This window comes from Kribbella sp. NBC_00382, assembly GCF_036067295.1.
Lineage (GTDB): Bacteria > Actinomycetota > Actinomycetes > Propionibacteriales > Kribbellaceae > Kribbella.
On sequence record NZ_CP107954.1, the window covers coordinates 899631 to 1127265 of the forward strand.

Genomic DNA, 227635 nt, shown 5'->3' on the forward strand with positions numbered 1-227635 from the left:
CTGCGCGGTGACATCGAGATCGACCTGGTCACCGAGCAGATTCCGATCACCAGCCGCTCTCCGTACTCCGGCCGCACGCTCGGCGACACCCAGGCGCGCAGCCGGACCGGCGCGTCGATCGTCGCCGTACTACGCCGTACCGGTGCAGTGCCGTCGCCGACACCCGACTTCAGGTTCGCCACCGGGGACACGATCGTCGTGGTCGGTACCCGTGAGGGTGTCGACGCCGTCGCCGAGCTGATCACGGGGGGCTGAGATGCATGACACGACCGCCCTGCTGATCGAGCTCGGAGGCGTACTGCTTGCCCTCGGCATCCTTGGCCGGATCGCCGGCCGGGTCGGCTTCTCGCCGATTCCCCTGTACCTGCTGGCCGGACTGGCCTTCGGGCATGGCGGGTTGCTGCCGCTGGACGCGTCCGAGGAGTTCGTTGCCACCGGCGCCGAAATCGGTGTGATCCTGCTGCTGTTGCTGCTCGGGCTCGAGTACACGGCGGCCGATCTGGTCGGGACGCTCAAGACGCAGTACTTGTCCGGCGTCGTCGACTTCCTGCTGAACGCGTTACCCGGGGCCGCCGTTGCGTTGCTGCTCGGCTGGGGACCGGTCGCGGCGGTCGCGCTGGCCGGCGTCACCTGGATCTCGTCGTCGGGCGTGATCGCGAAGGTGGTCGGCGATCTCGGGCGGCTCGGTAATCGCGAGACGCCGATCGTGCTCGGGATCCTGGTGCTGGAAGACCTTTCGATGGCGGTCTATCTGCCGATCCTGACGGCGTTGCTCGCTGGTGCCGGGCTAGCCGGTGGCAGCGTGACGTTGCTGATCTCGCTGGGCACGGTGAGCATCGTGCTGTTCGTTGCCTTGCGCTACGGACGGGTGATCAGCCGGGCGGTCTCCTCGGACAATCCGGAGATGTTGCTGCTCGTAGTACTGGGGCTGACGTTGCTGGTCGCCGGTGTCGCGCAGAAGCTGCAGGTGTCGGCGGCGGTCGGGGCGTTCCTGGTCGGGATCGCGTTGTCGGGTGAGGTCGCGAAGGGGGCGCGCAATCTGCTGAGCCCGTTGCGGGATCTGTTTGCGGCCGTCTTCTTTGTGTTCTTCGGGTTGAGCACTGACCCGGCGGACATTCCGCCGGTGCTGGGGATCGCGTTGGCGCTCGCAGTACTGACCGCACTGACCAAGATCGCGACTGGCTGGTACGCCGCTCGCAAGGCCGGCGTGAAGTCGGCCGGCCGCTGGCGCGCGGGCGGCACGCTGGTCGCCCGCGGCGAGTTCTCGATCGTCATCGCCGGTCTGGCCGTCGGAGTCGAGCCCCGCCTCGGCCCGCTGGCAACGGCGTACGTCCTCATCCTCGTCATCCTCGGCCCCGTCACCGCCCGCTTCACCGAGCCAGCAGCCCGCAAACTAACCAACCTCCGGAACAAGCCCGAACCGGTCGCGGCCCCAGCCGCCGAACGCCTGGACGACCCCGCAGACACCGCAGACACCGCAGACACCCGAAGCTGACGCGCCCCATCCTGACGGCCATGGGCAGTCCGACTGGCGGACCCGCGGTGAGCGGGGTTATCCCCTCAATCGGTGGGTTGCCCCGTGTGATTCTGGCGAGGCAACCCACAAACTGAGGGGATAACCCCTCAGATGGCGGAGCGGGAGGGTGGGAGCGGAGGCGCCGCGGTCAGCCCGGGGGTGGGTGGCGGTGGGGTAAGTCCGGGGGCGGTGGGGTCAGTTGGGGTGGTTGGCGCGCTGGTTTAGCGCGGCGAGGGTGACTGTTTGGGTGATGCGGGTGGTGCGGGTTTCGGGGCGTTTGGCCAGGGCGATCCATTCGAGGATTCGGCGCTTGGAGGATGGGGGGAAGGCGGCGAAATGCATTGCTGCCTCCGGGTGCTGGTCCAGCTCGGCTTGGAGGTCGGCGGGGATTACGCCGTTCTGGGCTTCGGCTAGGCAGTCCCAGGTGCCGGTCTCGTGGGCCAGGTCGATCAGCTCCTGGCCGGGTGCTGCCATCAGGCCGGCGGCGAGGAGGCGTTCGGCGCGGTCTCGGTTGACCTGGCTCCAGGTGCTGCGGGGGTTGCGTGGGGTGAAGGTCTGGTAGGTGCTGGTGGCGTCGCGGCGCAGCGTCTTGCTGTCGATCCAGCCGAAGCACAACGCATGCTCGACCGCCTCGGCCAGGTCGATACCAGCGCCGTCGCGCCGGACGATCACCCACACCGACCGCGAGGTCCGGCCGTTGGCCGCCAACCACTCGCGCCACTCCTCGACCGTCGCCGGCGCGAACGCCTCGTCGTCGGTGACTACCTGCTTGGCCTTGGCCTCTGTGTTCATGAGAACAGCATGCCGACTATAAGTGCTCATCTAGTGAGCACTTTGTTCAGAAGAGTACGTCGGCTCGTTCGTGGTGGAGTAGGCGTTGCTTGCGGTCGAGGCCGCCGCCGTAGCCGGTGAGGCTGCCGGTCGAGCCGACGACGCGATGGCAGGGGACGATGATGCTGACCGGGTTCTTGCCGTTGGCCAGCCCGACCGCGCGGGAGGCGCCTGGCACCAGTCCGAGGGTGGCGGCGAGTTGGCCGTACGTCGTGATCTCGCCGTACGGGATGTCCTTCAGCGCCTCCCAAACCCTTTGCTGGAAAGGGGTTCCGGTCAGCCTGAGTGGTACGTCGAAGGTGGTGCGGTCGCCGGCGAAGTACTCCTTCAACTGCTGCTGTACCTCCGGCAGGATCGAGTCGTCGCGCAACCCGAAGGTCTCCAGCGGCGGACGGTGCCGGTGCTGCTCCAGGTACAGGCCGGCCAGCTCGCCAGTATCGGCCGCGACCAGCGTGAGCGGACCGAGCGGGCTGTCGATCACCGCGTAGGTCACTGTGCCGCCTCCCACTGCGCGCGAGTGATCCGGTAGAGCACATGCCGCTGCAGCCGATGCCCATCCGGCAATCGCGGGTGATCGAAGTCGCCGGCCTCGTCGTGGGTCATGCCGATCCGCTCCATCACCCGCTGGGACGGCTTGTTCGTCGTCGCGGTGAACGACAGCACCTCGTCCAGCCCCGCCTCTCCGAACCCGTACGCCAGCGCGGCGCGCGCCCCTTCGGTCGCATAACCCTTGCCCCAGGCATCTTTCGCGAGCCGCCAGCCGACCTCGACCCCCGGCAGGAACGGCGCGTCGAAGGTCGGCACCGACAGCCCGATGAATCCGATGAACTGCCCGCTCTCCCGTACTTCGACGGCCCACAGCCCGAAGCCCAGCTCGTCCAACGCCGCCTTGACCCGGTCGACCATCGCGTCGCTCTCCGCCCGGGTCATCACGTTCGGGAAATGCTCCATCACGGCCGGGTCGGCGTTCAGCGCGGCGTACGGTTCGTAGTCGCTGTCCTTCCATTGTCTGAGCAGCAGGCGGTCGGTGATCAGCTCGCTCATCTCACTCCGAGTTTTCGACAGGTGGAATCTTGTTGATGGCATGGTCGCCGGTCGCCCACAGGTACTGCACCGCGTACGCCCGCCAAGGCCGCCACGCCCGCGCATGGGCGATCAGCGCTTTAGGGGCCTCGGGCAACCCGAGATCGCGAGCGGCGTACTTGATGCCCAGATCGCTTGCCACGAAGGCATCTGGATCGCCGAGCGCGCGCATCGCGATCGACTCGACGGTCCACGGTCCGATGCCGGGCAGCGCCGCGAGCTGCTCGCGCGCCTTGTCCCAGTCACTGCCCGCGCCGAGGTCGATCTCACCGGCCGCGAGGGTTGCGATCAACGTGGTCAGCGTCGTACGCCGTGACTTCGGGAAGGCCAGCGTCTCGGGATCGAGCCCGGCCAGCGCCTGCATCGTCGGGAACAGATGGGTCAGGTTGCCCTGCGGATCATCGATCGGTTCACCGTATGCCTGCACGAGCCGACTCGCATGAGTCCGCGCGGCCGCCGTCGACACCTGTTGACCGAGCACAGCCCGCACGGCGAACTCCTCGCCGTCGACCGTATGCGGCACCCGTCGCCCGGGCGCCTTCTCGATCAGCGGAGCTAGTACCGGATCTGTCTTGAGCAGGTCGTCGACGGCGACGGGGTCCGCGTCGAGGTCGAGCATCCGGCGGCAGCGGCTGATCGCGATCGAGAGGTCGCGCTGGTCGGTGAGCGAGAGCTGGCAAGCGATGTGGTCGGGCATCGGGCGGAGGGCCACGACGCCGTGACCGTGCGGGAGTCGCAAGGTTCGCCGGTACGCGCCGTCGTGCCACTCCTCCACACCCGGCACTCCGGTGGCGATCAGGTGCCCGAAGAGGTTGTCCGGCGTCAACGGCTGGCGGAACGGGAGGCGCAGCGAGATCGTGCCGGGGGTAGCCTGCGCGTCGCCCCGTTTGGCCTTTGTGCGCAACTCACTCGGCGACAGCGCGAAGACCTCTTGCACAGTCTCGTTGAAGGTCCGCACGCTGGAGAATCCGGCGGCGAACGCGACGTCGGCCATCTGCAGCGAGCTGGTCTCGATCAACAGCCGCGCGGTCTGCGCTCGCTGCGCTCTGGCCAGCGCGAGTGGTCCGGCGCCGAGCTCGGCCTGCAGTTGTCGTTGCACCTGCCGCACGCTGTAGCCGAGTTGGGTCGCGAGGCCCGGTACGCCGTCGCGGTCGACCACTCCGTCGCCGATCAGCCGCATCGCGCGGGCGACCAGGTCGGCGCGATCGTTCCACTCCGGTGAGCCCGGGCTCGCGTCCGGGCGGCAGCGCTTGCAGGCCCGGAATCCCGCTTGCTGGGCCGCGGCGGCGCTCGGGTAGAAGCGCATGTTCTTGACCTTGGGCGGGACCACCGGGCAGCTCGGGCGGCAGTAGATCTTGGTGGTCAGTACGGCCGTGAAGAACCAGCCGTCGAAGCGGGCGTCCTTCGACTGGACCGCTCGCACGCACCGCTCGACACATTCGTACACGTGCTCCAGCATCCACGGCACCGCCGACAGTTTCTAGCGGATTTGCGCCATCAAATACATTTCCCACCCCACCGCCCCAGTCGAGATTCAGCGGAAAAACGACGTCAGGATCCGGAGTCGTATTTCCGCCAGCCCGGCCGGGTCCGAGCGGGTGGACTGAAGGCATGACAGAACTCAACGGAAAGATGGCAATGGTGACCGGAGGCAGCCGTGGGATCGGGGCTGCAGTGGCGGTTGCGCTGGCGGTGGGTGGGGCGGATGTCGCGATCACCTACCACCGTTCGCCCGACGAGGCGGCTGCGGTGGTCAAGGAGATCGAGGCGGTGGGGCGTCGCGGGTTTGCGATCCCGGCGAACGCGGCCGATGCGGGCGCGGTGCGGGAGGCGGTCGGTACGGCGTACGAAGTACTGGGTGGGCTCGATGTCTTCGTCAACAACGCCGGCGTCGGGACGATGGGGATGCTCGGCGACGTGACGCTCGAGGAACTGGATCGGGTGCTCGCGGTGAACGTCCGCGGCCTGTACGTCGCTGCGCAGGCTGCAGCCGCTGTGCTGGCTGATGGCGGCCGGATGATCCACATCGGCAGCTGCATCGCCGATCGGAACACCGGTCCCGGGATGAGCCTGTACGCGATGAGCAAGTCGGCCGTCGTCGGGATGAACCGGGGCATGGCACGCGACCTCGGCGCCCGCGGCATCACGTCGAACGTCGTCCAGCCCGGCCCGACCGACACGTCGATGAACCCGGCGGATGGGCCGTTCGCAGCAGCCCAGCGCTCGTTCCTGGCCCTCGACCGCTTCGGCACCGTCGACGATGTCGCCGCAGCAGTCCTCTACCTCGCAGGACCAGGAGGTGCCTACGTCACCGGCACCGAACTGAACGTCGACGGCGGCCACGCGGCTTGACTGGCGGGCAGGCGGTGGGCGGGCAGGCCTGCCGGCAGGAGGGTTCTGTCGGTGGGGGTGGCTAGCTTGGGGCGATGAAGTTCTCGGTGACGTTCGGGGCGGTGGGGGCGGGGCGGGATCCGCGGGGGCTGGCTGAGTTGGCGCGGATGGCGGAGGACAGTGGGTGGGACGGGGTGTTCCTGGAGGACTATCTCGTCTATCAGGGGGACGTCGCGGAACCGACGTACGATCCTTGGATCTGTCTGGCGGCGATGGCGTGTGCGACCTCGAGGATCACCCTCGGTACCACCGTGACGCCGGTCCCCCGGCGCCATCCGTGGCAGCTCGCCGCCGAGGCCGTCGCCCTGGATCACCTGTCGAACGGCCGGCTGATCCTCGGCGTCGGGATCGGCGACCCGGACGACCCGTTCCTGACCGGCACTCCCCGCGAACTGGCCGAGAAGCTGGACGAATCGCTGGAGATCATCACCGCCCTGTGGACGGGTGAGCCCGTCCGGTACGCCGGTAAGCACTACCAACTCGACGGCGCCCAACTGACCGCCACCCCACTCCAGCGTCCCCGCATCCCGATCTGGGTAGGCGGCAACTTTCTCGTCCCCGCCGTCCGTCGCCGGATCCTCCGCTGGGATGGCTCCTGCGCCTACAAAGGCACCACAGCAGCGCCCCAGCAAACGACCCCCGAAGACATCCGCCACCTCCTCGCCGCCCGCCAAGCACCACGCCCCGACGGGGCCGACCCCACCGACGCCCCCGACGCCCTGGGCGCCGCCGCCGGCGTGGACGGGTTCGAGGTGAAGGCAAGCGGTGGGGATCCAGCTGCGTTTGCAGCGGCGGGGGCGACCTGGTGGGGGCGATGGATCGCGCCGGGACCAGTCGCGGAGGCGCACCAAATCCTGCGTACGGGACCGCCTCGTCTGACCTGACCGTGGCTCGCCCGAAACCGCCGAAGGCGACGCGCGCAGCGCGGGCAATGGAGCGGGCGGATGGGCGGTGGGTACTGATCAGCCGTTGACAGGGAAGGGGGTTGGCAGTGAGACTGCGGTGAGGATTTGAACGTTAAAACGGGTGGCTTCTGGTGCGTCGGGAGGTTGGTTCGTGGCTACGCTGAAGCAGGTTGCCGCTCACGCGGAGGTTTCGGTACAGACCGTCTCCAACGCCCTCAATGCGCCTCACCGGCTACGACCGGACACCCTGCAACGAGTGACCCGGTCGATCGAGCTCCTCAACTACCGGCCCAATCGTAACGCGCGCAGCCTCCGGACGAGCGCGGTCGAGCTGATCGGGTACTGCGTGCCGAGCTGGCCCAACGGTCAGGCGCATCTGGTGATGGACCAGTTCCTGCACGCGCTATGCGCCTCGGCGGAGAGCAGTGGACGGCACATCTTGTTGTTCACGGCACCGATCGGCGTCGACGGCATGCCGGTCTACGAGGATCTGCACGCGCGCCGGCTGGTGGACGGATTCGTGTTGTCGCAGACCGAGACGCATGACCCGCGGCACGGCTGGCTGAAGGAGCAGCAGATCCCGTTCGTGTCGTTCGGGCGGGTGTGGGGCGAGTCCACGCAGCCGGGGCCTTGGGTTGATGTCGACGGCGCTGGTGGATGTGCGGCCGCGGTGCGGCATCTGTACGACACCGGGCGGCGGCGGATCGCCTTCCTGAGTTGGCCGGAGACTTCCGGGCTCGCGGAGAACCGGTTGAGCGGGTGGCAGTCGAGCTGCCGCCAACTCGGACTGCCGGCTGATCGCGAACTGGCGATCCACTGTCCCGAGGACACGATCGATGCCGGCGCCCGCGCCACCGCGGACCTTCTCGACGCGGATCCGGAGGTCGACGCGATCGTTGCCATCAGCGACATTCTCGCGCTGGGGGCGTTGCGGGAGCTCACTCGGCGTGGAGTGGTCGCGGGGACGGAGGTCGCGGTGACCGGCTTCGACGACTCGCCGCTCGCGTCGGTCGTCTCCCCCGCGCTGACCAGCATCCGCCAGCCGATGGACCGGATCGCCACCGAACTGATCGACATCCTCACCACGCTGGACCCCACCGGTCCCACCGAACGACTCCTGCAACCCGAGCTAGTAGTCAGGGGCAGCTCAGCCCCGGGCTGACGCAGGTGGCGCTCAGACGCCACCAGAAGGAGGAAGCACGTCATGACACCCCGCCCTGTCGGACGAAGCAGACCAACCACAAGGCCAAGAAGCAGACGGTACGCCGGTGCAGCCGGCCTACTCGCCTCGGCAACGGTCCTCGCCCTCAGCGGGCTCCCCTCCCTTGCAACTGCAACCGCACCTGTTGCCAGTCACCCAGACCCCACCGTGCAGCCGAGTGAGTTGTCCGAGACGAGCCGTCTTAGCGACCGGCGGTCATTGGTTGTCGGCGACCGCGCCTATGCGATGGGCGACGAGACCGGGCTCTATCCGGCCACCGGATGGCACACCCGCGGCGAGATGGGTGGGATCTGGTCCGCGCCGTTGAAGTTGCTGGACGGAATCTGGTTCGGCGTCGACGGGTCGTGGCTCGGCAAGGACACCGCGGCCGCGAAGTACGCGAGCGGCCAGGGCTACCAGCGAATCAGCTATCCGGGAGCCGTCAGTGTCGAGCGGACCGACTTCGTGCCGGACGGAATCCGAGCGACGGTCGTCGGGCTGACCTTCAAGTCCAGCACCGCGAAGACAGTCAGCCTCGCCGTCGACGCGCACTCGGAGCTCATGCCGACGTATCCCTGGGGTGGGACGACGCCCAACGCGGGCCAGACCAACCTTCCGGACACGGGCTCGTACGCCGATGGCATGCTGCAGTTCCGCGACCAGGGCACCCCGCCAGTGCCCAACGCCGCCGAACACGACTACACCGCGCTCGTCGGATCAACCCTCAAGCCGACCAACCACGCACTCGGCCCGAACCATCGCGGCCCGCAGGACCCCGCCGTCATCTGCCCGGCCGACGGCGATGCTCCCAAGCACTGCGACGACACCGCCTTCGGCAAGGGCACCGGCGGGCAGCTCAGCTACGACATCAACCTGAAGCCCGGCCGTACGACGACCGTGTGGTTCGCCGTCGCCGGATCGGACGAGAGCAAGGCCGCGGCCCAACGCGAGTACAAGAAGGCCGTCAGCAATCCCGAGAAGTTGCTGCGGGCAAAGAAGAACAGTCGCGCCGCGCTCGGTGCGATGTCCGCAGTGGACCTGCCTGGTGACCGGCTGCTGCAGCAGAGCGTCGAGTGGAGCAAGCAGAACCTCGCCGACTCCGTCCAGGAGGCGCACAACCTGCAGATCCGCGACGTCAACGAGGGCAAGTCGTACCCCGCACCGAGCGGCACCGTCGACGTCGCCCGCTGGTTCGGCGCCGGCTTCCCCGACTACCCCTGGCTGTTCGCGACCGACGGCGAATACACCTCGTACGCCGCCGTTGCGGCTGGCCAGTTCGACACCGTGAAAGCCCACCTGCGGGCACTGCGCGATGTGAGCGACCTGCTCAACGACCGCAGCGGCAAGGTCGCCCACGAAGTGACGCCGACCGGCGATGTCTACTTCGGCTCGAACACCAGCGCCGGCAACACCGACGAGACGGTCAAGTTCCCCAGCATCGTCGCACTGCTGTGGCGCTGGACGGGTGACGACCGGTTCCGCGACCAGATGTACGACTTCAGCGTCCGCAACCTCAAGTACGTCTACCGCGAACTCGACAAGGACGGCGACGGCTGGCTCGAGGGCCTTGCCAACGTCGAGCGCAACGGGATGGGGACGGAGAAACTCGACAGCACCGTGTACCTCGCCCGAGGACTGCGCGACCTGGCTGATCTCGCGGCGTCGAAGCACGACCGGGCGACGCAGCAGTGGGCGACTGGCAAGGCGACCGACCTGGAGAAGCGGTTCGAGAGCCAGTGGTGGGTCGACCAGGCCTTCGGGTACGCCGACTCGATCGACAACCCCACCGACCCGGCGAACGACAACACGCCGATCTTCCAGCGGCACTGGACCGGCGTCACCCCGATGGAGGCCGAGCTGGTCAGCCCGGGTCAGCCGACCACTCCCCTGGCATCGAGTGAGCACGCCAAGACAGCGCTCGACCAGCGCGAGAAGCCTTGCTACACAGGCGAATTCGGATTGTTCCACACCGGAACCGGTCCGACCTCAGATCCCGCGGGCAACCCCGGGGCGTCGTGCGACACCGTGGTCTCGGCGGTGAAGAGCGAGCGGAGCATCTTCTCGCTGAACACCTCCATCATGGCCGTTGCCGAGGGCAACTTCGGGCGACTCGGCCAGAACCAGCAGCAGGTCTACACCACCGGCAACGCGCGGATCCAGCTCGACCCGAACGTCTGGGAGACGCCGGGTGGCATGCCGGAGATCGCGCCGTCGCCGGACTCGCCGGCGAACATCGACCGGGCGTTCACCGACCGCTCGATGACGATGCAGGCGTGGGGCACGTACGGCATCCTGTGGCCGGTCGTGCACCAGCAGCTCGGGGTCGATCCAGATCTGGGGCACGGGAAGGTCTCCGTCGTACCGCAGATTCCGGGTGGCCAGCAGAAGGTGGCTGGCAGCAACATCCGGCTCGGCCGTGGATCGGTCGATGTCTCTGCATCCCTTGCAGGCAAGGAGCTTCGAGCCGAGGTGACCAGCAAGGGGCTGTCGGCAACCGTCACGGTTGGCGCAGTGCTGCCTGCGGGCGCGAAGGTGCGTGCGGTGGCGCTGGACGGTCGCGCTGCGCAGTACAAGCTGGTGACGACGGCGCGGGGAACCGAGGTGCACGTGACTGCTCGTGGGTCGCGTTCCACCCTGCGGATCACGCTCGTCTGAGCGCTCTAACGAGACCGGCCGGTGCATGAAGTGCACCGGCCGGTCTTTCGTGCGGACAAAGAAGTGAGCCCCTCCGAGTATGAGTCGGAGGGGCCCACGTATAGCTGAAGGAAGGTGACGTCTCCAGCCTCCCGAACGGGTCCGTCAGCTCCGGCAGACCCCGTCACCGGTCTACCTCAGTGGGGATCCCCACCGCGAGGGTCCTCGGTTTCCGCCCGACCCGCCGCTCCCGGAGGAACAGCGTGTCGACATTTCTACCCCGGCGGCCGGTGCGCGCACAACCCCTTCTCACAAAGAGGATCCGCGAATCTTCCACTGTGAGCGTGTCGTCCACAGTGAGTACCCGACCGTCCACAGAAACGGCCGATGTTATACACACCCCCTGTGTATAACCTGTCATTCCCAGCGGAAGAAGCGAGCCGCCAGAGCGACGCAAGCGACGGTCACCGCGACCAGGGCGACGACGTGTTCGAGACCAGGCCAATGACCTGACCACGCATCTTGCATGCTGGTCATCCCCGCGCCCATCGGAGTGATGTCGCGAACCCAGCGGAGCGCGTGCGGCATCAGATCGCCAGGCGTCCAGACACCCGCGAAGAACATGCTCGGGAAGAACAGGATGTTGCCGACGATACTCGCGCCTTTGGCGGTCGAGACGAGACCGGCGATCAGTACGCCGATCGACAGCTCGGCGACCGTGTAGAGCACGGCTGAGAGCGCGAAGGGCAACGGTGCGGCAGGCAGGTCCGCACCGAAGACGGCGGAGCCCAGACCGAGGATGAGGGCGATCACCACGACACCGGCGGCCAGATGCAGGAGCAGCTGGGCGACCAGGAGTTTCACCGGGCGTACCGGCGTGGTCGACATCCGGCGCAGGATGCCCTTCTCGCGGTAGCCCGCCAGGATCATCGGCAGCGTCGCCAGGCCGAGGATGCCGATCCCGATCCCGATCGCCATCGTGGGCAGGAAGCTGGCCGGCACCCCGTCGCTCGAACCGCTGCCGTCGTCCATCAGCGAGAAGATCGTCAGCAGGCCGACCGGCAGCACGAAGACGAAGAACAGCCCGGCCCACTCGCGCAGGAACAGCTTGCTCTCAATCCGGGTGAGAGTGAGGGTCTGGCTCATCGGTCCGCTCCTTCGAAGCTCCGGCCCGCCAAGGCGAGGAAGGCGTCGTCCAGGGTGGTCTGCTCGGTGTGCAGGTCGAGCGGCGCCTGACCGCGGCTCGCTAGTTCGGTGACGACCGCGACCAGCAGGTCATCGTTGCCGGTGACAACGATCCGGTCACCGTCGCGGATCACGGAGTTCACCGCCGGCAAGGCTTTCAGGATCGTTTCGTCGAGCGTGCCGGGGACCTGGAAGCTGATCCGCTGCTCGGCACGGGCCGAGGCGACCAGACCGGCCGGGGTGTCCAGCGCGACGACCAGGCCGGCGTCGATGATGGCGATCCGGTCGCAGAGGTACTCGGCCTCTTCCATGAAGTGGGTGACCAGGATGATGGTCACGCCCGAGTCGCGGATCTGCTTGACCAGCTCCCAGGTGTCCCGCCGCGCCTGTGGGTCGAGGCCGGTGGTCAGTTCGTCGAGGATCGCGATCTTCGGGTTGCCGATCAGTGCGAGCGCGATCGACAACCGCTGCTTCTGCCCACCGGACAGCTTGGCGAACGCGGTGTCCTGCACCTTGGTCAGCCCGAGCTGCTCGAGCAACTGCGCTGGGTCGGCCGGGTTCGGGTAGAAGGATGCGTACAGCTCGAGCGCCTCGCGGGTCTTGATCCGGTCGGGCAGTTCGCTCGCCTGCAACTGGACGCCGATCAGCGAGGTGATCTGGCTACGCCGCTTGTACGGATTCAGGCCGGCGACTCGGACCGTACCGGAGTCGGGCTGGCGGAGTCCGGCGATCGCCTCGACCGTGGTGGTCTTGCCGGCGCCGTTCGGGCCGAGGATGCCGAAGATCTCACCCTCGCGAACGGTCAGCGAGACATTGTCGACGGCGACGGTCGCGCCGTAGGTCTTGCGGAGGAAGTTGACGACCACCAGGTCGTCATCAAGCTTGTTTCTGGGCATGGCGGAGCCTCCCTACTACTGCGGAAGAAGTGTGGGATCAGCCCTTGGCGGGTTTGAGCGCCATCGGGCGGAGCAGCAGGTAACCGAAGTACAGGCCGAGTGCGCTGACCACGAGCACTCCCGGTACGCCGATCGCCAGCGGTGGACGGTGATAGCCGGTACTACGCAACGCCTCGGCGAGCCATTGCGCGACCAGCAGGAGTTCCGCCGCGGCGGCCGGCAGTACGCCGAGCGGCAGCAGCAGGAGACCCTTCCAGAAACCGAACCGGTAGAAGCTGATACCGATCAGCCAGCCGGCGGCCTCGTGCGCGACGATCAGCAGGAAGAACTCGGTGAAGATCAGCCCTGCCTGCGAGGTCTTGGTGAACAGATGCGGATTGGCCAACGCCTGGGTGAGCCCGGCCCAGTCGTAGATGACGCGCTCCACCTGGTACGCAACGACCCAGAGCAGCGCGGTAGCCGCCGCCGCGCCGACCAGAAGGATGCTGGCGGCAACGGAAAACATCCGCCGGGTGATGCCGTGCGCGATCAGCAGGTTGAACAGCGCCGGCACCAGGGTGATCCCGATCGCCGAGGAGAAGTACTTCGGCGACTGGGTGCCGTAGTCCCAGATGCTGTGGTCGAGCCCGCCGCCGACCAGTTGCGAGATCAGCCCGCCGATCAGGAACGACCCGGTCATCACCAGCCAGTAGCCGACGATCATCGGGCGCAGACCGACGGACATCGAGGCGACGACGCGCTTGAGCCGGTCGAGCGAGGTGATGCCGCCCGGCAGGGCCGCGGTACGGGCCCGGGTCTGGGTCTGGGTGGTCATGCGGAGCCCTCCTTCGAGCGCGTCGTACCGGTCAGGTGGACGAAGAGTTCCTGCAGGCCGACCGGGCCGATCTCAAGGCCGGCCGAACGCGCCTTCGTGAGCAGCGCGTCGTCCAGATCGCCAAGCACCGTTGACGATTTGGTACCACCGAGCCGTTGCTCGGCGAGCACGGTCAAGCCGGCGGTCACCTCGTCGACCGCCGCGGCCGGCCCGACGATCGAGGCGCCGCGACCGCGCAGCGAGTCGACCGGCGACTGGGTCACCAGCCGCCCGTTGTCGAGGATGACGACCTCTTCGAGCAGCGCGCTGACCTCGCTGACCAGGTGGGTGGACAGGATGATCGTCCGCGGTACTTCGGTGTAGTCGGCGAGCAGCGCGTCGTAGAAGAGGTTGCGCGACGGCACGTCCATCCCGAGGTAGGTCTCGTCGAAGATCGTCAGCGGCGCGCGACTGGCCAGCCCCAGCACGACCCCGAGCGCCGACTTCTTGCCGCGGGAGAGCTTCTGCACCTTCTTCTTCGTCGGTACTTCGAACTTGTCGAGCAGCTCACCGGCCAACTCGTCGTTCCAGTACGGCCGCAGGCTGCTGGCCAGCCCGAGCACATGCCGGACGGGTGCAGAGTCGACCAGGTCACCCGACTCGCGGATCAGGCAGATCCGGCTCGTCACGACGGCATCCTCGTACGGCGGCAGCGAACCCAGCTCGTCGCCCTCGATCAGCACCCGCCCGCCATCGGGCTGCCGGAAGCCGGCCAGGACTGCAGCCAAGGTGCTCTTGCCGGAACCGTTGCGGCCCAGCAGGCCGTGGATCTTGTCCGGCGCGAGCCGGAGGTCCAGCCCGTCAAGGGCCGGTACGCCGGCGAACGCGACGGTCAGGTTCTCGGTCGTCACTCCCAGGCCGCTCACTGCTCACCATCCTTCTGGATGTGCTTCACGACGTCGGCGAGCGGTACGCCGATCGCCTTGGCCTCACGGATCATCGGGTCGACCACGTCGGCGAAGAACGAGTCTCGCCGGCCGGTCCGGAGAAGGTCGCGGGCGTTCGGGCTGACGAACATGCCGATCCCGCGCTTCTTGTAGAGCACGCCCTCGTCGACCAACTGGGCGAAGCCCTTGGCGGCGGTGGCGGGGTTGATCCGGTAGAACGCGGCGTACTGGTTGGTCGACATGACCTGCTCGTCCTCGGCGAGGGCGCCGGTGACGATGTCGTTCTTGATCTGCTCCGCGATCTGCAGATAGATCGGACTGCGATCGTCGAACACGGCACTCCCCTCCTCACCTGTCGCTAGGTTCTTCGGTTCGTAGGTTCATTACTTGACTAACGAACCGTAGCACCATCCCAGGGCGAGCCGCAATCAGGACCCTTCTTCGTCCTTGGCCGGGCGGCCCGGGCCGCGCATCTTGCCGACATTGCCGGGGAGACGGCCGGCGTCGGCGAGAGCGCGGCGGAGCAGGAACTCGATCTGCGCGTTGGTACTGCGCAGGTCGTCCCCCGCCCACCGGGCCAGTGCGTCGTGGACCACGGGATCCAGCCGGAGCAGGATCTTCTTGCGTTCAACGGCCACGAGCGCGCCCTACTGGTACAGCGAACCGGCGTTGACCACGGGCTGCGCATCGCGATCGCCGCAGAGCACGACGAGCAGGTTGCTGACCATCGTCGCCTTGCGCTCCTCGTCCAGCTCGACCACCTGACGCTCGGACAGCCGCGCCAGCGCGAGCTCGACCATGCCGACCGCACCCTCGACGATCTGCTGCCGGGCCGCGACCACGGCACCTGCCTGCTGGCGCCGCAGCATGGCCTGGGCGATCTCGGGCGCATAGGCCAAGTGGGTGATCCGCGACTCGATCACGTGCACGCCGGCCGCGAGCACCCGGGCGCCGATCTCGGTCGACAGCTTCTGGGTGATCTCGTCGGTACTGTCCCGCAGCGACATCCGGTCGGTCGCGTCGTGCACGTCGTACGGGTAGCTGTTCGCGATGTGCCGGACCGCGGTCTCGGTCTGGATCGCGACGAACCGGACGAAGTCGTCCACCTCGAACATCGCCTGCGCGGTGTCCTGGACCTGCCAGACCACCACCGCGGCGATCTCGATCGGGTTGCCGTCGGCATCGTTGACCTTGGCAACGGCCGTCTCGTGGTTGCGGATCCTGGTGGAGATCTCCTTGCGGGCGGAGATCGGGTTCACCCAGCGCAACCCGTCGACCCGGATCGTCCCGGCGTACCGCCCGAGGATCTGCAGCACCCGGGCCCGGCCCGGTGCGACCGGAGTGAGCCCGGCCGCGATGATCAGCGCGGCGACGAACAACACGACGCCCACGACGACGAGAGCGACCTGGTCGCCGCCGGTCCCGACGATGAACAGCACCACTCCGGCGACCCCGAGCAGGAACGCCAGCCCGAGCATCGGCCACCCGTTCAGATCCCCCGCCGACCGCTCACTCACCTTCGGCTTCGGCATCTCCACCATCACGTCGACATCCGCGCTCATCGCACACACCCCTGCTTCCTTCGAGTCGAACTATCTATCTCGAAGGTAGCATAGTGATATCAGTTTTAGGTAGCAGGGATTTTCAGGTCGCCGACGAGAGCAGGAGCTGTTGCCAGGACTTGGAGCGGGTGAAAGGCAGCGGGTCGATCGGGTCGTGGTTCCAGGCTTCCACCGGGCGGATGCCGTGCAGGGCGTTGACCAGCCAGACCTCGGAGTCGGCGAGTTCGGTGGCGGTGCGCGCGCGTTCGGCGATCTCGATCTGCTCGGCGGCGGCGATTCGGCGTACCAGTTCTGAGGTGACCGATGGGAGGTAGGGGCGGTCGGCAGGCGGGATGCAGAGGGTGTCGTCCTCCCACCACAGGACCGCCGAGTATGCCGCCTCGACCACCACGCCGTCGGGGTCGGCGAGGAGGACCTCATCGGCATGGAAAGGCTTGGTGGCTTGGGCTTTGAGCTCACCCAGGACTTCCAGGTCGGGCCCCTTGACCAGAGGTTGAGTGCGAGGGTCGGGGCCGCCGTGGAGCACCACGCGGATCCGGCCGCCCTGCGGTGGCGCCGGGCGGAGCTGGATGGAGAGGTTGCCGTTGGCATCCAGTTCGAAGCGTGGGAACCAGCGGCCGAAGCCGGGCAGCCGTTTCACCTGGTCGTCGAAGTAACCTCCGGCATCGATTCCCACTGCCGCGCAGGACCTGGTGAACCGCCGCCGATGCAGGTCCAGTCCACGCACCTTGCCATCAGCAACCAAGAAAGAGTCCGCCACCTGCAAAGAAGAAGTCATGCCCGCCCCTGGATCGTCGCTGTTGCCTTGAGCACCATCTCGTCGTACTCCGCGACCGGGTCCGAGTCGAGCACGATCGCCCCACCCGCCCCGACCACGGTCTCCCCCGGCGTCATCACCGCGGTCCGGATCACCACGCTCAGATCTGCCCGGCCGTCGACGGTCAGGTAGCCGAGCGCGCCCGAGTACACCCCGCGCGCCGACCACTCGAGCTCGTCGAGCAGCTCCATCGTGCGGATCTTCGGCGCCCCGGTCATCGACCCGGGCGGGAAGCAAGCCCGGACTGCGTCCACCGCGTCCACTCCGTCGCGCAGGTGCCCGCGGACGGTTGTGACGAGCTGGTGGACGGTCTGGTAGCTCTCGACCGCCATCAACTGAGGGACCTGCACGGTGCCCGGCCGGCTGACCCGGCCGAGGTCGTTGCGGATCAGGTCGACGATCATCAGGTTCTCGGCCCGGGTCTTCTCGTCCTCGGCGAGCGCCTTCGCGACGAGCTGATCCTGCGCCGGATCCTCGACCCGCGGCGCGGTCCCCTTGATCGGCCGGCATTCGGCCCAGCCGTCGCCGTCGACGGTCAGGAACCGCTCGGGCGATGAGCTCGCGACGGCCAGGTCGCCGTACCGGAGGAAGGCGGAGTACGGGGCGGGGTTGCTCTGCCGTTGCCAGAGGTAGAACTCGAAGGGGTCGTCGATGGCGGGCAGCCGGACCCGGTTCGTCAGGCAGACCTCGTAGGTCTCGCCGGCTTCGAGCGCGGCCATACAGGCGTCGATCCCGGCCAGGTAGGTCGCGCGGTCCTGCTCCAGATGCGCTTCGAGATCAAGCTTGGCGACCGCCGGCGCCTCCCGCCACCCCATCGACCAGCTCGCGGCCGCCGACTCGGCGCGATCGAGCCAGGCGCTCGCCAATACGTCATCCGGTGCGTGCACGGCGACCAGCAGCGCGCGGTCCTCGTCGTGATCGAGGATCACGAAGCGGTTGGCCCAGATCCACAACGCGTCCGGAGTCGGCGCACCGTATGCGACGGCGCCACCGGTGAGGGCCTTCAATTCATAGCCGAAGTACCCGACGTAGCCGCCGCTGAAGACGTCCCGCAGAATCGCCGGTACTTCGCCCAGCTGGGCCGATCGGGTGCTGAGCAGCTCCTGGAGCTCGGCGAAGACATCCCCGTCTGCGACGTCCCGGGCGACGACGTCCGCGTCGGCGCCGGTCGAGGTGCCGAGCACCGAAACCCGGCGGACGCCGCGGTCGGTCAGGCTGCCGTCAAGCCAGAACGCGGCCGGCTCGTCCGCCAGCAGCTCGCGGTAAAACCGCTCACCGTCCAGCGCACGATCCAGCACGCGGATCGACCAGGTCAGAGCAGACACAGAGTGAACGGTACCTATCTGGAGGCGGCCAGTCGCCCCAGGTCCGGATGACGGCTTAGGCCAGCGCGACTTTCGTCCGCATCGCGGTGATTCGGCGGACTGGGATGGCTACCTCGAGGCCGTCCTTGGTTTCGCCGCGTTCGGCGAGCCAGACGGCGGCGGCTTCGCGGCGGGCGTCCGACGTACCTGGCAGGTAGAGGGCGCCGACCAGGCGGCGGGCGTCGTCGAGGGAGCGGACCGTGTACGCGTACCGCTCGCGCTGGGACTCCATCACGTCGAACCCGGCCGCGCGCAGCTGGTCCTTGAGGTCCTTGATCTCGCTGCCGCCCGGGAACTGCGGGGTCGAGCGCAGCCGCGTGGTCAGGCTGGTGAGCGTGCGGAGGTCGCTCCGGCGCAGCGGCCGCACCGCGGGGACCGTGGCAGCGAGGACGCCGCCGCGTCGCAGTACGCGGGCTGCCTCGGCCAGTACTTCGGGCAGCGGCTGCAGCACCGCCAGGCCCATCGAGCAGGTGACGACGTCGAAGGCCTCGTTGGCGAACGGCAGGTGCAGCGCGTCCGCCTGGACCTTCGGGCCGGGCGCGCCGGCGAGCTGGGCCGCGTTGTTGTCGGCGCCGACCACCCACCGCCCGTACAGCTCGCGGGCGACCGGGCCGTTGCCGCAGGCCAGGTCGAGGACGCGCCGCGCCTCGCCGGAGACCGCGCGGACCAGCCAGCGATAGGGCGTGTGGTCCCCAGCCACCGCTCGGGACAACAGGGCTTCAGTGCTGCCCGGGGCTGCGGTGTGGAACTCCCGCAGGTACCCCGGCCAGTCGATCTCGTTCTCAGGCATCGCCGACAGACGTTACTGCCTGACCACTGTCAGTACCGCATCGAGCGCGGTCCGTACCAGATCTTGGTGAAGTCTTAAACCAGGCTGACGAAGATATGGCCCGCGGTCTCGTCGCTGATCACGCCGCCGGCCTCGCGGCTGCCCATCAGGACACCCTCCGCGTCGAGCATCGAGTCGACCTCGCGGCCGGGCAGCGCACCCGCGCGGCGGAGTACCGACATCGCGTCGTCGTCGCTCTGCACCGGCTCGGCGATCCGCCGGACCAGCACCCGGACACTGTCGCCGGTGGCCTGGTCGAGCACCTTGTCGAGCGGCTCGACGCCGATCCGGAACTCGCCGATCGGGGTCGCCAGGCTCTCCTTCTGCAGCTCCTCCAGGCCCGGGATCGGGTTGCCGTACGGCGACTCGGTCGGGTTGTCGAGGATCTTCAGCAGCCGCAGCTCGACCGCGTCGCTCATCACGTGCTCCCAGCGGCAGGCCTCCGCGTGCACGTCCTCCCACTCCAGCCCGATCACGTCGACCAGCAGCCGCTCGGCCAGCCGGTGCTTGCGCATCACCCGGGTGGCCTGCATCCGGCCGACCTGGGTGAGCTCGAGGTGCCGATCACCCTCGACCGTGACGAGCCCGTCGCGTTCCATCCGGGCCACCGTCTGGCTGACCGTCGGCCCGGATTGGTGGAGCCGCTCGGCGATCCGCGCGCGCAGCGGCAGGATGCCTTCTTCTTCCAGCTCGTAGACGGTCCGCAGGTACATCTCGGTGGTATCGATCAGCTCGCTCACGACATCCATTCTCACCTACTGAGGCAAGCCTTACCCAATCGTGTGTTCGATTTCTGTGAAGTGTCGGTCAAAGTTGTTCATCCGCAAGGATTGCGGGATGGCTACTGCGGTGATGTGGTTTCGGCGGGATCTTCGGCTGTACGACAATCCGGCGCTGCTGGATGCGGTCGCGGCAGGCGACGGCAGCGTGGTCGGGCTGTTCATGCTCGATCCTTTGTTGTGGGATCAGGCAGGTGGGCCTCGGCGCGAGCATCTGGCGGGATCTTTGCGGAGCTTGTCCGAGTCGCTCGATGGCCGTTTGATCGTCCGGCGGGGTGATCCGGTCGAGGTGGTGCGCGCGGTGGCGGCCGAGGTCGATGCGGTGAGTGTGCACGTCTCGGCCGACTACGGACCCTATGGACGCAGGCGCGACAAAGCTGTCGAGGCGACACTTGGCTGCCCGTTGGTCAGTACCGGTTCCCCGTACGCCGTTGCGCCAGGGCGGGTGTTGACGCAACAAGGGTCGTCGTACCGGGTGTTCACGCCGTACTTCCGCGCCTGGCTCGAACACGGCTGGCGCCAGCCGGTGGACGCGCCGGCCAACGTCGAGTGGGTGTCCATCGCAGGTGACGAGTTGCCCGCAAGCGATGTCGTTGCCGGGGAAGGGGCCGCGCGCGACCAGTGGGCGGCGTACCTCGACGAAGTCGCGGAGTACGGGGAGGTGCGCGATCGGCCGGATCTCGATGCGACGTCGCGGATGTCGGTGCCGCTCAAGTACGGGGAGATCCATCCGCGGACGATGCTCGCCGACCTTGCGCGGAAGCGGAGTGCGGGCGCCGAGGGGTACCGGCGGGAGCTGGCTTGGCGCGAGTTCTGCGCGGATCTGCTGGCCGGGAATCCGGACTCGGCCTGGAAGCCGTTGCGGCCGGAGTTCGACAAGATGCAGTACGACGAACCGGGCGACGCCTTCGATGCCTGGTGCCGTGGGATGACCGGCTACCCGATCGTCGACGCCGGGATGCGTGAGCTGGCCGAGACCGGCTTCATGCACAACCGGGTGCGGATGGTGGTGGCGTCGTTCCTGGTCAAGGACCTTCATGTGCACTGGAAGTTCGGGGCGCGCTGGTTCATGCAGCACCTGGTCGACGGCGACCTCGCGTCGAACTCGCTGAACTGGCAATGGGTGGCCGGCTGCGGCGCCGACGCCTCGCCGTACTTCCGGGTCTTCAACCCGTCGACACAGGCGAAGAAGTTCGATCCGGACGGCGAGTACCAGCGCCGCTGGATCCCTGAGCTCGGCACGCCGGACTATCCCGAGCCGATCGTCGACCATGCCGAGGCCCGGCTCGAGGCGCTCCGGCGGTACGACGCGATCCGCTGACTCTTGACGACCTCACTCATCTGAGTATTGTACTAGTTAACTAGATGAATGGGGTTGAAGATGATCGAGTTCCATCTGGACGGCCGCTCGGGGGTGTCGCCGTACCAGCAGATCGTTCAGCAGGTGAAGAACGGGCTGCGGCTGGGGCTGTTGCGGGAGGGGGATCAGCTGCCGACGGTGAAGGACGTCGTCGGGCAACTGGCGATCAACCCGAACACGGTGCTGAAGGCGTACCGCGAACTGGAGCACGAGGATCTGGTCGCCGCCCGGCCGGGGCGCGGCACCTTCGTGACCCGGACGCTGACCGATCACAGCCTGGCCGCGCACGCCCCGCTCCGCCGGGACCTGCAGCAATGGTTGCTGAAGGCCCGTAAAGCGGGTCTGGACGACGACAGTATCGAGGCGTTGTTCGCCACTACCTTTCGGTCCGGCGCTCAGGAGGAAATAGCATGAGCGCCGCCTCTCAGACAGCACTGCAGGCCCATGGCCTGGGCAAGAAGTACGGCCGCAAAGCCGCGTTGACCGACTGCACGCTCGACATTCCGGCCGGCCGCGTGGTCGGCCTGGTCGGGCCCAACGGCGCCGGCAAGAGCACGCTGCTCAACCTCGCGGTCGGCATGCTGACCCCGACGACCGGCTCGATCGAGGTGCTCGGCAACCCCGCGGGCAGCACCCAGAAGGAGAAGATCGGGTTCGTCGCGCAGGACACCCCGACGTACGCGCGGTTGAGTATCGCCGACCACCTCAAGCTCGGCGCACGACTCAACCCGGGCTGGGACGAGTCGATCGCCAACGGCCGGATCGAGCGGCTCGGGCTCGACCCGAAGCAGCGGGCCGGCAGGCTGTCCGGTGGTCAGCGCGCGCAGCTCGCCCTGACCCTCGGCGTGGCCAAGCGCCCCGAGTTGCTGATCCTCGACGAGCCCGTCGCGGCACTCGATCCGCTGGCCCGGCGGGAGTTCCTGCAGGACCTGATGGAGGCCGTCGCCGAGCAGGAGCTGAGCGTCGTACTGTCCTCGCACCTGGTCTCCGATGTCGAGCGGTCCTGCGACTACCTCGTCGTACTGGTCGATTCGCGCGTCCAGGTCAGCGGCGAGATCGACACCCTGCTCGCCACCCACTACCGCCTGGTCGGACCGCGCCGCGACGAGAAGTCGTTGCCCAGCGACCAGCACCTGATCTCCGCGAGCCACACCGATCGCCAGTCGACCTTCCTGATCCGGACCGACGAGCACATCCTCGACCCGGCCTGGACGGTCACCCAGCTCACCCTCGAAGACCTCGTCCTGGCCTACATGGGCCGCTCCCGCCCGTCCCGGCACAATGACCGGCCCGTACTGGAGGTGCAGCGATGATCTGGCTCACCTGGCGGCAGTTCCGCGTGCAGGCACTGGTGATCGCCGCGGCCGTCGCCATCATCGTCGTCTTCCTCGCCGCCACCGGCCCCGGACTGCTGCACGACTACACGCTCCAGCACGAAAGCTTCCTCGACCGGATCCGCTTCGACCGGATCAACCAGTACCTGTACTACGGCGGCCAGGTCGCCGTGTACGCCGCTCCCCCGATCATCGGAGCCTTCTGGGGTGCTCCCCTGATCGCCCGTGAGCTGGAGGCAGGCACCCACCGGCTGGTCTGGAACCAGAGCATCAGCCGGGTGCGCTGGCTGGCCGTCAAACTCGCGATCACCGGGCTGGGCGCGATGGCGGTGACCGGGCTGCTCAGCCTCGCGGTGACCTGGTGGGCCGACCCGATCGACGACGCGATCGACGGCGGGCAGACCGCCGGCCCGTACAACATTCCCCGGCTGCTCCCGGCCGTGTTCGGCTCCCGAGGGGTGGTGCCGATCGGCTATGCGGCCTTCGCCTTCGCGCTCGGGGTGACCATCGGGCTGGTCACCCGGCGCAGCATCGTCGCGATCGCACTCACCCTGGCGGCCGTGGTCGCGGTGGAGGTGTTGTCGCCGATGCTGCTGCGGCCGCATCTGATGACACCGATCGAGTCCACCATCATCGTCACGACCGAGAACATGCGCGGCCTCCAACTCTCCGGCCCCGAAGACGATGCCGAGGTCATGCGGATCGAGGCGAAGCTCCCCGGCGAAGGCTTCTGGAAGATCTCCGAGCACACGGTGAACTCGGCCGGTGTGGTTCAGAAGACCCTGCCGAAGTACATCGCTGCCTGCGGTCCGCCACCCCCGAACGTGGAGGAGACCACGCCCCGGCCGCCGATGAGCAGCTGCTTCCAGCGGCTCGCCGACGAGGGCTACCGGCAAGAGATCAAGTACTTCCCGGCCAACAGCTTCTGGTCACTGCAATGGCGCGAGGCCGGCGTCTTCCTCTTCCTGGCCGCGGCCCTGACCGGCTTCTGCTTCTGGCGGATCAAGCGCGACCTGTCCTGAGCCTGACCCACCGGGCGAGCAGGGCCAGCACCAGCAGCACGACGCATGTGACGGCCGAGGTCAGCGGCAGGGTGACCGCGAGGACGATGCATCCCAGCAGTCCAAGGATGTTGAGGACTCGCGGCCACCGCCGCTCCCCGGCCGGTTGCGTGTACGCAGATGCGTTGGCGATCGCGTAGTACAGCAGGACCCCGAAGGACGAGAAGCCGATCACGCCGCGGAGGTCAGTCGTCAGCACTAGGACGCCGACCACCGCAGCCAGCGCGATCTCCGCGTGATGCGGCACCTGGAACCGTGGGTGCACCGCGGCCAGCCAGGTCGGCAGATCTTTGGTCCTGGCCATCGCGAGCGTGGTGCGACCGATACCGGCGATCAGCGCCAGCAGCGCACCGAGGCTCGCGAGCGCGGCACCCACTCTGACCACCGGCTGCGCCCACGCGGCACCAACCGCCTGTACTGCGGTCGAAAGCGGAGCAGAAGCCGAGGCGATCCGGTCGGGGCCAAGCGCCAGCAGCAAGCTGATGCCGATCACCAAGTAGATGCCTACGGCAATGAACAGCGCGATCAGGATGGCTCGCGGGATGGTGCGCGCGGGGTCGCGGACCTCTTCGCCCATGGTCGCGATCCGGGCGTAGCCGGCGAAAGCGAAGAAGAGCAGTCCGGCGGCCTGCAGGACGCCGTACGGGCTGGTGTCCGTGGTCCAGCTGGTGACGTGGTCCGCCGAGAGCAGCAGGACTACGACGACGGCGAGAACCACCAACGTGCAGGCGACGAGGATGCGGGTGAGAGCCGCGGTCCTGGTGACGCCGCGATAGTTGACGGCGGCCAGCACGAGCACGGCGGCCAACGCAACCAGTCGCCGCACCCACTCATGACCCGGTACTACGTACGTCGCGAAGGTGAGCGCCATCGCGGCACAGGACGCCGTCTTCCCGAGAACGAACGCACAACCGGCCGTGTATCCCCACCATGGGCCGAGGCGCTCGCGACCGTACGCGTAAGTGCCACCCGATACGGGGTAGACCGCGGCGAGCTGGGCCGACGCCGCCGCATTGCAATAGGCGACGAAGGCCGCGATCACCAACGAGACGAGCAGCAGTGCACCCGCTGCCTCCGCAGCCGGAGCCCAGACTGCGAAGACGCCGGCCCCGACCATCGACCCGAGCCCGATCACCGCCGCGTCCCCAACCCCCAGCCGACGCGCGAGAGCCGGTCGGGGGCCGTCGGCATTCTCAGTCACCGGCGGCCATCGCTACGGCAATCTTCTGCTCGGCGTCGGCCACCCTCTAGACGGCCTTGAGCAGCGCGAGCAGGCGGGCGACCTCGGTGGCGACCGCGGTACGGGCGGGGCCGAGGTACTTGCGGGTGTCGACCAGGTTCGGCTGGTCGGCGAGGACCTGACGCACGGTGGCGGTGAAGACGTTGTTGAGGTGGGTGGCGATGTTGACCTTGGTCATGCCGGCCTCGACGGCGCGGGTCAGGTCGGCGTCCGCGACACCCGAGGAACCGTGCAGAACAAGGGGAACCGGTACTGCGGCGCGCAGCGCGGCGATCAGCTCGAAGTCGAGTTCGGCCGTCCGCTCGGTCATCGCGTGGGACGAACCGACCGCGACGGCCAGCGCGTCGACCCCGGTGGCCTCGGCGAAGGCCAGGGCCTCCTCCGGCTTGGTCCGGGCTCCGGGGGCGTGCACACCGTCCTTGCCACCGACTTCGCCGATCTCGGCCTCGACGAAAACGCCGTGGTCGTGGCAAAAGTTCGTCACCTCGGTGGTGGCCGCTACGTTGTCGGCGTAGTCGAGCTTCGACGCGTCGTACATCACCGAAGTGAAGCCGAGCGAGACCGCCTCGGTGACCAGGTCGCGGTCCATCGCGTGGTCGAGGTGCACGACGACCGGCACCGTCGCAGCGGCCGCTGCGGCCAACGTGGCAACGCCGATCGGCTTGAGCGAGCCGTGGTACTTCACCGCATTCTCGCTGATCTGCAGGATGACGGGCGCGCCGAGCTGCTCGGCCCCGGCGATCAGTGCGGTCGCGTGCTCCAGCTGGATCACGTTGAACGCGCCGACCCCACGACCGTCCTTGGCGGCACCCAGCACAACCTCGGCCCCGGATACGAGCGGCATGACGAACTCCCTTGTTCTAAAGCGTTTGTACGACGACCTGCGGCTGCCACCGTCGGTACGCCTCGAGATCGATGTCCCCGGCAACGGGGGTCAGCACGGCAGCCGCAGATGCCGCGACGGCCGACTTGAGCACGACCGGCCAGTCGGGCTCGGGTGATCCCGCAACGGCGGCCGCGACGACCGCAGTACAGGCATCTCCGGCGCCGGTCGGGTTGCCCGCGACTCTTTCTACGGGCAGAGCACGCCAGGCTCCTTGCTTGCTAGCAGCAACCATCCCGCGTGCGCCGTCCGTGATCACCGCTGCGGTCGCGCCGAGGGCAACCAGTTGCCGGGCGCCCTCTTCGACGCTGAGGTCCCCCAGTGCTTCGCGAAGCTCGGCGGCGTTCGAGCGAACCACCGCACCAGCCTTCGCGGCCGCCACCAAGGCATCCCCACCGACGTCGATCACCGACAGCACATCGTGATGCCGCGCGCGAACGGCCAGCTCCGCATAGGCGTCAGCGGGCAGACCGGGCGGCAGACTCCCGGAGCACGCGAGCACGTCGAGTCTCGCCCACGGCATCCGGTCATGGAAGGCGCGCCACTCGTCCTCGGAGACCGAAGGCCCGGCCTCGTTGAAGATCGTCGCGTCGCCGTCGACACCGTTGACGATGGCAACGGTTCGCCGGGTCTCGCCGCGGATCGGGGTGAGCAAGGCGGTCAGCCCGGCGTCGAAGAGCTCCTCGGCGACGATCTCGCCGGTCAGCCCGCCGACGAACCCGAGCGCCAGCACCTGATGCCCCAGCGTGGCGGCCACCCGGGCGACGTTGACGCCCTTGCCGCCGGCCCGCTGCTGCGGGGCGTTGACGCGGTGGCTCCCACCGACGACGAGTTCGTCGACGCCGTACGTGACATCCAGCGCCAGATTGAGGGTGACGGTCCCGATCAGTCCAGCCACGAACCGGCCCGCATCACCTTCTGGACCTGGTAGTCCTCGTCCAGCAGCACCAGGTCGGCCCGCTTGCCGGTCTCGATCCCACCGGCGGTGTACCAACCGAACGCCGCAGCCGGGGTCGTCGACGCCATCCGCGACGCGTCGACCAGGGATACTCCGGCCTTGACGGCGTTGCGGTAGGCAACGTCCATCGTCAGGGTGCTGCCCGCGATCGAATGGGTGCCGTGGGCAAGCGTCGCCAGCCCGTCCTTCACGTCGACTTCAAGACTGCCCAGCATGTACCGCCCGTTGGGCATCCCGGTCGCGACCATCGCGTCCGTGATCAACGCGATCCGGTCGACGCCGGCCGCGGCGAGCGCGACCCGGACCACCTGCGGGTCCAGATGCATCCCGTCGTTGATCACCTCGAGCAGCAGCCGCGGATCGTTCAGGGCGGCACCGACCGGACCCGGGTCGCGGTGATGGAACGGCCGCATCCCGTTGAACAAGTGCGTCGCCACGGTCGCACCGGCGTCAGCACCCGCGATCATCTGCTCGTACGTCGCATCCGTGTGCCCGAGCGCCGCGACCTTGCCCGCGTCGACGACCTGGCGGATCGCATCCAGCCCACTCGGCAACTCCGGCGCGATCGTCACCATCGCCACCGCATCGCTGAGCACCTTGGCCACGTCGCCCTCGACCGGATCGCGCAGCAGCGTCGGCTCGTGAGCTCCACAGCGCGCGGCCGACAGGAACGGCCCTTCCAGGTGCACGCCTGCGATCACGCCGTCGGTGACCAGGTCCGCCAGGCAAGCCGTCTGCGAGACGAGGTCGTCGAGCGGCGCAGTGACCAGGCTGGCCATCGTCGTGGTGGTGCCGTGCTTGGCGTGGAAGGCCGCGACCTTGCGGGCCTCCTCGGGATCGGTGGTCGAGTACGTCGACCCGCCGCCGCCATGCGTGTGGATGTCGACGAACCCCGGGACGACGGTCGCCTCGCCGAGGTCCTCCGGCCGCTGACCGTCGGCCGGCATCCCGTCGGAGCGCCGCCCGTAGGCGAGGATGTCGCCGTCGGCCACCTGCAGCCAGGCATTCTCGAGGACCTCGTCCGGGGTGACGAGCCGCGCCACCCGATACGTCGTCATACCGTCTCTTCTCCGCTCTCGTCGGGAGCCACCCGGTCCCAAGCCATCCACGCCGCACCGAGCATGCCGGCCTCTTCACCCAGTACCGCGGCCACGATCTCCGGCTCGCGCTGGAACGTCAGTCGTGCGTGAACACCTTCTCGCAGCGGCGCGAGCAACGTCTCCCCCGCGCCGACCAGGCCGCCACCGATCGCGATCCGGGTCGGCGCGACCAGCGTCGTGTACATGACCAGTGCGTCGGTCAACGCGGCGAGCGCCTCACGCCAGACGACCGCGGCATCGGCGTCGCCTTGCGCCAGCAACTCGATCACCTCGCGCGCTCCGTCGACCACCCGGCCGGTCCGTACGGCGTAGCGACGGGCCAGCGCGGCAGCGGAGGCGATCGTCTCCAAGCAGCCCCACTGTCCGCAGGCGCATTGCTCGGCGGCCGAGCCGTGGACGAACCGGGTGTGGCCTAGCTCCCCGGCGTACCCGTCGCCGCTGACCAGCGATCCGTCGACCACCATCGCGGCCGCGATCCCGGTACCGAGCGGGAGGAACAGCGAGTTCGTCGTACCGGTGAGTGCTCCCTGGCGTAGCTCCGCGTAGCCGCCGGCGCGCACGTCGTGAGCGAGCAGGACCTGCTGGTCGAGCCCGATCGCGGCCTGCAGCTCGGCGAGCACCGGCGTGTCCGACCAGGCGAGGTTCTCCGCGCTGACCGTGCCCTTGGCGGCGTTGATGATGCCCGGTACGACCACCCCGACCGCGCGCACCCGGTGACCGTCGGCGGTGGCCTTCTGGGCCATCTCGACGACGGTCTCGAGCAGCGCGCTGAGCACTGCATGGCCCCCGGCCTCGCGCGGAGTAGGCCTGGTCTCCCGGTGCAGCACGGCACCGTCGGCGGCGACCAGGCCGCATTTCATCCGGGTTCCACCGAGATCGACGGCAACCACGACTTCACAGGGGTCCACGGAGCGCCATTATGCAGCGTTACCTGCCGGTTCGAACATCCGTGAGCATTTTCTGGACACTCCCGGCGAGATCGTTCAGCGCAGTCCGCGGTCGAAAGCGGCCACCAGGAAGGCGATCAGATCCTCGGCCAGCTTGCCCGGATCCTCCTCGCCGTCGATGCCGGGCGGCTCCGCACCCGGCGGTCTGGTCAACGCCTGTGACTGGTGCAGAGCGAGCAGGCCGAGCATGTTCACGTAACCGAAGGCGACCGACTCCGGCGCCGCGTTCGGCAGCGCCACCTGCAGCGCGGCCAGGTACCGGGCCTCGACCGGATCGGATTCGGCCGCATACAGCTCCCGGATCCGCTGGCTCGGGTCGAACGCGACCCGCCCGATGAACCGGGCCACCACCGGCCCGCGCTCGCCGCGGCGGAGTACGAGATCCAGTCCCGGCTCGATGAAGGCGCGGATCAGTTGCTCGGCGTTCGGCTCGCCCTTCGCCTCCAATTGGTCCAATCGGCGCCGGCGCTCGGTGTTGACCGGCGCCATCGCGCGCGCCACCGCCGCCCGCAGCAACGCTTCCTTCGAGCCGAAGTGATAGTTGACCGCCGCGATGTTGGCGGCCGCCGCGACCGTGATGGCGCGCAGCGACGTCCCTTCATAACCCCCCTCGCCGAACCGCTGCTCGGCGATGTTGAGCAATCTCTCCCGGGTGGATTCCACGGGTGTCTCCACAGAGTTCTCCTTCCCCCCGGCTACCGCTCGCTCAGGCACCCCACCTGCTCACGCGCCGTAGCCTGGGCACAGCATAGTTCAAACGGACGTTTGAATGAGAGTGGTCAGGGCAGTAAATCTGGAAAGAAGCTCAGAAAACACGGGAATCCCCGCGCTCCGGGGCGTAAACGGGCAGGGCTAAGGTCTCCAGGCATGACCACGATGCGGATCGCGCCGCGCTTTCGGGGGCCGGCTAAGTCAGGCAACGGGGGCTATGTCGCAGGTTTGGTCGGTACTGCGCTGGCTGCGGTGGCCGCCCCGGACACGGCGCCCCGGGTGCGTCTGCTGGTGCCTCCGCCGATGGATACCGACCTCTCCCTGCTGGTGGAGTCCGGTAGCGCCACCCTGGCCGGTACCGCCCCAGTCGCCGAGGGTGTCGCGGTCAGTGCGGACACCTTGGCCGACGCGACGGTCGACCCGGTCAGCCCGGACGAGGCCGCGGCGGCGGAGACGAAGTACAAGGGGCTGGTAGACCATCCGTTCCCTGGCTGCTTCGTCTGCGGCCCGGAGAACCGTGAGGGGCTGCAGCTGAAGCCGGGGCCGGTAGGCGACGGCCGGACGGCCTGTACCTGGCATCCCGCAGCTGACCTGGCCAGTACCGACCGCCTGGTCGACCCGGTCTACCTCTGGTCGGCACTCGACTGCCCTGGCGGCTGGGCGATCGACCTGGAGGGTCGTCCGTCGGTACTGGGTCAGATGACCGCCCGCATCGACGCCCGCCCTCGACCGGGCGAGCCCTGCGTCGTGATGGGCCGGGTGCTCGCGGAGGACGGCCGCAAGACCCACACCGCCAGCACCCTGTACGACTCCGACGGCCGCGTACTCGCCCGTGCCCGCCACACCTGGATCCTGGTCGACCCGGCTCTGTTCAACTGACCTTGGCGGTCGGCAGTGCCCGGATGATCAGCTCGTTGCGGGCGTCCCGGCCCAGCGGGGTGGTGTGGACACCGTCGCGGAGGTACCTGCGCTCGCGCTTCGGGTCCGCCGCGATGAACTCGGCCCAGTGGACGAGCTGCAGGTTGGAGTGGCGACGGGTGGCCGCTGCCAACTGCCGGTTGACCCAGGCGCTGTTGCGGCGGTCCGCGGCGGTTGTACTGCGGCGCGCGACCCACACGTTCACCCAGATGACGGTCCGGGTCCGGCCGACGATCTGCAGCACCCGGTCGATCTGGGCGGTGATCACCGGCGGGTCGAAGATGTCGTTGCTGCCGGTCTCGATCAGGATCCGGCCGGGCAGTCCGTAGGTCCGGGCCCAGAGCGCGAGAGCATCCGCGGCCGGTGCGGTCGGCCGGCCCGACCAGGCGTCCATGGCGAGTCCGTCATGAGTGCGGGCCATGAGCCGCTCCGCCAGAACCGGACCGCCGGCCACCCCGAGGCTGTCCCCGAACATGAACACGCCATCCGTCCGGACCACCCGCTCGATCTGCTGCCGGCTGGAGATCAACCGCGGGTACTTCGCCCAGTCGGCCGGCACGCCAGAGCCGAAGCCGACCGAAGCAGCCGGGGTCGGCGGCTTTCGTGGCGACGTCCCGGAGCCGACCTCGTCCCAGCAGAGTGGAGTCCCTACCGCGACCACCCCCAAGGCCCCGGCGAGCAAGACCCGCCGCGACACCCCACCCCAGTTCTCCATACTGGTATAGACGCATGGACCGGCCCGGAACGTTGGGGTCCGTCCGACCTTTGCAGCTAGTTGCAACGGCCCTAACGGGTTCGAGCCGCGTGCGCCCTGACCTTGGCCCGGTTCCCACAGGTGGCCATCGAGCACCACCGGCGGCGTCCCCGCGGATCCAGGAACAGCCAGCCGCAGTTGTCGCCCGGGCACAGGTGGATGTGATCCCTGGATGCCCCAGTGAGCAGCTCCGACGCAAGCAGCGCCAGCTGATCCAACGGGAGCCCCAGGTCCTCCGGCAACTCCCACGACGCCCGCACCCCTAGCCCTTCAGCCGGTACTGCGCTCAAGTGCCGTCGCGCGCTGGCACGCCCCACCGCCCGGCCAACCGCCTCGAACGACCCGGATGCCGTCTCGTCCGTCAGTACGTCGTACAGGTCCGCCCTGAACTCGCGTACTGCGTCCAGCCGTCGGGTCGCGTCCGTCGGCTTGAGCGAGGCCTGCTCGATCAGCCGGAACACACTCGCGTCGGACAGCAGCCCGACATACCCGTTCCAGATCACGAACGCCTCGTACGAGGTGAGCCACTCGCTCGCGGCCGGGCCGCGGCCGGCGAAGTCGGATCGGGTGTTCAGGAAGTCCAGTACCGGGTCGGCGCCGACCGGTTTCGGCAGCACGATCCCTTGGACCAGCTCGAGATGAGAAGGCAGCGCGGACACGAGCCCGAGCGTACTCAGCTGTCGGCGAAAAGCGGTTGAACGCGGGGTGCTCGCGACGTAGGTTCTGAGTACACGCGAAGGGAGGTGGTCCAACGCATGAATTGCAATCGGACTCGTGAGGTGATGGCGGGCTGAGTCCCGTCAACCACTCTGTTTGTGGTGGGCATGTGGCTAGCCAGTTTCACGCCAGTCACCGGGCCCGCAGGTAGTCAGGAAAGTCCGCCTGACCCTTGGTTCGACCACCCGGTCGTGTCCTAGGAAGTGCCTGCGGGTCTTTTTTATTCTGGGGGTGGGCAGTCGAGCCCGAGGGCCTCGCCGATCTCGAAGAGCTGGGCCTGGAAGTACGCGCCGGCGTCCTGGAACGCCCAGTGCAGCTGCCCGAAGACCTCCATGCAGATCAGCCCGTAGAGCCGCGTCCAGTAGGTCAGCGACAAGTAGACGGCTCCCGCCGGCATCCCGTCGAAGAACTCCGACTTCTGCCGTAGCTGCGCCAGCAGCTCCGGGCCGAGCGCGTCCTCGGACGGGTGCGGGAACGGCTGCTGGTGGTAGATCTGGGCCACCAGCTCCTTGAAGACCGCGGCGAACCGCATCGCCGCCAGGTGACCGGGCGTCAGCTCGTGATCGTCGGCGTCCGGGTTCGGCACCGGCGCCCCGAAGAGCAGCCCGAACTCGGCCGGATGCGCGAGCGCCCAGTCCCGGAGTCCGCCGGCGATCAGGAACAGCTTGTCGCCGAGATCAGAGTCCGGATCGCCGTCCCGCAACGTGATCAGCGCGTCGGTCAGTTCGTCGTACAGGTCGGCGATCAGGGCGGAGATCAGGTCCTCGTGGCTGCCGAAGTACCGGTAGAGGGCGGGGGCGCTGAGGCCGAGCTCGCGCGCGACCGCCCGCAGGCCGACGGCGGACGCGCCGCCCTCGACGAGCAGCTTGCGCGCCGCGGCCTTGATCTCGGCGACCGTCGCGGCCCGTTGCCGGTCGCGTCGGGTCTCCCCCGTCTTGAGCTCCACTCAGTCCTCTCCCTTGACAGGCACACCCTAGAGCCGCTTACAGTTTACACCGTTAACTGTTAACGGTGTTCACTATCGCGACCACTGTTCAACTTACCGCCCGCGGGAGGGCTTCGTGTTCGAGACACTCGGCAGGTTCACCTATCGGCGCCGCCGCCTGGTGCTGGCACTGACCGGCCTCTTCGTGGTCGCCGCGATCGCCTGGGGCACGGGCGTCTTCGGCTCGCTGGCGAACGGCGGTTTCGAGGCGCCGGACACGCAGGCCGCGCGGGCGGTGAAGACGATCGAGCAGACCGTCGGCCGGACCGGTACCGACGTGATCGTGCTCTACCGCAGCGACTCGCAGTCCGTCTCGTCGCCGGCCTTCCGGCAGACCGTCGAGAGCCACCTCGCCCAACTGCCCGCCAGCGAGGTGCTCAGCACCAAGACTTTCTGGTCCACCAAGTCGCCCGCGTTCGTGTCGAAGGACCAGCACTCGACGTACGCCGTCCTGACCCTGGCCGGCGCCGATCCCGAGGCGCGGCTGGCCACCTTCCACAAGATCGCCGCGCAGGTCCGGACCTCGCCGGCCGGTCTCGACGTGAAGGTCGGCGGCGAAGTGGCCGTGTTCGACGAGGTGAACACACAGACCGAGCACGACATCGTCCAGGCCGAGTCGATCTCGCTGCCGATCGTGCTGATCCTGCTGGTGGTGGTCTTCGGCGGCCTGGTCGCGGCCAGCCTGCCCCTGTTCGTCGGGGGTCTGGCGATCCTCGGCGCCTTCGTCGTCCTGCGCGCGCTGACCACGTTCACCGATGTCTCGGTCTTCTCGATCAACATCGTGACGATGATCGGGCTCGGCCTGGCGATCGACTACGCGCTGTTCATCATCACCCGGTTCCGCGAACAGCTTGCCCTCGGCAACGATGTCGAGACGGCCCTGTCGGTGACGATGAGCACGGCCGGCCGCACGGTCGCCTTCTCCGGCGTCACCGTGGGGGTGGCGATCTCCAGCCTGGTGCTGTTCCCGGTGATGTTCCTGCGCTCGATGGCGTACGGCGGCGCTGCCGCGGTCCTGGTCGCGATGATCGCGGCGCTGACCGCTCTGCCTGCCCTGCTGGCCGTGTTGGGCCATCGGGTGAACAACCTGCGACTCCCGTTCCTGAAGCGCGGCGGCGGGCTCGGATCCAGCGAGCACGGCGCCTGGTACCGGCTTGCCCACAGCGTCATGCGCCGCCCGATCCGGTACGTCGTAGTCCTGGTGCCGCTCCTGCTCGTCCTCGGGATCCCTTTCCTGCAAGCACAATTGGGCGGGGTTGATCACCGTGCGCTGCCCGCCGGGGCGAACAGCCGGACTGTCACCGAGGTGCTGCAGAGCGACTTCGCCGGCGCGGGCGGTTCCGACGTACTGATTGCTGCCCGGACCACGTCGCCGGATGCGTTGACGCCTTATCTCGCTGAGCTTCGGCGGGTGAAGGACGTCGCCGATGTGCGGCTGGGTGGCTATCGTGACGGCGTCGCGTCCGTTGTCGTGCACACGCACTACACGTCGCAGGAGCTTCCTGCCCGGGACGTGGTCGCCGGGGTGCGAGGAGTGCAGCCGCCCGCTGGGGTCTCGGTCGAAACCGGTGGCGATACCGCTGCGCTGGTCGACCTGTTGCATGTACTGCGGGAGCGGGCGCCGTGGATGGCCGGGTTCATCGTGCTGGTGACGTTCGTGCTGCTGTTCATCGCGTTCGGCTCGGTCGTACTGCCGGCCAAGGCGTTGCTGATGAACGTGCTGTCGTTGTCGGCATCGTTCGGCGCGATGGTGTGGATCTTCCAGGACGGCAACCTGTCCGGCTTCCTCGACTTCACCCCGGCCGGCTTCCTCGACGCGACCAACCCGGTACTGCTGTTCGCCGTCCTGTTCGGGTTGTCGATGGACTACGAGGTGTTCCTGCTGAGCCGGATCCGGGAGGAGTACGACCGGACCGGCGACAACAGCCAGGCCGTCGCCCTCGGCCTGCAACGTACCGGCGGCATCATCACCAGCGCCGCGTTGCTGCTGATCATCGTGGTCGGCGCGTTCGCCACCTCGGGCATCGTGTTCGTCAAGATGATCGGGGTCGGCCTGGTGATCGCAATCGCCATCGACGCGACCGTCGTACGGGCTCTGCTCGTCCCGGCGACCATGCGACTCCTAGGCCGAGCCAACTGGTGGGCCCCGGCGCCACTGGCCCGCTGGTGGAAACGGTACGGCTTCCGGGAGACCGGATCTGGTGTGGAGGAACCTACTGAGGAGCGGGAGCTGACGCGGGCTTAGGGCTGCAGGCGCTGGAGTTGCCAGGTGGCTCCCGACCGCTTGTACTGCAGGCGGTCGTGGAGGCGGCCGGTGCGGCCTTGCCAGAACTCGAAGGTCGCGGGCTCGATGCGGTAGCCGCCCCAGAAGTACGGGGTGGAGATCTCGGTGCCCTCGGGCCACTGGCGTTCGTAGGACTCGTACTGGAGGTCTAGTTCCTCGCGGGAGTCGACCGGCTGGCTTTGCTGGGAGGCCCAGGCGCCTAGTTGGGAGCCGCGGGGGCGGCTGGCGAAGTACGCGTCGACCTCGTCCGATGGGAGCTTGGTGGCGGTGCCCTCGACGCGGACCTGGCGTTCCATTGCGTGCCAGGGGAAGACGAGGGCGCAGGCGGGGTTGGCCGCTAGGTCATCGGCCTTGCGGGACTGCTGGTTGGTGTAGAAGACGAGGCCGCGCTCGTCTAGGCCCTTCAGCAGGACGGTCCTGGCTGATGGTTTGCCGTCGGCGTCGGCGGTCGCCAGAACCATTGCGTTCGGCTCGTGCAGGCCTGCGTCGGCAGCCTGGGCCAGCCAGTGGCCGAACTGCTTCACCGGGTCGGCGTCCACCTGCTCTTCGAGCAGCTCGCCGAGGCCGTACGTCTCGCGCATGTCTCCAAGGTCCACGGGGTGGAGCCTAGTTGGAGCGCAGCGCCTTGCGGACAGCACGCCAGGCGGAGCTGCGGGCGAGGCGGCGTACGGACGGGTTGCGGCGCAGTCTGGTTTTGAGGGAGTTGCGCTTCACTACCGGAGCCTTCTGTGCCGGCTCGGGAGCCGCTGGCGCTGGCTCAGGCGCGGCTGTGGCCGTGGGCTGGGTCGGCGCAGGCACGGGCACGGGTTTCGGCTTCGGTTTGGGTCTGGGGGGCTGGGTGATGTGTTTGTTGACCTCGGCGAGGTGGTCGTCGAAGACAGCTCGCCAGAGGAGCTGACGCAGCGCCAACTCCTCAGCAGCCGTGCTCTCACCGGCCAGCGACGAGGTCCAGAGCTGCTGGATCTCCACCGGGTCGAAGTCCCCGCTCTGGTCCTCCGCGAGCAGCTCGCCGATCAGGTCGCGGTCCGGTGCGTCGCCCAGCCGCTTCACCGGTGCTGGCGGGCACGGCTTGGCTCCGGCGCCGGGTTGCGCCTTGAAGAACGGTATGTCAGCCCACTCCGGCACCAGCTCGCGTACCAGTGCCTGGTGCAGCGCGTTCTCCAGCCGCTGCGCCGCACTCATCGAGAAGGCTGCTCGTACGAAGGCAGGCACGAGCAGCGGCGAGACGATGCCGGTCCGCTCGCCTGCATTGCCCCAGCGTCGCAGGCGCTCGACCACATAGAAGTAGTCGAGCATCGTGGCGTCCTCGAAGCCGCCCTGGATCGCTTCCCGGAACACGGTCTCGATCTGCCCACCCGCTGCGGCCCTGACCGCGGTCGACGGGCCGCCAGCAGGGACGAGCCGCTTCTGGAGACGCTCGTTGAAGAACGTGAGCTTCTCCTCCAGCGGACACTGGTCGAGCTTCAGAACGTCCGGCGGATAGAAGTGCCCGTGCGCGATCTCGCCACCCGCGCCGCCGATCGCCAGGTGCGTGACGTCGGTCAGCCCCTCCGGCGGGTTGTGGAAGATGTAGCTCGACGGACGCAGGCCCTCGGCGAACCGATGCCAGCGCCGGACCCGGTCGATCACAGGCAGCATCGGCGGTACTGGTTCAGGAGTGGCCGTCTCCAGCGGGCATACCTTGCCGGTGACGAGGTGTTCCACCTTGTAGGGAAGGGCTGCCACCAGCTCCTCGGCTACGGCCAGCTCCCCCGGTACTGCGTCGTAGCTGTTGAGCTTGAGGTCGACACCGGCCGAGAGGAAGGCTGCGGCAACTACACGCGAATCCCTGCCTCCACTGAGATCCACTGTCGGAGTACCGGGCCACAGCTTGCTCACGGACCGGGCTACGCCACGCAGGGCCTCTGCTGTCTCCTCGATGAGCCGTTGCGGCAGGTCCCCGCCACTAGGCCCGGACCAGATGCTCGTTGCCTCGATCCGGGTGACAGTACGACGGTTGCGCCGCCCCTCGGTCACGATGTGAGTGGCGCCCGGTACGGCCAGCACCCGGTCGTACGGGGTGGTGTCGCCCATGAACCAGCCGCAGCCAGCCGCGTACCGCCAGCCCCGGTCCGATGCCTCTGCGGGCACGTCGGCGAACAGGCAGGCGGCCGCTGGGCGGTTGCTCCACACCCAGCCTTCGGCAGTACGGAGCTGGAACAGCCGGCCGAGCCCGACGGAGTCGGTGAAGAGCTCCAGCCGCTCGTCGGCCGGGTCCAGCACCGACAGGAGGAACGGCGGCGCCAACTCCGCCATGCGTGCCGGGTCGGCGAGTACTACCCGTGCTAGCGGGGCAGCGGCTCGTTGCGGCGTCAGGTCGCCGACCATCGCCTGGTACCCGAGTGGCACGTGCAGGCTCGCGACACACAGGTCGTCGTCGTCACGCCAGGCGGGCCAGCGGTAGTCCGGCTCGCGCCGGCTCCAGCTGTGCAGCCCGACGGTTCCGGCGTCGCAGCCGTCCCGCCGAGCCTGACCCTGCCAGAGTTCGCCGTAGTACGCCTCGACGCGGCGTACGCCGGCGGCTGCCTTCTCCGGTCCCGCGAAGCGGTCGAAGGCGTACGCCACAACAGTTTCCATGCCTGCAAGATGCGATTGATGCCGGAAAAGTTGCATCCCGGCGAGAGGCCGGATCACGCCGAACCGGTCACAGATCTGTCCGCGCGGTCAGGCGGAGAACTATGCTGCCTGAGCGCCTAGATCGAACAAGGGAGTCTCAGTCGATGTCAGATCCAAAGGTCGACGTTCAGCACGGTCTCGAGGGTGTGGTCGCCTTCGACACCCAGATCGCGGAACCGGACAAGGAAGGTTCGGCACTTCGCTACCGCGGCGTGGACATCGAGGATCTGGTCGGCCGGGTGCCGTTCGAGAACGTCTGGGGACTGCTGGTCGACGGTGCCTTCACCCCTGGCCTGCCGCCTGCCGAGCCCTTCCCGCTCCCCGTGCACACTGGTGATGTCCGGGTCGACGTCCAGTCCGCGCTGGCGATGCTGGCACCGGCCTGGGGCCTGCGTCAGCTCTACGACATCGACGAGGTCCAGGCGCGCGACGACCTGTCCCGGGCCGCGGTGATGGCGCTGTCGTACGTCGCCCAGGCCGCTCGTGGCATCGGGCAACCGATGGTCCCGCAGCGCGAGGTGGACAAGGCGAGCACGATCACCGAGCGGTTCATGATCCGCTGGCGCGGCGAGCCCGACCCCAAGCACGTCAAGGCAGTCGACGCGTACTGGACCTCCGCCGCCGAGCACGGCATGAACGCCTCCACCTTCACCGCCCGGGTGATCGCCTCCACCGGCGCTGACGTGGCCGCGGCCCTGTCGGGTGCTGTCGGCGCGATGTCCGGCCCGCTGCACGGTGGAGCGCCTGCTCGCGTACTGACGATGATCGAGGGCGTCGAGAAGAGTGGCGACGCCCGCTCGTACGTGAAGGGGCTACTGGACGCCGGCGAGCGCCTGATGGGCTTCGGCCACCGCGTGTACCGGGCCGAGGACCCCCGCGCGCGGGTGCTTCGCCGTACGGCGCAGGAGCTGGACGCACCCCGCTACGAGGTCGCCCAGGCGCTGGAGCAGGCCGCACTGACCGAGCTGCGCGAGCGCCGGCCCGACCGGGTGCTGGAGACCAACGTCGAGTTCTGGGCCGCGATCGTGCTCGACTTCGCCGAGGTCCCGCCGCCCATGTTCACCTCCATGTTCACCTGCGCCCGTACTGCGGGCTGGAGCGCCCACGTCCTGGAGCAGAAGCGCACCGGCCGCCTGATCCGCCCCTCCGCCATCTACTCCGGCCCGTCCTCCCGCCCCGCGACGGAGATCGAGGGCTGGAACGAGAAGTGGGCCCAGTAGCGCTAGCGCGTCTGGCTCGGTGAGATACCGGTACGGAACTTGTACTGGCGGCTGAAGTAAGCGACGTCGGTGTAGCCGAGCGCGGCAGCGACCTGGGTGACCGTCATGGCGGTCTCTGTCAGGAGCTGGTGCGCTCGCTCCACCCTTGCCTGGATCAGGTACTGCGCTGGTGAGGTGCCGTGCTGGGCGGTGAATCTCCGGGTGAACTGGGCCCTGGAGAGCACTGCCTGGGCGGCCATCTCGGTCACGCTCCAGTCCCGACTCGGGTCTTCCCTGATCGCCTGGGCGACCTCTTGTATCGCGGTGTCGGTCGCGCTCGGTTGAGGGCTGTGGGCGGCGTCCCAGATGAGCGTGAGCAGTTGCTCCAGGCACAGGACGGCCTGCCGTCGACCTAGTGGGTCACCCCGCCGGTACGCCGTGTCCGAGCTCCGAGCGAGCGCACCGAGCAGCACTCGGTCCGGCACCTCAGCCCACCGCGTCGCCGGTACTACGCCCTGTGGGTCCACGGCGAAATGCATCCCGAACACCAGCAACCGCCGCCGCGGATCGTGGCTGGCCGTGGGCGCATCCCCTGGGGCGAACACGGCGCAAACGCCCGGCCCCAGCTCGCGGGTGCTGCCGTTGAGCTCCAGCCGGCCGATGCCGTCGAGCACGCACCACAGCAGGTGATCCTGTTGCGGGGGTGACACCCAGGACCAGGACGGCTCGCATCGCCAGAAGGTGGGCGGCGAGTGCAGCTCGAGGTCGACCGGGGCGGCGAGGACGGGCCGATGCGTCAAAAGGTCAACTCCTTGCGTCGATCATCCGTCGCGATGCCGCTTGTGGCAGGCCAGGATTTGAGGGTCAGCCTAGTCAGTCGGGAGTCGGTTGTGAGCGTTTCGTACAAGCAGGAGTTCGACACCGCCGGGTACACGCTGGTCCGTGGGTTGTTCGGGCCCGACGAGGTGGAGCGGCTGCGGGACCACTACATGGAGTTGCGCGGGCGGGGGTCCTACCCGGGCGACACGGTCGGTGTGCAGGCCGGTAGCCGGGATCCGTTGCGGCGGTACCCGCGGATGGCGCAGATGCACCGGTGGGATGAGTTGTCGCTGCAGTGGCTGATCGACCAGCGGCTGGACGAGGTGATGACGGGGTTGCTCGGGCGGTCGCCCTACGCAGTACAGACGATGATCTACTTCAAGCCGCCGGGCTCGCGGGGGCAGGCGTTGCACCAGGACAACTTCTATCTGAAGGCCGAGCCAGGGACGTGCGTGGCCGCCTGGATGGCGCTCGACACGGTCGATGTGGAGAACGGGTGCCTGGAGGTCGTACCGGGCAGCCACCGTTGGCCCATCCTCTGCACCGAGAAGGCCGACACCAAGGTGAGCTTCACGGACGTCACTGTCCCGCTGCCGGCGCAGGAGGCCGCGGTACCGGTCGAGATGGCTCCTGGTGACGTGCTGTTCTTCCACGGCGCTCTGGTCCACGGGAGTGCGCCTAACGTCAGTACTGACCGCTTCCGGCGCGCACTGATCGGCCACTACATCCAGGGCGAGGCCGACCAGGTCGCGGAGTACTACCACCCGGCGCTGCGGATGGACGGTTCGCCGCTGGAGCTGGGGATCGCCGAGGGCGGTGGCGCCTGCGGTGAGTGGGTGCCGGGCGAGGACGGACCGGTCGCCGTGATGACCGGGAAGGAAAAGGTCACCCGCAAGCACGAGTAGCGGCCTGTTGAGACCCGCGGCGGACGGCGTGGGGAGATGTGGAAGACTGTGAAGTGCTGACAGCGTCGTCGGCAAGGATCTCAGCCAGACGACGAAGGGAACCGCTGGTGACCAGCGACATCACTATCCCCGCAGAGCTCAAGCCCGTTGACGGACGGTTCGGCGCCGGTCCGTCCAAGGTGCGCCCGGAGGCCGTCGCGGCCCTGGCGACCGAAGGGGCCAAGCTGCTCGGCACCTCGCACCGCCAGGCCCCGGTGAAGAACCTGGTGGCCCGCGTCCAGCAGGGCGTCTCCGACCTCTTCCAGCTGCCCGAGGGCTACCAGGTCGTGCTCGGCAACGGCGGCTCGACCGCGTTCTGGGACATCGCGACCTTCGGCCTGATCCGGGAGAAGAGCCAGCACCTGAGCTTCGGCGAATTCTCGTCCAAGTTCGCCAAGGCCGCTCAGCTCGCGCCGCACCTGGGCGACCCGACCGTGATCAAGGCCGACCCAGGCACTCGCCCGGCCGCGGTCGCCGAGGCCGGTGTGGACCTGTACGCGTGGCCGCACAACGAGACCTCCACCGGCGTGATGGCGCCGATCAAGCGCGTCGAAGGCGCTGACGAGGGCGCGCTGGTCGCGATCGACGCCACCTCGGGTGCCGGCGGACTGCCGGTCGACATCAACGAGGTCGACGTCTACTACTTCGCGCCGCAGAAGTGCTTCGCCTCCGACGGCGGCCTGTGGATCGCGCTGATGTCGCCGGCCGCGCTGGCCCGGGTCGAGGAGATCACCGCCTCCGGTCGCTGGATCCCCGCATTCCTGGACCTGGCGACGGCGGTCGACAACTCCAGCAAGAACCAGACGTACAACACCCCGTCGCTGTCCACGCTGTTCCTGATGGCTGAGCAGACCGACTGGATCAACAGCCAGGGCGGCCTGGAGTGGAGCGTCGGCCGTACCACCGACTCCAGCAACCGGCTCTACACCTGGGCCGAGAAGTCCGACTACGCCACCCCGTACGTCGAGGACGCCGACGCCCGCTCGCTGGTGATCGGCACCATCGACCTGGACGACTCGATCGACGCCGCGGCCGTCGCCAAGGTGCTGCGCGCCAACGGCATCGTCGACACCGAGCCCTACCGCAAGCTCGGCCGCAACCAGCTCCGGGTCGCGATGTTCCCGGCCGTCGACCCCGACGACGTCGAGAAGCTCACCCAGGCCATCGACTACACGGTCGAAAAGCTCCGCTGACCCAGACGCAAACAGCCGCCGACTCCGTGGAGCCGGCGGCTGTTCTGCGTTCGGAGGTCCATTCGGGTGAGGATGGGCCATGACCTCGATCCGTCCCGCCGTCGCCGCGGACTCGCCGGCCGTGACCGGACTCGCGATCGCCGCCTTCGAGCGGTACACCGAGAGAATCGGCCGACCCGCGATGCCGATGACGCTGGACTACGCTGCCGCGGTCGACGAGCACAAGATCTGGCTCGCCGAAGCCGAGCGCCCGCCGCTCGGATTGGTGCTGCTCGGGTTCGTGCTGCTCGAGGAGCAGGCGGATGCCCTGCTGCTCGACGTCATCGCGGTGTCTCCGGACGCCCAGGGGCAGGGGGTGGGCAGCAGTCTGCTCGCCTTCGTCGAAGAGCAGGCTCGGGCCCGCGGCTACTCGCGGATCGTGCTCTACACCCACGAGAAGATGACCGAGAACCTCGCCTACTACCCTCGCCACGGCTACACCGAGACCCATCGCGAAGAACAGTACGGCCTCCGCCGGGTCCACTTCGCGAAACCGGTCCCGCCGATCAGAAGCGACTAGGCGTTGGAGCGGCGGCGGCCGTGGGGGTTGGGGGGTGGCTGGCCGGTGAGGCGGGCGTTCTCGGCCATTCGGTCGAGGCGTTCGCGGCGGCCGGCCGGGAACGTGACGAAGGTGATGATGAGGGCCAGCAGGGCGGCGCCGACGACGATCCAGCGCAGGCTGTGGCTCTTCTTCGGCTCCGATGAGCTCGTGTTCGCGGCCGGCTTCGGCGTCGCGGCCGGGTTGGTGGCCGCCGGCGGCTTCGCGGCGGTCTTCTTGGCCGGCGCGGCCATCTCGTAGACGGGCGAGTTCTTGCCCTCGCTGCCGACCAGGATGTCGCTGCCCGTCGGACCCACCGCGACCGACTCGCCCTGCGCCACCGGCGTAGCCGACCTCGCGACCAACGTCGGGGTGTCGCCCCAGGCCACCGTGGCGACATCGAGGTACGTCCGCAGTACGACCGTCTTGCCGTCGGGCATGAAGGTGCCGTCCGTCACCCCGTACGTCGAGGCGGGCGCGTCGGCAAGCTCGGTCAGCTTGTTGGTGCCTTCCCGGGACGCGGTCTCCGGCGCCGCGAAGATGGTGCCGGCCACCTTCTTGACCTTGGTGACGAAGAACAACTGCTTCGTCTGCGGCTGGATCAGCAGCGTCTCCGCGTCGTGCGGGCCGTCGGGGTACTCGAAGTCGTACCGGTGGAACTTGACGTCGTCCTCGTCCTCGAGCTGGTTCGGCTCGGGGATCGTGTACACGTAGATCTGGTCGCGGTTCTTGTTGTTGTCGCCGATGTCGGCGATGTAGATGGTGCCGTCGCTGTCGACCGCGATCGCCTCGACGTCCTTCACCGGCGCCTTGAACTTGAGCTGGACCCGGACCTTGCCGGTCTTGTCGATGCCGAACACCCGGGCGGTGTCGCCGGAGTCGTTCACCGTCCACCAGATGCCCTCGTAGCGCGAACTCTTCGCCAGCCCGGACGACTCGTCCACCCGGGAGTCGTCGATCGTGAACAGCTTCTTGGGGGCCCCGGGCGTCGGATCGGCCGCGTCGGCGGCACCGACCGGGATCGCGGCGCCGGCCAGGCTCAGCAGAGCCACGGCGGTCAGGGTCAGGGCGTTGCGCAGCAAGCTCAAAGCACCTTCTCGCGGTCGGGGGCAAGAACCAGTGTCGCGAGGTGCGGCGTGACCTGCCACTCCCCGGTCAGTGCCTCGTACTCTGCCCGCACCTCCGGGCCGGCCGTCGCGCCCGTCCGGGCAGCGCGGAGCAGCAGGTTGCGCGGCGTGTGTTCACTGTCCACGAACTGCACCACCTCTACCCGGTAGCCGACTTGTCGGAGCACCGCTGCTCGCAGGGAGTCCGTCAGGACGTCGGCGAACCGCTCCCGAACGATGCCATATCTGGTGAGAAGCGCGTAAGGCGCCGGTGGTTCGACGCGCTTGAGCTGTTTTTGGATGTCGTGGTGGCAGCACGGCGCCGCGAGGATCAGCGGAGCCTCCCAGCCGACCGCCCGGGCCAGCGCGTCGTCGGTCGCCGTGTCGCAGGCGTGCAGCGCGAGGACGACGTCCGGCGGCGTGTCGAGCCGGGCGTCCGCGATGGTCGCGTCGACGAACTCCAGGTGGTCCTGCCAGCCCAGCGCGGTGACACGTCGCGTGTTCCGCTCGCGGGCGGCCGGGTTGTGGTCGATACCGGTCATCCGCACGTCGTGTCCGGCCGCGGTCAGCAGGTGGTACGCCGCGAGCGTGAGGTAGGCGCTGCCGCAGCCGAGGTCGACCACGTGCAGCGGCCGCCCGGTCCCGATCCGGCCCGCGGACACCGCGTCCTCGAGGGCAGGCAGCAGCAACTTGCAGAACTCCTCGATCTGCTTGTACTTCGCCTGCCGCGACGGCTTCACCCGGCCGAGGTGGTCGCTGATGCCCAGCTCGACCAGGAACGGCGCGGCCGGATCGAGCATCCGCTGCTTGGTCCGGTCGTGCGACGTCTCCTGCTCGTGCTGCTCGGCCTGCCGGTGCAGCAGCGACTTGCCCTTCTTGGTGTACCGCAGCCGGAGCGTCTCGGAGGTCGTCTCGACATGCCAGTTCCCGTACGGAGCGCCCAGCAGCTCGTCCACGACCGCGTCGGCAGCACCGGCGCCGGCGTCCGCGTTGCGAGTGTGCGCCTGGCGCTCGTCGAACTCGGTCACCTGGAGCCGTCGAACCCCCTTGAGGTCCACATACCGCAACTCCACCCGCTGGTACTTCGGCGCATCCTCCCCACGCCGCCGCCCAGAGCCAACCGCCCGCACCAACGCCCCTGGCTCCAACAAAGCAGCCCGCACAGCAGCCCGCGCGACAGACTCCTCGTCCGTGGCGTCGGTCCGCTCTACCGCTTGCTGCTCAGCCTGCATCGCGCCATTGTCGCCGACCCCTCCACGAGATCACAAAACGGTCTCGCCCTAACGGGCTGAGGAGAGGCGCTGGTGGTGGGCCGGGGCGGGCGCGGGTAGCGGGCCGGGGAGGGCGCGGGTGGTGGGTTACGGGAGGTTGAGGGTGGTTAGTAGTGGGAGGTGGTCGGAGGCGAGGGTGGAGGGGGTTTTGGCTGTCCTTGCGGTGAGGGTGGAGGTGTGGAGGACGTAGTCGATTCGGGAGGTGGGGAACAGGGAGGGGTTGGTGTAGCCCAGACCCAGCCCGACCTCGGGCCAGGTGTCCTTCCAGACCGAGGTCAGAGTCTTGATCTCGGGTGAGGTGGGTACACCGTTGAGGTCGCCGATGAGCACTGTCGGGGTGGTCGAACCAGACAGCAACTGGACCACCTTCTGGGCCTGCTCTACCCGCTCGGCCGAGGTGAGCTTGGACAGGTGGGTGTTCGCGAACCGCAGATCCCGTCCACCCACGTCCAGCGTCGCCACGGCGAGCCCGCGTTGCTCGCTGCCGGCGTACAAGGGCAGCAGTGTGTTGCTGAAGTCCTTGATCGGATACCGGGACAGGATCGCCGTCCCGTACTGCCGCCGCGGCTCCCCCGGATTGGTGGGATCCCAGTCGAGGTTCGCCGCGAACCGGTACTGCATCCCCAGCCGATTCGCCAGCCAGGCCGCCTGATCCTCCCAGTTGCTCCGGGCATCGAAGTGGACGTCCACCTCCTGCAACCCGACCACGTCGGCACCCGACTGGCTGATCACCCCGGCGATCCGCTCCAGGTTCACCACGCCGTCCACACCCGCGGCGTGATGCATGTTGTAGGTCAGCACGGACACCGTGCTCACCACGCGTGCCGGCTTTGCCGCCGCAACCCCAGGCACCAGCAGCGGCACCACCAGCGACATCCCCACCACACCAGCGAGCACCCGGCGAAAGACCCTACCCACGACGACCTCCAGAAAGGTTCGGACACCAATGAATCCGCCCCACCGAACCAACCCACCAGGTCACCGCCCGATCAATACGACCCAGGTCAAACAGCTGGACATCCAGGCACCTTCAACCAGTCGGACAGACCGCCAAGCCAGCTTGACCCGCTAGGCCAGTTTGCCGTCCTCGGCCAGCAGGTTGAGGGCCTTGAGGCGGGTTTCGATGCCGCCGGGTTGGCGGCCCAGGGCTGCCACCAAGGCGTCCTTGCCGGCACCGTCCTGGAACATCTGCTTGAGCAACTCCTCCTGCTCCGCGGTCCAGAGCCGGAAGGCGTTGGGGTACGTCTTGCGGGCCTCCTCGACGCGGCGGCCGTAGGAGCGGCCGGCGGGCAGCTCCAGGGCTTTGATCCGGAGCAGGCGGTGCCGGCCGACCTCCTCGCCGTCGCGCCAGAAGACGACCACGCCTTCGTCGAATGTCATCAGATCGGACGGGACGTCGCAGTAGTCGGCGTCCTCGAGCATCACCCGGACCATGAGTCTTCTCCTTCGTGTCGAAACTGGTTCTCACCAGAGAAGATGCCGCGATCCGCTCCCGTCCCGGCGACGGATTTCAGGCCTGTGGACAACCAACCGCAAAATCCGTTTGCAAAAGCTCTTTGCAAACCAGCTTTGCAGTTCTAGGCTGAGGTCATGACCGACGATCAGCACCAGCCCGAGCAGCAGTCACAGCAGCCGACCGTGGAACTGGCCGGCGCCGCGCTGCGGGCGCTGTCGCACCCGATGCGCAACCGGATGCTCGGTCTGCTCCGGATGTACGGCCCCGCCACCGCCACCACGCTCGCCGGCCGCCTCGGCGTCAACACCGGCGCCACCAGCTACCACCTCCGCCAGCTCGCCGAGGCCGGCCTGGTGCTGGAGGACGACAGCCGCGGCAACGCCCGCGACCGCTGGTGGAAGGCGGCCCACCTGGGCACGTCGTTCGACACCGGCGCGCTGCTGGAGAGCGAGCCCGAGCTGACGATGGGCTTCCTGCACGGCGTCGGCCAGGTCTACGCGGAGAACCTGTTCCGCGCGATCGACGAGCTGCAGACCCAGTCGCCCGAGTGGCTGGACGCCAGCCTCATCTCCGACTACCTGTTCCAGCTCCGCCCGGCGGACCTCAAGGCGATGGTCGCCGAGATCCAGGCGGTCCTCGAGAAGTACAGCAGCGACCTCACCCAGCCACTGCCGGAGGGAGCCGAGCAGGTGACCGTCCAGATCCAGGCCTTCCCCCGGGAGACACGATGACCGCCACCAGCACGATGGACACCAGTACGCCGAACCGCGCCCCGCTGATCGCCTTCCTGGTCGCCAACGTCGTCTCCGTCTGCGGTACCCGGGTGAGCGCGATCGCCATCCCCTGGTTCGTGCTGATCAGCACCGGCTCCCCCACCAAGACCGGCCTGGTCTCATTGGCGGAGATGCTGCCCTTGGTGCTCAGCAAGGCCTTCGGCGGCCCGCTGATCGACCGCATCGGCCCTCGCCGGGTCAGCATCGTCGCCGACGTCGGCAGCACCCTGGTCGTCGCGATGATCCCGCTGCTCCACTCCCTGCACGCTCTGAACTTCCCGACTCTCCTGGTCCTGGTAGGGATCGCCGGCGCACTCCGCGGCCCGGGCGATGCGGCCAAGGGCACCCTCGTCCCCGACATCGCCGAGGCCGCCCGGGTGCCGCTCGAGCGGGTGACCGGCCTGGAGAGCACTACCGAGCGACTGGCCGGCTTCCTCGCGTTCGGCCTGGCCGGTGGCCTGATCGCCTTGCTGGGTGAGGTCAACGCGCTCTGGATCGACGCCGCCTCCTTCGGCTTCTGCGCCGTCCTGTTCGTCATCTGGGCCCCGCGCCGCCAGACCAAGACGAACGAGACAAAGGAGACAGAGGAGGAGGGGTCTTACGGACAGCGCCTCCGCGAGGGCTGGACGTTCCTGCGCAAGGACAGGCTGATGATGCCGCTGGTCCTGATGATCTCGCTCACCAACCTGCTGGATGCGGCGGTGGTAGCGGTGATGATCCCGGTCTGGATGCGCAACCACGGCCACGGCCCAGGCCAGACAGGCATGGTGCTGACAGCCTTCTTCATCACCGCCACTGCCTTCGCCCTGGTCGCAGCGAGCATCGGCGAGCGCATCCCCCGCCGGACCGCGTTCATCCTCAGCTTCCTGATCTGCGGCGCCCCGCGCTTCGTAGTACTGGCCCTGGACGTTCCACTGTGGGTAGTACTGGTGACCTATGCCGTCGGTGGTGTGGGTGGTGGCTTCATCAACCCGGTGCTCGGTGCGCTGTTCATCGAGCGGGTGCCGCGGCCGATGCTGGGGCGGGTCAACTCGCTGGCCGAGTCCGTCGGCTGGGCCGGCGTCCCGCTGGGCGGAGTACTGGCAGGAGTGACTATCGCCGGTATCGGCCTGACGCCGGCCTTCCTGGTCGCCGGTGCGCTCTACCTGGCCGCCACCATCGCCCCGGTGCTGTTCGGTCGCAACGAGAACTGGGGCGGGCAGACGGCTAGGGCGGAGGCTGACCCTGAGCCGCAGCCTTCTGCCGCAGCCGCTCCCCTTCAGCGCCAAGCAAGCCCAGCATGATGAGGTCGAGTGTCATCCCGCCGACCGCGGCGAACTGCGTGCCGGCGAACTGGAACACCTGAGTCACCAGCAACGACACCAGTACTGCGAGCTCGAACAGCCGCACCGCACGCGCCCGATCGCGAGCCCGCAACCGCAACCCGCCCCGCACCGTGAAGGTTGCCGACAGCAAACTCCCGGCAGCCACCCCGACGACCGGCAGGTCCGTCAGCAACCGCCCATCCCCCAGCCGGAGGCCGGCCGCGATGGCAGGAGCACCGAGCGCCTGGAGAGCCAGCACGAAGACCGCAACGGCCGGGGCGAGCGGATGGGTCGCCAGCCGGTCGAACCCCCGGTGCACGGCCTTCCAAGCCGCATCGATCGGCGCAGCGAGCTCCACCTCGTCAGGCGGACAGGCAGCCAGCAGCGCGCGGGTCTCCGGCCGTCCGACGACCTCCGGCCCGACAGCCCTCAGCTGCGACGACGCGTGCGCTCGCCGACGCCTGGACAGCCCACCCGCGACTCCCTCGACCGCCTGGTCGACCACGTTGGCCAACTGCTCCCGCTCGTCGATCGGCCGGCGGTTGCTGACGTACCGGGAGCCCAGCACGATCAGCACGAACACGACGTACACGATCGCCGCGGTGGGTTGGTAGAAGTAGTTGTTGTCCGAGGTGATGAACTTGCCGACCTCGTCGATGAACAGCCCGAAGCCGATGCCGCCCACCAGCGCCGCGGCCGGCCGCACCACCGGGCCGACGTACGAGAGCAACAGGTAGATCGCCAGCAGCATCAGCAGGCCGCCGGGGAGGACGTGCGCGATGTGCAGCCCCTTGCCGCCGATCTGCGGGTAGCCGCTCAGCCCGAGGATCAGGCGGGTGATCAGGACGGTCGAGACGCCCGACACCACGAAGGTCGTCAGGTGCTCCCCGGTCCGGACGTTGCGAACCAGTCCGGCCCGGAGCAGGTACGACGACCTGGTCGTCATTTCACCAGCGCCGCGATCACCACGATCGCGACCAGCGCCGCTAGTACGACAGAGGTGACGAGCCGTCGGGTCCGGGGGTCCACCGGCTCAGGTTAGTGGACCCCCTCCCGGCCAGGTCAGGCCAGTGGGTAGTTGCCGACCAATATGCCCACTGGATCGACCTGCTGCTCGATCTCCCGGAGCCTGGCGAGGTCCGGCTCGCTGAGGACGTCCCGCAGTGTCCCCTCGGTCCCCAGCATGCAGCCGCCACCCCTTGGTGGCCTACCTCCCGGCTCGCCCGGAGATGCCCCCGGCAGCGGGACTACCTCCCCGCCATCGGCATCGAGCACGAGCTCCGCCTGTCGCCCTGCACGGTGCAGGACCACCTCAGAGTCAGCTTCGAGAAGGTAGGCGTCTCCAGCCGCCGCGAACTGGCCTCCCGCATCTTCTTCAGCAAGTACGCCGGCCGCCTCGGCAGCACCCTGCAAACCGATGGCTGGTTCAACGGGTGAGGGTGATCAGCGGTTCGGGGCGGTGTACTCCGCGGGGGCGGTAGCCGAGTACGTCGGAGAAGCCGAGGTAGTCGGTGAGGAGCCAGATGATGGCTAGCCACATCTCGGTGCCCTGCAGGCCGGGGATTGCGCGGGCGTCGGTACCGTCGGGGGCGAAGGCGAAACCGGCGTTGTCGACCCAGCGGTCGAGGATGGCGGCCAGCATGCGCTCTGCCCATTGGCGGCCTTCCGCGCGGCCGTAGTCGGTCTGCTTGCCGGCCAGCCAGAGTGGGTGGATGACGTCGAGCACGTTGCAGGCGTTGAAGCCGTCGCCGGTGAAGACGCGCTGGTCTTGCGAGTGGACCAGGAGGGTGCGGATCGCCGCTTCGGGGTACGGCAATGGGAGCCCGTACTGTGCGTAGGTACCGCGCGTGAGCCGGTAGAAACCGTTGACGACCTGCAGCCAGCCATCGTCGGGGTGGGGCTGCCCCCACATGCCGGTCTCGGGGTCGGCGCGAGTGGTGAGCCATCCCATCAAGGTGAAGAGCATGCTGGAATCCCCATGATCCTTGAGGTTCCGGGCGATCGCCGTACCGACGGAGTCGATCGCCGCGCCGGCACTCCATGCATTCCTTGCCCACGGCAACTCGTCGAACTGGTCTGTGTTGAGGTCCACCGAGATTGGATGCTCAAAGCCACTACCAAGCAGTTGCAACGCATAGCCGACGCAGAGCACGTGATAGCTCCCGGGGCCATCGAGCACGGAGACTTCAGCTGACCGCAACCGGCTGACGAGATCCTCAGTCGAATGCCCAGCAGGCGCACGCCGTACCAGCAGATCAGCAATCTCAATCGCATCACACCATGGCCGGACAGCAGCCTCACCTCCAGGCTGATCCACAAACCGGCCATCCTCAAAACACCTTGCCAGCAAGGCATCTACCTGCCCACGTGCCTTATTGGCGAAGGTGGCGGCTCGCTCAGCAAGACCCACGGGGGCGGCGGGTTTTGGGTGGCGGCGGTCGCGGAGTTTGCGGGCTGGGTTGCCTGCGACGACCGACCAGGGGTCGACGTTCTTGGTGACGACGGCGCCGGCGCCGATGATGCTGTGGGGGCCGATGGTTACGCCGTCGAGGATTACCGCGTTCGAGCCGATCCAGACGTCGTCGCCGACGGTGATGCCCTGGGAGGAGTGGGGCTGTTGGTGGATCGGACGGTCGGGGGTCGTGCCGTGGTTGAAGGCCAGGATGGAGGTGTGGGCGCCGATCCGGACACCGTCACCGAGGGTGACCTTGCCGCGGACTGCGGTGAACGGGTTGATGGTGGTGTCCGCGCCGAGCTGGATCTCGCCGGTGACGTAGGCGTGGGCAGCGATGTAAGAGCGCTCCCCCATCCGGAGCACCTCGCAGAAGACAGCGGCACTCTCCGCAACGTACGCGTCGGCCGCCAGCTCCACCGAGCCGGTCAGCCCACGCTGGCGTTCCAGCTGGCGCTCACGCTCAGCAAGGGAGGCGCCGCCGTACTCCCAGGGGAGGAAATCCAGGCGGTGAGCGGCGGACGTCATACTGGACGAGGTCATGGGATAACGCTATCCAATAATTTACGCTGCTAACGTTCCGCCCATGCAAGGCGGCAGCAGTGGGGGGCAGCGCAGTCAGCGCGTCACGATCAGCGACCTCGCGCGCCGGCTCGACATCTCCAAGGCCTCGGTCTCGTACGCGCTGAACGGCCGCTCCGGCGTCAGCGAGGAGACCCGCCAGCGGGTGCTCAGCCTGGCCGCCGAGCTCGGCTTCCACCCGAACTCCGCCGCCGTCGCGCTGTCCGCGAGCCGGACCAGGACGATCGGCATCGTGATCGCCCGCGACCCGGCACTGATCTCGACCGAGGCGTTCTACATGCGCACCCTGGTCGGCATCGAGCAGTACCTGAACGAGGTCGACTCCTCCCTCCTGCTCCGGCTGACCGGCGAGCAGGGCCAGGATCTCGACGTACTCCGCCGTTGGAGCCGCCAAGGCCGCGTCGACGGCTTCATCCTGTTCGACGAGCACAACGACGACCCGAGGGTCCCGCTGCTCAAGGAGCTCGGGGTCCCGTGCGTGGTGGTCAGCTCGAACGCGCCCGACGACGGCGTCGGCCGGCTGATCAGCTCGCCGGAGCAGACCGTCCAGCTCCTGGTCGACCACCTCGAAGAGCTTGGCCACAAGGACATCGCGCACGTCAGCGGCCCGTTCACCTTCGTCCACGAGCAACTCCGGGTGAAGCTCCTCAAAGAGCACGCCGAGGCGCGCGGCATCCGGGTCACCCACTTCGAAGGCAACTACCAGTACGCCGACGGCGCCGCGCTGACCCGCAAGGTGCTGCAGACCAAGAACCGGCCGACCGCGCTCATCCTGGGCAACGACCTGATGGCCGTCGCCGCCCTCCGGGTCGCGGTCGAGCTCGGTACCGCGGTACCGGATGAGCTCTCGATCATCGCCTGGGACGACTCGCCGCTGTGCGAGCTCGCACTGCCCGGGATCACGGCCGTCGACCAGCAGACGATGGAACGCGGCCGGATGGCGGCGGATCTGCTGTTCCGGATCGCGGCCGGCGAGTCCGGCCTGCATTGGGAAACACCTTCCGGGGTACTGCGCGTGCGGGACTCCACCGCACCAGTGACCCCGAAGATCACGGTGGAGTAACGAAACCGGGTCAACTGAACCGGTTAGGGTTCCGCTACTTAACCGGTTAGGCCACTATGGCCGCACCAGCCTCCGCTCTCCTGCCGGAGGCTCGATGGGACGAGGGAGTCCGACGTGAGACTGCGTTCGTTTGTAGCCGCAGCAGCGGTGACCGCCCTGGGATTGAGCCTGGCCGCCTGCGGTGGCAGCGATTCAGGCGACTCTTCCGGCGGCGGTAGTGGTGGAGACCAGACCCTGACCTACTGGGCCAGCAACCAGGGCACCAGCCTGGACAACGACAAAGAGGTGCTCACCCCGGTCCTGCAGAAGTTCACCGCGGACACCGGCATCAAGGTGAACCTCGAGGTGATCGGCTGGAACGACCTGCAGACCAGGATCCAGACCGCGACCACCTCCGGCCAGGGCCCCGACGTGCTCAACATCGGCAACACCTGGGCCGCGTCCCTGCAGGCGACCGGCGCGTTCCTGCCGTTCGACAACGACGCGATGACCGCGATCGGGGGCAAGGACAAGTTCGTGCCGACGGCTCTGGCGACCGGCGGCAAGGAGGGCGAGGACCCGACCTCGGTCCCGCTCTACGGGCTGGCCTACGGCCTGTACTACAACAAGGCGATGTTCGCCGCGGCCGGGCTGCAGCCGCCGAAGACCTGGGAAGAGATGGTCACCGCCGCGCAGAAGCTGACCGACCCGGCGAAGAAGACCTGGGGCATGGCGCTGGCGGCCGGCAGCTACACCGAGAACGTGCACTTCGCGTTCATCAACGGCGCCCAGAACGGCGCGGACTGGTTCGACAAGGACGGCAAGCCGACCTTCACCAGTGACGGCAACGTGCAGGGCGTACTGCGGTACCTCGACCTGATGCAGAAGGACAAGGTCGCCAACCCGTCGAACGCGCAGTACGACAACGGCACCAAGTCGGTGAACGACTTCGCCACCAAGAAGGTGGCGATGGTGATCAACCAGAACAACGCCGACTCCTCGATCGTCGCCAACGGGATGAAGGCCGGCGAGTACGGCGTCGTGCCGTTCCCCGCGCCGCAGGGCTCGCCGAACCAGACCGCGAGCCACGTGGCCGGGATCAACCTGTCGGTCTTCAAGAACACCAAGCACAAGGACGCGGCGCTGAAGTTCGTCAAGTACATGACGGACGCGACCACCCAGACGACGCTGGGCAAGCCGTTCTCCTCGCTGCCGGTGCTCAAGGACGCCAAGCCGGTCTTCACCACCGACGCGGCCGAGGCGGCGACCTTCCAGGACGTCTACAACACCAAGTCGAAGCCGCTGCCGCTGGTACCGGCCGAGGACCAGTTCGAGAGCACCGTCGGCAAGGCGATGAACGGTCTCTTCGCGAAGATCGCCACCGGCGGCAAGGTCAGCGCCGATGACGTGAAGGCGGCCCTCCAGACGGCTCAGGACCAAGTGGCGGCCGGCAGCTGATGGCTGTAGTCACCGACGAAGCCCCCGCCGCGACGGCTACCAAGCCGTCGCGGCGGGGGCTCGACCGCCGTCCCGGTCTGAGCCGGAAGCTCCCCTACCTGCTGCTCGCTCCGGCAGTCGTGCTGGAGTTGCTGATCCACATCGTGCCGATGCTGGTCGGCATCTGGATGAGCTTCGTGAAGCTGACCAAGTTCTTCATCGCGAACTGGTCGGCGGCGCCGTGGGCCGGCTTCAACAACTACCGGGTCGCCGTCGACTTCCACAACGCGGTCGGCGAAGGCCTGCTGAAGTCCTTCGGCGTCACGGTCGCCTTCTCGCTGATCACCTTGGCCATCTCCTGGATTCTCGGGATGGCGGCGGCGGTCGCGCTGCAACCACCGTTCAAGGGGCGCAGCGCGGTACGGACGTTGTTCCTCGTGCCGTACGCGCTGCCCGCGTACGCCGGGATCCTGACCTGGAACTTCATGCTCCAGCGCGACACCGGGGCGGTGAACCACATCCTGGTCGAGAACCTCGGGCTGACCAGTGACCGGCCGTTCTGGCTGATCGGCGGCAACGCGCTGGCCTCGCTGATCACGGTCGCGGTCTGGAAGCTGTGGCCGTTCGCCTTCCTCACCTTGATGGCCGGGCTGCAGAGCATCCCGCGCGATGTCTACGAGGCGGCCGCGGTCGACGGCGCCGGGTCGATCCGGCAGTGGCGCAACATCACGCTGCCCGCCTTGCGACCGGTCAACCTGGTGCTCGTGCTGGTGCTGTTCCTGTGGACGTTCAGCGACTTCAACACCCCGTACGTGCTGTTCGGCAACGCGCAGCCGCCCGCGGGTGACCTGATCACCTTCCACATCTACAACGCGTCGTTCCTGACCTGGAACTTCGGCTCCGGCGCGGCGATGTCCGTGCTGCTGCTGATCTTCCTGATGATCGTCACCGGCGCCTATCTGATCGTCACCGGCCGGAGGTCTCGTCGTGCGTGACACCAAGGGATTCAAGGCTTATCGCGCGGTCGTGCTGACCGTGCTCGGGCTGTTCGTGCTCGTCCCCCTCTACGTGATGGTGACGTCGTCGCTGAAACCGCTGAGCGACGTCCAGGGCGCCTTCACCTGGTGGCCGTCGCACATCACCCTCGATCCGTTCGTGGACATGTGGAAGACGGTGCCGCTGGCCCGGTACTTCGTGAACAGCACGATCGTCTCGGTGGTGGCCACGGTCTGCTCGGTCGCGATCGCGATCCTGGCCGCGTTCGCGGTGTCCCGGTTCCGGTTCCGCGGCCGGAGCGTCTTCACCACCACGGTGCTGTCGACGCAGATGTTCCCCGGCGTGCTGTTCCTGCTGCCGCTGTTCCTGATCTTCGTGAACATCAACAACTCGATCGGGGTGCAGCTGGTCGGCACCCGGCTCGGCCTGATCATCACGTACCTGACGTTCAGCCTGCCGTTCTCGATCTGGATGCTCGCCGGGTACTTCGACAGCATCCCGCGCGAGCTGGACGAGGCGGCGCTGGTCGACGGGTGCGGGCCGATGGGCGCGCTCGCGCGCGTAGTACTGCCAGCTGCCCGGCCGGGCGTGATCGCGGTGGCGATCTACTCGTTCATGACGGCGTGGGGTGAGGTGCTGTTCGCCTCGGTGATGACGACCGAGTCCAACCGGACGTTGTCGGTCGGACTTCGGCAGTACTCGACCCAGACCAACGTCTACTGGAACCAGATCATGGCCGCTGCCCTGGTGGTCAGCATCCCCGTGGTCATCGGCTTCCTGCTCGCCCAGCGCCACTTCGTCGCCGGCGTGACCGCGGGAGCCGTCAAGTAGCAATGACGGTGACGCGCGGGGCCCCTAGGTGGCCCCGCGCGTCGTCGTTCAGTAGGGCGACACGCTGTAGATGTCCACCGAGGTGGAGTAGCTGGAGGAGCTTCGGCCGTTCTTGCCTACGGTGGCGCCGCTGATTCCGTGGCAGGAGAGGCGGTAGTTGTCGAGCTTGGTCTCTTTGACGGCGGCGGGACCGGTGGCCGCGTGGTTGGTGTTCTTGGCGGCGAAGGCGATGATCTGCTGCCGGGCCGTGGCGTCGGGGATGAACAGCGGCAGTACCCCCGGCAGGCCGGCCTGCAGCGCCGCCCACGCCTCCCTCGGGCCTTGCGGGTAGTTCCCGCTGCCGGAGGCGCGCCCGCCCACGTCGATGCTCTCGACCTGGTTCTTCGTCTTGTAGACACGGCTGAGGCCGACCTCCAGCCCGCCCTTCTCGCAGCGCATCCCGAGGATGCGGTCGTCCTTACAGCTGAAGCCCTTGGCCTTGAGCCGCTTGGTGATCACGTCGACGCTCAGACCGGGGATGCACCCACGGCACGCCGCAGGCGCCGTCGGCTTGGTCGTCGAACTGGGGGCCTCGGTCGGCCGCGTCGAGGGGCCGTCCGTGGTGCGGCTCGCGGACGGCGAGGTCGCTGCTCCGGCGCTGTCGTCGGAGCCGCCGGTGAAGCGGCTGACGATGAAGATCCCGGAGCAGATCACGATGAGCGCCACGACCACGCTGAACACGATCGTGAATACCTTGCTGCCGCTTCGCGGAGGCGGGGGCGGCGGCGGGTACTGCTGGTACTGCGGAGAGGGCTGGTAGTTGGCCACGGGGCGACCCTAAGGGTGCGCCCGGCGACCGGCCGGACGATTCGACGGTGGTCTAACCGACTGTGTTCTAGCTGAAAAGTTTCTCGCCCCAGAAGGAGCCGGGGGTGACTCCTGGCGGGCAGGCGAAGATGCCCGAGCCGACATGGCGGATGTACTCGTTCATCGCGTCGGAGCGGGACAGCTGCTGCTGGATCGGTACGAACTGCTTGCGCGGATCACGCTGGTACGCGAGGAAGAACAGCCCAGCGTCGAGCCGGCCGAGGCCGTCCGAGCCGTCGACGAAGTTGTACCCCCGCCGCAGCAGCTCCGCGCCCTTGTTGAACTGCGGATGCGCGAGCCGCACGTGCGAGTCCTTGGCCACCTTGAGCGAACCGTCGGAGGTCTTGGCGTTGAAGTCGATCGGGTCGAACTCGTCCGCCTTGCCCAGCGGAGCACCCGTGCCCTTGCCGCGGCCGATGATCTGCTCCTGCTCGCCGAGCGACGTCCGGTCCCAGATCTCGATCGTCATCCGGATCCGCCGCGACACCAGGTACGACCCGCCGACCATCCAGTCCGGGCCGTCCTCAGGCTGGACCCACAGCTGCTCCTCGAGCTTCGCGGTGTCTTCCAGTTTGAGGTTGTTCGTACCGTCCTTGAAGCCGAACAGGTTGCGCGGTGTCGTCTGCGCGCGGCTGGTCGACGAGGTCCGGCCGAATCCGAGCTGCGAGTAGCGGACGACCGTAGTACCGAAGCCGATCCTGGCCAGGTTGCGGATCGCGTGCACCGCGACCTGCGGGTCGTCCGAACACGCCTGTACTGCGATGTCGCCACCGCTGCGGTTCGGGTCGAGGTCGTCGGCGATGAAGTGCGGCAGATCGATCAGCGCGCCCGGCCGCTGCGTCTTCAGCCCGAACCGGTCGTTGCCCTTGGCATCGACGAAGAAGCTCGGCCCGAACCCGATCGTCAACGTGAGCCGGGCCGGCGGCAGGCCGACCGCCTCGCCGGTGTCCTCGGGCGGAGCCTCGCCGGGGCCGTTCACGGCGCCGTACTGGCCGATGTCGCGGCCGGCCGTCATCAACGCGGCCGCCGCCGTCCACTCCTTCAGCAACGAGATGACCGCGTCCCGCTTGGTCGCCGTCACGTCGAAGGTGGCGAAGTGCAGCCGGTCCTGTGCCGGCGTGACGATCCCGGCCTGGTGGGTTCCGTGGAACTCGACCGGACCACTGTTGTCAGCAGCCTGCGACTCCTCGGTCGACAGGGCCGAGTGTGCGGCGTACCCGGCGACACCGGTGGCGACGGCCGCTCCCGCCGCGCCCAGCAGGCCGCGACGGGAGAATCCCTTGCGCTCGCTCATTTCTTCGCGATCACGCCGGCGACCTTGCTGACCGGTTCGGCCAGCGCGTCCACCACCGCGCCGAGTTCCTTCTTCTCGGCGTCGGTCGCGTTGTAGGGCTTGAAGCCGTCGCCGACCCGGTACTTGTCCAGCGCGGCGAAGACTGCCTTGAAGTTCGTGTCCAGCGTGGTGACCAGGGCGGCGTCGCGCTGCTGCAACGCCGGGCGCAGCGCCTGGACCGCGGCCTGCGAGCCCTCGACGTTGGCCTGGAAGTCCCACAGGTCGGTGTGCGAGTAGCGGTCCTCCTCACCGGTGACCTTGCCGGTGGCGACCTCGTCGAGCAGCTCCTTGGCGCCGTTGGCCAGCTGCAGCGGGTTGAGCTTCACGACCTTGGCCTTGGCGACCACGGTCTTCACGTCGACCAGCAGCTGGTCGGCGTACTTCGCCATGCCCGCGGTGGTGTTCTTCTCCCACAGGGCCTGCTCGATCCGGTGGTACCCGGTCCACTCGGTGCCCGGCTCGACGTCGTTGACCCGGGCGTCGATCTTCGGGTCCAGGTCGCCGAACGACTCAGCGACCGGCTCGATCCGCTCCCAGTAGGTGCGCGAGATCGGGAACAGCTCCTTGGCCTTGGCGACGTCGCCGGCCTTGACCGCGGTGACGAACTCGGTGGTCTTCTGCTCCAGCGCGACCGCCTGCGAGTTCACGTAGCGCTGGTAGCTGTCTGCGGCCTGCTTCAGCGCGGTGTCCTCGTCCACCTGCGCCGCGGCGTCACCGGTGACGTTGAGGTCGCCACGGATGCCGTCGCCGACCATGCCCGGCTTGCAGACCGCCTGGTACTTGCCGGTCGGCAGCTCCACGATCAGCTCCCGCTTGAGGCCGGGGCCGATGTTCTCGACCTCACCCATCACCCGGTCGCCCTCGGCGTACACGTAGAACTCGGTGACCTTGCTGCCGCCGTTGGAGACCGAGAAGGTGCTCGTCCCGGACTTCACGTCGGTACGGCTCAGGCCGCACTCGGAGTCGGTCGCCTTGACGGTGACCGGGCCTGTGCCGTCGTCGGAGCCGGCGGCGGGCTTGTCGTCCGCGCAGCCGGTCAGGCCGGCCAGCAGCAGTACTGCGCCGATGGCGGCGGCCCGGCGGGTGGTGATCATGAGTTCTCCTGGGCAGTTCGGACGGGCACCGCGGGCGACGGCGTCGACTTGATCGGGCGGAAGTACAGGAACAGCACCGGTACGAGATAGACCAGCCAGGCGGTCGCCTCGATGACCGTCGGGGCGGGGCTGAAGTTGAAGATCCCCTTCAGCAGTACGCCGTACCAGCTGTCCGGCGGGATCACGTGGGAGATGTCGAAGGCGACGTTCTGCAGGCCGGGCAGGATGTTCGCCTCCTGCAGGTCGTGGAAGCCGTAGGCGAAGATGCCGGCCGCGACCAGCACCAGCAGCGCGCCGGTCCACTTGAAGAAGACGGCCAGGTTGATCTTGACCGCCCCGCGGTAGATCGCGAAGCCGAGCACGACCGAGGTGATCAGGCCGAGCAGTACGCCGGTCAGCGGCGCGGCCGTGGTGGCCGTCGCGGCCGAGGCGTAGACGATGAAGGCCGTCTCGATGCTTTCCCGGAAGACCGCCAGGAAGGCGAGCAGGACGACGGCGCCGGAGCCGAGCTCCAGCGCCTGCCCCATCCGCTCGCGCAGCTCCCGGGCGATGCTGCGGGAGGCCTTGCGCATCCAGAAGATCATCCAGGTGACGAAGCCGACCGCGACGATCGACATCAGCCCGCCGATCGTCTCCTGGGTGGTGAACGACTTGGCGGTCAGCGCGGTGACGAACTGCAGCAGACCCCAGCCGACCGCCGCGACGGCCAGCGCCGCGACCACACCGGCCCAGACCAGTCTGAGCTTGTCCCGCCGTCCGGCCTTGACCAGGAAGGTGGCGAGAATGCTGACCACCAACGAGGCTTCGAGTCCTTCACGAAGACCGATCAAATAGTTGGCGAGCATGACGGGAACTCCAGGTATTAGGTACGGCTAACCTTCCGAAGGTTAGCCTAAGAACTCCCATTCGCCCACTGTGTCGTACGCCGCACCATGGCTCGGGCCTTCACCGAGACGCGATGAGACCAACTCGATACTTTCCGCTGTCCAGGACGGCCCCTGATAGGTGTCGAAGACCCGGACCCAGCGGACCACGTCCATCGGTTGTTTCAAACGCGCGAGCGTGAGATGCGGGGTGAATTTGCGCCCGTCCACGGTCACGCCGGCCTTGTTGGCCGCTGACCGCGTCGTCATCGCCAGGTGCGGCAGCGCCTCGGACTCGTCCTGCACGCCGGTGTAGAGCACCCGGGCGTCCGCCACGCTCGGGAACGCTCCTGACCCTTTGAGCTGGAGATCGAACGGCTTCTGCCGGTTCGCCACCCGCTCGAGCCCCTCGGCCAGGTCTTCTGTCTTGTACTCCGGTACGTCCCCCAGGAACGCCAGGGTGATGTGCCAGTTCTCGTCCGAGGCCCAGCGGATGTCCTCGTCCGGATGATCTCTGCGGGGGCCGACGAACTCGGCCAGATGCTCGACAACCTCCACCGGCGGGATGACCGCCACAAACAGTCGCATCCGTCGAGCTTAGAGGTCAGCAGTCCATCGCAGCGAAGGTATATCCCTGGGCCGCCAGCGTCTCCAGCGCTTCATCGAGGGCCGCGACGGTCTGGCTGCGGTTGCCGCCGGCATCGTGCATCAGGATCACGCTGCCGTCGTGAGCGCCCTTGAGGATGCTGTTCAGGATCGCCTGCTTGCCCGGACGCTGCCAGTCGAGGGTGTCGACGTCCCACAGCACCGGGGTCATCCCGGCAGCCTTGATGTCGGCCTTGACCTTCGCGTTCTCCGCACCGTACGGCGGCCGGAAGCACTTCGAGGCCGGGCCGTCGAAGATCTCGTGATGCCGCTTGGCCGCCGACACCTTCGTCAGCTGCGCATGCGAGATCGAGTGGCTCCCGATCGAGTTGCCCGCGGCAAGCACCTGCTCCTTGAGACTCGGGTGCTGCTCCTGCATGCTGCCCAACTCGAAGAAGGTCGCATGAGCCCCGTACTTCGCCAGCACCTCGAGCACCTGCGGCGTCCAGACCGGATCCGGTCCGTCGTCGAAGGTGAGGAAGATCGTCTTGTTGCCCTTAGCAACCGCTGTCGGATTGCCCGCCGGCTTGACCGGCGTACTGACCGGCGTACTGGCGACCGGCGCGCTCACCGGCGCCTTCACCGGCACCGTGGTCGATACCTTCACCGTCTTGTCCGGTGCGCTCGCGGCCGCCTGGTTCGCCTGCGCCAGCCCGAAGGCAACCACCCCGGCCACAGCGAACACAGCCGAGATACCGATGCCGAAGTTGATGAAGGCACCGAGCTTCCGGGACATGACACTCCTCGAAGATTCCAGCGGCCCCGCCTCTCAGGGCCTTGCAGAAGATGAGACGTCGCTAATGCCCATCCAGTTCGCGTGGTTGCTCGAGGAGTTCGGCCAGCCGGAGTGGGGTGCGGTCTTCGAACATTGGGCCGATGAGTTGTACGCCCACTGGTAGGCCCTCGGGGGAACGGCCTGCGGGAATGGCTGTGGCGGGTAGGCCAGGCATGGTGGCCAGGCCGGCCCAGACGAGTTGGTCGAGGTCCGGGTAGTCGACGCCGTCGATGTTGATGCGCCGGTCCAGCAGGTTGGGGGTGTGGTCGTGCGGGAACGCGGGCGTCGGCGTGACCGGGCACAGTACGGCGTCGAACTCGGTGAACAGCTGCCGCCAGCCGTGGCGGTGGAGTTCGCGGCGGTTGTTCGCCTCCATCCAGTCGTGGTGGCTGAAGTCGATGGCGCGCAGCCTGGTGGCTTCCAAGCTCTGGTCGTCCGCACGCAATCCGGCCCGCAGTTGCTCGAGCGATTCGGTCGGAAAACGCGCGGGAGAGCTCGAGATCAGTAGCTGCATGTAGACGGTCGCGGCCTCGGTCAGGTCGGGCAGCAGCGGAGTGTGCCGTTCGACGCGGGCGCCGCCGTCGGCAAGCGTGTCGGCCACCCGATGTACAGCCGCACGTACGGCGGCACCGGTTGGGATGAGCGGATGCTCGTCGAGGACCAGTACCCGGAAGTCGCGGAGCCGCTCGTGGCGCGCGGGAGGCAGCGTCACGTCGTACGCGATGCCGTGCGTCAACGGATCCGGACCGACCATGACGTCGAGCAGGAGCGTGAGGTCGCGGGCGGTACGGGCCATCGGACCGACGACGGCGAGGTCGGGGTCGACCGGCAAGGCCGGCCCGGGCGGCGGGGACATGCCGCGGCCGGCCGCCAGCCCGAGGGTCGGCTTGTGTCCGTAGACGCCGCAGAAATGCGCGGGGGTACGCAGCGAGCCGGCGATGTCGGAACCGATGGACAGCGCGCCGAACCCGCACGCCAGGGCCGCCGCTGATCCGCCGGAGGACCCGCCCGCCGTGCGCTCGTGATCCCACGGGTTATTGGTGGTGCCGTAGATCTCGTTGAAACTCTGGAGACCTTGCAGCCCCACCGGCACATTCGTCTTACCGAGTATCACCGCCCCGGCAGCCTTGAGCCGCGCCACCTGTACCGCGTCCTCGGGCGGCACGAAGTCCCGGTACTGCGGCAAGCCCCACGTCGTCGGCAGCCCGGCCACGTCGTAGGACTCCTTGACCGTCACTGGGATGCCGAGCAGAGGCCGGTCCTCGCCGCGGGCGCGCGCCTGGTCGGCACGGCGTGCGGCGGCCCGCGCACGGTCGAAGTCCGGCACACAGATCGCGTTGATCTCCCTGTCATCCCGCTCGATCCGGCCGATCGCCTCATCGGTCAGTTCCACCGAGCTCACGTCACCAGCACGCATCGCGGCCGCGAACTCTTCGGCCGACCCACAGTTCAAGTCCATGAATCGGACGCTATCGAGGTACCTGGGAGGCCATAAAACCTCGCTTCGCACAACGGGGTCAGCTTCGCCGGGTGGTTGCTGGTGGCTACTGGATTCGGCCGTGCTGGGTGAGACTGGGGTATGGAGATCGAGGGGCGGAATCTGCCGGCGCCTTGTGTGGTGGTGCTGGTCGGACCGGGGGCGGCGGGGAAGTCGACTTGGGCTGCGGAGACGTTTGCGGCTGATTTGGTGGTCTCCAGCGATCGGTTGCGGGCGCTGGTCGGGGCGGGGGAAGACGATCTGGCGGCCAGTGCGGATGCGTTCGCGTTGCTGGAGGAGGTTGTCCGGCAGCGGATCGGGCGGCGGTTGACGACGGTGATCGACACGTTGGGGCTGGATCGGGAGCGGCGGCTCAACTGGCTCGCGATGGCTAGGGCACAAGGGATTCCTTGTGTGGCGGTTGGGTTCGATACGCCGGCGGCGGAGTGTCGGAGGCGGAATCGGGAACGGGCCAAGCGGATTCCGGCGGATGTGTTGAGTGGGCAGCTCAAGACTTGGGCGGCGGTCAAAAAGGAGTTGCCGGGCGAAGGGTATGACGACGTGCTCGCGCCTCGGGCGGTACGCGTAGTACCGGAGGCTTTTGTGGGTGCTGCCGAGGCTTTGCAGCGGCAGCGGGATACACCGGCTGGGTTGCGGTTCGGGTTGCAGCTGAGCAGCTATACGCATAAGGCGGGGCGGAAGACGACGGGTCAGTGGATCAAGGATGTCGGCGCAGCGGCTGAGGCGGCTGGGTTCGACGGGATCTACGTGATGGATCATTTCCGGCAGATTCCGCAGGTCGGGCGGGCGTGGGAGGACTTCCTCGAGAGCTGGACGACGTTGGCGTTTCTCGCGGCTAGTACGGAGCGGGTACGGCTGGGAACGCTCGTCAGTGGGATCACCTATCGCAACGTGGCTCATCTCGGGAAGATCGTCGCGACGCTCGACGTGCTGAGTGGTGGCCGGGCGGTGTGCGGGTTGGGGCTGGCGTGGTTCGAGGCTGAGCACAAGGCTTATGGGTGGGAGTTCCCGTCTGTCGGGGATCGGTATGCGCTGCTGGAGGACGCGTTGCAGCTGTTGCCCGTGTTGTGGGGACCAGGCAACAAACCGTGGCGGGGCAAGGTTCTCGACGTACCGGAGACTGCTTGTTATCCACGGCCCTTGCAGGATCCGCTGCCGATCCTGGTCGGCGGGAGCGGCAACCGCACTCTGCGCCTGGCCGCCCGGTACGCCGATGCCGTCAACGTCTTCGGCACTGCGGACAAGGTCCGGGAGAAGGCCGCGTTCCTCAAGGCGAACACCGAACCTGGCAAGGAACCCCCGCGCCTCACCCAGCTGTCGACCACCCTCATTGGCAAGAACCCGCAGCACCTCACCGACCTGATCGACCGACTCCGCCCGCGCAACCAGGATCCCGCCAAGTACGCCGCGAGCGTCAACGCCGGCACCGTCCCCGACCAGATCGGCCGCTTCCGCGAACTGGCTGAGGCGGGCGCGGCTGAGGTCATGTTCAGCCTCCCCGACCTCGACGACGACCTCACTCCACTCGCAACAGCCGGAGAGGTCATCGCCGCCTTCCGCTAGTGTCCGGCTGACGCTGAGCTGTCGGTCGGGGCTGCGAGGATGTTGCCATGGAGCAGAAGTTGAGCCGACAGGAAGCCTCAGATGCAGTCAGCGATGCGGGCTGGCGCTTCCTGCTAGGCGCGCTGCGAACGTCCGTCCCGGTCAGCTCACTGGCCGAAGCAGCCAAGATCGCATCGCGCGCGGTCGAGGCATGTGGCGACGACGCAGACCAGCACCTTGTCGCTGACATCCGGCCTAACCGGGTGGTGCTCACTCTCCAGTCCCTGGACCACGCCGCAGTCACCACGCGAGACATCGACCTCGCGCATCGGATCTCCGTCGTCGTACGCGAGGCCGGCTCACAAACCGGCCCTGACATCGGCGGGGATGCACCACGGTCGGTCCAAATCCTGGAGATCGGGATCGACGCCCTGGACATCGCGGCGATCCGCCCCTTCTGGAAGGCCGTGTTGGGTTACGCCCCTGAAGCAGGAGCCGACGGCCCCGAGGACCCGCTAGTCGACCCCGTAGGCCAAGGCGCCGCGATCTGGTTCCAGCAGATGGACCACCCCCGCCCCCAACGCAACCGCGTTCACCTAGACATCTCCGTCCCCCACGACGAAGCACTCCGCCGCCTCGACGCCGCCCTGTCCGCCGGCGGCCAACTCCTCTCCGAAGTCCGAGCCCCAGCCTTCTGGGTCCTCTCCGACCCCGAAGGCAACGAAGCCTGCATAACCACCTGGCAAGCCCGAGACAAGCCCACCCCTTGAACCCCCTGGCCTCGCCGTGTCCCACTCGACTCGAGCGGGACACATCTCCCCCTGGCCGCGCCAACTCTCGCCCTGCACTCCCGGGCCAGCACTGCGGGCCCGATTCGAATCCCAGCCTGAAGTCCAGCCCGCGAGGTGACGCGTAGCGTCACGAGCCGTCGACCGCCGTAGCTCCGGGCTTCGCTGTGTCCCGCTCGACAGGAGGTAGTCACCGACTTGCACCCTGTCCACGCTCAGCCAGCGCGCCACGCCCGCCGCACAGCCGACTACCTCCTGTCGAGCGGACACATCTCCCCCTGGCCGACGGCAGCTCCAGCTCTTGCGCCGCCGCCCGCACTCGCACTGCGAGCCCGACCCCAATCTCGGCCTGAGGTCCGGGCCGCGAGGTGACGCGAAGCGTCACGAGCCTTTAGCCACCTGCTCGCGGCGCGCCAGTGTGTCCGGATCGCCGGCCGGCGACACGACCCGGGCCCGATCCACCCAGCAGTAATCGCTGAGGCGCTGCGCAGACCTGTCTCGGCCCGAGACCAGACAAACCCCGCGCCCGGCACCGCGTGAACCGCAGCGGTAGCCGGGACTGGCTGTTGCTTTAGTTCTTGAGTTTTAGGTTGAGGAGGGCGTTTTCGATTAGTTCGGGCATGGCGGGGTGGATCCAGTACTGGCCTCGGGCCATGGTGTGGGCGTCCAGGCCGAAGCTCATCGCCTGGATGACGGGCTGGATGACTGTGGATGCCTGGGGGCCGATGACGTGGGCGCCGAGGATTTGGCCGGTGTCGGGGTCGGCGAGGATTTTGGCGAAGCCGGTGGTGTCTTCCATGGCCCAGCCGTACGCGATATCGGCGTACGCCTCGCGGCCGACCACATAGGCGACGCCCTGCTCGAGCGCCTCCTCCTCGGTCAGGCCGACCGACGCGACCTGGGGTGAGCCGAACACGGCGTGCGGTACGAACCGGTGGTCCGACCTGATCCGGTCGTCGGGGTGCAGGAGGTTGTGCTGCACGACTCGCGCCTCGTGGTTGGCGACGTGCTTCAGCTGGTACGGCGAACAGACGTCGCCCAGCGCATAGATCCCCTCGACAGCCGTCTGCTGGAACTCATCCACCACCACCCGGCCGTCGGACTCGACCTCGACCCCGGCGACCCCGACGTCGAGCAGGTCCGAGTTCGGCGTACGGCCGACCGCGACCAGCACCTCGTCGACCGCGATCTCATCGGCACCAGTCGGGCTGAGGGTCTTGAGGATGATCGCGTCGTTGCGCCGCCAGACGTGAACCGTCTCGTGCAGCAACTTCACCGTGTACTTCTCCGCAGCGATCTCCGTGTACCGTCGGGCGATCTCGCTGTCCTCGTGCCGCAGCATCCGGTCGGAGCGCGCGATCAGCGTCACCTCGACCCCGAGCGACGAGAACACATGCGCGAACTCAGCGGCAACGAACCCACTCCCGATGATGCCCAGCCGCCGCGGCAACTCCGGCAGCCGCATGATCGTGTCGGAGGTGTGGAACCCGGTCTCCTCCAGCCCCGGGATGAACGGCACGATCGGCCGGCTCCCCGCGGCGAGTACGAACTTGTCAGCGGTCAGTACGACCGTCTCACCACCCTCGTTCGCCGTCACGGTCAGCTCGCGCTCGGCAGTGAACCGCCCGGTGCCGTGGTACAGCGTCACGTTGACGTTGTTCGGGTGGTGTTCCCGGTACTCCGCTCCGCCCGCGGAGATCGGGTCGATCCGGCCGAAGATCCGGTCCCGGATGTCGGGCCAGCGCACCCCGGTCAGCTGCTCGTCCACGCCCAGCCGCGAGCTGTGCGACGGTACCGCCGCCAGATCCGCCGTGTGGACGAACATCTTGGTCGGGATGCAGCCGACGTTCAGGCAGGTCCCGCCGAAGATGCCGCGCTCGACGATCGCCACCTTCTGGTCCGCGAACTGCTTGGTCACGATCGTGTTCCCGGAGCCGGTGCCAACAACCACCAAGTCGTAATGAGTCACACCCCATTGTGCGCGTGTCCCTCAACCTGAACCCACCGGCGGTCAGGATGTGGCGAACTCCTGAGCCGATGGCGGGCCGAGCCGGGTCAGGCGACCTGGGGTTTGACTGCTGGCTCGGGCGAGGACGGGGTTTCCGTCAGGGTGGATTTCTCGCCGAGGAGGTCTGTGGTCGGGCTGAGGATGTCCAGGCGGGGGCGGGGTAGGAGGTGGGGGCGGATTGCGAGGCCTCGGCGGCGGGAGAAGTACAGGACTGAGGCGGTGGTGCCGAGGACTGTGATGGCGCCACCGACGATGAGGGACCAGCGGGCGCCGAACTCCTGGCCGACCCAGCCGATGAACGGGGAGCCGATCGGGGTGCCGCCCATCAGGACGGTCATGTAGAGGGCCATGACGCGGCCGCGCATGGTGGGCTCGATGCCTAGCTGCATGGTGGCGTTGGCGGCGGTGAGCATCGTCAGGGCGGTGAAGCCGACCAGCGGCAGCACCACGGCGAAGGACAGGTACGTCGGCATCAGTCCGCTGACCACAACCATCAGACCGAAGGCCAGCGCCGCACCGATCACCAACCGGCCGCGGGTGCGGACCCGGCGAGCCGCCAGCAGTGCGCCGGCCAGCGAGCCGATCGCCAGGATCGAGCCGAGGATGCCGTACTCCCCCGCGCCCTTGTGGAAGGCCTGGGTGGCCATCAGCGCGGACGTCATCTGGAAGTTCAGCCCGAAGGTACCGGCGAAGAACACCGCGACGAGCACCATCATCAGGTCGGGCCGGCGCCACAGGTAGCGCATCCCGTCCCGGATCATGCCCTTCTCGCGGGCCGCGACCTTCGGGGTGTGCAGCTCCTTCGAGCGCATCAGGTGCAGCGACAGGATCACCGCGGCGTAGCTGAAGCCGTTGATGATGATCACCGGCCCGGTACCGATCCAGTGGATCAGCAAACCGGCCAGCCCGGGGCCGATCAGCCTGGCTGCGTTGAAGGAGGCCGAGTTGAGGCCGACGGCGTTGGACAGTTCGTCCTTGCCGACCATCTCCACCACGAACGCCTGCCGGGTCGGCGCGTCGAACGCGGTCCCGATCCCGAACAGGAAGGCGAGCGCGTAGACGTGCCACGCCTCGACCACGCCGGTCACCGTCATGGCGCCGAGGACCAGCGCGACGGCGCCCATCGCGATCTGGGTGATGGTCAGTACGCGGCGCTTGGGGAACCGGTCGGCGATCAGACCGGCGTACGGGGAGATCAGCAGGGCCGGGAGGAACTGCAGGCCGGTGACGATGCCGAGGGCGGTACCGGAGTGGGTCAGCTCCAGGACCAGCCAGTCCTGGGCGACGCGCTGCATCCAGGTGCCGATGTTGGAGATGATCGCGCCGCTGGCGTAGAGCCGGAAGTTGCGGACCTTGAACGCGCGGAAGGTCGGGCTCATGTGGCCGCCAGGCGTTCGAGAACAGGTGCTGCCTTGCGCAGGATGTCGCGCTCCTCAGGAGTAAGTTTCTTCAGTTTCGTCTGCAGCCACTCGTCGCGCCGGCGCCGGTTGGCGTGCAGCAGGTCGTGCGCGGCCTGGGTCAGCTCGACCACGATCTGGCGCTTGTCGGTGTCATGCGGCCGGCGGACCACCAGGCCCGCCTCCTCCATGTTCGACACGATCCGCGTCATCGACGGCGGCTTGACCTGCTCGTGCGCGGCCAGCTCGCCGATCGTCATCGCGTCGTGTTTGCCGAGCGCACCGAGCACGCCGAGCTGGTTCGCGGTCAGGTCGTGCCCCTCGACGCGCTGCCGCCGGATCTGCCGGGACAACCGCAACGTGGACGACCTCAGAGCGCTGGCCAGCCCAACATCACTCTTCACCTGCTGGGCGACGATTTCGGGCATATCGTTAGCATAACTCATTACCTTTGCTAACGAAAACGCCTGCTTGATTATGCCCGCCCGCTCAACAGACCCCAGTACTACCTATCGTCAAGCAACCGGGCGACCGCCGCAGTGGTCACACCGCGCGACGTAGGAGCGCCAACACCGGGCGGGCGGGAGCGCCCAGAGCGGGAGCGACGCAGGAGCGGACGCGGCGGGCGCGTGGGAAACACCCCACCAGACGCACCCACCCGAGCGGCTCACCACCACCGTGGTCGCACCGCGCGACGTAGGAGCGCCAACACCGGGCGGGCGGGAGCACCCAGAGCGGGAGCGACGCAGGAGTGGACGCGGCGGGCGCGTGGGGGTACTACCCCCGCAGGGCGGAGGTGAAGATGCCTGGGAGGTGGCGGGGGTTGCCGTCGGCGGCGAAGGCGGTGAGTCTGCGGCCGGTGAGCTCGGCGGTACGGTTGGTGACGAACCACGGCGGGCGTGGCGACATCGCGAACTCGCCGTGCAGGTACGAGCGCGGGAACGGACGGAACGGTCCGGTCACCACCGTCTTCTGCGGGCTGCCGAGCAGCAGTGCGTTGTGGACGACACCGATGCCGCTCTGCACGTCATCGCGGGTATGACCGGGAAAGGCGCCCCAGGTCGCGCGCGGGGTGTTGTACCCGACGCCGGTCCACGCGTTGACCGCGATCGTGCCGTAGCGCAGGTCGGCGATCGCGTCCTCCAACGCCGGCCCGAGCGCTGCCGCAGTACGGGGGTGGATCAGGATGTTCGCGCCGAGCGTGCCGTGCAGGGTGTCGTTGGCGAAGGCAACGGCATTGCGCAGGAACTCGGCCGCGTCCGCGCCGGGCAGCGTCGTGGTGGCCAGCGCCGGCGTGAAGAACTCCTGCGTGAAGGCGTAGGCCGAGGAGTCAGAGGCATCCACATCGCAAACCAGCGTCCGGCCGCCGAGCTCTTCGGCGGATGAGTACTCAACCCCCACCGCAGCACGCCGGTCGTCCGCACCCGGGTAGTACACAGGCCGCGACTGCACCGTCCGCAAGGTCTCCCGCAGCGCAGAGATGAGGTCCGCGCTGAGGGACCAGTCAGCCGGAAGTACCAGGACCTGCGCCGCAATGCAGTTGAAGCCGCTGTTATGCAGCTTCTGCGTAGCGATGTGCTCAGCCTGGAACGAAATGTCGGCGGCACTCCAAGGCCCCGGTACGACGATGGTCGGCCCGACCCCGCCCAGCTCCGAGGTCACCGGCTTGGTCAGCCGCGGCCGGTCCTCCTTCTTCCGGTCGGCCGCATCCGCCCCGGTGCCATAGACGATCGCGTCGTGGGTGCGCTCACTGCCGGTCATGTGGATCGTGTCGACCAGTTCGTGCGTACACAGGTAATCGCCGACATCCGCGCCGCCGTAGACGAACCGCAGATAGTCGTCGGCAACCAACGGCGCGAAGATCTTCTCCAGTACCGGCCCGAGGTAGTCGTTCACCGGGTTCATCTTGAGAACCACGACCTCGCCGTCCGCGTACAGCTTGTAGAGCACGTCAAGCGGCGCGATCGAGGCGATGTTCCCAGCACCGAGCACCAGCGCGACCTGCCCGGCCGGATCATGCTCCTGGTACTTCGTCGCGACGTCGGCGCGCAGGGTGCCCGGCGTGATGCCAGGCGTCATCCACACCTCGGCACCGAACCCGTTGAGCAGCAGCTTGTCCTGATAGTCGTACGGCGAGACGCGAACAACCGTCTGCCCGTCGGCCCGCTGTCGGACAGCCAGCCCGGCGAGCGGGTCAGTGCCCGCGTCAACCGCCTTCAGCGTCTGCATGACGGCGTTGATCCAGGAGAGCACCCCGTACGGACCTGAGATCCACTCCTCGCCCGCGAGCGGCGTACCGGCCGTGCCCTTGGCCGCGACCGCGGCGTCCACCCACTCCTCCGCCGACTGCCCCAGCAGCACCCGGACCCGTTCGAGGTAGTCGAGCCGTACGCCGATGGGCAGATGCGCCCACTTGTCCTTGGCCCCGGCCAGGTCGGATACAGCCTTGTTGAGCGACTGAGTGTCCATAGGCCGAGCCTAGTCGCCGGACGCTAGTAAGGTTCCGCGCATGGGGACACCGCCGGAGCTGGCCCGGTACGAGCAGCGCTTCCGGCGTGCGGGGCTGCCATTGTTCGTCGAGGACTTCTCACCGGCGCACGACATCTTCAACCGGGCGACCCCGGTGCTGGTGCTGGTCTTCCTGGTGGAGATGCTCGGCGCCACCTCGCTGGACTGGACCTGGTGGCAGAACCTGCTCGCCGCACTCGGCGGGCTGGTCGTGCTGATCGCCGGCTTCGGGTTGCTGAACGGCTTCCGCGGCCGCCGGTTCTGGTCCTTCCCCACCCGCTTCGGGACCCCGGAGCTCGCGGTCTTCGTGTTGCTGCCGGCGCTGTTGCCGCTGGCCACCGAGGTCCAGCTCAAGCAGTTCTTCGGCGTTGCCCTAGGCAACTTGTTGCTCGTCGGCATGGTCTATCTGGTGGTCGGCTACGGACTGATCGGTACGACGTTGTGGGGCCTGCACCGGCTCGGCTCGGAGCTGGGCAACTCGGTGGCCAGCCTGGTCCGCGCCCTGCCGCTGCTGCTGGTGTTCTCACTGGTGCTGTTCATGACCGCCGACATGTGGCAGGTGTTCGCCGGTATGCCCGCCGCGTTCATCGCCTTCCTGGCCGCGGCGTTCGCCGTGCTCAGCAACCTGTTCCTGGTCCTGCGACTGCCGCGCGAACTCGACCAGATCGAACGCGACACCGGATCAGGTCCACCTCTGAGCGGGATCCAGCGGCTGAACCTCAGCATCAGCCTGGTGATCCGGCAGTGGATGCAGGTGCTCGTGGTCAGCGCCGGGGTCGGCCTGTTCTTCGTCGGCTTCGGCCTGCTCGCGATCAGCCGCCACGTCTACGAGCTGTGGGGCATCGACCCGGGTAGCTGGTCGCACCAGTTCGTCCTGCTCGATCATCCGCTCCTGCTCAGCGCGACCCTGGTGAAGGTCGCGGTCGGGATCGCGACCTTCACCGGCCTGTACTACTCGATCTCGCTGATGACGGACGCGACGTACCGCACCGATTTCCTCGACAACGTCACCGCCGAGCTGAGCGAACTGTTCACCGCCCGCGCGGAGTACCTGGAGCTGCGGGCTCGCCTGCTCCCAGAGCGGTCTTCAGGAAGTTGAGCTCGTGCTGGAGCAGCCCGATGACCGTGGCCTCGTCAGTGGGCGAGTGAGCGGCTCCTGAGAGCGGCAGGAGCTGGTGGGGGCGGCCTGCCTTCAGTAGCGCTGCTGAGAGGCGCAGGGTGTGGGCGGCGAAGACGTTGTCGTCGGCAAGGCCGTGTACGAGGAGCAGTGGGCGCTCGAGCTTCGCGGCTTCGTTGACGGTGGATGAGCGGTCGTAGTCGTCGGGGTACTCGTCAGGGTGTCCCAGGAAGCGCTCGCGCCAGTGGGTGTCGTACATGCGCTGGTCACTCGGTCCTGCTCCGGAGATACCTGCGTGAAAGACGTCTGGGCGGCGTAGTACCGAGGCTGTCGCGAGCATGCCGCCGAAGCTCCAGCCGGTGATGCCGACGCGGGTGAGGTCGAGGTCGGGGCAGTACTCCGCTGCGGCGTGCAGTGCGGTGATCTGGTCTTCGATGGGGGCCGACAGGAGGTCGTGATGGACCGTCTTCTCCCAGGCGGGTCCGCGGCCCGGCGTACCGCGTCCGTCGGCGATGACGACGGCGAAGCCTTGCTCTGCGTACCACTGGGCCTTGTAGAACCAGGGGGCGGCGACCTTCATCACCAGGGACATCGCGGGGCCGGCGTACGGGGCCATGACTACGGGGAGCTTCGTGGCGCCTGGCTTGTGCCAGGACGGGAGCAGTAGGGCGGTACGGATCTGCAGGTCTCCCGCTTGGAGCCAGGTGATGCGTGGGGTCGCATCAGGGGTGGCGCGGTGGGAGGTGATGGGGTGGTCCTGGCCATCCCGGCGTACTACGTAAGTGCGGCCCGCCTCGGTGTTGGAGCCGAGCAGGAGGGTGTTGCCGGCTCGGTAGCCCTCGTGGGAGCCGGGGCCGTCACTTAGCTGGTGGAGGCCGGTGTCGTCGTACAGCCAGAGGTGGCACTCGGTCGGCTCGTCACTGGCCAGGAAGAGGACCCCGTCTGCGGCCTTGAGGACAGCGCGGAGTTGCAGGCCGTCGGGGGTGACTCGGGTGCCGTCGACCGTCAGGTGGCGGGTGTCGCCGGCGTCGTCGGTGTGGACGAGTTTGCCGGAGGCTGTGCGGGCGGGGACGCCGTCGATGAGCTGCACCCAGGCTGGGTCGCGTTGCTCGTGCAGTAGGTGGGTTTCGCCGGTATCTGGGTCGGCCGCGAGTATTTGGAGGGTCTGCTGGTCGCGGGACTGGACGCTGAGCAGTGGGCCGTGGGAGTCCCAGTCGGCGGTGGCGAGGTACTCGTACGCCGTACTGTCCCAGCGCAGCTGCGTTGAGCCGCCGGCCAGGTCGAAGGCGTGGAGTTCGACCAGCGCGTTGGGGGTGCCCGCTGCGGGGTACGGGATCTCGCGGGGCGGCGTGCCCGGGTTGACCGGGTCGGCGATCCACCAGCGTTGGACCGGGGTGAGGTCGACCCGCGCCGCCAGCAGCCGGGTGCCATCCGGCGACCACCAGTGTCCGCGCGACCGGTACATCTCCTCGGCGGCGATGTACTCCGCCACTCCCCAACTCACCTCAGGATCGTCGTCAGAGGCAACCAACCGATCGTTGCCGTCAGCCACCTCGATCACCCGCAGCGACCGATCGCTGACGTAGGCGAGCCGGCCGCCAGTGGGATCGAGGCGGGGGTCGGTAACAGGACCGGCAGTCGGCTGGAGCGAAGGAGAGCTGCCTTCGGCAGCGGTCGGCGTGCCCTCGAGGCTCAGCACCCAGAGCTCGCCCTTGGTCGTGTAGGCGACGGTGCTCATTGCGGTGTCTGTGGTGTAGGCGGTCACCTCGGTGGCGAGGAGGTGTTCCTCGTCATCCAAGAGGAGCCAGAGGCCAACGGCTGGGTCTTCGGGGCCTTGGGTGCGTAGGAAGAGGATGCGGTGGCCGTCCGGAGACAGGGTGAAGTCTCGGGGGAGGCCGAGGGTGAAGCGGCGGGTGCGGGCCGACTGGGTGGGGAACGCGTTTGTGTCCATAAACAGGAGTCTGGGCAGCCCTGAAGAGGGATACCCAGACACCGTCAGTTTATCAGGTGAGCCAGTCGCCCAGCGGGCCGATCGCGAAGTACACCACGAACAGGGCCGACACGATCCACATCAGCGGGTGGATCTGGCGGGCCTTGCCGCGGACCACCTTGAGCAGCACGTAGGAGACGAAACCGGCGCCGATGCCGGCCGTGATCGAGTACGTGAACGGCATCAGGATGATCGTCAGGAAGGCCGGGATGGCCACCTCGAGATCGTCGAAGTCGATCCCCTTGACCTGCGTCATCATCAGGAAGCCGACCAGTACCAGCGCGGGCGTCGCCGCCTCGTACGGCACCAGCGTGACGAGTGGCGCGACCACCATCGAGATCAGGAAGCAGATCCCGGTCACCACGCTCGCGAGCCCGGTCCTGGCGCCTTCACCGACACCGGACGCCGATTCGATGTACGACGTGTTGCTGGACACCGACGCGGCTCCACCGGCGGCCGCCGCGACGCTGTCGACGATCAGGATCCGCTGCGCGTTCGGCGGGTTGCCGTCCTTGTCCAGCAGCCCGGCCTCGGCGCCGATCGCCGTCATCGTGCCCATCGTGTCGAAGAAGTCGGCCAGCATCAGGGTGAAGATCAGCAGCAGCGCGGAGATCACGCCGATCTTGTCGAACGAGCCGAACAGGTTGAACTCGCCGACCGTGTCCAGGTTGGGTTTGCTGAACCAGTCGTCCGGCAGCTTCGGCACGCTCAGGCCCCAGCCGCCGGGGTTGTCGGCGGTCCGGCCGCCGACGTCGAAGATCGCCTCGACCACGATCGCCAGCACCGTCGCGGCCAGGATGCCGATCAGGATCGCACCCTTCACCTTGCGGGCGTACAGGGTGATCACCAGGATCAGGCCGACCACGAAGACGAGTACCGGCCAGCCGCGAAGGTTGCCACCGACACCTAGTTCGACGGGCGGGCCGCCGGGCGCCGAAGGACGGCGTACGAAGCCGGCGTCGATCACGCCGATGAAGGCGATGAACAGGCCGATGCCGACGCTGATCGCGATCTTCAGCTGGACCGGTACCGCCTCGAAGACCGCTTTTCGGAAGCCGGTGAGGACCAGGATCAAGATGATGATGCCCTCGATCACCACCAGGCCCATCGCGTCCGCCCAGGTCATCTTGGACGCGACGCTGAACGCGATGAAGGCGTTCAGGCCGAGGCCGGCGGCCAGCGCGAGCGGGAAGTTCGCGACCAGCCCCATCGCGATCGTCACCAGCCCGGCCACCAGCGCGGTGGCCACGGCGACCTTGGCGATCGCTGCGACCGGGTCGGTACCACCTCCGATGTACTGGCCGGTGCCGTCCTTGACGGTGCCGATGATGAGCGGGTTCAGCACGACGATGTAGGCCATCGTGAAGAAGGTGACGAGCCCGCCGCGAACCTCACGGCCGAGCGTCGACCCGCGGTCGCTGATCTTGAAGAAGGAATCCAGGAAGCCTGAGCTCATGGCGGAATGGTGCCAGGTGCAGGACGCCGAAGGCGAGGTATTCGCAAAAGGCTAAGGTGGTGGCGTGTCAGATCCTCAAGAAGCGCCGGCTTCGAAGAAGCGGAACGACCCGACCAGTCAGCTGGCCCGTGGCGAGATCGTGCACGCCGAGGTCAAGCCGCTGGATCTGTCCGGCGTCCCGACGGTGATCGTCGGGATCTGCCTCTGGGCGGTCGCCTTCGTGGTGGTGCTGATCTTCCGCTCGGACCTGAAGAAGGACGGCGACGAGTGGTGGTTGTGGGTCACCGTCGCGGGCTTCGGCCTGGGCTGGATCGGCCTGCTCTACTGCCGCCGCCGCTGGGCCGCCATCCAGGCCGGCCACCGCCCCGCCACCGAGGACTAGTAGTTCGCGCTGGCTTCCGCTTCGATTTCCTCGGCGGTCGGCATCCGGTACTCGTCATCCGACGGGGGCTCGGCGGCTGCCTCGACCTCGACCTGGACGGCGTCGGCCGCTTGGACCTCGGCCTGCTCGGCCTCGGCTACCTGCACCTCGGCATCTTGTACCTCGGCTTCGGCTTCCTGTACTTCGGCCTGCGCGACCTCGGTCACCTGGACCTCGGTCTCGACGGCGTCCATCGACAGGTCGTCGTACCCGGTGGTGTCGAAGGCGTGCTCGGTCGACGGGTGGTCGGGCGCCTCGATCACGGCGTCCGAGTGGGCGCCGCAGCCGTAGTCGTAGGCGACGATCCGGCCGTCGCCCGGCGCCATCTCGTTGGTGCACGCGCCGAACGCCTGACCGAGGCTGTCGTGCAGCCGGATCCAGTAGCCGCAGGCGAAGCACTTGTACGGAACGGCCTGCGCGATCGCCGACGTCGGGCCGAAGTCACCGGCGTACCAGCGCTCGGCAGCGTCTTCGCGGCCCTCCGGCGACAGCACCCGCTCGCGATCGAGGCCGAGCTCCTCGACGACAGCCAGTACTTCGTCCGGCGCTCCCGTGTCAGTGAAGCCGGGCTCGAGTCGTGGGTCCTCGGGCAGGGTCGGGAACAGGTCGCCGGGACGGAGGTCGCCCGGCTGGACGCGCTCCGACCACGGCACCCAGTCGGGGCCGACGATGGCTTCCTCGCCCGGCAGCATCACGACCTCGTTGATCGTGACGTTCTTCGCGCGGGAGGCGCGGGTCAGCGTGACCGCCCAGCGCCAGCCGCGATAGCCGGGGTGGGTGGACCCGAAGTAGTGCGTGACGAGCCGCTCGCCCTCGACGAGATAACCGAGGTAATCGCCCACCTGGGCGGCGCCCGCCTCGACGATCGCCGCCTCGCGGGCAGGTTCGACGGCCGCGACGCTGATGGCGTCAGGCTTGGCGCGGACCGGTTCCGGAGTCTTGACGGGAGTCACAATCGGTCATTCTCGCACGCCCGCCGCCACGATCCGAACCGCGTGGAGACTCCGGTCTGTCCCCCTCACAAGGCAGGATGGTGACATGGAACGCCCGGACCCCCAGAACCGCCCGCGCCAAGGCGCCGAAGGCGGTCCGCGGCCAGGCCCGGAGCGTAGTACCGGGGAGCGGCTTGGGAGCGCTAGTAAGAAGGTGGGCGCTGCTGGGAAGAAAGTCGGGCACGCGTCGAAGGTCGGGGCGGCTGGGTTTGCCACGGCGTCGAAGAAGACTGCGGGCGTCACCGGGCGGGTTGGTAAGGCGACCGGGCGGCGGATTCGTGGGCTGACCGGGGCTCAGGGTGCTCGGGAGTCGGGGCTTTCGCGGTTGATCGAGCTCGGGTTCGTGAACTCGGCGGGTGACACGGCCTTTGCGGTGTCGCTGGCGGGAACGGTGTTCTTCGCCGTACCGAGTTCGCAGGCGCGGGACCGGGTGGCGTTGTTCCTGTTGCTGACGATGGCGCCGTTCGCGTTGATGGCGCCGCTGATCGGGCCGGTGCTCGACCGGTTCCGGCACGGGCGGCGATGGGCGATCGGGGCGACGCTCGGGTTGCGCGGGTTTCTGGTGTGGAGTCTGGCGGCATCGATCCACAACAGCTCGACGTGGTTGTATCCGGCGGCGCTCGGGTGTCTGGTCGCGTCGAAGGCTTATGGCGTGACGCGTGCGTCCGCAGTACCGAGGCTGTTGCCCAAGGAAGTCACGCTCGTCACCGCCAACTCGCGGATCTCGCTCGCGGGTGTGGCGGGCGCGACGATCGGCGCCGGTATCGCGGGGGCCTTTGCCGCGATCGGGCCGGAGTGGTCGCTGCGGTGGGCGGCGCTCGTCTACACCGTCGGGCTGGTTCTTGCGATCCGGTTGCCGGGGCGCGTGGACTCACCGGCCGGCGAAGAGATGACCGGTACTGCGGGACGCGACGCCCGGCGGAAGGCGATCACTGCCGCGGTGGCGCGAGGCATTCGATGCAACCTCGGGCTGCGGTTCGTGTCGGGCTTCCTGACCATGTATCTCGCGTTCCTGCTGCGCGACAAACCGATCAGCGGGATCGACGGCGTGGTCGCGGCCGGCGCCGTGATCGCCGCAGCCGGCATCGGCAACAGCCTCGGGACCCTGTCGGGATCGTTGCTCAAGGCCCGTAAACCCGAGGCGGTTGTGCTCGTCGTACTGCTCGCCGACACCGTCGTCGCCATCGCGGTCGCCGTCTTGTACGGCTTCCCGCTGCTGATCGTGCTCGGCCTGGTCGCCGGCCTGTGCAGCTCCCTCGGCAAGCTGTCGCTCGACGCGATGATCCAGCGCGACGTCCCCGAGACGGTCCGCACCTCGGTCTTCGCCCGCTCGGAAACGGTCCTCCAACTCGCCTGGGTAATCGGCGGCGGCTGCGGCATCCTGCTCCCCCTCATCCCCCGCCTAGGCTTCGGCTTCCTAGCCGCCGTCCTGGTCCTGGCTGTCTTCCTGGTAATCCGCCAAAAGCCAGCCCCCCACCCCCCATCCCGCCCCCGCTCCCCAGGCACCGACGGCCCCGGCCCCCGCACCACAGTCGTCCCCGGCGAGCACCGAGAAACCCGCCCAGTCCCAGACCACGAGCCCCGCCCGGTACCAGACCAGACCCGCCCGGTACCTGACCACGGGACCCAACCGGTACATGACCACGGGGCCCGCTCCGCACCCGAGCACGAGCCGGACGCCGGGCGACCGACCCGCGAGCCGAGCACCGCCCGCACAATCCTCACCAGCGACCCCCTCCCCAGCGAGCCCGAGTCAATAGCCGAACGCCGAGCCGCCCGAGCCCGCGCCGCCGCGAGCCCCCGCATCACCGAGCCGACGGTTGAACTCCGCGTAGACCCAACCGTCACCCAGTCCCCAAACACCCCGCGTGACACCACCCCACGCCCAACCACCCAGCCGACCACCCGGCCCAGCACCCCGCACCCCACCACCTCCCCCTCCGCCGTCCCACCGGAACCTCGCACCGACCGCTCCCCCGAGCCTCCACCCCGCCCAGCCGTCGCTCCAACCGGCCGCTGGTGGAGCGGCCAACCAGACGAAGACGACGACGCAACAACAGTCGACGAGGCCCCCTGGGCAGCCGAAAAAACCCAAGAAAACAACCCCACCCAGCCCCACCCACCTTCCGCCGCCTCCCCCACCCCAGACACACCCCGCCGAAACCCCTTCCGCCGACGCCGCCCCCCACGCTGACGGCTCCGCCACTTCCCCCTCCTCGGCTCCCCCCTCCGCGGACGCCAGTCACCCCACCAACCGCCTCCTCGGCTCGTCGCATCCGACGACCTCGCGGACGGATAACGGGGACGACCCAGCCGGTCCTGCGGTCGGTGCTGCGTTGCTCACCAGACGAGCCGACCGGTCGCCGCGAAGATGTCCGCTGCCGAGTCGCCAGCAGTTGCCGGTCCAGCGCACAGCCGCACAGCCGCACGGCGCGAGCACAGCTTGCCGCGCGCGAAGCCGGGCTTGTTGCCGCGCGCGAAGCCGGGCTTGGTCGTGCTGGTGCGGGGCGCTGGGAGCGGGCTAGGCGGGGATGCAGCCGCGAGGCATGCGGCGGGGCGCCCGCGCTAATGCCGGCTCGCGGCTTGGCAGCGGGGTGAGCCTCGTACGCCTTGCTGGTGCTGCCGCGGGACGCAACTTGCGGTGCGCGGAGCGCGGGGAGGATCTTGCCCCCGTACCGGGCGAATATCCGCCCCGGCACCGGCTATAAGCCTCCCCAACCCAGCCGATGGCTTAGCCACCCCAACGCCTGCGAAGTGCCCGCCAGGCGCGCACGGCAGCCCCGCGCCCGTGCACTGACGCGAGTCGAGCGGGGCCGGGACAGGCGCACGAGCGGGGCAGGGGGCGAGCGCGAAAGCGGGACCTGGGGCCGGGGACAGGTGGAGGGCGCGAGGGTCCGGGAGCGGGCACGGAGCGCGGGTGCAGGAGCCGGGCGAGCGCGGGAGCCGACAGCCGGGGCAGATGCAGGGCGCGGGGTGCAGGGCCGGCGCGATTCGCCGGTGCGGCGCGGGGAATGGGTCCGGTGCCAAGCGCGGGGCGGGAGCGGTCGCTGGGTGCTCGGGGCGCTGGTGTGATGTGTGCCGGTGGGCTGGTGCGGCTGCGCGGTGCGGTGCGGGTCCTGGGGGCGGGGCGCGGGTGTGAGGTGTGCGGGGGGCGGATGCGGCTGCGGGGTGACCGGGTGCGCGGCTTGCCGGTGCGGGGTGTCCTGGGCGCAGGGCGCGGGTGCTGATGCTGGCGTGAGGCCCGGCTGCAGGGTGAGCAGTGCACGCCTGGCTGGTGCTGGTGCGGGCCTTGACTGCGGGGCGGCGCTGGGGAGAGGGCCGGCGCGGATGTGGGCGCGAGGCGCAGGTGCGGGTGCTGGTGCTGGTCGTGGGTGATGGCGCTGGTCGTGCGTGGCGGAGGGGCCACCCGGGGGTTTGGGTGGACCCTCCGTTGGTTGTGCTGTGTCAGCTGGCTGCTACTGCGGTGCGTTCGAGGGGGGTGGATTCCTCGGCGAGGTCCGCCTCGGCGGTGTCGGTGGGGTTGGGGGTTGGGGTGGTGCCTCGGAGTATGAGGGTGATGGTTACTGCGGTGGCGGTTAGGAGGATGGTGCCTACCAGGGCGGTGATGTTCATGCTGTGGCTGAAGGAGTGGCGGGCTGCTGCTAGGACGGTGGTGGCTAGGTCGCTTGGGAGTTGGGAGGCGGCGGCTGTTGCGCCGGGTAGGCCTTCGTGGGCGGCGGTGGCGGCGGAAGCCGGGACGGTCGACGGTAGGTGCAGGTCGTGGCGGTAGGCGGCGGTGCCGATGCTGCCTAGGACTGCGATGCCTAGGGCGCCGCCGAATTCGCTGCAGGTCTCCATTAGGGCGGAGGCTGAGCCGGCTCGTTCGGGGGCGACCGAACCGACTACGGCTTCGGTGACTAGGGACATCACCATGACTAGGCCGCCGGCGAGTAGGCCGGCGCCGCCGAGCAGGACGATCAAGCCGCTGTCTACGTGCATCTGGGTGAGGACGGCGAAGCCAGCGGCGGCGATCAGGAAGGCTAGGCCTAGTACGTAGGCACGGTCGATCTTGCGAGCGAGGACAGCGCCGAGGGGTGCGGCGCCACCGACTACGACCGAGGGAGCCAGCGACCAGAGCGCGGCCTTGAGCGGGCCCATGCCTAGTACCAGTTGCAGGTACTGGGTCATGAAGACCGCGTTGCCCACCAGCGCCAGGGTGCCGATGGTGTTGGCGGCGAGGGCTCCGCTGAAGGCGCGGTTGCGGAACATCGCGAGCTCGATCATCGGGTGCTCAGCAGTGCGCTGCCGACGAAGGAAGACGTATCCGACCAGCAGCCCGGCGACGATGGCAGCGACCGGCAACCCAGCAACCCCATGCGCGGCCAGCTCCTTGATCCCCCAGATCACCGGCAGTACGGCGGCCAGCGACAGTACCGAGCTGAAGAGGTCGAACCGGCCCGAAACCGCCGCCTTGAACTCCGGCAGCAGCAGCGGCGCGAGGACGAGCAGCAGAAGCATCGCCGGGGTGTTGATCAGGAACACCGAGCCCCACCAGAAGTGCTCGAGCAGTACGCCGCTGAGCACCGGCCCGAGCGAGATCCCACCGAGCATCACCGCACTCCAGAACGCGATCGCCTTCCCCCGCTGAGCCGCGTCGTGGAACATGTTGCGGATCAGCGCCAAGGTCGACGGCATCAAGGTCGCCCCGCCGATCCCGAGCACCGCGCGAGCGGCGATCAACTGCTCCGGAGTCTGCGCGTACGCCGCGGCGACCGACGCGAGCCCGAACGCGATCGCGCCGAAGATCAGCAGCCGCCGCCGGCCGATCCGGTCGCCGAGCGACCCCATGGTGATCAGCAGGCCGGCCAGTACGAAGCCGTAGATGTCGAAGATCCACAGCTGCTGGGTGGCGCTCACTCCGAGGTCGGCCGAGATGTACGGGACCGCGAAGTACAGCACCGAGACGTCCATCGAGACCAGCAGCAGCGGCAGCGCGAGCACGCCGAGAGCGATCCATTCCTTGCGTCCGGCCCGCTGACCGGTGAGCTCCGATGCGCTCATGTCACCCCTCCAGATGATCTGTGTATGGCACACACTGTGTGCGCCATACGCAGACCATACACACGATCTGTCTATGATGTAAACAGATGGCCGTAAGAAGGGAACGAGCGATGACAGAGCTACCGAGAGTGCTGCAGCAGCTGTGGGGCATCGAGGGACCAGCCCGCCCGGGCCCGAAGCCGACGTTCCACATCAGCGACATCGGGAACGCCGCGATCAAGCTCGCCGACGCGGCCGGCATCAGCGCGGTCTCGATGAGCAAGGTGGCCGCCGAGCTCGGCTTCACCACCATGTCGCTCTACCGGTACGTCGACTCCAAGGACGAGCTGTACGTCGTGATGCTCGAGCAGGCGTTCGGACCACCGGCCCCGGTCGACCCCAAGGCGGACTGGCGGGAGCGGATCACCACCTGGGCGCTCGCCTTCCGCGACGGACTCCGGCGGCACCCCTGGGTGCTCCAGATCCCGATCGTCGAGCCACCGCTGTCACCGCTGCAACTGGAGTGGATGGAGAACGGCCTGCGCGCCTTCGAGGACACCGGACTGAGCCCGGGCGACAGCCTGTCGGCGATGTTGCTGGTGAACATCTACGTGCGCGGCGCGGGCGCAATCACCGTCGGCACGCCGTCAGGATCGAAGGCGGTCTCCGAGGCGAACCAGCTCTACGTGCAGCGGCTGGCAATGCTCGCGGACCCCGACCGCTTCCCGACGATCGCCAGGAATCTGCAGTCGAGGCCCGCGGAGGACTTCGATGTGGACTACGACGCCAGCGAGTTCATCTTCGGCCTGGACGCGGTGCTGGACGGCATCGAGGCGCTGATCGCCCGGCGGGCGTAGTACAGGGAATCAGAGGTCGAGGCGGTCCGCGACTCCACGCAGAACCGTGGCGGCGCCGCGGGCGGCCTTGCTGTCCGGGTGGCGGCCGCGACGGTAGCCCTCGCCGATGTTGTCGAGCATCTTGATCAGGTCCTCGATGACGAGCGCCATCTCCTCCGGCTTCGGCCGCATCGCCTTGGCCACCGACGGCGGCGGGTCGATCAGCCGGACCTGCAGCGCCTGCTCGCCCTTACGGCCCTCGACGACTCCGAACTCGACCTTCTGGCCCGGCTTGAGGTTGGTCACACCGGCCGGCAGTGCCTCCGCACGGACATAGACGTCCCCGCCCTCCTCTTTGCTGAGGAAGCCGAACCCCTTCTCGGAGTCATACCACTTGACCTTGCCAACAGGCACGGGAACCTCTTCGGTGTTGATCGTCGGAACAGGACGGAAGCTCCAGCGTACGTGACGCTGGGTACCCGCGCCCCGGAAAAATACCTGATGCGGGAACGATTCCGCACCCAGGCGTCTCGCAGGTGAGGGTCAGCGATAACGGTCCGGATTTGTCAAGCGTTCGTTCATCGATCCGGAGCGGAATCCGCGGGCGTCGACGGCCGCGGCGGCGAAGCCTTCGGCCCGTACCAACTCGACCAGCGCCGCATTGTCGACGGTGCCGAGCAGGTTCGCGTCGATCTCGATGCTGGCCGACTCCCCGAGGTCGCGGACCCGGACGTTCTGGACCCCGTACGGCGTGAGGTGGTTGCGAACCGCCATCTCGGCGCGGTCGACCCGGGCGAGCAGATTCGGCGTGATGCGGATGCCGTACGCGATCCGGCTGGACAGGCAGGCAGCGGCCGGCTTATCCGAGGTCTCGAGTCCCCAACTACGGGACGCCTCCCGGATCTGCGCCTTGGTCAGCCGGGCGTCACGCAGCGGGGTGATCGCGCCGCGCTCGAAGGCGGCCCGGATCCCCGGCCGGAACCCGGCAATGGCGTCGTCGGCGTTGGTACCGGTCGCGATCGCCGAGATGCCGAACTCGTCGGCGATCGGCTGCAGCGTCTCGACCAGCTCGGCCTTGCAGAAGTAGCAACGGTCACCGGCGTTGGCCTGGTACCCCTCGCGGTCCATCTCGTGCGTGTGCGGCGTGACATGCCGTACGCCGATGCTGTCGGCGAAGTGAGCCGCCGGCTCCAGCTCAGCCACCGGGAGGCTCGGACTGACGGCAGTGGCGGCTACTACGTTCGCCGGGCCGATAGCGCGTGCCGCAGCGGCCAGCAGGAAGGCGGAGTCGGCTCCACCGCTGAAGGCAACCACCAGGCTCTCGTAGCTGGACAGCCGCTCCATCAGCGCTTCCAGCCGCTGCTCGAGCACGTACTCGTCCAGCCAGGCCGGGAACTCGGTCAGGTCGTTCAGTACGATGTCTGCTCCGTAGGCACGCAGCTCATCCGCGGTGAACGGCCCAGTGGCCACAGACACCGCCACCGCTCCGGCAGCGCGAGCTCCGTCGATGTCAGCCGTGTGGTCGCCGACGTAGATGGTCGCTGCGTGCTCCCGCAGCGCAGTGCCCTTCTCGGCGCCGTGCAGGTCACCGACCGGCTCGTCGACGTCCAGACCCAGGTGCTGCAGGTGCAGGTCAACACTGGGCTTGTACTTCGCCGACACCACGACAGTGCGACCCCTGAGCGCCCGTACTGCGGCCAGCGACTCCTCGACCCCCGGCAGCGGCAGGCTGCCGGTGATCGCGTAGTCCGGGTAGTGCTCGCGATAGCGCGCGACCATCGCGTCGACCTGGTCGACCGGGAACCAGTTGGCCATCTCCCAGGTCAGCGGCGGCCCGAGGCGGCTCACCACGAGCTCGGTGTCGATCGCGACTCCGGTCTCGGCGGCGAGCAGGTCCCAGACGGCCTTGATCCCCGGTCGCGAGTCGATCAGCGTCATGTCCAGGTCGAACCCGACGACCAACTCAGGGACGTCGGTAGTCACAGAACTGGGCTGAATCTCGGCGGTTGACACGTCCCCAACCTTACGTGGCCCGTTCCCGCAACCGGTCTCGCATCCCGAAACGGCCGATTAGTCTACTAATTCAGTTGGAATATGGATATATGACCACTCAGCTCGAAGTACCCGCGATCACCGTCACCAAGGCCGGCGGCGCGATCGGCGCCGTGATCGGCAATGTCGCGCTCGGCGGCGACCTCCACCCGCAGACCGTTGCCGCGATCCGGCAGGCCCTGCTCGACCACAAAGTGATCTTCTTCCGCGACCAGCAGCACCTCGACGACGCCGGACAGCTCGCCTTTGCCAAGCTGCTCGGTACGCCGACGCTCGCTCACCCGACCTCCACCAGCCTCGACGGCAACGAGCACGTACTACCGATCGACTCCGACTACGGCAAGGCCAACAGCTGGCACACCGACGTCACATTCGTCGACCGGATCCCGGCGATCAGCATCCTTCGGGCGGTCACGCTGCCGTCGTACGGCGGCGCGACGAGTTGGGCGAACACCGTTGCGGCGTACGCGAAGCTGCCTGTCGCGCTGCAGGCGCTGGTCGACAAGCTCTGGGCCGTGCACAGCAACGTGTACGACTACGTGGGCGCTGCCGACGAGGTACGGATCGGTGGGGTCGACGTGAAGGTCGAGGAGCATCGCAAGCAGTTCGTGTCGAAGCTGTTCGAGACCGAGCACCCGGTCGTCCGAGTGCATCCCGAGACGGGTGAGCGTTCGCTGGTACTGGGGCACTTCGTCCGCCGGTTCGTCGGGCTCAGCTCGGCCGAGACGACCGCGCTGTTCCAGTTGCTGCAGAACCGGGTCACGAACCTGGACAACACCGTCCGGTGGCAATGGCAGCCGGGTGACCTGGCGATCTGGGACAACCGGGCGACCCAGCACTACGGCGTCGCCGACTACGACGACCAGCCGCGCCGGCTGCACCGGATCACGCTGGCCGGCGATATCCCGGTCAGCGTCGATGGGGTCCGCAGCACGCCTCGGACGGGTGACGCCGCGCATTTCTCGGCTTGACGTATCGCGCCTTACCGTCCGAACTCTTGACATCTTGGTGCGAAATGTAAACCATCAACAGCTATGGACTCCTTCGCCGAGCGGACCAAGCGGCGGCTGCGGGACGAGCTGCTCGACTCGGCCTATGACGCGATCGTCGCCGGTGGGTACGACGGATTGCGGATGGCCGACGTCGGGCGGCGTACCGGCGTCTCCCGGCAGACCGTCTACAACGAGTTCGGTGACAAGTGGGGTGTGCTGCAGGCCGTCGCGGCGCGGGAGACCGAGCGGTTCCTGGTCGACGTGAACGACGCGCTGGCCGCGCACACCGACCCGATCGACGGGTTGCGGGCCGCGGTCGAGTGCGCGCTGACGCTGGCGGCGGACAACCCGTTGGTGAAGGCGGCGCTCGGGCAGCCGGGGTCCGATCAGGCGAGTCAGTTGCTGACGACGCGGGGGCAGCAGGTGCTGGAGCTCAGCCATCAACGGCTGGATGCGCATGTACGTGAGCACTGGCCCGAAGTACCGGCTGAGGACGCGACCACCTGCGTGGACGTCGCGCTGCGCGTAGTACTGAGTCACATCGTCAACCCCGGTGCGGCTCCGGCCGTGGTCGCCGATCAGGTCGCCCGGGTGCTCGGTCCCTTCCTAAGCTCCAGGAGGCAGTCATGACGGCGAATCCCCTTCACAGGCAGGGTTTCAGCTCGCTCAGGGAGGGCGGGCTGAACTGGGACGCGCTGCCGCTGCGGCTGTTCGACAAGGGCAACCGGAAGTTCTGGAACCCGCGCGACATCGACTTCAGCCAGGACGCGCTGGACTGGCAGACCTTCACCGACAACGAGCGCGAGGCAGCGCTGATGCTGTGCGCGCAGTTCATCGCCGGCGAGGAGGCCGTCACCGAGGACATCCAGCCGTTCCTGGCCGCGATGGCGGCGGAGGGGCGGCTCGGCGACGAGATGTACCTGACCCAGTTCTGCTTCGAGGAGGCCAAGCACACGGCGGTCTTCCGGATGTGGCTGGATGCCGTCGGCGTCAAGGAGGACCTGCACAAGTACATCGAGAACAACCCCGGCTACCGGGCGATCTTCTACGAGGCCTTGCCTGTCGCCCTGAAGTCCCTGGCCAACGACCCGTCCCCTGCGAACCAAGTGAAGGCCTCCGTCACCTACAACCACGTAGTAGAAGGCACTCTGGCCCTCACCGGCTACCACGCCTGGAACCTGCTCTGTACTGCGCGTGGCGTCCTCCCCGGCATGCAGGAGCTGGTCCGCCGCATCGGTGACGACGAGCGACGCCACATGGCCTGGGGCACCTTCACCTGCCGTCGCCACATCGCCGCCGACGAGTCCAACTGGCAGGTCGTCACCGACACCATGGAGGACCTGCTCCCCCACGCCCTCACCCAGATCCAGTGGGCGCTCGAGAACATGCCCGAGATCCCGCCGGAGATCGACCCGACCGCCCTGATGACGTACGCCGGCGACCGCGCAACCCGCCGCCTCGGCGCGATCGAATCGGCAGTCGGCGCCGACGTGGCCGGCATCGACCTCGACTACTCCCCCGAGAAACTAGAAGACATCTTCGGCGACGAGGACTCAGCCGCCCTGGCCGCCGTTCGCTGATTTGGCGGGTCTGGCAGGCTGGGGCGTATGACGACGGTGCTGACCCGTGCCGAGCAACGTGGCGCGTCGTTCAGTGGGGCTATGGCGGGCATCGTGCGCCGGCTGCCGTGGGGGCTTTCGCGGGTCGTACCGGCGAGCCTGCTCGGGTTCATCGTGATCAACGGGTTCACCTTCGGCATCGATCTGGGGCTGCTGACCATCTTCCGGTCGTTGATCGGGTTGCCTTTGTGGGTGTCGATCACGATCGCCTACGCGTGCGCGTTCGGGCTGAGCTATGTGCTCAACCGGGCACTCAACTTCCACTCCCACGGCGCGGTCGGTCCGCAACTCGCGGTGTACGTCGTCGTGGTCGTCGTCAACTACGTCGTCTGGATCCTCGGCGCCGGCGCGGGCCTCAACCTGCTCGGCGTCGAGTACCACGTCAGCCGCGTCATCGCCGGCGCCTGCGAAGGCATCTACATGTACTGCGCCTTACGCTGGATCGTCTTCCGCAAGGCCTAACAGAAAACGTTGACCGAGAAGTCGGTCACCAGGTTGCGGTGTTCCTGCTCGGACCAGAAACTCACGTAGACCTTCTCGGGCTCGCCGTAGCTGGCGCTGGCCGTCGCTGCCTCCGACAGTCCCTGCGAGGTCGCCTGGATCGAGCACTCGAGCACCGGCCGATCGAAGGTGAGGGTGGCCAGGTTGTCCTCGTACGTCAGCGAGAGCACGTGCCGCTGATGGAGGATCCTGGCCCCCGTGGTGCCGTCCGTATTTTTGTAGGCCTGCACCTTGGCCCACATGTTGTCAGCACCTGATGGTCCCGCCGGCCCTTGTGGTCCAGTAGCTCCAGCCGGTCCGGCCGGCCCCTGGGCTCCGGTCGCGCCGACAGGTCCCGGTACGCCGCGTTGCGCCCAGGAGATCGGGGTCTCGAGGCCGGTGCATTTCTGGTTCTTGGCCGGGTCGATGACCCGGAGGAGGCCGGTCAGCTTGCCGACGCAGCCGTTGACGGTCGGTTCCGGGCCTGCTGCCGAGGCGACCGAGCCGATCGTGACCATAGAGATCGCCAGTACTCCGATACCGGCTGCTTTCTTGAGTGAGGTTCGCATGCCTTGATCGTCGGGGGCGACCTTCAGAGATTCTTAAAGTAGAAGTCGAGGTGGGCGGTGGCGGCGGCTTGCCAGGTGTAGGCGCCGGCGACCGCTTGACCGGCTGCTCGGCGGGCTGGGTCGGGTGGAGCGGAGAGGCGTTCTGCGAGTTCGGCGGGGTCGGCCGCATAGACGGCTGCGGGGCCGAAGATCTCGTGGAAGACGGGGAGGTCGGAGACGACCAGGGGGACGCCGGCGGCGAGGGCTTCGAGCGGGGCCAGGCCGAAACCTTCTTTGACGGAAGGGAAAGCGAATGCTTCGGCGCCGGCGACCAGGGACGGGAGGTCTGGGTCGGGGACCGGACCTAGGACTAGTGGGGTCACGCCTAGTTCGGCTGCTCGCTTCTCCCAGGTGGATCGGTAGTCGCGGTAGTCGAAGAGGGTTTCGCCGCCGGCGATCACCAACTGGAGGTCGGGGTCGTTGATGAGGGCAAATGCTTCGAGGAGTTCGAGGGAGCCTTTGCGAGGCTCGATGCCGCCGACGGTGACGACGTACCGGCCGAAGCGGGTCTGCCAGGTAGCTCGCGCGGAGACGGCGGACGGCGTACCGGCTGCTGCTTCGGCGAAGCGGGTGGAGTCGACGCCGTTCGGGATGACTGTTGCCTTGAGCCCCCATCCGGTGGTGAGTTCGGCGGCGACCGCGGTGGAGACGCAGATGTGCGCGTACGGCGTGATGATCGCACGCTCGTGGCAGGCGGCCAGCTCCGGCGTGGTGAAGGTGTCGAGGTGATGGACGGTACGGATGCAGCGGCCGGCCGCGTTCGCGCTGATGCAGTCCTGGGCGTGGACGATGTCGTAGGCGGCTGCGTCGAAGGCGTTGCGTAGCACCGAGATCGAACGCAGGATGCGGTCGCCGACCCCTTCGCCAGGCTGGTCAGGAAATGGGACCACCGACAGCCGGACGCGTGGGTCGACGGTGCGGTAGAAGGTGGTGTCGCCGCCGCGGCCGAGGGACCAGACGGTGACGTCGGCGCCTTGGGCAGCGAGCGCTTCGGCCAGCGAGAGGGTGTGGACGACACCGCCGCGGGGCTTGGTCGAGTAGCTCAGCAGGGCGATGCGCATCAGTACGCCTCCGGGCGGCGCTCGTCGAGGTGGTGCAGGACGCGCCGCGCCGTCTCGATCTCGGCCCGTACGTCGAGGGACGCGATCGCGATGCCGGCCTTCGACCAGGTACGGGCCGCGATGTCGCCGCCGGGGCCGACCACCTTCGACTGGCCGAGGAAGCGCATGCCGCCGATCGAGCCGGTGAGGTTGGACGAGACCAGGACGACCTGGTTCTCGGCGGCGCGCGAACGGTCGTACAGGTCGAAGAGGCGGGACTGGCGGTCCTCGTTCATCCGTGGCGCGCGGTTGGTGATGCTGGTCGGCCAGGCGTTGAGGCAGCCGATGATCTCCGCGCCGTCGACGGCGAGCGCGCGGGCCGACTCGGGGAACGTCTTGTCGTAGTCGATCATCAGGCCGAGCCGGCCGATCGGGGTGTCGAAGGCTTCGAAGCGGTCGCCGGGTGTGTAGACGGCGCGCTCGCCTGGTGGTTGGTGGACTTTGCGGTGACGGCCTAGTACTCCGTCGCCCGTCACGCAGAGCGCGGTGTTGTAGCGGTTGCCGTCGGCGGATTCGCAGAAGCCGAAGCAGACGGTCATTTCACCGGCCATCGCGATGATCTTGGCGATCAGCGGGTCGTCGAGCTCGAGGGCGGGCGGGAGGTCGTCGTGGTCGGAGCGGCTGAGATCGGAGAGGTAGCCGCCGAGCGCGGCATCGGGCAGTACGAGGAGTTGTACCTCCTCACGCCGCCCATGCCGGATCAGTTGCTCCACCCGGGCGAGATCGAACTCCAGATCCCGAGTGAACCCAGCCGCCACCGCCCCAATCTTCAGCATCCCGCCCTCCACTCCGCTCTCAGCACGGCCGACCTCAGGTCCGTACTAGCTCGGGCGTCCCGTACGTCTCCGGGCGGCGGTCGCGGAGGTGACCCATGGATCTGCGCGCCTGCTCCAACGCCGCTTCGACGTCCAGCTCGGCAATCGCCATGCCTTCGGTGATGCCGGTGTCGGCGATGATCTCGCCGCCGGGGTCGACGATCTTGGCGCTCGCGACGAAACGGAGTGCGCCGAACATACCGGACTGATTCGCGGACAGCCAGACGACCTGGTTCTCCAGCGCGCGGGCGCGGTCGAACAGGTCAAAGCGGCGCTTCCAGCGGTCCTTGGCGAGATCGGGATCCGGGTTCGTCCGGGCACCCGGCCACGCGGAGACGCAGGCGATGATCTGAGCGCCATCCATCGCGAGCGTCCGTGCCGCCTCGGGGAACGCCTTGTCGTAACAGATCATCATCCCGAGCCGCCCGACCGGCGTATCGAACGCCTCGAACCGATCACCAGCCGCGTAGTGCGCGTCCTCCTGCAGCGGTTGGTGCACCTTGCGGTGATGGCCGAGGACGCCGTCGCCGTTGACGCAGACCGCGCTGTTGTAGATCAGCCCGCCGTCGGCTTCGGCGTACCCGGCGATGACCGTCAGATCACCAGCGAGCGTTGCCAGCCTGGAGATCTCGTTGCTGTTGAGGGCGAAGGCGGGCGGGGAGTCCGCAGTACCGTCGAGGCTGAGGAGGTAGCCGCCGAGGGCGCCTTCCGGGAGGGCGAGGAGTTGTACACCGGCCGCCCGCGCTTCGGCGATCAGCCGCGCGATGCGTTGGAAGTCCGCTTCGAGGTCACGGTCGAAGTTGGCAGCGACGGCCGCCATCCGCAGGGTGGTCATGCCGCTCCCATTCCGGTCACCCCGGCGGGGATGACCTCGGTGATCTCGCCGTCCGGCCAACGCAGGCTCACGCCCTGGCCTTCGGTGAGCTGTCCGCAGACGTGGCTCTCGGCAGGGCCGGCGTCGAGTTCCTGCGGCCCGGCGGTGAGCATCGCGAAGCCGGGAAAGCAGGTCAGCCAGTCACCCATCGATGCGGTTGCTGGCTTAGGTACGTCGGCGACGTCGAGGACCGCTCCACAACCGCTGGCCTCGGCAAGCATCCCGAGCGTCCCGACGATCCCCGCCATCGACACGTCCTTCGCCGCCTTGGGTTTGGCTCTGCCCACGGCCTTCACCATCGTCCGCAGCTCTTCACTACTCCGGTGACTGGTCGAATCCCATTGCCTGCCCGCATATCCGGGCCGCCAACCGCCACCAAGATCAGCAGTCAACCTGACTGCATCTCCAGCCGTGCCGCCACCGCCAGGTACCGGCTGTTCTGCTTTGCCGAGCGCGGTGACACTCAAAGCAGCCGGTACGCCGAACTGCGTATGCCCACCCAAAACCGGCACCCCGTAAGCCTGCGCAGCCTGCCTAAGCCCACTAAGTATCCGCGTCGCAAACGCACTGTCCCGCGCCCCGATCGAATCCAACAACCCCACCGGCGTCGCACCCATCGCGGCCAAGTCGTTCACGTTGACCAGTACGGAACACCACCCGGCCCACTCCGGATCCCGCTCCACCATCGCCGGCACGATCGCATCACAAGCCGCCACCAAATCACTCCCCGGCACCGGAGCCCCGTCATCCCCCACAAACCCGTCCGGCCCAATCCCCTGCAGCAACTCCCCCAACTCACTCTTAGTCGCCTCGACCAACCGCTGCACCCGCCCAATCGGCCACCGCATCAACACATGCGGCACCCCTGCAACCTGGACTGGCCGAACCGTCTCCCACCCCAACCGCTGAAAGAACCTGTACGTCCCGGTCTGGACAGTCGCCTCAAACCGCAACACCCCCGCTCCTTCAGCCCATGCGCAAGCCGCCCTCACCAGCGCTGCCCCCACACCGTTCTGCGTACGAGAGCCGACTACCAGACGACCGCCCTGCCACCAACCCACGTCTGGGCCTGGCATGGTCGGGCCCAGCCGAACCCCACCGATCACTGCACCAGCTGGGTCCTTGGCGACCAGGACTACTGTGCGTGAGTCTTCATCTCGTTCGTCCAGATCGCTGCCGGCGAACAGGCCTTGGTCGTGGACGAAGGCCTGCTGCCTCAGCGCGCGGTAGGCAGCCAGATCGTTGCCGGCAGCCACTTCGATGAGGAAGGCCGGCGGCGGATCGCCCAACAGCGCGCAGACATCCGCGGCCCGCCGAACGCCGGTCGTCTGTACTACTGGCGTGATCATGCGCCGGCCGCCGACAAGAGACTGCAGGCTCCGCAGGCGGCGCAGCCGGCGCCTTGGTCTGCCCCTTGCATCTCGGCTGTCTTCAGGAGGGCGGCGACTCGGGCGGTGATGTCTTGGACCAGCCGGGGGTCGGGTGCGGTGACGCCGTCCAGGCGGGCGAGGGTGCCTAGCATCGGGCGGAGGGGGACTACGAAGGGGTAGATGCCGCGGGAGATGAGGTCGGCGGCGCCGGCTACCAGTTCGTCGGGGTCTTCGCCCATACCGATCAAGAGGTACGTCGAGACGCGGTTGCGGCCGAAGACCCGGACTGCCTCGTCCCAGGCGGCGTTGTACTCCGCCAGCGGCACCGTCGACTTGCCGGGCATCCAGCGGCGGCGGACGTCATCATCCAAGGACTCGACATGGATTCCGATCGAGGTCGCGCCCGCGGCGTACAGGTCGGTGATGACGGACAGCTCCCCCGGCGGCTCGATCTGGACCTGGATCGGCAACCCTGGAACGGCTTCCAGTACAGCCCGGACGCAACGGACCAGGTTGCGAGCACCACGATCCGGCCCAGTCGTCGTACCGGTGGTCATCACCATCTGGGTGACGCCGTCGAGGCGCACCGCAGCCTCGGCCACCTCCGCCAACTGGCGTGGTGTCTTGGCTGCGACGGTCGCGCCGCTGCGCAGTGACTCCTCGATCGAGCAGAAGCGGCAACGCGTCGATTCGTCGTACCGGATGCAGGTCTGGACGACGGTCGTGGCCAAGACGTCCTTCCCGTGCAACAAAGCGATCTGCTGGTACGGAACGCCGTCCGCCGTCGTCAGGTCGTAGAAGCGCGGCCGACGGACCGGCTCGACGGACAGGCCGAGGCTGAGTCCGTTGCGGTACACCCCACCGTCCCGTACCTGGTAGGGGCTGTCAGCAACGATGGGGAGGGTGGCGTTGGCACCGTCGACGACCAGGTGCCCGTCGTCGCTCGGGCCGGCGCCCTTGCTGCGGCGGACCGGGGCGTCCACCTGAACGCCGTACACGGCCATCTCGGCCCGGGCCGCCAGGGCTTCTTCGGTGCCAACGCTCATAGCCAACCCCTCAGAACATGTACGTCGAGTTGATGATGGCGCCCTTGCGGGCGTAGTGGATCAGCGCGTCCTGGACGTCGAGCGGGTGCGTCGGGATGACGCCCTCGATCAGGTCCTCCTCGCGCGCTCCGTGCAGCGACAGCCCGAACCGGCAGCAGTAGACCTTGCCGCCCTCGGCGATGAACGTCTTCAGCGACTCGTTGATGTTATGCTCGCCTGGGAACGCGGAGTTGCCGGTGGTCGGAAAACCCCGCGTCGCCAGGCAGTTCAGCGACCCGGGACCGTAGAAGTAGATCGCCGACTCGAAGCCCTTGCGCTGTGCCCGGGTTGCCTGCAGGATCGCGACGAAGCTCACCGACGACTCGTGGGCGATGCCGTGCACCAGGGTGAAGTACGTCTCGCCGTCCTCGGCCTGGTAGTCGGGGAAGACCTTCGTACCGCCGTAGATGCTCGACCCCTCCGCCAGCGACGGGTGCGGGATCTCCTGCAGGCTCTTGGTCTCGAGGTCGGTCAGTTCGGCCAGTTCGGGCATTGGTGCTCCTCAGGGTCAGTCGTAGAGATGGTTGAAGGTGTGGTGGAAAACGTGGTCGCCGAGCTCGCCGTCGCCCATCGCGGCGCGCACCTTGGCGTACTCGCCGGCGTGGTCGCCCCAGGGCTGGTCGCTGGCGAACAGCACCCGGTCGTGGCCGATACCGCGCCGCTCGATCTCGGCGGCCAGCCAGGCCGGGGCGAAACCGATCGCCCAGGACAGATCGGTGTAGACGCGCTTGCCCGACTCGATCCAGTCGAAGAAACGCGAGCCGATCAGCTTGATGTGCCCACTCATCCCGCCGCCGAAGTGGACGAGATGCAGCGGCACCTGGTCGGCGTACGTCTCGACCAGCAGACCGATGTGGTCGATGTCGGACGCGGCGCCGGGTGAGGTGTGGACGTGAACGACGAGGCCGTTTCGCCTTGCTGTCTTGAAGATCTCGTCCAGTTGCGGCCGGACCTCCTCGTCAGCCGGATGACCGCCGAGCAGGAAACTCAACTTCAGCGCCCGTACGCCGGGCTCGGTCGCCAACGTGAGCGCCTTGGCCGTCAACTCGGCGTCCTGTGGTCGCGGCGAGACCCACAGGCCGGCCCGGATCCGGTCATCGCGACCAGCCGCCTCGACCACGAGCTCGTTGAACCCGAAGGAGACCGCGACATCCGGTACGCCGTAGTTGGGGATCACCAATGCGCGTTCGGTGCCCTCGGCATCGAGATCGGCGAGCAACTCGTCGATGGTGGCGCGGGCGGTGAGGTCCGGGTTGACCGGCGGGCCGCCGTAGAAGGGGTAGGCCGGCAGGACTCCGAGATGCCGGTGCGCGTCGTTTGTCGACATGTCTATTGCCCTACGCAACCGTCTTCTGGGAGCGCGGCAAACCGGCGATCCAGCGAACGCCGGCCTGCATCCGGCGCTGGACGATCTGCTCGGCCAGGTACGCCGCGTCGGCCGCGACCCCGCCGAAGCGGCCGGACCCCCAGGTGTGCTGCCAGGGCAGGCCGACGAAGTACAGGCCGGGGACGCTCGTCACGCCACGGTGATGCGTCGGATAGCCGCGACCATCGAAGACCGGGACGCGGATCCAGCCGTCATCGCGGCTGAAGCCGGTGCTCCACACCACAGCACCGATCCCTTGCAGGCTGAGGGTTTCGGGTTCTACGACTGGCTCCCAAACGGGCTGATAGCGAGCCTCAACCGGCGCCTGGATGGCTTTGGAGGTGATGAAGGCGTCGATCGAGTCCTTGATACCTTCGGAGACCGCGTCGGCATGATCGAGGTTGGCGCGGAGATCCGGCTTCAACCTCAGACTGCCGGCCTGTACGTCGATCAGCCGGCCGTAGAGCTTCATGCCCTCGAGGGCGAACCGGCGCAGGTCGATGTCGCGCCCGCCGTCCCGCCCGGTGACATAGTGGTTGACCCGGAACCGTACGGCGTCGACGTCGTCGAACTCGTCGATTCCCTTGGCGTAGTAGCCCATCTCGTCGAGCCAGGCGACGACGTCCTTCCCGCGATAGACCCGTGCCACCCGCGGCGCCGACCCCGTCACCAGATGTACCGTCCGGCCGGCCAGATGAAGATCCTCAGCGATCTGGCAACCGGACTGCCCGGTACCGACCACGAGAACCTCGCCCGGCTCCAGCTGCTCAGGGTTCCGGTACTGCGATGAGTGGAGCTGCTGCAGGTTGGCCGGCAACCGCTCGGCGAAGCGCGGGATCTTCGGTCGTTGGTACGGCCCGGTCGCGAGCACCACCTGGTCGGCCGTCACGGTCGCCGTGTCCGTCGTCAGCTGGAAGCCTTGCGAAGACTGCTCCAAACCCGTCGCCCGGACGCCTTCGGCCAGCGGTACGTCGAACGAGTGCGCATACGACTCCAGGTAGGCCACGATCTCGTCGCGGAGCATGAAGCCGTCGGCATGCGGTCCGGAGTACGGGAAGCCTGGAAGGCGGCACTGCCAGTTGGGAGTGACCAGGCAGAAGGAGTCCCAGCGGCGGTTGCGCCACTCGCTGCCGACCCGATCGGCTTCGAGGACGACGTGGTCGAGGCCGCGGGACGTCAGCTCCCAACTGGTTGCCAGGCCGCCCTGGCCGCCGCCGATGATGACCGCCGGGTAGTGCGCGCCTTCGCGAAGACTGACCTGCGGCATGTCGGCTCCCGGGGATTCGGTACGGCCTGGATGTCATCCAGTGAAGAACCGCCCGATTGCCGCACGATTGCCCCCGGAACAAACTCCCGTTTCCGAATCGCCCCCGCAGGTTTCGCGTGGGTAACCACGATCTCTCAGCAGACAGCGCGCGCTGGCTACTTCAGTCCGAGCAGCTCGAGCGACTTCTCGCGCATCTCGATCTTCCGGATCTTGCCGGTGACGGTCATCGGGAACTCGTCCACCAGCAGGACGTAGCGCGGGATCTTGTAGTGGGCGAGCTTGCCGGTGGCGAACTCCTTCACACCCGCTGCATCCAGGGGCGCCGCGCCGTCCTTGAGTTTGATCCAGGCGCAGAGCTCCTCGCCGTACCGGTCGTCCGGTACGCCGATCACCTGTACGTCGGCGATATCCGGGTGGGTGTAGAGGAACTCCTCGATCTCCCGCGGGTACACGTTCTCGCCGCCGCGGATCACCATGTCCTTGATCCGGCCGACGATGTTGACGTACCCGTCGTCACGCATCTCGGCCAGGTCGCCGGTGTGCATCCAGCGCGCCTGGTCGATCGCTTCGGCGGTCTTCTCCGGCTCGTCCCAGTAGCCGAGCATCACGGAGTACCCACGGGTGCACAGCTCGCCCGGCTCACCTCGCGGTACGACGAGCCCGGTCGCCGGATCGACCAGCTTCACCTCGACATGCGGCATCACCCGGCCTACGGTCGACGTCCGCCGATCCAGATCGTCGTCACGGCGGGTCTGCGTGGATACCGGCGAGGTCTCGGTCATGCCGTAGCAGATCGCCACCTCGGCCATGTGCATGTCGGCGACACAACGCTTCATCACCTCGACCGGGCAGGGCGAGCCGGCCATCACGCCGGTGCGCAGTGAGGTCAGGTCGTACGAGGCGAAGTCGGGCAGCCCGAGCTCGGCGATGAACATCGTCGGTACGCCGTACAGCCCCGTGCACCGCTCGTCCTGAACCGCCCGCAGGGTCGCCGCCGGATCGAAGGCCGGCCCCGGAATGACCATGCATGAGCCGTGCGTCGTGCAGCCGAGATTCGCCATCACCATGCCGAAGCAGTGGTAAAAGGGCACCGGGATGCACAGCCGGTCGTCCGGCCCGAAGCCGATCGTCTCGGTGACGAAGTACCCGTTGTTGAGAATGTTGTGATGGCTGAGCGTCGCGCCCTTGGGGAAGCCGGTCGTCCCCGACGTGTACTGGATGTTGATCGCGTCGTCGAAGCTCAACTCGCTCGCGCGCTCGTCCAACTGCTCCCGGCTGACCTGCCCGGCCGCCTCGACGACGGCGTTCCAGTCCGGCGTACCGATGTAGACGACAGCTTCGAGCGCAGCACAGTCCGGCCGTACCTCGTCGACCATCCGCTGGTAGTCGCTGGTCTTGAACTCCGTCGCCGAGATCAGCAGCTTCACCCCCGACTGATTGAGCGCATAGGCCAGCTCATGCGTCCGGTACGCCGGATTGATGTTGACCAAGATCGCCCCGATAGCCGCCGTCGCGTACTGCGTGATCGTCCACTCAGCACAGTTAGGCGCCCAGATCCCAACCCGATCCCCCTTGGCAATCCCCCGCCCCATCAACCCCCGGGCAAACTCATCCACGACCGCCCCGAACTCGGCATAAGTCCACCGCCGCCCACTGACGACCTCGACCATCGCCTCCCGGTCGCCGTACTCCGCAACCGTCCGTCTCAGGTTCTGCCCAATCGTTTCCCCCAGCAACGGAACCGCAGAAACCCCAGACGCATACGAAGGCACACTCATCCCGCCATCGTGACCCGCAACCGCTCGGTCCGACAAGACGACACCGGGAGTCGCGCAGAGTTACCGCCCAGCGGACGTTCCGGCGGGTGAACACGGTGCGTTTGCAGGTGCACTTGCAGGAGGAAACAAGGGGTGGACGGCAAGCAATGTCCTTGCCAACTCTCCGTCATGTTGGTCGCGGAGCGTGGTTGGGCGGTTACCTTTGAGGTGAGAGGTGTGAGGCGATGGGCCGAACCGGTGATGGTTACGCCCGCAGCGACCGGCCGCCCGGGCGTACCGCCGAGGCGGCACAACGTACCGCTGCGGTGGAGGAGCGCGTCCTGGAACTGGGCGGGATCCTGGCCGGCGCACTCGCGATCGATGTCCATGGCACCGATCTGCAGACCCTCAAGCGGGCGCCTCGACGGGCGCCGCCGACGGTGCCGGCTGCTGATCTCGCGGCGCGTCCCGGACCTGTCTGGGACGCGTTCCTGCCCCCACGGCTGGGACGGTTCCGCTGGTGGGGCACCGAACGCCGGTACGCGCGGCGGCTGGCCGAGGCCGAGGACAGGTTCGCCGAGGCCATCGACCGGCACCGGGCGGCCGAGGACACCAGGCGTGAGCGGGTGACGCGTGCCGTCAGGGAGCAGGCCGAGCAGCAGCGCCGGCTGGACGAGGCGACCGAAGAGCAGCACGCCCGCATCGACGCCTACCAGCGCGCCGTCGAGAACCACGACCGCGAGGCAGTCAGCCGGTACTTCCGGAAGGCCCTCGAACGCGTCACCGAGCCGCCAGACTTCCCGCGCCGGCGCAGGGTCGGCTACGTGCCCGAGTCGACGCTGCTGGCGGTCGAGTGGGATCTCCCCGACCTCAGCGTCGTACCGGCTGAGGCGTCGTACCGCTACGACCGAGAGGTAGACGCGGTAGTCGCTGTGCCCCGGCCGGAGAAGGAAGTACGGCTGCTGTACCAGCAACTCGTTGCGCAGTTGGCCTTGCGGACCCTGCACCTGGTCTTCGGCAGCGACCGGTACAAGGTCGTCGACACCGTCGTCTTCAACGGCATGGTCGAGTCCGTGGACCTGCCGACCGGCCAGGCCGTCCGGCCATGCCTGATCACGCTCCGGGCCACCCGTGAGCAGTTCAAAGCCCTGGTACTCGACCAGTTGGATCCAGTTGCCTGCGTCCGCCACTACTTCGCTGCTGAGGTGTCCCGGCACCCAGAGGAACTCCAGCCGGTCGAACCGGTGCTGGACTTCGACCTGGCCGACCCGCGGACCATCAGAGCCGCAGACGTCATCAGCGAGATCGACAGCCGGCCGAACCTGCTGGAGCTCACCCCTGACGAGTTCGAGCATCTGGTGCACAACCTGCTGACCCGGATGGGCCTGGAGACGCGGTTGTTCCGTAGTGGCAACGACGGTGGCATCGATTGCGTCGCCTACGACCCCAGGCCGATCACCGGTGGCAAATTCGTCGTACAGGCCAAGCTCTACACGCGTACTGTCCCACCGTCGGCCGTACGGGACCTCTTCGGGACCGTGCTGGACGCCGGAGCCACCAAGGGCATCCTGATCACCACCAGTGGCTTCGGCCCGTCCAGCTACCAGTTCGCCAACGGGAAGCCACTGCAACTGATCGACGGCACCGGCCTGCTCGCCCTCTGCCATCAGCACGACATCCCTGCCCGAATCGTCCCGCGCGCTAGCTGATCGGGGACTCGTAGATCAGTAGCTCGGTACCGGTTGCGCCCTCACCGTCGTCGGGCGCAGTGAAGAGCCGCAGCTTAGTACCGTCGACCTCCAGCGCCACCGGGTTGCGGGTGACGGAGTGCCCGGCCGTGGAGTACGCCGCGAACGGGATCTCGTGCAGGATCCGGTTGTCGTCGTTGAGGTCGAGCAGTGTGAGCCCACCGAGCTCGAAGTTGCCACCTGTCTGCGTCTTGAGCCCAGTGACGCCGCCACACAGCTGCTTACTCCGCCCGACGTAGTCGCAGTCCTGGTAGTCCAGCAGGTGGCTCTGGTTGGGCTGCGCGTCCACCTGCTTGCCAGAGGCAGTCCAGGCATAAAGCGTCCGCGACCCCCAGCTCACCCCATGCACCAGCCCGGTACGCCGGTCCCGCACGACCCCGCCAACATGGTCCTTCACCCGGAACTGCTCCGTGACGCGATACGTGCGGGGGTTGATCTTGTAGACGATCGCCCGCGAGTTCGGCCGGTACTCCGCGGCCGGCACCCACACGTTCTCGCCGTCGTAGTCGATCCCGCCCGGGTGGTACACCGTGCCCTCGCCGACCCGAATGTCCTTCTTCAGGTTGCCCTGGCGGTCCAGCACGAACACATGCCCGATCCCCTTGCCCGGCGTCCGGTCGTACCCGTCCACCGGCACCGGATAGGGCACCGGGGCCTCCAGCACCTCGACACTCGACAGGTAGATCAGATCGCCCACCAGCGCGAACCCCTGCGGATGGTACGTCGGGAACTTCAACGGGATGCGAGCAACCTGCGTCCACGCCGTACTACGGGTCGTCGCCTCGAATGCCCGGGCAACCTTGTCATCGCGCCCGGCGGCGTCGGCGCCGACCACCGACAGGCCGGCCACCAGCACTCCGGCCAACACGCTCGCCACCAACGTCTTCCTACGCATCGTGGTTCTCCTGTCAGACTGGCTCGTATGGACTCTGGGATCACGGTGACCGGGACCGGGCAGGCTACTGCGCCGGCGGATCTACTGCGGCTGACTTTGAGTGTCGGTCATGACGCGGCCGATGTGGCGGCCGCGGTCGCACAAGTAGCCGAGAAGACCGATGCTGTTCATGCTGCATTGAGTGCGCTGGGGGTCGAGGCGAAGGACATCGAGACCAGCACGGTCAACGTCTACCCGCAGTACAGGGACTCGATGAAGGTGGCGAGCTATCGCGCGTCGCACTCGATCACCGTGACGACCCGGAACCTGACCGGGTTCGGTGACCTACTGAACGCCGCGGTCGATGCGGTGGGCAACGATCTCGGGATGGAAGGGCTGAACTTCGACGTCGCCGACAAGCGGCCGCTGCTGGACCAGGCGCGGCAACTCGCCTTCGCCCAGGCCCGTGAGAAGGCCGCCCAGCTGGCCGAGCTGGCCGGCCAGTCCCTCGGCTCCATCTCCGCCGTCACCGAAGGCTACGGCCACGGCCCGATCCCGTTGGTGATGGAGCAGTCGGCCAAGGCCTCCGGGGCCTACGACTCAAGCCTGTCGATCACCCCTGGCGAGCAGACCGTCCAACTCTCCCTCGACGTCCGGTGGAACTGGGCCTGACACGTTGCACAAAGCTGCAAAATGGCGGGCACCAGGTTTGCGGGGCAATACAGTCGTTCCACCATGGTGAACACTCGATCCTTCCTGTCCCTTGTCCTCGCTGCCGGACTCGCCACCACGCTGGCCGCCTGCAACGACAAATCCGACAAGGCCGCGACGCCGCCGAGCACGAGCACGTCCTCGACCCCGCCGCCGAGCAGCACGCCGGCGCCGACGACCCCGTCGGTCACCCAGTCGGCCCCGGTGCCGGTCCCCGCGGCGCGAACCAAGGCGGACCTGACCAAGGCGCTGCTGGTGCTGGCAGACCTCCCGTCGGGGTTCTCCGTCGATACCTCCGGCGATGAGGAGGACGGAACCAAGCTGTCCTCGACCGATGCCCGCTGCAAGGACCTGGTGCTGCTCTTCAACGCCGAGACCCCGCCCGGCGCGAAGGTCATCGCGAAACGCTCGTACACCGGCGGTCAGCAGGGCCCGTTCTTCGACGAGGAACTGGACGCGATGGGCTCGACCGCCGCGGCCAACGCGCTGCTCAACCGCACCAAGGCGGCGGTCAAGGGCTGCAAGACGGCCAAGCTGACCGTCCCCGGCGCCGGCACCTCGACGGTCGAGGTCAGCGAGATGTCGGTACCGAAGGCGGGCACCAACCCGGTCGGCGGCCGGTTCACCGCCAGTGGCGGGCCGCTGGACGGCGCCGAAGTGCTCTTCGCCTTCACCGGGATCGGCGACGTCGTGCTCGCGATGAGCTTCGACGCCCCAGACGTCCTGGACGGAGCGCTCGGCGACGCGGCTGCCAAGGCGACCAAGGTGCTCGGCACGGCCAAGACCGGTACCTGAGCAGGCCGTCTCAGATTGAGACGACTCTCCTACGCTTGCGCAGATGACGGAACGGGGTCCGGTACCTAAGGTCGAGCCATGTACGCACCGGCTCCGCTGAGACGACAACTGAACCGTTCGGGTCTGTTGTTGCTCGGTCCCGCCTTCGTGGCGGCGGTCGCGTACGTCGATCCGGGCAACTTCGCCACCAACATCGCCGCGGGCGCGACGTACGGGTATCTGCTCTGCTGGGTCGTGGTCGGCGCCAACCTGATGGCCGTGCTGGTCCAGTACCTCGCGGCCAAGGCGAGCATCGCGACCGGGCTGACGTTGCCGCAGCTGTGCCGGGAGCACTTCAAGCGGTCCACCTCGACCGGGTTGTGGGCGCAGGCCGAGCTTGTCGCGGTCGCGACCGACCTGGCCGAGGTGGTGGGTGGGGCGATCGCGCTCAACCTGCTGTTCGGGATTCCGTTGCTGCTCGGTGGTGCGATCACCGGCGCGGTCTCGTTCGCCTTGCTGATCTACCAGTCGAAGCGCGGGCAGCGGCCGTTCGAGGCGGCGATCGTCGGGTTGCTGGCGGTGGTACTGGTCGGGTTCGTGGTGTCGACGTTCCAGTCGCATCCGTCCGCGTCGGGCGTGGTGGGCGGCCTGGTACCGCGCCTGGACGGCACCCAATCGATCGTGCTGGCCGCCGGAATGCTCGGCGCGACGGTGATGCCGCACGCGATTTGGTTGCACGGGGCCCTCGTCACGGACCGGCACTGGAAGTCGATCCGGTCTGCGAAGGGCAAGCAACGGGTGCTGCGCGCGACCCGGATGGACGTCGCGGTCGCGATGGCGCTGGCCGGTGCGGTCAACCTGGCGATGGTCGTGCTCGCGGCCGCCGCGCTGAAGGGCACCGGCGCCGACTCGCTCGACGCCGCGCACGCCGCGATCGGCGATCGGCTCGGTCATACGGCGGCATTGTTGTTCGCGCTCGCGCTGCTGGCGTCGGGCTTCGCGTCGTCCTCGGTCGGTACGTACGCCGGGTCGGTGATTCTCGAGGGGTTCTGGAAGCGTCACGTGCCGCTGGCGACGCGGCGACTCATCACGCTGGCTCCGGCGCTGATCATCCTGGCGATCGGGATCGACCCCAGTCGCGCGCTGGTCGTCTCGCAGGTCGTGCTGAGCTTCGGCATCCCGTGCGCGCTGTGGCCTTTGGTACGGCTCACAGCTTCCCGGCGCGTCATGGGTGACCTTGTCAACCGGTTGCCGACTACTCTCCTGGCATGCCTGGTAGCAACCGCCGTCACGGCCCTCAACGTCGTACTGATCGTGCTGACGCTGCGGGGGTGAACCGCGCGTGACCGCGAGCTATGCGGTCAGCGACATTCACGGTCACCCGGACAAGCTCGCCGCGGCGCTGCAGGAGGCCGGGCTGATCGACGCCGAGGGCAGCTGGTCGGACCAGGACGTCCGGCTGTGGTTCCTGGGCGACTTCTTCGACCGTGGGCCGGACGGCGTCGGCGTACTCGCGCTGGTCCGCCGGCTGGTGGCGCAGGCCGAGGCCGGTCAGGGCGAGGTCCGGGTGCTGCTCGGCAACCACGAGATCCTCGCGCTCGGGATGCGCAAGTTCGGTGACACGTTCGTACCGCACGAGGGCATCACGTCACGCAGCTTCGAGCGCAGCTGGGCGCTGAACGGCGGCCAGGACCGCGACCAGGAGCTGCTCACCGACGACGACGTCGCCTGGTTGCTGGACCGGCCGATGCTTGGACTGGACGCCGACCACCTGCTGATGCACTCCGACACCGAGGAGTACCTCGCCTGGGGTGACTCCATCGACGAGATCAACGCCAACGTCCGGACCGAGCTGCACAGCGACGAGATCACCATCTGGTGGGAGATCTGGCGCCGGATGACGTCGCGGTACGCGTTCCGCGGCGAGGCCGGCCCAGTGATCGCGGCCGAGCTGCTCGAACGGCTCGGCGGCCGCAGGATCGTGCACGGCCACAGCATCGTGGCCGACCAGCTCGGCATCGACCCGGCGTACCTGACCGGGCCGCTGCTGTACGCCGACGGCCTGGCGCTCGGCATCGACGGCGGCACCTTCGACGGCGGGCCCTGCCTGGTCGTCAAACTGCTGCCGGTCTGACGGAATGCCCCGGCGCCGGGGACGGTTGACGCCTGAAGTAGATGCCGCACGCCCTTGGGAGCTGAGCTATGTCTGACAAGCCGGTCAAGATTCCGGGTCCGGACCACCCGATCACGGTCGGGAAGAACCCGGACCGAGTGGTCGTCAAGATCGACGGCCGGGTGATCGCGGACAGCCGTGACGCGCTGTCGCTGCAGGAGGCCAACTACCCGGCCGCGCAGTACATCCCGCGCAAGGACGTCGACATGACGCTGTTGCAGCGGACCGACAACGAGACGTACTGCCCCTACAAGGGCGACGCCAACTACTTCAGCATCGTCCCCGGCGGCGAGCAGACCGTGAACGCCGTCTGGACCTACGAGCACCCGTACGACGCGGTGGCGGACATCCGCGACCACGTCGCCTTCTACCCGGACCGCGTCTCGATCGAGATCATCGCGGACTAAGGAACTCAGCTAGTACCGGCGCAAGAATTTCCGCCGGTACTACATGATGCTGCCCGTCGAGCTCGACGAGTCTCCCGTTCGGCACAGTCTTGGCGACGGCCCGCGCCGCCTCCATCATGAACGGCGGACTCGCCGACCCGGCGATCACCAGCGTGGGCTGCTGGAGTCCTTCGAGCAGGCTGACCGGTACGACTCCGCCCTTCGACGCGTGGTCCATGACGGCGAAGTCGTAGGCGAGCGTGTGCGCGACCTCGGCCATCCCGTACGTCTTCGCGTACTCCGCGGCCGCTTCCGGCGGCATGCCCGCCATGGTGAGGAAGGCTGCGACGGCCTCGACCCGGCGGCCTTCGGCAAGGAGGCGTAGTACGACGGCGCCGTCCTCGTCGGACTGTTGCAGCGACTCCTCGTCGTCCGGTCCGTACGGCGGCTCGTGCAACACGATCCGGGTGATCGGGAGGCTGCTGGCTGCCATCGCGACGAGCGCCGCGCCCGAGGAGTGCCCGTAGACGGCTGCGCTGCCGCCGACCGCGGCTATGAGCGCTTGGAGGTCCTGGATCTCGCGCGCGACGGAGTACGGGCTGGTGTCGGTGCTGTCGCCGCGGCCTCGGCGGTCGTACGTGATGACGGTGAAGTCCTGGGCGAGGGCTTCGGCATACGGTTGCATGCCGCTGCGGGTGGAGAGCGCTCCGTTGACCAGGATGACCGGCGTACCGGAGCCGAAGCGGTCGTAGGCGATCGTGGTGCCGTCTGCTGAGCGTGTGGTGTCCATACCGGTGACGTCGGAGCGGGGTCGGCGTACTCGACATATTTGGTTGCCGGTGAACCGGTGGGCTGCTTCACTGCGCGGTGATGACTTACCTCTCGAGAGTCGACGAGTACCTGCACGCGGTTCCGTTGTCCGGTGCTGAGGCGCTGGACGTGGGGCCGTTCACCTTGTTCCGGTCGACCACGATCTGGCCGTACTACGCCCGCCCGGTACCGGGGTCAGGTGCGACGGTGACCGCCGCCGACCTCTCAGAGCTCCGGGCTCGATGCGAGGAACTCAAGCTGCCACTGAGCCTGGAGTGGGTCGTCGAGACCTGCCCCTCGCTCGGGCCGGCCGCTGCCGAGGCTGGGCTGGAGGTGCACGAGTACCCGCTGCTCGTGCTCGAGCGGGCCGACTTCAAGCCCGCCACCACGGCTCTCGACTGCCAGATCCTCCCCGCCTCCCCCGACGTACTGCGCCAAGCCCGCGCAGTCGCCGACACGGCCTTCGGAACCCCCGGTACTGCGATCGCCGAAGGCGGCCCCGCGGAGCGTGACGCGACCGCCGCCGCCATCGCCGACGACAAGCTCGCAGCCCTGGTCGAACGGGCCAAGGCAGGCTACTCGATCACCGCCGGTGCCTCCGGCGACCAAGGCATCGTCGCCAGTGGCGTCCACCAACCCGTCGGCGACACCACCGAAATCGTCGGCGTGGCCACTCTGCCGGCCATGCGCCGCCAGGGTCTGGGCGCCGCGGTCACCAGCTGCCTGGTCGAGCACGCCTTCGCCAACGGGGTCGATCTCGTCCTGCTCTCCGCCGAGGACGACGCGGTCGCCGCGGTCTACGAGCGCGTCGGCTTCCGCCGGATCGGCCACGCCGGTGCCGCCGAACCCGCTGAATAACGACAAGAGTTGAGGCGGGAATCGTTGGGGTTGGGGTAATGGGCATACCGTTGGAGGGATGAGCAATACCGAGCGGACCCGCCCCCGTACCCTCGCCGAGGCACTGCGCGGCTGGGACGACCTTGCCCTCGGGCAGTTGCTCCGGCACCGGCCTGACCTGGCGACACCGATTCCGGCCGACACGGGCCAGCTGGCCGCCCGTGCCACCACCAACGCCTCCGCGGCTCGCGCGATCAACAGGCTCGACGAGTTCAGCGTCGACCTGCTGGAGGCGCTGTCCGCTCTCACCGAGCCGGTAGACGTCGAGGCACTGGCCAAGGGCGTCGACCAGCCCATCGAGGTGGTTCAGCCGCGGGTGACCGAGTTGCTGGCGCTCGCGCTGGTCTGGGGTACCGAGGACGACCTGCGTCCGATCAGGGCCGTGCACGAGCTCCTCGGGCCGACACCTGCCGGGCTCGGGCCGCTCACGACCCGGCACTTCGGCGATCTCGACCAGCTGATCGAGGACGCCGGCCCGGAAGCGCGTGAGGTGCTCGACAAGCTCACCTGGGGTCCGCCCACCGGTACGGTCGAGAAGGCCGAGCGCCCGGTGACGATCGCCTCTGCCCGCTCCCCGATCGAGCAGTTGCTCGCGCGCGGCCTCGTAGTACCGAAGGACGCGACTACTGTCGTGCTGCCCCGGCAGATCGGCCTGCACCTGCGTGGTGGCCGCGTGCTGGCCTCCACCCGACCCACGCCTCCCCCGCTCGACGGCAAGCCGGTATCGAACGCTATAGCCGACCGTGCCGCCGCCGGAGCCGCACTGGACCTCGTACGCCAGGTGGACCGCACGCTAGAGCAGCTAGGCACAGAGCCACCGCCCGTACTACGCACCGGCGGCATCGGCGTGCGCGAACTCCGTACCCTCGCCACCAAGATCGGTGCCGAAGAGCAGGCCGCCGGAGCCGTCCTCGAGATCGCGTACTCCGCTGGGCTGGTCGCAGCCGTCGAGGTCGGCAACAGCGAGATGTGGTTGCCCACTGGCGCGTACGACGACTGGCTGGAGCTCGACACCGCCCACCGCTGGGCAGTACTGGTCCACGCCTGGTTCACCGGGCTGCGGGCGATCGGACTCATCGGTCGACGGGACAGCGGCGGCGCGACTGCTGCTGCACGCGAGCGACTCGTGAACGCACTGGCACCCGACCTGGAGCGCCTGCTGGCTCCTGAGATCCGGCAGCTCACACTGCAGGCGCTGTCTCAGGCTGCGGAAGGTATTGCGCCGGCCATCGAGTCCGTCGTCACCTGGGTCGCTTGGCACCGGCCGCGGCGTGGTGGGCAGTTCCGCGATGACCTGGTCGAGTGGACCATCACCGAGGCGGCACTGCTCGGGCTGACCGGGCTCGGCACGCTTGCGTCGCACTCTGCCGTGCTGCTGAAGGATGAGCCGACTACTGATGAGCTGGCGGCTGCTATCCAGCCGCTGGTGCCGGAGCCGGTCTCTGAGGTGCTGCTGCAGGCTGATCTGACTGCTGTCGCGCCTGGGCCGCTCGTGCGCGAAGTACAGGACGAATTGGCTGCCATGGCTGACATGGAGTCGCATGGCGGCGGTGGGGTGTATCGCTTCAGCGAGAGCTCGATACGGCGGGCCTTCGACCTCGGGAAGACCAGTGATCAGCTGCACAAGTGGTTGGCGGAGCACTCGCGGACTCCTGTTCCGCAGCCGTTGACCTATTTGATCGATGACGTTGCACGGCGGCATGGCGTACTGCGGATCGGCGCGGCCTCGACGTACCTGCGGTGTGATGACGAGAACGTGCTGACTGGACTGCTGAGCGCCAACTTGCCGGGCATTCGCTTCCGGCGGCTTGCGCCGACTGTGGTGGTGTCGCCGTCGCCGCCTGACCTGGTGTTGGCTCGGCTGCGCGATGCGGGGCTTGCTCCGCTTGGTGAGACGTTTGATGGGGTTGTGCATGTGACCACGGCTGGGCATCGTCGGGGTGAGCCACCACGTCGGCGTACGAGCCGGGACTTTGCCGACAACACGATCGACCTTGGCGAGGACCAGATCAAGGCGGTCATCGAGAAGGTCCGCTCGGGTGATCGGGTCGCGGCCGAGCGTCCGGCGGAGCACACGTCGGGGGACACGACCGCTCCCGCCGAGACGATCAGCGTGCTCAGCGAGGCGGCCGAGGCGCATACGCGCACGTGGATCTCATACGTCGACCACAACGGGACGCCGGCTGAGCGCATCGTCGAGCCGGTGCGGGTCGCGGACGGCTGGCTCACGGCGTACGACGAAGACGCGGATCAGCCACGAACGTACGCGCTGCACCGGATCGCGACAGCCCGGCCGGTCGACAAGTAGCTAGGCCGGTCGAGGGTTAGGTCAGCCTCGGGCTCGGAGCATGCGGGTCAGTAGGTCGGTCCTCTCCAGCAGGTTGGCGCGGACTACCGGCTCGGCGTCCGCGGCGAGCACCTGGATCTTCTCGGCGAAGTCGGCGTCGACCCCGAAGAGTGGGATGAGGGTCCGGGTGTAGGTGGTCGCGGGCATCACGCCCCACTTGCTGAACTCGGGGACGAGCTTCAGGAACCTTGCAGTGAACGGCTTCAGCAGCTCGTCCTGACCCGGGCTCCAGAAGGCCGCCGTCACTTGGTGGACCGAGCCGATCGGAACATCCTGCTCGTTCACCAGCCGCTGCCAAACCGCCTCCTTCTCGGCGGCGTCGGGCACTGCGGCGCGGACGGTGAGCTCGCTGACCCAGGCTTCCGGATCTTGGTCTCTGGCTCGTAAAGCCTGCACCTCGGCGCTGGTGTCGGCCCCAAGCTGAGCCTTGCGAATCAGCGCTCGCCACTGCAGATCGAGGTCATCACCGGCCTCGCGCTGAAGCCACGCAACGCCGTCCAGATCGGCGACAGCCTTGGCGAACCCACGCAGCGCAACCTTGCGCACACGCCCACCATCAGCAAGCGCACGACAACTAGCAGCCACCTCAGCAGCCAGCTCGTCCCGGCTCAGCTCCGGACTCCAGAGCAACGCTGCGTCGACCGCCCGATTGAGATGCGGCTCGATCAGCGACTCAGAAGTCTCCACAGCCAGTACTCCGACCAAACACCGCACCACCTCGGCCGTAGTCGCCTCCCCCGTAATCAACATGTCCCAAGCAGTAGCAACCGCGACCGCCCGCGACAACGGAGTAGGCAACCCAGCAGCATCCCCAAAGAAGCTGTCCCGGGTCTTCGGGTCGGGCCGCGTCGACGCGAACGTCAGATCACCATCGTTGACCAGGTAGAAGTCAGCCCCGTCAGGCAACTCAATCCGAGTCCGCGGTCCAGTCACGTCGACATCGACGAGCGCCACGCGCTCCAGCGCGGCCACCCCGCGCTGGTAGGCGCCTACGGCTAGGACCTGTGGGCGGGGCTCGCCGTTGGGGCCTTCGGCAACCAATGTCCAGCCGGCCTCGTCGTGCTCCAGCGTGAGGCGGTCGGTGCCAGCCTCGTCTAGCCAGGCTGCGCTCCAGCGCTGTAGGTCGCGGTCTGTCTCGCCGGCTATGGCGGCGATCAGGTCTTCCAGGGTGGCGTTGGACCAGGCGTGCTTGGCGAAGTACTTGGTCAGGCCTCGGGAGAAGGGGTCCTCGCCGACGTACGTCATCAGCTGTTGGAGGACCGAGGCGCCTTTGGGGTAGGTGATGGCGTCGAAGGTGGCGGCGCCTTCGGCTACGTCGTGGACGGGCTGACGGATCGGGTGGGTGGTCGGACCCTGGTCGACCAGGTAGGCCTTGAGTTTCTCACCGGCCAGGTGGGCGGCCCACGCATCGGAGTACGAGGTGGCACTGACCGCGGCCCAGTTGCTCGCGAACTCGGCGAACGCCTCGTTGAGCCACAGATCGTCCCACCAGCGCATCGTGACGATGTTGCCGAACCACATGTGCGCCAGCTCATGCAGCAGGTACCGCGAGAAGAGGTCCCACTCCGCGCGCGTCGGCGTACTGCGGCGCAGGAACCAGTCCATCCAGGTGATGCAGCCGTAGTTCTCCATCGCACCGGCATACTCCGGAGCGAAGACTTGGTCGTACTTACGCTGCGGGAACGGCATCCCGAAGACCTTGGCGAAGAACTCGTGCCCCTGGGTAGTGAGGGTGAAGAGCTCGTCGGCGTCACGGTCCAGGATCGGCGCGAGCGACTGCCGCGCGAACAGCCCGAGGTCATGGCCGGCGCCTTCGCGACGCAACTCGTAGTACGGGCCGGCGTTGATCACCAGGTTGTACGTCGACAGTGGCGGGGTCGGCGGGAAGGTCCAGCGGCGCCCGCCGTCGACCGGCTCGATCTCAGGGTCGCCGGCGTTGCTCAGGACGAGCCAGTCGGCCGGCGCGGTGACCGTGAAGGCGTACGGGGCCTTGAGGTCGGGCTGGTCGAAACAGGCCCACACGTACCGGGTGAGGTCCGGCGCGAAGTCGGTCCAGAAGTAGACGCGGCCGTCCGCGGGGTCGACAGTCTTGCGGAGACCCTCGGCCGCGGCGCTGTCGGCAACCACGGTCACCACGTCGAGCAGGTTCTCCTCCGCGAGATCCGTCAGCAGGATCCGGCCGTCAGTGGCGGCCGGCAGCGCTACACCGTTGAGGGTGGCACTCTCGATCTCCGCGACGCAGTCGGCGAACGTCGACGCACCCGGCTCATGGCAGGTGAACGCGATGGTCGACCGGGTCACGACGCGGGTGCCGGTCGCCAGGTCGGTGAGGTCGACGGCGACGTCGTACCGCTCGATGGTCAGTAGCCGGGCGCGTTCCTCGGCTTCGGCGCGCGTGAGACTCAGAACGGCCATCTCCGCACCTTCCCACGAACCGGATTCGGACGACACCGATTTGCCCGGCCCTTGGATCGACTACCTTTCAGCCGTGCCGCAGAGCCCGATCAATATCCACAGCATCCATGCGGTGAGCAGCCCGGGCCTTCCCGCGCTGCGGGTCCACTACCCGTCCGTGCTCGACCTGTCACTCCGGTACGAAGGCAGCGGCCGGACAGTACTCGCCCCGATCCCGGCAGGCGCTGCCTGGGTGATGCTCGGTGCGGTGCGGTACGACCTGGTCAACTTCCACTTCCACACCTTCTCCGAGCACCGGCTGGACGGCCGGCAGTTCCCGTTGGAGCAGCACTTCGTGCACAGCGGGCCAAGCGGGGAGGCGCTCGTCGTCGGGCTGTTCCTCACGCCGGGAGGGAAGGGTGGGGCCATGCAGGACCAGGTGCTCGCCACGGTGCCGGACGAGGGTGGGCCGGACGTGTACATCCCACAGACCGCCCTGGCGACCGCGCTGCCGGATGACCTGTCGACCTTCCGGTACGAGGGGTCCCTGACCACCCCGCCGTACAGCGAGCCGGTGTCCTGGCTGATCCTCAAGAGTCACCGCTCCATCCATGCGGCGTCGCTGCACAACCTCCGGCTCCGCTTCCCGGCCGGCGACAGCCGGATGATGCAGCCACTGAACGGCCGGACGGTCTGCTACCGCGACCAGAGCACCTGATCGGGCCATTTGCCACCACGAGGCACAATGGAGGGTCGGGTGGGGTGTTCTGCCTGAAGCTGGTGACGGGAGAAGCTGTAGTGACTGACGGGCCGTTGATTGTTCAGTCCGACAAGACGTTGTTGCTGGAGACCGCCCATCCGGAGGCGACCGACTGCCGGAAGGCGATCGCTCCCTTCGCTGAGCTGGAGCGGGCGCCTGAGCACGTGCACACCTACCGGTTGACGCCGCTGGGCCTGTGGAACGCCCGGGCGGCCGGACACGACGCCGAGCAGGTGATCGACGTACTGCTGCGCTACAGCCGGTACCCGGTCCCCCACTCGCTCCTGGTCGACATCGCGGAGACGCTGGACCGGTACGGGCGGCTGAGGCTGGAGAAGCACCCGCAGCACGGGCTGGTCCTCGTCACGACCGACCGGCCGGTACTGGAGGAGGTGCTGCGCTCCGCCAAGATCAAGCCGATGATCGGCGAGCGGATCGACGACGACACCGTCGCGGTGCACCCGTCCGAACGCGGCCACCTGAAGCAGACGCTGCTGAAGATCGGCTGGCCGGCCGAGGACCTCGCCGGGTACGTCGACGGCGAGGCGCACAAGATTGACCTGGTCAAAGATGGGTGGGACCTCCGTCCGTACCAGCAGCAGGCGACCGACGCGTTCTGGCACGGCGGCTCCGGGGTGGTCGTACTGCCCTGTGGCGCCGGCAAGACGATCGTCGGCGCGGCCGCGATGGCGCAGGCGTCGGCAACCACGCTGATCCTGGTGACCAACACGGTCTCCGCACGGCAGTGGAAGGACGAGCTGCTCAAGCGGACCACCCTGACCGAGGACGAGATCGGCGAGTACTCCGGTGCGCGCAAAGAGGTCCGCCCGGTGACGATCGCGACGTACCAGGTGATGACGACCCGGCGGAAGGGCGTCTACACCCACCTGGAGCTGCTCGACGCCCGCGACTGGGGCCTGATCGTGTACGACGAGGTGCACCTGCTGCCGGCCCCGATCTTCCGGATGACGGCTGACCTGCAGACCCGCCGCCGCATCGGCCTGACCGCAACCCTGGTCCGCGAGGACGGCCGCGAAGGCGACGTCTTCTCCCTGATCGGCCCCAAGCGCTACGACGCTCCGTGGAAGGACATCGAGGCGCAGGGCTGGATCGCCCCCGCGGACTGCGTAGAAGTACGAGTGGACCTAGAGCAAACCGAGCGCTTCGTCTACGCCACCGCCGAACCCGAGGACCGCTACCGCCTAGCCGCCTCAACGCCAGCCAAGTCCCGCCTGGTCCGCCGCATAGCCGAACACCACAAGGGCGAGCCCATGCTGGTGATCGGCCAATACATCGACCAGCTGGACGAACTGGGCGAACGCCTTGAATGCCCTGTCATCAAAGGCGAAACCACGGTCAAGGAACGCCAACGCCTCTTCCAGGCATTCCGTACCGGAGAAATCGACCGCCTGGTAGTCAGCAAGGTAGCCAACTTCTCCATCGACCTCCCCGAAGCCTCGGTAGCAGTCCAGGTCTCCGGCACCTTCGGCTCCCGCCAGGAAGAAGCCCAACGCCTAGGCCGAGTCCTCCGCCCCAAGGGCGACGGTCGCACAGCCCGCTTCTACTCCATCGTCGCCCGAGACACGGTCGACGCCGAGTTCGCCGCCCACCGCCAACGCTTCCTGGCAGAACAGGGCTACGCCTACACAATCGTCGACGCCGAAAACCTCTTCGCCTGAGTTCCGCTTCCTACACAACGCGTTGACCGACCCGCCGCTGCCGGAGCTACCTCCCGCAGCGGCGGAGTTGTTGGTCGCCGAGAACGGCCCCACCAAGACTGGCTGACCACGACGTACCCAAGCCTGTACTTCGACCGCGATGCAGTCCTCTTCGGCGCTGCCACCCACGACAACTGGATAGCCCCAGAGGTCGAGTTGGAAGACCTACTCGTCAGCCTCGCCGACAAGGTGTGGAGGGCGAAGCGAGTCGTCGACCTGGAGCAGTTGCTGGTCGACGACTGATGGTGGTGACCGGCGGAGAGAGCTGGGAGGCGTTCCTGATCAAGGGACTCGCGGCGTCTGGGGAGGACTTTCGCCGGAGGCGGGGTGGATTTTGGGCTCGTACGGGGGTAAAAGCCTCCGCAAGTGCCCGCTGCTCTGGGACGGTGCCGCGATCAGGGGACGAGGTCGTCGCAGGGGATGAGTGGGCAGGGGACTCGTTTGAGGTAAGGGCCCGCGGAGCGGTTGCCGTGGGCTGCGTCGTGGGCGGGTTGCCAGTGATCGCGGCCTAGTACTACGGGGTGGGTGGCGCGGTCGGCCAGGGCTGCTCGGGCTAGGGCGGTGGGGCCTGTACCGGCTGCGGCGAGCACTCGGCGTAGTACCGGGGTGGTGATGTCTGGTTTGTTGGCCATGTGGAGCAGGGCCAGGTCGGCCTCTTGGGCTAGGGCCCAGGTGAGGCCGGCGCGGACGGAGGCGGAGAGGGTGACTTCTTGTACAACGAGGATCTGGGTGCAGCCGGCTTCGCGCATGATGTCGACTGAGCGGGTGACCGAGGAGGTGCCTGGGCGGGCTGCCAGGAGGATGCCTAGGAGGGTCATTCGCCGAGTCTGGTGTTGATGCCTACGAAGTGGGCTTTCATTGAGGCGGCGAAGTTGGTGGGGTTGCCGGATTTGAGGGTGGTGAGGAGGGAGCGGTGCCAGGAGGCTGCGTCGACGGGGGTGTAGCGGGGGCCGGGGAGGCGGGTGTCTACGTCGGCGAAGGTGCGCCAGAAGACGCTCAGGAGGTCGAGGATCAGGGCATTGCCCAAGGGTTTGTAGAGAGCTTCGTGGAAGGCCCAGTCCTCGGTGGGGAAGTACTCGCCTAGTGCCGCCTTGGACTCCATCGCGGAGACCAGTGCCTCCAAGTGCGAGACGCCGGTGGTGGAGAAGTGGGTGACGACTTCCGAGGCGAGGCCGACCTCTAGGGCCTGCCGTACCTCTAGGACGTTGCGTACGTCGCGGAGGTCGCCGGCCATCGACTGGGACATGCGGAAGGCCAGGCCGTCCTCCAGCGACTGCAGGGTCACCTGGCCGACGTACGTGCCGTGGCCGTGGCGGATCTCGATGATGCCGACCGCCTGCAGGGCCTTCATCGCCTCGCGGAGTGGGTGCCGGCCGACGCCGAGCTGCACCATCAGGTCCTGCTCGTTGGGCAGCGGGTCGCCCGCCTTGAGGCCGCGTTCGAGGATGAACGACTTCATCTGGTCGCGGATGAAGGACTGGTTCACGGACTCACCGTAACCCGGCCCGCTCCAGCAGCTCGCCGACCCGCGCGATCTCGTCCTCGTCCAGCGGGATCGACGGGTACGCCGTCAGCGGGCACGCGATCACCCCGAGCAAGAACAGCGCCGCCTTGAATGCACCGAGCGCTGCCGAGCTCAACCCCATCCGGCTCCGATCCGCCACCTCGACGATCTCGAACAACCGGAACAGCCGGTCCTGCTCCCGTCGCGCCGACCCAGCATCCCCAGCGGCGACGGCATCGAAGATCCGTACGTACCCAGCCGGATCCACATTGCCCAGCCCCGGTACGACGCCGTCGACCCCGAACGCAAGCGCCGAGTCGACCGTCAGCTCCGACCCAGTCATCACCACGAAATCCAGCCCAGCCCGATCCAGCACGAGCCGGCGCAGACTCGTCTCCTGCCCACTAGAGTCCTTCACCCCAGCGATTACCCCCTGCCGACCGAGCTCGATCAGCAACGCAGCCGGCAGTTTCGTCCCAGCGAGACGAGACGGGATGTCATACGCATAAAGCGGCGTGGACCCGGCAACGGACGCCAACCGAACGAAGTGCCGCGAGATCTCCGCCGGATGCGTCGCCGCATAAAAGGGGGCCGTGGCAACAATCCCGTCCACCCCGGCCTTCAGCGCCGCCGATACATGCTCACCCGCGCGCGCCGTCGACGTATCGATCGCTCCAGCCAGTACCGGTACCTGACCAGCGACCTCCGAGACGACCGTCTCCATCACAGTCTGCCTCTGCTCGTCGGTCAGGAACGTCCCCTCCCCCGACGTCCCGAGTACGAACACTCCCCGCACTCCGCCGTTCAACTGATGCGCGACCAGTGAGGCGAGCGACGCCGTATCGACGTCGTACGAGTCGTTGAGCGGAGTGACGAGCGGCGGCACGACGCCGGCGAGCTTCTGGGCGGAACTGTTCACTGAGATCCCCTGTCAGAGTGTGGACGGATCGAAGCTGGCAAACCGCAAAGTGGCGAAGGACGACGTCTCCCCCGCCTCGTAGAAGATCCCGGCCCGCCCGCCAGGCAGCGCGACGAGATCGGAATACCCGGACATCCCCGGATGAACGACCACCCCCGGCCGCCAGCTCACCCCCGAGTCGTCACTGATGAAGACGGTCAACTCCCGCCGCACGGACGGATCCACCGGCGTCGACATCAGCAGCCGATCGCCGACGCGCAGCACGCTCCCCTGGATCCCCGGCGCCGTGACCCCGGCAATCCCCTCGTACGGCGAATCAAGCGTCAGCCCGCCGTCCGACGACCACGCATGCACCCGCGCCGCCCCGGTCCCGCGATGGTTGCGCGCGTTGAAGTAAAGCCGCCCATCAGCAAGCTCCACCACAGCCGTCTCGTTCGCGTTGATCTCGCCGCCGTCGTTCCGATCGACGAACCCACACGACCACGACACCCCACCGTCATCACTAAAGATGCAATGCCCGCCATTGAGCCGCACGGCCTCAGCCGCCCCCAGCCCATCGAAGTCCGCCGGCACAAAGGAATGATTAGCCGGTACTACGATCCGCCCGCCGGCCAGCGCGATCCCATGACACGGCCCAGTCGCGTACCAACCCCAATCCGCGGCCTTCACCTCCGCCGTGATCTCGACCGGCTCGCTCCACGTCAAGCCATCATCACCACTGCGCTGCACGAACACCCGGCGCCCGTTCTCAGCATCGATGCCCCGGGCAACCGAGATCTCAATCGCGTCGGCCCCGTTCTGGCAGGTGACCAGCACAACGTCGCCACTCGCCGGGTCGACCACCGGCACCGGATTCCCACAGGTCTTCCCCGCAGCCGCCGAAACCACCTGCACCGGCGACCACGTCAGACCACCATCGAGCGACCGACGTAGGACGACCTCAATCTCACCCGCATCCGCCGACGAGTCCAGCCGCCCCTCACAAAACGCCAGCAACGCCTCCCCAGCAGCGATGACAGCCGGTATCCGGTACGTGTGATAGCGGCCGTCCACCGGGTCGAAGACGATTGAAGGATCGCCGACTCTTGAAGACATAGGACGTACTATGTCACTGTGAGGCCGCAGCCACAATCGCTCCCCTGAAGTGAGGCCTCATGCAGCTCAGCAGACGTACGTTCCTCGGTGGCGGCCTGGCCGCAGCGGCGGTCGCGGTCACCGGCACCCCGCTGATCAGCGGCTGCGCGGCCGACAAGAAGAACCAGGCGGCCGCCAATCTCGCGGTCAAACTGCCCACCTACAGCAGGTTCACCGGCGTCAAGCCCGACCTGCCCGGCACCGACCTGGTGCTCGACGGCTTCCTCAAGTACCCGGCCGACCCGCTCAAGGCGATCGCCGACAAACCGGGTGACGGCAAGCCGATCACCTTTCTGACCAACATCCCCGGCGCGATCCCGCCGGCGCTGGACAAGAACCAGTTCTGGCAGGCGCTCAACGAGCGGCTCGGCTCGGAGCTGCAGATCAGCATGGCGTCCAACGACGAGTACAAGGACAAGTTCGCCACCCGGATCGCCGGTGGCGACCTGCCCGACATCCTCAACATCCCGGTCGACACCGTGCAGATCCCCGGCCTGGTGAAGGCCAAGTGCATGGACCTGACCGAGCAACTGTCCGGCGACGCCGTGAAGAAGTACCCGTTCCTGGCGAACATCCCCACGGAGTACTGGAAGGGCTGCGTCTTCAACGGTGGCATCTACGGCGTACCGGTACCGCGCGGGATGTCGCGCACCTCGCTGCCGCTGTACCGGGCGGACCTGCTCGCAGCCAAGGGCATCAAGGATCCGGCGCCGAAGAACTTCCAGGAGTTCTTCGACCTGGCCAAGGAGCTGACCGCGGCCAAGCAGAACAAGTGGGCCTGGACCCGGGTGCCGTTGTCGACGATCCGGCAGATGCTCGGCGTGCCGAACGTCTGGCAAGAGGACGGCGGCAAGTTCACGTCAATGTACGAGCACGAGGCCCAAGCGGAGGCGCTGGAGGCCGGTCGCAAGATGGTCGCCGCCGGAGTGGTCAACCCGGACGCGTTCAACGACAAGGCGACCGCGCGCAAGCAGTGGTTCAACGGCGGGGTCGCCGCGTTCGACTACGACAGCTTCGTCGCCTGGAACCAGTACTACGCCGACAACACGGCCGGCGACGCGTTCTCGGTGAACATGCTCGACGTCCCCGGCTTCGACGGCGGCGAAGGCGCGCCCTGGATGGGATCGGCGCTCAACAACGTCACCGCCTTCAGCAAGAACAGCAAGCACTCCGTCGATACGTTGCTGAAGGTCGCGAACTGGATGGCCGCGCCGTTCGGCACCGAGGAGTACCTGTTCCGCAAGTACGGCGTCGAGGGTCGCCACTACGCGTTGGTCGGCACCGACCCGGTACCGACCAAGATCGGCGTCGTGGAGACCGGGATCGGCCTGCAGTACATCAGCGACTCCGCGTTGGCTCTCTACTGGTCGGGCAAACCGGACGTACCGCAGAAGCAGCACGCGATCCAGGAGAAGGTCGCGCCGAAGCTCACCTTCGACGCGTCGTACGGGCTCTACTCCGACACCCAGTCGAAGAAGCAGACGCAGCTCGCGAAGACGCTGACCGATCTCGAGAACCAGATCGTGCAGGGCAGCAAGCCGGTGTCGGACTGGACCGCCGCCGTCAGCACCTGGAAGTCCTCGGGCGGCGACGCGATGCGGTCCGAGCTCGAGCAGGCCTTCAGCGACGCGGCTGGCCGGTAGATGCTGAAGGCAACAAAACCCGCAGCTCAGCAGCTGTCACTCGGTAGACGGCTGCTCCGTGACCGAGTGCTGTTGCTGTTCGCCTTGCCCGGTACGGCGTTGATCGTTGCCTTCCACTACGTTCCATTGCTCGGCAACGTGATCGCTTTCAAGGACTACCAGCCGTTCCTCGGCATCGGCGGCAGTGACTGGGCCGGCTGGCAGAACTTCTCGGTCATCTTCACCGGCGACCCAGCGTTCCTCCAGGCCCTGAAGAACACCCTGATCCTGACCAGCCTGCAATCGGTCTTCGTGTTCCCGGCGCCCATCATGCTCGCTCTGCTGCTGAACTCCTTGTTCTCCGAGCGGATCAAGCGGATCGCGCAGAGCATCCTGTACTTGCCGCACTTCATGTCCTGGGTGATCGTCGTCGCCCTGTTCCAGCAGATGCTGGGCGGCAGCGGCCTGCTCAACAACTACCTGCGGTCCCACGACCTGGCGACGCTCGACATCATCGGCAACTCCGAACTCTTCCAGGTCCTGCTGACCTCACAAATCATCTGGAAGGACACCGGCTGGGCGACGATTCTCTTCCTGGCGGCGCTCTCCCAGATCGACTCGCAGCTCTACGAGGCAGCGAGCGTGGACGGCGCGAGCCGGCTGAAGCAGCTCTGGCACGTCACCATGCCCGGGCTGCGCGGGATCATCATCTTGCTCTTCATCCTGCGGCTGGGCGACTCACTGACGGTCGGCTTCGAGCAGATCATCCTGCAGCAGGCCGCGGTGGGGCGCGACGTCAGCGAAGTACTGGACACCTACGTCTACAACAACGGCGTGATCGGCGGCGCCTGGGGCGTGGCCGCGGCGGTCGGGCTGGTGAAGGGCCTCGTCGGCGTCGTCCTCGTCCTCGCGGCCAACAAGGTCGCCCACATCTTCGGCGAGCAAGGGGTGTACAGCAGATGAGCCGGCGGATCGTCAACGGTGTGGAGCTGCCGTCCTGGCCGATGCGGGGCTTCAAGGGGCTGGTGCTGCTGGTCTTCTGCGCGGCGGTGATCGTGCCGTTCGTGGCGGTGATCTCGACCAGCATCGCGCCGAACAAGCAGGTCACCGAGTCCGGCGGGCTGGTGCTGTTCCCGCATTCGGTGGACTTCGGGGCGTACCGGTCGCTGTTCGCGGGTGGCGTGGTCACGCAGGCGCTGTTCGTGAGCGTCTTCGTCACAGTGATCGGTACGGCGCTCAGCCTCACGGTCTCCGCCCTGCTGGCGTACTCGCTGGCCCGGCCGGGCTTCACCGCCGGACGGCCGATCCTGCTCGTCGTGCTGTTCAGCATGCTCTTCTCGCCCGGCATCATCCCGACGTACCTGGTGGTGAAGGGGGCCGGGCTGCTGGACAGCCTCTGGGCGCTGATCGTGCCGACGATGGTGAGCGCGTTCAACGTGGTCGTGCTGCGCGCGTTCTTCGCGAACCTGCCGGGCGAGCTCACCGAGAGCGCCCGGATCGACGGCGCAGGCGAGCTGAAGACGTTCGGGTACATCGTGCTGCCGCTGTCGAAGGCGGTGCTCTCGGTGATCGGCCTGTTCTACGCGGTGAGCTACTGGAACGCGTTCTTCTCCGCCCTGCTGTATCTGAACGACAGCAAGCTGTGGCCCCTGCAACTGGTCTTGAGGACGTACGTCATCAACGACGCCCAACTGGGCAGCGCCGAGCTGGGCACCGAGCGGCTGCCACCCCAGGCCTCGATCCAGATGGCCATCCTGGTGGTCTCGATCGTGCCGATCCTGGTCGTCTACCCGTTCCTCCAGCGGCACTTCGCCAAGGGCGTGCTGACCGGCGCCGTGAAGGGCTGACCGGAAAAGGAATGGACCGGTTGTCTGCCGGGTTGCGTAATAGAAGGCAGACAACGGCGGATTGGGGGTGACGGGACGGTCACGAAGAGTGTCTCGGGGGTTGCCCAGGGCAACATCAGGGTTCAGCCTGGGCCATTCCGGAGGCTTTGACCGGTACCGTCGAGGGGTATGGGGATACACGCACTGGAGCAGGTGGAACTGGCTGGTGAGCGGGGGCGCGCCCCATCGGGGGCAGCGCCGGTCGTGTGGCGGGTGGTGCGGGAAGCAGTCCTGCTGGCCACCATGTTCGGGATCTACACGGCCGGCCGGCAGTTCGCCGGCAAGCACACCGGCTCGGCCCGCGGCCACGCTCGTGAAGTGCTGGCGTGGCAGAACTGGCTGCATCTGCCCAATGAGGCAACGTTGCAGCACGCGGCCCTGCAGGTCCCTCATCTGGTCGAGGGAGCAAACCTGTACTACGCCTCAGTTCACGCGCCACTCACCGGCGCGGTGCTGATCTGGCTGAGCATCTGGCGCCCCAAGGCCTACTCCAACGTGCGCTGGACGATCGTCGCGCTGACCGGGCTGGCCCTGGTCGGCCACATCCTGTTCCCGCTCGCACCGCCGCGGATGATGCCGGGCTTCGTCGACACCGGCCTGCTGTACGGCCAGTCGGTGTACGGCCCCGACGCCTCCGGCGGGGTGGCGAACCAGTTCGCCGCGATGCCGAGCCTGCACGTCGGCTGGGCGGCCCTGATCGCGCTGTCGATGATCCTGATCACCCGGAGCAAGTGGCGCTGGCTGTGGCTGCTGCACCCGATCATCACCTTCGCCGTGGTGGTCATGACAGCGAACCACTACTGGCTCGACGGCATCGTCGCGCTGATCCTGCTGGGCGTCACCCTCCCGCTGCTGCTCCGGCCCGGCTTGCACGCCGACAAGCCGCTGACGGTTAAATCAGATGCTGGGGAGCTCGCTCTCAAGTAACGTGACGGGGCTTCCCTGCCCTCGACCGCACTTGCGGAGGTCCTGTCATGCCCCCTGACGACCCGATCCTCCACGCCGAGAAGACCTATCTCAGTACGTCGCGCGCCGCGCTCGCGGTGATGCGCGAGAAGACCGGATCGCTGGAGATCGCCAGCGCTGACCCGGTCAACACCGAGTTCCTGAAGGCCGCGATCTGGCGGCGGATGAAGGAGCTCGAGGACGACCCCGACGTACCGCTGTTCTTCGGCCGCCTCGACTACCTCGAGCCGCTCGAGGAGACCTTCCACATCGGCCGCCGGCACGTCAACGACGAGGCCGGCGAACCGCTGGTGGTGGACTGGCGGGCCGACATCTCGGTGCCGTTCTACCGGGCCAGCAAGACCGAGCCGATGGGCGTCGGGATCCGCCGCCGGTTCGGTTTCACGCACGGCGAGATGACCGCCTTCGAAGACGAGGACCTGACCAGCTCGGCCGCTCCTGAGCAACACAGCAACATCCTGGACGCGGAAATCGAGCGGCCCCGCTCCGGCCCGATGCGCGACATCGTCGCCACCATCCAGCCCGAGCAGGACGTCATCGTCCGAGCCGGCGTCGAGGAGACCATCTGCGTGCAGGGGGCGCCTGGTACCGGTAAAACGGCGGTGGGGCTGCACCGGGCGGCGTACCTGCTCTATGCGTACCGCGACCAGCTCAGCCGGTCCGGGGTGCTGGTGGTCGGCCCGAACGCGAGCTTCCTGCGGTACATCGGCGACGTACTCCCGGCGCTGGGCGAGATCGAGGCGAAGCAGACCACGGTCGAGGAGATGGTCGCCCGGGTGAAGGTCGCCGGGCCCGGTCCGGCAGCGCTGGACGTGCTCAAGGGGGACGCGCGGCTGGCCGAAGTACTGCATCGGGCGGTCTGGTCCCAGGTCCAGCTGCCCAAGGAACCCCTAGTAGTCCCTAGGGGATCCCACCGATGGCGTGTAGCGGCGTACCAGGCTGAGGAGCTCGTCAACGAGCTGCGCACCCGCGGTATCCGGTACGGCGCCGGCCGGGCCATGCTGCCGCAGCGGCTCGCACATGCCGTCCTCCTGCGGATGGAAGCGGCCGGGGACTCCCCCGACGACCGCGTGCAGGACTCCGTGGCCCGCAGCCGCCCAGTGAAGCAGTACGCCGATGCGCTCTGGCCAGCGATCGACCCGGCCAAGCTGCTGTTCCAGCTGTTCACCGACGCGGAGCTACTCGCCGAGCACGCGGCAGGCGTCCTCACTGAGGAGGAGCAAGCGCTACTGCTCTGGGAGAAGCCGCCCCGGTCCGCCGGAGCCGCCAAGTGGTCCGTCGCCGATGCCACCCTTATCGACGAGATCGCTGACTTGGTCGACCGGACGCCCAGCCTGGGACACGTAGTGCTGGACGAGGCGCAGGACCTGTCGGCGATGCAGCTCCGAGCGGTGGGGCGCCGGTGCTCTACCGGCTCGATGACGGTGCTCGGCGACATCGCCCAGGGCACGACACCGTGGGCCACACCCTCCTGGGACGAGGCACTCGGGCACCTGGGCAAGAGCGGCGCCCACACCGAGGAGCTGACGGCTGGCTTCCGGGTACCGGGCCAGGTGATCGAGTACGCCGCCCGCCTCCTCCCGCAGATCGCCCCTCACCTCACCCCGCCTATCGCAGTACGACGGTCCCGCGGTGAGCTGGACATCACGCGCGTACCCGACAGCATGGCCGCCGCCGTCGACACGGTCAGTCGCGTGATGGACCGGCCGGGCTCGATCGGGCTGATCGTGCCCGACGCGCTGGTCCCGGCGGCCCGGAAGACTCTGGAGGGCAAGGGGCTGAGTTACGCAGTACTGGGCGACGCGGACGACGTCGAGGCGCACGTGGACGTCGTACCGGCCGGGCTGGCCAAGGGCCTCGAGTTCGACCACGTGGTGCTGGTCGAGCCGGCTGGGATCGTCGCCGGCGAGGCTGACGAGCGGACCGGGTTGCGCCGGCTCTACGTCTGCCTGACGCGTGCGGTCACCTCACTCGCGGTGCTGCACAGCGAGGACCTCCCCGAGGTCTTGCAGGGCTGATCGTAGGCTGGGTGGCGTGACTACTGACCTGGACGAGGCCGCTGTCGACTTCGGTAGGGTGCGGCCGCGCTTGTTCGGCATCGCCTACCGGATGCTCGGCAGCGTGCACGAGGCCGAGGATCTGGTCCAGGACGTGTGGCTCAAGTGGCAGGCCTACGACCGCAGTACGGTCCGGGAGCCGGCCGCGTTCCTCGCCACCACGACGACCCGGCTGGCCATCAACGCGAGCCAGTCGGCCCGGGCCCGGCGGGAGACGTACGTCGGGCCGTGGCTGCCCGAGCCGGTCGACACCAGCGCCGACCCGACTCTGGGCGCCGAGCGGGGTGAGGCTCTCGAGCTGGCCATGCTCGTGCTGCTGGAGAAGCTGTCCCCGACCCAGCGGGCGGCGTACATCCTGCGCGAGGCGTTCGACTACCCGTACGACCAGATCGCGGACATCGTCCAGCTTTCCGAGGCGAACGTGCGGCAGCTGGTCAGCCGGTCCCGCAAGCGGCTCGCCGAGGAGCGGCGGGAGCCGGTCGTCAAGGACGAGCAGCGCAAGCTGCTGGCCGCCTTCATGGCCGCGGCTCAGAAAGGCGACCTCGAGACGCTGGTGGAGCTGCTCGCCGCCGACGCCGTGAGCTACTCCGACGGCGGCGGCATTGTCCGCGCCACCAAGGTGCAGCTGGTCGGCGGCGACGTCATCGCGAAGGTCACGGTCGCCTTCGCGGGCACCTTCTGGACCGGCTCGGACCTCACCTTCGCGGAGACCAACAGCGGCTGGTCCGCTGTGGCCTCCCGCGACGGCGAGGTCTTCGTGGTGGTCAGCATCAGCGCCTCGGCCGACGGGATCGACCAGGTCCAGTGGATGCTCAACCCCGAGAAGCTGGCTGGCCTGTACTAGGCCGCTTCGGTCGCGTACGCGTCTTCCTCGTCCAGGTGCTCGACCCGCTGCAGCGCAGGGTTGCGCCGGAGCGTCACGAGGAGGCCGATGACGACCAAGCCGAGTACTGCGGCGATGGGCGGCAGCAGCTGGACTCCGACAAGCTTGATCACCACACCGCCGACCGCTGCCGCCAGGCCCGCGCCCAGGTAGATGGCGGACGCGTTCATGGCCAGGAGCAGCCCGCCGCCTTCGCCCATCTCCAGGAGCAGGTTCTGGATCGGCGGGTTGAACGCCCAGGTGAACAGGCTCCACACGAACAGTGCGACAGCCGCACCGGCCACGGTGGTGGCCGTCAGGGTCAGGGTGGCGATGACGGCGGTAAAGCCTGTGAGGGTCACGGTCAGAGTCCGCAGGCTGCCGAAGCGGTCAGTGGCGCGACCACCGACCAGGTTGCCCACTACTGCGCCAACGCCGTACACGAGAAGGAGGATGCTGACAGTGCCGCCCTTGAGGTGGGCAGTCTCGGCCAGCAGCGGCACTACGTAGATGAAGACGCTCATGGTGGCCAGTACGGCGAGCACAGTCATCACCAGCACGGTCTGCACGCGGCGGTCGGTCAGGCCGGCGAAGCGCTCACGCAGGCTCACGGCCTCGGGCGCCTCGACAGTCGGGAGCGCGGACCGTACAGCCAGCGTGACCACCAGACAGACGGCCGCGATCAGCGCGAACACTCCGCGATAGCCGAGGCTGTCACCGAGCAAACTACCCGCCGGTACGCCGAGCACGAGCGCGAAGGTCAAGCCGCCGAACACCACGGCGACCGCTCGTCCCCGCTCCTCCGGCGGCAGGAACTTGGTCGCGAACAGCGTCGCCGCGGGCGTGTACGCGGCAGCGCCGAAGGCGGCCACGATCCGGCCCACGATCAGGATCGGGTAGTTGGTCGCGATCGCCGCGATCCCGTTACCGAGCGCGGCCAGCAGCAGCGCGGCGATCAGCAGCGTGCGGCGCTCCCAGCGGCCTGTCAGGGTCGACAGCAGCGGCGCGCCGACGGCGTACGAGAGGGCGAACGCGGTGGCGAGCTGGCCGGCGGCGGTCAGCGAGACGTGCAGCTCGGAGCTGACCGCGGGCAGCACACCGGACACGACGTACGCGCTGGTGCCGACGGCGAAGGCTCCGGCGGCCAGCAGGTAGATCCGTGCGGACATGAAACAACCTTCCAGAAGACTCAGGCGCTTGTTCGACGTTCATCGTACTACGATTACCGTCGAAGTTCGACCGCCGTCGTACTATGGACCCATGAGCACCTCGAAAAACCTGCCGCAGCCCGACCGCGAGGAGATTCGCGTCGAGGATGTCCTGCAGGCACTGGGCGAGCCCGTCCGGCTGCAGATCATCCAGGCCCTGGCGGATGTCCCGGAGGGCATCGCCTGCGGCGAGATCGAGCTGCCGGTGACGGCGTCGACCCGGGCGCATCACCTGCGCATTCTGCGCGAGGCGGGCGTGCTGTCCACACACACCGAGGGCACCCGCCGGATCAGCAAGCTGAGGCGCGAGGACCTGGAGGCGCTCTACCCCGGCCTGCTCACCGGAGTGCTCGCCGCACGCCGCTGATCCGCAACCGCAAGGCAGAGGTGTGCCGATCGAGCGGTCACCGTTGTGATCGGACTGGCAGACTGTGGCGGTGGTGGTCCTGCGTGAACGGTGGAGCGAGCTACTGCCCGGCTCTGCGCCGCTGGCGGACGACCTCGTCGCGCGCTACGTCGAGCGGAACCGGCGCGCCTACCGCGACCAGTACCTCGAAGCCGTCCTGGACGCCCTCGACTCACTGATCCAGCTGAGCACCGATCCGACCTCGGTCCGGCTCGCGGCCTGGTTCCATCGGGCCGTGCACCAGCCCGGCGGCGGGTCCGCCGAGGACGCGGAGTCGTCGGCCCGGTTGGTCGAGCAGACGTTGCCCACCTATGGGGTGGATCCGATCCGCGTCGCCGAGGTGGCCCGGCTGGTCCGGCTCACCGGTGACCTGGCGACTCCACCGACCGACTCCTATGCACCGCCCCGGCGCGACGCGAACGGCGACGTCCTGCTCGATGCAGTCAACGGCATCATGGCGACAGCTCCCGCCCGGTACGCGGCCCACGCCTCCGAGGTACGCCGGGACGCGGGTGACCGCACAGCCGCCATCGGACGCCGGTACGACGAAGTACGGGTCCTGCTCGACGGGCATCTCTACCGGAGTCAGCTGGCTCGACAGCGGATGGGTGCGCACGCTCGCGCCAACCTGGAGGCAGAGCTCGCCGGGCTCGACAGCGAATTGCCAGCGCCCTGGCGTGGTTGGCAGCAGGCGGCACTGGCGGCTACTGCGACCTTCGCGGCCATAGCGGCGACCGTTGCCTCGATCGCCGCGGCAGGAGCTCCTTGGCAGGTGCCGGCAGTAGAGCCCGAGGCTGGTTGGCCACCGGTCGCTCTAGCCGTGTTCTCACTCTTCTGCGCACCACTGCTCTTCCGTACGGCCCGCAGCGCGAGTCAACGCGCAAGGCTGATCGCAGGCGCCGTGGTGGCTGTCGCGGTCACCGGACTCTTGATTGCCTGGGCACAGGTCCCAGTCACGAACCCTGCGGTCGGTATCGGCCTCCGGGTCCCTCTGGTCATCTCTGCTCTCCTACTGCTCCTCGTAGCCGGTACTGCGGCCTTGGTCGCCTCCCTGCTCCGGACCAGGAACGCACGATTCCTACCGACCCGGAATCTCGGCCAGCAGCTCTCGTGGCTCGCAGTACCGGGGGTGATCGCGCTACTTCTCCTGCTGGTCGTGCAGCCGCTGGCCAAGGGGTACGTGCTGGGCTCCAACGAGCGGTCGGAGGGCCCACGTGGTCCGGCCGGGCAGATGCCTGAGTCGCTGCTCGACGGTGGAGTCACCTGGGTCAGTCGGGCGTTGACCAACGCTGGCGCCGAGGAGGCCGTCGGGACCAAGTACGGGATCGCCGTACCTCGGCAGAGCGGTGTGGTGGAGATGCTGGACGCGGCCACCGGGGAACTGCGGTGGCGCTACAGCCGGTCCGACTCGGACGAGAAGCCGGACATCGTGGCTACCGGCAACGGCGAGTACGTGCTGGCCGAGTTCGCCGACATCGGCTACCTGCTGCTCGATGCGAACACCGGCAAGCGCAAGGCCGCCTGGCCGGGGAGTACGCGCGATCACAGCATCCAGCAGGCCGATCCGCTGCTGACGGGCGAGCAGGTCTCCCGCGGCTCGGACAAGCTGCGCGGGGTCGACCCGGACGGCGACAGCCGGTGGACCTTCGAGCCCGGCCGCTGCACCAACATCGGAGCCGTGGCGACTTCGGACACCGTCGTCGCGTTCCTCGGGCACAGCTGCGGGCGGCAGGCCGACGAGGTGGCCGGCCTCGACCTGAAGAGCGGCAAGAAGCTCTGGAGCAAGGCGCCGAGCGACATGTACCGGCGGCCGGTCGTGGTCGGCGGGGCGGTCGTGGTGGCGGAGCCGGGCGGCGATTCGGACGTACCGGTCGCGTTGGTGGCGATCGAACCGCGTACCGGCCAGACGAAGTGGCGGTGGCCGGTACCGGCGAACTGGGCGTGCCGGACGCTGCTGAAGTCCGCGGGGCGGCTCCTGATCGTCGTGGACTGCCCGGGACCGGAGAGTCAGCAGAACACCAAGACGGTGGTCACTGCGATCGATGCGACGACTGGCCAGACCGCTTGGCAGACCACTGCGCCGGTGGATCCTCGGAGCCGGGTGGCGGTGACTGCGGACGGGCGGGTCGTGTCGCTGGGAGGCAGCAGCTCGGGAGGGTGTGCGGCCAATGTCATCGACAGCACCGGCTTCCGCCGGGTCGCACTGCCGACCGGGATCTCCTGCAGCCGCGACCCGGTGGCCATCGGCAACCTGGTCCTGACCTCAGGCCCGGCCGGCGTCATCGCCCTGCACTGAGCTGAGCTTCCGCAGAAGAAAGAAGTTCTACTACCCGGGTTCCGAACGTGATGTCGACCGGGTGGGTATCGCCTGACTCCGCTGCGGCTACCAGCTCGGTGGCAGCCAGAGCGAAGGCGTCGACGGCTTCCGTCTCGGGGCGCGGCAGGATCGCAGTACCGGTCTCTCCCCAGATACCGGTCTCGAAGCTGATGCCCTCCGGCGGCGCCGACAGCGTCATGCTCGCGGTGCTCGTCGCGCCCGACTCGTGGGTGAGGACGAGGTGGACCAGGTCGCCTTCGCCACCCACTGCGCGCAGGTCGGCGATCGGACCGAGCAGCCCGATCAGGTTGGACAGGGCGTGCGGCCCGACGTCCCAGAGCGCACCCCGCTGCTCCCTCCGCCAGGCCGACCCACCGAAGGGATTGCCCGGCGCGTCGAGCGAGGCCAGCATCCGGGACCAACCGCCCTTCCAGCCGCCGGTCGCCTGGATCTGATCGAAGAACGCCCGGGTCTCCGGCTGAAACCGGCCCGTGAAGAAGACCACTGAGGCGATCCCCTCGTTGGCCACCTCGTCCGCCAGCGCCCGGGCATCGTCCAGCGAATCGGCGACGGGCTTGTCGAGCAGCAGATGCTTGCCGACCGCCGCCGCGTCCAGCGCCATCGACGCCTGCACGTTCGGAGGTACCGCGAACGCCAGCGCATCCACGTCGGCGAGTAACTCAGCGTAATCGGTATAGGCCGCGACCTTTAGATCTGTGGCCAATACGTTCGCTTTGTCCTCGTTCCGGCCCCAGACACCCACCAGTTCGACGTCTTCGGCGGCCTGCAGACCCGGGCCTTGGGTCAAATGGGCCCAAGGGCCGGTTCCGACCAAACCGAAGCGCATGGTGTCCTCCTTGTGACGAGCCGATATCGCTTTGGCCACGACCCTAACCGGGAGCCCCGGATCGGTCGGAGGAGGCCGTCACCGGGTGCGAGACTCACGGCCATGGACCTGCGCGACCAGTGGAATCGCCTGCTGCCGCACGCGCAGCCGTTGGGCGATGATCTGCTGGCCCGTTACGCAGAGCAACATCGGCACTATCACGACCAGCGGCACCTGACCGAGATGCTCGAGACCATCGACGAGCTCGCCGCTGTCGCGGCCGACGTCGACGCGGTCCGGCTGGCCGCCTGGTTCCACGACGCGATCTACGACCCGCAGGCCGAACCGGGTGAGAACGAAGAGGTCTCCGCCCAGCTCGCCGAGCTCGAACTGTCGGCGTACGGCGTCGAGGCGGCCAGGGTGGCCGAGATCGGCCGGCTGATCCGGCTGACCGCCAAGCACGACAGCGAGCCGGGTGACGCGAACGGCTCCGTCCTGTGCGACGCGGACCTGCGCGTGCTGAGCATGTCCGCCGCCCGGTACGACGAGTACGCGGTCGGCATCCGCGCGGAGTACGCGCATGTCGCGGACCGCGACTTCGCCCGGGGCCGGATGAAGTTCCTGGACGGCCTGTCCGAGACCTCCCTGTACGCGACCGAGCACGGCCGCCAGCACTGGGAGCAGGCGGCCCGGGAGAACCTCCGGCGCGAACTGAAGCAGTGGGGCCCGAAAGCGGCCCGCCCGATCGCTGGGCTGATCCCGATGATCTACCTGGGCGCAGCGCTCGGTGTGGTCATCGCAGCCTCTGTACTACTCGGCCGCGGACTGGGAGCGGCCGCACGCTGGCCTGCCGGTCCGGACGACGCCAATGGCTTCCCGGTCTGGGCACCGATCGCCGGTACTGCGGTCGCGGCCGGTCTAGCGTGCGCGTGGTTCCGCCGGGCGCAGCCTCGACTGGTCACGATCCCCGCACTGGTGTTCGCCGTCGTCGGCCTGATCTCCATCGGGGTCTGCTGGTGGCAGTGGCCCTCGGCCAAGCCGGGCGCGGCCATGAGTGAGCGCTGGCCGTACCTCGTCCTGGCCTCCGTCGCCTTGCTGCTCGCGGGGGCGCTACTGGGGCTGGCACGGCGGCTACGGCTGGCACCGCCGTACGCGCTGTCTCCGCCCCGGGGGCTGGGTCTCGGCGTGACCGTGGTGTGCGCGGCGCTGCTGGCCTGGATCGTGGTGTCGGCTGGCGAGCCGTTCGTCCAGGCCCGGCTCGAGACGGCCAACACGGTGAGCACGACTACTGACGAGGCACCCGCAACACTGCCCGTGCAGCTCGACGGTGGAGTCGCCTGGAGCCGGGAGGTGCCCGCGACGGGCGCTATCGCCGGTACTGCGGGTGGGGTGGCCGAGTTGCGGTCGGACGGCGTGGTGATGTCCGACGCGACCACTGGCCAGACCCGGTGGCGGTACACGCGAGCTGATGTCGATGACGCCGCCTCCAACGGCTCCGACGGGCTACTGGTCTCCAGTGATGGCCGGACGATCGCAGCGCATCTGCCGTACGACGACGGGAACGCTCCGCGAGGGATCGAGCTGCCGACGTACGCAGTACTGGATGCAGTGAGCGGCAAGGTGCTCACTGAGGTTCACACGGACGGTACGGCGCTCGCAGTCGACGCCAATCAACTGCTGGTCGCCGAAGGTACGGATGTCGTGGCGCATGGCGTGAGCAGCCCGACCCACTGGCGAGCGCGGCTGAAGTGCGCTGTCACGCAGGGCGTGCTGCTGGCCGACCAGGCCGTCGTGGTGGACGCCTGTGGTGGCAACGGCGCGGTGGTGCGCGGCCTGGACCTCATGGATGGGGACCAGCACTGGGAGGTCAACCTGGGCATCCGGTTCGAGCTGAGCGCCGAGCTGGACCCGTCGACGTGGATCGGGGAGCTGGTCGCAGTACCGGACACCCGTGAGGTCTCCGGGCTCGTCTGGACCGGCGCGGCCGGCGGCACCCTGTACCAGTGGTCAGTGGATGTCGGCTCGGGCCACATCCTGTGGACCGACTCAGTGCCCGGTACGCCGAGGCCGCGGCTCGGGCGGTCGTCCTGCGACGCGCAGCTCGCGGCAACCCACAACTCGATCGTGCTGGTGACCTGCCGGACGAGCACCGAGAACGGCGAGGACCAGACGTACGACGTGTCCGCCCTGAACCCGTCGGACGGCACACCGCAGTGGCACCACCTGCTGGCGGTACCACCGAAGCTGCAGCAGCCCGAGTTCCCCCGGGACGGCTTCGGCCTGCTCCCGGACGGCCGGGTGGTCACCCTGATGCCCCAATCCGACGGCAGCTGCTCCCCCGTCATGGTCGGCACCACCGGCATCCAGCCGCGCCCACTGGTCCCCGGCCCGACCGCAGCCTCAGTAGCCGAAACCAAGAACGTCACCTGCAACAAACCGGCCGTCACCGTAGCCGCCGGCCGCCCCATCTTCAGCGACGGCACCCGCCTCTTCGCCTTGAACTGACCAACTAGGGTCGGGCCCATGCGACGAGCCCTCCTTGCCGCCCTGTCCGCCACCGTGCTGATCAGCACCGCCTGCTCCTCGGAGCCCAAGGCAACAGCCGCACTGGCCTCAACGCCGACGCCCGTCGCCAGCACCTCAGCGCCGACGCCCGTCTCCACTCCCGCGCCGGTCTCGGCGGAGTTCCGGAAGCTGGAGGCGCAGTACGCCGCGCGGCTCGGAGTCTTCGCGGTGGATACCGGCTCGGGCCGGACCATCTCGTACCGCGCCGGCGAACGCTTCGCCTTCGCCTCCACCTTCAAGTCGCTCGCCTGCGGCGTCCTGCTGGCCCAAGCCCCGGACCTCGGCAAACTGATCCGGTACGACGGGTCCGTCCTGCTCCCCAACTCGCCGATCACCGAGAAGCACGTCGCCACCGGCATGACGCTCCGCGAACTCTGCGACGCCGCGATCCGCTACAGCGACAACGCCGCCGCCAACCTGATCCTCAACGAGCTCGGCGGCCCACCCGCCCTCCAGAAGGCCCTGCGCAAGGCGGGCGACCACGTCAGCATCACCACCCGCACCGAACCCACCCTCAACGAAGCCACCCCCGGCGACCTCCGCGACACCACCACTCCCCGGGCACTGGCCACCAGCCTCCAAAAGTTCACCCTCGGCCGAGCCCTCCCGCCAGCCAAGCGCGCCACCCTCACCACCTGGCTCCTCAACAACACCACCGGCGCCACCACAATCCGAGCCGGCGTCCCCGCGGCCTGGAAGGTCGGCGACAAAACCGGCACCGCCGGCTACGGCACCCGCAACGACGTAGCGATCCTCTTCCCACCCAACCACGCCCCGATCATGCTCGCGGTCATGTCCACCAAGGGCGTCAAAGACGCAGTCCCCAACGACGCCTTGATCGCATCCGCAGCCAAGGCAGCGATCAAAGAGCTCCGCCGTGCCCCAGATTCCTCCCACCGACCGCCGAGGTGACGCGCTACCCGCTGCCACAATTTGAGGGGTTAACCCCTCAAATTGTGGGTTGTCACCCCGGGTTCATGGGTGGCAACCCACAAGCTCGGGGGTTAACCCCCGAAAATGCCGGCGGCTGCGAGCGGGCTCAGGCTGGGCGCTGGGGTGAGAATAGGCGGGCTCTCCGCAACCGCGCCCGGCCCTGTCGCCATCGCTTCGCTTGGCTGTCACGCTGGCGGGGCCGGGGACTACGCTCCTCCGATGGAGCTGACTGCGGTTGCCTTGATGGCGGCACTGCGGGAGTACGCCGAGCCCGGCAAGGTGGTGCACAAGCATTACCCGGGTGGCGGCGAGGTGCTGGGTGTACCGATGCGGAGCACCTTTGATACCGCCAAGGTGTTCACCGGCATGCAGTTCAGGGAGGTCGAGCGGCTGTTGGACGAAGCGTCGTACGAGGGGCGGCTGGCCGGATTCTGCGTGCTCGATTTCAAAGCTCGGGCCAAGAGGACGACAGACAACGAGCGGCAGACGGCGTACGAGCTGTATCTGCGCCGGCATGACGCCATAGACAGCTGGGACATGGTCGACCGAGCGGCGCCACATGTCGTCGGCCGTTATCTGCTGACGCGCACTCGGGATCCGCTCTTCGATCTGGCGAGGACCAGCGACCCCCTGCGGCGACGCACAGCCATCACAGCCCCCTTGTACTTCGCCCGCTTCGGCACCCCAGCCGACCTAAACGATCTGTTCGCGATCGCCGAACTCCTGCTGGCCGACAAGAACCCGGTCGTCTCCAAACCCGTCGGCATCGCGCTCAAGTACGCCGGCGTGCTGGACGAGTCAGCGCTTCGGACCTTCCTCAAGAAGCACGAAGCCGCCATGCAGTCCCCCACCCTGCGCTACGCCCGGGAGAAGCTGAAGTAGCCGGTAGAAGCCCCACCCGCCGACCGCCTTCCGCTCCACGGCCGCTACCGCTCCGAACGCTCCCACACCACCCGGTGTTGGGCGGGAGCCGCCGAACCAGCACGCGACGAAGGAGCGGGCGTCGGAGGCCGCATGGGGGAGTACACCGGCCTCGCCAAGACGGGCAAGCACCATCGTGGTCGCATTCGCGCGACGCGGGAGCGCCCAACGCCGGGTGGGCGGGAGCGGCCGAACGAGCACGCGACGAAGGAGCGGGCATCGGAGGCGGCGTGGGGAATATCCGTTGCCGGGGGCAGCGTTGACATCTACCGTGATGACCATGTTCCGTGCGGATTCTGTTGCGTACCTGTCAGGCCTGGGCCTGTCAGGCGCTGCCGCGTGGACGTCAGTCGATTCAACTGATCTGACCGGCGCACGAAGCCGACCCTCCTCCTGCTGACCGCAGGACCCGCGGAGGAGGGTGGCTCGAGAACCGGCCCCCTCCGACCGCTGGAACACCCAGCTGGTACGGACGGGCCCTGGGTCCTGGCTCAGTCGAATCTTCTGACCAGCAAGGGAAAACACACAATGGCCAAGAGCCAGTTCGTGCGGACCAAGCCGCACCTCAACATCGGCACCATGGGGCACGTGGACCATGGCAAGACCACGCTGACCGCCGCGATCACCAAGGTGCTCGCCGAGCGCTACCCGAGCCTCAACTCGTTCGTCGCGTTCGACGGGATCGACCGGGCGCCCGAGGAGGTCCAGCGCGGGATCACGATCAACATCTCGCACGTCGAGTACGAGACCGCCAACCGGCACTACGCGCACGTCGACATGCCCGGGCACGCCGACTACGTGAAGAACATGATCACCGGCGCCGCCCAGGTGGACGCCGCGATCCTGGTCGTGTCGGCGCAGGACGGCGCCATGCCGCAGACCCGTGAGCACGTACTGCTCGCGCAACGCGTCGGGGTGCCGTACCTGGTCGTCGCGCTGAACAAGGCCGACGCCGTCGACGACCCCGAGCTGCTCGACCTGGTCGAGTTGGAGGTCCGCGAGCTCCTGTCGGAGTACGGCTTCCCGGGCGACGAGGTACCGGTCGTGCGCGTCTCCGGTCTGCGTGCGCTCGAGGGCGACCCCGAGTGGATGAAGGCCGTCGGCGACCTGCTCGACGCCGTCGACGACTACGTACCCGTCCCCGACCGTGAGCTGGGCGAGCCGTTCCTGATGCCGATCGAGAACGTACTCACCATCAGCGGTCGTGGCACCGTCGTCACCGGCGCGGTCGAGCAGGGTTCGCTCAAGCTCGGCGACGCCGTGGAGGTCGTGGGTCTCGGCCCGACGGTCACCAGTACGGCGATCGGGCTGGAGACGTTCGGCAAGTCGCTGGAGTCCGCGGAGGCGGGCGACAACGCGGCCGTACTGCTGCGTGGCATCAAGCGCGACGAGGTCCGTCGTGGCCAGGTACTGGTGCTGCCGGGCAGTGTGCAGCCGCACCGCAAGTTCCGGGCGCAACTGCACGCGCTGTCGACAGCCGAAGGAGGCCGCCACACCCCCTTCGCCGCCGACTACCGCCCACAGTTCTACTTCCGCACCACGGACGTATCGGGTGGTATCGACCTGGGTGACATCGCCCTGGTCATGCCCGGCGACACGATCGAGCTCGGCGTGGAACTGGAGAAGCCGATCGCCATGACGGTAGGCCTGGGCTTCGCTGTCCGCGAAGGCGGCCACACGGTAGCCGCCGGTACGGTCACCGAACTCCGCGATTGAAGAGAAGGTGCCCCGGGCTAATTGCCCGGGGCACCTTTCTTATGCCGCGAACGCATCGATCATCCCAGCCATCGGTACTCCGGTCAGCGGCCGCTGCAGCCCATCCAGGTACTCCGCGATCGCCGGCAACGCATCGGTATCGTCCACCAACATCACAGCCGCCCACTCGTCCCCCGGCGACAACAGCATCCCTGCCCGATACCCCGGCAACCGCCCGTTGAGGTAAAGCATCCCCGAGGGCCCCACCGCCCACCCGAGTGCGTAGGTCAGCGGCGTCCACACCCGAGGGGTGGAGATCTCGGCCAGCAACCCCTTGTCCTGCAGCAGAAACTCGCAAAAGCTCAGCAGGTCAGGCACGGTCGACCACAGGCCGCCGCTCGGCCGGCGAGCTCGTGGATAGTCACCAGCGGTGAAGACGGTCGACTTGAGACCAACCGTCGAGGTGAACTCCTCGAGACCTTCCTCGAAGGTGCCGCCTGTAAGCCTGGCCAGCACCGCACCCGCAAGGAAGTAGTTCCCGTTGTAGTAGGACCAGCGCTCCCCCGGCGGATACTCGTGCCCCGCGGCGACCACCAGCTTGGCTGCCTCCAGGAACACCTCATCGCCTTCACCCAGAGCCTGTACGGCAGCAGCGGTCACGGCCTCGTTGAAGCCGGTGCATTGCGCCAGTACCTGTTCCACGGTCAGCGATGTCTCAAGCTCCGGCAGCACCCCAGCCACTGGCTGACTGAGACTCAATCCCTTGTTTTGCACGGCTCTCACAGTCGCCGCAGCCGTGAGCGTCTTGGTCAGCGAAGCAATCCGGAACGGCGCATCAACCGCTACCCCGGTCGCCCCGGTCGAGCGCTGCCCGCGATCCGAGACCCCCACCACAGCGCCGAGCCCCGCGAAGGCCGACAAGTCCAGCTCGGCGCCCATCTCAGGTCCCCTTGCGATGCCGCAGCCCGGACGCCAGCAACCGCTGAACAATCACCCGACTCGATACCGGCACAGCCCCCGCCGCCACCAGATCGTCGTACCGATCGGACGGTACGTCGTAGTGATCGCGATCGAAGCCACGAGCAGGAATCCCAGCGGCACGCGCGAACTCGTGCAGTTCCTCATACGACGAGTCGCTGACCAGATGCGACCACAAGCGGTTGTGCGCCGTCCAAGCCGGCGGGTCGATATAGATCATGCCTTCTCGTCCTGCGCGTCGAGCAGGTTGCGCCACGCTCGTACGAAGCGGGAGTTCACGTACGCCTTGGTCCACGAGCCGTCCTGCCGCACCGACGAGCCGACATGGAAACGCCGGACCCCGGCCCCGTACAGCCAGGGCACATGTTCCGGCTGGAGCGAGCCGCCCGCCATCATCACCTTCGCCACCTGCTCATCACCGGACGCCAGCTTGAGCAGATCGTCCAGCCCATGCCCGACTCCGAGCGACGACCCCGCAGTCAGTACGCAGTCCAGCCCCGGCAGGCTCCGCAGCGCGCGCCACGCCTTCTCCTGCTCGAGCACGGCGTCGACAGCCCGGTGGAACGTCCACGGCGTACCGGCAAAGGTGCTCGCGAGCGCAGCGGCCGACTCGACATCCACCTCGTTGTCCGCGTTCAGGAACCCGAACACGAACCCGTCCGCGCCCGCCGACAGGTAGGACTGCGCCATCGCGGTCAGCCGGTTCAGCTCGGCGCCGTCGGTGCCGAACGAGTTCGACAGCCGCAACATCACCCGCAACGGCAGGTCGGTCACCCGGCGGATGGCGCTCACCGTGGACACCGACGGGCACAGGCCGTCGGCCTCCATCGAGGCGCACAGCTCCAGCCGGTCCGCGCCGCCCTCCTGAGCCGCCTCGGCATCCGCCGGATGCAAAGCGATGATCTCCAGCAACGAACCCATGCGGCCATCATCCCGTACCGGCCCACGGCGCCGCTCCAGAAATAACTGTTGCGCTCTCCGAGAGTCTTCTGTATCGTTTTTCTAGAACGATTTAGTAGAACGATGCAGAAGCCGTTGGAAGAGGAGGCAGACCGATGACACCCCGAGTCACGATCAAGACCGTCGCCCAGGCGGCCGGAGTGTCGCCGTCGACCGTCTCCAACGCCTACAACAAGCCTGACCAGCTCTCCGCCGCGGTCCGCGAGCGGATCCTGGCCAAGGCCCAAGAGCTCGGGTACGCCGGTCCTGACGCCTCCGCCCGCGCCCTGCGCAGCGGCAAGGCGGGTGCGGTCGGCGTGCTGTTCACCGACAAGCTCTCCTACGCCTTCTCCGACCCGTACGCGGTGGGCTTCCTGGCCGGCCTGGCCGAGGTCGCCGAGGAGTTCACCACCAGCCTGCTGCTGATGCCGATCAGCTCGACCGACATCGAGTCCGGGACGAACGCGGTCCGCCAGGCCGCGATCGACACCGCCGCGATCTTCTGCGTGGATCACGGCCACCCGGCCCTGGAGATGCTGAAGAACCGGGGCATTCCGACGGTATCGACCCAGCGCGGACACGACCTGGCCGACGGCTGGGTGGCGATCGACGAGCTGGACGCCGCGGCCGCGATGGGCGAGCACCTGGCCCGACTCGGTCACCGCGACGTCGTCGTACTGGTCGACAACCACAAGGCGACCAGCAGCCAGCCGATCGAGCTGGACCTCGACGAGATCAACTGCGACGACTGCGAGCTCAGGATCGCCGGTCTGCGCAAGACGATGTCCGATGCCCGGTTCAGGGTCGTCTCGGGCGGCCACAACGCCTTCGGGTCCGGGCTGGCAGCGGCCGGCTGGGTGCTCGACTCGCAGGACCGGCCGACCGCGATCGCCGGGCTGAGCGACGTCCAGGCGCTCGGCGCGATCCAGGCGATGAAGACCCGCGGCCTGGTTCCCGGCCGGGACCTGACGGTGACCGGCTTCGACGACATCCCCGCTGCCGAGACGGCCGGGCTGACCACGATCCGGCAGCCGATCAACGACAAGGGCCGCGCCGTCGGGCGGCTGCTGCTGGACCCGAACGCGACCGAGCGGCACCTCACGATGCCGACCGAGCTGGTCGTCCGCGCCAGCAGCGGTCCCGCACCCCGCAACTGAATCAACCCACCATCTCGCCGATGGCCGCCGTGGCCATGGGTTCTGATCATCACGCCCTCGGAAGGGAGCACGACCATGACTTACTTCATCGCCGGCAACACCGCAGTGGAGAACGCGAGGTCCCTCGCCCAGTCCGCACTGCCGAACGCTCCTCAGGAGGAGTACTACGAGCCGGCACCGCGCCGCGGAATCGCCTTCCGCACAAGGCTTTCCGCCGTACTACGCACCGCCGCCGAGCGCGAGCTCAAGCTCGCCGAGCGCCTCGACCCGGCGCCTCGTTGCGAGCCGCTCGCCGGCTGACCTCTCCCAAGGCGATGAAACCCCATGCCGATCGGCGTGGGGTTTTGTCGGTTCCGTCTGGCACTCTGAAGGGCGATGAACGAACCAGGTGTGTTGCTGACGGCCCGGGCACAGGTGCTCCACGACCTGGCCGCGCGGGGATTCGACGACGCCGTCATGGTGTCTCTGCTGGAGGATGCCGTCGCCGGACGGCAGTGGTGGCTGGACCAATGGCCGGACGGCGCCGAACACATCGCCGGCCTGGTCGCGCAAGACGTCCAGGACCGCCTCTCCGACTCCGGCGTCCGCTGGCCGCGCTGCACCGCCTGCGACGACCTCCACGACCACGAACTCCGGATCGAACCCGAGCTCGGCCCCGACCCGCACTGGGTCTGCGAACGAGCAGGCATATCGGTATCACGTCTGGGCCAGTTGACCTGAGGGTTCGACCAGGGGTTTAACTGGTCGCGCTACATGTAGACAGGCTACTACTCTCACCACCATGAAGTCTTTGGTGGTACTTCGGGCTGCCGCGGTGGTGCATGCCGTCGCGGTCTGCCTGCAACCCGTGCTCGCGGGCGCCTACCTGAACGGGTCGGGCGCCGCGCTGCGACTGCACGAGCCGATCGGGCTCGGCCTCGCCTTCCTCTCCCTCGGGCAGGTCCTGCTCGCGACGATCTACTGGCGCTCCGGTGGCAAAGCCTCAGCCGTCCTCGTCTCGCTCCTGCTGCTCGCCGCCGAGGCCGTCCAGATCTCGATGGGCTACACCCGCCAGCTCGCCATCCACATCCCCCTTGGCATCGCCATCGTCGCCGTCGCCTGCGCCTTCGCCGCCTGGACCTTCCGCTCCGCAGCGAGGCCCGCATGATCACCCTGTGGCTGTTGAGGATGACCCTCCTCCTGCATGCAGTACTCGTCGCGGCGCAGCCGATCCTCGCCGGATACTTCCTCTCCGGAGAGGTCGACGCGATGGCTTGGCACGGCCCGATCGGATCGTCACTCTTCCTGATCGCGGCGATCCAGTTCGTCGCCGCCGTCCTGTACTGGCGCCCGGGCCGCGGCCGTCTGTGGCCGGCCCTCGTCACGCTCGGACTGATCGTCGCCGAGCTCACCCAACTCGCCTTCGGCTACGCCCAGAACTTCGCCGTCCACGTGCCGCTCGGCACCGCCATCGTGATCACCGTGCTCTGGATGACGGTCTGGTCCTTCCGCTCCAGCGCACGAGGAAAGGTCAAGCCATGAAACTGTCCCGCCGCCGATTCCTCGGAGCGGCCGGCGGTACCGGCCTGGCCCTCACCCTCGCCAACTGCGGCCTCCCTGGACAGACCGCCGAACTCCTCAAGAGCAAAGCTCCACTCCCCGAAGCTTTCAAGGTCGCGCTGCCGATCCCGCCCGTGAAGAAGCCGCTCCGCACACACGCAGGAGTCGACTTCTACCGCGTCGTCCAGCAGAAGGCATCGCTGGAGATCCTGCCCGGCCTGAAGACCGAGATCATCGGGTATGACGGACTGCTCCCCGGCCCGACATTCGACGTACGCAGCGGCCGGACGACCGTCGTCGAGCAGGTCAACCAACTCGACGTACCGACTGTCGTGCATCTCCACGGCGGGCACACCCCGGCCGCGAGCGACGGCTGGCCACTCGACCTGCTGATGCCGGCCGGTGAGCACCACGACCACACTGGGCACAGCGGCATGGGTGGCGGCGACGTCAAGATGGGCAGCCGGACGTACACCTATCCGAACACGCAGCGGGCCGCCACGCTCTGGTATCACGACCATCGGATGGACTACACGGCCCCGCAGGTCTATCGCGGACTGTTCGGCCTGCATGTGGTTCGTGATGCCGAGGAGGACCTACTTCCCTTGCCTGGTGGCGATCGGGAGATCCCGTTGGTGCTGGCAGATCGCGCGTTCGCGGCCGATGGCTCGTTCCTCTACCCGGCCGCGAAGGACGGGCCTGGTGTCGAGACGAAGTACATGGAAGGTGTGATCGGCGACGTCATGCTGGTCAACGGCGCTCCCTGGCCGGTACTCGAGGTCGACGCCGCGCGCTACCGCTTCCGCATCCTCAACGCGTCGAACGCACGCCGCTACGAGCTGGCACTGGACCCCGGCCCGGCGACGTTCATCCAGATCGGGAGCGATGGCGGACTGCTCGGAGCACCGGTCGAGCACAAGACGCTGGTGATCGCGCCGGCCGAGCGATTCGATGTAGTGGTGGACTTCTCGAAGTACCAGCCCGGCACTGAAGTCACTCTGCTCAACAAGCTGGACAGTGGTCGGGCCGGCCAGGTGATGCGATTCAAGGTCGCCCGCAAGGCTCGAGACGACAGCAACGTCCCGGCCAAGCTCTCGTCGTACGCCGCTGTGCCCGAACCGTCCGGCCTGGTCCACCGCGAGTGGCGCTTCCGCCGCGGCTCAGCCAACGGTCATCAAGGCTGGACGATCAACGGCAAACCCTTCGATCCCCAGCAAATGCAGGCATCCATCAAGCTCGACCAGTACGAGGTCTGGTCCTTCGTCACCGACGTCCACCACCCCGTCCACGTCCACCTCGCCCCCTTCCAGGTACTCCGCCGAGGCGGCGGCAAACCCGGCCCGTACGACGTGGGCTGGAAGGACACCGTCGACATCCGCCCCGCCGAAGTGGTCGACGTCCTGATCAAATTCACCGCCCACAAGGGCAAGTACCTCATCCACTGCCACAACCTCGAACACGAGGACATGGCCATGATGGCCACCTTCGCAACGATCTAGCACCTGCGCCAGGCAAGAAACGTGAGCCAGGTCCATCCGATGATCACGGCGAGGCGCTGGAAGAACCCAGCGACATCGACCAGCGATTCCGTCTGCGCGAAGCCGGCACTCGCCAACATGAACGTGATCACAAAAGCTGCAGCGCTCAGGAGGGAGTAGAGCACCCAACCGCGAGCGAGTACGACCTGCGCCACCGCCAAGGCCAGGAATGCCGGTAGTGAGAAGGCGTCATGCAACGCGCCGGAGGTCGTGTACTCCACCGTGGCAGGTGTGCCCAGCGGAAAGCCACTGACCGGGTCGGTGGTGAAGAGCCCAGCGCCCAGCAGGCCGACACCCCAGATGCCGACCAGTACCGCACCCAGGCGCGCCTGCCGCCAGAGGCCGAGCGCGAAGGCGATGGTCAACGCACCCGCCACCAGGAAGTTCGCAGTCTGGATCCAACCGTGGTCGCCGAGAGCCAACGAGCTGACCGGATGGCGCAGTGAGTCGTAGCCGTCACCCTTGAACATTCCTTCGATCAGGAAGGTGAGGACGAAGAGCGGGCCGGCCAGCAATCCGCAGTACAGAAGGCGGTTTCCCCTTGCCAGCCGGGCCATCAGTGTTCCTGGCGAGTGGCTGCTTGATAGGCCTGGTCGCGGAGGGCTTCGCGGTTGATGCCGGCCAACTCCAAGGCCCGGGGGATGCGGCCAAGCGTGGTGTCGAGGGCGCCGACTAGTAGGTGGGCGGCGCCGATGCGGCCGCCGCCGGTGGCGGACGCGGTGGTCATCGCGCGTTTGAGGAGCAGCTTGGCGGTCTCGCCGATCTGGGGGCTGCGGGAGCGGTCAGGTGTTGCCTTGGGCAACTCTGCGATCGCGATGGCTACGCCGGCGATTGAGAGGCTTTGTTCCCATTCGCGGTCGAGCGCCGCCCGGGTCGTCTCGTGGGTCAGGCCGGCGTCGGCGAGTAGCCGGGCGGTCGTAGTACCGGATAGTTCGGTCAGGGCCAGTAGTACGTGCTCGGCCTCGATCGCGGGCGAGCCGTCCTCGACCGCTTCGGCGCGGGCACCTCGGACCAGTACGGCCCGGACATCGTTCACCTTCGTCGTCATCAACGCCTCCTCAGGGCGACGCCCGCGGCGATCAGCCGCTTGGCGTGTTTCTTGTGTACGGCCTGCCGGGTCACGCCCAGCACCTCGGCGACGTCGGACCAGCTCCAGCCCGCCCGCATCGCCTGCTCCACCTGGCTGTCCTCGATCCGGTCCGCCAGCCGCCGCAACGCGACCACCGAGGCCAGCCCGGCGCCGGGATCGTCCTCGTTCACCAACTTCTCCATGCTTAGCAACTTAGGTTGACAATCGGGCGTTGTCAACCCAAGTTGCTAAAACCTGCCTCTTGACCCCGCAGCTCAGCTTTGCCTATATTCAACACATCAGTTGATCAACGGGATGGTTGATAAAGATGTCGGTTGACGAAGAGGCACTGGACCGGGCGTTCACCGCGCTCGGCGATCCGGTCCGCCGGGCGCTGATCGCGCGGTTGTCCCGCGGTGAGGCGACGGTCAACGAGCTCGCCGAGCCGTTCGAGATCACCAAGCAGGCGATCTCCCGGCATCTGCAGGTGCTCGAGGCCGCCGGCCTGATCACCCGCAGCCGCGACGGCCAGCGCCGGCCGTGTCATCTCAACGCCTCCGCCCTGGAGAGCCTGACCAGCTGGATCGACGAATACCGCCTGACCGCCGAGGCCCGGTACCGCCGGCTCGACGCCGTACTCGACACCGTGAAGGAGCAGGAGAAATGAGCACCAACCCGACCACCATCGAGGCCCCCGCGGGGACCCCGTTCCTCTCGACGACGCGTGAGTTCGACGCGACCCCGGCCCAGCTGTTCCGGGTCCAGACCGATCCCGAGCTGGTCGCCCAGTGGCTCGGCCCGCGCGATCTGGAGATGACGATCGAGGAGTACGACGTCCGCCCGGGCGGCCGGTACCGGTACATCCATCGGCGCGGCGACCAGGAGTTCGCATTCCGCGGCGTCTTCCACACCGTCGAGCCCGACACCCTGGTGATCCAGACCTTTGAGTGGGAAGGGGCGCCGGGCGAGGTCTGCCTGGAGCGGGCGACCTACGAGAAGACCGACACCGGCGTACGGCTGCACACCCAGTCGGTGTTCCCGTCGGTCGCGGCGCGCGACGCGGCGGTCGAGAGCGGGATGGAGCACGGCATCAACGACTCGATGGACCGCCTCGCCGAGCTGCTCGCCCGCGGGGAGGGCGCATGAGCCGTGTCATCGCAACCGCTGCCGTCTCGCTGGACGGCTTCGTCGCCGACACCTCGGACGCCGTCGGCCCGCTGTTCGACTGGTACGAGAACGGACCGGTGGAGGTCTACGGAACCGACCCCGGGCGCCCGTTCCACGTCACCCAGCCCAGTGCTGACTATCTGCAGTCCATCTGGCCGACCATCGGCGTAACGCTGATCGGCCGCCGCCTCTTCGACCTGACCAACGGGTGGAACGGCGTCCCGGCCGTCGGCGACCACGTCGTCGTGGTCACCCACGCACCGCCGACGGACTGGCCCTTCCCCGACGCCCCGTACACCTTCGTCGACGGCATCGAGGAAGCGGTCGCACAAGCCAAGTCGCTGGCCGGTCACCGTCATGTCGCCGTGGCCGCCGGCAACCTCACCGGCCAGCTCCTCGAAGCCGGCCTGCTGGACGAGCTGGTCCTCAGCCTCGTCCCCGTCGTCTTCGGCACCGGTCGCCCGTTCTTCGGCGACTACACCGGCCGCCAGCAACTCTTCAACAACCCCAATGTCATCGAAGGCGACCGAGTCACCCACCTGCACTACACAATCCAATAGACGATTTACAGGCCGCCGACGCTCCAGAAGAGGTTGACGCTGCCCTGGCCGCCGGAGCGGATCACGGTGTTGCGGCCGGTGCAGTTGGTGCCGGACCAGATCCGCTGGTCCAGGTTCGACTCGTTGTCCACGTGGTCGACGTACTGGGACAGCCGCACACACTGGCCGGGATTCACCGGCAAGAGGTCGAACACGAGATTGCCCTGGTTGTACCCGCAGACGCGACCCGGCGCGCACGCATTGACGGTCGAGGTCGAGGCCGAGGCGGCCTGGGTGGACAAGGCGGTCAGCAGCAGTACCGAGGCTGCGAGGGCTCCTGCGATTCGTTTGCTCATGCCAGCGAACGTAGCCACCGTGACCGGCCCAGCACGAACAGTTAGACGAGCACGGCTACCGAAGCGCGGGATGGTCTGCGATGACCGTGTAGCTCCCGGGGTCGATCTCAGTGAAACCAGCGTCCTGTACTACGGGAAGCCCACTGGCCATCAAGTCTTTCCACAAGGCCGGTGTGGCAGTCCGGACGGCCAGGCGGAACCCGTCCTCCTGCCACGCTTTCCGATCGGCATCCGAGAGCTCGAACCACGCCAGATGCACCCCGTGACCGACCTGGGCCATCGTCTTGCCGGTGGACATGGTGAGCCCGGGGTTCACCCAGATCACTGGCGCGCCATGCTCAGGTACGGGCAGCTCCTCTGGGTCCTCCAGGTCCGTCCCGGTGACCTGCAGCTTGGCCAGGTCCTTGGGCACCTCATCGAGCGGTACCGGCGGAAACACCCGTACTACGGCCGTCCCACCCGTCACCGTGATCCCCGGCAGCGCCTCCGCCCTGCGCCACTCGGCACCCCGCGCCCGGCGGACCACCTTCCGGATCCGCGCGTCCTGCCAGCCGCGCATCGCCTCGGCCCACTCCCCCTCGCCAACCGACCGCTCATCCGCCAGGATCGCCAGCACCGCCCGCGCCGCCGTCTCCAGCGCATCCGTCTGCCCAGGCCGCTCCACCTTCTCCACCTGCAGCACCAGCGTCAACACATACTCTTCAGAACTCACTCGCCGAGTCTGTCAGGTCACCAACTTCGAGGCCTGTTAGTTTGGCGGCATGCGGCAGTATCTGGAGCTTCTCGACCACGTTCTCACCACCGGCGTCGAGAAGGGCGACCGCACCGGCACCGGCACGCTCAGCGTCTTCGGCTACCAGTCGCGCTACGACCTCACCCAGGGCTTCCCCGCGGTGACGACCAAGAAGCTGCACCTGCGCTCGGTGATCGGTGAGCTGATCTGGTTCCTGAGCGGCTCGACCAACATCAAGTGGCTGCACGAGAACAACATCTCGATCTGGGACGAGTGGGCCGACGCCGACGGCGAGCTGGGCCCGGTCTACGGCTACCAGTGGCGCTCCTGGCCGACCCCGGACGGCCGGCACATCGACCAGATCTCCGCGCTGATCGAGTCGATCAAGACCAACCCGAACTCCCGCCGGCACATTGTCAGCGCCTGGAACGTCGCGGACGTCGACGGGATGGCATTGCCGCCCTGCCACACGATGTTCCAGTTCTACGTTGCCGACGGCAAGTTGTCCTGCCAGCTGTACCAGCGCTCGGCCGACATCTTCCTCGGCGTCCCGTTCAACATCGCTTCGTACGCCCTGTTGACGCACATGGTCGCCCAGCAGACCGGTCTCGAGGTCGGCGACTTCGTCCACACCCTCGGCGACGCGCACCTCTACCTGAACCACCTCGACCAGGCCAAGCTCCAGCTCACCCGCGAGCCCCGCCCGCTACCGACGCTGCGGCTGGCCAAGCGCGACTCCATCGACTCGTACGAGATCGCGGACGTCGTACTCGACGGCTACGACCCGCACCCCGGGATCAAGGCGCCGATCGCGGTATGACCGTCATCCTGATCGCCGCGGTCGGTGCCAATGGCGTGATCGGGCGGGACAACGATCTGCCCTGGCGGATTCGTGAGGATCTGCAGCATTTCAAGGCGTTGACGCTCGGGCATACGTTGGTGATGGGCCGTAAGACCTACGACTCCATCGGCCGGCCGTTGCCTGGTCGGCGTACTGTCGTCGTCACCCGGCAGCTCGACTGGGCCGTCGACGGTGTCGAGGTCACGCACGACCTGGACGTTGCCCTGAAGCTTGCTGATGGCAACGACCTGTACGTGGCCGGCGGTGGGGAGATCTACCGCCAGGCGCTCCCGTACGCCGACCGCCTGGAACTGACCGAGGTCGACCAGTCCCCCGACGGCGACGTCACCTTCCCCACCTTCGACCGCACCGACTGGCGCGAAACCGCCCGAATCCAGCACGACGGTTTCGCGTTCGTCACCTACGTTCGCTAGTTGTTTCGCGGGTCGGTCGTGCTCTCGGCCTTGTAGGAGTTGTACTCCGGCTTGGGAGTGCCTTCTGTGGTGAGCAGGTCCAGCGCCTGACCCGTATGGGAGGCGATGGTGGACTGGTTGGAGAGCCAGACGTTGTGGGTGCGGAGCATGGCGAACATGGCGTGCACGTAGAAGTCGGTCCAGGCCTGGCTCTCATTGCCCGGCCAGGTGAGGTCGATCGTGTCGTTCCACTCACTGTCGGCCAGCTTGAGTTCGTCGGCGATCGGGTAGCCCTGGTCGGTGAGGCCGGCGAACGCGCTGTTCACGTAGGCCTGTAGGTCGTCGTAGAAGTTGCCCCAGGCATCGATCGCCGCCTGGGCGTGCGCCTGGGTGTCGTTCTCGGTCGGCGTCACCAGGTACGTGTGGGTGGAGATGAAGTCGGGCAGCCAGTCGCGGTTCTGCGCGTGGGCGAGATAGTCGGCCTTGGTGGCAGCGAGCCAGACCTTCAACTCCGCAAGACTCGGCGCGTCACTGGCGGACCAGCCAGGTCCGCCGACGTAGATCTGGTGGCCGAGCGTCCGGGCATACGCCTTCAGCGTGGGCACGTTCACCCAGAGCTGGTCGTGGTACTGCTGCCCGGTCAGCCCGCAGTAGTGGTCCGGCTCGTTGCCCATCTCATAGAGGTTGACCCGACTTCCGGCGGTCCGGATGATCCACTGCTGCCAGGCGAGCGACCAGGGGTCGGGCGCTGTCGCGCACTGCTGGTCCCAGATCGGTGGCAGGCCGACTAGCGGTTCGGCGCCGAGGCGGCGGATCCCGTCGATGGCGGCGTTGAACTGCGCCTCTGTCTGACAGTCAGTAGGGCGCAACTCGCACGGCGGCTTCCACATCTGCCACTTGATCACCCGGATCTTGGCAGCGGTCACATTGGCTGCTGCGGTCGCGTTGCTGATCGCAGTACCGCCGTCCATGTCCCAGGCGCCGATATGCGAGCCGTAGATGAGGTTCTGCCCATCGAAGAGTGAACCGCGCGGGTCAGTCTTGGTCCAGCTCGCATCGTCCAGGTACACCCGCCCGTCCCAGCCCCGGCTGTCGAACTCGAGGCCCAGGTGGTGGATGTCCGGTACCGCCGGTACCCGCCAAGTGAGAGTGGTCCACGAACCCGGGGTCAGCCTCGACCAGGGCCCGAAGTGCTCCACGTACGCCTTGTCTGTCACGTACGGCTTCACCTGGAGCAGCCTGGCGCTCCTGGGCGTATAGAGGTGGTAGGTCACCAGCGAGCCGACCGTCAGCCCCGGCAGCCGCGAAGGCGACCTGAACCCTGGGTACTCGCGTCCCTCCACCGACAGAGCCAATGAGCGTGCGCCGCTGAGGGCGACCGCGGTGGAGCTGGTCGGATCGTCTCCACCCCAGTCAACGCTCCAGCCCTGGGCTGTGCCGTCCTCCCAGTCATAGCCCTGGGTCGCTGCGGCCTGTACCGCTCCCCCACCGGCTGCGGTCCCAAGTACCGCGATCAGTGTTCCTATGAGTACGAGTGTGAACAAACGCCTGTTCACTCCACGCTGTAACCGTTGCATCGAGGCCCCCCTCGGTCAGTCACCGATTCTGGGTGGCTGGTAGTTCTCTGGCAATGGGTCGGGTCACGGATCGGGGAAGGTTCCCCGCAGATGACCGGGAACCGCGTAGATTGTGTGCGCGTCACGGAGTGTGTGACAGGGGAAGCGGGCTGGAGGCTCGCGGTAGGCCACCGAGGGGAACGACGATGACCGAAGCTGACAACACCCAGGGCGCCGCAGCAGCACAGCAGGCTGCGGCAGCACCGGCTATCTCGCCGCTGCAACCGCCTACTGCGACCGCACCTGGGCTGATACTAACCGCGCCGGCGCCAACACAGCCAGTAGCGGCCACCGCCGCGCCGAGCCTGGCTCCGGCGGTCGATCCGGCCGCGCTGCCCGGCCTGGACTCGAAGGTCGACTCCTTCCTGACCTCGCTGATGACCGCCGCGCCGCGGTCACCGGAGTTCGCCCAGAAGGCCGGCGACGTCCGCAGCATGGGCGACGTCGACATCCGGCACGCCGCGGAGAGCTCGAACCGGCTGCTGCAGTCGCCGGTCAAGGCGCTGACCAGCGGCGGCCTGGCCGAGGGCTCGACGGTGGGCAAGACGCTGCTGGAGCTCCGCCGTACGGTCGAGAACCTGGACCCGAAGGAAGCCACCGGGCCGAAGAAGCTGCTCGGGATGATCCCGTTCGGGGACAAGATCGAGGACTACTTCCGCAAATACCAGAGCGCCCAGAGCCACCTCGAGGGCATCCTGCACTCGCTCCGCAACGGCCAGGACGAGCTCGGCAAGGACAACGCCGCGCTGAACCTGGAGAAGCAGCAGCTCTGGGACGCGATGGGCCGGCTGAACCAGTACGTCTACGTCGCCGAGCGGCTCGACGCGCGGCTGTCGGCGACCATCGCCGAGCTGGAGCTGTCCGACCCGGACAAGGCCCGGGCGCTGCGCGAGGACGTCTTGTTCTACGTCCGCCAGAAGCACCAGGACCTGCTCGTCCAGCTGGCCGTGTCGATCCAGAACTACCTGGCCATCGACATCGTGATCAAGAACAACATCGAGCTGATCAAGGGTGTCGACCGAGCCTCGACGACGACGGTCTCGGCACTGCGGACCGCGGTCATCGTGGCGCAGGCGCTGGGCAACCAGAAGCTGGTGCTCGACCAGATCACCGCGCTGAACACGACCACCAGCGGGATGATCGAGCGCACCTCGCAGATGCTGCGGGACAACTCGGTCGCGATCCAGCAGCAGGCGGCGTCGGCGACCATCGGGCTGCCGCAGCTGCAGGCGGCGTTCGCCAACATCTACGCCACGATGGACGCGATCGACACCTTCAAGAGCGAGGCGCTGGACAACATGGCGGCCACCATCGGCACGCTCGAGGGCGAGGTGACCAAGTCCCGCAGCTACCTGGACCGAGTCGCAAAGCAGGACCAGCGCGTCGTCTCGGGCACGCTCGACCTCGGCCGCTGACCACCAGTACACACAGCAGGTACGCCGGAAGCGGCCGGCCGGGGACTTGACCCGGTCCGGCCCTGGGGACCACAGGAGCGGGGAACGACTGCATGGCATTGGGTGACTTCTTTGCGCGGCTCACAGGCCGCAAGGCGGAGCCCGAGCCTGCCCCGATCCCCCGCGCACCCACCAACGACGACCTGTTGCAGTCGCTGGTCCGGGTCGAGCAACTGGTCGCGGACGGCGCCGTACCGGCCGTAGTGGCGTCCCGGGTCAACCGGGTGGTCAGGATCGTGCGGGAGACCATCCCGCGGCTGGGCAACCTCGGCGGCAGCGCCCAGGCGTACTCCGTGATGGCCACCGCGACGGACTACCTGCCGGAGGCGATCGGCGGGTACCTCCGACTGCCACGGCAGTGGGCGGACAGCCGGCCGGTGGATCGCGGGAAGACGTCGCTGATGATCCTGATCGACCAGCTGGACCTCTTGGGGTCGACGATGGACAAGGTGTTCGACGCGGTGAACCGGGCGGACGCGGCGGCGCTGATCGCCCATGGCCGGTTCCTGCAGGAGAAGTTCGGCACCGGGTCGACGGGTGGCAGTCTCGCTCTCGGCCCGACGGAATCAACACCGGCACCGGATCCGGGTCCACCGCAACCACCGGGGGCGGGTCCGCTGCAACCACCACCAGGACGAGGAGGAGCATGACCGGCGCGGGGGGTACTTCGCTGCAGGACGCACTGTCCGGCCTGCTGGCCGTCGCTACGCGTGCCGGCGTTGCTGAGTCGGTGGCTCGCGCCGAGGCGCTGTCACTGGCCGCTGCTCTCGCTGAGTCGGCACCGGGTGCTTCTGCTGACTGGGCTGCGGTGACGCCGGGTTTCGGCACCCAGGACTTCTTCGACGCAGCGGTACGCGGCCGCCGCTGGCGTGGCGCACCTACTGCCGTACTGACTGACCTGGTTGCGCAGGGGTCTGCTGAGAAGGTGCCGTACGCCGAGGCGCTGGCTGAGGTGGCTTCGGCGGCTTGCAGTCTTGGTGAGCCGACCATGCGGGTCATCGGCAACGCATCGGTGGCGGCTGCCGCTCAGTTGCAGGCAGCAGGCGCACGGCAGCAAGTACAGGTCGGTGCCACTCCAACTACGGCTGCTCCCGCTGTAGAGGCGAAGCCTGCGGTGGAAGAAAAGCCTGCTGAGCCTGAACGAACTGTTGAAGAGTTGCTTGCTGAGCTTGATGAGCTGACTGGGTTGGCGAAGGTCAAGCGGGAGGTGCATCGGCAGGTTGCTGTGTTGCGGGTGGAGAAGTTGCGGGTCGAGGCGGGGCTGAAGAGTCCGACGATCACCCGGCACCTCGTGTTCACCGGCAACCCCGGCACCGGCAAGACGACCGTGGCTCGGCTCGTGAGTGGGATTTACAAGGCGCTTGGGCTGCTCTCCAAGGGGCAGCTGATCGAGGTCGACCGGTCTGAGCTGGTGGCCGGGTATTTGGGGCAGACGGCAACCAAGACCGCCGAGGTGGTCGCGTCGGCGGTCGGTGGCGTGCTGTTCATCGACGAGGCCTACAGCTTGACCGCTGGTGAGTTGGGCGCCGATCAGTACGGGCGTGAGGCTGTGGACACGTTGGTGAAGGAGATGGAGGACCGGCGGGACGATCTGGTCGTCATCGTGGCCGGCTACCCCGAGCCGATGGAGGACTTCATCGCGGCGAACCCCGGGCTGGCGAGCCGGTTCCGGACCACGATCGCGTTCGAGGACTACACCGACGACGAGCTGACCGACATCCTGACCGGCCTGGCCGAGGGCGCCGACTACGAGCTGACGGCGAACGCGCTGGACGAGTTCAAGGTGATCCTCGCGTCGACCCGGCGGGACCGTTCGTTCGGCAACGGCCGGTTCGCCCGCAACATGCTGGAGGCCGCGATCGGCCGGCACGCCTGGCGGCTGCGCGACGTGACGGCACCGACCACCGAGCAATTGCGTCAGATCCTCGCCGAGGACCTGACCGACGAAGAGCCGGAGACAGCGGTACCGGACAAGCCGGCCGTCGCGGCAGAGCTGGACAGCGCAGTACCGGAGCAGCCCGTAGTACCGGATGAGGACGAGCAAGGAGAGACGGCGTGACACAGACAGCCAGTGCGCCACCCGCGACCAGGTCGCCGGTGGTCCCGCAGGCCGCGGCGCCGGGTCTGCCGACGCCGCCGCCGGTCCAGCGGCAGCAGCTCGGCCGGGTCGCCCAGCTCTTCGAGGGCACGCCCGGCCGGATGCGCGCGATGCTCATCCTGGCCGCCGTGTTCAGCGTCGTCTTCGGGCTGACCGCCGCGCAGGGCTTCAACCAGTCCGACGGCGCGCTCGGCCGGGCCGAGGCGAACACTGCCCAGCTGGTCCGGATCCAGGCGATCCACACCAACCTGGTCAGCGCGAACGCCGACGCCACCAACGCCTTCCTGGTCGGTGGCCTGGAGCCGCCGGCCCAGCGCCAGCACTTCACCGACGCGATGACGAACGCCGCCAAGCTGATCTCCGAGGCCGCGACCGCCCAGCCCGCCGACCAGCAGGCACTGGGCGAGCTCAACGTCACCCTGCTCACGTACCAAGGTCTGATCGAGCAGGCGCGGGCCAACAACCGCCAGGGCCTGCCGTTGGGTTCGCAGTACCTGAAGGACGCCAGCGCAACCCTGCAGGACGACTCACTGCCGCTGCTGAACGCACTGGTCACCGCCAACCAGGACCGGGTCGACACCGAGTTCAACGGCGTCAACCTGGGCAACATCTGGATGCTCACCGGAGGGCTGCTCTCCTTCGCGGTCCTGCTCTTCGCCCTGTGGTGGCTGGCCAAGCGCACCCACCGCTGGGTGAACGTACCGGTCGCAGCCGCCGCAGCCCTGGTACTGCTCACCACGGTCGTCGGCGGCGCCTCCCTCGCGGGTGCGGCCAGCGCGGCCAAGGACACCAGGAAGAACGCGTACGCCGACACGCTCGCGCTCTCGCAGGCCCGCATCTCGGCGTACGACGCGAAGTCGAACGAGAGCCTGACCCTGATCGCCCGCGGCTCCGGTACGGCCTTCGAGGTCGCCTGGAAGGAAGCGGCGAACAACACCAGCGACCAGCTCAGGGCCGTCAGCGACACAGCACCCGGCCTCGGCTCGGCGTGGGACAACTACCGCGAGGTGCACGTCGCCATCCGCAAGAGCGACGACGACGGTTTTTGGGACAAAGCGGTCCACCTGGCCATCGGGTCCGGCAACGGGACCTCCAACGCCACGTTCAAGACCTTCGACGACCAGTCGGCCGGCAAGCTGGCCGACTTCAGCGACCAGACCCGGGCCGAGCTGAGCGACGCCCGCGACGGGCTGCCGCCGATCGGCTGGCTGGGCCTGCCGATCGGGATCGCCGCCGCCCTGCTCGCCGCCTGGGGATTCTCCCAGCGACTGGAGGAGTACCGATGAACAAGACCCGCCTGATCGCAGGCTCGCTGGCCCTCCTGTTCGCCGCCACCGCCTGCGGCTCCAGCTCGTACGACGCGACGCCCGTTCCGGCCAAGCCGACCCCGGCCCCGGCTACGCCTGCCCCGGCAGCACCGGAGACCTGCAAGAACGCACTGCAGTCGTACGCACCGGACGTCACATTGCCGCCCCCTGGCGCGATGCCGGACGGCACCACGATGGCGAAGATCCAGCAGTACGGCCGGCTCGTCGCGGGCGTCTCGGCAGACAGCCTCAACCTCGGCTCGCGGGACCCGATCAGCGGCAAGATCCAGGGCTTCGACATCGACATGATCAACGCCGTCGCGGACGCCATCTTCGGCGAACCGGCGCCGGGACAGCCGCACAAAGTCGAGCTCCGGGTGATCTCCAGCCCGCAGCGCCTTCCCGTCCTGCAGGCGCCCCGCAAGGACGGCGCGGTCGACATCGTCGCGCGGAACATGACGATCAACTGCGACCGGTGGACCAAGATCGCGTTCTCCGCGGAGTACTACCACTCCGGCCAGAAGCTGCTGGTCCAGCGCGACATGAAGGAGCAGTCGCTCAAGCAGTTGAGCGGCAAGAAGGTCTGCACCCCGACCGGTTCGACCAGCTACACCAACATGCGCAAGGAAAACCCCGACATCATCCCGGTGACCGCCGACACCGACACTGGCTGCCTGGCGCTGTTCCAGGCCGGCGAGGTCGTCGGTATCTCCGGTGACGACACCGTGCTCGCCGGAGACGTCGCTCAGGACCCCTACGCCCGAGTGACCACGGCCGGCCAGATCAGCGATGAACCGTACGGCCTCGGCATGAACTCCGGTCAGGTCGACTTCGTGAAGTTCGTCAACGGCGTGCTGGCGAAGATGAAGGCCGATGGCGATTGGCAGAAGTCGTACGACACGTGGTTCCTCAAGGCGCTCGGCCCCGCGAAGCCGCCGGTGGCCCAATACGGGCGAGTCGCCCCCTGATGACAGTGGGTACGCCGACGGCGACTGCGCCGTCTCCTCCGGGGCGGATCGGCAGCAGCATTCCTGCGAAGGAGCTGCTGGACTTTCTCGATGCCTTGGGGAGTTGGCGGGATCGGCGTCGGGCGGAGCTGGACGAGCTCGACCAGGCCGCCCTGAACTCGGCCGACGCCGACGCGCTGAGCGGCGACATCGTCTTGTCGATGGCGGTCTGGAAGGCGGTCTCGGACCGGTACGAGCTGATCCTGGTCACCTGGGACTCCGGCCGGGTTGGAACGACCGAGACCGAGCGGATCTCGACGCTGATCTGGGGCGGCCTGGACACCGGTGGCGCGGCCGGTTCGCTCGCGGTTTCGTTGCCTGAGGCATGTACTTTGTCGGACGCGCTCGCGTCGACGCTGCGGGCCAAGCTCGCGCTCGAACCCGGTGATGCCGACCTGGCGGCGCGGTTGCGCCAACTGCGGGCAGGCGTCGAGCGGATCAACGACCTGGTCGCGATCGAGCCCGCGAGCACCCGCAACGCGGCGATCGCGACGCACCACGACCTCGACCGGCGTACCACCGATCTGACCGAGCGGGCCAAGCGTGGCGCGGACATCGGCGGGCTGATCGGGCCGCTGGAGATCGACGCAGCGCATGCCGAGCGGGACCTCATCGTCGGCGCAGCGACCCGTCGCGAGCGGGCGGCCGACGTGGCCCGGGCTCGTGCGGTCCGGACCGAGCTCGAAGCGCAGGGGCAGGCGGTACGGACCCTGGCGGACCGTTGCGTCGCTACGGTGACGCCGGCGCCGCGGCTCGCAGTACCGGATGTGACTGCGTTGGGGCCGGTGCCGAACACACCGGCCGAGTTGGAGAAGTACCTGACCCGGCTGGACGCAGTACGGCGTGCACTGGGGCAGGCACAGACGGCGTACGGCTCCGCACTGGAGCGCAAGGACGAGTTGGCCGGGCGGCTGGACGCGTATCAGGTGAAAGCCGGCAGCGTCCCCCGGAGCAGTGGTACCACCGATGACCTGGCAGAGCTCTACCGACGCGGCCGTGAGGTGCTCGACGCGGAACCAGTGGACCTGGTTCGGCTCGGCGCGCTCGTTGCGGCGTACCAGACGTATCTGGGAGTGACGACATGACGACCAACGCCTGCACACAGCCGGGTTGTACCGGCACGATCCAGGACGGCTACTGCGACGTTTGCGGCTCACCAGCCGCCGCGTCCGCAGCGGGCACGCCCGTATCGGCTGTCACGGGAAGGCCGGGCATCTCCGGCGCACCGACGGCCTCCGGCGCGTGCACGCAACCAGGTTGCTCCGGGACGGTGGTGGACGGCTACTGCGACGTCTGCGGCACTCCTGCCGGTGGAAGCAGCTCTGCAGCGCTGGACCCGATCAGTACCGCCTCGACTGTGTCGCGTGCGTCCAACCGCCTGGCGTCGACCCCACTGGGCTCGGCCCGGGCGACAGCGGCCGGCTCCAAGCTCACCCGCAAGCTCGGTACTTCGTCGACGCGCCTGCGTGGAGCACGACTGGGCGCCGGCCTGACGCATGTGCCGCCGATCCCCGCGATCGACGCCAGCAAAGCGATCCTGGCCAACCCCATGGTCCCCGAGGAACGCCGCAACTGTCCCAACTGCGGCAACCCGGTCGGCCGCTCGCGGGGCGACCAGCCCGGCCGTACCGACGGCTTCTGCCCGAAGTGCCGCAGCCCGTTCTCGTTCTCGCCGAAGCTGCAGGACGGCGACCTGGTCGGCGGCCAGTACCTGGTCCGCGGCTGCCTGGCGCACGGTGGCTTCGGCTGGATCTACATGGCCCAGGACCAGAACGTGTCCAACCGCTGGGTGGTGCTGAAGGGCCTGCTGAACTCGGAGGACCCGGACGCCGTCGCGGCCGCGATCGCCGAGCAGCAGTTCCTGGCCCGGGTCGAGCACCCGCTGATCGTCGAGATCTACAACTTCGTCACCCACGACGGCGCCGGCTACATCGTGATGGAGTACGTCGGCGGTACCTCGCTCAAAACCCTGCTCAAGCAGCGGATGGAGGCCAACCGCGGTCAGTACGACGCGCTGCCGATCGACCAGGCGATCGCCTACATGCTCGAGATCATGCCGGCGTTCTCCTATCTGCACGACCTCGGCCTGGTCTACTGCGACTTCAAGCCGGACAACATCATCCAGGTCGGCGACGCGGTCAAGCTGATCGACCTGGGCGGTGTGCGGCGGATCGACGACATGGACTCGGCCATCTACGGCACCGTCGGCTTCCAGGCGCCTGAGGTGGCAGAGGTCGGCCCGTCGGTCGCATCGGACATCTACACGCTCGGGCGGACGCTGTGCGTGCTCGCCTTCGAGTTCCGCGGCTACCAGTCGAAGTACGTCGGCACGTTGCCGCCGGTGGCGGAGGTGCCGCTGTTCCAGCAGTACGACTCGGTCTACCGGCTGCTGCTGAAGGCCTGCGCGCCTGACCCGGCCGACCGCTTCGTGTCGGCTGACGAGTTCCGGGTGCAGCTCCTCGGCGTACTGCGGGAGGTGGTGGCCGACAAGCAAGGTGTGAAGGCTGCCCAGCACTCCACGTCGTCGCTGCTGTTCGGTAGCCCGGGTGACCTCGCGGCCGGTCTGGGAGACCAGGCGGAGCCGTGGCGGCGGTTGCCGTCGCTGGTGACGGACGACAGCGACAAGATGGCCGGCTGGCTGAAGACCGTGAGCGTGCCCGACCCGGAGCAGCGGCTCAACCTGCTCGTGGATGCGCCTGAGTCGTCGGCCCAGATCCTCCTGGAGATCGCTGAGGCGGCTCTGGAGATTGGGCCGGCCCGGTACGACATGGTCGACACTGCAGTCTCCGACCTGCTCGCGGCCGACCCGTGGGAGTGGCGGGCGGTCTGGATGTCCGGACTCGTCGCACTGGCCCGCAACGACGCCGCGACCGCCCAGTCGGCGTTCAACGCGGTCTACGGCCAGGTACCGGGTGAGCTGGCGCCGAAGCTCGCGCTGGCCGTCTCCTGTGAGACCAGCGGCGAGTACGACGTCGCAGAAGGCCTGTACCTCACCTGTGCCCGTACCGACGCGAACTACATCGCCCCCTCCGCCTTCGGCCTGGCAGCGATCCGGTCGACGCGTGGAGACCTCGACGGCGCCGTCGCCGCGCTCGACCTGGTACCGCCGACCAGCGGGTCGTATGTGCGGGCTCGCCGGATGCGAGCCGGTCTGCTGGCAGGATCAGGGCGTGGACTGTCCGCGCTGGCCGAGGCGATGAGCAACATCGAGAGCGTGACGATCGACCCGGTCGACCGGGCGAACCTGACCGCGAGCATCTTCAAGACCGCGCTGGACGAGGTCCTCGGCAAGGGCCCACAGCCCGGGCTGAAGATCGCCGGCCGGGAGGCGGTCGAGCCGGACCTGCGGGACGGGCTCGAGGCGGCATACCGTGAACTCGCCGGCCACGCGCACAGCCGGCAGGAACGGATCGCCCTGGTCGACCTGGCCAACGATGTTCGAGGATGGACGCTGCGATGACGAGTACGACCCAGACGGCCTGCCCCAGCTGTGGTGGACCGATCTCCGACGCCGATCGCTTCTGCGAGGCGTGCGGGGCCGAGCTCACGCCTGCCACCCCGGCGACGCCCACCCCGGCGATCGACACCGACACCGAGCCCACGGTCGAACTGAACCCGGGTGCCGCGCGAGGTGCCGAGGCAGCACCCGGCCCCTGCCGCTCCTGCGGTGGGAACATCGGGCCTGACGGGTACTGCGAGACCTGCGGCACCAAGGCGACCAAGGCGCGCGACCACTTCAGCGAGCAGCCCGCTCCCTGGGTGGCCGCCGTGTGCGACCGCGGGATCCGGCACAGCCGCAACGAGGACGCAGCGGCGATCGCTGCTGACCCGGAGCCGGGCAGTCGCGCCCTGCTGGTGGTCTGCGACGGGGTGAGCTCGTCGCTCGACTCCGACGTGGCCAGCCTGGCCGCTGCGCGTGCAGCGCGCGACGTATTGGCTGCTGGTCACGCGCAGGGCATGGGGACCGAGTCCTCGCGGAACAGCGCGGTCATCGCGCGGCTCAACGCTGCAGCGGATGCCGCTAGCGACGCAGTACTCGAGAACACTTCGCCGGACAGTCCTAACCCGGCTTCCTGCACCTTTGTGGCCACTGTGCTCGAGGGTGACCTCCTGGTTGCGGGTGTGGTGGGTGACAGTCGGGCGTACTGGTTCCCGGACAACGCTGAGGCTGTTGCATTGACTGTGGATGACTCCTGGGCTGCCGAGTTGATCGCTACCGGCGTACCGCGGCATGAGGCCGAGACGGGGCCGCAGGCACATGCGATCACCCGCTGGCTGGGCAAGGACGCTCCTGACCACACACCGCGTACTACCTCGCTGAAGGTGGCCGGGCCGGGTTGGGTCGTCGTCTGCTCGGACGGCCTGTGGAACTACTGCTCCGAGGCGGCACCACTGGCCGACCTGGTACGTCAGACCGCTGCGGCCAATGCGAACGAGCCACTGGCCACGGCATCCGCGCTGGTCGACTGGGCCAACGCCCAGGGCGGCCAGGACAACATCACTGTCGCGCTTGCCCGTATCTGATTCTGCTCGAGTACCACCGAAAGGACGCCTGATGGCCGAGTTCTCCGCCACCGTGTACCAGAACGAGTTCCTGCCCGACGGCGGCACCGACGTGCACGCGATCGTCACGGTGTCCTGCAGCGGCGCGGGCTCGGCCGGCCAGACCGGCAGCGGCGACGCGGGCGAGATCATCATCGTCGACACCTCCGGCTCGATGGGCGCCGAGGGCGTCCGGGCCGCCGCGTTCGCCGCCCAGACCGCGCTCGACCAGATCCTCGACGGGGTCTGGTTCGCGGTCATCTCCGGCAACGACCGGGCCCAACTGGCCTTCCCGCCGTCGCCCGAGCCGGTGATGGTGAAGATGGACCAGTTCACCCGGCAGGCGGCCAAGGACGCGGTCTCCCGCTTCTACGCCGACGGCGGCACCGCGATGGGCACCTGGCTGCGGCTCGCGTCGCGGGTCTTCGCGACCGTACCGCCGCTGACCCAGAAGCACGCGCTGCTGCTCACCGACGGCGAGAACCAGCACGAGACGCCCGAGGCGCTGACCCAGGCGATCCAGTCCGTCACCGGCCAGTTCCAGTGCGACTGCCGCGGTGTCGGCGTCGCCTGGCAGGTCGACGAGGTGCGCCGGATCGCTACCGCCCTGCTCGGCACGGTGGACATCATCCCGGCGAAGGACCAGCTCGCTGCCGAGTTCGCCAAGATCATCCGGAACGCGATGAGCAAGGGTGTCGCGCAGGCCGACATGCGGGTCTGGGCTCCGCAGGGCGCGCAGGTGCTGTTCGTGCGGCAGGTTGCCCCGACAGTGGACGACCTGACGTCGCGGCGTACCGAGGTGAACGCACTGACCGGCTCGTACCCGACCGGTTCGTGGGGTGACGAGTCCCGCGACTACCACGTGGCCATCCGGCTCGCGGCCAAGGGCATCGGCCAGGAGCAGCTCGCTGCGCGGGTGCAGCTGGCGCTGGGCGACCAGGTGGTGGCACAGGGCCTAGTACGGGCGCTGTGGTCCGAGGACGAGGCACTGACCACCCGGATCAGCCCAGAGGTCGCCCACTACACCGGGCAGACCGAGCTGGCCGACGCTATCCAGGAGGGCCTGGCTGCGAAGGCTGCCGGCGACACGGCGACCGCTACCACCAAGCTCGGCCGCGCCGTGCAACTCGCCGCGCAGACCGGGAACGAGGAAGCGACCACGCGGCTTCGTAAGGTGGTCGACATCGACGATCAGGACAACGGCACCGTACGGCTCAAGCGGACCGTTGAGAAGGCCGACGAGATGGCGCTCGACACCGCCTCCACCAAGACCACCCGGGTGAAGAAATGACCTCAGCGACGTGTCCGAGCGGGCACCCGTCCGTCTCCACCGACTACTGCGACGTCTGCGGCCTGCCGATCGGCGCAGCCGCGACACCAGCCGCCGCATCGGTGCCCGCTCCTGCAGTGGCGGCCCCTGGCCCCACGACCCAGGCATGCCCGAACTGCTCGGAGCCTGCCGCACCGGACGCCTTGTTCTGCGAGAACTGCGGCTATGACTTCACCACGGGCACGATGCCCCGCCCTGCCTCGGCACTGGACCTCGGTACTCCGCCCCCGGTACCGCCTGCGCCGCAGGAGGTCGCCGACTGGGTAGTGGAGCGCTGGGTCGACCCCGACTGGTACGAGGTCCAGCAGAGCGACGACCCCTGCCCGTCACCGGGTCTGCCGGTCGTCATCCCGGTCACTGCGAAGAGCGTCCTCGTCGGTCGCCCTTCCAAAAGTCGCGGGATCACTCCCGAGATCGACTGTGGCGAAGACACCGGGGTCAGCCGCCGCCAGGCGCAGCTCACCACGGACGGCCAGCGCTGGTGGGTTGAAGACCTCCAGTCCTCCAACGGCACCTTCGTCGGCCCGTCGTCCGGCCCGCTCCCCGAAGACCCGATCACTCCTGGCCAACGCCGGGAGCTCGACGCGGACGATCGTGTCTATGTGGGTGCTTGGACGCGTCTCGTAGTACGGAAGTCGACGCCGGAGGAACAAGCCGGCCAGGCCTGACAGGTTGGTTTCAGTAGCGGCCAGGAGCTGGCCGCTACTGAAACTAGCGTTGGGCGCATGACGAACTCGAGCGAGATTCAGCCCTTCCGGATCAACATCGCCCAGAGCGAGATCGACGACCTGCACACCCGGCTGGCGGCGACCCGATGGCCGGCGACTCCGCGAGTGGACGACTGGAGTCGCGGAGTACCCGTCGGGTATTTGAAGGGGCTGGCCGAGTACTGGGCGAACGGCTTTGACTGGCGGGCGGCGGAGGCGGTGCTGAACGCGATCCCGCAGTTCGTCACCGAGATCAGCGGGCAGCGGATCCACTTCTTCCACCAGCGCTCGGCGGAGCCGGACGCGACGCCGCTGATCCTCACGCATGGCTGGCCTGGTTCGCCGGTGGAGTTCCAGCGGGTGATCGGGCCGCTGACCGACCCGCGTTCGCATGGTGGCGATCCGGCGGACGCGTTCCACGTTGTTGTGCCGTCCTTGCCGGGATACGGGTTCTCGAATCCGATCGGCGAGGGTGGGTTCAACCTGTTCGGGGTGGCGCAGATGTGGGCCGAGCTGATGGGGCGGCTGGGCTACGACCGGTACGCCGCGCACGGTACCGACGTCGGGTCGGGCGTCGCCGGGATGTTGCCGATGGTCGATCCGGGCCACGTGATCGGCACCCACCTGGCCGGGATGGGCGCGGGGGCGCCGTTCGAGGGTCCGATTCCGCTGGAGGGGCTGAACTCTGCTGACCAGGCACGGGCCGAGCGGTTCAATGGGCTGCTGGATGAGGGGTTCGGTTATCTGGTCCAGCAGATGACGCGGCCGCAGACGCTGGCGTACGGGCTGAACGACTCACCGGTGGGGCAGTTGGCTTGGATCACTGAGAAGTTCGCGGAGTGGACCGATCCGGCGAACAAGCTGCCGGAGGAGGCTGTCGATCGCGATCAGTTGCTCACCAACGTGAGCCTGTACTGGTTCACCGGCTCGGGTGCCTCGTCGGCGCACGCCGTCTACGACGGGATGGCCGCATGGAAGGCGATTGTCGCGATGCAGTCGGGTGGTGGCGAAGATCAGGCGTGGGGTGCCGTTGCTGGGCCGCCGACCGGGGTGGCGGTGTTCGGGAACGAGACGGCGATCAGGAGCCTGACCGATCCTGCCGGGCAGATCGAGCACTGGACCGAGTACGAACGCGGCGGCCACTTCGCGGCGATGGAGGTACCGGACCTGCTCACCGACGATCTGCGAACCTTTTTCCGCCCACTGCGCTGAGCCACTCGATCGCCACCTCGCCGACGACGATCGGGACTGGCCAGGTCCATGGATGATCTGGCACGTTGACCACCAGAACCGCCGTCCACAAGGCGATCCAGCTGCCGCCGTAGCCGCGGAGCACACCCCGGTACCAAAGCTCACCGGTCGACTCCGCGGCGCGCTGGCCGAGATACACGAACAGGTACGCCGCAATCGAGAGCGGCCAGAACACCCACAACCGCCCCCAGTCGTAGGGCACCATCACCAACGCGGTCAGGCAGCTCAGCACGACCGCCCAGTGATAAACCTCGCCCACCCAGCTGAGCCGCCGCACCCGCAACGTGACAACAACCGCCAGCGGCCCGAACACAACCCCGACCAGCCCAGCCACCACATGCAGAATCAGCGCGATATCACGCATCAGCCAAACAATCTGACATGTCAGCGAACCATAGTCCTCCCGTCCGTCGGCGTCTCCACCTCACACCGGAAGAAAATCCCCACGCCGGCGCCTCTGCTCACTCCTCCGTCGCTCACCCGGCGCTGAGCTCCCACCCACCCTGGGCGCGGGCTCCTACGTCGCCCGCTTAGCGAGAGCAGGTGGTTGCGGCCGGCACCTGGAATCGCGCGTGACTGCAAGGCCCGCCTCCCAATGCCATGGCGATCCCCAGGTCGTCGGTCTGCCCGGAAACTAACTTGTACCCCGAGACGAAAAGTTTCCGCCTCAGGCTGCTCCCAGCAACAAACGCCGGCCGGCGCATCGCGAGCTCCGGCGGATGCGACTCGAGTCATCCCCCCGGCGCCGGGGCTCGCGAAAACTGCCTTCACCAAGCGGGCGGCGAAGCAGCACGCGCCCCGGGGCGGGTGGGAGCTCAGCGCCGGGTGAGCGACGCAGGAGCGAGCGTGGCGCCGGCGTGGGCGGGTGCCTCTCGCAATACAGCACCCGCCACACCGGACCCACATTCGCTTCACCCCAAACCACCCACCCCGCAACCACCTGCCTTCACCAAGCGGGCGGCGTGGGGAGTTAGCTACCCGGCCGGGTAGCTAGCCACCATTCGTACGGCGTGGTTGCGGTAGCCCAGCCGTTCGAAGCTGGCGGCCATTGGTTTGTTGGTCAGGTCGGTGTCGGCTCGGATCCGGTCGGCGCCGGTCTCGACCAGCAGGTGGGTGATCTCGGCCAGCAGATCATCGCAGTAGCCGTTGCCGCGGTGTTCGGCCAGTACGCCGAGATACCCCACGACCGGCCCGCCGTTGTTGGCCGACGGCAACGCAAACCCGACTAGCGCGCCGGCCGAGTCGTAGGCCAGGCGCCACCATGAGCGCTCCCCCGGCATCGACTGGTAGATCTCCAGGTCTTCCTTCGCAGCGCCATCAACCCCGACCCGAGCGACCGCCCGAGCAGTCGAGGCATCAAGGCTGCCGTCGATCACCCGCCGGAAGACATCGAGGAAGGCCTCGTCGTCAGCCGGCTCGAAACGCAACCGGGTCGACCGAGCCGGCAGCCCATCAGCAGGCGTCCACTCGTAACGCAGCCGTTCGGTCAGTTGCGACAGGCCAGCAGCCCGAGCAGCCGCCAGCCGTGGCTCCAGCGAGGCGACGACGGAGGGCTGATCACGCCAGCCGTTGGGCAGGAAGATGTGGTACTCCGGTTCCTCCCCGTCCGTCGGGAAGGTGTCCAAAGCGTGCCGGATCAACGAGCTCCACACCGCAACGCGGTCGATGCCCGGTACGGCGTACAGGCCGTCGATGCTGAACGGGTAGGCGAACTGCTCCATGCCCCACCAAATGGCGAGCGCGATGATCTCGCCGCTCTCGTCCTCGACGACCCAGGACCAGTCGTAGCGGTAGGCACCAGAGACCAGATAGTCGTCCCAGCGCTCCCGCGTCACCGTGTTGAGCGACTGGTCGGCGATCAGGGTATGGATGGTGTCGAGGTCGGCCTCGACGGTGGTACGAATCTTCACGGGTAAATCCTCCAGAAAGGAGGCGCGAGGCTCCGCTCAGTGCGAGCTGGTCGAGCGGGGCGGGCGCGCCGAAACAAGAGCCTTCATCGGTCGCTCCTTCCACTCGAGGGGTCGTTCTCGCCAGGCAGACCCTAGAACCCGGGCGAGGTCATAGTCCACCGATTATTCATGGTTGGGATGTGCCGGCGTCGCTTGTCGCGGGAAGTCTTGGGGCATGCGAACGCCCACCGCACCCAAGTTCAGCGCGCTTGCCGCCGTCGCCGTCTTCTCGATCGGCCTGACCGCGACCACCGCGACCGCCTCCACAACGACAACAACGACCCAGTACGCCGTACCGTCCGCCGTCACCGCGATCTCCTCCTGCGGCCTGAGCACCCTGCCGCCCGAAGCCACCACCACCCTGCGCCTGATCCACTCGGGCGGCCCGTTCCCGTACAGCCAGGACGGGATCGTCTTCCAGAACCGCGAGGGGATCCTGCCGGCCAAACCGAGCAGCTACTACCACGAGTACACCGTCAAGACTCCCGGCTCCTCGACCCGCGGCGCCCGCCGGCTGATCGGTGGCGGCACGCTCACCACGCCCGCGTCGGTGTACTACACCGGCGACCACTACGCGTCCTTCTGCCTGGTGAACGAGAACGGCTGAGAGAATCGGCCGGTGACGTCAGACATCCAGAACGTACTGCGCAACCAGTTCGAGCTCACCTGGGCGCTGTTCGAGTACCACCTGGAACGCCTGACCCCGGACGACCTGCTCTGGGAACCGGCCAAACTCTGCTGGACAGTCCGCCCGGACAGTATCGGGAACTGGCGGGCGGACTGGTCCGACAGCGCGCTCGACCCGATCCCGGTACCGACGATCGGCTGGCTCACCTGGCACATCGGCTGGTGGTGGTCGACCGCTGCGGCCCACGCGCGCGGGGCGGTACCACCGGACCGTACTGCGGTGTTGTGGCCGGGCGACCTGGCCAAGACCCTCGGCTGGATGCGCGCGCTCCGCGACCAGTGGTCCCACATCCTCGAGGACATCACCGACCTCGCCAGGCCGGCCGTCTTCCCCTGGCCCCCCGAAACCGGCCGCTCCACCGCCGACCAGTTCGCCTGGGTCAACACCGAGTTGATGAAGAACGCCGCCGAGATCGGCCAGCTCAGACTGCTCCGAGCTGCCGACGCATAAAAAAACCTGGCCCCGGGCGAACTGCCCGGGACCAGGTTTTCTGTCGTGCGAAAGGAACTTCTAGGAGATCAGAAGTCCATGCCGCCCATGTCGGGCGCGCCGCCCGGAGCGGCCGAGGCCTTCTCCGGCTTGTCGGCGATGACGGCCTCGGTGGTGAGGAACAGGGCCGCGATGGACGCTGCGTTCTGCAGCGCCGAGCGCGTCACCTTGGCCGGGTCGATGATGCCGGTGGCGATCAGGTCCACGTACTCACCGGTTGCGGCGTTGAGGCCCCAGCCCGGCTCGAGGTTGCGAACCTTCTCCACCACGACGCCACCCTCGAGGCCGGCGTTGAAGGCGATCTGCTTCAGCGGAGCCTCGACCGCGGACCGCACGATCGCGGCACCGGTGGCCTCGTCACCCTCGAGCTCCAGCTTCTCGAACGCGACGACCGAAGCCTGCAGCAGCGCCACGCCGCCACCGGCGACGATGCCCTCTTCGACGGCGGCCTTCGCGTTGCGAACGGCGTCCTCGATGCGGTGCTTGCGCTCCTTCAGCTCGACCTCGGTGGCCGCGCCGACCTTGATCACCGCAACGCCACCGGCCAGCTTGGCCAGTCGCTCCTGCAGCTTCTCGCGGTCGTAGTCGGAGTCCGACTTCTCGATCTCGGCGCGGATCTGGTTCACCCGGCCGGAGATCTGGTCGGCGTCGCCCGAACCCTCGACGATGGTCGTCTCGTCCTTGGTGACGACGATCTTGCGGGCCTGGCCGAGCAGCTCCAGGTCCACGGTGTCGAGCTTGAGGCCGACCTCCTCGGAGATGACCTCACCGCCGGTCAGCACGGCGATGTCGACCAGCATGGCCTTGCGGCGGTCACCGAAGCCCGGCGCCTTGACGGCGACGGTCTTGAAGGTGCCCTTGATCTTGTTCACGACCAGGGTCGCGAGCGCCTCACCCTCGAGGTCCTCGGCGATGATCGCCAGCGGCTTGCCGGTCTGCATGACCTTCTCCAGCACCGGGACCAGGTCCTTGATGCTCGAGATCTTGCTGTTCACCACGAGGATGTACGGGTCTTCGAGGACCGCTTCCATCCGCTCGGTGTCGGTCACGAAGTACGGCGAGATGTAGCCCTTGTCGAAGCGCATGCCCTCGGTGAGCTCGAGCTCGAGACCGAAGGTGTTGCTCTCCTCGACGGTGATGACACCTTCCTTGCCGACCTTGTCCATCGCCTCGGCGATGATCTGGCCGACCTGGGTGTCAGCGGCGGAGATCGAGGCCGTGGAAGCGATCTGCTCCCGGGTCTCGACGTCCTTCGCCTGGGCCAGCAGCTGCTCGCTGATGGCCTCGACGGCCTTCTCGATGCCCTTCTTCAGGCCCATCGGGTTGGCGCCGGCGGCGACGTTGCGCAGACCCTCGCGCACGAGCGCCTGGGCCAGCACGGTCGCCGTGGTGGTGCCGTCACCAGCGACGTCATCCGTCTTCTTGGCAACTTCCTTGACGAGCTCGGCCCCGATCTTCTCGTACGGGTCCTCCAGCTCGATCTCCTTGGCGATCGAAACGCCGTCGTTGGTGATCGTGGGGGCGCCCCACTTCTTCTCCAGGACGACATTGCGGCCCTTCGGGCCAAGCGTCACCTTTACGGCGTCGGCGAGGGTGTTCATACCCCGCTCGAGGCCGCGGCGCGCCTCTTCATTGAAAGCAATCAGCTTGGGCATTCTCCGCGAGTCCTCCCGCGTCGAGTTTTTGGTTCAGCCGGCCGGATGCCCGCGACGGACGGTACTTTCGGTGCGGCGGTCACGTCCCGCCACCCCTCCAGCACCTCATCGAGGCCGTCTATGGTCACACCGTCCGGGCGCGAGCAGTTATCACTCTCGCCCATCGAGTGCTAACCAAAGTATTAGCACTCGACCCAAGCGAGTGCAAGCCAGCCCACCCCGGTCAGGCCGACGGTTGCTCGTGCTGGGCGATCAGCATCTTCGGCGCGGTCAGCCGCCAGGCCTCGGTCAGCAGCTCCGTCAGCTCCTCCTCGTCCGCGACCGCGAGCTTGACCTCCAGCCACGCGAACCGCCCGGACGCCCACGACGGCGTATAGACCTCCGGATCCTCCGCGACCAGCGCCTCTTGCTCCTCGCGCAGCGCCTTGAGCATCACCGACGTCTCGTCCGCCGACAGGTACACGAACCCCTTCTTCCGCACCTTGAACGCAGGCTGCCCGGCCCACCCGACATGCTCCTCGACCCCGGGCAGGCCGAGCAGCACTTTCGTCACCGCCTCAGCATCCATCCCCCGACGGTACGACCCGGCACCGACAGAAATATCGAAAGTCGTCAGGGATCCGGACCCGCCCCGGCTGACCCGGATCAGGGGTCGGACCAGGGTCGGCTCGGTACCGATCCCGATGTGGAGAAGGGGTCCGCGGCGGCAGAGTAGTGGACATGACGAACTCCACTGCACCGTTCTCGAACCTGTCCGGTAAGACTCTTCGCCGCTCGCGTGACCAGCGGATGCTCTCCGGTGTTTCCGGTGGACTGGCGGAGTACTTCACCATCGACGCCACCCTGGTCCGGCTGGCCATCGTCGGCCTGACCCTGATCACCGGCGGCACCGCGCTGATCGGCTACGTGATCGCCTGGATCGTGATGCCCGAGGCCGATGGCAAGGCGGTCTGGCAGACCGTCAGCCAGCCGCAGCAGCAGTCCACCCCCGAGTCCGACATCGCCGCTCGCATCTACGACGACAAGCCGCCGGCGGCGTGACGGGCGGACGCACGGCAGCAAGGTGACAGCGCCACCAGATAGGCCACAGGCGCTCTCATACTTGCTGCCGTGCCGACCGACGCCGCACTGACCTACTGTCCTCAGTGCGGCCACCAGCTCCCCAGCGATCCGCGCTATGTGACGTGGTGCGACCGCTGCGACTGGAACGTCGACCCCAACCCCCAAGAGCACGACCCCACCTGGCACCTCCAGGTCGAGCCAGTCACCACCGCTCCAAGCCTGTACGCCGTACTACGTGAGCTCACGACCGCCACTCGCACCAGACCCATCAAGACAGTCGCGGTGACCACCCTCCCGCGCATCTCGATCACCCGCCGAGCCCTGCGAATAGGCCTCCCCCTCTGGGCAGGCCTGGAACCGCAGCAGCGTCTCGCCGTACTGGCCCACGAGCTCTACGACGCCAGACGCGGCTGGCACTCCGAATGGCGCACAGACCTCAGGGTCGCCAAGCTAGTCGGCTCCGACGCAGCAGCCACCGCGCTGGAGCGCTCACTGCTCGCCGGCACCACCTACCAGTCCCTGGCGCGAGCACTCCGCTTCAACCCATCCCTGGACCCCTTAGAGGCCCTCCGCCGCAGCGCAGCCCCACTCCCGGCCCACGAGCTGACCCGGCGCCTCCGCCTGGCTGTCCTCCACAACACCCGCTCCGACCCCGCACACCCGCCGACTCACCTCCGCACCCATCGGATCCGCCTGGCCGACCTACAGGGCACCCTGGAACTCACGGACGCGGAGAACGCCGCCATAGACCGAGAGCTGCAACTTCCTGCAACAACAGCGCTCGCCGCAGTCCGCGACTGACCGCGCCTGCCACACTCCTGACGTGCAGACCGACCAGGGCACCAGCCGCTGCCCCCAGTGCGACCACGAGATCGCCGCAGATCCGCAGTACGTGACGTGGTGCGACCAGTGCGACTGGAACGTAGACCCGACCGGCCCTACCCATCAGGTCTCCGCCCGGCGACAGCGACGCGAGCATCAGCTGGCCGACACTCTGTACCGCGAGCTGGAGCACGGCGAGATCCGTCGGCCGGGCTGGACCGTTGCCAGGGTCGGCACCTATCTACTGTCGGCGCTGATCCTGGTGGTGCTACCTCTGGCGGGCCTGGTCGGCGGCATCTACGCCCTGGTCTCGTACCGGCCGATCTGGATCGGCATCCTGCTCTCTGTCATCCCGTTCGGAGTCACGTTCCTCCTACGGCCCCGGGCCCATCGCCTCGGCCCCGAGTCCCATCTGGTGCACCGGGAACAGGCACCCCGGCTGTTCGGCCTGCTCGACGAGATCGCCACCAAGATCGGTACCAGGAAGGTGGGGCTCATCGAGCTCAGTCCCTACCCGAGGATCGGCTTCATCAAGGTCGGCTGGCGGTTCACGCCGGTGATCAGCATCGGCCTACCGCTGTGGGCAGGGCTCGGGCCGCAGGAGCGGGTCGCCGTACTGGCGCACGAGCTCGGCCATGGCAAGAACGGGGACGGCCTGCACCGCTGGGTCGTCGACTCGGCGGTGGACGCACTGCAGGAGATTCAGCTGACGTCGCGCAATGACGAGTCCGACGAGTACCGGCTGGAGCTGCAGACCTACCACTTCAACGGCTACAGCAACAACGCCATCAACAGTTTCCTCGACGCGACGATCGGCTCGATGGCCAGAGGCGTCCAGTGGTTGCTGACCACCGCGGACCTGAGAGCCGGGCAACGCGAGGAGTACCTGGCCGACCGGCGGTCGGCGGAGATCGCCGGCTCGGACGGGGCAGCCGGCGCCTTGGAACGGTACGAACTCGCCTCGACCTCGTACCGGGCCATGGAGCAGGCGCTGCGCTTCGCCCCGGACGTCGACCCGCTGGAGGCGGCCGCCTCCGCCGTAAGCGAGATCCCGGCCCGTGAGGTTGAGCGCAGGCTCAGGGTCAGCCGGCTGCGGGAGACCCGGAGCGACTCAACTCACCCGCCGACCAACCTCCGAGCCAAGCTGATCCGGGCCAGACCCGCACACGACCCTCTCGTCGAGCTGGAGATCGACGAGAGCGAGGCCATTGACAAGGAGCTGGCCGGGCCGGCGGAGGCTGTTCTGAAGGAGCTGCGGTCCGCGTTGCGTTAGACCTTCAGCGACGTCTTGGCGGCTGCGGCGACGGCGATGTCGGGGTGGTCGGAGAAGACGCCGTCTACGCCGGTGGCGGCGAAGCGGGCCAGTTCGCCGGCCAGGTCCAGGCCCGTCGGAAGGAAGCGGCGTTCGGCGCGGAAGGTCCAGAGCTGGACCGACAGGCCGGCCCGGTGGGCCAGGTCGACCAGGCGGGTCGGTTCGCCGAGGGCGCCGCTCGCGGTCCGCGGGATGACCAGGTCCTTGTGCGGTGCCAGCACCTGCGCGTACGTCGAGATCTCGCGCAGGCCGGCCGGCTCGATCAGGTCCGCGAAGGTCCGGGTATCACCCGCCCGGAGGAAGTCGTTGGGCGCGTTCTCGGAGTCGATCAGCTGGACCAGCGGGACGTCCGTCATCACCGACAGCCGGCGCAGGCTGGTCGGCTCGAACGACTGGATCATCGCCTCGCCCTTGTGCAGGCCGAGCGCGACCAGGCGCTCCGCGAGCAGCTCCTCCAGCGGCAGGCCGAGGCGGCGGAAGTACGCCGGGTGCTTGATCTCCGGGATCACCCCGATCGGGCGGCCGAGCCGGGCCGACTCCTGCCGGGCCAGCGCGACCACCTGGTCGAAGGTCTGGATCCCCTCGCGGCCGTCGTACGCCGTGTTCGCGGCACGCAGGGCGGGCATCCGCTCCCGGGCCCGCAGCGTGCGCAGCTCCTGGTAGCTGAAGTCCTCGGCGAACCAGCCGGTCACGGCCGTCCCGTCGACGATCTTGGTGATCCGCCGGTCCGCGAACACCGCGTGCTCCGCGACGTCCGTCGTACCGGACAGTTCGTTCTCGTGCCGGACCACCAGGACGCCGTCGAGCGTCGAGACCAGGTCAGGCTCCAGATAGTCGGCTCCCAGGGCCGCAGCGAGCCGATAGGCCTGCGGCGTGTGTTCCGGGCGATAGCCACTCGCTCCCCGATGCGCGATCACCAGCATGGTTCCAGCACAGGCGGCCCAGATGGCGACCCGGGAACCCGTTGCCCAACGCAAGGTGAAGCTCGCCCACCATCTGAGGGCCGCCGGTAAACCACATGCTTTTGTCGGTGCGGGCACCTAGCCTCGAAGGGTTATGAGACAGCTTCCGTTGGCCGATCCCGGCATCCCTGATCACCGTTCGCCTGCCCGCTATCTGTGGTGGGTGGCGCGCGGGCAGAAGGCCACGCTCGTGGGCGGGATGACGTTCGGAATCCTCGCGATGGGCGCGCAGGCGCTCGTACCGGCTGTGCTGGGCAAGGCGATCGACGAGGGCATCGCGGTGGGTGACACCGAGAAGTTGCTGCTCTGGAGCGCCGTACTGTTCGGGGTCGGCGTGCTGCAGGCCCTGGCCGGCATCATGCGGCACCGGTTCGTCGTGGCGAACTGGCTGAGCGGCGCCTACCGCACGGTCCAGGTGGTCACCCGTAAGGCGGCAGACCTCGGTGCCACCCTGCCCAAGCAGCTCGCTACCGGTGAGGTCGTCAGCGTCGGCTCCAGCGACCTGGCCTACATCGGCAACCTGCTCGAGGTGTCCGGCCGGTTCGCCGGCGCCGTCGTCACGTTCTTCGTGGTCGCGGTGATTCTGCTGTCGTCGTCGACACTGCTCGGCCTGATCGTGCTGATCGGCGTACCGCTGATGGTGTTCGGCCTCGGCCCGATGCTGCGGCCGCTGCACGCGCGGCAGTCGGCGCAACGCGAGGCGGTCAGCGAGCTGAACTCACTGGGCTCCGACATCGTCGCGGGTCTGCGGGTGCTGCGAGGCATCGGCGGCGAGGACTCGTTCTCGCGCAGGTACCGGCGCGAGTCGCAACAGGTCCGTACCGCGGGCGTGAAGGTGGCCCGGATCCAGTCGGTGCTCGACGCGGCACAGGTGTTGCTGCCCGGTATCTTCACCGTGGTCGTCGTCGGCCTCGGCGCGCACTTCGCCCTCCGCGGCGAGCTGAGCCCGGGCAGCCTGGTCGCCTTCTACGGGTATGCCACCTTCCTCGTGCTGCCACTGCGGACGGCGACCGAGGCAGCCGAGAAGCTGATGCGCGGCCTGGTCGCGGCCGGCCGGGTCAACCGCGTGCTGGCGCTGACGCCCGACGTCGTCGATCCACTCCAGCCGGTACGACTGCCCACAGCCGGAGACCTGGTCGACCCGGTCTCCGGGATCCGCGCGCGCAACGGGCTGCTGACCGCGATCGTCTCCGCCGAGCCGGACCGCGCCGCCGAGCTGGCCGATCGCCTCGGCCGGTACGACGACGCCAGCGAGGTCCGGTACGGCGGAGTCACCCTGGCCAGCGCGACCCGTGCGGATGTCCGGGCCCGGATCCTGGTCAGCGACACCGGCTCGCAACTCTTCACCGGCACGCTGCGCCAGGAGCTCGACCCGGGCCACCGGCGTACCGACGAAGAACTGATGACAGCGATCCGTACCGCGTCCGCCGAGGACGTGCTGGTCGCGTTGACGGACGGGCTCGACTCCGAGGTCGAGGAGAAGGGCCGGTCCTTCTCCGGCGGGCAACGGCAGCGGCTGGTCCTGGTCCGCGCGCTGCTGGCCGACCCCTCGGTGCTGGTGATGGTCGAGCCGACCTCCGCAGTCGACGCGCACACCGAGGCGCGGATCGCGGACCGGCTGCGCGAGTACCGGGCCGGCCGGAGCACTGTGGTGCTCACCTCGAGCCCACTGCTGCTGGACCGTGTCGACGAGGTGAGCTTCGTCGCCGCCGGCCAAGTGGTTGCTGTCGGCAAGCATCGCGACCTGCTCGAGAACGATCCGCTGTACCGCAGAACCGTCACCCGGCAGACCGAGGACGAGGAGGTCCGCGCATGAACAGGATCGCGGCGACCTCCGCCGAGGGGGTGCCGGCATGAGGCAGATCCTGCCGGTGGCGAGCTCGGCGGAGGTTCGCCGGCACGCCCGAAGGATCGCCCGGCGGCATCCTCGGGCGCTGATCACCACGCTGGGGCTGCACGCCCTGGCCGCGGTGTCCGGGCTGGCGGCGCCCCGGCTGATCGGCACGCTCGTCGAGGACGTCCAGCGCGGCACTACGGCGAGCAAGGTCAACCAGGTGATCCTGGTGATCGCCGTCTTCATCGTGGCGCAGTCGTTGCTGACCCGGTGGGCGCGGTTCCGCTCGTTCTCGCTCGGCGAGCAGGTGCTGGCGGAGCTGCGTGAGGAGTTCGTCGACAACGCGCTGGCGCTGCCGATCGGTACGGTCGAGCGGGCTGGGACCGGCGATCTGCTGTCCCGTACCTCGCGCGACGTCGACGCCTTGTCGAGGACGGTGCGCTTCGCCGTACCGGAGACGATCGTCGCCTTCGTCACGATCGCCTTCACGGTCGCCGCGACGCTGCTGGTCGGCGTCTGGGTGCTGCTCCCGATGCTCGCGATGGTGCCATTGCTCGCCCTGAGCACCCGGTGGTACCTGCGTTATGCCAAAGACGGGTACCTGCGCGAGAACGCGGCGTACGCGCAGATGACCAGCTCGCTCGCCGAGACGGTCGAGGGCGCTCGCACGGTGGAGGCACTGCAGCGGTACGACGAGCGGGTGCGGCGCACCGACGACGACATCCGCGGCTCGTACAACGCCGAGCGCTACACATTGCGCCTGCGCACGTTCTACTTCCCGGTCGTCGAGATCGGCTACTTCGTGCCGATCCTGGGCACCCTCATGTTCGGCGGCTGGCTGCACATCAACGGCCACATCTCACTCGGCGCGGTGACGGCCGGCGTGCTGTACGTGAACCAGTTGATCGATCCCGTCGACCGGCTGATCTCCTGGCTGGACGAGCTGCAGGTCGGTGGCGCCTCCCTCGCCCGGCTGCTCGGCATCACCGGCGTACCGGACGATCGGACCCCATCGGGTCGCACCCCGGACAGCGAACTGGTCGAGGCACGCGACGTGCGTTTCTCGTACGTCGACGGCCGCGACGTGCTGCATGGCGTCGAGCTGACCGTCCAGCCGGGCGAGCGGATCGCGATGGTCGGCCCGTCCGGCGCGGGCAAGTCGACGCTCGGGCGGCTGGTCGCGGGCATCCACCCGCCACGCACCGGCTCGGTGACGGTCGGCGGAGTCGCGATGACCGACTTGCCGCTGGATGACCTCCGCAAGCAGGTCGCGCTGGTCACCCAGGAGCACCACGTCTTCGTAGGCACTGTGCGGGACAACCTCGTGATGGCACGCGAGGACGCCTCCGACGCCGAGCTGCTCGACGCGTTGGCGGCAGTCGATGCGCGCGACTGGGCCGAGGCGTTGCCGGACGGGCTGGACACTCGTGTCGGCTCCGGCCAGGTTGCGTTGACTCCTGCCCAAGCGCAGCAGCTGGCGCTGGCCCGGCTGGTGCTGGCCGATCCGCACACGTTGGTGCTCGACGAGGCGACCTCGTTGATCGACCCGCGAGCGGCCAGGCACATGGAGAGGTCGCTGGCCGCGGTACTGGAAGGGCGGACGGTGATCGCGATCGCCCACCGGCTCTACACGGCGCACGACGCCGATCGGGTCGCGGTCGTCGAGGACGGCCGCATCACCGAGCTGGGCAGTCACGACGAGCTGGTCGCGCGACAAGGCTCGTACGCCGCCCTCTGGACGTCCTGGCACGGCTGATCCCACGCCATCGGCCCCCACCTCGCTCGAGGTGGGGGCACTAGGCTCGTTTGCGGATTGTCAGGACGGCTGAGTCGACATGGGGTGGGGGTGTGAAGGCCTTGCGCGGGAGACGGAGGCCGATCGACAGGTCGTAGTACCGGCTCCATCTGGAGGCGGCCGGGGCTCGGTGGCCGGTCCAGCGGTTCACCACCTGGCGCTGCAGGACGAGGTCGGCCGCGACCAGGCGGGTGCCGGGTGCGAGCAACCTCTTGAGCAACGCGGTGGAGATCCCGTACGGCGGACTGGAAACGACCCGGTACGGCCGTGACGGCAGCCGGAGGTCACCGGCGTCTGCACGGACCACCGTCACCGGATCGTCCGCGAACCGCCGGCGCAACCGGTCGGCGCGACCAGGGTGGAGCTCCACGGCCACCACCTGAGCCCCGGCCCGGACCAGCGGCGCGGTCAGCGCGCCGAGGCCGGCTCCCACATCGAGGACGAGGTCACCGGGTCTGACTCCGGCGGCGTCGACGACGCGTTGGGCCCAACGACTATCGAGCGGATGCCATCCCCAGGCACCCCTCGCCTGCCCGGAGCCGGGCACGACGGACCATCACGAAGTAGTTGATAGACATGCATTCGACCCTAGAGCGTGGAAAGCCTTGCCATCAAAGCATTTTCGGCTGCGCACCCAACGAGGTAACGGTCTCGCTCGTACGCCGCTCCGCCAGCTCGAGCCGCTCCTTCTTGGCCGCCGAGAGATCAGGCTTGGCGAGATCACGTCGTACGTCGAGCACGCGGACCGGCAGCGTGTCCGTCATCAGCAACGGCGCGTACTCCGCCTCCGCCTTCCACCGGTCGCCGTCCTTGCGGAAGGTGAACTTCATCAGCAGCCCCTCGGCCTTCGTGCTCTCCGGCTGCCGATGTGCGGCGACCAGGTTGCCGAGTCCGTAGACGACCCACTTGCCGTTGATCTGCTCGACCGGCTGGACCACGTGCGCATGGTGGCCGAGGATCAGGTCGATGTTGCTATCGGCAAGGAGTTCCTTGGCGACCGTCCGCTGCTGGTCGTTGGGCTTCTTGCTGTACTCGTCACCCCAGTGGCAGCTGACGACCACGATCTCGGCCCCGTTGTCGCGGGCCTTCTGGGCCATCGCCTTGATCTTGTCGACATCGAGCTTGCCGGCGCGCCAGGTCTCGCCGTCGGGATACGGGAGTCCGTTGAAGCCATAGGTGTAGCTGAGCAGGGCGACCTTCACGCCTTGCACGGTGACGATCGTCGGGGTCTCGGCCTCTTCGGGCGTGCGCGCAGTACCGGTGTGTTTGAGGCCTGCCTTGTCGAGGAGCTTCAGGGTGCGGTCGATGCCGGCCGCTCCTTGGTCGAAGCTGTGGTTGCTGGCCGTGGAACATGCGTCGTACCCGGTCTTGACCAAGGCGGGGACGATCTGCGGCGGGCCTTGGAAGAGGGGGTAGCCCTTCGGTGGCGTACCGAGTGGGGTCTCGAGGTGGCAGACGGCCAGATCGGCCTGTTCTACTAGGGGTTTGACGCCTTTGAGTAGCGGCGCGAAGTCCCATTCGCCGTTGCTGCCGTCGCGCTTCGCGGTGTTCCAGAGGCGCTCGTGGAGCAGTACGTCACCGGTCGCGACCAGGGTGAACTGGTTTGGTTTGCTGGCGGGCTTCGTCTTGGGAGCGGCCGCGGGGTTGTTCTCCGCCGCTTGAGTGTCCGCGATGCAGCCGGTGACGGCCACCAAGCCCGCAACCAGCAGGAACGCCGCGGCCGCTTTGCGCACGGCCCGCCCCAAGCCTGTCATCTGTCTCCCCCGATTCAGCAGGTCCGCACCCCGCGGTCCTCCTGCTCAGGAGACGCCGTGACGGCCGGAAAAGTTGAGGCCCCCGCGAGCGGGTTAATCTCAGCGAATGGTGGAACTGAAGACCCCGGACCAGATCGAGCAGATGCGCGCCGCCGGGCGAGTGGTCGCCTCGGCCCTGACTGCGGTCAAGAAGCATGCCTCGGTCGGCGTCTCACTGCGCGAGCTGGACGAGGTCGCCCGCGACGTACTACGGTCCGCCGGCGCGGTGTCGCTGTTCGACGGCTACCAGCCCGGATTCGCGACCAGGCCTTTCAGCGGCGTCATCTGTACTTCCGTCAACGACGCGGTCCTCCACGGACTGCCCAGCGACCTCCGCCTTGCCGACGGCGACCTACTGAATGTCGACTGCGGCGCCTCCGTCGACGGCTGGTGCGCCGACTCGGCCACCAGCTTCATCGTCGGTACTCCGCAAGCCCACGACCTCGAGTTGATCGAAACGACCGAACGAGCACTCGCGGCCGGTATCGCAGCCGCAGTACCGGGCGCACGACTGGGCGACGTCGGTGCCGCCATCGGCGAAGTCGGCCGACGCGCGGGCGTCGGCACCAACCTGGACTTCGGCGGCCACGGCATCGGCCGCCGAATGCACGAAGAACCCCACGTCCCGAACGGCGGCCACCCCGGCCGCGGCCTCAAACTCCGCGCCGGCCACGTGATCGCCATCGAGCCCTGGTTCTGGCACGGCCCCGGCAGCGTCTACGTCATCGACGACGACGGCTGGACCCTCCGCTCCGCCGACCGAACCCGAGGCGCCCACGCCGAACACACCGTCGCCATCACCGCCGACGGCCCCGAGATCCTGACGGCCCGCGGATGACCGCGCGGTGGCCGGAGAACTGGGCCGGCCTGGTGTCGGGGGAAGAGTGCGACTTCTGCCGTGGCATGGGGCAGGACCGCAACGAGTACGGTGCGCGGATCTTCCAGGGGCAGTACATCGACGCGTATCTGCAGAGCGCGGTCGTCCAGACGGGCTACTCGTTGTCGATCTGGAAGGGCCGGCACATCGTCGAGCCGGTCGAGCTGAGCGATGAAGAAGCAGCCGGCTACTGGCTGGAGACGCTCAAGGTCGCCCGGGCGATCATCGCGATCTACCAGCCGCTCAAACTCAACTACGAGACCCTCGGCAACACGAGTCCGCACCTGCACACCCACCTCTTGCCGAGATACACCGAAGACCCGCGCCCCGGCCAGCCGTTCCCCTTCCCGGCACCACAGCACCCCGAGCCGCAGATCCCGGAGGACGACTTCCTCACCCAGGTCCAGGCCCTGCGAGACCAGCTCAGCTAGAAGAGCGTTTGCTGGTTGGGCTCGGGAGCGATCGGTGGGACTGGCGCCGCGGCGCGGCCGCCCGAGCTGCGACGCGTGTAGTCGGCCGCTTGTCGGCGGGTGTAGTCGACCGGTTGTCGGCGGGTGCGGAAGCGGGCGTTGGTGGGGTCCGGTTCGCCCCAGCCGGATTGGGAGCCCGGGCCGGACGCTTCTACGACTCCAGACGAAGACGAAGACGAAGAGCGGTGGCGGGCGCCGCGGCCGAAGCCGTGTTTGTCCAGGAGAGGGCGGGCCTTCTCTTCGAAGGCGTTGCGGAAGCTTTGCAGGGCGTTGGAGCCGTGGGAGTAGAGCTGGTCGTAGCGGCTGACCAGGTCGGGGCGCTCCTCGGCCAGCCACTTCATGAACCACTCCTTCACCCCGGGACGCAGGTGCAGGATCAGGGTGGTGACGCCGGTTGCGCCCGCGTCGGCGAGTTCGCCGAAGAGGTGATCGAGTTGCTCGGTCGAGTCGGTCAGCCACGGAAGTACAGGAGCAACCATCACCCCGCAAGGCAGACCGGCCTCACGGATCGCGCGGATCAGGTCCAGTCGTCCGCGCACAGACGGCACACCGGGCTCCACCAAGCGACGGAGATCCTCGTCAGCCAAAGCCAGCGAGACACCCAAGCCGACCGGGACTTCCTCAGCAGCGGCAGCCAGTACGGCGAGATCGCGCCGGAGCAGCGTGCCCTTCGTCAGGATCGACAGCGGCGTGCCCGAAGCGGCAAGGGCCTCGATGATCCCCGGCATCAGCTGGTAGCGACCTTCAGCCCGTTGATAAGGATCGGTATTGGTGCCGAGGGCAACTTGTTCGAAACCCCAGGACGGCTTGGCCAGCTCGCGACGCAGCACGTCGGCCACATTCGTCTTCACCACGATCTGCTGGTCGAAGTCCAGCCCCGTGTCCAGCTCGAGGTAGCGATGACTCGGCCGGGCGAAGCAGTACCGGCAGGCGTGGGTGCAGCCGCGGTACGGGTTGACCGTCCAGTTGAACGGCATCCCCGAGCCCGGCACCGAGTTCAGCGCCGACTTCGCCAGCACCTCATGGAAGGTGACGCCCCGGAACTCCGGGGTCGTCACGCTCCGCACCAGTCCCGCGATCGACCCCAGCCCCGGCAGCGCACCCGGCGCCTCTGCTTCGATCCGCTGCCCAGCCCATCGCATGGACAACAGTCGAACACATGTTCGGCCAGGAATCAAATGAACGAAGCAGCGTTCCGCACAGCCCATTCGCGATAAGGCAATGCAGGCCGCCCGGTCACCTCCAGCACGGTCGGCTCAGGCGCCATCCGGTACTCCGACATCATCCGAAACCCATCGAGCAACCACGACGCCGACTCCTCCCCCATCAGAGGCGTCCACGCCGCCAAGGCCTCCGCCCGCGACAACGACTCGAACCGCAACGACCGCCCGATCGCCGCCCCGATCAACGCCACCTCCTCCGGCTGCGTGATCGCCTCCGGCCCACTCATCATCAACCGACGCCCGGTATAGCTCTCATCCAGCAGCACAACCCTCGCCACCGCCGCGATATCGCCCAGATCGATCGGCGTCTGCACCGCCTCCGGATACGGAGCCCGCACCACCCCCTCCGCCTTGATCGACCCAGCCCACCCCAGCGTGTTGTTCATGAACTGCCCAGGCCGCAGATGAGTCCACTCGAATCCCGCCTCCTCGATCGCCTTCTCCAGCTTGTAGTAGTGCCACCCCGACGGATCTCCCGCGGCCTCGTACTCCGCAGGCTCCCCCGACAACACGACCACCCGCCGCACCCCAGCCTCCAACGCGCACTCCACAAAGGAATCCACCAAGGCGGGCAGCGGCGCGAGATAGATCGTGTCCACTCCCTTCAACGCCGCCGGCAAGGAAGACGGCCGCCCCAGATACCCCTCCGCAACCTCCACGCCAGCAGGCAAAGCCGCCCGCACCGGGTCATTCGTCAACGCCCGCACCGACCCAGCCCCCGCCGCCACCAACTCATCCACCAGCAGCCGCCCCACACTGCCCGTCGCACCCGTCACCAGAATCGTCATCCACCGCTCCTCACGCCGACCAGGCTCAATTCTCGTAGGCTATACGAGAATAGCAAGCGAGCGCATATGAGAAAGTTCCTCGACGGCAGGAACGGGGAGGCGACGATGGCAGTACGGCACAGCGGCGGCGGTGCGGCCGACCGCACCCTGGCTCTGCTCTGGCGCAACCACAAGCCGGCCACCCAACCCGACGGCCAGACCAAGCTGGGCCGCCGCCCCACCCTCGACCTCGACAAGGTCGTCGACGCCGGCATCGCGCTCGCCGATGAGCAAGGCCTCACCGCCGCCTCGATGAGCGGCGTCGCCAAGGCACTCGGCGTCGGCACCATGACGCTCTACACCTACGTCCCCTCCAAGGAGGAGCTGCTCGACCTGATGGTCGACCAGGTGCTGGCCGAACGCGACCTCCCCGCCCCCGGCGAACCACGCCCCACCGGCTGGCGCGACCAGATCAACCTGTACTCCGAACAGACCCGCGCCATGTTCCACCGGCACCCCTGGCTGGCCGGCATCTCCACCATCCGCCCACCCGTCGGCCCAGGCATGCTGGCCGCCCGCGAATACCTGCTGTCCGCCTGCGCGGTACTAGGCCTCTCCCCCCGCCAGACCAACACAGCCGCCCTCGCCATCACGACGTACATCGACTCCGCGGCCGGCCTCGAGGCAGAGAGCGACCAGCTGGAGCGCCAGACCGGCCAGAGCCACGACGCCTGGTGGACCGAGCGCTGGGACCTCTGGGAGACGTACTTCGACCAGGACCGCCATCCCACGATGACGGCCATCTGGAACGCCAAGGGCTACGGCGACGGCACCCGCGAAGCCGCCGACGAGTCCTACCGCTTCGGCCTCGACCGCTTGCTGGACGGCATCGAGGCCCTCGCTAAAGATCGAGCGTGATCCAGGCTGGGTCGTGGTCCGTGCCGTCGCGGGCGAGCTTGCGACGTCGGCCGATGAAAGCACCAGTCAGCCGGGGAACGAGCGCGGGCGACAGCCAGATCTGGTCGATCAGATCGAAGGACCGCGGCTGCCCCGACGCCTTGAAGGTCGACGTCCACGCCGGGCTGGCGGGCAGCTCGACCTTGGTCGTCACCGTCCCGATCTCGGTCGGCGACAGCAGCGCACTGACCAGCCCCGCCTGCTCGTAGGCGACCAGGGCGGACGAGTCAGGCGTGTCGTTCATGTCCCCGCACAACAGATAGCGCTGGCGACTCGAAGTACGGGCGGCGATGATCCGCGTGATCGTCTCGGCCTGCCGCTGCCGCAACAGCTGCGCCGCCGCGGCCGCCGCGACGGGATCGGCGACGGTGAAGTCGACGAACTTCGACTTCAGGTGCGTACCGAAGACAGTGAGGATCCGCTGTCCGCGAGCGTTCAGGATCTCCGCCTCGACCAGGTCGCGGGAGAAGATCGGCCGGTCCGGTACGTCGGGATGGAACACCCGCTGATAACTCGTCACCCCGCCGAGCGGCCGCCGGGACAGGATCCCGATGTCGATGAACCGGACCGAGTCGTTGCCGTCGATCACCATCACGTGCTCGTACGCGCCGCCCAGGTGCTCGCGGTTGAACTCCCGCAGCACGTCGACGTTCTCGATCTCCTGCACCACCCAGACGTCGACATCCGCCGCGAGCAGCCGCTCCGCGATCCGGGCGGTGTCCGCGGGCGGCTTGGCGACCAGCAGCTTCCCGTGCCCGTCCAGCTGCAGCCGCCGCCGGTCCTCGTTGTCGAACGTGTACGTCGCCGGCACCGAACTCGTCCCGGCCGCCAGCAACTCGACCGCGCCGGTGAAGTTCCACCGGTCGAACAGGTTGTTCAGATTGAACGTCCCCACCGTGAGCACCATCAGCCCTCCCCAGGCTCAACACTCCTGGCCCACGGTAGCGTGTGCGGCTGGGGTGTGGAGAGGGGCTGGGGATGGGAAACGAGAAGTTTCAGGTCGACCTGCACGGGGTCGTCGATCTGCTGAGCAATCACCTGTACAGCAGTCCGCGGGTCTACCTGCGCGAGCTGCTGCAGAACGCGGTCGACGCGATCACCGCGCGCCGGGCCCACGATGCCGAGGCGCCCGGGCGGATCGACGTACAGGTGGACGACCGGCGGATCAGCGTCAGCGACTCCGGGATCGGGCTGAAGCCCGGCCAGGTGACCGAGCTGCTCGCGACGATCGGGCGGAGCTCCAAGCGGGACGAGATCGGCTTCGCGCGGACCGAGTTCCTCGGCCAGTTCGGGATCGGGCTGCTGTCGGCGTTCATGGTGGCCGAGGAGATCGAGGTGGTCACCCGCCCGGCCGAAGGCCCCACCACGCTCTGGATCGGTACGGCGGACGGCAGCTACTCGCTCCGGGAGACCAGCCCGCGAGGCGAGGTCGGTACCACCGTCACGCTGACCGCGAGGCGCGGCGCCGAGCAGTGGTACAAGCCGGCCACCGTGATCGAGTTGATCCGCCTCTTCGGAGCCCTGCTCCCGTTGGAGATCAAGGTCAACGGCGAACAGGTCACCGACGGCCGCGCCCCATGGGAAGCAACCGGTACTACGCAACGCGCCGAGCTGGTCGGCTATGCGCAGGACAAGTTGGGGTTCACCCCCTTCGACGTCATTCCACTCAACATCCCGGCGGCCGGGCTGACCGGTGTCGCGTTCGTCCTCCCCTTCCCCGCCAACCCGGCCGAGCGCGCGACCCATCGCGTCTACCTCAAGCGGATGCTGCTCGCGGAAGGCGTCGAGGGCCTGCTGCCCGATTGGGCGTTCTTCGTCCGCGCCGTCATCGACACCTCTGAGCTGCGCCCGACCGCGAGCCGTGAGGCCCTGTTCGACGACGGCAACCTCGAGGCGACCCGGGAGGCGCTCGGCGCCCAGTTGCGCGGCTGGCTGGTCAGGCTCGGTAGTACCGATCCGCAGAAGCTCGACCGGTTCCTCGGCATCCACCAGCTCGGCGTGAAGGCGCTCGCGCTGCACGACGACGAGATGCTCCGGCTGGTCTACCGCTGGCTGCGGTTCGAGACCAACCACGGCCGGATGACCGCTGCCGAGCTGCACGAGCGGCACGGCGAGATCCGTTATGTGGCGACGATCGAGGAGTTCCGGCAGCTCGCGGCCGTCGCTGCCGCGCAGCAGCTCACGGTCGTCAACGGCGGCTACACCTACGACAGTGAACTGCTCGAGCGGCTGCCGGACGTCGTCCCCGACCTGACGACGAGTCGTTTCGACCCGACCGAGCTGTCGACCAGCTTCGACAGTCTTGATCCGGCGACCGAGCTGGCGTTGCGGCCGTTCGTCCGCCTTGCCCAGGAGGCGCTGGACGCGGTCGGGTGTGAGGTTGTTGTCCGCGCTTTCGACCCGGCCGGGTTGCCGGCGATCTATCTGGTCGACCGGTCGGCACAGTTCGCCGCGGAGCTTCGTAGTACGAAGAGCAAGGCGGACGCGTTGTGGGCCGAGGTGCTCGGCGCGCTCGACACCCATGACGACAGCCGGCCGCAACTCGTGCTCAACCACCGCAGCCCGCTGGTACGCCGGATGGTCTCGCTGGCCGATCCCGAGTTGACCCGATTGGCCGTGGAAGGCCTTTACGGGCACGCGTTGATGCTCGGCTACCACCCGATCGGCCCCGCGGACTCCGCCTTGGTGAACCGCTCCTTCCTCGGCCTGCTCGACCAGGCCGTTCCCTCGCAGGAGGACCCGCGATGAGTGACGATCTCGTTGACCGCTTGCAGCGCGCGGAGAGTACGCCGTACGGGAAGGCGCGGTCGGCGTTGCTGGAGGACGTCGTACGCCGGGCTGACGCGGCCGAGAACCAGGAGCTCTCGTTCTACTCGCGGCTGAGCCTGGTCACGGCGTACGTGATGGGTGGCGAGGCGCGGAAGTCGCTGGTGCCGTTCGCGCGCTGCGTGGCCGATTGGGATGCGGAGCCGGAGCGGTACAGCGCTCACACGCACACGTTCCTGTGGACGTTCAAGTACGCGCCGAGCACCTTGAGTCAGTTCCCCGAGGTGCCGCTGGCGCAGACGTACGGCGTACTGGACGACATGGAGCGGCGGTGGCGCACGGGTGGGCACAGCATGCATGCGGTGCACCAGCACCGCTGGCTGGTCGCCAATCACGTCGGTGATGTCGAGACGGCGGCCGAGCAGTACCGGCTCTGGTCGACGGCTCCGCGCGACTCGTTGTCGGACTGCGTCGGTTGCGATCCGACGTCGAAGGTCAGGCACCTGATCGACACCGGTCGCCCGGCCGACGCGGTGGCGCTCGCGGTCGGTGTCCTGGACGGATCGCTGACCTGCAACGAACAGCCGCAGCAGATGCTGACCCAGCTGTTGCCGGCGTATGTTGCCGAGGGCATGTATTCGGAGGCGGTCGACGCGCATCGGCGGGCCTACCGGGCGCTGCGGAACTCGCCGGGCGAGTTGAACGCCTACGCCGACCACGTGGAGTTCTGCGCCCGAACCGGCAACGAAACAAGGGCTGTCGAGCTGGTCGAGCGGCACCTCGGCGAGCTCGACGACCCGCCGAGCACCTTGGCGGAGATGAACTTCGCGGCCGCCGCATCGCTGGCCCTGCGCCGGATCGACGACGAGAACTTCCTGATCCGCCAGCCGAAGGGCGACGACATTCCAGCCGCCCAGCTGGCCGAGCAACTGGCTGAGCGTGCCCTCAATCTGGCAGCCCGCTTCGACGACCGCAACGCGACCAACCACCAGACCACGCTCATCCAGTCAGTACTCACGGCCGAGCCCTGGGTGGACTACCTACCCCTCTCCGAGACGGCCCGCCGCACCCACGCGCGAGCCAAAGCACAGCAGGCGCAGCCTGTACCCGAGCAGGTGGAGGTACAGGCCGAAGAGCCTCGCGGCCGCGGGTGGCTCGATCGCGCTGAGGAGGCGTGGCAGCACTACCAGCGCGACGAAGCAGTCGCCGCCCGGAAGTCCTTCGAGGCCGAAGTCCCCGAAGAGGACCGCACGCCACTGGACCGCGCCCGCCTCCTCGACCTCTTGGGTCTGACCTCGCAGGACAACCCAGAGGTTGCCCTGGACGCCTGGCGCTCAGCCCTCAGCCTGTACGCCGACCTGGGCGAAGAAGCCCGCATCCTCCGCAACCGAGCCCGGATCGCCCGCATGCTCGGCCACCTCGGCCAGATCGAGGAAGCACTCGCCACCGGCGAGGAGCCGATGCGCTGGCTGATCGCCAACGACGAACCCCGCCGTCGCGCCGGCTGGCAGGACTCGCTCGCCACCATGTACGCCCAGGACGGCCGCTTCGAGGAAGCAGTCGCCGAGCTCGAGGCCGCTCGCCGGCTCCCCGAGACCGACGCCGACCAACTGGCCAGCTCGTCGATCCTGCTGAGCAACCTCCTCGTCCAACTGAACCGAATCGGGGAGGCCGAGGAGGCCGCAACCGCAGGCCTGACCACGAGCGACGATCTGGCGCGTTCCGTGGCCTACCGTCAACGTGGCCGGGTCCGGGCCAGGCTCGAGCGGGCAGCTGAGGCCGTCGACGATCTGGAGGAGGCGATCGCCATCGCGGCCGGGCTCCCGGTCTCGCAGCCTCACGTCGCCTTCGGCCAGGTCGATCTGGCTCGTGCTTACCTCATGGCCGGGCGGCCGCTTGAAGCTGCCGAGACGGCTGAGGAGGCGTCGCCGGTGCTCGAGAGCGACCCTGAGTTCGCCTGGACGCTGGCGGACGCTCGCGGCGTACTGGTCGATGCCTACCGAGCGCTGGGCGAGTTGGACGCGGCGCTGGCGAAGGTACGCGCGCAGCTGACCGATGCACCCGAGGATGCGCATCCGCACTGGCTCGGGCTGCTCCGCAAGGACGAGGGCATGCTGCTCGAACGGATGGACCGGGATCAGGAGGCAGTCGATGCCCTGATCGCTGCGGCCGAGTACTTCGAGGCCGCCGAGCAACCGATCGAGTACGTCCAGGCGATCCGCCTCGCGGCCCAATCGGCCCGCTACTGCGGCAACTTCGACCTGGTACCCGAACTACTCGCCAAAGCTCAACCTGTCCTCGAAGCGCTCCCATCAGCCGAGGAGTCGGTGATCTTCCAGCAGGCCGGCATCCATTGGGACCTGGCGATGCTGGAACTCCAGAAGGGCGACCCCGCAGCGGCCGTCACCCAGGCACGCCATGCAGCCCAGTACTACGAACGCGGCGGCTTCGACGGCCAGCTGACCAACGCCAAACTCCTCATCGCCGAACACGGCAGTACTGACGAAGTACTGGCCCGAGAAATCTTCAACTCAACCCCACCAGGCGAAGACTTCTGGTACCGAGCCGGCTACCTCCTACTAGACCGCCTCCGCACCCTCGGCCGCACCGACGAAGCAAACGCGTTGGAGACGCGACTCACGAACCAGTAGAACCAGCCTCGTGACGCTTCGCGTCACCTCGGCACCTTCAACGAACGAGGACCTAGCCGGCCCCGCCTCGTCCCGGGCTCGTGACGCTTCGCGTCACCTTGCAATCGAATCGATAGCGAGATAGCACCTCGGCCGTGGACTTCGGAGGGGACAGCATCGAACAGACGACCTCGCTGCCGTTGTAGGTCATGTCCAGCCTGATAGGCGCCCAACGCAACGACTTCAAGACGCGGCGCAAGGTGGTGAAGGGGCAAAGGTCGCCCTCGAACAGCTCTACACCTACTAGGCAAGCCTCGGTGGCCAGTCAACCCACTCGCCGGTGCGCGGCCGTTCGCCGCCATCCGCGAGGAACTCCTTCACGATCATGCGGATGGTGTCGGTGTCCGTCTCCGAATCTGCCGGGAATTCCTCACGGTTGTTCATATAGCTGTAGACCACTTCGTCACGCTGACTGGACTGGCCCTTGGGGTACCACGAGGACATGCCCTGCGTGTATCTAATGCCGCCGACCTTCGACTCCGCGAGTACCGCGATCCGCAGCTCATGGTCAGGAAACCCGCCTTCTAGAGTTGGCCGCGCGCCTTCACCGGACTAGCTACCGCTCGCGCTCGCCCCGCTGACCAGGTCACACCAGGGAAGCCAGATCGGCGCAACGCAGGTACGGCAACTCCAGGCTCGTACTGCGCGACTCCGCCGCCTTGACGATCACCTCGGCGGAATGGACACCTACGCCGTCTACACCAGCGAAATGGCAGCCACCGAGCGCCTGATCAAGAACGCCGGCTACAGCGGCGCCACAGCCCGCGCGTTGACCGGCGTACTCGCTGAACAAGCGCAGATGGCCGGGTGGGCGCGTTCGATGCTGGACGACTCGCTCACTCGCGGCGGCACTACCGGAAGCCCTCCTAGTACTACAGCCGGAGTTCGTGATGTTCAGCGTGTGGTCGTCGCGTTACCCGGACCGCCACCACTCACAAACCTCAACTGATCGCATCGGGCCAAGCACGCGCAGGCGTGCTCCCGGGTGGAACGGCAGGTTTGTGAGTGGTGGCGGTCCGGGCCTGCCGCCCAACCTCACGAACTCCGGCTGTAGTCCGACGACCTGCGCACCCGCTGCGAGACCGGCCTCTACCGACGATCCCGCCAAGCGAACTGCCTCATCGCGGGACGGAGTCGCTGTCGAAACCTGAAGGTATTGAGCCACGGCTGCGAGTCTAGAACCCTCGCTGGATCAGGATTAGGAGCCGGTGACCTGGTGGGTGGACAGGAGTGCGTCGGTGATCAGGCCGTTGCGGAAGCGTTGGCCTAGGGGGACCGTTGTGTGGACGCCGTCGCGGACGTAGTGGCGGCTGGATTTCACGGTGGCGACGAACTCGGACCAGCGGACGACGTGGAGGTTCGGGTAGCGGCGTTCGGCGTCGTCGAGCTGGCTGTTGACCCAGTCGGTGTTGCGGCGATCGGCGCGCTGGACCAGGTCGGACTCCCGGGTCCGGCACACGTACGCGTCGACCCAGAACACCTCACGGGCCGGGCCGATGATCCCCATCGCCCGGTCGACCTGCGGGCCGAACGCGGGCGGCTTGAAGATGTCGTTGGAACCGACCGCCATCACGATCCGGCTCGGCAGCCCGTACTTCGTCTTCCACATCTGCAGCGCGTCGACCGCCGCCTCGGTCGGCTGGCCGGCCCAGGTGTGCATGGCCATCGGCTTGTGGGTCAGCGTGATCACCCGCCGCGCCAGCGCGTTACCGTCCTGGACTGCGATGCTGTCGCCGAACAGGAAGACCCCATCGGCGGCGATCACCCGGTGGATCTGGTCCTCGGACGAGATGGTGGCGTTCATGCCTTCCCACGGCTCGAGCGGTCCGGAGCCGTAGATGTCGGCCGACACGGATCCCGAGTTCGCGACCATGGCAGCACTCGTCGCGACCAGTGCTGCTCCAACCCCGAGCAGCCGTCGACGACTCAACCCCACCCCACGCACGGACATCCCCACGGACCTTACTTTCGACGCCTGAAGCCCTCGCGCACAAGCTTTCCGACGGAATTCTGCAACAACTTTCAGGAATCCATCAAAAAACCCGGGACACAAGTGCCCCGAGTTCGAGGTTGTTCGATGGTGGGCGGTGGTCAGGTGCGTGCATCACGGTGCTTGAGAAGCGTCCTCGATGCGGAGCATCGTGGATGATTCTCAAGTGCCGTGAGGTGCGTGCCTGGGCGCCGCCCACGTCGAAGAACCTCGGACTCGGGGCACTTAGGTGTCCCGGGTTCTCAGTTCTGTGGGATTACTCCCACTCGATCGTGCCCGGTGGCTTGCTGGTGATGTCGACGGTGACGCGGTTGATCTCGTCGACCTCGTTGGTGATCCGGGTGGAGATCTTCTCCAGTACTTCGTAAGGCAACCGGGCCCAGTCAGCGGTCATCGCGTCCTCGCTGGTGACCGGGCGCAGCACGACCGGATGGCCGTACGTGCGGCCGTCACCCTGGACACCGACCGAACGGACATCGGCCAGCAGCACCACGGGGAACTGCCAGATGTCGCGGTCGAGGCCGGCCGCGGTCAGCTCGGTGCGGGCGATCAGGTCGGCGGCGCGGAGGATGTCGAGCCGGTCCTTGGTGACCTCGCCGATGATCCGGATCGAGAGTCCCGGGCCGGGGAACGGGTGCCGGTAGACCAGCGTCTCGGGCAGGCCGAGGGCGATACCGAGCTCGCGAACCTCGTCCTTGAACAGCGTCCGCAGCGGCTCGATCAGCGAGAACTGCAGGTCGTCGGGCAGGCCGCCGACGTTGTGGTGGGACTTGATGTTCGCTGTGCCGGTACCGCCGCCGGATTCGACGACATCCGGGTACAGCGTGCCCTGGACCAGGAACTCGATGTGCCGCTCGGCGTCCAGCTTGCGCGCAGTCGCCTCGAAGGTGCGAATGAACTCGCGGCCCACGATCTTGCGCTTCTGCTCCGGGTCGGTGACGCCGGCCAGCGCGCCGAGGAACTGGTCCTCCGCGTCGACGACCTCGAGCCGGGTGCCGGTCACCGCGACGAAGTCCTTCTCGATCTGGTCGGATTCACCGGCCCGCTGCAGCCCGTGGTCGACGTACACACAGGTGAGCTGGTCGCCGATCGCCTTGCTGACCAGGGCTGCCGCGACGGCGGAGTCGACGCCACCGGACAGCGCGCAGAGCACCTGCTTGTCGCCGACCTGCTGGCGGATCAGCTCGACCTGCTCGTCGACCAGGTTGGTGGTCGTCCAGTCGCCCTTGCAGCCGGCGATGTCGTAGAGGAAGTGCTCGAGCACGGCCTGTCCAGCCTGCGAGTGCAGCACCTCCGGGTGCCACTGCACACCAGCGAGCTTGCGGTCCAGGTTCTCGAAGGCGGCCACCGGCGCACCTTCGGAAGCGGCCAGTACGTCGAACCCGGCCGGCGGCGCGTGCACCGAGTCGCCGTGCGACATCCAGACGCTGAGGTCCGCGGGGATCCCGGCCAGCAACGTGCCCGCCTCGCTCACGGTGACCGGTGTCCGGCCGAACTCGCGGAGCCCGGTCTTGCGCACCTCGCCACCGAGCGTCTGCGCCATCGCCTGGAAGCCGTAGCAGATCCCGAACGCGGGCACCCCGGCCTCGAACAGCCCCGACTCGACCCGCGGCGCGCCCTCGGCGTACACCGACTGCGGCCCACCGGACAGCACGATCGCCTTCGGATTCCGGGCCAGCATCTCCTCGACCGGCATCGACGACGGCACGATCTCGGAGTACACGTTCGCCTCGCGCACCCGGCGCGCGATCAACTGCGCGTACTGCGCCCCGAAGTCGACAACCAGAACCAGCTCATGCTCAGTCACTTGTCAAGGGTATCGGTGGAGGTCATCCCGGCAGTAATCGCGCCGGACACCACCACCCGAGCAGGCGCCCGAAACGACAACAACTCAACCATCGGTGGCTCAGCCTCAACAGCCCGTACTCCGGCCAGCAACGGCGCAGCACACTCCAACGCAACCCGAGCCTCCAACCGAGCCAGCCCGGCGCCGAGACACCGATGAACCCCCACCCCAAACGCAAGATCCGCCGCCCCACCACGCCCAGACAACCCAAGCAGCAGAGGCGCCCCAGCAGGCAACTCAACCCCACCAACAGTCGCCGGCCCCGCCGTAATCCGCCGCCAAGTCGGCACCGAAGACGCCTCCCGCAGCACGCGCTCGACAACTTCTGCGGGGTTGTCCACCGCCTGTCCGAGCGTCTTCTGGAAAGCCGTCGAAATCAGTTGGGTGGTTGTCTCCTGGCCTGCGATCAGCAGGAAGTAGGCGACCGCACACACCTCTTCGTCGCTCAGACCGAGGGACACCAGCACACCGAACAGGTCGTCCCCGGGCAGCCGCCTCGCGGCACCCACCTGCTGGCGCAGCCAGGTGTAGAACTCGGCCGCACTGTGCGCGAGCTCCAACTGCCGATCCTCATCCGGCCAGCCCCAGAACAACTCGAGCGACTCCCGCCCCCAAGCCTTCAACGCCGGTACGTCGACATCGCGCAGTCCGAGCATCTCCAGCAACACCATCGCCGGCGGCTCAGCCGCGACCACCTCGACCAGATCCACCGGCCCGTCCTGCAGCAAATCCTGCGCGATGGCGACCCGCTCAGCCACCAACCGTCGCGTCAACGGCTCAACAGCAGCAACCCGCGCAGGACTGAAGAACCGAGCCACCGCAGCACGAATCGGCCGATGCGACCGACCCGCGTTGTTCGCCAGCGTCGGCGGCAACGCGAACCCAACCCCTTGCAGCACCCGCAGTGCCTTCACACTCAACGCAGTGTGAGCAACCACCGCATTGTCCGGCCGGAACGTCGCCGGATCGAGCAACACCTCACGCACAGCGTCCGGCTCGTCGATGACCCACATACCCAGCGCTTCGTCGTACCGGGCAGGGCAGTGGGTCACCGAGCGAGTGTAGATCCAGTGCCCTGCGTCCGACGTTGTTTGAGTGATTGCGGTGGTCAGGTGCGTGCATCGCGGTAGCGGAGGAGCAGCCTCGATGTTTTCCATCGTGGCCGTTCCTCCGCTGCCGCGAGGTGCGTGCCTGGGCGCCGCAAGCGCCAAAGAACGTCGGACGCAGGGCACTAGCCCAGCGGCGTGATTCGCGCCGTCCAGTCGGCGCCGATCGTCGCGAGCGCATTGCCCGAGACATCGAAGCCCGACCGGGTCTCACCGACCGCCGTCGACGTACCGGTCACCAGATCGAGAACCCGCACCTGACGCACCTGCTGATCCCCAGGCTGCTGAACCGTGTACGCCGCCTTGGACCCGCCCACCTTGAGCTGCCCGAACCCCAGCTCCCCGCCGAGCTCGACTCCTTCGGTCACCACCCCGGTCACCAGATTGCGATAGCCGATCCGGTATCCAGCACCCGTGTAGCTCAGCCAGACCAGGTACTGCGAGTCCGCATCCACCGCCAGCGGCGACTCCGACCCGGCCGGCCGCACCACCGTCTCGGTTCCGGTCGCCAGATCCTTCTGCACGATCGCGAGGTCGTCGTCGTAGCGATAAAGCTTGCCATCGGCAACCGGGAGGAAGTCTTCCTCACCCAGTACCGTGTTCGTCCCGGTCGCCTGGTCGTAGAGCATCGCGGTCTGGTCGGAGTAGACGTCCTCGCAAACCCCATCCTCACAAGGCGGTCCGGCGTACTGCTCCCGGGTCCACCGAATCCACCGACCGGTCACACTCATCGCGTAATCCGGCGAAGCACGCAACCCTTCCTGGTTCGAGACGAAGGCCAGCGACTGACTCCCGTTTGGTGAGATCAGCCGCAGGTCGCCGTGCGCGTCGAGATACGCCGTACTCCGGCCCTCTACCGTCACCTGGGTCGCCCGGCGTACCGGCGCGACCGTGGTCTCCGCACCGAGCTTGACCGCGCCGTCCTGCACCTTGTAGCTGCGCTGGTAGAGCGTGTCCTTGCCCCGGCCGTCGCTGTAGAACACCCGGTCGTTGCCGAGCGCAACCGATCCGGTGACCGGGACGAGCCGCTGGACCGCCTGCACCCGGGTCTTGACCGCGGCCGCGCTGACCGCCGCCGCCTTCACGATCGAGGCCGGCTCACCCGTTACGTCGTACACGAACTTGGATCCGTTGGACGTCACGGTCCTGGTGCCGGCCAGCGTGGTTGCGACACCACCCGCCGTGACCGATCCGGAGGTGCAGTTGTCGGCGTTGCTCTGCGAGCAGATGTCCCAGCCGACCGAGGTACCGGCGACCGCGGTCCGGGAGACCCGGTCCGGCACGGTGCCGATCGCGTGACCCGAGCCGGCGCTGCCGAGGGTGGCCTGCCAGATCGCGCTGCCACCGTTGGCGCCGTTGAATTTCGCCCAGCCGGCGTGGGTCGCGGACAGCGAGAACGCCCACACACTGTCCCTCGGCACGTCGGCGAGCACGACCTGCGCGGCGGGCGCGGAGTACGGAACGTACGTGATGGCGACAGTGTCACCGGTCGGAGACTCCGGCGTGATCAGGTAGCCGTTCGGTCCGGTCGCGACGATCAGGCCGCCGGACGGATAGCCGGGCGTACTGACCGTGCAGCCGCTCGCGGAGACGTCGACCCGCTCGCCGTACCGGCCGATCCATCCGAACGGCGTGACCGCCAGGAACGCGATGTCCGACGGATCGATCCCACCGTCGTCAGCCGCTGCCGGCGTACCGGGCGGGCAGGTTCGGGTCTGCGTGTCCCCGATCAGCTGATAGTTCGTCCCGGCCCCCTCCCGGTAGAGCTTGTCACCGGCCAGATGACTGAAAAAGCCCGTCTGGTACGCCGGCGCCCCGGCCGGCTTGACCCAGGTCGTCGCCGGCGTGGAGTCGCCCACCCGGCTCACCTGGTACAACGTGCCGGCGGTCGATGCCCCGATCACCCTGATCCGCGGCTGCTCCGACCGCACTCCGTTGAGCTTCTTGGTCCCTACCGGATCAGCGGTCGCTGCACCGGCCATCCCCGCCACCAGCAGACCTGCCAGTGCCGCCATCGATCCTGCCCGGCGCGCACGCGTGCGCCACCCCACTACCGTCATGTATCCCCCAACGTTGATCGGACTCCCCCGAGCCTCTGCTCTTGTCCTACCCGCTGAGAAACCGATCTCCTACCGCCCGAGACATGTCAAAAGCTGCAACTCAGTCGAACCAGCCGGCCGCTGCCGCCACAAACGCCTCGCGATCCATCGCACCGGCACCTTCCGGAATCCGCCCGATCACCGGTACGCCGGTGGTCGTCGGCAAGTCCTCCAGGTTGCACCGCTCAGCCAGATCCGGCTCGGCCGGCCACGACCCGATCACAATCCCGGCAATCGGCAACCCGCGCGCGCGAAGTGCCTCGACGGTCAGCCCGGTGTGATTCAACGTGCCAAGCCCCGCCCGGGCGACAACCACAAAGGCAAACGGAATCTCCAACCGGGCGGCGAGATCAGCCAAATCGTTGCCGTCGTCATCCAATCCGACCAGCAGCCCACCCGCACCCTCGACCAGCACGAGATCGCGATCCACCGCCAACTTCTCGATCGTCCGCGCATGCTCGTCGACCGACGGCAAGACAACCTTCTGCCGCCGCCCAGCCGTCGTCGGCGCCAACGGCTCAAGCAACCGGACGCCTTCATGCAAGTCATCCAGCCCGGTCAACCGTTCAATGTCCTGCAGATCACCCGGCTCGTCAGCGGTCACACCGGTCTGAGCAGGCTTCAACACCGCCACACAACCATCGGCACCAGCAGCAAGCGCAGCAGTAACCACGGTCTTCCCCACCCCGGTGTCAGTCCCCGTGACAAACAAAACCCCGCTCACCAAACCTCCTGAGTTCGAACAGCCAAGGTGACCTTGAACAGGCCAAGGCGGCGGTGATGACTGCGCAAGCCTGGTGGAGGTCCTCGGGTGAAAGGCCGGCGTGGGCGGTCAGGCGCAGGCGGCTGACGCCGTCCGGCACCGACGGCGGCCGGAAAACACCAACCCGTACTCCCGCCGCCAAACAAGCCTCCGCCGCCGCAACCGCCTCCCGCGGCCCAGGCATCGGCACCGAAACCACAGCCCCCGAAGACGGCGTAACCCCACATGCTTCAGCCAGCCGAGCCGCCGTCGCATGAATCTGCGCCGGCCGACCAGGCTCCTCCTGCAGAACTCTCAACGCAGCAAGCGCCGCCGCGCAGGCAGCTGGATTGAGGCCGGTGTCGAAGATGAACGACCGCGCCCGGTTGACCAGGTGTTCGCGCAGGATCGGCGGGCCGAGCACGACGCCGCCCTGGCTGGCCATTGCCTTGGACAACGTCATCGTGACGATCACATGCTCCAGCCCGGCCAGTCCCGCAGCTGCAACCGATCCACGCCCGCCACCGGTCACGCCCAACCCATGAGCTTCGTCGACGACCAGTACCGCGTCATGTTCCAGCGCGGCAGCAGCCAGCTCTTCCAACGGCGCCGCATCGCCCAGCACGCTGTAGACCGACTCTACGAGTACCACCGCGTGCGGCTCGTTGCGCTCAGCAAGTACTTTCTCTACGGCGTCGAGATCGCTGTGCGGTACGACCTCCACCCGCGAGCGCGACAGGCGGCAGGCATCGACGATCGACGCGTGCACGTGCTCGTCCGACACCAGCAAGGTCCCCGGACCGCCGAGCGCGGTGACGACCCCGAGGTTGGCGAGATACCCGGAGGAGAAGACCAGTCCGGCTTGGTGCCCGGTGTAGGCGGCTAGCTCGGACTCCAGCTCAGCATGAAGCGCAGTAGTCCCGGTCACCAGCCGAGAGGCAGTCGAGCCAGTGCCCCACTCCCGCACGGCGGCAACGGCGGCCTCCACTACCCGCGGATCCCGCGCCAGCCCAAGGTAGTCATTACCGGCAAGGTCGATCAACACCTCGCTAGCCGCCCGCGGCCGAAGTCGCCGAGTCAGCCCCCGCGCCTCCAACGCAGCCGCCTTCGGCTCAAGCCACCCGGCCAGCCCGACCACCGGCACGCCACGCCGCCCGTCGCCCGCCCGACCCACCCCCGGTCTGCCGCGCTGCTCGCCGTCCCCGACCACCTGCTTCGGCTGCTCCCCCTCCACGCCTTCCCTTCCCGCCTGCATCAGTTGCCCTCGGCAATGGCTTCGGTGATGGCTGTGGTGATGGTGGTGATGTCTTCGTCTGTGCAGGTGTAGGGCGGCATCGTGTAGACGAGGTCTCGGAACGGGCGGACCCAGACGCCTCGGCGAAGGACTGCGTCTGTCATGCGCTTCATGTTGACCGGGCCGGCGAGTTGGACGACTCCGACAGCGCCAAGTACGCGCACGTCCTTCACGCCAGGCAGCGGAGCAGCGGCGGCGAGGCCGGTCGACAATCCGGCGGAGATGTGGACAACGCGTCCGGCCCAGTCCTGGGAGAGGAGTAGGTCGATGTTCGCCAGTGAGACCGCGCAAGCAAGGGGGTTCGCCATGAAGGTCGGGCCGTGCATGAGCGCCCCACCTGGTCCGCCCGAGACAGTGTGCGCGACGTCCGTAGTGCAGAGCGTCGCCGCCATCGACAGATAGCCACCGGTCAACGCCTTGCCCACACACAGGATGTCCGGATCCACCCCAGCATGCTCGGAAGCGAAGAGGGTGCCGGTGCGGCCGAAGCCGGTGGCGATCTCGTCGAGGATCAACAAAAAGCCGTGTTCATCGGCCAGTTCGCGGAGCAGCTTCAGGCAAGCCGGGCTGTAGGGGTACATTCCGCCGGCACCCTGCAGGATCGGCTCGACGATGATCGCCGCCACCTGATCCCGGTACTCCGAAGCCAGCGCCCGCATCGAGGCGGCCCAGGCCAAGTACTCCGGATCATCCTCCGCCCGATCGAACCCAGCCGGCGGCTGCGGCCCGAACACCTGCTCCTTCAACGCACCCGTGAACAGCGAATGCATCCCGTTCACCGGATCACACACGCTCATCGGCGCGAACGTATCGCCGTGGTACCCACCCCGGACGGTCAGCATCCGGGTCCGCCCGTTGTTGCCACGGGCAACCTGATACTGCAGCGCCAGCTTGATCGCGACCTCGACCGACACCGACCCCGAGTCGCAGAAGAACACATGCCGGATCGGCTCCGGCGTGATCTCCACCAACCGCTCCGCCAGCCGCACGGCCGGCTCATGCGTGAGCCCACCGAACATCACATGGCTAAACGAGTCCACCTGCGCCTTCAGCGCCGCATCCAGCACCGGATTCCGATAGCCGTGGATCATGCACCACCACGAAGCCATCGCATCGATCGCCTCGACGACACCACCGGCCCCGTCGTCCAACTGCAACCGCACCCCGGAAGCGCCACGCACCAGGTGCATCGGCGCCGGCTCGGTCAACGACGAGTACGGATGCCACAGCGTCGCGGCATCCCGCCCGAGCAGTTCCTCAGCTGACCACATCATCAACCAGCCAGTTCGCCATGGACGGAGCACTTGGCCGTCCAGCCCATCGGGTGCACCTGGACGACCATCCGGCGGCGGCAGTCCGCGCAGTACCGGGGTGGTTCCATCGTCAGTGCCCGACGGCAGTCCTCGTGACCGCCGTCGGCCTGATCCCGGCCGCAGTGGCCGCAATACACGAGCGTGGTCATCACAGAGTCTTCTGGAGTTCCTTCACCGGCATCTTCAGGTCGGCGAGCAGGTCGAGGTCGGCGGTGGCGGGGCGGCCGAGCGTGGTCAGGTAGTTGCCGACGATGACCGCGTTGATGCCGCCGAGCAGGCCTTCGCGCGTGCCCAGGTCGCCCAGGGTCAGCTCCCGGCCGCCCGCGTACCGCAGTACGGTCTTCGGCATCGCCAGCCGGAACGCGGCGATCGTGCGCAGCGCGTCCTTGCCGGCCATGATCTCCATGTCGCCGAACGGGGTGCCCGGACGCGGGTTCAGGAAGTTCAGCGGTACTTCGTGAGGCTCCAGCTCAGCCAGTTGCGCGGCGAGCTCGGCCCGCTGCTCCAAAGACTCGCCCATCCCGACCAGACCGCCGCAGCACAGCTCCATGCCGGACTCGCGCACCATCAGGCAGGTGTCCCAGCGCTCCTCGAAGGAGTGCGTGGTGACCACGTCACCGAAGTACGAGCGGGCCGACTCCAGGTTGTGGTTGTAGCGGTGCACGCCCATCGCCTTGAGCTCGTCCACCTGCTCCTGGGTCAGCATGCCGAGCGAGCAGGCGATGTTGATGTCGACCTCGGCATTGATCGCCTCGATGCCGGCCTTCACCTGCGACATCAGCCGGGCGTCCGGGCCGCGGACGGCGGCGACGATGCAGAACTCGGTCGCGCCGGTCTTCGCCGTCTCCTTCGCGGCCTCGACCAGCTCGGGGATGTTCAGCCAGACCGCGCGCACCGGCGAGGTGAACTGGCCGGACTGCGAGCAGAAATGGCAGTCCTCCGGGCAGCCGCCGGTCTTCAGGGAAATGATCCCCTCGACCTCCACCTCTTCACCGCACCACTTCACCCGTACTTCGTGCGCCAGCGCCAGCAGGTCGTCCAGTTGCTCGTCCGGCGATCGCAGTACCTCGACCAGCTGCTCCTGGTTCAGGCCGATCCCTCGCTCCAGAACCTGCTCACGCGCCACATCGAGGATGTCGTTCATGGTTCTCCTGCCTCATCGAACGGTCGGCCCACAGTAAGCCAGGGGCCCGATGGCCGCTGCGAGGGGCGTCACCCCTCAGAAAAAAGTTTTTGGGAATCTCGTAACCCCTTGTGAGTGGCCTCGTTGATGTGTGCAGAGGCGGTGATCGCAAGAACACCGCTTCCGGTTACGAGGAGCGACTGCAAGGTCGCACATTACGAACAGCACGCAGAGTGATTACGGTCACCGCGAGCAGGTCAAAATGGCTCGGATCGGTAGTAGAGTGAGGACCATGAACTCGGGTCGCCGGCTATGGTCGGTGACCCGATCCCAAAGCGCCGGGCGCCTCACCCCGGCTTGAGTGAGCCCCTCGGGAAACGATTTGGGCGGAAACGTTCCCGAGGGGCTTGCTCCCTTTTACGGCAAAGAACAAACCCTCAGAACAATGTTCTGAGGGTTTTTCAGTTTCACTGGAATGCCTTCAAGTCCCGTGACCATCTTTGGTCACGGGACTTTGTTATCGCTGCGTCACGGTTTCGTCACAGCCCGCTTAGCCGAGGTGATCTCGACAATGGGCAGCCGCAAAGCGCCGGGCGCCTCAGCCGGTACCACTGGATGCGCCGGTGTGACCGGCGCCACATTCCGGTACTCCGAACCCAACTCCGGCCGGCTGTCGTCCTCGCCCTTGTTCGGCCAGAAGGCCAGCGCCCGCTCGGCCTGGGCGGTGATCGTCAGGGACGGGTTCACCCCGAGGTTCGCCGAGATCGTCGAGCCGTCGACGATGTGCAGCCCGTCGTAGCCGTAGACCCGGTGGTACGGGTCGACCACGCCGGTCGCGGCCGAGTCGCCGATCGCGCAGCCGCCGATGAAGTGCGCGGTCATCGGCACGTTGAACGGCTCGCCGATCGTGCCGCCCGGCGTGCCGCCCATCAGCTTCGCCATCCGCCGGACCACCTCGTTGGCGACCGGGATCCAGGACGGGTTCGGGGCGCCGTGGCCCTGCTTCGAGGTGAGCCGCCAGCGACCGAGCTTGTCCCGCTTGCCGTAGGTGGTGATCGAGTTGTCCGCGGTCTGCATCACCAGCGCGATCACGGTCCGCTCGGACCAGTGCTTCAGGTCGTACAGGCGACGCAGGTTCTTGCGCTGGACGGCCATCTCACGCAGCCAGGTCTTCCAGCGCGGCTTGTCGCCGCCGCCGTCGGTCAGCACGGTCTGCAGCAGCGACATCGCGTTGCTGCCGCGGCCGTACCGGACCGGCTCGATGTGGGTGATGTCGTCGGGGTGGAACGACGACGTGATCGCGACGCCCTTGGTGTAGTCGACCGACTTGTCCCGGGCAATTGCCCCGAGCAACGACTCCGAGTTGGTCCGGGTCAGGACGCCGAGCCGGTCCGACAGGTGCGGCAGCTTGCCCTCGTCGCGGAGCCGGTGCAGGAGTTTCGCGGTACCGAGGGCGGAGGCCGCGAAGATCACCTGCTGGGCGGTGAACTTGCGGGTCGCCTTCTTGTTCGACGTCCGCCGCGTCTCGATCGCGTAGCCGCCACCGGGCAGCTCCTCGACCGACGTCACCGTGGTCATCGGGTACACCTGCGCGCCGGCCTTCTCGGCCAGGTACAGGTAGTTCTTGGTGAGCGTGTTCTTCGCGTTGTGCCGGCAGCCGGTCATGCACTCGCCACAGTCGATACAGCCGGTACGCCGGGGCCCCGCGCCGCCGAAGAACGGGTCGTCCACCTCGACACCGGGCTCGCCGAAGAACACGCCGACCGGCGTCGGGTGGAAGGTCTCCCCCACGCCCATGTCGTCCGCGACCTGCTTCATCACCTTGTCCGCGGGCGTGAACCCGGGATAGGTGGTGACGCCGAGCATGCGCTTGGCCTGGTCGTAGTACGGGGCGAGCTCGGTCTTCCAGTCGGTGATGTGCGCCCACTGTTTGTCGGCGTAGAAGGCGGGCAGCGGTTCGTACAGGGTGTTCGCGTAGACGAGGCTGCCGCCGCCGACCCCGGCGCCGGACAGGATGATCACGTCGCGCAGGGCGCTGATCCGCTGGATGCCGTACATGCCGAGCTTGGGCGCGAACAGAAACCGTTTGGTGTCCCAGGAGTTCTTCGCGAACCCCTGATCCTCGAACCGCGGCCCGGCCTCCAGGACCCCGACGTCATAGCCCTTCTCGACCAGCCTCAGCGCAGAAACACTGCCACCGAAGCCGGAGCCGATGATCAAGACATCATGGTCGAAGCTCATGCGCGACCTAGTTTCTTCAGCACTCGCAGGGCTCCGGTCATCAGTTCGGCGTAGGCCTCGTCCTTGAGTCCGTGCGAGGCGGCGATCGGGAGGACCCGCTGGGTGGCGATCGCCTGCGGGTCGACGTACCGGCGGATGCCTTCGGCGCCCTGGCGGCGGCCGAGGCCGGACGAGCGCATGCCGCCCATCGGGGTGTCGATCGAGCCGAAGGTCGCGGCGTAGCCCTCGTTGACGTTGACCGTGCCTGCCACCAGCTGGGCCGCGACCGCGCGACCGCGGCGGCCGTCCTTGGTCCAGACGCTCGCGTTCAGCCCGTACTCGCCCTCGTTGGCGCGCTCGATCGCCTCCGACTCGTCGGAGAACCGGTAAACCGACACCACCGGCCCGAACGTCTCGTGGTCGAAGCACTCCATCTCGGGCGTCACGCCGGACAGCACGGTCGGCTCGTAGAAGAGCGGCCCGATGTCCGGCCGCGCCTTGCCACCAGCCAGTACTACGGCGCCGTGCTCGCGGGCGTTGTCGACGTGCCGGGTGACGGTCTCGAGCTGGGCCTTGGAGATGAGCGAACCCATGTCGACGTCCCAGCCGGTGCCGGCCGAGAGCTTGAGCTTCTTCACCCGGTCGAGGAACGAGGTGATGAACGCGTCGTAGATCTGGTCGGCGACGTAGAGGCGCTCCATCGAGACGCAGAGCTGGCCGGCGCTCGAGAAGCAGGCCCGGACGGCGCCCTCGGCGGCTCGGTGGACGTCGGCGTCCCGGAGTACGAGCATCGGGTTCTTGCCGCCGAGCTCGAGGCTGCAGCCGATCAGGCGTTCGCCGGCCTGCTGAGCGATCAGCTTGCCGGTCTTGGTCGAACCGGTGAAGCAGATGTAGTCGGTGTTCTGGATGATCGCGCCGCCGACGGTCGGGCCGTCACCGTTCACCGGCTGCCAGACGTCCCGCGGCAGGCCGGCCTCGTACAGCAGCTCGATCGCGCGCAGAGCGGTCAACGGCGTCTGGCTGTCCGGCTTGTGGACGACCGTGTTGCCGGCCATCACCGCGGGGATGCCGTCGGCCATCGCCATGCTGAGCGGGTAGTTCCAGGGCGAGATGATGCCGACGACGCCCTTGGGTACGAACCGCTGCTCGGCGCGGGTGAGCACCGGGAACATGCCGAGTTTGCGCTGTGGGGCGAGCAGTTCGGCGCCCTTGCGGCCGTAGTACCGGGCGGTCAGCGCGACGTGCGCGACCTCCTCGAAGGCTTGCTTGCGGGCCTTGCCGGACTCGGTGATCACCAGGTCAACGAGTTCGTGGCGGTGGTCCAGGACGAGGTCGTGATACCGCAGCAGGATGGCGGACCGGTCGGCGATCGACGTGCCCTTCCAGCTCCGCTGCGTCTTGCGCGCGGACCGCACCGCACGCACCACATCGTCCGGACCGGACACCGGCAACTCGGCAACCGGTTGCCCGGTAGCCGGCGCATAAGAGGTGCGCGTACCGGCCGAGGCGCGCAACAGACCAGCCAGCCGACGGATGACCGATTGATCGGTCGCGTACGACGCGGTCGGGTCGAGCTCAGGGTCGGCAGGGATCGAGGTCTGCTCGCTCATCCACCCAGGCTACCTGCCGGTAACAGCTCGTGTCTCTACTTTGCCACGGCACCGATGTAACGGTCGGGATCGCGCGCTAACCAGGGGCTATTGGCGCTAGGGTGAACGACTGAACCTGTGAAGGGGTGGAACGTAAAGATGGTGGACAGCGGGGGGCTCTGGACGCCCCCTGAGGACGAACTCGGTGAGGCTCTGCAGACAGCCCAAGTGCTGATCGAGGAGGGTCGCGCCGACGAGGCCGGGCCGTACCAGCAACGTGTCATCGAGCTGGCCAGGGAGCGCGCCGGGGATCGCCCGGACCACTACGAGGCCAAGCACCTGATGGCGGCTACGCAATACGAGCTGGCCGGGTCGCTGAACGCCTCGGGCCGGCACGAGGAAGCGCTTGCTGCCCTGCACGAGGCCCAGCTCGGCTATACCGAGCTGAGCGATGCCGACGTGATGGACTGCACCTCGTTCCTCGCCGACGTGCGCGCGCGACGAGCTATGACGCAGGCGCATCGCGGGTACGGAGCGACCGCGGTACTGGAGATGGACGGCGCGGTGATCGCGTACGGCCAGCTGGTCGGCGGCGCCGACGGACTCCTGCACCAGCCGGACTTCGCCCGGGTGCTCGCGATGAACGCGCTCGTCCTCCGCCGGTACGGCGATCCCGCGCTGGCCGTCGCGTCGGCCGATGCGGCGACCCAGCTTTTCCTGCAACTGGCCGACCAGATCAACGCGAGCTCGCAGTCCTTGTCGTACGCGCGCTACCTCTGCTCGGCGACGGCTGTCTCGGCCGACATCCACGCGGCCGAGGGACGGCTGGACCTTGCGCTCGAGGCCGACGAGATCGGTCTCAACACCGCGGACACGCTGGCCGACTCGGAGTCCGCGACCGATCTGCGCACGCTCGTCTCCGCGCTGACCCGCAAGGGCAAGCATCTCGGCATCGTCGGCCGGGTGCTCGAAGGCGAGAACTGCGTCCGTACCGCGTACGCGACCGACCCGACCACGGCCGCGCTCGTCGCCGAGGAGCTCGACCGCGGCATCCCGCCGTCGTTGACCACGGCGCTGGAGACGGCAGAGATCAAGCTCGGACCGTACGAGCAGTACCACCGGCTGCTCGCGTTGAGCCAACCCGCGCCGGGGATGACGCTGGCGACGGTGTCCGGCCGGACCGATCCGGAGTCGGCGGCGGTACGGGCCACCGAACTCGCCGAGCTGGTCCGGCCGATGCTCGCGCACGACGCCGAGACCGCGTTGACGCTCGGGCTCGAGGCGCACTACCTCTTCGCGATCTCGTCGGAGCGTGAGTCACAGCGGATGCGCTACGAGACGAGCACCTACGCGCCGATCTGGGCGAAGGTGCTGCTCGACATCTCCGGCGCGTACCACGCGAGCGGTCAGACCGAGATGGCGCTCGACCTGGCCGGCTGGAGTGCCGAGGTGGCGACCGCGCTGATCCCGTTCACGATGACGGATCTCGAGATGAAGATCCTGGCCGGCGACTGCCTGCGCCACCACGGTGACCTGCTGGCCGCGAAGGGTGACTTCACCGCTTCGCAGCATGCTCACGAGGCGGCGGCCCAGCTGTAACCATTGACCTGGTTCGGACCCTGAGCGCACGCTGGCGCTGATGGGGGAGGTCGTCATGGACGTTGTGGAACTACACCGCCGTGCCGTTGCCGAGTTCGTCCGGCAGGTGGGCGCGGTCCGTGCGGATCAGTGGGGCGCTCCGACGCCTTGCGAGGACTGGGATGTGCGCGACCTGGTCAACCACGTGGTCGGCGAGGAGCGCTGGACCGTACCGCTGATGGCCGGCCGGACGATCGAGGAAGTCGGCGATTCACTCGACGGCGACCTGCTCGGTGACGACCCCGCCGTGACTGCGAAGCAAGCGGCCGACGCTGCTCAGGGCGCGCTGGCCGAAGGCGTCCCGCGCGATGCGACCGTGCTGCTCTCGTACGGCGAGGAGTCGGCCGCGGAGTACGCGTATCAGTTGGCGGCCGACCATCTCGTGCACGGCTGGGATCTGGCCGTCGCGATCGGCGGCACCACGCAGTTCGATCCCGAGGTGGTCGAGGCGGTGGCGTCGTGGTTCGAGGACCGGGAGGAGCTCTACCGCCACGGCGGTGCGATCGGCCCGCGGATGGACGGGTTCTCCAGCGCCACCGATTCGCTGATCGGCGCTTTCGGCCGCGATCCGGCCTGGACGCCTGGTCATACCGCGGTCGCCCTGCTCGGTGCGGCTTTCGCCGTCGGGGATGTCGACGCGATCATGGAGCAGGTGACGGAGGACTGCGTCTTCGAGTCGACGTCACCCGCGCCCGATGGCACGCGGTTCGAGGGCGCGGACGTAGTACGGGAGCAGTGGCAGCGGTTGTTCGCCGAGACGCCGGATCCGCTCTTCGAGACCGAGGAATGGGTGGTGCATGGCGACCGGGCCATCGTCCGGTGGAGATTCTCCTGGGCTTCAGACGACGGCACTCGTGGCCATGTTCGCGGCGTCGACGTGCTGCGGCTGCGCGACGGCAAGGTCGCCGAGAAGCTCTCCTACGTCAAAGGCTGACGGTCAGGAGTCCTGGGTGGACTGATTCTCGGCTCGGAGGGCGCCGACGAAGAGGCCGGCTTCGAGCTCGGTCATGCCGGTCTCGCTGACCACCAGGGCGGTGGCCTGATGGAGCTCTCCGGCTACTTTGAGGGCGCGGGTGCGCTCGGCCAGGTTGTTGCCGGGCCTCCGTAGTACCGGCGTGTCGGTCACCGGTGGGACGTACCGGCCGAGCCGGATGTCCTCGACGATGTCCCTCGCGGGCTTGATCTGGATGCCGGTCCGGTCCATCACGTACTTGACCGCGAACACGGTCTTCTTGGTGGTCAGGAGGAAGCGGATCTGGTCGACATCCTCCGACGTGAGCCGGGAGCGCGCTTCGGCGAGCACAACGTTGTCGACCTCGGTACGGCGGCTGCTGAACAGTCCCATGGACCCAATCCTCGCAGACTCAGCAAACCGAGGTCGTCTCAGCGCGTCTCCGCCAGGACCTGATCGACAACTGGCCAGGCCTGGCCACCGAAGGCCCGATCGGCTGCCTCGCTCCCACCCCGAGCCATCCGCTGTCCGCTGGTCTTGACCTCCTCGCCGGGGAACACCAACCGATGCCCGGCTGTCTCGGAGCTGAGCACCCGGGTGGGCAGGCTGCCACGTCGCCTGGCGAGCTGCTCAGCGAACTCGACCGACGGCCAGAGCCGGTCGTCGCCTCCGGCGAGCAACAGCAGGTCGCCCTTGAACCGGTCGATCGGGATCTGCGCAGCCACCGCCTGATCGGCGAACCGGTCCAGGGACTGCCGGTAGAGCTCGAGGTAGCTCGGCGGGTCGTCCGTCGGCTCCCAGCCGAGGTCGAACGGGACGAACGGGAGCGGCTCGCCGCGGCGGGTGAACATCGACGTCTGTCTGCCGTCGCCGATCCAGGCCCACACGTGGGCGCCCGGGGCGATCGCGACCACCGCGTCGACACGCTCGTCGAAGGTCGCCAGCAGCATCGCGGCCACCGAGCCGTACGACATCCCCATCACGACGAGCCGGTCGTTGCGGGCGGCCAGTTCATCGAGGGGGAAGGACTCCAGCGGGATCTCGCTGATCGGCCCGTCGAACCATTGCGGTGCGACGACGTCGTACCCGGCGGCCTCCAGGATTGCCGCACGGTCGAGATCGGGCTTGCCGCTCGACCCGTGCAGCAGGAGGACGCCCGTCGTCACCCGACGACGACCTCGACCCGCTGGAACTCCTTGAGCTCGGTGTAGCCGGTGGTGGCCATCGCGCGCTTCAGGGCGCCGACCAGGTTCATCGTGCCGTCCGGGACGAAGGACGGACCGAACAGGATCTGTTCCATCGTGCCGCTGACGCCGACCTCGACCCGCTCGCCGCGCGGCAGGTCCGCGTGCCAGGCCTCGGCACCCCAGTGGAAGCCGCCGCCGGGCGCGTCGCTCGCCCGGGCCAGCGGTGAGCCGACCATCACGGCGTCGGCGCCACAGGCGATCGCCTTGGCCAGGTCGCCGGAGCGACCGACCGAACCGTCCGCGATGACATGCACGTACCGGCCGCCGGACTCATCCATGTAGTCCCGACGGGCTGCAGCGACATCGGCGACCGCTGAGGCCATCGGCACTGCGACCCCGAGCACCTTGCGCGTGGTGTGCGCAGCACCGCCACCGAACCCAACCAGTACTCCGGCAGCGCCCGTCCGCATCAGGTGCAGCGCGGCCTGGTGGGTCGCACACCCACCAACGATGACCGGTACGTCGAGGTCGTAGATGAACTGCTTGAGGTTGAGCGGCTCTGCCTGACCCGAGACGTGCTCGGCCGACACCGTCGTACCGCGGATGACGAACAGGTCGACGCCCGCGTCCACGACATGCTTGGCGAACTGCTTGGTCCGCTGCGGCGACAGCGCACCGGCAACGGTCACGCCGGAGTCGCGGATCTCCTGCACCCGCTGGGAGATCAGCTCGGGCTTGATCGGCGCCGAGTAGATCTCCTGCAGCCGCGTGGTGGCCTGCTCCTTGCTGATGCTGGTGATCTCCTCCAGCAGCGAGGTCGGGTCGTCGTACCGGGTCCAGAGCCCTTCGAGGTTCAGCACCCCGACCCCACCGGCCTTGCCGATCGCGATCGCGGTGGCCGGCGACATCACCGAGTCCATCGGCGCGGCCAGGATCGGCAGCTCGAACCGGTACGCGTCGATCTGCCAGGCGACCGAGACCTCTTCGGGGTCGCGCGTCCGCCGCGACGGCACGATCGCGATGTGGTCGAACGCGTAGGCCTGCCGGCCGCGCTTGGCCCGGCCGATCTCGATCTCGGTCATCTGAATCCTTCGGTGTTGGCGGTGCTCAGCGGCCGGAGTAGTTCGGCGCTTCGACCGTCATCTGGATGTCGTGCGGGTGGGACTCCTGCAGGCCGGCCGAGGTGATCCGGACGAACTGGCCCTTCTCCTGCAGCTCCGGCACGGTGCGGGAGCCGCAGTACCACATCGACTGGCGGAGGCCGCCGATCAGCTGGTGGGCGACGGCGGACAGCGGGCCGCGGTACGGGACCTGACCCTCGACGCCCTCGGCGATCAGCTTCTCGTCGCTGCCGACGTCGCTCTGGAAGTACCGGTCCTTGGAGTACGACTTGCGCAGGCCGCCGGACGACTGCATCGCGCCGAGCGAGCCCATCCCGCGGTACGCCTTGAACTGCTTGCCGTTGATGAAGACGAGGTCGCCGGGCGACTCCTCGCAGCCGGCCAGCAGCGAGCCGAGCATCACGGTGTCCGCGCCGGCGACGAGCGCCTTGGCGATGTCGCCGGAGTACTGCAGGCCGCCGTCGCCGATCACCGGTACGCCGGCCGGCTTGCAAGCCAGGGACGCCTCGTAGATCGCGGTGACCTGCGGGACGCCGACGCCGGAGACGACGCGGGTGGTGCAGATCGAGCCCGGTCCGACACCGACCTTGACGCCGTCCGCGCCCGCGTCGACCAGCGCCTGGGCGCCGGCCCGGGTGCCGACGTTGCCGCCGATGATGTCGACGCCACGGGTGGCCGGGTCGGCCTTGAGCTTGCGGATGATGTCCAGCTGGGCCTGCGAGTGACCGTGCGCGGTGTCGACCACGAGCACGTCGACGCCGGCCTCGATCAGCGTCATGCCGCGCTTCCAGGCCTCACCGAAGAAGCCGATCGCGGCACCGACCACGAGCCGCCCGGAGGAGTCCTTGGTGGCGAGCGGGAACTGGTCGCGCTTGACGAAGTCCTTCAGCGTGATCAGACCGGTCAGCTTGCCGGCCTCGTCGACCAGCGGCAGCTTCTCGATCTTGTGCTGGCTGAGCAGCTTGATCGCGTCGTCGGCGGAGATGCCCTGCGGGCCGGTGACGAGCGGCTGGCGCGTCATCACCTCGTGGATCGGCCGGGCCGGGTCGTTCTCGAACCGCATGTCGCGGTTCGTCACGATGCCGACCAGCACGCCCGCGTTGTCGACCACCGGCACGCCGGAGATCCGGTACTGGCCGCAGAGCGCGTCGGCCTCGCCGATCGTCGCGTCCGGGCCGATGGTGATCGGCTGCGCGATCATCCCGGACTCCGACCGCTTGACCAGGTCGACCTGCTGGGCCTGGTCCTCGATGGAGTTGTTCCGGTGCAGCACGCCGAGACCGCCCTGGCGCGCCATCGCGATCGCCATCCGCGCCTCGGTGACAGTGTCCATCGCGCTGGAGACCAGCGGGATGTTCACCTCGATGTTGCGGCTGACCCGCGACTTGGTGATGGCCTCCGACGGGATCACGTCGGACTCGTTCGGTTGCAGTAGTACGTCGTCGAACGTCAGTCCGAGCACGGCGAACTTGTCGGGAACTCCAGCGGGTGTGATGTCCATGAGGAAGGCAGGCACCTTTGCACAGCGAGAACGGGCTCCCATCGTATGCCGCCCGAACCCAGCCCCCCGAATCGGTCCTCCCCAACCACCCCAAACCCGACCCCCGAACAGAACCACTCCGCCGCGCTCGCACATACTTCCGCCGCCGTCGTTGCCGGAGGCAGCGATGGCGGCGGAAGGTTGGTCAGCGGTCGGACATCGGGGTGTTGAGCACCCCGAGGATCTGCCTGATGGTGACCGGTGCCATCGAACCGTGGGCCCGCGCAATGGCGGCGTGCCTGCCCTCGGCGTAGTGGCCCGTGGAGTGCTTGCCCTTGGAGTACTGCGCCTTGGCCCAGCCCAGCGCCGGCTTGCCGCTGGAGTGCTTGCCGTGGCCCTTGAAGCCCTTGCCGACGTACTGCGGCAAGCGGGCCGGCTCCTCGACCGGAGCAACCGTCGGCACCACCGCAAGCACGTTCTCGAGGACCTCTGAGACCGGGTCCTTGCCCTGCCCACTCTGGTCACCGACCTGGCCACTGGGCAGCTCCGCCACAGGCAGGTCGACGATCGGCTCGTCGGGCTTCGGAACCGCGGGCACGTCGGGCTTCGGGACCACGGGCGCGTCAGGCTTCGGATCGCTCGTCTGGCTGCCGGTGTCATCGCCGGTCTGGCCACCAGGCGTCTCGTTGTCGGTCCCCGTGCTCGTCTCGCCGCCACCGGTGCTCGGCACCGTGACCGGCGGCAAGGTGGTGACCGGGGTGTCGCCGGGGTTATCGGGCGGGTTCTCGGCCGGGTTGCCGGTCGAGCCGTTGTCGCTCGGCGGGGTCGACGGCGGCGTGCTGGGCGTCGTCTCGCTCGGCGGCGGCGTCTCCGGCGTACTGGGCTCTGTCGTCCCCGGAGCGGTCGGGTTGTCGGTCGGGGCGTCGGTCGGCTCCGTCGTCGGCGGGACGCTCGGCTCCGTCGTCGGCGGCTCGGTCGGCTGCTCGGTCGGCTCCGGGTCGGCCGGCTGCTCCGGATCGGCCGGCTGGACCACGATCGGCGTCTCGATCGGCGACGTCTTGTCCACTACCGGCGGCGGCACCAGGAACGGCGGCTTCACGACGACCACGGACTGGGCCGGCTCGTCGGCGGTACTGCCGGCGACGGTGTTGTCCTCCGGCGCCTGGCTGTTGTGCTCCTGCTGGCTCTTGCGGTAGTCCTTGCCGACCTTGACGATCTTGGTCTTGTCGACCACCGGCAGGCCGTCGAGCTCTTCCTTCGGGAAGCTCGTCTCCGGCCGCAGTCCGTCGGCGATCTTCTGGATCACCTTCTCGTACGGCGACAGCGGGTTGCCCGTGACGGCCGCGGCCACCCCGGACACCGACAGCGCGGCGACGGCGGCGACCCCGAGTGCCAGGCCGCGGGCGGCCAGCTTCCGGGCGAACGGATCGGAGACCGGGTTCAAGGCGGCGCAGCGCGCCAGGAAGTTCTCCGGGTCGTCGATCGTCTCCACCGGGAGCTCGCCCTCGACCTCCACCGCGAGCCGTAGATCGGCCAGCAGCTTCAGGGCCGGGTCGTGCTCGCCCGCCTGCCAGGCGGACTCCCCACCGGCTGCGAGCAGGTCGAGGAACGCGTCATCGGCTTCTAATGCGTCTAGATCAAAACGATCAGCCATGGTCACTCCTCCCCTGCCCCTCGTTGCAACTTTGCCTCATGCCCCACAAACCCCCTGAGCGTGTTCAACGCCCGATGCTGTGCGACCCTCACCGCCCCCGGTGTCATCCCCAGTGCCCGGCCGGTCTCCTCGGCTGACATCCCCGCTACCACCCGGAGCCGCAGGATCTCCCGCAACTTCTCCGGCAATCTGTCCAGCAGCCCCACGATGTGCTGGACCTCTGAATGTCTGACCGCGTGTTCCTCCGGCGTCGGCGACTCGTCCGCCCCGTCCGGAAGATCCGGCGTCGACAAGTCTGCCACCGCGAAGGCACGCTGCGCATCTGCGACCTTACGGGCCGCGATGCCGTAGACGAAGGCCTCGAACGGCCTTCCTTCGTCGCGGTACCGGCCCAACGCGCCGAAAACCGCGACACACACTTCCTGCGCGACGTCATCGACCATGTCGGCCCCACCGGGATACGTCCACAGCCTCGAGCGCACGTAACGGTGCGCGACGGCACGGACCCGGGTGAGCAGGTCGTTCAGTGCGTTCCGATCACCTGCGGCCGCCGAAGCGGCGAGATCACGAAGCTCCACGCGATCATGGGTGTTCGGCACTTGGACCTCGGTCACCCCTCGCCCCCCTATTTCACGGACTGACCAGCCTGCAAGAGAATACGACGCCCGACCCCCTTTGCCTAGTGGCAATAGGTGATAACCGAGCTTTTTTCACTACGATCAGTGATCGGCGGCTGGGTACTAAGAAGTAAGTACCGCCCCAGGCCCCAGCACCGGTACTCCGCTGCGCTCGACCAGCAGCGTGAATCGTCCACCGCCCACCCCGGTCAACTCCAGCCCGAGCACGGTGACCGGCTTGCCATCGGCGGTTCGTAGTACCGATCCCGCCCCGACCTTCCCCGTAACGAGCTGCCCCGCGACGAGTAACCCACCCCGCGAGGCCAGGTCGAAGACCTCCTCGACCGAGAACACCACCGGCGCCACCTCAGCCGGTACTTCCAGCCAGCTCTCCCGCGGCAACCCCTGCTTCCGTGGGAACCCCGGCTCGGTGGCAGGCCCGTGCGCCACCCCGACCATCTCGTAGTTCCCGCACCGCAGACACAGGAAGCCGTCCCCCAGCATCAGGCCGTCCTCGCTGCCGTACATGTCCTCGAGACACTCGTGCGCCCCCTCGTCCAGGCAGCACGGGTCCTCACCCCCATGGACGTAACAAACCACCGCCACCCGCTCAGGGCAGCCATAGGCGTACTCGCAGCAGTACTTCACGCCCTAGACGCTATCCAAGGCCCAGGGGCATCCGGACAAAGAACTGCCCGGCTGGTCCGAGGACCGGCCGGGCAGTTCGGGTGATGCTTGGCGCGAAGAGATCAGTGACCGTGGCCGTGGCCGTGACCGGCTGCGGCGGGCTCTTCTTCTTCGGGCTTGTCGACGATCAGCGTCTCCGTGGTGAGCAGCAGAGCGGCGATGGAGCCGGCGTTGGCGAGCGCGGAACGCGTCACCTTGACCGGGTCCAGGACACCCTGGGCGAGCAGGTCGCCGTACTCACCGGTGGCGGCGTTGAAGCCGCTGCCGACCTCGAGCTCCGCGACCTTGGCGGTCACGACGTAGCCCTCGTAGCCACCGTTCTCGGCGATCCAGCGCAGCGGCTCGACGACCGCCTTGCGGACGATCCGGACGCCGGCGAGCTCGTCGCCCTCCAGGCCCAGGCCCTCGTCGAGCACTGCGGCAGCGTGGACGAGAGCGGAGCCGCCACCGGCGACGATGCCCTCTTCGATCGCTGCCCGGGTCGCGGACACCGCGTCCTCGATCCGGTGCTTCTTCTCCTTCAGCTCGACCTCGGTGGCCGCGCCGACCTTGATCACGCAGACGCCACCGGCCAGCTTGGCCAGCCGCTCCTGCAGCTTCTCGCGGTCCCAGTCGGAGTCGGTGCGCTCGATCTCGGCCTTGATCTGGTTGACCCGGGACTCGATCTCGTCGGACTTGCCGGCACCCTCGACAACGGTGGTGTTGTCCTTGGTGACGACGATCCGGCGGGCGGTGCCGAGCACCTCGAGACCGACCTGGTCCAGCTTGAGGCCGACCTCGGGCGCGATCACCTGGGCGCCGGTGAGGGCGGCCAGGTCCTCGAGCATCGCCTTGCGGCGGTCACCGAAGCCCGGCGCCTTGACGGCGACGGAGGTGAAGTTGCCGCGGATCTTGTTCACGACCAGGGTCGACAGCGCCTCGCCGTCGACGTCCTCGGCGATGATGAGCAGCGTCTTGCCCGACTGCACGACCTTCTCCAGCAGCGGCAGCAGGTCCGCGACCGCGGAGATCTTGCCCTGGTTGATCAGGATGTACGGGTCGTCCAGCACCGCTTCGCCACCCTCGGCGTCGGTGATGAAGTACGGCGAGATGTAGCCCTTGTCGAACTGCATGCCCTCGGTGAAGTCCAGCTCGGTGCCGAAGGTGTTCGACTCCTCGACGGTGATGACGCCGTCCTTGCCGACCTTGTCGAACGCCTCGGCGATCAGCGAACCGATCTCGGCGTCCCGGGCGGAGATGGTGGCGACGTGGGCCATGTCGCCCTTGTCGTCGACCGGACGGGCGGTCTCGACCAGCTTCTTCGAGACGGCCTCGACGGCGGCCTCGATGCCCTTCTTCAGGCCCATCGGGTTGACGCCGGCAGCGACGGCCCGCAGGCCCTCGTGCACCAGCGCCTGCGCCAGTACGGTCGCGGTGGTGGTTCCGTCACCGGCGACATCGTTGGTCTTGGTGGCAACCTCTTTGGCCAGCTGTGCGCCGAGGTTCTCGAACGGGTCGTCCAGCTCGACCTCACGCGCGACGGTGACACCGTCGTTGGTGATGGTCGGGGCGCCCCACTTCTTGTCCAGCACGACGTAGCGGCCCTTGGGCCCCAGCGTCACCTTCACCGTGTTCGCGAGCTTGTCGACGCCACGCTCCAGCGCGCGCCGCGCGTTCTCGTCGAACTCGAGGATCTTCGGCATAAAAAACAAGTCCCTCTCTGAGTTTCAACAATGATGCTCGCTAGTCCGGGAACCGACTCCGCTCCAGTGCCGGGAGCCGGCACCGGAGCGGTATCAGTCAGGAAATGCGAGCGATCGTCACTTGGTGACGACTGCGAGGATGTCGCGGGCGCCCAGGATCAGGTAGTCCTGGCCGTCGTACTTGACCTCGGTGCCGCCGTACTTGGAGTAGATGACCTTGTCGCCGACGCTGACGTCCAGCGGGACGCGGTTGCCGTTGTCGTCGATGCGGCCGGGCCCGACGGCGAGGATCTCGCCCTCCTGCGGCTTCTCCTTGGCGGTGTCCGGGATCACCAGGCCGGACTTCGTGGTCTGCTCGGCTTCGAGCGGCGCAACGAGGATACGGTCCTCGAGCGGCTTGATCGTGACCGACACTTGCTGACCTCCACGGTCGAGTTCTTGGTGTGCTCTCAGGGTGCTGCTAGCGGCCGTTGCGCCTCCGCCGTCGCGGGGATCAGAGGCCGGGCCGCTGGCACCCTCGAGTGGAGAGTGCCAACACCGAATCTAGGCCGCGATTAGCACTCGGTCAACTCGAGTGCCAGAATCTCTCCCCCGGCGTAGTGCCCTTTCGATGGCTGTACGACCTGTGTCCGCCCGACCGCTTTCTGCCATCGAGGGCTGGGCGAACCCCACCCGGTCGTGGGACCGTCGTGTCTGTAGGGATCCCGGCCGCCCCGGGACCGACCGCCCGAGGAGACAACCATGGCGCTCCGCCTCCCGTCACTGCCGAAGCTGACCCCTCGCAAAACGGTGGTGATCGCCCTCCTGGTGATCAGCCCGTTCGCGGTCGCCGGTCTCGCCGCGAACGGCGCCCGTCAGTCCTCCTCCGCCCATCCCGGCAACGCGGCCCCCGGCGGCGCAGCGCCCGCAGTAGAGCTCAAGGCCAAGGACGCTGGGGCAGGGAGCGCGCAGACGGACGCGGAGGCAGCAGCGGCCGCCGCGGCGACTCCGCAGTGCCTGTACGCCCGGGTGGTGCCGATCGGCAAGACCGGCTGGGGCATCCCGATGCCGTCGCTGTGGAACAGCCCGAGTACCACCTGCAACCTCATGTACGGCGACGACCCGTTCCGGACCTCCACCCACAGAGGCGACCCGGACACCGCCATCCGGGTCCTCCAGCGCAACCTGAACTACTGCTACGGCTACAAGCTCACAGTGGACGGCATCTACGGCGGCAACACCCGTGCAGTGATCAGAGCCGTCCAGAAGCGCCACAAGCTGGCCGTCGACGGCATCTACGGCCCCAAGACCCGCTCAGCGATGAACTGGCGCCTGTACGCCACCAAGACCAACACCTGGAGCAAGACCTGCTCCAGCCCGCTGTAACCGTTGCAACTTCCTGCAACGAACTATCAGGCGGTCTGCGCAGTCTCAACGAGCAACAGATCCCGGTGGGGGGATCGAAACTCGAGGGGAAGCGTCATGAGATTTCTACGCACCGCCATCACCGTCGGCGCGACGGCCGTGATGGCTGTCAGCGGCGCAGTGGCTGCGACCACGTCGGCTGAGGCCGCGCCGGTCCAGGTCAAGGGGCTGGAGCAGTGTCTGTCGGCGCTGATGAAGCCGGTCGGCAAGGGCTGGGCCGTGCAGGTTCCGGGTGGCTGGGAGGACGTCTCCACCAACTGCAACCTGAAGTACGGAGACATGCCGCGCCGCTACGGCCCGGACTACGTCGGGGACCCGGCATCCGCGATCAAGGCCCTGCAGCGGAACCTGAACTACTGCTACGGCAGCAAGCTCGTCGTCGACGGCAAGTACGGCAGCAAGACCCGCACAGCGGTACTGGCGGTCCAGCGCAAGCACAAGGTCACCGCCGACGGCATCTACGGCCCGAAGACCAGGTCTGCGATGAACTGGCGGATGTACTCGCTCCAGAAGCACGCCTGGAGCAAGACCTGCTCCAGCCCGCTGTAACCGGCGAGGCAGACTGTGCCGGGTGACACCTGACTCGATCTCGCTGTTGCTGGCGCCGGCCGGAGCTGAAGTACTAGCCGAGGCCTGTGCCGGTTTCACGCCTAGGGGCGAGTTGCGGCTGGTCGAGAAGCTCAGACGGCAGTACGACGCTGACGTGGTGACCGCTGCGGTTACCCAGGCGTCGCTGCGGCACCGGGCGGTCGCCAAGTTCGGTGCTGAGGACGCAGCACGCATGTACTTCACCCCGGACGGCCTGGAGCAGGCGACTCGCACCACGGTTGGAGTGCACCGGGCCGCTCGCATCGCTGCGACGCTGCCCGGTGCCACTGTGGTCGACCTTGGCTGTGGGATCGGTGGCGATCTGATCAGCGCCGCACGAGCCGGGTTGAGAGTCACTGGTGTTGAGCGAGACCCCGCTACCGCCTCAGCGGCTCAGGCGAACCTTGCCGCTCTGGGGCTGCCGGGTGAGGTCTTGGTGGGAGATGCTGAGGCGCAGGACTGTTCGGAGTACGAGGTGGTCTTTGCTGATCCGGCGCGGCGGGCGGATGGGAAGAGGGTGTTCGACCACAACGCCTACTCGCCGCCCTGGTCGTTCATCACCGATCTGCTGGCGGGCACTGCCTGCGTGAAGGTCGCCCCTGGCATCCCGCACGAGGCAGTACCGGACGGCGTCGAGGCGGAGTGGGTCAGCGACGCAGGCGAGGTCAAAGAGGCAGCACTGTGGTCCGGCAAGCTCTACGCCGGTACTACGCGCCGCGCGACCCTCCTACCCAGCGGAGCGACAGTGACCTCGGCACCGGAGGTCGACAGCGCGCCGATCGGCCAGTACATCTATGAGCCCGACGGAGCCGTCGTCCGGGCCGGCCTGGTCACCGCAGTGGCCGAAGCCGTCGACGGCTGGCTGCTGGACCCGCGGATCGCCTACGTGAGCGCCGCCACTCTGATCCAGACCCCGCTGGCCTCGGCGTACGAGGTGATCGAAGAGCTGCCCTACAAGGAGAAAGTGCTGCGCTCCTGGGTGCGCAAACAAGGCATCGGGACGCTGGAGATCAAGAAACGCGGCGTGGACTTCGACCCCGCCGTCCTGCGCAAGAAGCTGGCCCCCAAAGGCCCGGAGAGCGCCACGCTGATCGTCACCCGGATCGGCCGAGACGCGGTCGCGTACTCCTGCCGCCGGGTCGTCCGGACCTGACTTGCGCTCACAGTAGATTCGAACATATGATCGATCTCACGAGCGGGCTCCTGGCCGGCTCGCCGACGGACGAGGTGCTGCGTCTGTTGCCGCCACCCCGGCCAGGAGCCCGCCACTAAGCGCCCGGCTAGAAGCGACCGACGACTCGCAGGGTCAGGCGGGCCTTGGCGATGTCGAGGATGCCGCGCAGGGCGCTGTCCGAGTGCTTCGAGTGCGGCAGCGGGTCCACCTGATCGGAGTCGAGGCTCGGGTTGTGGGTGGTACCGGCGGCGAAGTCTCGTACCAGGGCGTTCCAGTCCGGGCTGCGCTGGAGCATCGTGTGGTTCTCGTCTGCCACCGACAACAGCGCGACCGGTACTCCGGAAGCCCGCAACCGCTTGGCGTAGGCGGCGGTCTGCGCCGGGTCGGTGATCCGGTCGGCCGTGCCGTGGGCGAACACGACGGGTCCACGCAACTGCATCAGCGGCTCGCCGTCCGGCAGCCACGGCGCGAGCGCCAGCACACCGTCGACCAACCGATGGTTGCCCGCAGCAACGATGGCGCGTCCGCCCATCGAATGTCCGATCAGCACCACGCGGGTGATCCGCTCCGGCAGCCGGTCGAGCACCGCCCGAAGGTCAGCCGCCGGATCAGCGTCGGCGCCGTTCCACCCTCGATACCGATAACGCATCAACCCAACAGCAGCACCCGGAGCACCACCATGGGCAGCCAGGGCGCCGGCACGGGCGGCTCGAGCGAAGGGCCACATGCGCAGGATCGCTGGCCGCCAGGCGCCCGCCGGCTCGCGTGAGTTCTCCTCGCCACCGTGCGCCAGCAACACGAGCGACGTCGCATCAGCCGGCGCCACCAGCAGGTCGATCCGCGGAAAGCCCGCAGCCGAACTCACGAGCTGCTGCCGCGCGCAGAGCCGGACGCGGCAGAGGACGTGGCAGCCCCGGAAGCGGCAGAGACGGTGGAGGTGGCTGCCCCGGACGCGGCGACGGCGGGCGCGGCAGCCGGCTGACCGCCGTACAGCGTGGCTGGGTCTTGTTGCACCACCAGCATCCGGCTCGGGTCTGGCAGGTCGCCGAAGCCGTATGACCGGTACAAGTCGTGCGCATCAGCCGTCGCCAGCATCAACCGCCGCAGGCCACTCAACTCCGGGTGCTCCAGCAGCGTCGACACGACGAACTTCCCGAGCCCATGACCCCGATGCGACTCCAGCACGAACACATCCGCGATCCACGCGAACGTCGCCCGATCCGTCACCGCTCGCGCGTACGCCACCTGCGCGCCGGCCTCGTCGTACACCCCGAGATTCAACGACCCGGCGATCGCCCGCTCCACCACATCCCGCGGCACCCCCGGCGACCAGTACGCCGTACGCAGGAAGCCATGCACCACATCGACATCGATCCGCGCCGCATCGTCGTCGGCGACGAATCCGCCGTCGTGCTGCCACCTCACGAGTTCAGCACCGTCGTGATCGGCATCGACGAATCGGCCGGCAACCCCAACGGCGACGGCGCCTTCCCGGCCCGGACGAGCTCCGAACCCAACGCGGCCACCATCGCCCCGTTGTCCGTGCACAACCCTGGCCGCGGAACCCGTACCGCGATCCCTGCCGCCGTGCACCGTTCCTCAGCCATCGCCCGCAACCGCGAGTTCGCCGCGACGCCGCCGCCGATCAACAGATGCTCATAGCCACGGTCCTTGCAGGCGTCGATCGCCTTGCGCGTCAGCACATCGCAGACCGCCTCCTGGAAGGCTGCGGCGACATGGTTGATCGGTACGTCCTCGCCATCACGCCGCTTAGCCTCGACCCAGCGCGCGACGGCGGTCTTCAAACCGGAGAAGGAGAAGTCGAAGCGGTGCCGCTCCAGGTCCTTCTGGCTGGTCAGCCCGCGCGGGAACTTCACGTAGAGCGCGTCCCCACCGTCCCGTGCCGCCTTGTCGACATATGGACCTCCGGGGAACGGGAGTCCGAGCACCCGCGCGACCTTGTCGAACGCCTCGCCGGCCGCGTCGTCGATGGTCGAGCCCATCGGCTCGACGCCGACCGTGATGTCCTCGACCGCGAGTAGCGATGAATGCCCGCCGGAGACGAGCATCGCGATCGCGCCCTTGGGGATGTCACCGTGTTCGAGGGTGTCGACGGCGACGTGCGCGGCGAGGTGGTTCACGCCGTACAAGGGCTTCTCGAGCGAGAGCGCGAGCCCCTTCGCGGCCGCGACGCCGACGAGCAGCGCGCCGGCCAGGCCGGGGCCGCTGGTGACGGCGATCGCGTCGACGTCGGTCGGTTTGATCCCGGCCGTCTCGCAGGCGCGGCGGATCGTCGGCACCATCGCCTCGAGGTGCGCACGGCTGGCGACCTCGGGAACGACGCCGCCGAACCGCGCGTGCTCCTCGACACTGGAGGCGATCGCGTCGGCGAGCAGCGTCTGCCCACGGACGATGCCGACCCCGGTCTCGTCGCACGACGTCTCGATCCCGAGGATCAGGGGTTCGTTCTCACTCATGATGCCTTCTCCCGCCACTGCATGATCACCGCATCCTCGCCGCCGGCGTAGTACCCGCGCCGCCGGCTGATCTCCTCGAAACCGTAGCCGCGGTACAGGGCCCCGGCCGATTCGTTGCCCGCAGCAACTTCGAGGAGCACCGTCCGGCCGCTGCATCGCTGCAACGCGGCCGTCATCAACTGTCCACCGATCCCGGTACGCCGCTCCGCCGGCCCAACCGCAATCCGCAGCAGGTCCACCGGGTCCTCGACGACCGACGGCACCAGCAGCACGACGTACCCAACGGCACCCCCTTCGTCCGCGACCAGGATGACGCGATCCTCGGACAGGCGCTCGAACTCCGTCATCCAAGCGACCGTACTCCACGTCATCAGCCCGAAGCACACCTTGTCCAAGGCAACCAGAGCGGGCATGTCGTCCGGTGTTGCCGCCCGAATCGCAGGTCTCATTTGTATTGTCGCGGGGATGCCCCGCCTTTGAGGGTGGGGAGCCGCGACTGCCTCCCTTCGGAGATCGGGGATTGTCGGTCCCGGCTGATTGGGTAGGCGTTATGTCCCGGTTCCGGATGTACCCGACTCCCCCGCAGGGGCGTGCGTTGCTTGAGCACTGTCGGCATGCTCGGTACGTATGGAACCTGGCGCTTGAGCAGTGGGCAATGTGGACTCGCGACAAAGGCCCGACGCCGAACTTCGTTGGGCAGTGCCGGCAGTTGACTGAGACCCGAGCCTCTTTCGGTTGGCTGCGCGCAGGGTCGCAGACTGTGCAGCAGCAGGCGTTGCGGGACTTCGACCAAGCACTCAAGAACTTCTACGGCGGTACCCACCGGCGACCGAAGTGGCGCAGAGCTGGGGTGAACGAGGGGTTCCGTATCGTTGGCGGTCAGGCGTCCCGTGTGGTGAAGCTCAGTCGGAAGTGGGCCGCGGTCAATGTGCCGAAGGTCGGCTGGGTGCGGTTCCGGCTGTCGCGTGCCGTGCCTGCTGCGAGGTCGTACCGGGTCACCTGCGATCGAATGGGTCGATGGCATCTCGCGTTCGCCGTGGTCCCGCCGCCGATTCCCGCACCTGGTACCGGCGAGGTCATCGGTGTGGATCGCGGCGTCGCCGTGTCGGCGGCATTGAGCACAGGTGAACTTCTGTACTGCCCTGCTTCGTCGGAGCGTGAGCGGGAACGACTGAAGCAGTTGCAGCGTCGGTTGAGCCGTTGCCGTCGTGCCTCCAATCGGCGCCAGCGCGTTAAGGCCGCCATCGCGAAACTGTATGCCCGCACCGGTGACCGTCGTAAGGATTGGGTCGAGAAGACCAGCACCGACCTGGCGCGACGGTTCGATGTCATCCGGGTAGAAGACCTTCGTACTGCCCAGATGGTCAGGAGACCCAAGCCGAAGCCCGACCCCGACCGACCAGGCGGGTTCCTGCCGAACGGTCGGCGCGCCAAGGCAGGGCTGAACCGGGGCATCCTGGCCAACGGCTGGGGTGATCTGATGAAGCGACTGGAGCAGAAGGCGGCCGGACGAGTCGAGAAGGTCAAGGCTGCGTACACGTCGCAGACCTGTAGCGTCTGTGGGTATTGCGCGTCGGAGAACCGTGAGAGCCAAGCGGTGTTCCGGTGCACGGCCTGCGGATATCGGGCGAACGGTGACGTGAACGCGGCAGTCAACATCGCGGCCGGACGGGCCGTCAGCGCACGCCGAGAGACGCCGCCACGGGTCTCGCCGAAGCGTGAACCTCAACTCGCTACCTCTGTGTAGTGGTTGGAATCCTCGCCCCTTGAGGGCAGGGAGGACGTCAATTCGGCAGCACGCTTTTGGGTCCAGCGGACATGGTGACATCCGGGCGGCGTAGGTAGAGCGGGTCGGGGGCGACGATCGGCAGCGTGCCGGTCGCGACTCCGAGAGCCAGTACCTCGGCCGACGGGTACTCGATCACGTCGGTCGTCTCGAGTCCCAGCGCCTCGCCGTACAGGACAGCCCCACGCCCGATCACCGGCAACCCGGCCAGCACGTGCGCAACCTCAGCCGGCTTGTCCACCGCGGGCCCTTCGAGTCGCCGCCGGCTGCCGTCCGCCGCCGGACCGTCGTACAAGGCCCAGTAGATCTCCTTGCGCCGAGCATCAGTCGCCACCGCGACCGGCAACTGCAAAGACGACTGCCGAGCCAGCACATCCAAGCTGCAAACCCCGGCAACCTCGATCCCCAGCACCTCACCCATGGTCCGGGCAGTCACCAACCCGACCCGCAACCCGGTAAACGGCCCCGGCCCAACCCCCACCGCGATCTTCGTCAACTCCCGCGGCGACACACCGGCAACGGCCAACGCCTCGGCAATCGCAGGAGCCAGCAACTCCCCGTGCCGCAAAGCATCAACGGTCGAAGACGACGCGATGGTCGCCCCCGTCACCGGGTCGGCAAGAGCGACGGTGACAGCCGCACTGGACGTATCAAAGGCAAGCAGCATCAGTTCTCCTCAAGGGCCGGCGCCGTGAGGTGGATGCCGACCTCTGCCCAGCGGGGTCCGGCTGGGGTGATTCTCAAAGCCCGGGTTTCGTCGGTGTCGTTGTCGCCTCGGGTGACCACGATGTCTAGGCGGTCGGGGGCTAGGGACTCGGCTAGGCCTTGGCCCCATTCGACGACGGTTACTGCTTCTTCTAGGGAAGCGTCCAGGTCTAGGTCGTCCAGTTCGGCGAAGCCGCCTAGGCGGTAGGCGTCTACGTGGACCAGGGCCGGGCCACCGGACAGAGACGGGTGGACTCGGGAGATGACGAAGGTTGGGGAGGTGATGTCGCCTCGGACCTTCAGGCCGGCGCCCAGGCCTTGGGTGAAGGTGGTCTTGCCTGCGCCTAGGTCGCCGGAGAGGACCAGTACGTCGCCGGCGCGCAGTTGACCCGCGAGCTCCTCGGCGATGGAGCGCATGTCGTCGGCAGTGGGAACAGTGAGGAAGACCGGCATCGCCTTGGCATAGATGAGGTTCTGCCCCTCACGCGCGACAACCGAATACCCCCGTCGCCGCCAGAACTCAACGGTGTCGGGCAGTTCGACCCGGGCGATCAACCGCACCCGCCGCAACCCACGGGCCCGCGCGGCATCTTCAGCACACCCGACGAGCGCCGACGCCACCCCACGCCCCTGGAAGCGCGGATCCACCGACACCCGGCGTAGGCCGAGCACATCGCCCGACACCTCGAACAGCATCGCCCCAGCCGGTTCGCCGTCGATGCGTACCAGCAGTCCGCCGTACTGCGAGACCGCCGCGCCCACCGTCGACGCGTTCTCCGACAACGCGGTGGAGGGCGGGTCGAGCGTGCGGCGGGCGGCGAAGGCGTGGTGGATCACCGCGACGATCTCGTCCACGTGCTCCGCGGTCGCGTCCACCACGTGCAGGTCGGTCATGTCTGTCCCAGGGCTAGTTCGGCCCGCTCGATCATCCCGAGCAGGGCCGCGGTGAACTCACGATGATGCTCGATCAGCCCGAGGTGCCCGCAGTTCGGCACCTCGACCAGTTCCGCTCCCGGCACGTGCCGGACGATCTCCTCGGAGTGCTCGAACGGTGTCAGGTGGTCGGAGTCGCCACCGATCACCACGCACTCCACCTTCTGCAACGGCTCCAGGGCGTCGTACTCGTTGTGCAGCGCGAAGATCGGGTAGAACTCCGCGATCACCGAGATCGGCGTCGCCGCGATCATCTCGTTGACGAACTCGGTGTACGCCGCCGGTACCTCCGACCCGAACGAGTACTTCCGGGTCAGCAGGTAACTGATGTCCGTACCAGCCTTGCGACTCCGCTCGACCACATCCGGAATCCGCGCCAGCGCCGCCACTGTCGGCGTCGCCAAAGCACGCGCCAGCATGCCCACCCGACCAGGGAAAACGATCGGTACGTCGTCCAGCCCACCCGCGCTCGTCGAGCACAGCCCGACCCCGATCACCCGATCACCGAACAGCTCCGGGTGCTCACCGGCCAGCGCCATGATCGACATGCCACCCATCGAGTGACCGATCAGGATCACCGGCCCGGTCGGCGCGAACTTCTCCAGGATCCCGTACAGATCCCGCCCGAGCTGGTCGATGCTGACGTTCTCCTTGGGCGAGCGCCCCGACCGGCCGTGCGAGCGCTGGTCGTAGAAGACCATCGTGCCGATCCCGGCCAGGTCGCGCCGCTCGAAATGCCAGCAGTCCATGTTCAGCCCGTAGCCGTGCAGGAAGATCAGCGTCAGATCCTCCATCGGCGGCGGCACCTTGCGGCCCAACCGCCGCTTCGGGGGTTCCGGTCGACGCGACCTCTTCAGCGCATCGACCTCGACGTACAGCTCGACCCCGTCATCGGCCGTGAACACATGCGGCGTACCGCGCAGCGAACCGAACGGCTCGGCTTCCAGTTGCGCGCGCTGTCCCGACCGGCGCCCGATCACCTGCCGCTCGACGGCCACGCCGGCGGCAGCACCAGCCGCGAGCACACCGACCGCGGCTCCGATCAGACCGGCAGTGCGTCCTACCTTCGCCATCCCGGTCACCTCCCGCTGTCGACGTACCGGCGGGGGATGCGAGCTCCCAGCCGGGTCACGATCTCGTAGTTGATGGTCCCTGCCGCATCCGCCCAGTCGTCCGCAGTCGGCTCCCCATTGGTACCCGGGCCGAAAAGCACGACCTCGTCACCCGCGACCACCTGGTCGTCCTGGAGATTCACCACGCACTGATCCATGCAGATCCGGCCGACGATGGTACGACGCGCGCCGGCCACCTGAACCGGCGCACCGTTCGACGCGTGCCGCGGCAGCCCGTCACCGTACCCGAGCGGGATCAGTCCGAGCGTCGACGGCCGCGGCGCTGTCCACGTCAGCCCGTACGAAACGCCCGCGCCGGCCGGCACCCGTTTCACCATCGCGAACCGTGCCCGCAGCGTCATCGCGGGCCGCAGCCCCAGCTCCTCCGACGGCAGCGCATGCCCGAACGGAGACAGCCCGTACGTCGCGATGCCAGGCCGCACCAGGTCGAGATGCATCTCCGGCAGCGCCAGCGTGCCACCAGAGTTCGCGATGTGCCGCAGCCCCGGGTCGACCCCGAACGATTCCGCGACCTCGACGGCGCCCAGGAACGTCGCCAGCTGGGCCTCGTTGATCGGGCTCTTCGGCTCGTCCGACGACGCCAGATGCGACCAGATCCCGGCGATCTCGATCCGCCCGGTCTTCACCTCGGCCAGCGCGGCGCGGATCAGGGCCGGCCACTCCTCCGGTACCGCTCCGCCGCGGCTCATACCGGTGTCGATCTTCAGGTGCACCCGGGCAGGCCGCTCGTCGACACCAGCAGCCAGCTCGTCGATCTCCCACGGCGCGGACGCCGACAGGTCGATGCCCGCGGCAATGGCCTGCTCGAGCGGCTCCCCCGGCGTGGTCAGCCAGCAGAAGATCGGCCCGGTGTCCCCGGCCGCGCGCAATTCGAGCGCTTCGTCCAGTACCGCGGCGCCGATCCAGTCCGCGCCGGCCTCTCGCGCCGCCCGGGCGACCGGGATCATCCCGTGCCCGTAAGCGTCGGCCTTCACCACCGTCATCAGCTGCGCGGCACCCACGCGCGCACGCAGCGTGGCCACGTTGTGGCGGATCGCGCCGAGGTCCACGACCGCTTCAGCACGAACCTTCGAGGGGGCTTCAAGCTCTGACATAGCCCTACCAGTGTCCCTCAGGCTTCGTGGATAAGCCTCGGGAGGTCGGCCATGTTGTTGAAAACCTGCGTGGCGGTGGTCAGTTTGGCCGGGTCGGTCATGGCCGTGAAGCCGAAGACCTTCATGCCGGCCGAGTTGGCCGCGGCGACGCCGAGCGGGCTGTCCTCGACGACCACGCAGTCGGCCGGTTTGACGCCCATCGTGGCGGCCGCGTGCAGGAAGAGGTCAGGCGCCGGCTTGCCGTGCGAGACGTCCTCCGAGCTGAAGATCCGGCCCTCGAACCGGTCCCAGAAGCCGACCGTGGTCAGCGCCGTGTGGATCCGCCGGTGGGTACCCGACGACGCCAGGCAGTAGGTGATGCCCTCGGCATCGAGCTGATCCAGCACCTCCCGGACACCGGGCACCGGCTGCAGGTGGGCGAATCCGGCGAAGAGCCGTTCGTGGTACCTGTCCTCGAGATCAGCCGGCAACGGGCCGCCGAGCTTGGCCTCGGCCTTGGTCCGCATCGACGCCATGCTGCCGCCCATGAAGTCGCGGACGGTCTCCTCGAAGGTGTAGGGCAGGCCCGCCTCGGTCAGTAGCTCGGCCAGGATGCCGTTCGCCAGCCGCTCCGAGTCCACCAGCACGCCGTCGTTGTCGAAGATCACCAATCCAGGTCCGCTCACCCGTCGAACCCTACGCACCCATCCACTGCCTACCGTCCCCACCGTGGCGTTTCGGGGGTTATCCCCTCACCTGGTGGGTTGCCACCCCGAAACCACGGGTGGCAACCCACCATCTCGGGGGTTAACCCCCGAGATGGGTGACGAGGTCGGGCGCTACGGGACGTCTACCACCGGGCTGCCGGGGAGGCAGCGGGTCGGCAGCGGGTCGACGTCGCAGCCGGTCAGGATGCGGACGATCTGCGGATCGTGGTCGCTGGCCTGGTCGGAGAACTCCGCGTTGATGTGCACGACACCGTACGAGTAGCCCTTGATCGCGGGGCTGACGGCGATGTGGTCGAGCACCTGCGAGTTGCCGTCGAAGATGTAGCTGTACCGCTGGTCGACGGGCAGCGTGTCGATCAGCGTCTTCAGCGCCGTCCCGTTGCCGGTCAGGGTCGCGACAGCCGGGCTGAACTGGTAGTCGTTCAGGTCGCCCAGCACGATCGCCCGGGCGCGCCCGGCCGACTTGGTGTTGAGGTCCTGGATGAACTGGTTCACCTCGGCGGCCTGGTTCTGCCGCTGTACCTCGCTGCTGCGCACCGGCGGCTGGACCGCGGCCGACAGCGGGTAGTCGCCACCCTTGGAGTTGAAGTGGTTGGCCACCACGAACAGCTGCTTGTTGCCGTCGTACAGGAACTCACCGACGAGCGGCTTGCGGCTGGACGCCCACGCGTTGCTGGTCGGGTCGATCCGGCCCGGCGAGACCGACAGCGAGACCTGGTTGCTGGTCGGACGCGCGCGGACCACCGAGACGGCGGTGTTCGCGTCGCCGCCCGGACGGTCGACGAAGGTGGTACGGGCCGGGTTGAACAGGAACACCTGGCGGATGTTGCCGCCCGGCTCGCCGCCGTCGGTGTCGTTGTTCGGGTTGATCGAGCGCCAGTCGTACGCCGGTCCGCCGGCCGCCTGGACGGCGGCGATGAACTTGGCCACGGTCTGGTCGGCCGCGACCACACCGTTGTCGGTGGCGCCGTTGTTGTCCTGGATCTCCTCCAGCGCGAGGATGTCCGGCGAGCCGAGGTTGCTGACGACCGCCTGGGCCAGCTTCGCGAACTTGGAGTCCGGGTTGGTGGCGGCCAGGTTCTCGACGTTGTAGGTCGCGACGGACAGGTCGCCGGCCTTCTTCGGCGGCTGCACCATCTGCTTCTTCAGGCCGCCGTCGGTGATCGTGCCGAGCTGGGTCGCCATCAGCGCGTACCCGCCGAACGACTGGTAGTCGAGCGGGCCGGTGGTACCGGCGGCCAGGGTCGAGCCGACGTTCGCGGCCGGGGCCGGGACCAGCGAGGCGACCATCAGGCGGCCGCTGTTCTGGTCGTCGTACGACTTGTAGATCGTGCCGCCGCGCGGGGTCGGGTTCTGACCCGGCTTCAGCGTCACCCAGAGCTCACCGAACTCGGTGTTGACCGGGCTGACCAGGCGGGTGCTCTGGTCAAGGGTGATCCGCATGCCCTCGTGCGTCTCCAGCCAGTCGAGCACGTAGCTGTTCGGCTCCAGCGGCTGGGCCTCGAGGCTGCCGGTCTTGGTGTAGGCGTCGGGGAAGGCAACCGGGATCGCGGCCGGCAGCGGGTTGGCGCTGGACAGCTTGATCGTGTTGACCGTGCCGCCGATCTCGGTCAGCGCCTGGGCGCCGGTGGCCGGGCGGAACTCGGTGACCCGGCCGGAGACCAGGACGGAGTCACCGGCCGCGACCGACGGGGTGGTGCTGCCCATGAAGACGAAGACGCCTTCGCTGGTCAGCGGGTCGGCGTCGACGTTCGGGTCCTGGAACCAGAAGCCGCGCGCGGAGCCCGTCGTACGGGTCGCGGTGACGATGCCGGGGACGTTGGTGACGGTCGTGCCGACGATCGCCGAGATCCGGCCGGAGCCCTGGATGTCGTGGATCCGGGTGGTGCCGGGAGTCGGGTCACCAGGATCGCCCGGGTCGCTCGCGCTGACGGTGGTACCGGCGGTATTGGTCACCTTCGGTACGCCGGCGCTGAAGTCGACCGAGTTGTTGTCGGTGTCGATCATCGCGCCGGTACGGGCGTCGGCGACCGTGTTGCTGAGGCCCGGGGCGGCGAGCGTCTCGACGTTCGCCGTGTTGCCGTAGCCGACCAGGTCCTTGACGTTCGGCGCGGTCGAGCAGGTGATGCCGCAGCCGACCATCGGAATCTGGCTGGTGTTAAGGGCGACGACGCCGGAGGTGCCCGACATCGGGATCGCGCCGATCGCGTCCGGCGTCGGCAGCGAGACCGTGCCGCCCTGCCCCGCGGCCTCTTGGACCAGGTACTTGCCGTGGGCCGGGATGCTGCCGCTCAGCGCGGTCATCTGGAAGACGGTGCCGGCGGCGGACGCGTACTGGACGCTCCAGCCCGCGACGCTGACCGGGCTGTCGCTCAGGTTCGCCAGCTCGATGTAGTCGTTCTTGAAGACCGCTCCGGAGTTACCCCCACCGCCGTACACACCGGAGATGACCACGTCGGCCGACAGGGCGTTCGCGGTGCCGGGAAGCCCCACCATCGCCGTGATGACGGCCAGCGGCAACGCCGCCGCCACGATGCGCCAGCGCGCTCTGGAATGTGCCACTTGAATGTTCCCCCACCTAGATCGAATGTGATTCCACCGAGGAGCATGGTGCTACGAACCCAGCCCCGAAACCAGCGTTGGCGACTGTTTGCTCGAGGCATCCGAGCTGTTCACCTGCAACGCCTGGGCCCGCCGCGGCGTCTTTAGAATGTGAGGATGCGGATAGTAGTTGCGGCGGCGGCCACGGTGATGATGCTGACCGGCTGTGGGAGCGAGCCGTCCACCGGCGGATCGGGCGCCGGGCCGACCGGAAGTGGGTCGACCAGCGCCGCGCCCGGCGGCGGTGGGTCGCTCGACGGGCGGACCTTCTTGTCCGTCTCGGTGACGGAGGACGGGAAGCCGAAGGAGCTGGCGCCGAAGACCCGGATCGGGTTGCGGTTCGCGGACGGGAACGTGCATGCGGAGACCGGCTGCAACCAGCTCGGCGGCGCGGTCTCGACCGCCGGCGGGGTGCTGAAGGTAGAGGTGCTGGGCGGCACCGAGATGGGCTGC

The 227635-nt window shown here is 68.0% G+C and carries 215 protein-coding genes and 1 pseudogene (2 of these 216 only partly in view); 97 read left to right on the plus strand and 119 right to left on the minus strand.

Going from position 1 to position 227635, the window contains the following annotated elements:
* Both OHA70_RS04455 and OHA70_RS04460 read left to right on the plus strand, forming a co-directional pair.
* A protein-coding gene (locus OHA70_RS04455) for a cation:proton antiporter regulatory subunit (RefSeq protein WP_328328807.1) crosses the window boundary here: on the plus strand, positions 1-255 show its 3' portion. The gene continues 222 nt to the left of window position 1, outside the view; 255 of the gene's 477 nt are visible here — the last part of the coding sequence; the start codon falls outside the window, past its left edge; the stop codon is at positions 253-255.
* A gap of 1 nt (position 256) precedes the next feature.
* The gene (locus OHA70_RS04460) at positions 257-1495 is read left to right on the plus strand and encodes a cation:proton antiporter (RefSeq protein ID WP_328328809.1); all 1239 of its coding nucleotides are present in this window, start codon (positions 257-259) and stop codon (positions 1493-1495) included.
* A 216-nt stretch (positions 1496-1711) separates the two neighbouring features.
* Here the strand turns inward: OHA70_RS04460 and OHA70_RS04465 are convergent, their stop codons facing one another.
* The 4 genes from OHA70_RS04465 to OHA70_RS04480 are packed head-to-tail and all read right to left on the minus strand — an operon-like array spanning position 1712 to position 4889.
* Complete coding sequence (locus OHA70_RS04465) at positions 1712-2308, minus strand: YdeI/OmpD-associated family protein (RefSeq protein ID WP_328328811.1); 597 nt, start codon at positions 2306-2308, stop codon at positions 1712-1714.
* Positions 2309-2354: 46 nt separating this feature from the next.
* The gene (locus OHA70_RS04470) at positions 2355-2840 is read right to left on the minus strand and encodes a methylated-DNA--[protein]-cysteine S-methyltransferase (protein WP_328328813.1); all 486 of its coding nucleotides are present in this window, start codon (positions 2838-2840) and stop codon (positions 2355-2357) included.
* Positions 2837-3391 carry a GNAT family N-acetyltransferase gene (locus OHA70_RS04475; protein WP_328328815.1) on the minus strand — a complete coding sequence of 185 codons (555 nt, stop codon included), beginning with the start codon at positions 3389-3391 and terminating at the stop codon, positions 2837-2839. The genes OHA70_RS04470 and OHA70_RS04475 overlap by 4 nt, the downstream gene beginning before the upstream one ends.
* Before the next feature lies 1 nt (position 3392).
* A complete protein-coding gene (locus OHA70_RS04480) occupies positions 3393-4889 on the minus strand; it encodes an AlkA N-terminal domain-containing protein (RefSeq protein ID WP_328328817.1) in 1497 nt (498 codons plus the stop codon).
* 152 nt (positions 4890-5041) lie between these two features.
* Here OHA70_RS04480 and OHA70_RS04485 point away from each other — a divergent pair, with 152 nt between their 5' ends.
* The 4 genes from OHA70_RS04485 (at position 5042) to OHA70_RS04500 (ending at position 10582) form a co-directional block, all read left to right on the plus strand.
* A complete protein-coding gene (locus tag OHA70_RS04485) occupies positions 5042-5782 on the plus strand; it encodes an SDR family NAD(P)-dependent oxidoreductase (protein WP_328328819.1) in 741 nt (246 codons plus the stop codon).
* 74 nt (positions 5783-5856) lie between these two features.
* A complete protein-coding gene (locus OHA70_RS04490) occupies positions 5857-6705 on the plus strand; it encodes an LLM class flavin-dependent oxidoreductase (RefSeq protein WP_328328821.1) in 849 nt (282 codons plus the stop codon).
* A 172-nt stretch (positions 6706-6877) separates the two neighbouring features.
* A complete protein-coding gene (locus OHA70_RS04495) occupies positions 6878-7888 on the plus strand; it encodes a LacI family DNA-binding transcriptional regulator (protein WP_328328823.1) in 1011 nt (336 codons plus the stop codon).
* Between the two features lie 222 nt (positions 7889-8110).
* The gene (locus OHA70_RS04500; protein ID WP_328328824.1) at positions 8111-10582 is read left to right on the plus strand and encodes a glycogen debranching protein; all 2472 of its coding nucleotides are present in this window, start codon (positions 8111-8113) and stop codon (positions 10580-10582) included.
* Between the two features lie 396 nt (positions 10583-10978).
* On the opposite strand, the gene OHA70_RS04505 is transcribed toward OHA70_RS04500, so the two are convergent.
* The 11 genes from OHA70_RS04505 to OHA70_RS04555 all read right to left on the minus strand — a co-directional run bounded on the left by OHA70_RS04505 (position 10979) and on the right by OHA70_RS04555 (position 19703).
* Positions 10979-11707 (minus strand): ABC transporter permease, encoded by a 729-nt coding sequence (locus OHA70_RS04505; RefSeq protein ID WP_328328826.1) that lies wholly within the window; start codon positions 11705-11707, stop codon positions 10979-10981.
* Positions 11704-12642 carry an ABC transporter ATP-binding protein gene (locus OHA70_RS04510; protein WP_328328828.1) on the minus strand — a complete coding sequence of 313 codons (939 nt, stop codon included), beginning with the start codon at positions 12640-12642 and terminating at the stop codon, positions 11704-11706. The genes OHA70_RS04505 and OHA70_RS04510 overlap by 4 nt, the downstream gene beginning before the upstream one ends.
* Before the next feature lie 37 nt (positions 12643-12679).
* Positions 12680-13456, minus strand: a complete 777-nt coding sequence (locus tag OHA70_RS04515; RefSeq protein ID WP_328328830.1) for a hypothetical protein — start codon at positions 13454-13456, stop codon at positions 12680-12682.
* Positions 13453-14361, minus strand: a complete 909-nt coding sequence (locus OHA70_RS04520) for an ABC transporter ATP-binding protein (protein WP_328328832.1) — start codon at positions 14359-14361, stop codon at positions 13453-13455. Before OHA70_RS04520 ends, OHA70_RS04515 begins: the two co-directional genes overlap by 4 nt.
* Complete coding sequence (locus OHA70_RS04525) at positions 14358-14717, minus strand: GntR family transcriptional regulator (protein ID WP_328328834.1); 360 nt, start codon at positions 14715-14717, stop codon at positions 14358-14360. The genes OHA70_RS04520 and OHA70_RS04525 overlap by 4 nt, the downstream gene beginning before the upstream one ends.
* A gap of 93 nt (positions 14718-14810) precedes the next feature.
* Positions 14811-15020: a hypothetical protein gene (locus OHA70_RS04530; RefSeq protein ID WP_328328836.1), complete on the minus strand. Its 210-nt coding sequence runs from the start codon at positions 15018-15020 to the stop codon at positions 14811-14813.
* 9 nt (positions 15021-15029) lie between these two features.
* Positions 15030-15944 (minus strand): SPFH domain-containing protein, encoded by a 915-nt coding sequence (locus tag OHA70_RS04535; RefSeq protein ID WP_328328838.1) that lies wholly within the window; start codon positions 15942-15944, stop codon positions 15030-15032.
* 82 nt (positions 15945-16026) lie between these two features.
* Positions 16027-16722, minus strand: a complete 696-nt coding sequence (locus tag OHA70_RS04540) for an aminotransferase class IV (protein WP_328328840.1) — start codon at positions 16720-16722, stop codon at positions 16027-16029.
* Positions 16719-18086 (minus strand): aminodeoxychorismate synthase component I, encoded by a 1368-nt coding sequence (pabB, locus tag OHA70_RS04545; protein ID WP_328328842.1) that lies wholly within the window; start codon positions 18084-18086, stop codon positions 16719-16721. The genes OHA70_RS04540 and pabB overlap by 4 nt, the downstream gene beginning before the upstream one ends.
* 55 nt (positions 18087-18141) lie before the next feature.
* Positions 18142-18915 (minus strand): methyltransferase domain-containing protein, encoded by a 774-nt coding sequence (locus tag OHA70_RS04550; protein WP_328328844.1) that lies wholly within the window; start codon positions 18913-18915, stop codon positions 18142-18144.
* Between the two features lie 74 nt (positions 18916-18989).
* Complete coding sequence (locus OHA70_RS04555) at positions 18990-19703, minus strand: metal-dependent transcriptional regulator (RefSeq protein WP_425552203.1); 714 nt, start codon at positions 19701-19703, stop codon at positions 18990-18992.
* Positions 19704-19791: 88 nt separating this feature from the next.
* Here OHA70_RS04555 and OHA70_RS04560 point away from each other — a divergent pair, with 88 nt between their 5' ends.
* Genes OHA70_RS04560 through OHA70_RS04575 form a run of 4 tightly spaced genes read left to right on the plus strand, consistent with a single transcriptional unit; the run spans position 19792 to position 23449 of the window.
* Positions 19792-21054, plus strand: coding sequence for a cryptochrome/photolyase family protein (locus tag OHA70_RS04560; RefSeq protein WP_328328848.1), 1263 nt, complete (start codon positions 19792-19794; stop codon positions 21052-21054).
* Positions 21055-21102: 48 nt separating this feature from the next.
* The gene (locus OHA70_RS04565; protein WP_328328850.1) at positions 21103-21507 is read left to right on the plus strand and encodes a GntR family transcriptional regulator; all 405 of its coding nucleotides are present in this window, start codon (positions 21103-21105) and stop codon (positions 21505-21507) included.
* On the plus strand, positions 21504-22406 hold the full coding sequence (locus OHA70_RS04570) for an ABC transporter ATP-binding protein (protein ID WP_328328852.1): 903 nt from the start codon (positions 21504-21506) through the stop codon (positions 22404-22406). Before OHA70_RS04565 ends, OHA70_RS04570 begins: the two co-directional genes overlap by 4 nt.
* A complete protein-coding gene (locus OHA70_RS04575; protein ID WP_328328854.1) occupies positions 22403-23449 on the plus strand; it encodes an ABC transporter permease in 1047 nt (348 codons plus the stop codon). Before OHA70_RS04570 ends, OHA70_RS04575 begins: the two co-directional genes overlap by 4 nt.
* On the opposite strand, the gene OHA70_RS04580 is transcribed toward OHA70_RS04575, so the two are convergent.
* The 6 genes from OHA70_RS04580 to OHA70_RS04605 form a co-directional block, all read right to left on the minus strand.
* Positions 23430-24689, minus strand: a complete 1260-nt coding sequence (locus tag OHA70_RS04580) for an APC family permease (RefSeq protein WP_328328857.1) — start codon at positions 24687-24689, stop codon at positions 23430-23432. The two genes, OHA70_RS04575 and OHA70_RS04580, sit on opposite strands and share 20 nt — an antisense overlap.
* Before the next feature lie 46 nt (positions 24690-24735).
* On the minus strand, positions 24736-25572 hold the full coding sequence (locus tag OHA70_RS04585; RefSeq protein ID WP_328328860.1) for a class II fructose-bisphosphate aldolase: 837 nt from the start codon (positions 25570-25572) through the stop codon (positions 24736-24738).
* A 16-nt stretch (positions 25573-25588) separates the two neighbouring features.
* Entirely contained in the window at positions 25589-26509 is a 921-nt protein-coding gene (locus tag OHA70_RS04590; RefSeq protein ID WP_328328862.1) for a 1-phosphofructokinase family hexose kinase, read from the minus strand.
* Positions 26497-27627, minus strand: coding sequence for an N-acetylglucosamine-6-phosphate deacetylase (gene nagA, locus OHA70_RS04595; RefSeq protein ID WP_328328864.1), 1131 nt, complete (start codon positions 27625-27627; stop codon positions 26497-26499). Before nagA ends, OHA70_RS04590 begins: the two co-directional genes overlap by 13 nt.
* Positions 27624-28577 (minus strand): ROK family protein, encoded by a 954-nt coding sequence (locus OHA70_RS04600; protein WP_328328866.1) that lies wholly within the window; start codon positions 28575-28577, stop codon positions 27624-27626. Before OHA70_RS04600 ends, nagA begins: the two co-directional genes overlap by 4 nt.
* 75 nt (positions 28578-28652) lie before the next feature.
* On the minus strand, positions 28653-29291 hold the full coding sequence (locus tag OHA70_RS04605; protein WP_328328868.1) for a TetR family transcriptional regulator: 639 nt from the start codon (positions 29289-29291) through the stop codon (positions 28653-28655).
* Positions 29292-29483: 192 nt separating this feature from the next.
* Between OHA70_RS04605 and OHA70_RS04610 the strand changes: the two genes are divergently transcribed.
* Entirely contained in the window at positions 29484-30206 is a 723-nt protein-coding gene (locus tag OHA70_RS04610) for a PaaI family thioesterase (protein WP_328328870.1), read from the plus strand.
* On the opposite strand, the gene OHA70_RS04615 is transcribed toward OHA70_RS04610, so the two are convergent.
* The 3 genes from OHA70_RS04615 to OHA70_RS04625 form a co-directional block, all read right to left on the minus strand.
* Positions 30199-30960 (minus strand): hypothetical protein, encoded by a 762-nt coding sequence (locus tag OHA70_RS04615; protein ID WP_328328872.1) that lies wholly within the window; start codon positions 30958-30960, stop codon positions 30199-30201. The two genes, OHA70_RS04610 and OHA70_RS04615, sit on opposite strands and share 8 nt — an antisense overlap.
* 71 nt (positions 30961-31031) lie before the next feature.
* Entirely contained in the window at positions 31032-31658 is a 627-nt protein-coding gene (locus OHA70_RS04620; RefSeq protein ID WP_328328874.1) for a CGNR zinc finger domain-containing protein, read from the minus strand.
* 278 nt (positions 31659-31936) lie between these two features.
* Positions 31937-32662, minus strand: coding sequence for a TetR/AcrR family transcriptional regulator (locus tag OHA70_RS04625; protein ID WP_328328876.1), 726 nt, complete (start codon positions 32660-32662; stop codon positions 31937-31939).
* Positions 32663-32777: 115 nt separating this feature from the next.
* On the opposite strand from OHA70_RS04625, the gene OHA70_RS04630 reads away from it, so the two are divergent.
* Positions 32778-34946 carry an MMPL family transporter gene (locus OHA70_RS04630; protein WP_328328878.1) on the plus strand — a complete coding sequence of 723 codons (2169 nt, stop codon included), beginning with the start codon at positions 32778-32780 and terminating at the stop codon, positions 34944-34946.
* Here OHA70_RS04630 and pdxH read toward each other — a convergent pair.
* Entirely contained in the window at positions 34943-35581 is a 639-nt protein-coding gene (gene pdxH, locus OHA70_RS04635; RefSeq protein ID WP_328328880.1) for a pyridoxamine 5'-phosphate oxidase, read from the minus strand. The genes OHA70_RS04630 and pdxH overlap by 4 nt on opposite strands.
* A gap of 10 nt (positions 35582-35591) precedes the next feature.
* Positions 35592-37601, minus strand: a complete 2010-nt coding sequence (locus OHA70_RS04640; protein ID WP_328328882.1) for a hypothetical protein — start codon at positions 37599-37601, stop codon at positions 35592-35594.
* Between the two features lie 143 nt (positions 37602-37744).
* On the opposite strand from OHA70_RS04640, the gene OHA70_RS04645 reads away from it, so the two are divergent.
* Positions 37745-38860, plus strand: coding sequence for a citrate synthase 2 (locus tag OHA70_RS04645; RefSeq protein ID WP_328328884.1), 1116 nt, complete (start codon positions 37745-37747; stop codon positions 38858-38860).
* 2 nt (positions 38861-38862) lie between these two features.
* Here the strand turns inward: OHA70_RS04645 and OHA70_RS04650 are convergent, their stop codons facing one another.
* Complete coding sequence (locus tag OHA70_RS04650) at positions 38863-39639, minus strand: AraC family transcriptional regulator (RefSeq protein WP_328328886.1); 777 nt, start codon at positions 39637-39639, stop codon at positions 38863-38865.
* A 90-nt stretch (positions 39640-39729) separates the two neighbouring features.
* On the opposite strand from OHA70_RS04650, the gene OHA70_RS04655 reads away from it, so the two are divergent.
* From OHA70_RS04655 to OHA70_RS04665, 3 genes are all read left to right on the plus strand, one after another.
* Positions 39730-40563, plus strand: coding sequence for a phytanoyl-CoA dioxygenase family protein (locus tag OHA70_RS04655; RefSeq protein ID WP_328328888.1), 834 nt, complete (start codon positions 39730-39732; stop codon positions 40561-40563).
* A 107-nt stretch (positions 40564-40670) separates the two neighbouring features.
* The gene (gene serC, locus OHA70_RS04660) at positions 40671-41795 is read left to right on the plus strand and encodes a phosphoserine transaminase (protein ID WP_442913868.1); all 1125 of its coding nucleotides are present in this window, start codon (positions 40671-40673) and stop codon (positions 41793-41795) included.
* Between the two features lie 79 nt (positions 41796-41874).
* Complete coding sequence (locus OHA70_RS04665; RefSeq protein ID WP_328328890.1) at positions 41875-42354, plus strand: GNAT family N-acetyltransferase; 480 nt, start codon at positions 41875-41877, stop codon at positions 42352-42354.
* On the opposite strand, the gene OHA70_RS04670 is transcribed toward OHA70_RS04665, so the two are convergent.
* From OHA70_RS04670 to OHA70_RS04685, 4 genes are all read right to left on the minus strand, one after another.
* Positions 42351-43454, minus strand: coding sequence for a hypothetical protein (locus OHA70_RS04670; protein WP_328328892.1), 1104 nt, complete (start codon positions 43452-43454; stop codon positions 42351-42353). The genes OHA70_RS04665 and OHA70_RS04670 overlap by 4 nt on opposite strands.
* 2 nt (positions 43455-43456) lie before the next feature.
* Positions 43457-44710: a class I SAM-dependent methyltransferase gene (locus tag OHA70_RS04675; protein WP_328328894.1), complete on the minus strand. Its 1254-nt coding sequence runs from the start codon at positions 44708-44710 to the stop codon at positions 43457-43459.
* Positions 44711-44836: 126 nt separating this feature from the next.
* Positions 44837-45667: an endonuclease/exonuclease/phosphatase family protein gene (locus OHA70_RS04680; RefSeq protein ID WP_328328896.1), complete on the minus strand. Its 831-nt coding sequence runs from the start codon at positions 45665-45667 to the stop codon at positions 44837-44839.
* A gap of 150 nt (positions 45668-45817) precedes the next feature.
* Entirely contained in the window at positions 45818-46183 is a 366-nt protein-coding gene (locus tag OHA70_RS04685) for a hypothetical protein (protein ID WP_328328898.1), read from the minus strand.
* Positions 46184-46339: 156 nt separating this feature from the next.
* Between OHA70_RS04685 and OHA70_RS04690 the strand changes: the two genes are divergently transcribed.
* A complete protein-coding gene (locus tag OHA70_RS04690) occupies positions 46340-46936 on the plus strand; it encodes an ArsR/SmtB family transcription factor (RefSeq protein WP_328328902.1) in 597 nt (198 codons plus the stop codon).
* On the plus strand, positions 46933-48261 hold the full coding sequence (locus OHA70_RS04695) for an MFS transporter (protein ID WP_328328904.1): 1329 nt from the start codon (positions 46933-46935) through the stop codon (positions 48259-48261). Before OHA70_RS04690 ends, OHA70_RS04695 begins: the two co-directional genes overlap by 4 nt.
* Here the strand turns inward: OHA70_RS04695 and OHA70_RS04700 are convergent.
* On the minus strand, positions 48185-49228 hold the full coding sequence (locus tag OHA70_RS04700; RefSeq protein ID WP_328328908.1) for a hypothetical protein: 1044 nt from the start codon (positions 49226-49228) through the stop codon (positions 48185-48187). The genes OHA70_RS04695 and OHA70_RS04700 overlap by 77 nt on opposite strands.
* 95 nt (positions 49229-49323) lie before the next feature.
* On the opposite strand from OHA70_RS04700, the gene OHA70_RS04705 reads away from it, so the two are divergent.
* Positions 49324-49719, plus strand: coding sequence for a hypothetical protein (locus OHA70_RS04705; protein ID WP_328328910.1), 396 nt, complete (start codon positions 49324-49326; stop codon positions 49717-49719).
* Here the strand turns inward: OHA70_RS04705 and OHA70_RS04710 are convergent.
* Positions 49709-51277, minus strand: a complete 1569-nt coding sequence (locus OHA70_RS04710) for an acyltransferase (RefSeq protein ID WP_328328912.1) — start codon at positions 51275-51277, stop codon at positions 49709-49711. The two genes, OHA70_RS04705 and OHA70_RS04710, sit on opposite strands and share 11 nt — an antisense overlap.
* Positions 51278-51320: 43 nt before the next feature.
* Between OHA70_RS04710 and OHA70_RS04715 the strand changes: the two genes are divergently transcribed.
* From OHA70_RS04715 to OHA70_RS04730, 4 genes are all read left to right on the plus strand, one after another.
* Entirely contained in the window at positions 51321-52379 is a 1059-nt protein-coding gene (locus tag OHA70_RS04715) for a LacI family DNA-binding transcriptional regulator (RefSeq protein WP_328328915.1), read from the plus strand.
* A 114-nt stretch (positions 52380-52493) separates the two neighbouring features.
* Positions 52494-53816, plus strand: coding sequence for an ABC transporter substrate-binding protein (locus OHA70_RS04720; protein ID WP_328328916.1), 1323 nt, complete (start codon positions 52494-52496; stop codon positions 53814-53816).
* Positions 53816-54790 carry a carbohydrate ABC transporter permease gene (locus OHA70_RS04725; RefSeq protein ID WP_328328918.1) on the plus strand — a complete coding sequence of 325 codons (975 nt, stop codon included), beginning with the start codon at positions 53816-53818 and terminating at the stop codon, positions 54788-54790. Before OHA70_RS04720 ends, OHA70_RS04725 begins: the two co-directional genes overlap by 1 nt.
* A complete protein-coding gene (locus OHA70_RS04730; protein ID WP_328328920.1) occupies positions 54783-55622 on the plus strand; it encodes a carbohydrate ABC transporter permease in 840 nt (279 codons plus the stop codon). The genes OHA70_RS04725 and OHA70_RS04730 overlap by 8 nt, the downstream gene beginning before the upstream one ends.
* A 48-nt stretch (positions 55623-55670) precedes the next feature.
* Here the strand turns inward: OHA70_RS04730 and OHA70_RS04735 are convergent, their stop codons facing one another.
* From OHA70_RS04735 to OHA70_RS04765, 7 genes are all read right to left on the minus strand, one after another.
* Positions 55671-56429 carry a hypothetical protein gene (locus OHA70_RS04735; RefSeq protein WP_328328923.1) on the minus strand — a complete coding sequence of 253 codons (759 nt, stop codon included), beginning with the start codon at positions 56427-56429 and terminating at the stop codon, positions 55671-55673.
* A 67-nt stretch (positions 56430-56496) separates the two neighbouring features.
* Positions 56497-57762, minus strand: coding sequence for an iron uptake transporter deferrochelatase/peroxidase subunit (gene efeB / locus OHA70_RS04740; RefSeq protein WP_328328925.1), 1266 nt, complete (start codon positions 57760-57762; stop codon positions 56497-56499).
* Positions 57759-58895: an iron uptake system protein EfeO gene (gene efeO / locus OHA70_RS04745; RefSeq protein WP_328328927.1), complete on the minus strand. Its 1137-nt coding sequence runs from the start codon at positions 58893-58895 to the stop codon at positions 57759-57761. Before efeO ends, efeB begins: the two co-directional genes overlap by 4 nt.
* Positions 58892-59740, minus strand: a complete 849-nt coding sequence (gene efeU, locus OHA70_RS04750; protein ID WP_328328929.1) for an iron uptake transporter permease EfeU — start codon at positions 59738-59740, stop codon at positions 58892-58894. Before efeU ends, efeO begins: the two co-directional genes overlap by 4 nt.
* A 42-nt stretch (positions 59741-59782) precedes the next feature.
* Positions 59783-60346, minus strand: coding sequence for an RNA 2',3'-cyclic phosphodiesterase (thpR, locus tag OHA70_RS04755; RefSeq protein ID WP_328328931.1), 564 nt, complete (start codon positions 60344-60346; stop codon positions 59783-59785).
* A 16-nt stretch (positions 60347-60362) separates the two neighbouring features.
* A complete protein-coding gene (locus OHA70_RS04760; RefSeq protein WP_328328933.1) occupies positions 60363-61139 on the minus strand; it encodes a polysaccharide deacetylase family protein in 777 nt (258 codons plus the stop codon).
* Between the two features lie 61 nt (positions 61140-61200).
* Positions 61201-62637 carry an amidase gene (locus OHA70_RS04765; protein WP_328328935.1) on the minus strand — a complete coding sequence of 479 codons (1437 nt, stop codon included), beginning with the start codon at positions 62635-62637 and terminating at the stop codon, positions 61201-61203.
* Positions 62638-62757: 120 nt separating this feature from the next.
* Between OHA70_RS04765 and OHA70_RS04770 the strand changes: the two genes are divergently transcribed.
* Both OHA70_RS04770 and OHA70_RS04775 read left to right on the plus strand, forming a co-directional pair.
* Positions 62758-64239 (plus strand): LLM class flavin-dependent oxidoreductase, encoded by a 1482-nt coding sequence (locus tag OHA70_RS04770; protein ID WP_328328937.1) that lies wholly within the window; start codon positions 62758-62760, stop codon positions 64237-64239.
* A 47-nt stretch (positions 64240-64286) separates the two neighbouring features.
* Positions 64287-64988, plus strand: a complete 702-nt coding sequence (locus OHA70_RS04775) for a VOC family protein (protein WP_328328939.1) — start codon at positions 64287-64289, stop codon at positions 64986-64988.
* A gap of 589 nt (positions 64989-65577) precedes the next feature.
* Here OHA70_RS04775 and OHA70_RS04780 read toward each other — a convergent pair.
* The 4 genes from OHA70_RS04780 to OHA70_RS04795 form a co-directional block, all read right to left on the minus strand.
* A complete protein-coding gene (locus tag OHA70_RS04780) occupies positions 65578-66975 on the minus strand; it encodes a mycothione reductase (protein ID WP_328328942.1) in 1398 nt (465 codons plus the stop codon).
* An 86-nt stretch (positions 66976-67061) separates the two neighbouring features.
* Positions 67062-68393, minus strand: coding sequence for an MFS transporter (locus OHA70_RS04785; protein WP_328328944.1), 1332 nt, complete (start codon positions 68391-68393; stop codon positions 67062-67064).
* On the minus strand, positions 68390-68839 hold the full coding sequence (locus tag OHA70_RS04790) for a MarR family winged helix-turn-helix transcriptional regulator (RefSeq protein ID WP_328328946.1): 450 nt from the start codon (positions 68837-68839) through the stop codon (positions 68390-68392). The genes OHA70_RS04785 and OHA70_RS04790 overlap by 4 nt, the downstream gene beginning before the upstream one ends.
* Positions 68840-69188: 349 nt before the next feature.
* Complete coding sequence (locus OHA70_RS04795; RefSeq protein ID WP_328328948.1) at positions 69189-70880, minus strand: aldehyde dehydrogenase family protein; 1692 nt, start codon at positions 70878-70880, stop codon at positions 69189-69191.
* A gap of 40 nt (positions 70881-70920) precedes the next feature.
* Between OHA70_RS04795 and OHA70_RS04800 the strand changes: the two genes are divergently transcribed.
* Entirely contained in the window at positions 70921-72018 is a 1098-nt protein-coding gene (locus OHA70_RS04800) for a hypothetical protein (protein ID WP_328328950.1), read from the plus strand.
* On the opposite strand, the gene OHA70_RS04805 is transcribed toward OHA70_RS04800, so the two are convergent.
* Positions 71951-73987, minus strand: coding sequence for a S9 family peptidase (locus tag OHA70_RS04805; protein ID WP_328328952.1), 2037 nt, complete (start codon positions 73985-73987; stop codon positions 71951-71953). The genes OHA70_RS04800 and OHA70_RS04805 overlap by 68 nt on opposite strands.
* Positions 73988-74039: 52 nt before the next feature.
* Entirely contained in the window at positions 74040-75482 is a 1443-nt protein-coding gene (locus tag OHA70_RS04810; RefSeq protein ID WP_328328954.1) for an NCS2 family permease, read from the minus strand.
* A 64-nt stretch (positions 75483-75546) separates the two neighbouring features.
* Here OHA70_RS04810 and OHA70_RS04815 point away from each other — a divergent pair, with 64 nt between their 5' ends.
* Positions 75547-75864: a DUF2530 domain-containing protein gene (locus OHA70_RS04815; RefSeq protein ID WP_328328956.1), complete on the plus strand. Its 318-nt coding sequence runs from the start codon at positions 75547-75549 to the stop codon at positions 75862-75864.
* Positions 75865-76091: 227 nt separating this feature from the next.
* On the opposite strand, the pseudogene OHA70_RS04820 reads toward OHA70_RS04815, so the two are convergent.
* A pseudogene (locus OHA70_RS04820) lies at positions 76092-76859 on the minus strand (DUF3027 domain-containing protein); the annotation flags it as partial.
* Between the two features lie 82 nt (positions 76860-76941).
* On the opposite strand from OHA70_RS04820, the gene OHA70_RS04825 reads away from it, so the two are divergent.
* Positions 76942-79089 carry an MFS transporter gene (locus OHA70_RS04825; RefSeq protein WP_328328960.1) on the plus strand — a complete coding sequence of 716 codons (2148 nt, stop codon included), beginning with the start codon at positions 76942-76944 and terminating at the stop codon, positions 79087-79089.
* Between the two features lie 1250 nt (positions 79090-80339).
* On the opposite strand, the gene OHA70_RS04830 is transcribed toward OHA70_RS04825, so the two are convergent.
* Positions 80340-81935, minus strand: a complete 1596-nt coding sequence (locus OHA70_RS04830) for an MFS transporter (protein WP_328328962.1) — start codon at positions 81933-81935, stop codon at positions 80340-80342.
* A gap of 110 nt (positions 81936-82045) precedes the next feature.
* Between OHA70_RS04830 and OHA70_RS04835 the strand changes: the two genes are divergently transcribed.
* Positions 82046-82771, plus strand: a complete 726-nt coding sequence (locus tag OHA70_RS04835) for a TetR/AcrR family transcriptional regulator (protein WP_328328963.1) — start codon at positions 82046-82048, stop codon at positions 82769-82771.
* A 9-nt stretch (positions 82772-82780) separates the two neighbouring features.
* On the opposite strand, the gene OHA70_RS04840 is transcribed toward OHA70_RS04835, so the two are convergent.
* A complete protein-coding gene (locus tag OHA70_RS04840; protein ID WP_328328965.1) occupies positions 82781-83164 on the minus strand; it encodes a cold-shock protein in 384 nt (127 codons plus the stop codon).
* Between the two features lie 129 nt (positions 83165-83293).
* The gene (gene larE, locus OHA70_RS04845; RefSeq protein WP_328328967.1) at positions 83294-84733 is read right to left on the minus strand and encodes an ATP-dependent sacrificial sulfur transferase LarE; all 1440 of its coding nucleotides are present in this window, start codon (positions 84731-84733) and stop codon (positions 83294-83296) included.
* A 119-nt stretch (positions 84734-84852) separates the two neighbouring features.
* On the opposite strand from larE, the gene OHA70_RS04850 reads away from it, so the two are divergent.
* The 4 genes from OHA70_RS04850 (at position 84853) to OHA70_RS04865 (ending at position 87875) form a co-directional block, all read left to right on the plus strand.
* Entirely contained in the window at positions 84853-85773 is a 921-nt protein-coding gene (locus tag OHA70_RS04850; RefSeq protein ID WP_328328969.1) for a TauD/TfdA dioxygenase family protein, read from the plus strand.
* A 63-nt stretch (positions 85774-85836) separates the two neighbouring features.
* On the plus strand, positions 85837-86424 hold the full coding sequence (locus tag OHA70_RS04855; RefSeq protein ID WP_328328971.1) for a TetR/AcrR family transcriptional regulator: 588 nt from the start codon (positions 85837-85839) through the stop codon (positions 86422-86424).
* A complete protein-coding gene (locus OHA70_RS04860; protein ID WP_328328973.1) occupies positions 86421-87374 on the plus strand; it encodes a R2-like ligand-binding oxidase in 954 nt (317 codons plus the stop codon). The genes OHA70_RS04855 and OHA70_RS04860 overlap by 4 nt, the downstream gene beginning before the upstream one ends.
* A gap of 27 nt (positions 87375-87401) precedes the next feature.
* Positions 87402-87875 carry a GtrA family protein gene (locus tag OHA70_RS04865; protein ID WP_328328975.1) on the plus strand — a complete coding sequence of 158 codons (474 nt, stop codon included), beginning with the start codon at positions 87402-87404 and terminating at the stop codon, positions 87873-87875.
* On the opposite strand, the gene OHA70_RS04870 is transcribed toward OHA70_RS04865, so the two are convergent.
* From OHA70_RS04870 to OHA70_RS04915, 10 genes are all read right to left on the minus strand, one after another.
* Positions 87872-88462, minus strand: coding sequence for a collagen-like triple helix repeat-containing protein (locus OHA70_RS04870; protein WP_328328977.1), 591 nt, complete (start codon positions 88460-88462; stop codon positions 87872-87874). The two genes, OHA70_RS04865 and OHA70_RS04870, sit on opposite strands and share 4 nt — an antisense overlap.
* Positions 88463-88485: 23 nt before the next feature.
* Positions 88486-89562 carry an MSMEG_0565 family glycosyltransferase gene (locus OHA70_RS04875; RefSeq protein WP_328328979.1) on the minus strand — a complete coding sequence of 359 codons (1077 nt, stop codon included), beginning with the start codon at positions 89560-89562 and terminating at the stop codon, positions 88486-88488.
* Positions 89562-90377, minus strand: a complete 816-nt coding sequence (locus tag OHA70_RS04880; RefSeq protein WP_328328981.1) for a carbon-nitrogen hydrolase family protein — start codon at positions 90375-90377, stop codon at positions 89562-89564. Before OHA70_RS04880 ends, OHA70_RS04875 begins: the two co-directional genes overlap by 1 nt.
* A gap of 34 nt (positions 90378-90411) precedes the next feature.
* Positions 90412-91251 (minus strand): carbon-nitrogen hydrolase family protein, encoded by an 840-nt coding sequence (locus tag OHA70_RS04885; RefSeq protein ID WP_328328983.1) that lies wholly within the window; start codon positions 91249-91251, stop codon positions 90412-90414.
* Entirely contained in the window at positions 91248-92639 is a 1392-nt protein-coding gene (locus tag OHA70_RS04890; RefSeq protein WP_328328985.1) for an MSMEG_0567/sll0787 family protein, read from the minus strand. Before OHA70_RS04890 ends, OHA70_RS04885 begins: the two co-directional genes overlap by 4 nt.
* Positions 92636-93706 carry an MSMEG_0568 family radical SAM protein gene (locus OHA70_RS04895; RefSeq protein ID WP_328328987.1) on the minus strand — a complete coding sequence of 357 codons (1071 nt, stop codon included), beginning with the start codon at positions 93704-93706 and terminating at the stop codon, positions 92636-92638. Before OHA70_RS04895 ends, OHA70_RS04890 begins: the two co-directional genes overlap by 4 nt.
* A 10-nt stretch (positions 93707-93716) precedes the next feature.
* The gene (locus OHA70_RS04900; protein ID WP_328328989.1) at positions 93717-94238 is read right to left on the minus strand and encodes an MSMEG_0572/Sll0783 family nitrogen starvation response protein; all 522 of its coding nucleotides are present in this window, start codon (positions 94236-94238) and stop codon (positions 93717-93719) included.
* Between the two features lie 15 nt (positions 94239-94253).
* Positions 94254-95072, minus strand: a complete 819-nt coding sequence (locus tag OHA70_RS04905; protein WP_328328991.1) for an amidohydrolase family protein — start codon at positions 95070-95072, stop codon at positions 94254-94256.
* 10 nt (positions 95073-95082) lie between these two features.
* A complete protein-coding gene (locus OHA70_RS04910) occupies positions 95083-96378 on the minus strand; it encodes an MSMEG_0569 family flavin-dependent oxidoreductase (protein WP_328328993.1) in 1296 nt (431 codons plus the stop codon).
* 155 nt (positions 96379-96533) lie between these two features.
* Positions 96534-98156: an AMP-binding protein gene (locus OHA70_RS04915; protein WP_328328995.1), complete on the minus strand. Its 1623-nt coding sequence runs from the start codon at positions 98154-98156 to the stop codon at positions 96534-96536.
* A 224-nt stretch (positions 98157-98380) separates the two neighbouring features.
* Between OHA70_RS04915 and OHA70_RS04920 the strand changes: the two genes are divergently transcribed.
* Entirely contained in the window at positions 98381-99844 is a 1464-nt protein-coding gene (locus OHA70_RS04920) for a restriction endonuclease (protein WP_328328997.1), read from the plus strand.
* Here the strand turns inward: OHA70_RS04920 and OHA70_RS04925 are convergent.
* Positions 99837-100778, minus strand: coding sequence for a DUF6454 family protein (locus OHA70_RS04925; RefSeq protein WP_328328999.1), 942 nt, complete (start codon positions 100776-100778; stop codon positions 99837-99839). The genes OHA70_RS04920 and OHA70_RS04925 overlap by 8 nt on opposite strands.
* A 27-nt stretch (positions 100779-100805) precedes the next feature.
* On the opposite strand from OHA70_RS04925, the gene OHA70_RS04930 reads away from it, so the two are divergent.
* The 5 genes from OHA70_RS04930 (at position 100806) to OHA70_RS04950 (ending at position 104822) form a co-directional block, all read left to right on the plus strand.
* Entirely contained in the window at positions 100806-101429 is a 624-nt protein-coding gene (locus tag OHA70_RS04930) for an SIMPL domain-containing protein (RefSeq protein ID WP_328329002.1), read from the plus strand.
* A 63-nt stretch (positions 101430-101492) separates the two neighbouring features.
* On the plus strand, positions 101493-102263 hold the full coding sequence (locus tag OHA70_RS04935) for a hypothetical protein (RefSeq protein WP_328329004.1): 771 nt from the start codon (positions 101493-101495) through the stop codon (positions 102261-102263).
* Positions 102264-102341: 78 nt separating this feature from the next.
* The gene (locus OHA70_RS04940) at positions 102342-103577 is read left to right on the plus strand and encodes an Nramp family divalent metal transporter (protein ID WP_328329006.1); all 1236 of its coding nucleotides are present in this window, start codon (positions 102342-102344) and stop codon (positions 103575-103577) included.
* A gap of 7 nt (positions 103578-103584) precedes the next feature.
* Entirely contained in the window at positions 103585-104376 is a 792-nt protein-coding gene (locus tag OHA70_RS04945) for a metallophosphoesterase (protein WP_328329009.1), read from the plus strand.
* A gap of 68 nt (positions 104377-104444) precedes the next feature.
* Positions 104445-104822: a DUF427 domain-containing protein gene (locus OHA70_RS04950; protein WP_328329012.1), complete on the plus strand. Its 378-nt coding sequence runs from the start codon at positions 104445-104447 to the stop codon at positions 104820-104822.
* Here the strand turns inward: OHA70_RS04950 and OHA70_RS04955 are convergent.
* Complete coding sequence (locus tag OHA70_RS04955; protein ID WP_328329014.1) at positions 104809-105591, minus strand: alpha/beta fold hydrolase; 783 nt, start codon at positions 105589-105591, stop codon at positions 104809-104811. The genes OHA70_RS04950 and OHA70_RS04955 overlap by 14 nt on opposite strands.
* Positions 105592-105671: 80 nt before the next feature.
* On the opposite strand from OHA70_RS04955, the gene OHA70_RS04960 reads away from it, so the two are divergent.
* Together OHA70_RS04960 and OHA70_RS04965 are read left to right on the plus strand one after the other, a co-directional pair.
* Positions 105672-106469 carry a GNAT family N-acetyltransferase gene (locus tag OHA70_RS04960; protein ID WP_328329016.1) on the plus strand — a complete coding sequence of 266 codons (798 nt, stop codon included), beginning with the start codon at positions 105672-105674 and terminating at the stop codon, positions 106467-106469.
* Positions 106470-106527: 58 nt separating this feature from the next.
* On the plus strand, positions 106528-108816 hold the full coding sequence (locus OHA70_RS04965; protein WP_328329018.1) for a helicase C-terminal domain-containing protein: 2289 nt from the start codon (positions 106528-106530) through the stop codon (positions 108814-108816).
* 21 nt (positions 108817-108837) lie between these two features.
* Here the strand turns inward: OHA70_RS04965 and pepN are convergent, their stop codons facing one another.
* Positions 108838-111270: an aminopeptidase N gene (gene pepN, locus OHA70_RS04970; RefSeq protein ID WP_328329020.1), complete on the minus strand. Its 2433-nt coding sequence runs from the start codon at positions 111268-111270 to the stop codon at positions 108838-108840.
* A 73-nt stretch (positions 111271-111343) separates the two neighbouring features.
* Here pepN and OHA70_RS04975 point away from each other — a divergent pair, with 73 nt between their 5' ends.
* Positions 111344-111967 carry a carbonic anhydrase family protein gene (locus tag OHA70_RS04975; protein WP_328329022.1) on the plus strand — a complete coding sequence of 208 codons (624 nt, stop codon included), beginning with the start codon at positions 111344-111346 and terminating at the stop codon, positions 111965-111967.
* A gap of 80 nt (positions 111968-112047) precedes the next feature.
* A complete protein-coding gene (locus tag OHA70_RS04980; protein WP_328329024.1) occupies positions 112048-113688 on the plus strand; it encodes a DNA repair helicase XPB in 1641 nt (546 codons plus the stop codon).
* Positions 113689-114122: 434 nt separating this feature from the next.
* Here OHA70_RS04980 and OHA70_RS04985 read toward each other — a convergent pair whose 3' ends face one another.
* The 4 genes from OHA70_RS04985 to OHA70_RS05000 are packed head-to-tail and all read right to left on the minus strand — an operon-like array spanning position 114123 to position 117245.
* Positions 114123-114545, minus strand: a complete 423-nt coding sequence (locus tag OHA70_RS04985; RefSeq protein WP_328329026.1) for a hypothetical protein — start codon at positions 114543-114545, stop codon at positions 114123-114125.
* Positions 114542-115213: a FadR/GntR family transcriptional regulator gene (locus OHA70_RS04990; protein ID WP_328329028.1), complete on the minus strand. Its 672-nt coding sequence runs from the start codon at positions 115211-115213 to the stop codon at positions 114542-114544. The genes OHA70_RS04985 and OHA70_RS04990 overlap by 4 nt, the downstream gene beginning before the upstream one ends.
* Positions 115214-115217: 4 nt before the next feature.
* Complete coding sequence (locus tag OHA70_RS04995) at positions 115218-116150, minus strand: dihydrodipicolinate synthase family protein (RefSeq protein WP_328329030.1); 933 nt, start codon at positions 116148-116150, stop codon at positions 115218-115220.
* Positions 116151-116162: 12 nt separating this feature from the next.
* A complete protein-coding gene (locus tag OHA70_RS05000) occupies positions 116163-117245 on the minus strand; it encodes a sialidase family protein (RefSeq protein ID WP_328329032.1) in 1083 nt (360 codons plus the stop codon).
* Positions 117246-117304: 59 nt separating this feature from the next.
* Between OHA70_RS05000 and OHA70_RS05005 the strand changes: the two genes are divergently transcribed.
* The 6 genes from OHA70_RS05005 to OHA70_RS05030 all read left to right on the plus strand — a co-directional run bounded on the left by OHA70_RS05005 (position 117305) and on the right by OHA70_RS05030 (position 124659).
* On the plus strand, positions 117305-118927 hold the full coding sequence (locus tag OHA70_RS05005; RefSeq protein WP_328329034.1) for an extracellular solute-binding protein: 1623 nt from the start codon (positions 117305-117307) through the stop codon (positions 118925-118927).
* A complete protein-coding gene (locus OHA70_RS05010; RefSeq protein WP_328329036.1) occupies positions 118928-119869 on the plus strand; it encodes an ABC transporter permease subunit in 942 nt (313 codons plus the stop codon).
* Positions 119866-120753 (plus strand): carbohydrate ABC transporter permease, encoded by an 888-nt coding sequence (locus tag OHA70_RS05015; RefSeq protein ID WP_328329038.1) that lies wholly within the window; start codon positions 119866-119868, stop codon positions 120751-120753. The genes OHA70_RS05010 and OHA70_RS05015 overlap by 4 nt, the downstream gene beginning before the upstream one ends.
* 168 nt (positions 120754-120921) lie before the next feature.
* Positions 120922-121719, plus strand: coding sequence for a phosphatase PAP2 family protein (locus OHA70_RS05020; RefSeq protein ID WP_328329040.1), 798 nt, complete (start codon positions 120922-120924; stop codon positions 121717-121719).
* Positions 121720-121766: 47 nt separating this feature from the next.
* Positions 121767-123776, plus strand: a complete 2010-nt coding sequence (locus OHA70_RS05025) for a HelD family protein (protein WP_328329042.1) — start codon at positions 121767-121769, stop codon at positions 123774-123776.
* Positions 123777-123792: 16 nt separating this feature from the next.
* Entirely contained in the window at positions 123793-124659 is an 867-nt protein-coding gene (locus OHA70_RS05030; protein ID WP_328329044.1) for an RNA polymerase sigma-70 factor, read from the plus strand.
* On the opposite strand, the gene OHA70_RS05035 is transcribed toward OHA70_RS05030, so the two are convergent.
* Positions 124656-125846 carry an MFS transporter gene (locus OHA70_RS05035; protein WP_328329046.1) on the minus strand — a complete coding sequence of 397 codons (1191 nt, stop codon included), beginning with the start codon at positions 125844-125846 and terminating at the stop codon, positions 124656-124658. The genes OHA70_RS05030 and OHA70_RS05035 overlap by 4 nt on opposite strands.
* Before the next feature lie 91 nt (positions 125847-125937).
* Between OHA70_RS05035 and OHA70_RS05040 the strand changes: the two genes are divergently transcribed.
* The gene (locus OHA70_RS05040; protein ID WP_328329048.1) at positions 125938-126252 is read left to right on the plus strand and encodes an ArsR/SmtB family transcription factor; all 315 of its coding nucleotides are present in this window, start codon (positions 125938-125940) and stop codon (positions 126250-126252) included.
* 70 nt (positions 126253-126322) lie between these two features.
* Complete coding sequence (locus tag OHA70_RS05045; protein ID WP_328329050.1) at positions 126323-128587, plus strand: outer membrane protein assembly factor BamB family protein; 2265 nt, start codon at positions 126323-126325, stop codon at positions 128585-128587.
* Here the strand turns inward: OHA70_RS05045 and OHA70_RS05050 are convergent.
* On the minus strand, positions 128571-129455 hold the full coding sequence (locus tag OHA70_RS05050; protein WP_328329052.1) for a Gfo/Idh/MocA family protein: 885 nt from the start codon (positions 129453-129455) through the stop codon (positions 128571-128573). The two genes, OHA70_RS05045 and OHA70_RS05050, sit on opposite strands and share 17 nt — an antisense overlap.
* A gap of 102 nt (positions 129456-129557) precedes the next feature.
* Between OHA70_RS05050 and OHA70_RS05055 the strand changes: the two genes are divergently transcribed.
* The 4 genes from OHA70_RS05055 (at position 129558) to tuf (ending at position 135569) form a co-directional block, all read left to right on the plus strand.
* Complete coding sequence (locus OHA70_RS05055; protein ID WP_328329054.1) at positions 129558-131939, plus strand: hypothetical protein; 2382 nt, start codon at positions 129558-129560, stop codon at positions 131937-131939.
* Between the two features lie 18 nt (positions 131940-131957).
* Positions 131958-132911: a class A beta-lactamase gene (gene bla / locus OHA70_RS05060; RefSeq protein ID WP_328329056.1), complete on the plus strand. Its 954-nt coding sequence runs from the start codon at positions 131958-131960 to the stop codon at positions 132909-132911.
* Between the two features lie 240 nt (positions 132912-133151).
* Positions 133152-133814 (plus strand): DNA alkylation repair protein, encoded by a 663-nt coding sequence (locus tag OHA70_RS05065; protein WP_328329058.1) that lies wholly within the window; start codon positions 133152-133154, stop codon positions 133812-133814.
* 567 nt (positions 133815-134381) lie between these two features.
* Positions 134382-135569, plus strand: a complete 1188-nt coding sequence (gene tuf, locus OHA70_RS05070; RefSeq protein WP_328329060.1) for an elongation factor Tu — start codon at positions 134382-134384, stop codon at positions 135567-135569.
* A 39-nt stretch (positions 135570-135608) separates the two neighbouring features.
* Here tuf and OHA70_RS05075 read toward each other — a convergent pair whose 3' ends face one another.
* The 3 genes from OHA70_RS05075 to OHA70_RS05085 are packed head-to-tail and all read right to left on the minus strand — an operon-like array spanning position 135609 to position 137447.
* On the minus strand, positions 135609-136487 hold the full coding sequence (locus tag OHA70_RS05075; RefSeq protein ID WP_328329062.1) for a serine hydrolase domain-containing protein: 879 nt from the start codon (positions 136485-136487) through the stop codon (positions 135609-135611).
* A 1-nt stretch (position 136488) separates the two neighbouring features.
* On the minus strand, positions 136489-136746 hold the full coding sequence (locus tag OHA70_RS05080; protein ID WP_328329064.1) for a DUF4031 domain-containing protein: 258 nt from the start codon (positions 136744-136746) through the stop codon (positions 136489-136491).
* On the minus strand, positions 136743-137447 hold the full coding sequence (locus tag OHA70_RS05085) for a copper homeostasis protein CutC (protein WP_328329066.1): 705 nt from the start codon (positions 137445-137447) through the stop codon (positions 136743-136745). The genes OHA70_RS05080 and OHA70_RS05085 overlap by 4 nt, the downstream gene beginning before the upstream one ends.
* Before the next feature lie 134 nt (positions 137448-137581).
* Between OHA70_RS05085 and OHA70_RS05090 the strand changes: the two genes are divergently transcribed.
* From OHA70_RS05090 to OHA70_RS05115, 6 genes are all read left to right on the plus strand, one after another.
* The gene (locus OHA70_RS05090; RefSeq protein WP_328329068.1) at positions 137582-138622 is read left to right on the plus strand and encodes a LacI family DNA-binding transcriptional regulator; all 1041 of its coding nucleotides are present in this window, start codon (positions 137582-137584) and stop codon (positions 138620-138622) included.
* 75 nt (positions 138623-138697) lie between these two features.
* Positions 138698-138922 (plus strand): hypothetical protein, encoded by a 225-nt coding sequence (locus OHA70_RS05095; protein WP_328329070.1) that lies wholly within the window; start codon positions 138698-138700, stop codon positions 138920-138922.
* A gap of 75 nt (positions 138923-138997) precedes the next feature.
* Positions 138998-139342, plus strand: coding sequence for a hypothetical protein (locus tag OHA70_RS05100; protein ID WP_328329072.1), 345 nt, complete (start codon positions 138998-139000; stop codon positions 139340-139342).
* A gap of 61 nt (positions 139343-139403) precedes the next feature.
* Positions 139404-139769 carry a hypothetical protein gene (locus tag OHA70_RS05105; protein ID WP_328329074.1) on the plus strand — a complete coding sequence of 122 codons (366 nt, stop codon included), beginning with the start codon at positions 139404-139406 and terminating at the stop codon, positions 139767-139769.
* Complete coding sequence (locus OHA70_RS05110) at positions 139766-140143, plus strand: hypothetical protein (protein WP_328329076.1); 378 nt, start codon at positions 139766-139768, stop codon at positions 140141-140143. The genes OHA70_RS05105 and OHA70_RS05110 overlap by 4 nt, the downstream gene beginning before the upstream one ends.
* On the plus strand, positions 140140-141660 hold the full coding sequence (locus OHA70_RS05115; protein ID WP_328329078.1) for a multicopper oxidase domain-containing protein: 1521 nt from the start codon (positions 140140-140142) through the stop codon (positions 141658-141660). The genes OHA70_RS05110 and OHA70_RS05115 overlap by 4 nt, the downstream gene beginning before the upstream one ends.
* On the opposite strand, the gene OHA70_RS05120 is transcribed toward OHA70_RS05115, so the two are convergent.
* The 3 genes from OHA70_RS05120 to OHA70_RS05130 are packed head-to-tail and all read right to left on the minus strand — an operon-like array spanning position 141657 to position 142971.
* Positions 141657-142256, minus strand: coding sequence for a DUF998 domain-containing protein (locus OHA70_RS05120; protein WP_328329080.1), 600 nt, complete (start codon positions 142254-142256; stop codon positions 141657-141659). The genes OHA70_RS05115 and OHA70_RS05120 overlap by 4 nt on opposite strands.
* Positions 142256-142747 carry a Clp protease N-terminal domain-containing protein gene (locus OHA70_RS05125; protein WP_328329082.1) on the minus strand — a complete coding sequence of 164 codons (492 nt, stop codon included), beginning with the start codon at positions 142745-142747 and terminating at the stop codon, positions 142256-142258. The genes OHA70_RS05120 and OHA70_RS05125 overlap by 1 nt, the downstream gene beginning before the upstream one ends.
* The gene (locus OHA70_RS05130) at positions 142747-142971 is read right to left on the minus strand and encodes a hypothetical protein (protein WP_328329084.1); all 225 of its coding nucleotides are present in this window, start codon (positions 142969-142971) and stop codon (positions 142747-142749) included. The genes OHA70_RS05125 and OHA70_RS05130 overlap by 1 nt, the downstream gene beginning before the upstream one ends.
* A gap of 125 nt (positions 142972-143096) precedes the next feature.
* Here OHA70_RS05130 and OHA70_RS05135 point away from each other — a divergent pair, with 125 nt between their 5' ends.
* Genes OHA70_RS05135 through OHA70_RS05145 form a run of 3 tightly spaced genes read left to right on the plus strand, consistent with a single transcriptional unit; the run spans position 143097 to position 144495 of the window.
* Positions 143097-143435 carry an ArsR/SmtB family transcription factor gene (locus OHA70_RS05135; RefSeq protein ID WP_328329086.1) on the plus strand — a complete coding sequence of 113 codons (339 nt, stop codon included), beginning with the start codon at positions 143097-143099 and terminating at the stop codon, positions 143433-143435.
* A complete protein-coding gene (locus OHA70_RS05140) occupies positions 143432-143914 on the plus strand; it encodes an SRPBCC family protein (RefSeq protein ID WP_328329088.1) in 483 nt (160 codons plus the stop codon). The genes OHA70_RS05135 and OHA70_RS05140 overlap by 4 nt, the downstream gene beginning before the upstream one ends.
* Positions 143911-144495, plus strand: a complete 585-nt coding sequence (locus OHA70_RS05145) for a dihydrofolate reductase family protein (RefSeq protein ID WP_328329090.1) — start codon at positions 143911-143913, stop codon at positions 144493-144495. Before OHA70_RS05140 ends, OHA70_RS05145 begins: the two co-directional genes overlap by 4 nt.
* Positions 144496-144500: 5 nt before the next feature.
* Here the strand turns inward: OHA70_RS05145 and OHA70_RS05150 are convergent, their stop codons facing one another.
* Together OHA70_RS05150 and OHA70_RS05155 are read right to left on the minus strand one after the other, a co-directional pair.
* Positions 144501-144830, minus strand: a complete 330-nt coding sequence (locus OHA70_RS05150) for a hypothetical protein (protein ID WP_328329092.1) — start codon at positions 144828-144830, stop codon at positions 144501-144503.
* 55 nt (positions 144831-144885) lie between these two features.
* Positions 144886-145542, minus strand: a complete 657-nt coding sequence (locus tag OHA70_RS05155) for a peptidyl-tRNA hydrolase (protein ID WP_328329094.1) — start codon at positions 145540-145542, stop codon at positions 144886-144888.
* A gap of 49 nt (positions 145543-145591) precedes the next feature.
* Between OHA70_RS05155 and OHA70_RS05160 the strand changes: the two genes are divergently transcribed.
* Positions 145592-146383: a thymidylate synthase gene (locus OHA70_RS05160; protein WP_328329096.1), complete on the plus strand. Its 792-nt coding sequence runs from the start codon at positions 145592-145594 to the stop codon at positions 146381-146383.
* Positions 146380-146838 carry a dihydrofolate reductase gene (locus OHA70_RS05165; RefSeq protein ID WP_328329098.1) on the plus strand — a complete coding sequence of 153 codons (459 nt, stop codon included), beginning with the start codon at positions 146380-146382 and terminating at the stop codon, positions 146836-146838. Before OHA70_RS05160 ends, OHA70_RS05165 begins: the two co-directional genes overlap by 4 nt.
* Here OHA70_RS05165 and OHA70_RS05170 read toward each other — a convergent pair.
* The gene (locus tag OHA70_RS05170; RefSeq protein WP_328329100.1) at positions 146835-148373 is read right to left on the minus strand and encodes a hypothetical protein; all 1539 of its coding nucleotides are present in this window, start codon (positions 148371-148373) and stop codon (positions 146835-146837) included. The two genes, OHA70_RS05165 and OHA70_RS05170, sit on opposite strands and share 4 nt — an antisense overlap.
* Positions 148374-148579: 206 nt before the next feature.
* On the opposite strand from OHA70_RS05170, the gene OHA70_RS05175 reads away from it, so the two are divergent.
* From OHA70_RS05175 to OHA70_RS05225, 11 genes are all read left to right on the plus strand, one after another.
* A complete protein-coding gene (locus OHA70_RS05175) occupies positions 148580-149848 on the plus strand; it encodes a toxic anion resistance protein (protein ID WP_328329102.1) in 1269 nt (422 codons plus the stop codon).
* Between the two features lie 92 nt (positions 149849-149940).
* The gene (locus tag OHA70_RS05180) at positions 149941-150537 is read left to right on the plus strand and encodes a hypothetical protein (protein ID WP_328329104.1); all 597 of its coding nucleotides are present in this window, start codon (positions 149941-149943) and stop codon (positions 150535-150537) included.
* Entirely contained in the window at positions 150534-151946 is a 1413-nt protein-coding gene (locus tag OHA70_RS05185) for an AAA family ATPase (RefSeq protein ID WP_328329106.1), read from the plus strand. Before OHA70_RS05180 ends, OHA70_RS05185 begins: the two co-directional genes overlap by 4 nt.
* A complete protein-coding gene (locus OHA70_RS05190; RefSeq protein ID WP_328329108.1) occupies positions 151943-153271 on the plus strand; it encodes a hypothetical protein in 1329 nt (442 codons plus the stop codon). The genes OHA70_RS05185 and OHA70_RS05190 overlap by 4 nt, the downstream gene beginning before the upstream one ends.
* Positions 153268-154260, plus strand: coding sequence for a glutamate ABC transporter substrate-binding protein (locus OHA70_RS05195; protein WP_328329110.1), 993 nt, complete (start codon positions 153268-153270; stop codon positions 154258-154260). Before OHA70_RS05190 ends, OHA70_RS05195 begins: the two co-directional genes overlap by 4 nt.
* Positions 154260-155384 (plus strand): hypothetical protein, encoded by a 1125-nt coding sequence (locus OHA70_RS05200; RefSeq protein ID WP_328329112.1) that lies wholly within the window; start codon positions 154260-154262, stop codon positions 155382-155384. The genes OHA70_RS05195 and OHA70_RS05200 overlap by 1 nt, the downstream gene beginning before the upstream one ends.
* Complete coding sequence (locus OHA70_RS05205) at positions 155381-157759, plus strand: serine/threonine-protein kinase (protein ID WP_328329114.1); 2379 nt, start codon at positions 155381-155383, stop codon at positions 157757-157759. Before OHA70_RS05200 ends, OHA70_RS05205 begins: the two co-directional genes overlap by 4 nt.
* On the plus strand, positions 157756-158823 hold the full coding sequence (locus tag OHA70_RS05210) for a PP2C family serine/threonine-protein phosphatase (RefSeq protein ID WP_328329116.1): 1068 nt from the start codon (positions 157756-157758) through the stop codon (positions 158821-158823). Before OHA70_RS05205 ends, OHA70_RS05210 begins: the two co-directional genes overlap by 4 nt.
* A 31-nt stretch (positions 158824-158854) precedes the next feature.
* Entirely contained in the window at positions 158855-160132 is a 1278-nt protein-coding gene (locus OHA70_RS05215) for a vWA domain-containing protein (protein ID WP_328329118.1), read from the plus strand.
* A complete protein-coding gene (locus tag OHA70_RS05220) occupies positions 160129-160839 on the plus strand; it encodes an FHA domain-containing protein (protein ID WP_328329120.1) in 711 nt (236 codons plus the stop codon). The genes OHA70_RS05215 and OHA70_RS05220 overlap by 4 nt, the downstream gene beginning before the upstream one ends.
* Positions 160840-160896: 57 nt before the next feature.
* Positions 160897-162090 (plus strand): epoxide hydrolase family protein, encoded by a 1194-nt coding sequence (locus OHA70_RS05225; RefSeq protein WP_328329122.1) that lies wholly within the window; start codon positions 160897-160899, stop codon positions 162088-162090.
* On the opposite strand, the gene OHA70_RS05230 is transcribed toward OHA70_RS05225, so the two are convergent.
* Positions 162050-162493 carry a hypothetical protein gene (locus tag OHA70_RS05230; RefSeq protein ID WP_328329124.1) on the minus strand — a complete coding sequence of 148 codons (444 nt, stop codon included), beginning with the start codon at positions 162491-162493 and terminating at the stop codon, positions 162050-162052. The two genes, OHA70_RS05225 and OHA70_RS05230, sit on opposite strands and share 41 nt — an antisense overlap.
* A 610-nt stretch (positions 162494-163103) precedes the next feature.
* A complete protein-coding gene (locus OHA70_RS05235; RefSeq protein WP_328329126.1) occupies positions 163104-164039 on the minus strand; it encodes a GNAT family N-acetyltransferase in 936 nt (311 codons plus the stop codon).
* 214 nt (positions 164040-164253) lie between these two features.
* On the opposite strand from OHA70_RS05235, the gene OHA70_RS05240 reads away from it, so the two are divergent.
* Positions 164254-164685, plus strand: a complete 432-nt coding sequence (locus OHA70_RS05240) for a ribonuclease (RefSeq protein ID WP_328329128.1) — start codon at positions 164254-164256, stop codon at positions 164683-164685.
* Positions 164686-164697: 12 nt separating this feature from the next.
* Complete coding sequence (locus tag OHA70_RS05245; RefSeq protein WP_328329130.1) at positions 164698-165216, plus strand: DinB family protein; 519 nt, start codon at positions 164698-164700, stop codon at positions 165214-165216.
* Positions 165217-165284: 68 nt separating this feature from the next.
* On the opposite strand, the gene groL (OHA70_RS05250) is transcribed toward OHA70_RS05245, so the two are convergent.
* On the minus strand, positions 165285-166910 hold the full coding sequence (groL, locus tag OHA70_RS05250) for a chaperonin GroEL (RefSeq protein ID WP_328329132.1): 1626 nt from the start codon (positions 166908-166910) through the stop codon (positions 165285-165287).
* A 223-nt stretch (positions 166911-167133) separates the two neighbouring features.
* Positions 167134-167478 (minus strand): MmcQ/YjbR family DNA-binding protein, encoded by a 345-nt coding sequence (locus OHA70_RS05255; protein ID WP_328329134.1) that lies wholly within the window; start codon positions 167476-167478, stop codon positions 167134-167136.
* Positions 167479-167630: 152 nt separating this feature from the next.
* On the opposite strand from OHA70_RS05255, the gene OHA70_RS05260 reads away from it, so the two are divergent.
* From OHA70_RS05260 to OHA70_RS05270, 3 genes are all read left to right on the plus strand, one after another.
* Positions 167631-167951: a PspC domain-containing protein gene (locus OHA70_RS05260; protein WP_328329136.1), complete on the plus strand. Its 321-nt coding sequence runs from the start codon at positions 167631-167633 to the stop codon at positions 167949-167951.
* A 69-nt stretch (positions 167952-168020) separates the two neighbouring features.
* Positions 168021-168773: a hypothetical protein gene (locus OHA70_RS05265; RefSeq protein ID WP_328329138.1), complete on the plus strand. Its 753-nt coding sequence runs from the start codon at positions 168021-168023 to the stop codon at positions 168771-168773.
* Between the two features lie 22 nt (positions 168774-168795).
* Positions 168796-170067, plus strand: coding sequence for a M48 family metalloprotease (locus tag OHA70_RS05270; RefSeq protein WP_328329140.1), 1272 nt, complete (start codon positions 168796-168798; stop codon positions 170065-170067).
* On the opposite strand, the gene OHA70_RS05275 is transcribed toward OHA70_RS05270, so the two are convergent.
* A complete protein-coding gene (locus OHA70_RS05275; RefSeq protein ID WP_328329142.1) occupies positions 170064-171029 on the minus strand; it encodes a glycerophosphodiester phosphodiesterase in 966 nt (321 codons plus the stop codon). The genes OHA70_RS05270 and OHA70_RS05275 overlap by 4 nt on opposite strands.
* 133 nt (positions 171030-171162) lie before the next feature.
* On the opposite strand from OHA70_RS05275, the gene OHA70_RS05280 reads away from it, so the two are divergent.
* Positions 171163-172884, plus strand: coding sequence for an ABC transporter ATP-binding protein (locus OHA70_RS05280; protein WP_328329144.1), 1722 nt, complete (start codon positions 171163-171165; stop codon positions 172882-172884).
* A 37-nt stretch (positions 172885-172921) separates the two neighbouring features.
* Positions 172922-174658, plus strand: coding sequence for an ABC transporter ATP-binding protein (locus OHA70_RS05285; protein ID WP_328329146.1), 1737 nt, complete (start codon positions 172922-172924; stop codon positions 174656-174658).
* Positions 174659-174698: 40 nt separating this feature from the next.
* Here OHA70_RS05285 and OHA70_RS05290 read toward each other — a convergent pair whose 3' ends face one another.
* Together OHA70_RS05290 and OHA70_RS05295 are read right to left on the minus strand one after the other, a co-directional pair.
* The gene (locus OHA70_RS05290; RefSeq protein ID WP_328329148.1) at positions 174699-175244 is read right to left on the minus strand and encodes an rRNA adenine N(6)-methyltransferase family protein; all 546 of its coding nucleotides are present in this window, start codon (positions 175242-175244) and stop codon (positions 174699-174701) included.
* A gap of 64 nt (positions 175245-175308) precedes the next feature.
* Positions 175309-176451, minus strand: a complete 1143-nt coding sequence (locus OHA70_RS05295; protein ID WP_328329150.1) for a CapA family protein — start codon at positions 176449-176451, stop codon at positions 175309-175311.
* A gap of 106 nt (positions 176452-176557) precedes the next feature.
* Between OHA70_RS05295 and map the strand changes: the two genes are divergently transcribed.
* Positions 176558-177328, plus strand: coding sequence for a type I methionyl aminopeptidase (map, locus tag OHA70_RS05300; protein ID WP_328329152.1), 771 nt, complete (start codon positions 176558-176560; stop codon positions 177326-177328).
* The gene (locus OHA70_RS05305) at positions 177325-177798 is read left to right on the plus strand and encodes an HIT family protein (RefSeq protein WP_328329154.1); all 474 of its coding nucleotides are present in this window, start codon (positions 177325-177327) and stop codon (positions 177796-177798) included. The genes map and OHA70_RS05305 overlap by 4 nt, the downstream gene beginning before the upstream one ends.
* On the opposite strand, the gene OHA70_RS05310 is transcribed toward OHA70_RS05305, so the two are convergent.
* Complete coding sequence (locus OHA70_RS05310) at positions 177795-178979, minus strand: Rv2578c family radical SAM protein (protein WP_328329156.1); 1185 nt, start codon at positions 178977-178979, stop codon at positions 177795-177797. The two genes, OHA70_RS05305 and OHA70_RS05310, sit on opposite strands and share 4 nt — an antisense overlap.
* A 32-nt stretch (positions 178980-179011) precedes the next feature.
* Positions 179012-179848 carry an NmrA family NAD(P)-binding protein gene (locus tag OHA70_RS05315; RefSeq protein WP_328329158.1) on the minus strand — a complete coding sequence of 279 codons (837 nt, stop codon included), beginning with the start codon at positions 179846-179848 and terminating at the stop codon, positions 179012-179014.
* Positions 179849-179914: 66 nt separating this feature from the next.
* On the opposite strand from OHA70_RS05315, the gene OHA70_RS05320 reads away from it, so the two are divergent.
* Positions 179915-180745: a TetR/AcrR family transcriptional regulator gene (locus OHA70_RS05320; protein ID WP_328329160.1), complete on the plus strand. Its 831-nt coding sequence runs from the start codon at positions 179915-179917 to the stop codon at positions 180743-180745.
* Here OHA70_RS05320 and OHA70_RS05325 read toward each other — a convergent pair.
* Complete coding sequence (locus OHA70_RS05325; protein ID WP_328329162.1) at positions 180729-181691, minus strand: endonuclease/exonuclease/phosphatase family protein; 963 nt, start codon at positions 181689-181691, stop codon at positions 180729-180731. The genes OHA70_RS05320 and OHA70_RS05325 overlap by 17 nt on opposite strands.
* A 71-nt stretch (positions 181692-181762) precedes the next feature.
* Here OHA70_RS05325 and OHA70_RS05330 point away from each other — a divergent pair, with 71 nt between their 5' ends.
* Together OHA70_RS05330 and OHA70_RS05335 are read left to right on the plus strand one after the other, a co-directional pair.
* Positions 181763-183532 carry an HSP90 family protein gene (locus tag OHA70_RS05330; protein WP_328329164.1) on the plus strand — a complete coding sequence of 590 codons (1770 nt, stop codon included), beginning with the start codon at positions 181763-181765 and terminating at the stop codon, positions 183530-183532.
* Positions 183529-186201 (plus strand): hypothetical protein, encoded by a 2673-nt coding sequence (locus OHA70_RS05335; protein WP_328329166.1) that lies wholly within the window; start codon positions 183529-183531, stop codon positions 186199-186201. Before OHA70_RS05330 ends, OHA70_RS05335 begins: the two co-directional genes overlap by 4 nt.
* 282 nt (positions 186202-186483) lie before the next feature.
* Here OHA70_RS05335 and OHA70_RS05340 read toward each other — a convergent pair whose 3' ends face one another.
* Positions 186484-186741 (minus strand): Imm1 family immunity protein, encoded by a 258-nt coding sequence (locus OHA70_RS05340; RefSeq protein ID WP_328335031.1) that lies wholly within the window; start codon positions 186739-186741, stop codon positions 186484-186486.
* 178 nt (positions 186742-186919) lie between these two features.
* On the opposite strand from OHA70_RS05340, the gene OHA70_RS05345 reads away from it, so the two are divergent.
* The gene (locus OHA70_RS05345; RefSeq protein WP_328329167.1) at positions 186920-187189 is read left to right on the plus strand and encodes a hypothetical protein; all 270 of its coding nucleotides are present in this window, start codon (positions 186920-186922) and stop codon (positions 187187-187189) included.
* Between the two features lie 249 nt (positions 187190-187438).
* Here the strand turns inward: OHA70_RS05345 and OHA70_RS05350 are convergent, their stop codons facing one another.
* The 11 genes from OHA70_RS05350 to OHA70_RS05400 all read right to left on the minus strand — a co-directional run bounded on the left by OHA70_RS05350 (position 187439) and on the right by OHA70_RS05400 (position 201583).
* Positions 187439-188191, minus strand: a complete 753-nt coding sequence (locus tag OHA70_RS05350; RefSeq protein ID WP_328329169.1) for a hypothetical protein — start codon at positions 188189-188191, stop codon at positions 187439-187441.
* A gap of 295 nt (positions 188192-188486) precedes the next feature.
* On the minus strand, positions 188487-190037 hold the full coding sequence (gene guaA / locus OHA70_RS05355; protein WP_328329171.1) for a glutamine-hydrolyzing GMP synthase: 1551 nt from the start codon (positions 190035-190037) through the stop codon (positions 188487-188489).
* Positions 190034-191128 carry a hypothetical protein gene (locus tag OHA70_RS05360; protein ID WP_328329172.1) on the minus strand — a complete coding sequence of 365 codons (1095 nt, stop codon included), beginning with the start codon at positions 191126-191128 and terminating at the stop codon, positions 190034-190036. The genes guaA and OHA70_RS05360 overlap by 4 nt, the downstream gene beginning before the upstream one ends.
* A 179-nt stretch (positions 191129-191307) precedes the next feature.
* Positions 191308-193197, minus strand: a complete 1890-nt coding sequence (locus OHA70_RS05365) for a hypothetical protein (protein ID WP_328329173.1) — start codon at positions 193195-193197, stop codon at positions 191308-191310.
* A 145-nt stretch (positions 193198-193342) separates the two neighbouring features.
* Positions 193343-194005 carry a dethiobiotin synthase gene (gene bioD, locus OHA70_RS05370; protein WP_328329174.1) on the minus strand — a complete coding sequence of 221 codons (663 nt, stop codon included), beginning with the start codon at positions 194003-194005 and terminating at the stop codon, positions 193343-193345.
* Positions 193974-195278, minus strand: coding sequence for an 8-amino-7-oxononanoate synthase (locus tag OHA70_RS05375; protein WP_328329176.1), 1305 nt, complete (start codon positions 195276-195278; stop codon positions 193974-193976). The genes bioD and OHA70_RS05375 overlap by 32 nt, the downstream gene beginning before the upstream one ends.
* Positions 195278-196591 (minus strand): adenosylmethionine--8-amino-7-oxononanoate transaminase, encoded by a 1314-nt coding sequence (bioA, locus tag OHA70_RS05380; RefSeq protein ID WP_328329178.1) that lies wholly within the window; start codon positions 196589-196591, stop codon positions 195278-195280. Before bioA ends, OHA70_RS05375 begins: the two co-directional genes overlap by 1 nt.
* Positions 196591-196779, minus strand: coding sequence for a biotin synthase auxiliary protein BsaP (gene bsaP, locus OHA70_RS05385; protein ID WP_328329180.1), 189 nt, complete (start codon positions 196777-196779; stop codon positions 196591-196593). The genes bioA and bsaP overlap by 1 nt, the downstream gene beginning before the upstream one ends.
* Positions 196779-197774: a biotin synthase BioB gene (bioB, locus tag OHA70_RS05390; protein WP_328329182.1), complete on the minus strand. Its 996-nt coding sequence runs from the start codon at positions 197772-197774 to the stop codon at positions 196779-196781. Before bioB ends, bsaP begins: the two co-directional genes overlap by 1 nt.
* 507 nt (positions 197775-198281) lie before the next feature.
* Positions 198282-199994 carry a GMC family oxidoreductase gene (locus OHA70_RS05395; protein WP_328329184.1) on the minus strand — a complete coding sequence of 571 codons (1713 nt, stop codon included), beginning with the start codon at positions 199992-199994 and terminating at the stop codon, positions 198282-198284.
* Positions 199991-201583 carry a succinic semialdehyde dehydrogenase gene (locus tag OHA70_RS05400; protein WP_328329186.1) on the minus strand — a complete coding sequence of 531 codons (1593 nt, stop codon included), beginning with the start codon at positions 201581-201583 and terminating at the stop codon, positions 199991-199993. The genes OHA70_RS05395 and OHA70_RS05400 overlap by 4 nt, the downstream gene beginning before the upstream one ends.
* A 138-nt stretch (positions 201584-201721) precedes the next feature.
* On the opposite strand from OHA70_RS05400, the gene OHA70_RS05405 reads away from it, so the two are divergent.
* Entirely contained in the window at positions 201722-203161 is a 1440-nt protein-coding gene (locus OHA70_RS05405) for a hypothetical protein (protein ID WP_328329188.1), read from the plus strand.
* A 55-nt stretch (positions 203162-203216) separates the two neighbouring features.
* On the plus strand, positions 203217-204134 hold the full coding sequence (locus tag OHA70_RS05410) for a TIGR03086 family metal-binding protein (protein WP_328329190.1): 918 nt from the start codon (positions 203217-203219) through the stop codon (positions 204132-204134).
* Between the two features lie 3 nt (positions 204135-204137).
* Here OHA70_RS05410 and OHA70_RS05415 read toward each other — a convergent pair whose 3' ends face one another.
* The 9 genes from OHA70_RS05415 to groES form a co-directional block, all read right to left on the minus strand.
* Positions 204138-204545, minus strand: coding sequence for a hypothetical protein (locus tag OHA70_RS05415; RefSeq protein ID WP_328329192.1), 408 nt, complete (start codon positions 204543-204545; stop codon positions 204138-204140).
* Between the two features lie 38 nt (positions 204546-204583).
* Entirely contained in the window at positions 204584-205318 is a 735-nt protein-coding gene (locus tag OHA70_RS05420) for an alpha/beta fold hydrolase (RefSeq protein WP_328329194.1), read from the minus strand.
* The gene (locus tag OHA70_RS05425; RefSeq protein WP_328329197.1) at positions 205315-206421 is read right to left on the minus strand and encodes a GuaB3 family IMP dehydrogenase-related protein; all 1107 of its coding nucleotides are present in this window, start codon (positions 206419-206421) and stop codon (positions 205315-205317) included. The genes OHA70_RS05420 and OHA70_RS05425 overlap by 4 nt, the downstream gene beginning before the upstream one ends.
* Before the next feature lie 25 nt (positions 206422-206446).
* Complete coding sequence (gene guaB / locus OHA70_RS05430) at positions 206447-207961, minus strand: IMP dehydrogenase (protein WP_328329201.1); 1515 nt, start codon at positions 207959-207961, stop codon at positions 206447-206449.
* A gap of 184 nt (positions 207962-208145) precedes the next feature.
* On the minus strand, positions 208146-209594 hold the full coding sequence (locus tag OHA70_RS05435; RefSeq protein WP_328329203.1) for a hypothetical protein: 1449 nt from the start codon (positions 209592-209594) through the stop codon (positions 208146-208148).
* Between the two features lie 2 nt (positions 209595-209596).
* Positions 209597-210208, minus strand: coding sequence for an RNA polymerase sigma factor ShbA (shbA, locus tag OHA70_RS05440; protein ID WP_328329205.1), 612 nt, complete (start codon positions 210206-210208; stop codon positions 209597-209599).
* Positions 210209-210334: 126 nt separating this feature from the next.
* Positions 210335-210859 (minus strand): hypothetical protein, encoded by a 525-nt coding sequence (locus OHA70_RS05445; protein ID WP_328329207.1) that lies wholly within the window; start codon positions 210857-210859, stop codon positions 210335-210337.
* Positions 210860-210960: 101 nt separating this feature from the next.
* Positions 210961-212580 carry a chaperonin GroEL gene (gene groL, locus OHA70_RS05450; protein WP_328329209.1) on the minus strand — a complete coding sequence of 540 codons (1620 nt, stop codon included), beginning with the start codon at positions 212578-212580 and terminating at the stop codon, positions 210961-210963.
* Positions 212581-212697: 117 nt separating this feature from the next.
* Positions 212698-212994, minus strand: coding sequence for a co-chaperone GroES (gene groES / locus OHA70_RS05455; RefSeq protein ID WP_328329211.1), 297 nt, complete (start codon positions 212992-212994; stop codon positions 212698-212700).
* Positions 212995-213321: 327 nt separating this feature from the next.
* Between groES and OHA70_RS05460 the strand changes: the two genes are divergently transcribed.
* From OHA70_RS05460 to OHA70_RS05470, 3 genes are all read left to right on the plus strand, one after another.
* The gene (locus OHA70_RS05460) at positions 213322-213945 is read left to right on the plus strand and encodes a peptidoglycan-binding domain-containing protein (protein ID WP_328329213.1); all 624 of its coding nucleotides are present in this window, start codon (positions 213322-213324) and stop codon (positions 213943-213945) included.
* A 96-nt stretch (positions 213946-214041) separates the two neighbouring features.
* On the plus strand, positions 214042-214533 hold the full coding sequence (locus OHA70_RS05465) for a peptidoglycan-binding domain-containing protein (RefSeq protein WP_328329215.1): 492 nt from the start codon (positions 214042-214044) through the stop codon (positions 214531-214533).
* Between the two features lie 22 nt (positions 214534-214555).
* The gene (locus OHA70_RS05470) at positions 214556-215725 is read left to right on the plus strand and encodes a class I SAM-dependent methyltransferase (protein WP_328329217.1); all 1170 of its coding nucleotides are present in this window, start codon (positions 214556-214558) and stop codon (positions 215723-215725) included.
* 127 nt (positions 215726-215852) lie between these two features.
* Here OHA70_RS05470 and OHA70_RS05475 read toward each other — a convergent pair whose 3' ends face one another.
* From OHA70_RS05475 to OHA70_RS05490, 4 genes are read right to left on the minus strand one after another with little or no spacing between them, the layout of a single operon-like run.
* Entirely contained in the window at positions 215853-216611 is a 759-nt protein-coding gene (locus OHA70_RS05475; RefSeq protein ID WP_328329219.1) for an alpha/beta hydrolase family protein, read from the minus strand.
* The gene (locus tag OHA70_RS05480; protein ID WP_328329221.1) at positions 216608-217171 is read right to left on the minus strand and encodes a GNAT family N-acetyltransferase; all 564 of its coding nucleotides are present in this window, start codon (positions 217169-217171) and stop codon (positions 216608-216610) included. The genes OHA70_RS05475 and OHA70_RS05480 overlap by 4 nt, the downstream gene beginning before the upstream one ends.
* Positions 217168-218223 (minus strand): tRNA (adenosine(37)-N6)-threonylcarbamoyltransferase complex transferase subunit TsaD, encoded by a 1056-nt coding sequence (gene tsaD, locus OHA70_RS05485; protein ID WP_328329223.1) that lies wholly within the window; start codon positions 218221-218223, stop codon positions 217168-217170. The genes OHA70_RS05480 and tsaD overlap by 4 nt, the downstream gene beginning before the upstream one ends.
* Positions 218220-218672: a GNAT family N-acetyltransferase gene (locus tag OHA70_RS05490; RefSeq protein ID WP_328329225.1), complete on the minus strand. Its 453-nt coding sequence runs from the start codon at positions 218670-218672 to the stop codon at positions 218220-218222. The genes tsaD and OHA70_RS05490 overlap by 4 nt, the downstream gene beginning before the upstream one ends.
* Positions 218673-218788: 116 nt before the next feature.
* Between OHA70_RS05490 and OHA70_RS05495 the strand changes: the two genes are divergently transcribed.
* Positions 218789-219970 carry an RNA-guided endonuclease InsQ/TnpB family protein gene (locus tag OHA70_RS05495; protein WP_328335033.1) on the plus strand — a complete coding sequence of 394 codons (1182 nt, stop codon included), beginning with the start codon at positions 218789-218791 and terminating at the stop codon, positions 219968-219970.
* A gap of 37 nt (positions 219971-220007) precedes the next feature.
* Here OHA70_RS05495 and tsaB read toward each other — a convergent pair whose 3' ends face one another.
* The 6 genes from tsaB to OHA70_RS05525 form a co-directional block, all read right to left on the minus strand.
* Positions 220008-220676, minus strand: a complete 669-nt coding sequence (tsaB, locus tag OHA70_RS05500) for a tRNA (adenosine(37)-N6)-threonylcarbamoyltransferase complex dimerization subunit type 1 TsaB (RefSeq protein ID WP_328329227.1) — start codon at positions 220674-220676, stop codon at positions 220008-220010.
* Complete coding sequence (gene tsaE / locus OHA70_RS05505; RefSeq protein ID WP_328329229.1) at positions 220676-221608, minus strand: tRNA (adenosine(37)-N6)-threonylcarbamoyltransferase complex ATPase subunit type 1 TsaE; 933 nt, start codon at positions 221606-221608, stop codon at positions 220676-220678. The genes tsaB and tsaE overlap by 1 nt, the downstream gene beginning before the upstream one ends.
* Positions 221605-222720 (minus strand): alpha/beta fold hydrolase, encoded by a 1116-nt coding sequence (locus tag OHA70_RS05510; protein ID WP_328329231.1) that lies wholly within the window; start codon positions 222718-222720, stop codon positions 221605-221607. The genes tsaE and OHA70_RS05510 overlap by 4 nt, the downstream gene beginning before the upstream one ends.
* A 5-nt stretch (positions 222721-222725) precedes the next feature.
* Positions 222726-223874 (minus strand): alanine racemase, encoded by a 1149-nt coding sequence (gene alr, locus OHA70_RS05515; protein WP_328329233.1) that lies wholly within the window; start codon positions 223872-223874, stop codon positions 222726-222728.
* 17 nt (positions 223875-223891) lie between these two features.
* The gene (locus tag OHA70_RS05520) at positions 223892-224539 is read right to left on the minus strand and encodes an HAD family hydrolase (protein WP_328329235.1); all 648 of its coding nucleotides are present in this window, start codon (positions 224537-224539) and stop codon (positions 223892-223894) included.
* A gap of 153 nt (positions 224540-224692) precedes the next feature.
* Positions 224693-227143 (minus strand): lamin tail domain-containing protein, encoded by a 2451-nt coding sequence (locus OHA70_RS05525; protein WP_328329237.1) that lies wholly within the window; start codon positions 227141-227143, stop codon positions 224693-224695.
* Between the two features lie 156 nt (positions 227144-227299).
* Here OHA70_RS05525 and OHA70_RS05530 point away from each other — a divergent pair, with 156 nt between their 5' ends.
* Positions 227300-227635: the 5' end (the start) of an META domain-containing protein gene (locus tag OHA70_RS05530; RefSeq protein ID WP_328329239.1), read on the plus strand. 483 nt of this gene lie beyond the right edge of the window; the window shows 336 of its 819 coding nt (coding positions 1-336); its start codon is at positions 227300-227302; its stop codon lies off the right edge, out of view.

Excerpts from the sequence above, each read along its gene's own strand:
- OHA70_RS04460 (WP_328328809.1), top strand. The coding sequence starts at position 257 with ATGCATGACACGACCGCCCTGCTGATCGAGCTCGGAGGCGTACTGCTT.
- OHA70_RS04465 (WP_328328811.1), bottom strand. The coding sequence starts at position 2,308 with ATGAACACAGAGGCCAAGGCCAAGCAGGTAGTCACCGACGACGAGGCG.
- OHA70_RS04475 (WP_328328815.1), bottom strand. The coding sequence starts at position 3,391 with ATGAGCGAGCTGATCACCGACCGCCTGCTGCTCAGACAATGGAAGGAC.
- OHA70_RS04480 (WP_328328817.1), bottom strand. The coding sequence starts at position 4,889 with ATGCTGGAGCACGTGTACGAATGTGTCGAGCGGTGCGTGCGAGCGGTC.
- OHA70_RS04485 (WP_328328819.1), top strand. The coding sequence starts at position 5,042 with ATGACAGAACTCAACGGAAAGATGGCAATGGTGACCGGAGGCAGCCGT.
- OHA70_RS04490 (WP_328328821.1), top strand. The coding sequence starts at position 5,857 with ATGAAGTTCTCGGTGACGTTCGGGGCGGTGGGGGCGGGGCGGGATCCG.
- OHA70_RS04505 (WP_328328826.1), bottom strand. The coding sequence starts at position 11,707 with ATGAGCCAGACCCTCACTCTCACCCGGATTGAGAGCAAGCTGTTCCTG.
- OHA70_RS04510 (WP_328328828.1), bottom strand. The coding sequence starts at position 12,642 with ATGCCCAGAAACAAGCTTGATGACGACCTGGTGGTCGTCAACTTCCTC.
- OHA70_RS04515 (WP_328328830.1), bottom strand. The coding sequence starts at position 13,456 with ATGACCACCCAGACCCAGACCCGGGCCCGTACCGCGGCCCTGCCGGGC.
- OHA70_RS04535 (WP_328328838.1), bottom strand. The coding sequence starts at position 15,944 with ATGAGCGCGGATGTCGACGTGATGGTGGAGATGCCGAAGCCGAAGGTG.
- OHA70_RS04540 (WP_328328840.1), bottom strand. The coding sequence starts at position 16,722 with ATGACTTCTTCTTTGCAGGTGGCGGACTCTTTCTTGGTTGCTGATGGC.
- OHA70_RS04550 (WP_328328844.1), bottom strand. The coding sequence starts at position 18,915 with ATGCCTGAGAACGAGATCGACTGGCCGGGGTACCTGCGGGAGTTCCAC.
- OHA70_RS04555 (WP_425552203.1), bottom strand. The coding sequence starts at position 19,703 with ATGGATGTCGTGAGCGAGCTGATCGATACCACCGAGATGTACCTGCGG.
- OHA70_RS04560 (WP_328328848.1), top strand. The coding sequence starts at position 19,792 with ATGGCTACTGCGGTGATGTGGTTTCGGCGGGATCTTCGGCTGTACGAC.
- OHA70_RS04565 (WP_328328850.1), top strand. The coding sequence starts at position 21,103 with ATGGGGTTGAAGATGATCGAGTTCCATCTGGACGGCCGCTCGGGGGTG.
- OHA70_RS04570 (WP_328328852.1), top strand. The coding sequence starts at position 21,504 with ATGAGCGCCGCCTCTCAGACAGCACTGCAGGCCCATGGCCTGGGCAAG.
- OHA70_RS04575 (WP_328328854.1), top strand. The coding sequence starts at position 22,403 with ATGATCTGGCTCACCTGGCGGCAGTTCCGCGTGCAGGCACTGGTGATC.
- OHA70_RS04585 (WP_328328860.1), bottom strand. The coding sequence starts at position 25,572 with ATGCCGCTCGTATCCGGGGCCGAGGTTGTGCTGGGTGCCGCCAAGGAC.
- nagA (WP_328328864.1), bottom strand. The coding sequence starts at position 27,627 with ATGACGACGTATCGGGTGGCGCGGCTCGTCACCCCGGACGAGGTCCTC.
- OHA70_RS04610 (WP_328328870.1), top strand. The coding sequence starts at position 29,484 with ATGACCACGATGCGGATCGCGCCGCGCTTTCGGGGGCCGGCTAAGTCA.
- OHA70_RS04615 (WP_328328872.1), bottom strand. The coding sequence starts at position 30,960 with ATGGAGAACTGGGGTGGGGTGTCGCGGCGGGTCTTGCTCGCCGGGGCC.
- OHA70_RS04640 (WP_328328882.1), bottom strand. The coding sequence starts at position 37,601 with ATGGAAACTGTTGTGGCGTACGCCTTCGACCGCTTCGCGGGACCGGAG.
- OHA70_RS04645 (WP_328328884.1), top strand. The coding sequence starts at position 37,745 with ATGTCAGATCCAAAGGTCGACGTTCAGCACGGTCTCGAGGGTGTGGTC.
- OHA70_RS04665 (WP_328328890.1), top strand. The coding sequence starts at position 41,875 with ATGACCTCGATCCGTCCCGCCGTCGCCGCGGACTCGCCGGCCGTGACC.
- OHA70_RS04675 (WP_328328894.1), bottom strand. The coding sequence starts at position 44,710 with ATGCAGGCTGAGCAGCAAGCGGTAGAGCGGACCGACGCCACGGACGAG.
- OHA70_RS04685 (WP_328328898.1), bottom strand. The coding sequence starts at position 46,183 with ATGGTCCGGGTGATGCTCGAGGACGCCGACTACTGCGACGTCCCGTCC.
- OHA70_RS04690 (WP_328328902.1), top strand. The coding sequence starts at position 46,340 with ATGACCGACGATCAGCACCAGCCCGAGCAGCAGTCACAGCAGCCGACC.
- OHA70_RS04695 (WP_328328904.1), top strand. The coding sequence starts at position 46,933 with ATGACCGCCACCAGCACGATGGACACCAGTACGCCGAACCGCGCCCCG.
- OHA70_RS04700 (WP_328328908.1), bottom strand. The coding sequence starts at position 49,228 with ATGACGACCAGGTCGTCGTACCTGCTCCGGGCCGGACTGGTTCGCAAC.
- OHA70_RS04710 (WP_328328912.1), bottom strand. The coding sequence starts at position 51,277 with ATGACCTCGTCCAGTATGACGTCCGCCGCTCACCGCCTGGATTTCCTC.
- OHA70_RS04715 (WP_328328915.1), top strand. The coding sequence starts at position 51,321 with ATGCAAGGCGGCAGCAGTGGGGGGCAGCGCAGTCAGCGCGTCACGATC.
- OHA70_RS04725 (WP_328328918.1), top strand. The coding sequence starts at position 53,816 with ATGGCTGTAGTCACCGACGAAGCCCCCGCCGCGACGGCTACCAAGCCG.
- efeB (WP_328328925.1), bottom strand. The coding sequence starts at position 57,762 with ATGAGCGAGCGCAAGGGATTCTCCCGTCGCGGCCTGCTGGGCGCGGCG.
- efeO (WP_328328927.1), bottom strand. The coding sequence starts at position 58,895 with ATGATCACCACCCGCCGGGCCGCCGCCATCGGCGCAGTACTGCTGCTG.
- efeU (WP_328328929.1), bottom strand. The coding sequence starts at position 59,740 with ATGCTCGCCAACTATTTGATCGGTCTTCGTGAAGGACTCGAAGCCTCG.
- thpR (WP_328328931.1), bottom strand. The coding sequence starts at position 60,346 with ATGCGACTGTTTGTGGCGGTCATCCCGCCGGTGGAGGTTGTCGAGCAT.
- OHA70_RS04760 (WP_328328933.1), bottom strand. The coding sequence starts at position 61,139 with ATGTCCCGGAAGCTCGGTGCCTTCATCAACTTCGGCATCGGTATCTCG.
- OHA70_RS04765 (WP_328328935.1), bottom strand. The coding sequence starts at position 62,637 with ATGGACTTGAACTGTGGGTCGGCCGAAGAGTTCGCGGCCGCGATGCGT.
- OHA70_RS04770 (WP_328328937.1), top strand. The coding sequence starts at position 62,758 with ATGGAGATCGAGGGGCGGAATCTGCCGGCGCCTTGTGTGGTGGTGCTG.
- OHA70_RS04775 (WP_328328939.1), top strand. The coding sequence starts at position 64,287 with ATGGAGCAGAAGTTGAGCCGACAGGAAGCCTCAGATGCAGTCAGCGAT.
- OHA70_RS04785 (WP_328328944.1), bottom strand. The coding sequence starts at position 68,393 with ATGAGCCCGACCTTCCGCGCGTTCAAGGTCCGCAACTTCCGGCTCTAC.
- OHA70_RS04790 (WP_328328946.1), bottom strand. The coding sequence starts at position 68,839 with ATGCCCGAAATCGTCGCCCAGCAGGTGAAGAGTGATGTTGGGCTGGCC.
- OHA70_RS04795 (WP_328328948.1), bottom strand. The coding sequence starts at position 70,880 with ATGGACACTCAGTCGCTCAACAAGGCTGTATCCGACCTGGCCGGGGCC.
- OHA70_RS04800 (WP_328328950.1), top strand. The coding sequence starts at position 70,921 with ATGGGGACACCGCCGGAGCTGGCCCGGTACGAGCAGCGCTTCCGGCGT.
- OHA70_RS04805 (WP_328328952.1), bottom strand. The coding sequence starts at position 73,987 with ATGGACACAAACGCGTTCCCCACCCAGTCGGCCCGCACCCGCCGCTTC.
- OHA70_RS04810 (WP_328328954.1), bottom strand. The coding sequence starts at position 75,482 with ATGAGCTCAGGCTTCCTGGATTCCTTCTTCAAGATCAGCGACCGCGGG.
- OHA70_RS04825 (WP_328328960.1), top strand. The coding sequence starts at position 76,942 with ATGGAACGCCCGGACCCCCAGAACCGCCCGCGCCAAGGCGCCGAAGGC.
- OHA70_RS04830 (WP_328328962.1), bottom strand. The coding sequence starts at position 81,935 with ATGAGCGCATCGGAGCTCACCGGTCAGCGGGCCGGACGCAAGGAATGG.
- OHA70_RS04835 (WP_328328963.1), top strand. The coding sequence starts at position 82,046 with ATGACAGAGCTACCGAGAGTGCTGCAGCAGCTGTGGGGCATCGAGGGA.
- OHA70_RS04850 (WP_328328969.1), top strand. The coding sequence starts at position 84,853 with ATGACCACTCAGCTCGAAGTACCCGCGATCACCGTCACCAAGGCCGGC.
- OHA70_RS04855 (WP_328328971.1), top strand. The coding sequence starts at position 85,837 with ATGGACTCCTTCGCCGAGCGGACCAAGCGGCGGCTGCGGGACGAGCTG.
- OHA70_RS04860 (WP_328328973.1), top strand. The coding sequence starts at position 86,421 with ATGACGGCGAATCCCCTTCACAGGCAGGGTTTCAGCTCGCTCAGGGAG.
- OHA70_RS04865 (WP_328328975.1), top strand. The coding sequence starts at position 87,402 with ATGACGACGGTGCTGACCCGTGCCGAGCAACGTGGCGCGTCGTTCAGT.
- OHA70_RS04870 (WP_328328977.1), bottom strand. The coding sequence starts at position 88,462 with ATGCGAACCTCACTCAAGAAAGCAGCCGGTATCGGAGTACTGGCGATC.
- OHA70_RS04875 (WP_328328979.1), bottom strand. The coding sequence starts at position 89,562 with ATGCGCATCGCCCTGCTGAGCTACTCGACCAAGCCCCGCGGCGGTGTC.
- OHA70_RS04880 (WP_328328981.1), bottom strand. The coding sequence starts at position 90,377 with ATGCTGAAGATTGGGGCGGTGGCGGCTGGGTTCACTCGGGATCTGGAG.
- OHA70_RS04885 (WP_328328983.1), bottom strand. The coding sequence starts at position 91,251 with ATGACCACCCTGCGGATGGCGGCCGTCGCTGCCAACTTCGACCGTGAC.
- OHA70_RS04890 (WP_328328985.1), bottom strand. The coding sequence starts at position 92,639 with ATGATCACGCCAGTAGTACAGACGACCGGCGTTCGGCGGGCCGCGGAT.
- OHA70_RS04895 (WP_328328987.1), bottom strand. The coding sequence starts at position 93,706 with ATGAGCGTTGGCACCGAAGAAGCCCTGGCGGCCCGGGCCGAGATGGCC.
- OHA70_RS04900 (WP_328328989.1), bottom strand. The coding sequence starts at position 94,238 with ATGCCCGAACTGGCCGAACTGACCGACCTCGAGACCAAGAGCCTGCAG.
- OHA70_RS04905 (WP_328328991.1), bottom strand. The coding sequence starts at position 95,072 with ATGTCGACAAACGACGCGCACCGGCATCTCGGAGTCCTGCCGGCCTAC.
- OHA70_RS04910 (WP_328328993.1), bottom strand. The coding sequence starts at position 96,378 with ATGCCGCAGGTCAGTCTTCGCGAAGGCGCGCACTACCCGGCGGTCATC.
- OHA70_RS04915 (WP_328328995.1), bottom strand. The coding sequence starts at position 98,156 with ATGAGTGTGCCTTCGTATGCGTCTGGGGTTTCTGCGGTTCCGTTGCTG.
- OHA70_RS04920 (WP_328328997.1), top strand. The coding sequence starts at position 98,381 with ATGGGCCGAACCGGTGATGGTTACGCCCGCAGCGACCGGCCGCCCGGG.
- OHA70_RS04925 (WP_328328999.1), bottom strand. The coding sequence starts at position 100,778 with ATGCGTAGGAAGACGTTGGTGGCGAGCGTGTTGGCCGGAGTGCTGGTG.
- OHA70_RS04930 (WP_328329002.1), top strand. The coding sequence starts at position 100,806 with ATGGACTCTGGGATCACGGTGACCGGGACCGGGCAGGCTACTGCGCCG.
- OHA70_RS04935 (WP_328329004.1), top strand. The coding sequence starts at position 101,493 with ATGGTGAACACTCGATCCTTCCTGTCCCTTGTCCTCGCTGCCGGACTC.
- OHA70_RS04940 (WP_328329006.1), top strand. The coding sequence starts at position 102,342 with ATGTACGCACCGGCTCCGCTGAGACGACAACTGAACCGTTCGGGTCTG.
- OHA70_RS04950 (WP_328329012.1), top strand. The coding sequence starts at position 104,445 with ATGTCTGACAAGCCGGTCAAGATTCCGGGTCCGGACCACCCGATCACG.
- OHA70_RS04955 (WP_328329014.1), bottom strand. The coding sequence starts at position 105,591 with ATGGACACCACACGCTCAGCAGACGGCACCACGATCGCCTACGACCGC.
- OHA70_RS04960 (WP_328329016.1), top strand. The coding sequence starts at position 105,672 with ATGACTTACCTCTCGAGAGTCGACGAGTACCTGCACGCGGTTCCGTTG.
- OHA70_RS04965 (WP_328329018.1), top strand. The coding sequence starts at position 106,528 with ATGAGCAATACCGAGCGGACCCGCCCCCGTACCCTCGCCGAGGCACTG.
- pepN (WP_328329020.1), bottom strand. The coding sequence starts at position 111,270 with ATGGCCGTTCTGAGTCTCACGCGCGCCGAAGCCGAGGAACGCGCCCGG.
- OHA70_RS04985 (WP_328329026.1), bottom strand. The coding sequence starts at position 114,545 with ATGACCCTCCTAGGCATCCTCCTGGCAGCCCGCCCAGGCACCTCCTCG.
- OHA70_RS05000 (WP_328329032.1), bottom strand. The coding sequence starts at position 117,245 with ATGTCTTCAAGAGTCGGCGATCCTTCAATCGTCTTCGACCCGGTGGAC.
- OHA70_RS05005 (WP_328329034.1), top strand. The coding sequence starts at position 117,305 with ATGCAGCTCAGCAGACGTACGTTCCTCGGTGGCGGCCTGGCCGCAGCG.
- OHA70_RS05010 (WP_328329036.1), top strand. The coding sequence starts at position 118,928 with ATGCTGAAGGCAACAAAACCCGCAGCTCAGCAGCTGTCACTCGGTAGA.
- OHA70_RS05015 (WP_328329038.1), top strand. The coding sequence starts at position 119,866 with ATGAGCCGGCGGATCGTCAACGGTGTGGAGCTGCCGTCCTGGCCGATG.
- OHA70_RS05020 (WP_328329040.1), top strand. The coding sequence starts at position 120,922 with ATGGGGATACACGCACTGGAGCAGGTGGAACTGGCTGGTGAGCGGGGG.
- OHA70_RS05025 (WP_328329042.1), top strand. The coding sequence starts at position 121,767 with ATGCCCCCTGACGACCCGATCCTCCACGCCGAGAAGACCTATCTCAGT.
- OHA70_RS05035 (WP_328329046.1), bottom strand. The coding sequence starts at position 125,846 with ATGTCCGCACGGATCTACCTGCTGGCCGCCGGAGCCTTCGCCGTCGGC.
- OHA70_RS05040 (WP_328329048.1), top strand. The coding sequence starts at position 125,938 with ATGAGCACCTCGAAAAACCTGCCGCAGCCCGACCGCGAGGAGATTCGC.
- OHA70_RS05050 (WP_328329052.1), bottom strand. The coding sequence starts at position 129,455 with ATGCGCTTCGGTTTGGTCGGAACCGGCCCTTGGGCCCATTTGACCCAA.
- OHA70_RS05055 (WP_328329054.1), top strand. The coding sequence starts at position 129,558 with ATGGACCTGCGCGACCAGTGGAATCGCCTGCTGCCGCACGCGCAGCCG.
- bla (WP_328329056.1), top strand. The coding sequence starts at position 131,958 with ATGCGACGAGCCCTCCTTGCCGCCCTGTCCGCCACCGTGCTGATCAGC.
- OHA70_RS05065 (WP_328329058.1), top strand. The coding sequence starts at position 133,152 with ATGGAGCTGACTGCGGTTGCCTTGATGGCGGCACTGCGGGAGTACGCC.
- tuf (WP_328329060.1), top strand. The coding sequence starts at position 134,382 with ATGGCCAAGAGCCAGTTCGTGCGGACCAAGCCGCACCTCAACATCGGC.
- OHA70_RS05075 (WP_328329062.1), bottom strand. The coding sequence starts at position 136,487 with ATGGGCGCCGAGCTGGACTTGTCGGCCTTCGCGGGGCTCGGCGCTGTG.
- OHA70_RS05080 (WP_328329064.1), bottom strand. The coding sequence starts at position 136,746 with ATGATCTATATCGACCCGCCGGCTTGGACGGCGCACAACCGCTTGTGG.
- OHA70_RS05085 (WP_328329066.1), bottom strand. The coding sequence starts at position 137,447 with ATGGGTTCGTTGCTGGAGATCATCGCTTTGCATCCGGCGGATGCCGAG.
- OHA70_RS05090 (WP_328329068.1), top strand. The coding sequence starts at position 137,582 with ATGACACCCCGAGTCACGATCAAGACCGTCGCCCAGGCGGCCGGAGTG.
- OHA70_RS05095 (WP_328329070.1), top strand. The coding sequence starts at position 138,698 with ATGACTTACTTCATCGCCGGCAACACCGCAGTGGAGAACGCGAGGTCC.
- OHA70_RS05100 (WP_328329072.1), top strand. The coding sequence starts at position 138,998 with ATGAACGAACCAGGTGTGTTGCTGACGGCCCGGGCACAGGTGCTCCAC.
- OHA70_RS05105 (WP_328329074.1), top strand. The coding sequence starts at position 139,404 with ATGAAGTCTTTGGTGGTACTTCGGGCTGCCGCGGTGGTGCATGCCGTC.
- OHA70_RS05110 (WP_328329076.1), top strand. The coding sequence starts at position 139,766 with ATGATCACCCTGTGGCTGTTGAGGATGACCCTCCTCCTGCATGCAGTA.
- OHA70_RS05115 (WP_328329078.1), top strand. The coding sequence starts at position 140,140 with ATGAAACTGTCCCGCCGCCGATTCCTCGGAGCGGCCGGCGGTACCGGC.
- OHA70_RS05120 (WP_328329080.1), bottom strand. The coding sequence starts at position 142,256 with ATGGCCCGGCTGGCAAGGGGAAACCGCCTTCTGTACTGCGGATTGCTG.
- OHA70_RS05125 (WP_328329082.1), bottom strand. The coding sequence starts at position 142,747 with ATGACGACGAAGGTGAACGATGTCCGGGCCGTACTGGTCCGAGGTGCC.
- OHA70_RS05130 (WP_328329084.1), bottom strand. The coding sequence starts at position 142,971 with ATGGAGAAGTTGGTGAACGAGGACGATCCCGGCGCCGGGCTGGCCTCG.
- OHA70_RS05135 (WP_328329086.1), top strand. The coding sequence starts at position 143,097 with ATGTCGGTTGACGAAGAGGCACTGGACCGGGCGTTCACCGCGCTCGGC.
- OHA70_RS05140 (WP_328329088.1), top strand. The coding sequence starts at position 143,432 with ATGAGCACCAACCCGACCACCATCGAGGCCCCCGCGGGGACCCCGTTC.
- OHA70_RS05145 (WP_328329090.1), top strand. The coding sequence starts at position 143,911 with ATGAGCCGTGTCATCGCAACCGCTGCCGTCTCGCTGGACGGCTTCGTC.
- OHA70_RS05150 (WP_328329092.1), bottom strand. The coding sequence starts at position 144,830 with ATGAGCAAACGAATCGCAGGAGCCCTCGCAGCCTCGGTACTGCTGCTG.
- OHA70_RS05160 (WP_328329096.1), top strand. The coding sequence starts at position 145,592 with ATGCGGCAGTATCTGGAGCTTCTCGACCACGTTCTCACCACCGGCGTC.
- OHA70_RS05165 (WP_328329098.1), top strand. The coding sequence starts at position 146,380 with ATGACCGTCATCCTGATCGCCGCGGTCGGTGCCAATGGCGTGATCGGG.
- OHA70_RS05175 (WP_328329102.1), top strand. The coding sequence starts at position 148,580 with ATGACCGAAGCTGACAACACCCAGGGCGCCGCAGCAGCACAGCAGGCT.
- OHA70_RS05180 (WP_328329104.1), top strand. The coding sequence starts at position 149,941 with ATGGCATTGGGTGACTTCTTTGCGCGGCTCACAGGCCGCAAGGCGGAG.
- OHA70_RS05185 (WP_328329106.1), top strand. The coding sequence starts at position 150,534 with ATGACCGGCGCGGGGGGTACTTCGCTGCAGGACGCACTGTCCGGCCTG.
- OHA70_RS05195 (WP_328329110.1), top strand. The coding sequence starts at position 153,268 with ATGAACAAGACCCGCCTGATCGCAGGCTCGCTGGCCCTCCTGTTCGCC.
- OHA70_RS05200 (WP_328329112.1), top strand. The coding sequence starts at position 154,260 with ATGACAGTGGGTACGCCGACGGCGACTGCGCCGTCTCCTCCGGGGCGG.
- OHA70_RS05205 (WP_328329114.1), top strand. The coding sequence starts at position 155,381 with ATGACGACCAACGCCTGCACACAGCCGGGTTGTACCGGCACGATCCAG.
- OHA70_RS05210 (WP_328329116.1), top strand. The coding sequence starts at position 157,756 with ATGACGAGTACGACCCAGACGGCCTGCCCCAGCTGTGGTGGACCGATC.
- OHA70_RS05215 (WP_328329118.1), top strand. The coding sequence starts at position 158,855 with ATGGCCGAGTTCTCCGCCACCGTGTACCAGAACGAGTTCCTGCCCGAC.
- OHA70_RS05220 (WP_328329120.1), top strand. The coding sequence starts at position 160,129 with ATGACCTCAGCGACGTGTCCGAGCGGGCACCCGTCCGTCTCCACCGAC.
- OHA70_RS05225 (WP_328329122.1), top strand. The coding sequence starts at position 160,897 with ATGACGAACTCGAGCGAGATTCAGCCCTTCCGGATCAACATCGCCCAG.
- OHA70_RS05230 (WP_328329124.1), bottom strand. The coding sequence starts at position 162,493 with ATGCGTGATATCGCGCTGATTCTGCATGTGGTGGCTGGGCTGGTCGGG.
- OHA70_RS05240 (WP_328329128.1), top strand. The coding sequence starts at position 164,254 with ATGCGAACGCCCACCGCACCCAAGTTCAGCGCGCTTGCCGCCGTCGCC.
- groL (WP_328329132.1), bottom strand. The coding sequence starts at position 166,910 with ATGCCCAAGCTGATTGCTTTCAATGAAGAGGCGCGCCGCGGCCTCGAG.
- OHA70_RS05255 (WP_328329134.1), bottom strand. The coding sequence starts at position 167,478 with ATGGATGCTGAGGCGGTGACGAAAGTGCTGCTCGGCCTGCCCGGGGTC.
- OHA70_RS05260 (WP_328329136.1), top strand. The coding sequence starts at position 167,631 with ATGACGAACTCCACTGCACCGTTCTCGAACCTGTCCGGTAAGACTCTT.
- OHA70_RS05275 (WP_328329142.1), bottom strand. The coding sequence starts at position 171,029 with ATGCTGGTGATCGCGCATCGGGGAGCGAGTGGCTATCGCCCGGAACAC.
- OHA70_RS05280 (WP_328329144.1), top strand. The coding sequence starts at position 171,163 with ATGAGACAGCTTCCGTTGGCCGATCCCGGCATCCCTGATCACCGTTCG.
- OHA70_RS05285 (WP_328329146.1), top strand. The coding sequence starts at position 172,922 with ATGAGGCAGATCCTGCCGGTGGCGAGCTCGGCGGAGGTTCGCCGGCAC.
- OHA70_RS05295 (WP_328329150.1), bottom strand. The coding sequence starts at position 176,451 with ATGACAGGCTTGGGGCGGGCCGTGCGCAAAGCGGCCGCGGCGTTCCTG.
- map (WP_328329152.1), top strand. The coding sequence starts at position 176,558 with ATGGTGGAACTGAAGACCCCGGACCAGATCGAGCAGATGCGCGCCGCC.
- OHA70_RS05305 (WP_328329154.1), top strand. The coding sequence starts at position 177,325 with ATGACCGCGCGGTGGCCGGAGAACTGGGCCGGCCTGGTGTCGGGGGAA.
- OHA70_RS05310 (WP_328329156.1), bottom strand. The coding sequence starts at position 178,979 with ATGCGATGGGCTGGGCAGCGGATCGAAGCAGAGGCGCCGGGTGCGCTG.
- OHA70_RS05315 (WP_328329158.1), bottom strand. The coding sequence starts at position 179,848 with ATGACGATTCTGGTGACGGGTGCGACGGGCAGTGTGGGGCGGCTGCTG.
- OHA70_RS05320 (WP_328329160.1), top strand. The coding sequence starts at position 179,915 with ATGAGAAAGTTCCTCGACGGCAGGAACGGGGAGGCGACGATGGCAGTA.
- OHA70_RS05325 (WP_328329162.1), bottom strand. The coding sequence starts at position 181,691 with ATGGTGCTCACGGTGGGGACGTTCAATCTGAACAACCTGTTCGACCGG.
- OHA70_RS05330 (WP_328329164.1), top strand. The coding sequence starts at position 181,763 with ATGGGAAACGAGAAGTTTCAGGTCGACCTGCACGGGGTCGTCGATCTG.
- OHA70_RS05335 (WP_328329166.1), top strand. The coding sequence starts at position 183,529 with ATGAGTGACGATCTCGTTGACCGCTTGCAGCGCGCGGAGAGTACGCCG.
- OHA70_RS05345 (WP_328329167.1), top strand. The coding sequence starts at position 186,920 with ATGGACACCTACGCCGTCTACACCAGCGAAATGGCAGCCACCGAGCGC.
- OHA70_RS05350 (WP_328329169.1), bottom strand. The coding sequence starts at position 188,191 with ATGTCCGTGCGTGGGGTGGGGTTGAGTCGTCGACGGCTGCTCGGGGTT.
- OHA70_RS05365 (WP_328329173.1), bottom strand. The coding sequence starts at position 193,197 with ATGGCGGCACTGGCAGGTCTGCTGGTGGCGGGGATGGCCGGTGCAGCG.
- OHA70_RS05375 (WP_328329176.1), bottom strand. The coding sequence starts at position 195,278 with ATGCAGGCGGGAAGGGAAGGCGTGGAGGGGGAGCAGCCGAAGCAGGTG.
- bioA (WP_328329178.1), bottom strand. The coding sequence starts at position 196,591 with ATGATGTGGTCAGCTGAGGAACTGCTCGGGCGGGATGCCGCGACGCTG.
- bsaP (WP_328329180.1), bottom strand. The coding sequence starts at position 196,779 with ATGACCACGCTCGTGTATTGCGGCCACTGCGGCCGGGATCAGGCCGAC.
- bioB (WP_328329182.1), bottom strand. The coding sequence starts at position 197,774 with ATGAACGACATCCTCGATGTGGCGCGTGAGCAGGTTCTGGAGCGAGGG.
- OHA70_RS05395 (WP_328329184.1), bottom strand. The coding sequence starts at position 199,994 with ATGAGCTTCGACCATGATGTCTTGATCATCGGCTCCGGCTTCGGTGGC.
- OHA70_RS05400 (WP_328329186.1), bottom strand. The coding sequence starts at position 201,583 with ATGAGCGAGCAGACCTCGATCCCTGCCGACCCTGAGCTCGACCCGACC.
- OHA70_RS05405 (WP_328329188.1), top strand. The coding sequence starts at position 201,722 with ATGGTGGACAGCGGGGGGCTCTGGACGCCCCCTGAGGACGAACTCGGT.
- OHA70_RS05410 (WP_328329190.1), top strand. The coding sequence starts at position 203,217 with ATGGACGTTGTGGAACTACACCGCCGTGCCGTTGCCGAGTTCGTCCGG.
- OHA70_RS05415 (WP_328329192.1), bottom strand. The coding sequence starts at position 204,545 with ATGGGACTGTTCAGCAGCCGCCGTACCGAGGTCGACAACGTTGTGCTC.
- OHA70_RS05425 (WP_328329197.1), bottom strand. The coding sequence starts at position 206,421 with ATGACCGAGATCGAGATCGGCCGGGCCAAGCGCGGCCGGCAGGCCTAC.
- guaB (WP_328329201.1), bottom strand. The coding sequence starts at position 207,961 with ATGGACATCACACCCGCTGGAGTTCCCGACAAGTTCGCCGTGCTCGGA.
- OHA70_RS05435 (WP_328329203.1), bottom strand. The coding sequence starts at position 209,594 with ATGGCTGATCGTTTTGATCTAGACGCATTAGAAGCCGATGACGCGTTC.
- groL (WP_328329209.1), bottom strand. The coding sequence starts at position 212,580 with ATGCCGAAGATCCTCGAGTTCGACGAGAACGCGCGGCGCGCGCTGGAG.
- OHA70_RS05460 (WP_328329213.1), top strand. The coding sequence starts at position 213,322 with ATGGCGCTCCGCCTCCCGTCACTGCCGAAGCTGACCCCTCGCAAAACG.
- OHA70_RS05465 (WP_328329215.1), top strand. The coding sequence starts at position 214,042 with ATGAGATTTCTACGCACCGCCATCACCGTCGGCGCGACGGCCGTGATG.
- tsaD (WP_328329223.1), bottom strand. The coding sequence starts at position 218,223 with ATGAGTGAGAACGAACCCCTGATCCTCGGGATCGAGACGTCGTGCGAC.
- OHA70_RS05490 (WP_328329225.1), bottom strand. The coding sequence starts at position 218,672 with ATGAGACCTGCGATTCGGGCGGCAACACCGGACGACATGCCCGCTCTG.
- OHA70_RS05495 (WP_328335033.1), top strand. The coding sequence starts at position 218,789 with ATGTACCCGACTCCCCCGCAGGGGCGTGCGTTGCTTGAGCACTGTCGG.
- tsaB (WP_328329227.1), bottom strand. The coding sequence starts at position 220,676 with ATGCTGCTTGCCTTTGATACGTCCAGTGCGGCTGTCACCGTCGCTCTT.
- tsaE (WP_328329229.1), bottom strand. The coding sequence starts at position 221,608 with ATGACCGACCTGCACGTGGTGGACGCGACCGCGGAGCACGTGGACGAG.
- OHA70_RS05510 (WP_328329231.1), bottom strand. The coding sequence starts at position 222,720 with ATGGCGAAGGTAGGACGCACTGCCGGTCTGATCGGAGCCGCGGTCGGT.
- alr (WP_328329233.1), bottom strand. The coding sequence starts at position 223,874 with ATGTCAGAGCTTGAAGCCCCCTCGAAGGTTCGTGCTGAAGCGGTCGTG.